This is a genomic window from Collinsella ihumii (assembly GCF_900046475.1).
GTDB lineage: Bacteria > Actinomycetota > Coriobacteriia > Coriobacteriales > Coriobacteriaceae > Collinsella > Collinsella ihumii.
The window spans coordinates 1-230,686 of record NZ_FCOU01000003.1 but is presented as its reverse complement, the minus strand read 5'-3'; the positions used below and the strand labels follow the sequence as shown (position 1 = coordinate 230,686).

General features: G+C 64.6%; 205 protein-coding genes, 1 tRNA gene and 2 pseudogenes (1 of these 208 cut by a window edge). 145 read left to right on the top strand and 63 right to left on the bottom strand.

Annotated elements, in window-relative coordinates; genetic code table 11:
* On the bottom strand, positions 1–135 hold the beginning of the coding sequence (locus BN3789_RS02320; protein WP_066829457.1) for a TerB N-terminal domain-containing protein. It extends 1,533 nt beyond the left edge of the window; the window shows 135 of its 1,668 coding nt (coding positions 1–135); it begins with the start codon at positions 133–135; the stop codon falls past the left edge of the window.
* A 317-nt stretch (positions 136–452) separates the two neighbouring features.
* Between BN3789_RS02320 and BN3789_RS02315 the strand changes: the two genes are divergently transcribed.
* The gene (locus BN3789_RS02315; RefSeq protein ID WP_066829455.1) at positions 453–716 is read left to right on the top strand and encodes a transposase; all 264 of its coding nucleotides are present in this window, start codon (positions 453–455) and stop codon (positions 714–716) included.
* A 177-nt stretch (positions 717–893) separates the two neighbouring features.
* Positions 894–1,280 carry a hypothetical protein gene (locus tag BN3789_RS02310; RefSeq protein WP_066829454.1) on the top strand — a complete coding sequence of 129 codons (387 nt, stop codon included), beginning with the start codon at positions 894–896 and terminating at the stop codon, positions 1,278–1,280.
* A 907-nt stretch (positions 1,281–2,187) separates the two neighbouring features.
* On the opposite strand, the gene BN3789_RS02305 is transcribed toward BN3789_RS02310, so the two are convergent.
* The 6 genes from BN3789_RS02305 to BN3789_RS02275 form a co-directional block, all read right to left on the bottom strand.
* The gene (locus BN3789_RS02305) at positions 2,188–2,484 is read right to left on the bottom strand and encodes a hypothetical protein (protein WP_147569499.1); all 297 of its coding nucleotides are present in this window, start codon (positions 2,482–2,484) and stop codon (positions 2,188–2,190) included.
* 203 nt (positions 2,485–2,687) lie between these two features.
* The gene (locus tag BN3789_RS02300; RefSeq protein WP_147569497.1) at positions 2,688–2,966 is read right to left on the bottom strand and encodes a transposase; all 279 of its coding nucleotides are present in this window, start codon (positions 2,964–2,966) and stop codon (positions 2,688–2,690) included.
* A gap of 263 nt (positions 2,967–3,229) precedes the next feature.
* Positions 3,230–3,529, bottom strand: a complete 300-nt coding sequence (locus BN3789_RS02295) for a transposase (protein ID WP_324608422.1) — start codon at positions 3,527–3,529, stop codon at positions 3,230–3,232.
* A 114-nt stretch (positions 3,530–3,643) separates the two neighbouring features.
* Complete coding sequence (locus BN3789_RS13145) at positions 3,644–4,309, bottom strand: ATP-binding protein (RefSeq protein WP_324608421.1); 666 nt, start codon at positions 4,307–4,309, stop codon at positions 3,644–3,646.
* Positions 4,310–4,402: 93 nt separating this feature from the next.
* A complete protein-coding gene (gene istA / locus BN3789_RS02285; protein ID WP_066829446.1) occupies positions 4,403–5,965 on the bottom strand; it encodes an IS21 family transposase in 1,563 nt (520 codons plus the stop codon).
* Between the two features lie 767 nt (positions 5,966–6,732).
* Positions 6,733–7,395, bottom strand: coding sequence for a hypothetical protein (locus BN3789_RS02275; protein WP_066829442.1), 663 nt, complete (start codon positions 7,393–7,395; stop codon positions 6,733–6,735).
* 568 nt (positions 7,396–7,963) lie between these two features.
* Between BN3789_RS02275 and BN3789_RS12255 the strand changes: the two genes are divergently transcribed.
* From BN3789_RS12255 to BN3789_RS12885, 3 genes are read left to right on the top strand one after another with little or no spacing between them, the layout of a single operon-like run.
* Entirely contained in the window at positions 7,964–8,596 is a 633-nt protein-coding gene (locus BN3789_RS12255; RefSeq protein WP_079989030.1) for a transposase, read from the top strand.
* Positions 8,482–9,018 carry an IS3 family transposase gene (locus BN3789_RS02265; protein ID WP_411431519.1) on the top strand — a complete coding sequence of 179 codons (537 nt, stop codon included), beginning with the start codon at positions 8,482–8,484 and terminating at the stop codon, positions 9,016–9,018. The genes BN3789_RS12255 and BN3789_RS02265 overlap by 115 nt, the downstream gene beginning before the upstream one ends.
* A gap of 26 nt (positions 9,019–9,044) precedes the next feature.
* Positions 9,045–9,368 carry a transposase gene (locus BN3789_RS12885; RefSeq protein WP_161938965.1) on the top strand — a complete coding sequence of 108 codons (324 nt, stop codon included), beginning with the start codon at positions 9,045–9,047 and terminating at the stop codon, positions 9,366–9,368.
* A 107-nt stretch (positions 9,369–9,475) separates the two neighbouring features.
* On the opposite strand, the gene BN3789_RS02255 is transcribed toward BN3789_RS12885, so the two are convergent.
* On the bottom strand, positions 9,476–10,234 hold the full coding sequence (locus BN3789_RS02255) for a hypothetical protein (protein ID WP_066829435.1): 759 nt from the start codon (positions 10,232–10,234) through the stop codon (positions 9,476–9,478).
* 272 nt (positions 10,235–10,506) lie between these two features.
* On the opposite strand from BN3789_RS02255, the gene BN3789_RS02250 reads away from it, so the two are divergent.
* The 3 genes from BN3789_RS02250 to rplL all read left to right on the top strand — a co-directional run bounded on the left by BN3789_RS02250 (position 10,507) and on the right by rplL (position 13,001).
* On the top strand, positions 10,507–11,652 hold the full coding sequence (locus BN3789_RS02250; RefSeq protein WP_066829434.1) for a pyridoxal phosphate-dependent aminotransferase: 1,146 nt from the start codon (positions 10,507–10,509) through the stop codon (positions 11,650–11,652).
* Positions 11,653–11,990: 338 nt separating this feature from the next.
* Positions 11,991–12,512: a 50S ribosomal protein L10 gene (rplJ, locus tag BN3789_RS02245; protein WP_066829431.1), complete on the top strand. Its 522-nt coding sequence runs from the start codon at positions 11,991–11,993 to the stop codon at positions 12,510–12,512.
* Positions 12,513–12,620: 108 nt separating this feature from the next.
* Positions 12,621–13,001 (top strand): 50S ribosomal protein L7/L12, encoded by a 381-nt coding sequence (rplL, locus tag BN3789_RS02240; RefSeq protein ID WP_066829429.1) that lies wholly within the window; start codon positions 12,621–12,623, stop codon positions 12,999–13,001.
* A 159-nt stretch (positions 13,002–13,160) separates the two neighbouring features.
* Here rplL and BN3789_RS02235 read toward each other — a convergent pair whose 3' ends face one another.
* Positions 13,161–13,913: an IclR family transcriptional regulator gene (locus BN3789_RS02235; protein ID WP_066829427.1), complete on the bottom strand. Its 753-nt coding sequence runs from the start codon at positions 13,911–13,913 to the stop codon at positions 13,161–13,163.
* Between the two features lie 177 nt (positions 13,914–14,090).
* Between BN3789_RS02235 and BN3789_RS02230 the strand changes: the two genes are divergently transcribed.
* The 5 genes from BN3789_RS02230 (at position 14,091) to BN3789_RS02210 (ending at position 19,482) form a co-directional block, all read left to right on the top strand.
* Positions 14,091–15,599, top strand: a complete 1,509-nt coding sequence (locus BN3789_RS02230) for a UxaA family hydrolase (RefSeq protein WP_161938964.1) — start codon at positions 14,091–14,093, stop codon at positions 15,597–15,599.
* A gap of 40 nt (positions 15,600–15,639) precedes the next feature.
* Complete coding sequence (locus tag BN3789_RS02225; RefSeq protein ID WP_066829425.1) at positions 15,640–16,431, top strand: L-fucose dehydrogenase; 792 nt, start codon at positions 15,640–15,642, stop codon at positions 16,429–16,431.
* 12 nt (positions 16,432–16,443) lie between these two features.
* Positions 16,444–17,241, top strand: coding sequence for an amidohydrolase family protein (locus tag BN3789_RS02220; protein WP_066829422.1), 798 nt, complete (start codon positions 16,444–16,446; stop codon positions 17,239–17,241).
* 84 nt (positions 17,242–17,325) lie between these two features.
* Positions 17,326–18,213, top strand: a complete 888-nt coding sequence (locus BN3789_RS02215; RefSeq protein WP_066829420.1) for a dihydrodipicolinate synthase family protein — start codon at positions 17,326–17,328, stop codon at positions 18,211–18,213.
* 408 nt (positions 18,214–18,621) lie between these two features.
* The gene (locus BN3789_RS02210) at positions 18,622–19,482 is read left to right on the top strand and encodes an alpha/beta hydrolase (protein ID WP_066829418.1); all 861 of its coding nucleotides are present in this window, start codon (positions 18,622–18,624) and stop codon (positions 19,480–19,482) included.
* An 84-nt stretch (positions 19,483–19,566) separates the two neighbouring features.
* Here the strand turns inward: BN3789_RS02210 and BN3789_RS02205 are convergent, their stop codons facing one another.
* Positions 19,567–20,289: a GntR family transcriptional regulator gene (locus tag BN3789_RS02205; protein WP_066829416.1), complete on the bottom strand. Its 723-nt coding sequence runs from the start codon at positions 20,287–20,289 to the stop codon at positions 19,567–19,569.
* Positions 20,290–20,569: 280 nt separating this feature from the next.
* On the opposite strand from BN3789_RS02205, the gene BN3789_RS02200 reads away from it, so the two are divergent.
* The 11 genes from BN3789_RS02200 (at position 20,570) to BN3789_RS02150 (ending at position 29,914) form a co-directional block, all read left to right on the top strand.
* Positions 20,570–21,694, top strand: coding sequence for an amidohydrolase/deacetylase family metallohydrolase (locus BN3789_RS02200; protein ID WP_066829414.1), 1,125 nt, complete (start codon positions 20,570–20,572; stop codon positions 21,692–21,694).
* Positions 21,672–22,043 (top strand): PRD domain-containing protein, encoded by a 372-nt coding sequence (locus tag BN3789_RS02195; RefSeq protein WP_066829412.1) that lies wholly within the window; start codon positions 21,672–21,674, stop codon positions 22,041–22,043. Before BN3789_RS02200 ends, BN3789_RS02195 begins: the two co-directional genes overlap by 23 nt.
* A complete protein-coding gene (locus tag BN3789_RS02190) occupies positions 22,040–22,408 on the top strand; it encodes an SFCGS family glycine-rich protein (RefSeq protein ID WP_066829410.1) in 369 nt (122 codons plus the stop codon). Before BN3789_RS02195 ends, BN3789_RS02190 begins: the two co-directional genes overlap by 4 nt.
* A complete protein-coding gene (locus BN3789_RS02185) occupies positions 22,401–22,739 on the top strand; it encodes a DUF4312 family protein (RefSeq protein ID WP_079989027.1) in 339 nt (112 codons plus the stop codon). The genes BN3789_RS02190 and BN3789_RS02185 overlap by 8 nt, the downstream gene beginning before the upstream one ends.
* Positions 22,736–23,461, top strand: coding sequence for a DUF4311 domain-containing protein (locus tag BN3789_RS02180; RefSeq protein WP_066829404.1), 726 nt, complete (start codon positions 22,736–22,738; stop codon positions 23,459–23,461). The genes BN3789_RS02185 and BN3789_RS02180 overlap by 4 nt, the downstream gene beginning before the upstream one ends.
* A 12-nt stretch (positions 23,462–23,473) precedes the next feature.
* Positions 23,474–24,130 carry a DUF4310 family protein gene (locus BN3789_RS02175; protein ID WP_066829401.1) on the top strand — a complete coding sequence of 219 codons (657 nt, stop codon included), beginning with the start codon at positions 23,474–23,476 and terminating at the stop codon, positions 24,128–24,130.
* An 82-nt stretch (positions 24,131–24,212) separates the two neighbouring features.
* Complete coding sequence (locus BN3789_RS02170; RefSeq protein ID WP_066829398.1) at positions 24,213–25,328, top strand: DgaE family pyridoxal phosphate-dependent ammonia lyase; 1,116 nt, start codon at positions 24,213–24,215, stop codon at positions 25,326–25,328.
* Positions 25,329–25,334: 6 nt separating this feature from the next.
* Entirely contained in the window at positions 25,335–26,078 is a 744-nt protein-coding gene (gene dagF, locus BN3789_RS02165) for a 2-dehydro-3-deoxy-phosphogluconate aldolase (RefSeq protein ID WP_066829395.1), read from the top strand.
* Between the two features lie 652 nt (positions 26,079–26,730).
* The gene (locus BN3789_RS02160) at positions 26,731–27,873 is read left to right on the top strand and encodes an S-layer homology domain-containing protein (protein WP_229254166.1); all 1,143 of its coding nucleotides are present in this window, start codon (positions 26,731–26,733) and stop codon (positions 27,871–27,873) included.
* A gap of 213 nt (positions 27,874–28,086) precedes the next feature.
* On the top strand, positions 28,087–28,992 hold the full coding sequence (locus BN3789_RS02155; protein WP_066829390.1) for a UTP--glucose-1-phosphate uridylyltransferase: 906 nt from the start codon (positions 28,087–28,089) through the stop codon (positions 28,990–28,992).
* Between the two features lie 202 nt (positions 28,993–29,194).
* A complete protein-coding gene (locus BN3789_RS02150) occupies positions 29,195–29,914 on the top strand; it encodes an MIP family channel protein (protein ID WP_079989025.1) in 720 nt (239 codons plus the stop codon).
* A 163-nt stretch (positions 29,915–30,077) separates the two neighbouring features.
* On the opposite strand, the gene BN3789_RS02145 is transcribed toward BN3789_RS02150, so the two are convergent.
* Positions 30,078–31,319: an AlbA family DNA-binding domain-containing protein gene (locus tag BN3789_RS02145; protein WP_066829387.1), complete on the bottom strand. Its 1,242-nt coding sequence runs from the start codon at positions 31,317–31,319 to the stop codon at positions 30,078–30,080.
* A 338-nt stretch (positions 31,320–31,657) separates the two neighbouring features.
* Between BN3789_RS02145 and rpoB the strand changes: the two genes are divergently transcribed.
* From rpoB to BN3789_RS02130, 3 genes are all read left to right on the top strand, one after another.
* On the top strand, positions 31,658–35,152 hold the full coding sequence (rpoB, locus tag BN3789_RS02140) for a DNA-directed RNA polymerase subunit beta (RefSeq protein ID WP_066829384.1): 3,495 nt from the start codon (positions 31,658–31,660) through the stop codon (positions 35,150–35,152).
* A 6-nt stretch (positions 35,153–35,158) separates the two neighbouring features.
* A complete protein-coding gene (locus BN3789_RS02135; RefSeq protein WP_187119101.1) occupies positions 35,159–39,634 on the top strand; it encodes a DNA-directed RNA polymerase subunit beta' in 4,476 nt (1,491 codons plus the stop codon).
* A gap of 246 nt (positions 39,635–39,880) precedes the next feature.
* Positions 39,881–40,111 (top strand): hypothetical protein, encoded by a 231-nt coding sequence (locus BN3789_RS02130; protein ID WP_066829378.1) that lies wholly within the window; start codon positions 39,881–39,883, stop codon positions 40,109–40,111.
* Between the two features lie 263 nt (positions 40,112–40,374).
* On the opposite strand, the gene BN3789_RS02125 is transcribed toward BN3789_RS02130, so the two are convergent.
* The gene (locus BN3789_RS02125; protein WP_066829374.1) at positions 40,375–40,737 is read right to left on the bottom strand and encodes a NifB/NifX family molybdenum-iron cluster-binding protein; all 363 of its coding nucleotides are present in this window, start codon (positions 40,735–40,737) and stop codon (positions 40,375–40,377) included.
* 233 nt (positions 40,738–40,970) lie between these two features.
* Here BN3789_RS02125 and rpsL point away from each other — a divergent pair, with 233 nt between their 5' ends.
* From rpsL to rplX, 17 genes are all read left to right on the top strand, one after another.
* Positions 40,971–41,348, top strand: a complete 378-nt coding sequence (gene rpsL / locus BN3789_RS02120) for a 30S ribosomal protein S12 (protein ID WP_066829371.1) — start codon at positions 40,971–40,973, stop codon at positions 41,346–41,348.
* An 87-nt stretch (positions 41,349–41,435) separates the two neighbouring features.
* Positions 41,436–41,909 (top strand): 30S ribosomal protein S7, encoded by a 474-nt coding sequence (gene rpsG, locus BN3789_RS02115; RefSeq protein WP_066829368.1) that lies wholly within the window; start codon positions 41,436–41,438, stop codon positions 41,907–41,909.
* A 21-nt stretch (positions 41,910–41,930) separates the two neighbouring features.
* The gene (fusA, locus tag BN3789_RS02110; RefSeq protein ID WP_066829359.1) at positions 41,931–44,054 is read left to right on the top strand and encodes an elongation factor G; all 2,124 of its coding nucleotides are present in this window, start codon (positions 41,931–41,933) and stop codon (positions 44,052–44,054) included.
* A gap of 63 nt (positions 44,055–44,117) precedes the next feature.
* Positions 44,118–44,426, top strand: coding sequence for a 30S ribosomal protein S10 (gene rpsJ / locus BN3789_RS02105; protein ID WP_066829356.1), 309 nt, complete (start codon positions 44,118–44,120; stop codon positions 44,424–44,426).
* 144 nt (positions 44,427–44,570) lie between these two features.
* Positions 44,571–45,182 (top strand): histidine phosphatase family protein, encoded by a 612-nt coding sequence (locus tag BN3789_RS02100; RefSeq protein ID WP_066829353.1) that lies wholly within the window; start codon positions 44,571–44,573, stop codon positions 45,180–45,182.
* Positions 45,183–45,532: 350 nt separating this feature from the next.
* A complete protein-coding gene (gene rplC, locus BN3789_RS02095; RefSeq protein WP_066829350.1) occupies positions 45,533–46,153 on the top strand; it encodes a 50S ribosomal protein L3 in 621 nt (206 codons plus the stop codon).
* A 48-nt stretch (positions 46,154–46,201) separates the two neighbouring features.
* A complete protein-coding gene (rplD, locus tag BN3789_RS02090) occupies positions 46,202–46,828 on the top strand; it encodes a 50S ribosomal protein L4 (RefSeq protein ID WP_066829347.1) in 627 nt (208 codons plus the stop codon).
* A complete protein-coding gene (gene rplW / locus BN3789_RS02085; RefSeq protein WP_066829344.1) occupies positions 46,829–47,116 on the top strand; it encodes a 50S ribosomal protein L23 in 288 nt (95 codons plus the stop codon).
* 161 nt (positions 47,117–47,277) lie between these two features.
* Positions 47,278–48,108 (top strand): 50S ribosomal protein L2, encoded by an 831-nt coding sequence (rplB, locus tag BN3789_RS02080; RefSeq protein ID WP_066829341.1) that lies wholly within the window; start codon positions 47,278–47,280, stop codon positions 48,106–48,108.
* Between the two features lie 29 nt (positions 48,109–48,137).
* The gene (gene rpsS / locus BN3789_RS02075; protein ID WP_022349932.1) at positions 48,138–48,398 is read left to right on the top strand and encodes a 30S ribosomal protein S19; all 261 of its coding nucleotides are present in this window, start codon (positions 48,138–48,140) and stop codon (positions 48,396–48,398) included.
* Positions 48,399–48,413: 15 nt separating this feature from the next.
* Complete coding sequence (gene rplV, locus BN3789_RS02070; protein ID WP_066829338.1) at positions 48,414–48,785, top strand: 50S ribosomal protein L22; 372 nt, start codon at positions 48,414–48,416, stop codon at positions 48,783–48,785.
* 4 nt (positions 48,786–48,789) lie between these two features.
* The gene (gene rpsC, locus BN3789_RS02065; protein ID WP_066829334.1) at positions 48,790–49,500 is read left to right on the top strand and encodes a 30S ribosomal protein S3; all 711 of its coding nucleotides are present in this window, start codon (positions 48,790–48,792) and stop codon (positions 49,498–49,500) included.
* A complete protein-coding gene (rplP, locus tag BN3789_RS02060) occupies positions 49,500–49,934 on the top strand; it encodes a 50S ribosomal protein L16 (protein ID WP_066829330.1) in 435 nt (144 codons plus the stop codon). Before rpsC ends, rplP begins: the two co-directional genes overlap by 1 nt.
* Positions 49,934–50,149, top strand: a complete 216-nt coding sequence (gene rpmC / locus BN3789_RS02055) for a 50S ribosomal protein L29 (protein WP_066829327.1) — start codon at positions 49,934–49,936, stop codon at positions 50,147–50,149. Before rplP ends, rpmC begins: the two co-directional genes overlap by 1 nt.
* A gap of 16 nt (positions 50,150–50,165) precedes the next feature.
* Positions 50,166–50,432, top strand: a complete 267-nt coding sequence (gene rpsQ / locus BN3789_RS02050) for a 30S ribosomal protein S17 (RefSeq protein ID WP_066829324.1) — start codon at positions 50,166–50,168, stop codon at positions 50,430–50,432.
* A 100-nt stretch (positions 50,433–50,532) separates the two neighbouring features.
* The gene (gene rplN / locus BN3789_RS02045; RefSeq protein WP_066829323.1) at positions 50,533–50,901 is read left to right on the top strand and encodes a 50S ribosomal protein L14; all 369 of its coding nucleotides are present in this window, start codon (positions 50,533–50,535) and stop codon (positions 50,899–50,901) included.
* Positions 50,902–50,917: 16 nt separating this feature from the next.
* Positions 50,918–51,229: a 50S ribosomal protein L24 gene (gene rplX, locus BN3789_RS02040; protein WP_066829319.1), complete on the top strand. Its 312-nt coding sequence runs from the start codon at positions 50,918–50,920 to the stop codon at positions 51,227–51,229.
* Positions 51,230–51,349: 120 nt separating this feature from the next.
* Here rplX and BN3789_RS02035 read toward each other — a convergent pair whose 3' ends face one another.
* The 3 genes from BN3789_RS02035 to BN3789_RS02025 all read right to left on the bottom strand — a co-directional run bounded on the left by BN3789_RS02035 (position 51,350) and on the right by BN3789_RS02025 (position 56,481).
* Positions 51,350–52,705, bottom strand: a complete 1,356-nt coding sequence (locus BN3789_RS02035; RefSeq protein WP_066829316.1) for a glycoside hydrolase family 30 protein — start codon at positions 52,703–52,705, stop codon at positions 51,350–51,352.
* A gap of 597 nt (positions 52,706–53,302) precedes the next feature.
* Positions 53,303–53,968, bottom strand: a complete 666-nt coding sequence (locus BN3789_RS02030; RefSeq protein ID WP_066829313.1) for an RluA family pseudouridine synthase — start codon at positions 53,966–53,968, stop codon at positions 53,303–53,305.
* On the bottom strand, positions 53,968–56,481 hold the full coding sequence (locus tag BN3789_RS02025; RefSeq protein WP_066829310.1) for a U32 family peptidase: 2,514 nt from the start codon (positions 56,479–56,481) through the stop codon (positions 53,968–53,970). The genes BN3789_RS02030 and BN3789_RS02025 overlap by 1 nt, the downstream gene beginning before the upstream one ends.
* Before the next feature lie 381 nt (positions 56,482–56,862).
* Here BN3789_RS02025 and BN3789_RS02020 point away from each other — a divergent pair, with 381 nt between their 5' ends.
* Positions 56,863–57,240: a RidA family protein gene (locus BN3789_RS02020; protein WP_066829307.1), complete on the top strand. Its 378-nt coding sequence runs from the start codon at positions 56,863–56,865 to the stop codon at positions 57,238–57,240.
* Positions 57,241–57,407: 167 nt separating this feature from the next.
* Positions 57,408–58,115: a helix-turn-helix transcriptional regulator gene (locus BN3789_RS02015; RefSeq protein WP_066829304.1), complete on the top strand. Its 708-nt coding sequence runs from the start codon at positions 57,408–57,410 to the stop codon at positions 58,113–58,115.
* Between the two features lie 123 nt (positions 58,116–58,238).
* Here the strand turns inward: BN3789_RS02015 and BN3789_RS02010 are convergent, their stop codons facing one another.
* Positions 58,239–58,904: a helix-turn-helix transcriptional regulator gene (locus BN3789_RS02010; protein WP_066829301.1), complete on the bottom strand. Its 666-nt coding sequence runs from the start codon at positions 58,902–58,904 to the stop codon at positions 58,239–58,241.
* A gap of 912 nt (positions 58,905–59,816) precedes the next feature.
* Here BN3789_RS02010 and xdhA point away from each other — a divergent pair.
* From xdhA to BN3789_RS01950, 12 genes and pseudogenes are all read left to right on the top strand, one after another.
* Entirely contained in the window at positions 59,817–62,162 is a 2,346-nt protein-coding gene (xdhA, locus tag BN3789_RS02005; protein WP_079989021.1) for a xanthine dehydrogenase subunit XdhA, read from the top strand.
* Position 62,163: 1 nt separating this feature from the next.
* On the top strand, positions 62,164–63,042 hold the full coding sequence (gene xdhB, locus BN3789_RS02000) for a xanthine dehydrogenase subunit XdhB (RefSeq protein ID WP_066829298.1): 879 nt from the start codon (positions 62,164–62,166) through the stop codon (positions 63,040–63,042).
* Positions 63,039–63,557, top strand: a complete 519-nt coding sequence (gene xdhC, locus BN3789_RS01995) for a xanthine dehydrogenase subunit XdhC (protein WP_066829295.1) — start codon at positions 63,039–63,041, stop codon at positions 63,555–63,557. The genes xdhB and xdhC overlap by 4 nt, the downstream gene beginning before the upstream one ends.
* A gap of 318 nt (positions 63,558–63,875) precedes the next feature.
* Positions 63,876–64,862, top strand: coding sequence for a BMP family ABC transporter substrate-binding protein (locus BN3789_RS01990; RefSeq protein ID WP_066829292.1), 987 nt, complete (start codon positions 63,876–63,878; stop codon positions 64,860–64,862).
* Positions 64,863–65,205: 343 nt separating this feature from the next.
* Positions 65,206–66,612 carry a uracil-xanthine permease family protein gene (locus BN3789_RS01985; protein WP_066829290.1) on the top strand — a complete coding sequence of 469 codons (1,407 nt, stop codon included), beginning with the start codon at positions 65,206–65,208 and terminating at the stop codon, positions 66,610–66,612.
* 183 nt (positions 66,613–66,795) lie between these two features.
* Positions 66,796–68,148: a putative aminohydrolase SsnA gene (gene ssnA, locus BN3789_RS01980; RefSeq protein ID WP_066829287.1), complete on the top strand. Its 1,353-nt coding sequence runs from the start codon at positions 66,796–66,798 to the stop codon at positions 68,146–68,148.
* A 203-nt stretch (positions 68,149–68,351) separates the two neighbouring features.
* Positions 68,352–70,886 (top strand): putative selenate reductase subunit YgfK, encoded by a 2,535-nt coding sequence (gene ygfK / locus BN3789_RS01975; RefSeq protein WP_229254133.1) that lies wholly within the window; start codon positions 68,352–68,354, stop codon positions 70,884–70,886.
* A gap of 101 nt (positions 70,887–70,987) precedes the next feature.
* A pseudogene (locus tag BN3789_RS13400) lies at positions 70,988–71,623 on the top strand (hypothetical protein); the annotation flags it as partial.
* A gap of 139 nt (positions 71,624–71,762) precedes the next feature.
* Entirely contained in the window at positions 71,763–71,975 is a 213-nt protein-coding gene (locus tag BN3789_RS01965; protein ID WP_066829281.1) for a 4Fe-4S binding protein, read from the top strand.
* Positions 71,976–71,990: 15 nt separating this feature from the next.
* Entirely contained in the window at positions 71,991–74,750 is a 2,760-nt protein-coding gene (gene xdh, locus BN3789_RS01960; RefSeq protein ID WP_066829278.1) for a selenium-dependent xanthine dehydrogenase, read from the top strand.
* Positions 74,751–74,931: 181 nt separating this feature from the next.
* Positions 74,932–75,291 (top strand): YccF domain-containing protein, encoded by a 360-nt coding sequence (locus BN3789_RS01955; RefSeq protein ID WP_066829275.1) that lies wholly within the window; start codon positions 74,932–74,934, stop codon positions 75,289–75,291.
* 155 nt (positions 75,292–75,446) lie between these two features.
* Positions 75,447–75,797 (top strand): acylphosphatase, encoded by a 351-nt coding sequence (locus BN3789_RS01950; RefSeq protein ID WP_066829272.1) that lies wholly within the window; start codon positions 75,447–75,449, stop codon positions 75,795–75,797.
* A 104-nt stretch (positions 75,798–75,901) separates the two neighbouring features.
* Here the strand turns inward: BN3789_RS01950 and BN3789_RS01945 are convergent, their stop codons facing one another.
* The gene (locus BN3789_RS01945; protein ID WP_066829269.1) at positions 75,902–77,332 is read right to left on the bottom strand and encodes a 6-phospho-beta-glucosidase; all 1,431 of its coding nucleotides are present in this window, start codon (positions 77,330–77,332) and stop codon (positions 75,902–75,904) included.
* A 133-nt stretch (positions 77,333–77,465) separates the two neighbouring features.
* A complete protein-coding gene (locus tag BN3789_RS01940) occupies positions 77,466–77,888 on the bottom strand; it encodes a PTS transporter subunit EIIC (protein ID WP_066829265.1) in 423 nt (140 codons plus the stop codon).
* 69 nt (positions 77,889–77,957) lie between these two features.
* Here BN3789_RS01940 and BN3789_RS12245 point away from each other — a divergent pair, with 69 nt between their 5' ends.
* From BN3789_RS12245 to BN3789_RS01930, 3 genes are read left to right on the top strand one after another with little or no spacing between them, the layout of a single operon-like run.
* Complete coding sequence (locus BN3789_RS12245) at positions 77,958–78,224, top strand: tyrosine-type recombinase/integrase (RefSeq protein WP_202615065.1); 267 nt, start codon at positions 77,958–77,960, stop codon at positions 78,222–78,224.
* A gap of 22 nt (positions 78,225–78,246) precedes the next feature.
* Positions 78,247–78,843, top strand: a complete 597-nt coding sequence (locus BN3789_RS12585; RefSeq protein ID WP_147569495.1) for a restriction endonuclease subunit S domain-containing protein — start codon at positions 78,247–78,249, stop codon at positions 78,841–78,843.
* Positions 78,840–82,205: a DEAD/DEAH box helicase family protein gene (locus tag BN3789_RS01930; RefSeq protein WP_066829260.1), complete on the top strand. Its 3,366-nt coding sequence runs from the start codon at positions 78,840–78,842 to the stop codon at positions 82,203–82,205. Before BN3789_RS12585 ends, BN3789_RS01930 begins: the two co-directional genes overlap by 4 nt.
* 136 nt (positions 82,206–82,341) lie before the next feature.
* Here the strand turns inward: BN3789_RS01930 and BN3789_RS01925 are convergent, their stop codons facing one another.
* A complete protein-coding gene (locus BN3789_RS01925; RefSeq protein WP_066829257.1) occupies positions 82,342–83,133 on the bottom strand; it encodes a type III pantothenate kinase in 792 nt (263 codons plus the stop codon).
* 144 nt (positions 83,134–83,277) lie between these two features.
* Here BN3789_RS01925 and BN3789_RS01920 point away from each other — a divergent pair, with 144 nt between their 5' ends.
* The 3 genes from BN3789_RS01920 to lgt all read left to right on the top strand — a co-directional run bounded on the left by BN3789_RS01920 (position 83,278) and on the right by lgt (position 86,296).
* A complete protein-coding gene (locus BN3789_RS01920) occupies positions 83,278–84,945 on the top strand; it encodes an OPT/YSL family transporter (RefSeq protein WP_066829254.1) in 1,668 nt (555 codons plus the stop codon).
* A 143-nt stretch (positions 84,946–85,088) separates the two neighbouring features.
* Positions 85,089–85,367, top strand: coding sequence for a NifU family protein (locus BN3789_RS01915; RefSeq protein WP_066829251.1), 279 nt, complete (start codon positions 85,089–85,091; stop codon positions 85,365–85,367).
* 116 nt (positions 85,368–85,483) lie between these two features.
* Positions 85,484–86,296 carry a prolipoprotein diacylglyceryl transferase gene (gene lgt, locus BN3789_RS01910; RefSeq protein WP_066829249.1) on the top strand — a complete coding sequence of 271 codons (813 nt, stop codon included), beginning with the start codon at positions 85,484–85,486 and terminating at the stop codon, positions 86,294–86,296.
* A 132-nt stretch (positions 86,297–86,428) separates the two neighbouring features.
* On the opposite strand, the gene BN3789_RS01905 is transcribed toward lgt, so the two are convergent.
* The 3 genes from BN3789_RS01905 to BN3789_RS01895 all read right to left on the bottom strand — a co-directional run bounded on the left by BN3789_RS01905 (position 86,429) and on the right by BN3789_RS01895 (position 90,750).
* Positions 86,429–87,088, bottom strand: coding sequence for a potassium channel family protein (locus BN3789_RS01905; protein WP_066829248.1), 660 nt, complete (start codon positions 87,086–87,088; stop codon positions 86,429–86,431).
* Positions 87,089–87,096: 8 nt separating this feature from the next.
* Complete coding sequence (locus BN3789_RS01900; protein ID WP_066829243.1) at positions 87,097–87,750, bottom strand: potassium channel family protein; 654 nt, start codon at positions 87,748–87,750, stop codon at positions 87,097–87,099.
* A 78-nt stretch (positions 87,751–87,828) separates the two neighbouring features.
* Positions 87,829–90,750 (bottom strand): cation-translocating P-type ATPase, encoded by a 2,922-nt coding sequence (locus tag BN3789_RS01895; RefSeq protein WP_079989020.1) that lies wholly within the window; start codon positions 90,748–90,750, stop codon positions 87,829–87,831.
* A gap of 724 nt (positions 90,751–91,474) precedes the next feature.
* On the opposite strand from BN3789_RS01895, the gene BN3789_RS01890 reads away from it, so the two are divergent.
* The 10 genes from BN3789_RS01890 to BN3789_RS01845 all read left to right on the top strand — a co-directional run bounded on the left by BN3789_RS01890 (position 91,475) and on the right by BN3789_RS01845 (position 99,417).
* A complete protein-coding gene (locus BN3789_RS01890; RefSeq protein ID WP_066829240.1) occupies positions 91,475–92,281 on the top strand; it encodes a YebC/PmpR family DNA-binding transcriptional regulator in 807 nt (268 codons plus the stop codon).
* A 214-nt stretch (positions 92,282–92,495) separates the two neighbouring features.
* The gene (locus BN3789_RS01885; RefSeq protein ID WP_066829238.1) at positions 92,496–93,032 is read left to right on the top strand and encodes a hypothetical protein; all 537 of its coding nucleotides are present in this window, start codon (positions 92,496–92,498) and stop codon (positions 93,030–93,032) included.
* Position 93,033: 1 nt separating this feature from the next.
* Positions 93,034–93,420: a DUF2273 domain-containing protein gene (locus tag BN3789_RS01880; protein ID WP_229254129.1), complete on the top strand. Its 387-nt coding sequence runs from the start codon at positions 93,034–93,036 to the stop codon at positions 93,418–93,420.
* Between the two features lie 68 nt (positions 93,421–93,488).
* Entirely contained in the window at positions 93,489–94,025 is a 537-nt protein-coding gene (locus BN3789_RS01875) for an Asp23/Gls24 family envelope stress response protein (protein WP_066829235.1), read from the top strand.
* Between the two features lie 326 nt (positions 94,026–94,351).
* Positions 94,352–95,101 carry a methionine ABC transporter ATP-binding protein gene (locus BN3789_RS01870; RefSeq protein ID WP_066829226.1) on the top strand — a complete coding sequence of 250 codons (750 nt, stop codon included), beginning with the start codon at positions 94,352–94,354 and terminating at the stop codon, positions 95,099–95,101.
* On the top strand, positions 95,094–95,774 hold the full coding sequence (locus tag BN3789_RS01865; RefSeq protein ID WP_066829224.1) for a methionine ABC transporter permease: 681 nt from the start codon (positions 95,094–95,096) through the stop codon (positions 95,772–95,774). The genes BN3789_RS01870 and BN3789_RS01865 overlap by 8 nt, the downstream gene beginning before the upstream one ends.
* A 45-nt stretch (positions 95,775–95,819) precedes the next feature.
* A complete protein-coding gene (locus tag BN3789_RS01860; protein ID WP_066829220.1) occupies positions 95,820–96,689 on the top strand; it encodes a MetQ/NlpA family ABC transporter substrate-binding protein in 870 nt (289 codons plus the stop codon).
* Positions 96,690–96,993: 304 nt separating this feature from the next.
* Positions 96,994–98,190 (top strand): DUF4013 domain-containing protein, encoded by a 1,197-nt coding sequence (locus BN3789_RS01855; RefSeq protein WP_066829217.1) that lies wholly within the window; start codon positions 96,994–96,996, stop codon positions 98,188–98,190.
* Between the two features lie 22 nt (positions 98,191–98,212).
* Positions 98,213–98,899 carry a DUF4234 domain-containing protein gene (locus tag BN3789_RS01850; protein ID WP_066829214.1) on the top strand — a complete coding sequence of 229 codons (687 nt, stop codon included), beginning with the start codon at positions 98,213–98,215 and terminating at the stop codon, positions 98,897–98,899.
* Between the two features lie 26 nt (positions 98,900–98,925).
* Positions 98,926–99,417, top strand: coding sequence for a DUF2752 domain-containing protein (locus tag BN3789_RS01845; protein WP_066829212.1), 492 nt, complete (start codon positions 98,926–98,928; stop codon positions 99,415–99,417).
* 82 nt (positions 99,418–99,499) lie between these two features.
* On the opposite strand, the gene BN3789_RS01840 is transcribed toward BN3789_RS01845, so the two are convergent.
* Positions 99,500–100,732 (bottom strand): amidohydrolase, encoded by a 1,233-nt coding sequence (locus BN3789_RS01840; protein WP_066829210.1) that lies wholly within the window; start codon positions 100,730–100,732, stop codon positions 99,500–99,502.
* Between the two features lie 234 nt (positions 100,733–100,966).
* On the opposite strand from BN3789_RS01840, the gene groES reads away from it, so the two are divergent.
* The 7 genes from groES to BN3789_RS13395 all read left to right on the top strand — a co-directional run bounded on the left by groES (position 100,967) and on the right by BN3789_RS13395 (position 109,848).
* Positions 100,967–101,254, top strand: coding sequence for a co-chaperone GroES (groES, locus tag BN3789_RS01835; RefSeq protein ID WP_066829208.1), 288 nt, complete (start codon positions 100,967–100,969; stop codon positions 101,252–101,254).
* Between the two features lie 51 nt (positions 101,255–101,305).
* Positions 101,306–102,943 (top strand): chaperonin GroEL, encoded by a 1,638-nt coding sequence (groL, locus tag BN3789_RS01830; protein ID WP_066829205.1) that lies wholly within the window; start codon positions 101,306–101,308, stop codon positions 102,941–102,943.
* A 322-nt stretch (positions 102,944–103,265) separates the two neighbouring features.
* Positions 103,266–104,297, top strand: a complete 1,032-nt coding sequence (locus tag BN3789_RS01825; RefSeq protein ID WP_079989019.1) for a YitT family protein — start codon at positions 103,266–103,268, stop codon at positions 104,295–104,297.
* 209 nt (positions 104,298–104,506) lie between these two features.
* Positions 104,507–105,772 (top strand): 4Fe-4S binding protein, encoded by a 1,266-nt coding sequence (locus BN3789_RS01820; RefSeq protein ID WP_066829202.1) that lies wholly within the window; start codon positions 104,507–104,509, stop codon positions 105,770–105,772.
* A gap of 382 nt (positions 105,773–106,154) precedes the next feature.
* Positions 106,155–107,456, top strand: a complete 1,302-nt coding sequence (locus BN3789_RS01815; RefSeq protein WP_066829199.1) for an IS30 family transposase — start codon at positions 106,155–106,157, stop codon at positions 107,454–107,456.
* 337 nt (positions 107,457–107,793) lie between these two features.
* A complete protein-coding gene (gene istA / locus BN3789_RS01810; protein ID WP_202615063.1) occupies positions 107,794–109,098 on the top strand; it encodes an IS21 family transposase in 1,305 nt (434 codons plus the stop codon).
* 264 nt (positions 109,099–109,362) lie between these two features.
* Entirely contained in the window at positions 109,363–109,848 is a 486-nt protein-coding gene (locus tag BN3789_RS13395) for an ATP-binding protein (RefSeq protein WP_324608420.1), read from the top strand.
* On the opposite strand, the gene BN3789_RS01800 is transcribed toward BN3789_RS13395, so the two are convergent.
* From BN3789_RS01800 to BN3789_RS01780, 5 genes are all read right to left on the bottom strand, one after another.
* A complete protein-coding gene (locus BN3789_RS01800; RefSeq protein ID WP_066829196.1) occupies positions 109,823–112,072 on the bottom strand; it encodes a hypothetical protein in 2,250 nt (749 codons plus the stop codon). The genes BN3789_RS13395 and BN3789_RS01800 overlap by 26 nt on opposite strands.
* A 568-nt stretch (positions 112,073–112,640) precedes the next feature.
* Complete coding sequence (locus BN3789_RS01795; protein ID WP_066829192.1) at positions 112,641–113,027, bottom strand: hypothetical protein; 387 nt, start codon at positions 113,025–113,027, stop codon at positions 112,641–112,643.
* A 126-nt stretch (positions 113,028–113,153) separates the two neighbouring features.
* Positions 113,154–113,633 (bottom strand): hypothetical protein, encoded by a 480-nt coding sequence (locus BN3789_RS01790; protein WP_066829189.1) that lies wholly within the window; start codon positions 113,631–113,633, stop codon positions 113,154–113,156.
* An 80-nt stretch (positions 113,634–113,713) separates the two neighbouring features.
* Positions 113,714–116,575, bottom strand: coding sequence for a primase-like DNA-binding domain-containing protein (locus BN3789_RS01785; protein ID WP_079989018.1), 2,862 nt, complete (start codon positions 116,573–116,575; stop codon positions 113,714–113,716).
* A 183-nt stretch (positions 116,576–116,758) separates the two neighbouring features.
* A complete protein-coding gene (locus tag BN3789_RS01780; protein ID WP_066829186.1) occupies positions 116,759–117,004 on the bottom strand; it encodes a helix-turn-helix transcriptional regulator in 246 nt (81 codons plus the stop codon).
* Between the two features lie 308 nt (positions 117,005–117,312).
* Between BN3789_RS01780 and BN3789_RS01775 the strand changes: the two genes are divergently transcribed.
* Positions 117,313–118,593 carry a tyrosine-type recombinase/integrase gene (locus BN3789_RS01775; protein ID WP_229254126.1) on the top strand — a complete coding sequence of 427 codons (1,281 nt, stop codon included), beginning with the start codon at positions 117,313–117,315 and terminating at the stop codon, positions 118,591–118,593.
* Between the two features lie 450 nt (positions 118,594–119,043).
* Here the strand turns inward: BN3789_RS01775 and BN3789_RS01770 are convergent, their stop codons facing one another.
* Together BN3789_RS01770 and BN3789_RS01765 are read right to left on the bottom strand one after the other, a co-directional pair.
* Positions 119,044–120,255: an ATP-binding protein gene (locus tag BN3789_RS01770; protein WP_066829180.1), complete on the bottom strand. Its 1,212-nt coding sequence runs from the start codon at positions 120,253–120,255 to the stop codon at positions 119,044–119,046.
* A gap of 446 nt (positions 120,256–120,701) precedes the next feature.
* Positions 120,702–121,163 carry an aminoacyl-tRNA hydrolase gene (locus tag BN3789_RS01765; RefSeq protein ID WP_066830251.1) on the bottom strand — a complete coding sequence of 154 codons (462 nt, stop codon included), beginning with the start codon at positions 121,161–121,163 and terminating at the stop codon, positions 120,702–120,704.
* A gap of 144 nt (positions 121,164–121,307) precedes the next feature.
* On the opposite strand from BN3789_RS01765, the gene BN3789_RS01760 reads away from it, so the two are divergent.
* Both BN3789_RS01760 and BN3789_RS01755 read left to right on the top strand, forming a co-directional pair.
* Complete coding sequence (locus tag BN3789_RS01760) at positions 121,308–124,745, top strand: DEAD/DEAH box helicase (protein WP_066829177.1); 3,438 nt, start codon at positions 121,308–121,310, stop codon at positions 124,743–124,745.
* A gap of 57 nt (positions 124,746–124,802) precedes the next feature.
* Positions 124,803–125,849 carry a DUF3089 domain-containing protein gene (locus BN3789_RS01755; protein WP_066829174.1) on the top strand — a complete coding sequence of 349 codons (1,047 nt, stop codon included), beginning with the start codon at positions 124,803–124,805 and terminating at the stop codon, positions 125,847–125,849.
* Positions 125,850–125,958: 109 nt separating this feature from the next.
* Here BN3789_RS01755 and BN3789_RS12580 read toward each other — a convergent pair whose 3' ends face one another.
* Entirely contained in the window at positions 125,959–126,468 is a 510-nt protein-coding gene (locus BN3789_RS12580; RefSeq protein WP_066829171.1) for a gamma carbonic anhydrase family protein, read from the bottom strand.
* Positions 126,469–126,516: 48 nt separating this feature from the next.
* Between BN3789_RS12580 and BN3789_RS12240 the strand changes: the two genes are divergently transcribed.
* Entirely contained in the window at positions 126,517–127,593 is a 1,077-nt protein-coding gene (locus BN3789_RS12240) for a carbohydrate-binding domain-containing protein (protein ID WP_066829169.1), read from the top strand.
* A gap of 24 nt (positions 127,594–127,617) precedes the next feature.
* On the opposite strand, the gene BN3789_RS01740 is transcribed toward BN3789_RS12240, so the two are convergent.
* From BN3789_RS01740 to BN3789_RS01725, 4 genes are all read right to left on the bottom strand, one after another.
* Entirely contained in the window at positions 127,618–128,691 is a 1,074-nt protein-coding gene (locus tag BN3789_RS01740) for an S-layer homology domain-containing protein (RefSeq protein ID WP_066829160.1), read from the bottom strand.
* 129 nt (positions 128,692–128,820) lie between these two features.
* Entirely contained in the window at positions 128,821–129,792 is a 972-nt protein-coding gene (locus BN3789_RS01735) for a magnesium transporter CorA family protein (protein ID WP_066829159.1), read from the bottom strand.
* Positions 129,793–130,218: 426 nt separating this feature from the next.
* Positions 130,219–132,768, bottom strand: coding sequence for an S-layer homology domain-containing protein (locus tag BN3789_RS01730; protein ID WP_066829158.1), 2,550 nt, complete (start codon positions 132,766–132,768; stop codon positions 130,219–130,221).
* A gap of 372 nt (positions 132,769–133,140) precedes the next feature.
* Positions 133,141–134,058: a LytTR family DNA-binding domain-containing protein gene (locus tag BN3789_RS01725; protein ID WP_066829156.1), complete on the bottom strand. Its 918-nt coding sequence runs from the start codon at positions 134,056–134,058 to the stop codon at positions 133,141–133,143.
* A 255-nt stretch (positions 134,059–134,313) separates the two neighbouring features.
* On the opposite strand from BN3789_RS01725, the gene BN3789_RS12235 reads away from it, so the two are divergent.
* Entirely contained in the window at positions 134,314–134,997 is a 684-nt protein-coding gene (locus tag BN3789_RS12235; protein ID WP_161938963.1) for an ATP-binding protein, read from the top strand.
* A gap of 88 nt (positions 134,998–135,085) precedes the next feature.
* Here BN3789_RS12235 and larE read toward each other — a convergent pair whose 3' ends face one another.
* Both larE and BN3789_RS01710 read right to left on the bottom strand, forming a co-directional pair.
* Entirely contained in the window at positions 135,086–135,886 is an 801-nt protein-coding gene (larE, locus tag BN3789_RS01715) for an ATP-dependent sacrificial sulfur transferase LarE (protein ID WP_066829153.1), read from the bottom strand.
* 65 nt (positions 135,887–135,951) lie between these two features.
* Positions 135,952–137,031, bottom strand: coding sequence for a LacI family DNA-binding transcriptional regulator (locus BN3789_RS01710; RefSeq protein ID WP_066829151.1), 1,080 nt, complete (start codon positions 137,029–137,031; stop codon positions 135,952–135,954).
* A gap of 213 nt (positions 137,032–137,244) precedes the next feature.
* On the opposite strand from BN3789_RS01710, the gene glmS reads away from it, so the two are divergent.
* A complete protein-coding gene (gene glmS / locus BN3789_RS01705; RefSeq protein ID WP_066829148.1) occupies positions 137,245–139,092 on the top strand; it encodes a glutamine--fructose-6-phosphate transaminase (isomerizing) in 1,848 nt (615 codons plus the stop codon).
* 98 nt (positions 139,093–139,190) lie between these two features.
* On the opposite strand, the gene BN3789_RS01700 is transcribed toward glmS, so the two are convergent.
* The gene (locus BN3789_RS01700) at positions 139,191–140,207 is read right to left on the bottom strand and encodes a LacI family DNA-binding transcriptional regulator (RefSeq protein ID WP_066829145.1); all 1,017 of its coding nucleotides are present in this window, start codon (positions 140,205–140,207) and stop codon (positions 139,191–139,193) included.
* 438 nt (positions 140,208–140,645) lie between these two features.
* On the opposite strand from BN3789_RS01700, the gene BN3789_RS01695 reads away from it, so the two are divergent.
* The 7 genes from BN3789_RS01695 to BN3789_RS01665 all read left to right on the top strand — a co-directional run bounded on the left by BN3789_RS01695 (position 140,646) and on the right by BN3789_RS01665 (position 149,553).
* Positions 140,646–141,857, top strand: a complete 1,212-nt coding sequence (locus tag BN3789_RS01695; RefSeq protein WP_066829142.1) for a sugar ABC transporter substrate-binding protein — start codon at positions 140,646–140,648, stop codon at positions 141,855–141,857.
* 100 nt (positions 141,858–141,957) lie between these two features.
* Entirely contained in the window at positions 141,958–142,905 is a 948-nt protein-coding gene (locus BN3789_RS01690) for an ABC transporter permease (protein ID WP_187119100.1), read from the top strand.
* Between the two features lie 16 nt (positions 142,906–142,921).
* On the top strand, positions 142,922–144,424 hold the full coding sequence (locus BN3789_RS01685) for a sugar ABC transporter ATP-binding protein (protein ID WP_066829139.1): 1,503 nt from the start codon (positions 142,922–142,924) through the stop codon (positions 144,422–144,424).
* A 13-nt stretch (positions 144,425–144,437) separates the two neighbouring features.
* The gene (locus tag BN3789_RS01680) at positions 144,438–145,409 is read left to right on the top strand and encodes an ABC transporter permease (protein ID WP_066829136.1); all 972 of its coding nucleotides are present in this window, start codon (positions 144,438–144,440) and stop codon (positions 145,407–145,409) included.
* A gap of 103 nt (positions 145,410–145,512) precedes the next feature.
* The gene (gene araA, locus BN3789_RS01675; protein ID WP_066829129.1) at positions 145,513–147,009 is read left to right on the top strand and encodes an L-arabinose isomerase; all 1,497 of its coding nucleotides are present in this window, start codon (positions 145,513–145,515) and stop codon (positions 147,007–147,009) included.
* A 111-nt stretch (positions 147,010–147,120) separates the two neighbouring features.
* Positions 147,121–148,728, top strand: coding sequence for a xylulokinase (locus BN3789_RS01670; protein ID WP_066829126.1), 1,608 nt, complete (start codon positions 147,121–147,123; stop codon positions 148,726–148,728).
* A 114-nt stretch (positions 148,729–148,842) separates the two neighbouring features.
* Positions 148,843–149,553: an L-ribulose-5-phosphate 4-epimerase gene (locus tag BN3789_RS01665; protein WP_066829120.1), complete on the top strand. Its 711-nt coding sequence runs from the start codon at positions 148,843–148,845 to the stop codon at positions 149,551–149,553.
* A gap of 285 nt (positions 149,554–149,838) precedes the next feature.
* Here BN3789_RS01665 and BN3789_RS01660 read toward each other — a convergent pair whose 3' ends face one another.
* The 3 genes from BN3789_RS01660 to BN3789_RS01650 all read right to left on the bottom strand — a co-directional run bounded on the left by BN3789_RS01660 (position 149,839) and on the right by BN3789_RS01650 (position 152,844).
* Positions 149,839–151,317, bottom strand: coding sequence for an ATP-binding protein (locus tag BN3789_RS01660; protein ID WP_066829116.1), 1,479 nt, complete (start codon positions 151,315–151,317; stop codon positions 149,839–149,841).
* A 126-nt stretch (positions 151,318–151,443) separates the two neighbouring features.
* Positions 151,444–151,896, bottom strand: a complete 453-nt coding sequence (locus BN3789_RS01655; protein ID WP_066829114.1) for a C-GCAxxG-C-C family protein — start codon at positions 151,894–151,896, stop codon at positions 151,444–151,446.
* Positions 151,897–151,959: 63 nt separating this feature from the next.
* The gene (locus BN3789_RS01650) at positions 151,960–152,844 is read right to left on the bottom strand and encodes a LysR family transcriptional regulator (RefSeq protein ID WP_066829112.1); all 885 of its coding nucleotides are present in this window, start codon (positions 152,842–152,844) and stop codon (positions 151,960–151,962) included.
* Between the two features lie 139 nt (positions 152,845–152,983).
* Here BN3789_RS01650 and BN3789_RS01645 point away from each other — a divergent pair, with 139 nt between their 5' ends.
* Entirely contained in the window at positions 152,984–154,036 is a 1,053-nt protein-coding gene (locus tag BN3789_RS01645) for a YeiH family protein (RefSeq protein WP_066829110.1), read from the top strand.
* Positions 154,037–154,335: 299 nt separating this feature from the next.
* Here the strand turns inward: BN3789_RS01645 and BN3789_RS01640 are convergent, their stop codons facing one another.
* Positions 154,336–154,770: a HepT-like ribonuclease domain-containing protein gene (locus tag BN3789_RS01640; protein ID WP_066829107.1), complete on the bottom strand. Its 435-nt coding sequence runs from the start codon at positions 154,768–154,770 to the stop codon at positions 154,336–154,338.
* Complete coding sequence (locus BN3789_RS12975; RefSeq protein ID WP_066829105.1) at positions 154,757–155,257, bottom strand: type II toxin-antitoxin system RelB/DinJ family antitoxin; 501 nt, start codon at positions 155,255–155,257, stop codon at positions 154,757–154,759. The genes BN3789_RS01640 and BN3789_RS12975 overlap by 14 nt, the downstream gene beginning before the upstream one ends.
* 470 nt (positions 155,258–155,727) lie before the next feature.
* Here BN3789_RS12975 and BN3789_RS01630 point away from each other — a divergent pair, with 470 nt between their 5' ends.
* Complete coding sequence (locus BN3789_RS01630) at positions 155,728–156,756, top strand: helix-turn-helix transcriptional regulator (RefSeq protein ID WP_066829103.1); 1,029 nt, start codon at positions 155,728–155,730, stop codon at positions 156,754–156,756.
* A 43-nt stretch (positions 156,757–156,799) separates the two neighbouring features.
* Here BN3789_RS01630 and BN3789_RS01625 read toward each other — a convergent pair whose 3' ends face one another.
* Genes BN3789_RS01625 through BN3789_RS01610 form a run of 4 tightly spaced genes read right to left on the bottom strand, consistent with a single transcriptional unit; the run spans position 156,800 to position 161,017 of the window.
* Positions 156,800–157,153: a nitrous oxide-stimulated promoter family protein gene (locus BN3789_RS01625; RefSeq protein ID WP_066829101.1), complete on the bottom strand. Its 354-nt coding sequence runs from the start codon at positions 157,151–157,153 to the stop codon at positions 156,800–156,802.
* Between the two features lie 24 nt (positions 157,154–157,177).
* On the bottom strand, positions 157,178–157,591 hold the full coding sequence (locus BN3789_RS01620; protein ID WP_066829099.1) for a YbaN family protein: 414 nt from the start codon (positions 157,589–157,591) through the stop codon (positions 157,178–157,180).
* 55 nt (positions 157,592–157,646) lie between these two features.
* The gene (locus BN3789_RS01615) at positions 157,647–159,296 is read right to left on the bottom strand and encodes an amino acid ABC transporter ATP-binding/permease protein (protein ID WP_229254119.1); all 1,650 of its coding nucleotides are present in this window, start codon (positions 159,294–159,296) and stop codon (positions 157,647–157,649) included.
* Positions 159,293–161,017: an ABC transporter ATP-binding protein/permease gene (locus BN3789_RS01610; RefSeq protein ID WP_066829098.1), complete on the bottom strand. Its 1,725-nt coding sequence runs from the start codon at positions 161,015–161,017 to the stop codon at positions 159,293–159,295. Before BN3789_RS01610 ends, BN3789_RS01615 begins: the two co-directional genes overlap by 4 nt.
* A gap of 408 nt (positions 161,018–161,425) precedes the next feature.
* Here BN3789_RS01610 and BN3789_RS01605 point away from each other — a divergent pair, with 408 nt between their 5' ends.
* From BN3789_RS01605 to BN3789_RS01590, 4 genes are all read left to right on the top strand, one after another.
* Positions 161,426–161,731, top strand: coding sequence for a CDP-alcohol phosphatidyltransferase (locus tag BN3789_RS01605; protein WP_066829096.1), 306 nt, complete (start codon positions 161,426–161,428; stop codon positions 161,729–161,731).
* A 177-nt stretch (positions 161,732–161,908) separates the two neighbouring features.
* Positions 161,909–162,409: a MarR family winged helix-turn-helix transcriptional regulator gene (locus BN3789_RS01600; RefSeq protein ID WP_143753760.1), complete on the top strand. Its 501-nt coding sequence runs from the start codon at positions 161,909–161,911 to the stop codon at positions 162,407–162,409.
* Positions 162,406–164,163, top strand: coding sequence for an ABC transporter ATP-binding protein (locus BN3789_RS01595; RefSeq protein WP_066829092.1), 1,758 nt, complete (start codon positions 162,406–162,408; stop codon positions 164,161–164,163). Before BN3789_RS01600 ends, BN3789_RS01595 begins: the two co-directional genes overlap by 4 nt.
* A complete protein-coding gene (locus tag BN3789_RS01590; protein WP_066829090.1) occupies positions 164,150–166,027 on the top strand; it encodes an ABC transporter ATP-binding protein in 1,878 nt (625 codons plus the stop codon). Before BN3789_RS01595 ends, BN3789_RS01590 begins: the two co-directional genes overlap by 14 nt.
* A gap of 82 nt (positions 166,028–166,109) precedes the next feature.
* Here the strand turns inward: BN3789_RS01590 and BN3789_RS01585 are convergent, their stop codons facing one another.
* The 4 genes from BN3789_RS01585 to BN3789_RS01570 all read right to left on the bottom strand — a co-directional run bounded on the left by BN3789_RS01585 (position 166,110) and on the right by BN3789_RS01570 (position 169,867).
* Positions 166,110–166,688, bottom strand: a complete 579-nt coding sequence (locus BN3789_RS01585) for an NAD(P)H-dependent oxidoreductase (protein ID WP_066829087.1) — start codon at positions 166,686–166,688, stop codon at positions 166,110–166,112.
* A gap of 15 nt (positions 166,689–166,703) precedes the next feature.
* Positions 166,704–167,591: an alpha/beta hydrolase gene (locus tag BN3789_RS01580; protein WP_066829085.1), complete on the bottom strand. Its 888-nt coding sequence runs from the start codon at positions 167,589–167,591 to the stop codon at positions 166,704–166,706.
* A 91-nt stretch (positions 167,592–167,682) separates the two neighbouring features.
* Positions 167,683–168,522 carry an alpha/beta hydrolase gene (locus BN3789_RS01575; protein ID WP_066829083.1) on the bottom strand — a complete coding sequence of 280 codons (840 nt, stop codon included), beginning with the start codon at positions 168,520–168,522 and terminating at the stop codon, positions 167,683–167,685.
* Positions 168,523–168,919: 397 nt separating this feature from the next.
* Positions 168,920–169,867, bottom strand: a complete 948-nt coding sequence (locus tag BN3789_RS01570; RefSeq protein ID WP_066829081.1) for a PHP domain-containing protein — start codon at positions 169,865–169,867, stop codon at positions 168,920–168,922.
* A 441-nt stretch (positions 169,868–170,308) separates the two neighbouring features.
* On the opposite strand from BN3789_RS01570, the gene speB reads away from it, so the two are divergent.
* Positions 170,309–171,277, top strand: a complete 969-nt coding sequence (gene speB / locus BN3789_RS01565) for an agmatinase (RefSeq protein ID WP_202615052.1) — start codon at positions 170,309–170,311, stop codon at positions 171,275–171,277.
* A 134-nt stretch (positions 171,278–171,411) separates the two neighbouring features.
* Here speB and BN3789_RS01560 read toward each other — a convergent pair whose 3' ends face one another.
* Positions 171,412–172,272: a MerR family transcriptional regulator gene (locus tag BN3789_RS01560; protein ID WP_066829079.1), complete on the bottom strand. Its 861-nt coding sequence runs from the start codon at positions 172,270–172,272 to the stop codon at positions 171,412–171,414.
* 374 nt (positions 172,273–172,646) lie between these two features.
* Here BN3789_RS01560 and BN3789_RS01555 point away from each other — a divergent pair, with 374 nt between their 5' ends.
* The 15 genes and pseudogenes from BN3789_RS01555 to BN3789_RS01480 all read left to right on the top strand — a co-directional run bounded on the left by BN3789_RS01555 (position 172,647) and on the right by BN3789_RS01480 (position 186,769).
* Entirely contained in the window at positions 172,647–173,624 is a 978-nt protein-coding gene (locus BN3789_RS01555; RefSeq protein WP_066829077.1) for a choline/ethanolamine kinase family protein, read from the top strand.
* Positions 173,625–173,657: 33 nt separating this feature from the next.
* Positions 173,658–174,878 carry an ethanolamine utilization protein EutH gene (locus BN3789_RS01550; RefSeq protein ID WP_066829074.1) on the top strand — a complete coding sequence of 407 codons (1,221 nt, stop codon included), beginning with the start codon at positions 173,658–173,660 and terminating at the stop codon, positions 174,876–174,878.
* A gap of 93 nt (positions 174,879–174,971) precedes the next feature.
* Positions 174,972–176,398, top strand: a pseudogene (locus BN3789_RS13455) (ethanolamine ammonia-lyase reactivating factor EutA).
* A 15-nt stretch (positions 176,399–176,413) separates the two neighbouring features.
* The gene (locus tag BN3789_RS01535) at positions 176,414–177,790 is read left to right on the top strand and encodes an ethanolamine ammonia-lyase subunit EutB (protein ID WP_066829068.1); all 1,377 of its coding nucleotides are present in this window, start codon (positions 176,414–176,416) and stop codon (positions 177,788–177,790) included.
* The gene (eutC, locus tag BN3789_RS01530; RefSeq protein ID WP_066829066.1) at positions 177,790–178,680 is read left to right on the top strand and encodes an ethanolamine ammonia-lyase subunit EutC; all 891 of its coding nucleotides are present in this window, start codon (positions 177,790–177,792) and stop codon (positions 178,678–178,680) included. The genes BN3789_RS01535 and eutC overlap by 1 nt, the downstream gene beginning before the upstream one ends.
* Before the next feature lie 10 nt (positions 178,681–178,690).
* Complete coding sequence (eutL, locus tag BN3789_RS01525) at positions 178,691–179,344, top strand: ethanolamine utilization microcompartment protein EutL (protein WP_066829064.1); 654 nt, start codon at positions 178,691–178,693, stop codon at positions 179,342–179,344.
* A gap of 52 nt (positions 179,345–179,396) precedes the next feature.
* Positions 179,397–180,890 (top strand): acetaldehyde dehydrogenase (acetylating), encoded by a 1,494-nt coding sequence (locus tag BN3789_RS01520; protein WP_066829062.1) that lies wholly within the window; start codon positions 179,397–179,399, stop codon positions 180,888–180,890.
* A 119-nt stretch (positions 180,891–181,009) separates the two neighbouring features.
* Entirely contained in the window at positions 181,010–181,291 is a 282-nt protein-coding gene (locus BN3789_RS01515) for a BMC domain-containing protein (RefSeq protein WP_066829061.1), read from the top strand.
* A 64-nt stretch (positions 181,292–181,355) separates the two neighbouring features.
* Positions 181,356–182,123: a hypothetical protein gene (locus tag BN3789_RS01510; RefSeq protein ID WP_066829060.1), complete on the top strand. Its 768-nt coding sequence runs from the start codon at positions 181,356–181,358 to the stop codon at positions 182,121–182,123.
* Positions 182,124–182,126: 3 nt separating this feature from the next.
* On the top strand, positions 182,127–183,143 hold the full coding sequence (pduL, locus tag BN3789_RS01505; RefSeq protein WP_066829058.1) for a phosphate propanoyltransferase: 1,017 nt from the start codon (positions 182,127–182,129) through the stop codon (positions 183,141–183,143).
* A 47-nt stretch (positions 183,144–183,190) separates the two neighbouring features.
* On the top strand, positions 183,191–183,535 hold the full coding sequence (locus BN3789_RS01500) for a BMC domain-containing protein (protein ID WP_147569489.1): 345 nt from the start codon (positions 183,191–183,193) through the stop codon (positions 183,533–183,535).
* An 18-nt stretch (positions 183,536–183,553) separates the two neighbouring features.
* Positions 183,554–183,994, top strand: coding sequence for a EutP/PduV family microcompartment system protein (locus BN3789_RS01495; protein ID WP_066829054.1), 441 nt, complete (start codon positions 183,554–183,556; stop codon positions 183,992–183,994).
* Positions 183,995–183,997: 3 nt separating this feature from the next.
* Entirely contained in the window at positions 183,998–185,107 is a 1,110-nt protein-coding gene (locus BN3789_RS01490) for a 1-propanol dehydrogenase PduQ (protein ID WP_066829052.1), read from the top strand.
* Positions 185,108–185,353: 246 nt separating this feature from the next.
* On the top strand, positions 185,354–185,791 hold the full coding sequence (locus BN3789_RS01485; protein ID WP_066829047.1) for a cupin domain-containing protein: 438 nt from the start codon (positions 185,354–185,356) through the stop codon (positions 185,789–185,791).
* A gap of 342 nt (positions 185,792–186,133) precedes the next feature.
* Positions 186,134–186,769, top strand: coding sequence for a DedA family protein (locus tag BN3789_RS01480; protein WP_066829046.1), 636 nt, complete (start codon positions 186,134–186,136; stop codon positions 186,767–186,769).
* Between the two features lie 187 nt (positions 186,770–186,956).
* Here the strand turns inward: BN3789_RS01480 and cysE are convergent, their stop codons facing one another.
* Positions 186,957–187,655: a serine O-acetyltransferase gene (gene cysE, locus BN3789_RS01475; protein ID WP_066829045.1), complete on the bottom strand. Its 699-nt coding sequence runs from the start codon at positions 187,653–187,655 to the stop codon at positions 186,957–186,959.
* Positions 187,656–188,199: 544 nt separating this feature from the next.
* Here cysE and BN3789_RS01470 point away from each other — a divergent pair.
* From BN3789_RS01470 to BN3789_RS01430, 9 genes are all read left to right on the top strand, one after another.
* On the top strand, positions 188,200–189,243 hold the full coding sequence (locus BN3789_RS01470; RefSeq protein ID WP_079989009.1) for a branched-chain amino acid aminotransferase: 1,044 nt from the start codon (positions 188,200–188,202) through the stop codon (positions 189,241–189,243).
* Between the two features lie 225 nt (positions 189,244–189,468).
* A complete protein-coding gene (locus BN3789_RS01465) occupies positions 189,469–190,389 on the top strand; it encodes an ATP-binding cassette domain-containing protein (protein ID WP_066829043.1) in 921 nt (306 codons plus the stop codon).
* Between the two features lie 58 nt (positions 190,390–190,447).
* Positions 190,448–191,257, top strand: coding sequence for an ABC transporter permease (locus tag BN3789_RS01460; RefSeq protein WP_066829041.1), 810 nt, complete (start codon positions 190,448–190,450; stop codon positions 191,255–191,257).
* 244 nt (positions 191,258–191,501) lie between these two features.
* Positions 191,502–192,413 carry a sensor histidine kinase gene (locus tag BN3789_RS01455; protein ID WP_079989008.1) on the top strand — a complete coding sequence of 304 codons (912 nt, stop codon included), beginning with the start codon at positions 191,502–191,504 and terminating at the stop codon, positions 192,411–192,413.
* 59 nt (positions 192,414–192,472) lie between these two features.
* Complete coding sequence (locus BN3789_RS01450; RefSeq protein WP_187119099.1) at positions 192,473–193,231, top strand: response regulator transcription factor; 759 nt, start codon at positions 192,473–192,475, stop codon at positions 193,229–193,231.
* 149 nt (positions 193,232–193,380) lie between these two features.
* The gene (locus BN3789_RS01445; RefSeq protein ID WP_066829038.1) at positions 193,381–194,925 is read left to right on the top strand and encodes an S-layer homology domain-containing protein; all 1,545 of its coding nucleotides are present in this window, start codon (positions 193,381–193,383) and stop codon (positions 194,923–194,925) included.
* Between the two features lie 137 nt (positions 194,926–195,062).
* Positions 195,063–195,920, top strand: coding sequence for a transporter substrate-binding domain-containing protein (locus tag BN3789_RS01440; protein ID WP_066829036.1), 858 nt, complete (start codon positions 195,063–195,065; stop codon positions 195,918–195,920).
* A 100-nt stretch (positions 195,921–196,020) separates the two neighbouring features.
* Positions 196,021–196,674 carry an amino acid ABC transporter permease gene (locus BN3789_RS01435; RefSeq protein ID WP_066829035.1) on the top strand — a complete coding sequence of 218 codons (654 nt, stop codon included), beginning with the start codon at positions 196,021–196,023 and terminating at the stop codon, positions 196,672–196,674.
* Between the two features lie 105 nt (positions 196,675–196,779).
* Positions 196,780–197,526 (top strand): amino acid ABC transporter ATP-binding protein, encoded by a 747-nt coding sequence (locus BN3789_RS01430; protein ID WP_066830240.1) that lies wholly within the window; start codon positions 196,780–196,782, stop codon positions 197,524–197,526.
* Between the two features lie 118 nt (positions 197,527–197,644).
* On the opposite strand, the gene BN3789_RS01425 is transcribed toward BN3789_RS01430, so the two are convergent.
* A complete protein-coding gene (locus BN3789_RS01425; protein WP_066829033.1) occupies positions 197,645–198,496 on the bottom strand; it encodes a MurR/RpiR family transcriptional regulator in 852 nt (283 codons plus the stop codon).
* 548 nt (positions 198,497–199,044) lie between these two features.
* Between BN3789_RS01425 and BN3789_RS01420 the strand changes: the two genes are divergently transcribed.
* The 12 genes from BN3789_RS01420 (at position 199,045) to BN3789_RS01365 (ending at position 208,032) form a co-directional block, all read left to right on the top strand.
* Positions 199,045–199,806: a PTS mannose/fructose/sorbose/N-acetylgalactosamine transporter subunit IIC gene (locus tag BN3789_RS01420; RefSeq protein ID WP_066829031.1), complete on the top strand. Its 762-nt coding sequence runs from the start codon at positions 199,045–199,047 to the stop codon at positions 199,804–199,806.
* A 42-nt stretch (positions 199,807–199,848) separates the two neighbouring features.
* Entirely contained in the window at positions 199,849–200,775 is a 927-nt protein-coding gene (locus tag BN3789_RS01415; RefSeq protein WP_079989007.1) for a PTS system mannose/fructose/sorbose family transporter subunit IID, read from the top strand.
* Positions 200,776–200,808: 33 nt separating this feature from the next.
* Positions 200,809–201,216: a PTS sugar transporter subunit IIA gene (locus BN3789_RS01410; RefSeq protein WP_066829029.1), complete on the top strand. Its 408-nt coding sequence runs from the start codon at positions 200,809–200,811 to the stop codon at positions 201,214–201,216.
* A 79-nt stretch (positions 201,217–201,295) separates the two neighbouring features.
* Positions 201,296–201,790 (top strand): PTS sugar transporter subunit IIB, encoded by a 495-nt coding sequence (locus BN3789_RS01405; RefSeq protein WP_066829027.1) that lies wholly within the window; start codon positions 201,296–201,298, stop codon positions 201,788–201,790.
* Between the two features lie 44 nt (positions 201,791–201,834).
* Positions 201,835–202,827: a D-isomer specific 2-hydroxyacid dehydrogenase family protein gene (locus tag BN3789_RS01400; RefSeq protein ID WP_066829026.1), complete on the top strand. Its 993-nt coding sequence runs from the start codon at positions 201,835–201,837 to the stop codon at positions 202,825–202,827.
* A gap of 98 nt (positions 202,828–202,925) precedes the next feature.
* Positions 202,926–203,645: an HAD family hydrolase gene (locus BN3789_RS01395; RefSeq protein WP_066829024.1), complete on the top strand. Its 720-nt coding sequence runs from the start codon at positions 202,926–202,928 to the stop codon at positions 203,643–203,645.
* 27 nt (positions 203,646–203,672) lie between these two features.
* The gene (locus tag BN3789_RS01390; protein ID WP_066829022.1) at positions 203,673–204,248 is read left to right on the top strand and encodes a hypothetical protein; all 576 of its coding nucleotides are present in this window, start codon (positions 203,673–203,675) and stop codon (positions 204,246–204,248) included.
* A 30-nt stretch (positions 204,249–204,278) separates the two neighbouring features.
* Positions 204,279–204,572: a UxaA family hydrolase gene (locus BN3789_RS01385; RefSeq protein WP_066829020.1), complete on the top strand. Its 294-nt coding sequence runs from the start codon at positions 204,279–204,281 to the stop codon at positions 204,570–204,572.
* Positions 204,569–205,738 carry a UxaA family hydrolase gene (locus tag BN3789_RS01380; protein WP_066829018.1) on the top strand — a complete coding sequence of 390 codons (1,170 nt, stop codon included), beginning with the start codon at positions 204,569–204,571 and terminating at the stop codon, positions 205,736–205,738. Before BN3789_RS01385 ends, BN3789_RS01380 begins: the two co-directional genes overlap by 4 nt.
* A 72-nt stretch (positions 205,739–205,810) precedes the next feature.
* Positions 205,811–206,470, top strand: a complete 660-nt coding sequence (locus BN3789_RS01375) for a bifunctional 4-hydroxy-2-oxoglutarate aldolase/2-dehydro-3-deoxy-phosphogluconate aldolase (RefSeq protein WP_187119098.1) — start codon at positions 205,811–205,813, stop codon at positions 206,468–206,470.
* Between the two features lie 91 nt (positions 206,471–206,561).
* Positions 206,562–207,650 (top strand): iron-containing alcohol dehydrogenase family protein, encoded by a 1,089-nt coding sequence (locus BN3789_RS01370; protein ID WP_066829016.1) that lies wholly within the window; start codon positions 206,562–206,564, stop codon positions 207,648–207,650.
* A 109-nt stretch (positions 207,651–207,759) separates the two neighbouring features.
* Positions 207,760–208,032, top strand: coding sequence for an HPr family phosphocarrier protein (locus BN3789_RS01365; RefSeq protein WP_066829014.1), 273 nt, complete (start codon positions 207,760–207,762; stop codon positions 208,030–208,032).
* Positions 208,033–208,243: 211 nt separating this feature from the next.
* On the opposite strand, the gene ilvD is transcribed toward BN3789_RS01365, so the two are convergent.
* Complete coding sequence (ilvD, locus tag BN3789_RS01360) at positions 208,244–209,887, bottom strand: dihydroxy-acid dehydratase (RefSeq protein WP_066829012.1); 1,644 nt, start codon at positions 209,885–209,887, stop codon at positions 208,244–208,246.
* Positions 209,888–210,633: 746 nt separating this feature from the next.
* On the opposite strand from ilvD, the gene pyrE reads away from it, so the two are divergent.
* The 4 genes from pyrE to BN3789_RS01340 all read left to right on the top strand — a co-directional run bounded on the left by pyrE (position 210,634) and on the right by BN3789_RS01340 (position 216,429).
* Positions 210,634–211,317, top strand: coding sequence for an orotate phosphoribosyltransferase (pyrE, locus tag BN3789_RS01355; protein WP_066829011.1), 684 nt, complete (start codon positions 210,634–210,636; stop codon positions 211,315–211,317).
* Between the two features lie 37 nt (positions 211,318–211,354).
* A complete protein-coding gene (locus BN3789_RS01350; RefSeq protein ID WP_147569485.1) occupies positions 211,355–211,930 on the top strand; it encodes a hypothetical protein in 576 nt (191 codons plus the stop codon).
* Between the two features lie 590 nt (positions 211,931–212,520).
* Positions 212,521–214,365: a carbon starvation CstA family protein gene (locus tag BN3789_RS01345; protein ID WP_066829008.1), complete on the top strand. Its 1,845-nt coding sequence runs from the start codon at positions 212,521–212,523 to the stop codon at positions 214,363–214,365.
* Between the two features lie 540 nt (positions 214,366–214,905).
* Positions 214,906–216,429 carry a hypothetical protein gene (locus BN3789_RS01340; RefSeq protein WP_147569483.1) on the top strand — a complete coding sequence of 508 codons (1,524 nt, stop codon included), beginning with the start codon at positions 214,906–214,908 and terminating at the stop codon, positions 216,427–216,429.
* Between the two features lie 399 nt (positions 216,430–216,828).
* Here the strand turns inward: BN3789_RS01340 and BN3789_RS01335 are convergent.
* Both BN3789_RS01335 and BN3789_RS01330 read right to left on the bottom strand, forming a co-directional pair.
* Positions 216,829–216,902 (bottom strand) — tRNA-Gln (locus tag BN3789_RS01335).
* 51 nt (positions 216,903–216,953) lie between these two features.
* Positions 216,954–217,859: a peptidoglycan-binding domain-containing protein gene (locus BN3789_RS01330; RefSeq protein WP_187119097.1), complete on the bottom strand. Its 906-nt coding sequence runs from the start codon at positions 217,857–217,859 to the stop codon at positions 216,954–216,956.
* Positions 217,860–218,282: 423 nt separating this feature from the next.
* Here BN3789_RS01330 and BN3789_RS01325 point away from each other — a divergent pair, with 423 nt between their 5' ends.
* The 3 genes from BN3789_RS01325 (at position 218,283) to BN3789_RS12565 (ending at position 220,857) form a co-directional block, all read left to right on the top strand.
* Entirely contained in the window at positions 218,283–219,011 is a 729-nt protein-coding gene (locus BN3789_RS01325; RefSeq protein ID WP_066829004.1) for a response regulator transcription factor, read from the top strand.
* Positions 219,008–220,612: a sensor histidine kinase gene (locus BN3789_RS01320; protein WP_079989006.1), complete on the top strand. Its 1,605-nt coding sequence runs from the start codon at positions 219,008–219,010 to the stop codon at positions 220,610–220,612. Before BN3789_RS01325 ends, BN3789_RS01320 begins: the two co-directional genes overlap by 4 nt.
* A gap of 92 nt (positions 220,613–220,704) precedes the next feature.
* Positions 220,705–220,857, top strand: a complete 153-nt coding sequence (locus BN3789_RS12565; RefSeq protein ID WP_154018715.1) for a hypothetical protein — start codon at positions 220,705–220,707, stop codon at positions 220,855–220,857.
* A gap of 143 nt (positions 220,858–221,000) precedes the next feature.
* On the opposite strand, the gene BN3789_RS01315 is transcribed toward BN3789_RS12565, so the two are convergent.
* From BN3789_RS01315 to BN3789_RS01300, 4 genes are all read right to left on the bottom strand, one after another.
* Entirely contained in the window at positions 221,001–222,023 is a 1,023-nt protein-coding gene (locus BN3789_RS01315) for a polyprenyl synthetase family protein (RefSeq protein ID WP_229254118.1), read from the bottom strand.
* 78 nt (positions 222,024–222,101) lie between these two features.
* Positions 222,102–223,160 carry a UDP-glucose 4-epimerase GalE gene (gene galE / locus BN3789_RS01310; protein ID WP_066828998.1) on the bottom strand — a complete coding sequence of 353 codons (1,059 nt, stop codon included), beginning with the start codon at positions 223,158–223,160 and terminating at the stop codon, positions 222,102–222,104.
* A 299-nt stretch (positions 223,161–223,459) separates the two neighbouring features.
* Positions 223,460–224,746: a PcsB-like coiled-coil domain-containing protein gene (locus BN3789_RS01305; protein ID WP_066828996.1), complete on the bottom strand. Its 1,287-nt coding sequence runs from the start codon at positions 224,744–224,746 to the stop codon at positions 223,460–223,462.
* A 246-nt stretch (positions 224,747–224,992) separates the two neighbouring features.
* Complete coding sequence (locus tag BN3789_RS01300) at positions 224,993–225,796, bottom strand: energy-coupling factor transporter transmembrane component T family protein (protein WP_066830229.1); 804 nt, start codon at positions 225,794–225,796, stop codon at positions 224,993–224,995.
* A 165-nt stretch (positions 225,797–225,961) separates the two neighbouring features.
* Between BN3789_RS01300 and murB the strand changes: the two genes are divergently transcribed.
* On the top strand, positions 225,962–226,921 hold the full coding sequence (murB, locus tag BN3789_RS01295) for a UDP-N-acetylmuramate dehydrogenase (RefSeq protein WP_066828992.1): 960 nt from the start codon (positions 225,962–225,964) through the stop codon (positions 226,919–226,921).
* A 101-nt stretch (positions 226,922–227,022) separates the two neighbouring features.
* On the opposite strand, the gene pknB is transcribed toward murB, so the two are convergent.
* Both pknB and BN3789_RS01285 read right to left on the bottom strand, forming a co-directional pair.
* On the bottom strand, positions 227,023–229,032 hold the full coding sequence (pknB, locus tag BN3789_RS01290) for a Stk1 family PASTA domain-containing Ser/Thr kinase (RefSeq protein WP_066828990.1): 2,010 nt from the start codon (positions 229,030–229,032) through the stop codon (positions 227,023–227,025).
* 66 nt (positions 229,033–229,098) lie between these two features.
* Positions 229,099–230,686: peptidoglycan D,D-transpeptidase FtsI family protein (locus BN3789_RS01285; protein ID WP_147569481.1), on the bottom strand; the 1,588-nt coding region annotated here is incomplete at its 5' end.

Here is a 230,686-nt window from a genome sequence, read left to right as displayed (position 1 = left end):
GGGAAGATAGGTGGCCATCTGGCGTGCGGTGGTGAGGATCGGCTCGGAGGTGTAGATGCGGTCGGAGAAGTGCGAGCTGCGACGCAGCTTCTCGTCGTTCATGATCTGGTCGATGATTCGCTGGACGTCTGCCATCTCGCCCTCCTCTCGTCTGCCTGCTGTCGATTGCGGTAGTACTCCATTCTACCATATAAGCAAACAAACGTTCGGGGGGGGCGTGCATATCGGTGGCAACCGCGGTGCAAGGGGCTGCAACATAAGGTCCCTAAGCAATTGAGGGGCCCGCGTCCCGCGCGGGCCCCTCCCGTATGCCCCGCAAGGCCGCCGAGGGCATGGCCATGAAGGGTAGAAATGGCCATCTACCTGCGGTTATTGTATAATTGAGGCGTCGACCGGAGAATGGAGGACGCCATGCCCGAGCCCAGGTTCCGCCCCTCCGCCAGAACCAGCCGATGCTGCTGCCGCCCGACGTCTCCGACCTGATCCCGGAGAACGCGATGGCGCGCCTCGTCGACGCGATCGTGGAGCGCATGGACCGCCGCCTGCTCGAGTCCCTCTACCCCGGAGGCGGCGCCCCGGCCCACGACCCGTCGATGATGCTGAAGGTCGTCCTGTTCTGCTACGTGCAGCTAAAAGCAGCACAATGCAGCGCAAAGAACCGCAAATCGACGGATGCGGTCTTTTCGGTTTCGGCATCCCGCCACACATCGACATGACAGCCATCTGGAACCAGGCGTCGCCACGCAAAGCAGACTGCAAAATGACCGCAAAGCACTGCATTATTTAGCGGCCTCTTGGCGCAAATCAACCGCAAAGACAGTAATATCGCAGGTAAACGCAATAAGCGCGGTTCTGACAATTAGCATTATGTCAACAAGGACGGGGAGGTGCCGATGTCGACCATCAAGCAGATCGCCAACGGCCTCGGCGTCACGAAGCCGATCGTGACGGCCAGGCTGAAGGACCTCAAGCTCTGGGAGACGCGTGTGTCCAAAAGCGGACAGGCGTACATCGTCGACGACTTCGCGGCATCGGCCGTCGCGGACGCAATCGGGAAAACGTCGCAGGACACCACAGAGCCGCCGACAATGGGATTTGGGGACGGAGGCGCAGATGCGTACCGGGTCGCGATAAAGGCCCTTAAAACGGCTCTCAGCGCCTCGCACGTGCAGCTGGCCGCCATCGCGCGCCAGCTCGAGGCGAAAGACGAGCAGATACGGTCACTTACCGCAGAGGTGTCGGCCATGCAGGCCACGATCGACCGGCTGTCATCGAGGTAGTGGCTCGACCGTCTTCTCGGAAGAGGCCTGCCGCCGGCTGACGGCAGGTAGCAGAGAGCTCTAACGGCACCATGACGATACCTGCACCACGGGCGCACTTTACAACGAAAAGATGGTTGAGGGACGCGCCGCTCCACTCGATAGGTGCCGGACAATGTTATGGGTGTTTTAACAAATGCTGAAATAATCCCATTCGCCTTCAATTTTGCAACGCCCGCCGAGCGCTATCCATCTTTTCATGGAAGAGGTGGATAGCCCCTGTGAAAATGCTAACATGGATCAACATGAACGGGAGATTACAATGTCAAACTTGTTCACAAGAAGATCATTGGTCAAAACCGTCGGTTTGGCGGCAGCTGGATTGATTCTTAACCCTCTAAGGGCCAATGCCTATCAAGGTTCAACTGTTCCGTTCAGCGAAGAGAATGCGATAAAGATAGCGAAGAATTATCAAGTAGGTTTATTCAATCGATAACGACTGGGGATGCATATTGACAGTAGACGCCTTGGCTACCGACGGAGTCGCTCACGCAGCGGCGGTAGAGGGCTACTTAAGAACTATTGAACCTGCCGGCAACCAGGGCTGGTATATGTGCGTTTACGATGGTTGGTACGCCAGCGGTCGATATCTGAGCTTGTCTCCACATGACGGATCAGACTTCAATCTTGGCGCTCATATCTTTAAGTAGATGAGATCATAGACTATGAAAAATAAATTACTAATCTTTATTTTAATATTATTAGTATTTACTTTTCTTATCTTGTCAAACGCATTCATTCCGGAATACCGCTTTGAGTGTAATCCGGAACAAGTTACAAGCCCCTCTGCCATGCCGAGGGGCTTGTACGATGATTTATAAGAAATATTATAGTATATATTAATGTTATAACGTCCCTATTCTGCTTCTTAGAACAGATCGGCGGTCGCGACCGACGAGGCCAAGGCGTCCGCGACCGACAGGGTCGCCGCAGCCGAGGCCAAGGCCGAGGCCGAGACCGCGCGCAGGCGCGGGTCGACACGCTGGCGGCCGGGCTCGACAAGGCGCACGCGGCCCTGAGCGCGGCCGAGCGCGGCGCGGACGCTGCCACGGCGAGGGCCGAGGCGCTGGACGCCCAGGTCGCCCAGCTTGTCGAGCAGGTGCGCGGCCTGATGCGCCTCGCCTCCGGCGAGGCCAAGGGCGAGTAGGCGGCCACCATGGGACACTGGCGCATTTGCACCGAAACGGAAACCGCCGGACTGCATCGGGGGGGTGTTCCTATAGTCTTGTCAAGCATTTTTCTGCATAGTCTGACGGGCACCCGGGCCATGCGGCGTCAGCGCCCGCGCTGCAGGGCGCCCCACCGTCCGCTGTCACCCCACGGGCTATGCGGGGACGTACGGCCTCCTGTCCCGCATGATCGCGTAGATCACCTGTGGTGGTTCTGCTGGGAGGAGCAGGCCAGGCGCTCCGACGCGACGAGGGAGGGGATGCTCCGCGCCCACGTCTCGACCTTCAGCATCATCGACGGGTCGTGCGCGGGCGCGCCGCCGCCCGGGTAGAGAGACTCCAGCAGGCGCCGGTCCATGCGCCCGACGATCGCGTCGACGAGCCGCGCCATCGAGTTCGCGGGGATGAGCTCAGAGATGTCGGGCGGCAGCAGCATCGGCTGGTTCTGGCGGCAGGAGCGGAACCTGGGCTCGGGCATGGCGTCCTCCATTCTCCGGTCGCCGCCTCCATTTTACCATAATCGCAGGTAGATAGCTATTTCCACCCTTCATGGCAATGCCATCGGCGGCCTTGCGGGGCATACGGGAGGGCCCGCGCGGGACGCGGGCCCCTCAATTGCTTAGGGACCTTATGATACAGCCCCCTTTAGTATCGCCCCATAGGGGCTTTTTACCACGGCGGCGGGGCCGCGGCGGGCCGGTGGCCGTTACGTCACGCCGCCGATCGGCGGCTCCCCGTCACCTACTCGATCCGGCTGCCGTCCTCCTGGTTCCGGATGTACCTCCTGATCACCGACCCGTTCAGGCCGACGGTGCTCACGCAGCAGCCCCTGGCCCGCAGAGTCCTGTCCCTGCCCGCGGCCCGTCGCCATTCCGGGCGCCTCTCGTGCAGGATTATCGAGCTCTTGCCCTTCAGCTTCCCGACGACGTCGCCGGCGCTCAGCTTGGGGGCGATCCTCAGGCATATGTGGATGTGGCCGGGGCAGGCGGACCCCTCCGCCATCTCGACGCCGTCCATGCGCTCCGCAAGCGCCCTCGGTATCTCTCTGAGTATTCGTCCGCAGAGAAGCCACTAAATATTGCCAACTGGAGCCGGGGGTATTGCGCGTGAGAGCCGGGCGCGGTGCCGCAGGGAGCCGCGCCCGGCATCAGCTCGTCAGCCGGATCCGCTGCCGAGCTTCCTCCTCATGTTGAGCTCGCCCATCTCGACCCACGCGGTGCCGTGCACGATGCGGTCCATGATCGCGTCGGCGTGCACGCCGCCCCCGAGCCGCGCGTGCCAGTCCTTCTGCCTGAACTGGGTGCAGAGAACCGTCGAGCACGAGCCGTAGCGCGCCTCCATGAGCTCGAGCAGGAAGCCCCGGAACAGCTCGCCGGGGCGGTCGAGCAGCCACTCGTCCAGCACGAGCACCTGGAAGGCGGCGTACTTGCGGGTGAGCTTGCGCTCGCCGCCCGTTCGCTCGCGCGCCTCGCGCCACGCCTCCTCGAGGTCGGGGCAGCGTATGTAGCAGGCGCGCATCCGTCGCTGGCAGGCGGCCTTCGCGAGCGCGCAGGCCAGGTAGGTCTTCCCCGTGCCCGTCGGCCCCTGGAGCACGACGTTCTGGCCGCGCTCGGCGAACCCGCGGGTCGAAGAGGTCGTGCGTGAGACCGAGCAGGCCGGGAGACCCCGCGCTCCTCCGAGAAGTCTATGGAGCGCACGTCCGCCTCGGGATAGCGCAGGCCCGCGCGCTTGGTGAGGTTGCGCACCTTGGACGTCAAGAAGGACGAGTGGGCCTCGTCCACGGCCATCTGCACGCGCTCGGCGCAGGTCATGCCCATGCACATGCCCTCGTCCTGCGCCGCGAAGGCGTCGAGCAGGTCGGATGCGCCCATGTCGCGCAGCTTGCGCCTGGTCTCCACGGAGAGGTCCATCTCCCTACACCTCCCCGTAGAAGTCCGCGCCCCGGACGTATCCGGCCTCGTCCTCGCCCGGCCCGCCGTCGTCGCCCGCCCGGGCGTCGGCGAGCCTGTCCTGGTTGCTCCTGAGTATCGGCTCCACATCCCGGTAGCGCGGTGAGCGCCTCCCCGTCGCCAGCGCCATCTCGCACGCCCTCTCGAGCCGCGGGGCGGAGTACTTGTGCGAGAGCCTCAGCACCGCGAGCGCGGCGTTGAACCCCTGCTCCTCGAACTCCACGGACTGGAATATCCGCTCGACGACGCCGGCGCACGACGGGCCGACCCTCTCCGCCCAGCGCCGGATTCGCCCGGCGTCCCAGTCCGAGTACGACCCCCCGTCCGGCAGGTCGGCCTCGTGCGTCGAGTACCTGTTGCGCGCGTATGCCGGGAACAGCGGGTGGGTCGCGAGCCGCTCTCCGCCCAGGAAGACCTCGACGGTGGACTCAGTGACGCGCAGGTCGACCGTCCTGCCGACGGCGAGATGGGTCACCGAGTAGAAGTTGCGCTTGTACGACACGTGGCAGTTGCGCTGGACCTTGCGCCCGTACACCCACTCGCAGACCTCGTAGGGGACGGCCGGCAGCGGCCTCAGGAGCGGGCGTTCCTGCTCCTCGAAGACCTGCCTCCGCGTGCCCTCCCGTTTGGAGAAGGGGCGGGAGTTGTGCTCGTCGACCTTCTTCCTGACGGCCTCCTTGAGCGCGCCGAAGTCCGTGAAGACCGTTTCGCGCAGCGCCGCTATCACCTCGGTGGCCGCCTGCCACACCTCGTTCTCCACGCTGGGCTTGTCGCGCGGCCTCCTCACGCGCGCGGGCATCACCGCCGCCCCGTAATGGGCTGCCATCTCCCGGTATGCGTCGTTGATGACGACCTCGCCCTCGCGGGGATGGCGCTTGACGCCCGTCTTGAGGTTGTCCGGCACGATGCAGGGAGCCGCGCCGCCGAAGTAGCCGAATGCGTGCACGTGGCAGCGAAGCCATGTATCCTGCTTCATGTCGAGCGTCGGCTCGACCCACGACATGCGGCTGAAGGGCAGGCAGGCCACGAACAGGTAGACCTTGGAGACCTCGCCCGTCGCCGGGTCGACGACCGCCATCGTCGGCCCGGCCCAGTCGACCTCCATGATCCTTCCCGCCTTGTGCCCGACGCGGCTCACGACGCTTTTCCTCACGGTGAACTCGCGGTAGCGCTTGCAGAAGCGGTCGTAACCCATCGACGCCTCGCCCCTCGCGGAGCACGCGTCCCGGTACTCGGCGTGCAGGCGCTTGAGCGTCACCCCGTCGCGGGCGAGCTCCCTGTGGATGCGCCCCCAGTCGGGATCGGGGTAGACGGTGGCCTCGTGCGCCCTCTCGGGGAAAAGGCGGTCGTAGACCTCGCGGTCCGAGAGCGGGCGGGCGTCCTCCCACCCGAAGCCCTCCCGCTTGGCCGCGGCGAGCACCGCGGTCACGCTGTTGCGCGACACGCCGAGGGACGCTGCGATGGTGCGCCCCGACAGCCCGGACCCGTCGAGCCTCAAGATGTCCTTGGCCCTGATTCTATTCGCCATGCTGAAAACCTCCTTCGTCTTGACTCCGACATGGCAAGACGAAGGTAGCAGCAGGCGGCTCCCTTGCGAAATATCGATGGCTCTCTATGCCAATATCTGACGTTGGCCACCAGCGGCTCCCATTCGCAATATCGCATGCTCTGAAGCGGGCGATTACTCAATCTCTCCGACCTCCCTTCGCGTCTCCCCGTACAGGACCTTCCTCCTGTACTTCGGTATCCACACGATGCGGCAGGCGCGCCCCCGGCTCGTGTGTGATAAGTTATGCTTGTCCATATGATCCCGTCCTTCCGGACGGCGCAGCCGGCCCGCCAAAATCGTCGGAATATCGATGGTGCGGGTGGGCATGGTTACGAAATCGGTGTGCGCACCATCAATCCACCGACACTGACCAAAGAGAGATTCAAAGGGTCTTGGACTCTATGCCCATGCGAAAAAAGACAAGTCGGCTGTTGAGGCTTATAGGGCAAAAAGTGTGTCCTCTTTAGAGGTGCCGATCTGCGTCGACATCTCTAAAGCGGACACACTTTTTGCCCTATAAGCCGCCGTTGAAGACGGTGCAAAGTAATCCGTCTTCAACGGCAGACTTGTTTGCGATACTGCTTTCTCCAAAAGAACGCTATCGAGAAATCGGTCTCATCTACTTGGCTCTGATGTATTTATACATGCAGACAATGCCAAAAATCATGAACACAATTTTCAGAACGTCAATGCATAGTGACATCAAAAAGGTTCCATATACGGCTAGGAGCTCCATAATCTTACCTTCATTCGGTCGCCCAGAGCGTAATGTGATCAACCGGAACTGTTGCACTTACCGTAAGGCCGGTGCTTGGGTGCGTATACCTAAAATTCGCAAACCCAACTATATGGGCTTTGACGAATTCGTTTCCATATAGATACGTCCTGCTGGTATCAAGCTTTGTCTGCTGCCACGATTCGAGGTTCACGGCATACGAAACATAGCTATAAGCATTATTGATTGAAATGAGGGTTCCAGTTTGCGCGTTGACAGTTGCCTGAACAACGTAGGTGATGTCAGCATAAGCAAGAGCGGGGACTGACGTGGCACGTATGGATTTTGTATACTCTTTACTATATGGCATAGCGCGAAATACTTGTTGATTCTGATTTTGATCCAAATCAACAATATCGACTGTTGCTAGCGCTGCCTGACGAGAAGCCTCTCTAATCTGCTCAATCTCTCGATTGAGGTCGCCAACTGTCAGCTTTGCCTCAGATTCCTGATCGCCGACAACCTCGAATTCGATACCAAAACGCTTATATTCGTTGGTTACGGCATCGATATAATCGCTTGTAGAGAAATATGTTTGTTCGTCTCTATTTTCGGCGAATGCGGCGTGTGGATTAAATAGCAAAGATGAGACTATTAGTGTGAATAATGCTGTAATCCGTATGCGCTTCATCATGTCCCTCCTTTGCCAGAGGTTTGGCTGCTATGCATATTCTCCTTTCGTTAGAAGTTGACCAATATTTAAAAATATGATAGCAATCCTTTTCTCAGTCGGTATTTTATGAATTCCTATTCATCGGTTAATGGGCATTCGAATCGGTAAAAGGTTCGTCACTTATTTCTAGATTCCTGCTAGGACATCGACAATACGTGCGCCATGAAAAATCACTGTCTCCCTATAACGGAAATCGTCGAACATACAGGGGCGCGTGTGGTATGTGGTACCTGGACCTTGCTCTACAAAAACCGGCGTTCATCGGTCTCGGCTTCGGAATCCTGATTGGCCTGTCCTATTTGCGTACGGCCTTATAGTTTTGATAGTGCCTCTGTTAGATCACCGTGGATATGCGGTTACGCCGCCTTGGCCTCCCAGTATCCCCAGAAGGGCTGGGGCTCCGTCTCGAGCGCGTGCCGGCGCGTCTCGTACCTGCCGTTTGAGCTGTACTCTTTTATCGGACAGGGAGTCCCGGGGGCCCGACCCCGGCCATCCCGATCTATAAACTTCCGAAAGAAGGTGCAGGACCATGGGACAGAACCCGGCAAACAAGTACACGCCCGAGTTCCGCAGGGAGACCGCGGACTTCGTCATAGCGTCGGGCAGGCCGATCACCGAGTACTGCCGCGAGCTCGGGCTCAACTCTAAAACCGTGAACGACTGGGTGCTCAAGAGGCGCCGCGAGCTGGGCGAGACGGCTCCCGGGCCGTCCGGCGACCAGGCCGCCGAGCTGCGGTCCGCCAGGAAGCGCATCCGCGAGCTGGAGATGGAGAACGAGTTCCTGAAAAAAAGCCGCGGCCTTCTTCGCCAGGACCCAGGGGTAGCCGAGCGCTACCTTCTGATGGAGGCGGAGAGGGCGAACTTCCCGATAGGCATGATGGCGAGGATGCTGGGCGCTGTCTCTTATACACATCTAGATGTGTATAAGAGCAAGATCAATGCCCATGCGCCGGTCGCCACGCAGTCCGTGGGCGTCAGTGCTGTCTCCTCTACACACGTGGGCCCGCCCGGGTGCGCCGCCGCTTCCGCCCGCCCGTGCCGACGACCGTGCTCGCCGGCGACATCACCTACCTCCGGACCGGCCAGGGGTGGCTCCACCTGGCCGTCGCCATCGACCTCTCCGCCCGCATGGTGGTGGGCTGGTCGATGTCCGAGCGGATGACGGCCGGGCTCGCCGTCTCGGCGCTCGAGATGGCGTGGTCGCGCGGCTACGTGGCCGGGGGCGCCATATTCCACTCCGACCGCGGCTCGCAGTACACGAGCCGGGCACTCGCGGAATGGGCGGCCGCGCACGACGTGAGGCTCTCGGTGGGCCGCACGGGCAGCTGCCACGACAACGCCGTGGCGGAGTCCTTCTTCGCCACCCTCAAGAACGAGATGTGCTCGCTCCGGGGCTGGGCGACCAGGGCGGAGGCCCGGCACGCGGTCGTGGAGTTCATCGAGGCCTACTACAACCGCCAGCGCCCCCACTCCACGATCGGGTACCAGATACCGGCCGAGCGCATGGAGGCCTTCATGTCCCGCATGGAGACGGCCCTCGCGGGGGACGAGGGTCCCCGAGGGGAGGTGCCGTTGGCAGCCTAGAACCGACCGGCTGCCTGTCCGATATATTGAAACAGATCAGGGCGAGGTGCTCGAGGTCGGAGGACGCCGACCGGCCCAGGCGGATACGGGTGAACCCGACCCTGAACGCGTTCAGGGGGCGCGCCAGCGAGATGCTGCGAAGCGAGGCCGGGTCCGCCCTGAGGAAGAGGCGCTCCGTCGACGTGGAGACCGCGTTCGGCAACATCAAGCGCAACCTCGGCTTCACGAGGTTCACGCTGAGGGGGCTCGAGAAGGTGGAGCTCGAGTGGAGGCTGGTCGCCACGGGCCACAACATACGCAAGCCCTTCCTCGCGGAATCGAGGAAGGCGGGGGCGGGGGCGCCGGCGTAGGGCCGGCCCCCGCCCTTTTTCATTTCCGCGGCGGGCGCGGCCGCCGCGGGATTCCGGGCATGGAAGAGGGGCTGCACCAAAATCGCTTTCGATACAGCCCCTTGCGGTCATGCCTTCGCTATGTGGCGGTAGAGGAAGCGGGGGAGGGGGCAGGACACGGTGAGGATGTCGGGGGTGGATGGGTCGCCCGAGCCGCCGGCGAGCTCAAGCGCCTGGTCGACGTTGGTGCCAAGGCGGACTGCGGCGATAAGCCTGTCGATCGCCTGCGAGCGCGTGCGGCGCAGCGTTCCCATGCGAGGACTCGTACGCGTGCGGACGATCAGGTTCCCCGCGCCGAGCGCGATGCCTCCGCACCAGATCGCGTACCCCCTGTCGCAATATGTCTCAAGGTCGAGCAGCGCGTCGCGCGCCGCGTCGGGCGCGTAGGCGTCGGTCATGGCGATAGCGTACACGCGCGCATGCTGTTCCAAGGTGCACGCACGCCACGCGCGCTCAAGCATGTCGACGTGATGGGCGGACGACGCATCGGCTGGTAGGGATACGGCGATGACTGCCGCATCGAAACCTTTCGGTTCATCGGAATCGTCGCGAGCAACCTCGACCTGTTTGTTGCAGGCGAAACGGACCATGTCGGGCACCGAGCTGCTCGAGGACCGTGCGTAGGCGGTCAGCGCGTCGGAAAAATCGTCGAACACAGCTTGAGCTGCCGGATCGGCGGTATTCGGATTCGTGTCGATGAGCGCGATACGGCCAGGGGCATGCAGCTCGACGGGCCGTGCCCGCCGCAGAACTTGCTGCGCATGCGGGTTCGCAAAGCTCGCTGCATCGTGCTCGCCGCGACAAGAATCGCGTTTTGCCCCTCGCATCGCACCCCTCCTTTCACGGCATGCTGCACCTATGGTAGCGCATCGGCCGCAGCAGGCCTCTATGGGTTGGTTGGGGACGGGTTCGTTTCAACCCATCGGAACCGGAAGCGTCCCGCCGCTCCACGCCATCTCATGAACGCGGAGGGGCCCGTATCCACGAGGTCTAGCGGGGGCTAAGGATAAAGATTGCAGCCATGTTTAGAACACGCGTGCGGGAGGCTGTGGGCCATCGGGTGCTATGCTGAACAGCACGTATAACGGAAGGTCTCACCATGATGAAGTCAACAAGCTCGGCGTTCGCCCGGATCAAACCGTCCGGCATCCGCCGCATCAACACCCTTGCCGCCCAGCAGCCCGATTGCATCCCCCTGGCGCTCGGCGAGCCGGATTTCGATACGCCGCCCGCGATCTCGGCGGAGGTCGCGGCGGCCCTCGCGCGCGGGGAGACGCACTATCCGCCGAACTGCGGCACGCCGGAGCTGCGCCGCGCCATCGCCGCGTACATGGCGCGCCAGGGAATCCCCGCGGACCCCGAGGCCGTCACCGTGACGGCCGGCGCCACCGAGGCCATCTCGGCCACGCTCGCCGCCCTGCTCGACCCCGGCGACGAGGTCATCATTCCGGTGCCGGCCTTCACGCTCTACGAGGCGGCGGTGCACATCAACCGCGGCACGCCGGTGCTCATGAGCACGGTCGAGGCCGGGTTCCAGATCGACGAGGGCGAGCTGCGCGCGCTCGTCACGCCGGCGACCAAGGCGATCATCATCTGCACGCCCAACAACCCGACCGGCTGCCTGCTCGATGCCGCCTCGCTCGACGCGGTCGCCGCCGTGGCGGAGGAGGCCGGCATCTTCGTGATCTGCGACGACGTGTACAACCGCCTGGTGTACGAGGGGCCCTACGAGCGCTTCGCCGTGCGCCACCCCGAGCTCGCGGACCGCACCGTCGTGGTGGACAGCTTCTCCAAGCCGTGGGCGATGACCGGCTGGCGCCTGGGTTGGGTGAGCGCGGCCGCTCCGATTGCCGCCGAGATCGCCAAGGCGCACCAATATATGGTGTCCTCGGTGCCCGCCTTCGTCATGCCGGCGGCGGCGCGTGCGCTCGAGGTCGACCCGACCCCCATGCTCGATATCTACCGCGCGCGCCGCACCCGCGTGCTGGAGGCGCTCGACAAGATGGGCATGCCGCCGGCCGTCAAGCCCGCCGGCGCCTTCTACGCGTTCATCCCCGTGACGCAGACCGGGCTCGGCTCCGAGGAGTTCTGCGAGCGCGCTATCGTCGAGGCGGGCGTGGGGCTCGTGCCGGGCGAGTGCTTCGGGTGCGCGGGCTTCGTGCGCCTTTCCTACTGCGTGGCGGACGACGCGCTCGACGAGGGCCTGCGCAGGCTCGAGCGCTTTGTCGCCTCGCTGCGGGGATAGGGAGCCCGTCGACCGGGCCACGCACCGGTCGTACACGGGCTGCGCACGGCTCATGTGTCGTGGACGTGAATTTAGACCGCGCGCTTGACGCGGTCTGCGCGCCACGGCATACTACAACAGGTTCACGCACGAATCCGCTGCCAGAGACAGCCGGTGCTAAGGAGTCCCAGCGACTCCAAAGCTCAATGGGGTAACCCGCCAGCCGAGGTGGTCGAGCAGATATGTCTTCTCGCCCCCGTCGCTCTCTACAGCGCGGGGGTTTTCTTTTCTTAAAGACATGCCCCCGTCACGTCCTGCACGGGTCCGTGCCTTAAGAAAAGCGAGAAGGAGGTGTAACAATGCCACAGCAGTACAAAGTCGACATGGTTGCAGAGATCGAGTCTCGTCTGCAGGAGAACAACGGCATGTTCGTTGTCAACTACAAGGGTATGACCGTTAAGCAGGCTCAGGAGCTGCGTCACCAGCTTCGCGAGACCGGTGCCGAGATGAAGGTGTACAAGAACAACCTCGTGCGCATCGCTCTCCAGAACCAGGAGCAGCCCGCAATCGACGATATCCTCGTCGGTCCGGTCGCTTACGTGTTCTATGAGAACGAGCCCGTCGAGGCCGCCAAGTGCCTCAAGACGTTCGCCACGAAGTCCAAGGGCGTCCTTGAGATCAAGGGCGGTATCTCCGAGGGCAAGGCGGTCAACGCCGAGGAGGTCAACGCTATCGCCGAGCTGCCCACCAAGGATCAGCTCCTGGGTCAGATCGCCGGCCTCATCTCTGGTTTCGCGCGCGACATCGCTGTTTGCGTCAACGGCGTTTCCAGCGGTCTTGCTCGCTCGATCCAGCAGGTCTCCGAGCAGAAGGCAGCCTAGTTTCCAGGTTCGTCTTCAGGCGGCCGCATAGCCGCACCCGTTCCCGGCGCTTAGCGCCATCGCACACATCTCCCTGCGAAACGCAGGGAAACCGAAAGGATTTTTAAAATGGCTAAGCTTACCACCGATGAGATCATCGAGGCCCTTAAGGAAATGACCCTGCTCGAGGCTTCCGAGCTCGTGAAGGCTATCGAGGACACCTTCGGCGTTTCCGCCGCTGCTCCTGCCGCCGTCGTCGCCGCCCCCGCTGCTGGCGGTGCCGCCGAGGAGGAGGAGAAGACCGAGTTTGACGTCGTGCTCGAGGGCTTCGGCGACAACAAGATCCAGGTCATCAAGGTCGTCCGCGAGCTCACTTCCCTCGGCCTCAAGGAGGCCAAGGAGGTCGTCGAGGGCGCTCCCAAGGCCGTTCTCGAGGGTGTCAAGAAGGAGGACGCCGACGCTGCCAAGGAGAAGCTCGAGGCTGCCGGCGCTGCCGTCTCCATCAAGTAACTTCTTGCAGACGACTCGTCTGCTTTCGCGCGCCGCATAAGCGGAACGCATGCGGGGTCCGGGCAACCGGGCCCCGTTTTTTTATGGCTCAAGACGCCCGCATCGGTGCGACAGCGTGGCGCGCGGGCGATCGGTCAGAGCTTCTCCAGGTCTGGATCCCTACGACAGCGCCCGCTCGAGCTCGGCGCGCGCAGAGGACAGCGCCTGCTTGATGAGCAGTTCCTTCTCGGGCGTGAACCGGTACGCGGGGACGGAGACCCCCAGGCCGTAGCCCACGGAGCCGCGCGCGTGCACGGGGGTGGCCACGCAGGTGATCGCATCGTCGGTCTCGCGACGATCGTAGGCGAACCCGGTGCAACGGATCGCCTCGAGCTCCGGTTCAAGCTCGTCGATAGAGCGAAGCGTTGCATCCGTGAAGCGCTCGAATCGCTGCGGGAGCAGCGCCTCCAGGTCCGGACGGGCCTTCTCGCTCAGCAGGGCCTTCCCGATCGCGGTGCAGTACGCCGGCAGGGTCCCCACCTCGGATTTGAGGCGGACGGGCTGTGAGGAATCGATGCGCAGGATGTAGAGCACCGACGCGCCATCGAGGATGCCGACCTGCGCCGTTTCGTCGCAGGCGTCGACAACGCCTCTGACCACCTCTCTGAGCAGGCGCATGTCCGAATCGGTGCGGTCGTAGGCCCTGCCCGCCACATAGGTCTTGATGCCCACGCGGTAGCGCGCCCCGTGCTCGTCGAGCGCGATGAACCCGCTGCCCGCCATGGTGTGCAAGATGGGGGAGAGGCTGCTTTTGGGCGCATCGAGCGCGTGGCAGAGCTCGGTGAACGTGAGGCCCTCGGGGTGCGCCGTCAGCTGCTCCAGCACGGCGAGGACGCGTTGGGTCGCGCGATGCTGCTTGACGTCCTGCTCCATGGTCTGCTCCTCGGAATCGTGGTCCAACTCACTTGAAAACGCGTTTCGTGAGGCTATACTGAAGTTGTAATACAGAACAGAGTTCCTATATAGGAACAATTAGAAACACCACAACCCGCCTGTCTTCATGAAACACGAGCGAGCGGTCTTGCTCGGCGATCAACTGGGAGGAACGGTATGAGGAACTCCGTAGCTATCGATGCCAGGGACAATGTCGTGGTCGCCATCTACCCGCTGAGCTCGGGCGAGACCGCGGTCTTCTCGCTGCCCGACGGCAGCGAGGGGGCGGTGACGGCGGTGCAGGACATCCCGCTGTTCCACAAGATCGCGCGCTGCGATATCGCCAAGGGGCAGACCGTGGTGAAGTACGGCGAGTACATCGGCGTCGCGACATCGGACATCAAGGCGGGCGAGCACGTGCACGTGCACAATTGTGCGAGCTCCGACGAGCTCAAAGACGCCGATGCCGCCAGGCAGGACACCTCGCGCGTCGCCGAGCGGCATGTCGAGGCGGGGCCGACGCGCACCTTTTGGGGCTATCGCCGCAGCGACGGCCGCGTGGGCATCCGCAACCACGTGCTCATCCTCCCCACGAGCATCTGCGCCTCCGACACCACCGAGCGCATCGCGCGCGCGGTCGACGGCTGCGTCACGTTCCACAACCAAAACGGCTGCTCGCAGGTCGCGCGCGATCAGCAGATGACGATCGACACCATGGCGGGGCTCGCCTCCAACCCCAATATCGCCTCGGTGCTCGCGGTGTCGCTGGGGTGCGAGGGCTGCCAGAACGACCTGGTCGTGGACGCCATCCGCGAGCGCACGGACAAACCGGTCAGGACGCTTGTCATCCAACAGGTCGGCGGCTCCATCAAGGCCGTCGAGGAGGGCACGCGCATCGCGCGCGAGCTCGCCGACGAGGCGTCGCTGGAGCGGCGCGTCGAATGCCCCGTCTCCGAGCTGATCTTCGGCACCAACTGCGGAGGCTCCGACACGTCGAGCGGCCTGGGTGCCAACCCGCTGATCGGAGAGGTCTCGGACTGGATGGTCGCCCAGGGGGCGACCTCCGTGCTGTGCGAGACGCCCGAGCTCTTCGGCGGCGAGCACATCCTGGCGCGCCGCGGCAAGACGCCCGAGGTCGCCGAGCAGACGCTCAAGATCGTGTCCGACTACGAGAAGTACGTGCAGATGTTCGGCGCCGAGATGCGCGAGGGCAACCCCAGCCCCGGCAATATCGCCGGCGGCCTCACGACGCTCGAGGAGAAGTCGCTCGGCTGCATCCACAAGGGCGGTCACAGCGACATCTCCGCGGTCTACCCGTACGCGGCCCCGCTCAAGGCGGGGGAGGGCCTGGTCATCATGGACACGCCGGGCAACGACGCGTCCTCGGTGGGGGGTATCATCGCCGGCGGGTGCCAGCTCGTGGTCTTCTCCACGGGTCTCGGCACGCCGACGGGCAACGCGGTGGCGCCCGTGCTGCGCCTGACCGCAAACCGCAACACCGCGCAGACCATGGCGGACAACATCGATTTCGACGCCTCGGCGACCATCTACGGCCCCGAGTCCATGATCGAGCTGCGCGACCGGCTGATCGACCAGATCATCGACGTCTGCAACGGCAGGCCGACCCGTGCGGAGGCGCTCGGCTACACCGAGACGGCGCTGCCGCACCTGTGCAACTACATGTAAGCGGGCGCGCCGGGCGCGCACGGAGATAAGGAGCAAACCCATGGATCTGCATCTCAAGGGAAAGGTCGTCATCGTCACCGGCGGCTTCAAGGGCATCGGCAAGGGAATCGTCTTCCAGCTCGCGCGCGAGGGCGCCATCCCGGTCGTGCTGAACCGCAAAGACGGTGTCGAGGACGAGTTCATCAAGGAGATCTCCGAGATCACCGACGAGTACGACATCCACTACATCGACCTGAACGACACCGATGAGCTCAAGCCCATCGTCGAGGACGTCTACAGGAAGTACGGCCACATCGACGGCATCGTGAACAACGCCGGACGCAACGACAACCTCGATCTGGAGTCCACGAGCTGGCAGGAATTCGAGGCGTCGCTGCACAACAACCTGACGCACTACTTCGAGCTCGTCCACCAGGCGGTGCCGTATCTGAAGGAGTCCAAGGGCTCCGTCGTGAACATCTCGTCCAAGGTCGCGCTGACCGGCCAGGGCAAGACGTCCGCCTATGCCGCCGCCAAGGGCGCGATCCTTGGCCTCACGCGCGAATGGGCCGCCGCCCTCGTCGCCGACGAGGTCCGCGTGAACGCCATCGTGGTCGCCGAGGCATGGACCCCGCTGTATGCCAAGTGGATCAAGTCCTTTGGCGACGAGGAGGCCCAGCAGGCCCGCCTGAGCCTCATCACCGACAAGATCCCGCTGGGCCATCGCATGACGACGGTCGAGGAGATCGCCGACACGACGTGCTTCCTGCTGTCCGACCGCTCCTCGCACACCACGGGCCAATGGCTGAACGTCGACGGCGGCTACGTCAACCTTGACCGCTCGCTGGCGTAAGGGGGAGGGCCCATGGCCGATCTGAAGGTCATCGATTCCCACTTCCATGTGTGGGACCTCGAGACGCAAAGCCTTCCTTGGCTCGAGGGCACCGATGGCAGCATCACGCGTACCTACACGTTCGATGACCTGGAGGCGCTCTACGGCGAGCTCCCGGGCGTCGAGTTCGCGGGCGGCGTGTACGTCGAGGTGGATTGCGCCGACCCCGTCGCGGAGGACCGGATCGTCTACGATCTCATGGTTCGGCATGAGAAGATCCGCGCGGCCATGCTGCGTAGCACGGTGAGCCCCAGCATGCGCGTGCCGCTGCATGCGACGGGCATCCGCGAGCCACTGCATATCGATAGCGAGCTCCGTGGCCGCTGCCTGGAGCAGTCGTTTATCGACGGCCTGCGCGCGCTCGCCGCGGCCGGCATACCCTTCGAGTCGTGCAACCGCGTGTCCGAGCTCGAGGACGCCTACGAGGCGTTCGCCCAAGTGCCCGAGGAGACGGTGATCCTCAACCATCTGGGCAATGTCGAGGCGCTCGACGAGCCGTGGTGCGCGGTCATGAGGAAGTTCGCCGACCTGCCCAACCTGTACGTCAAGGTTTCGGGCTACCCCACTTCCGATCGCGGCTTCGTGTCCGAACTGCTTGCGTTCGTGCGCGAGACGTTTGGCGCCGACAGGCTGCTCTATGCGTCCAACTGGCCGGTCGTGGAGATGTACTCCTCCTTCGAGGAGCACTTCGGCCTCCTGCGCGATGCGTTCGGCGACGACGAGGGCTTCTTTATGAACAACGCCGTGCGCGCCTACGGTCTTACGCTGTAGGGCGCACGGAATGCGTGGGGCCGTCTGAGCCTCGCACTGGTATCCCTTGATAGGCGGGGCTGTGCCCCGAGAGGAGCGTCAACCATGTTTGAAGGTATCTACTGCCCGTCGATCACCATCACCGACGATGAGGGCAAGATCGATTACGAGCTGTGGGGCAAGCATCTCGACCATCTGGCCGATGCCGGGATCGACGGCGTGCTGCTGTTCGGCAGCATCGGCGAGTTCTTCAGCTTCTCGCTGGAGGACAAGAAGGCGGCGCTGGCGTTTGCGGTCGAGCGCGTCGCGGGCCGCATGAAGGTGCTGGCAGGTGTGGGCGACACCATGCTCGCCAACGTGATCGAGTTCACGAAGTTCGCCGAGCAGGTCGCGGCCGATGGCGTCGTGGCGGTCTCCCCGTACTACTTCGGGCCGTCCGCGCCGACCGCGAAGGCCTATTTCGGCGCCATCGCCGAGGCGACCGAGCTGCCCGTCATCCTGTACAACTTCCCCGCCCGCACGGGTTCGGATCTCACCCCTGATCTTGTGGCCAACCTGGCGCGCGAGCACAAGAACATCTGCGGCATCAAGGACACGGTCGACACCATCAGCCATACCCGCAAGGTGATCGCCGAGGTGCGCAAGGTGAACCCGGAGTTCTCCGTGCTGTCCGGTTTCGATGAGTACTACCTCGTCAACCGCGTGTCCGGCGGCAACGGCGTCCTGTGCGGTCTCACCAACGTCGAGCCCGAGCTGTTCGCCAAGATGCATGCCGCCTATCAGGGCGGCGACTTCGCGACCGCGGTTTCGTGCGCCGAGCGCATCTCGCAGCTCATGGCGGTGTACGACACGTGCGACCTGTTCATCTCGGCGATCAAGGCCGCGGTGAACATCAAGGGCCTTCCGATCTCCACCAAGATCAACGAGCCGGCCGTCCAGGCGACGCCCGAGCAGATGGAGTCGATCCGCTCGCTGCTGGCGTCGGTGCAGTAGGGCAGCGATTTCTCACCGGTCTTGGCCGTGCGGGGCGTCCGGAACGCGTGGGGAGGCCGCTGTATCCGCCCGCGTGCAGAACCGCAGAGGTAAAAGATTTTATCAAGGTGCGGAGACGCCCTGTTTTGAATTTGGTATCAACTCGCGTGCAAGAAGGGCTGCTTTGAGGCGGGTCGAAGGCCCCTTCCGGGGTCTCCGGAATCGGTCTGGCAAAGAAACCGCAGTCCACAGGCTTGTCGGATATGGCCGTTTTCCATCTGTACTTCCCGATTTGATACCAAATTCATGTTCAAGAAATAGCAACCCCCTCGTTCCTGCTGTTTTGCGGTGAGGTTTCCCCACCGTGCGGGGCCGAGGGGTTTTGCGCGACCATCTGAGATGGGTCGCGCCTCATCCAAAGGGGTACCCATGGCGCTGATCACCGTAAACTGCTTCTCGTCCATGCTCATGAGAACGGTGCCGATAAACGTGATTCTTCCTGTGGACAAGCAGGTCGAGGCGGTTCGCGCCGAGGAGGACGGCGCCCGCTACATGCCCAACGAGCCCACGGGCGGGTTCAAGACGCTCTATCTGCTGCACGGCATCTTCGGCAACTATACGGACTGGGTAAGCGGCACCTGCATTCAGCGCTGGGCCGAGGAGCGCGACCTGGCCGTCGTCATGCCCTCGGGCGACAACATGTTCTACCTCGACCAGCCCGCGGCCCACGACTACTACGGCCGCTTTATCGGCGAGGAGCTCGTCGCCCTCACGCGCGCGATGTTCCCCCTGTCCCGTCGCCGCGAGGACACCTTTATCGGCGGGCTCTCCATGGGAGGCTACGGTGCGCTCCGCAACGGGCTCAAATACGCGGATACGTTCGGCGCCATCGCCTCGATGTCGGGCGCGCTGCTCGTCGACGGGGTATCCGAGCGGACCGACGACACCTCGACGTTCTTCCAGTCCCGCAGGTTCGCGAAGGCGGTCTACGGCGATCCGGATGCCGTCGCGGGCAGCGATCGCGACCCGCTGTGGCTTGCGGGTCGGCTGGTCGCATCGGGCGGGCCGCTTCCGCGGATCTACGTGTCGTGCGGGACGGAGGACTCGCTGCTCGCCGCGAACCGGGATGTGGCCCGCGAGCTGGACGCACAAGGGTTCTCGGTGACCTACGAGGAGGCCGCCGGCGGCCATACCTGGGAATACTGGAACCGCGCCATCGAGCGGGTGGTGGACTGGCTGCCGCTCGACGAGCCGGTCATGGGCATCGGCAGCGGAAACGTGCACGTGTAGGCGCGTGCGCCGCGGGCGGCTGCGCGGCATCGTGAGGCTCTGGACGCCCTGGCGCCTCTCCGCCCGATTCTCCCGCGGGCCCTCTTACAGGTTGTCGACCGTTCGGAATTCGTATCGGTCGCCACGGTAGTGCGACAGGATGTATTCGAATGGCCTGCCGTCGGCAAGAAAGCCCACCTGCTCGATCTCGAGCAGCGGCGTGCCATACGCGATTTGCAGGCGGGCCCGTTCCTCGGTGGTGGGCATGACCGCGCGGATGGCGCGGTGGATGCTTCCGATTTTCAGCCCGAGATTGTCTTCGATGAAGGTGTGGATGGCCCCGTTGGCGTGGTCGTATTTGAAGCCCGCGGCGAGCTCCAGCGGGACATAGATGTACTCGATGAGAAACGTTCCCGTCTCGGTCTTGCGACCGCGCGTAACGAAATACGTGAAGCTCTTGCGATCGAGGTCGAGCGCCTGGCACACGGCTGCTTCCGGCTGCACGACGGTGAAGTCATAGACCTCGATGGTGATGGGTTGGTCCGCTTCGCTGCGCGCGGTCTCCTCGGTGTAGTTGATGATCTGGTTGTACTTGCTCCAGTAGTCATCGGCCTCGTTGGCGAAGCTCTTCACGAACATGCCCGATCCGCGGCGCCGTGCAATGAGTCCGCGCGCAGAGAGTTCATTAATTACCTGGGTAATGGTGCTTTTGCTGACGTTATAGGTCTCGCAGAGCTCTTTGACAGTCGGGAGCTGATCATAGGCTTTGAGGGCGCCCTCGCGTATCGCGTTCTCGATGTCCTCGGCGATCTCCTCATATTTGTACACCCTTATCCTCCAGGCCCAGTCTTTTATAGCAAACGGTATGGACCAATTTTAGCGAAAAGCACCCTAGGCAAGGTAATAAACCGTTCAGCGTCCCGAAACTACCGATTAACAGAATCGATATAGCCAAGAAATTGTATCGGGATAATATAAGGACCGTCCTGATATAGACAGAACGACTGTGCCGATATATATGCGCGCCTGGTTGCGAGTCGGACTGTCTGTCGGGCGCATCGATGCGTACGGAAGGAACATGCTGCGAGTGAGATAAGGAGCGTGGTACATGAAGCTCTTGACCATCAGAAACGGTCGATTGCTGTCGCCGTGCACCGGTCTGCACGGCGAGTTCGGCGACATTCTCGTCAAAGACGGGCGCATCGCTGAAGTGGGCACCGAGATCGAGCCGCAAGGCGAGATCATCGATGCGGAAGGCCGCTTCGTCACCCCTGGATTCATCGATATCCACACGCACTGCTACCCCAAGGCGTTTTTGGGTCTTGCCCCCGATGTGCTGGGGCTCGATCGTGGCGCGACCACGATCGTCGATGCCGGAAGCAGCGGCGCTGACACATACGACGACTTTCGCGCCAACTACATCGACACCGCGCAGACCAAGGTGTTCACGCTGCTGAACATCTCCCGCGAGGGCCTGCTGCGCGGCCATGAGCTGGACGATCCGGCAAAGGTCGACGTGGAATCCGCGAAGGCGTGCGTGCTGGCCCATCCCGACAACATCGTGGGCCTGAAGGCCCGTGCGAGCGCAAGCGTCGTGGGCGATCAGGGCCTGGAGCCCATCGCCATCGCCGCGCGCACCGCGCATGAGCTCGGCCGTCCCCTCATGGTGCACGTGGGCAACTATCCGCCGGCGCTCGGCGAGGTCATCGACCTGCTGGATACCGGCGACATCATCACCCACGCCTACCACGGCAAGCCGGGCGGCATCCTCAACGAGGACGGCTCCATCATCGAGCAGGCCGTCAAGGGTCGCCAGCGCGGGGTGCGTTTCGATGTGGGCCACGGCGTGGCGAGTTTCGCCTTCAAGACATTCCAGCGTGCCATGGACGCGGGCTTTGACTGCGATTCCATCTCGAGCGACCTGCACGTGGAGAACTGGGGCGGCCCGGTATTCGACATGGCGACGACGCTGTCCAAGCTCATCGCGTGCGGCGAGTCCTTCGAGGACGCGGTCAGCAAGTGCACCAGCGTTCCTGCGCGTTACTTCGGCTTGACGGGCCTGGGCGAGATCGCGGCCGGCATGGTCGCAGACTTCAACATCGTCAGCCTCGACGACTGCGATGAGTCGGTCCAGGACGCGATGGGCGAGAGCGTGACCCTGAGCAAGCGCCTCACGGTCCACACGACGATCTACAGCAGGGGTGATAGCAGTGCTGTCCTTAACCGAGCTTAAGAATCGCTGCCCCAACCTCGCCGACGTGGATGACGCGCTGTGCGCCGCGTACGAGGACATTTCCCGTCGCTACGACGGATTGGGCGTGCACATGGACGACAACGCCGACCTCATGTTCTCGAACCACGTGATGTGCCTGCTCAAGCGAATCGAAACAGGTGAATACGTGCCCGCGATGGACGAGGAGCTCTTCGCCGAGCTTTCCGACCGAGCGCGCGAGATGGCCTCGGATCTCATGGCGGACGCGTTTTCGAAAGCGGGCCAAGAGCCCGACAAGACTGAGGTGCTTATGCTCGCGACGCACCTCGATGTGGCAATGGCCAAGGAAAAGGAAGGACTGGAGCAATGAGTAAAGAGATCTTGGTGGTAATCGGGCATCGCCTGGGCAAGGGCGACGCTATCGCGCGCGGCGTCGAGAAGGCCGGCGGCAAGGCCTATGTCATTCCCGGCATGGCTGCCGACATGAAGCTCGGTGACGTCATGAAGGAGATGGACGCCGATCTCGGCGTGAGCCAGTGCGGAAGCGGCGGCGCGGGGGCGCTCACTGCTCAGACCAAGTATGGGTACCCGGCGCGCTATGAGCTTCGCAGCGTGGACGCCGCGTACACGGCCGTCAAGGAGGGCTGCAAGGTCGTCGGCCTCGGCTTCCTCGATACCGAGGAGCTGGGCGAGCGCCTGGTGCAGGCCTACCGCGAAGCGCACGGCGATGAGTAGCGAGACCGCCCCTATCGCCGCCGACGGTTCGGACGTGCAGCTCCTGGAGCAAAAGGAACACACGATGACCGTCACGGCCCGCGGCGAGTCGCTGCAGGATTTGACCGGGAAGCTGTTCCAGCGCATGCGCAAGCAGATCTTCCAGGAGATCACGCAGCCGATCATCCACATGGAGGCCAAGGAGGTCTACTTCGACCAGGTCGATGTGGAGGAGACCACCGAGCACTTCATGCTGTTCTTCTGGCCCCGCCAGAAGCGCACCTATGAGGTGACGGCGCGAATCGTCGTGGACGTCAAGTACCTGAACATCAACGAAAGGGAAAACAGATGATCGAGGTTCTTATCTATTCGCTCATCATTGGTGCCATCGGAGGCGGCTGCCTCGCGGCGGGTGCCGCGCGCATGTTCCGCGCTCCCGAAGTGCAGGCCATGGGTTCGTTCAGGACCCTGGGCGAGCTCAACGCCTGCGGCGGAGACCCCATCTCGCACTTCTCGTTCGGCCTGGGCTTCCTGTTCTCCTCCGCGGCCTCCGCGGTGGCAGCCGGTTCGCTCACCCAGGACGTGTTCCACCGCATCATCCCCAACTGGGCTGCGGGCATCCTGCTGATGGGTAACAAGAAGGTCGAGGAGACCCTGCAGAACCCGGCGAAGATGCTCTTTGCGGGCGCCGGCGTGGGCGCCGTGGTGGTGGCCTTCCTCAACACGCTCTCCGCGATCATCCCGGAGAAGCTCTCCACCATCGCTTCCGAGGTCCTGGTCCCCGCCACCACCTACCTCATCAACCCGGTCATGCCCGCCATCTTCTGGCTGGCGGCCATCGACGGCGGCAAGATGTGCGGCATGTGGGCCACGGTCCTGGGCGGCATTTCCGCTTTGGTGACCGGTAACGCTCTGCCCGGCCTGGTGCTCGGCATCCTGGTCGGCAAGTCCGCTGAGGAGCACGGCTACAAGTCCAACGTGGTGCGCCTCCTCATCGCCATCGTCATCATCATGTTCGTGGCCATCGCGTACTTCCGCGGGTTCTTCGACCAGTTCTTCGTCGCGGCAGCGTAAGGGGTGTGCTTTATGGAAAACGAAAAGATGTCCTTTATGGATAAGCTCAACGAGCTCCTGATGAAGGACTGGACCTTCATCCTGCTCGTGATGGGTGCCGCCGCGTCCATCTTCGCCGGCACGTATCTCTACATCAGCCACGGTACGGGAGCGTTCAACGAGGTGTCCATCGTGGCCATGCTCCAGGGCGGCCTGGAGACGGGCGACTTCAGCGCGGCAGCAGGCTTCGCCGCCGGCTTCCTGATCGCACGCATCCTCGAGGGTCCGCTTGTGGGCCTGCTCGATATCGGTGGTTCCCTCATGACCGGCGTGGGCATTGGCATCCCGGGCCTGCTGCTTTCCATGGGCTGGGATTTCCCGCTGTCCAACTTCTTCGTGGCCCTCATCTTCGGTGCCATCGTGGGTCTGGTAATCGGCGCGGTGATCATCATCATCCGCAAGCTGGTTCCCTCCGGCGTCGCCGTGGGCGGCACGGGCATCATGATGGGCGCCGGCAACGCTTCCGGTCGCTATCTTGCCCCCATGATCGTCATCTGCGCCACCACCTACAACGTCTACGCAGGTATCGGCGCCATCATCGGCTCCGCCATCTTCTACAAGTGGGGCAAGGAGATGACCGGCGGCGCAATCCTGGGCGCCATGATCCTGGGCGCGATCTTCATTCAGTAGGCGAGCGCGCCTGCCCGGTGACTTTCACCACTATGTCGATAACGCGCGCCCGGTTCATCCGGGCGCGCACGAAGGAGAGCCAATGAGCGTTTACACGGAGATAGGCCTGCCGCGCGTGATTAACGCAAGCGGCCGTATGACCAAGCTCGGCGTTTCGACCATCAGCGACCGCGTGGCGGCCGCAGCGGTGGCGGGCGGGCAGTCCTACGTGGTCATCGACGACCTCATGAAGCGCGCCGGTGAGCTGATTGCCCAGCATACCGGTGCCGAGGACGCTTGCCCCACGTCGTGCGCGTCCGCGGCCATCGCCCTGTCGGTTGCCGCGCTCGTGACGCATGGTAGGTGGAGCGATGTCGTGCGCCTGCCCGACGCGCACGGTCTGCCCAACGAGATCATCATCCAAAAGGGCCATTCGGTGGAGTATGGCGCCCCCATGCCGACCATGATCCGTCTTGGCGGAGGCGTGCCGGTCGAGGTCGGTTGTGCCAACGAGGTGGTTCCCGCCGATATCGAGGAGGCCATCACCGATAAGACGGTGGCCCTGTTCTACGTGAAGAGCCATCACTGCGTGCAGAAGGGCATGGTAGACATCGAGACCATGCGCGACATCGCGCATCGGCACGGGCTCCCGTTCATGATGGACTGTGCGGCAGAAGAGGACTTCCGCAAATACATCGCCCTCGGTGCCGACCTGGTGTGCTACAGCGGCGCGAAGGCGCTGGAGGCCACGACGTCCGGCTTCGTGTGCGGCCGCGCCGACATCATCGACGCCGTGCGCAAGCAGTACCACGGCATCGGTCGCGCAATGAAGGTGGGCAAGGAGCAGATCATGGGCCTGTTGGCGGCGCTCGACCAGTACGACGAGCGCGACCATGAGGCGCAGGCGCGCCACAACCTCGAGTGCGCCACCTGGCTCGCCGAGCACGTGGGCGCCATCGACGGCCTCAACGCGGAGGTCATCCAAGATGAGGCGGGCCGTGCCATCTGGCGCTGCCGCGTGACGCTGGACGCATCGGCTCACGCCGCCCAGGGCAAGACCATGACTGCCGTCAACGACGCGCTTCTTGACGGCGATCCGACCGTTTGGGCGCGCACCGAGTTCTTGAACCTCGGGAAGATCGATTTCGATCCTCGCCCGCTCGTCGAGGGCGACAAGGAGCTTATCGTCGAGAAGCTAAAGAAGATTATGGAGGCATAGAGCAACATGGCAACTGGAATCAACTACTACAACGACCGTGTGTGCTTGAACGTCCTGGCCGGTAGCCTGGACAACGCGCGCGAGATCTACGAGGCGGCCGAGAAGCACGTCGAGGTCGGCGTCCTGACCGCCGATTATCCGGATGTCCCGAGCGCGGTCGAGGACATGGAGCGCTACATGGACGTGCTGGAGGGCAACCTGTCCGTGGGCCTGGGCGGCGGCAACCCCAACCAGTGGCGCGCCGTGGCGGAGGTCGCCAAGACGGTCAAGGCGCACCATTTCAACCAGGCGTTCTGCGCCGTGGGCTGGACGCGCGCCAACGTGGGCAACGATGACTGCCACATCAACGCGATGGTCGCTCCGTCCGGCACGCCGGGCCTGGTGCGCGTGTCCACCGGCCCGCTGTCGCGCGAGTGCGCCGAGCCCGCCGACATCCCCGTGAAGACCGCCATCGCCATCATCAAGGAGATGGGCGGCAACTCCATCAAGTTCTTCCCGATGGGTGGTCTCAAGTGCGCCGATGAGCTCAAGGCCGTGTCCGAGGCATGCGCCGAGGCGGATTTCTGCCTGGAGCCGACTGGCGGCATCACGCCCGAGAACTTCCGCGAGATCATGCAGATCATCCTCGACGCGGGCGTGCCCAAGATCATCCCGCACGTCTACAGCTCGATCATCGACAAGCAGACCGGTTGCACCAAGATCGACGAGGTGGAGAACCTGCTTGCCGTCGTCAAGGAGCTCGTCGGCTAACAGGTTGTATGGCACGGCGCCCGTCCGTCTTCGCTTTCCTTTCCGCGGGCGGGCGCCCTTTTGCGTCATCTGCCTTCATCTGATAGCGCGGCGATGTGCATATCGTCGAAAAGGCCCGGATCGTCCGGGCCTTTTGTTGTGCGGATGAGCGGGGCCTGAGCCGAGCGATTCGCCGGCCTGAGCACCCTTATAGTGCAAATTGTATATTCTCATCAAGAAACTGCATAAAAATCTGCTCAAAATAAAACCTATAAGGGTCATAGGTTGAGTTCGTCATTGTTTTTGAGCGCCCTTTCTGCACACGCGCTGCACCCCTCAGCATTTCCCCAGTTGAATCCTGCGGAAATGCAAACGGGTGCGGCGCATGTGGCGAGATGGCACCAAAAAACAATGACAAACTCGTATACATCCCTTTTCGGGGGTGGTGAGGGGCGGCTGCGCGCCTGCGGGGGAGTGCCTGCGGGCGCGCAGCTGTCCATCGTCGCCTTTCCGGGTCTGTCCTCGCGCCCCGGCAGCGCCCCGGCGGCTTCTTGACGGTTGCCGGACCATGGCCCTCGCTCGCCTAAGGGCCGCATCGGGCGTCCCGCGGCTGTGCGATAGTCGAGGCGATTCGAGTCTGAAGTTCTATTGCCAAGGGGACAGGGTGATCGGGATGCAACGACTGTCGGAAATCTCCGGACGCGCGCGGCGCTTCGCGTTGGCGCTCATGGCGGCGCTGGCGCTGGTGATGGGCATGCCCGCAGCGCTCGCGATCGGGGCCCAGCCGGCATATGCGGCGCAGGGCGCCTCCGTCAGCGAGCAGGAGGCCTATGAGCGCATCGTCGCGCTGCGCGCCCAGTACCCGGAGGGCATGCGATGGACGAATGACGACTACTATCTCAGCCCGGCACTCTACCAGGCGGGCTATGGCTGCCACGCGTTCGCGCTCATCCTGAGCGACGCGGCCTTCGGGTCCAATCCCGGCACGACGTACGAGGACCTCTCCCAGGTTCGGGTCGGAGACATCCTGCGCGTCAATTACGACACGCACACGGTCGTGGTGCTCGAGGTGCGCGACGGGGGCGTCGTTGTCGCCGAGGGCAACTACAACGCATCTATCCACTGGGGGCGCGTCATCTCGTTCGGCGAGCTTTCCCGCGGGTTCATGTACGGCATCACGCGCTACGTCGAGCCCGAGCCTGAGCCGGACCCCGAGCCGGATCAGGGCTACTACGGGTTCTCAGACATCCGCGAGGGCGAGTGGTACACCCAGGGTGGCCTGTTCGAATACGCCGTCGACCATGGGCTGATGTCCGGATACACCGATTCCGACCTGTTCGGCACCTACGACCCCATCACGCGCGGGCAGGTCGCGGTGATCTTGCACCGCATGGCGGGTGAACCGACGGTTGCAGCCGACCCGTTCGACGACGTGGACGAAGACGCGTACTACGCCCCCGCCATCGCGTGGGCGCGTGCCACGGGCGTCATCAACGGCTATAGGGACGAGAGCGGCGCGTACACGACGTTTGGTCCGAATGAGCCGGTGACGCGCGAGCAGCTCGCCGTCATGCTGTGCAACTACGCGTCCCGGGTCGCCGGGCTGGACGTCTCGAGCGACCTCGATGAGGCGGCATCCATCCCCGGCTGGGAGAACGTGTCGGAATGGGCGCGTCCCGCCATGGGCTGGATCGTCGATCGCGGCATCATGAGCGGCAAGACCATGGAGGACGGCTCGAGGAATCTCGACCCGCAGGGGAGCGCCTGGCGCGTCTCCATGGCGACGATGGCCGCCTCGTTCCATCAGATGCTGTAAGGGGGGCTTTACATTCGTTTACACTGGTATGGAAATGGACGTAACGGACGCTTTATATCTGCGCATTTCCGGCGCAATTTTCACCCTTCTGCCCCATAAGCGGCCGCTTTGGGGTACGCTGGCTCAATAGGTATCCCGAGCGCAGAGATATGCGCTTGTTATTTAGATGCGCTTGCTTTGCATGCGCGTTTGCGAAAGGAATAGATTTCTGAGATGAAGGCCATCATACCTGCCGCTGGTCTAGGCACCCGCTTCCTGCCCTCGACCAAGTGCACCCCCAAAGAGATGCTGCCGGTGCTCGACAAACCGGTCATACAGTACGTGGTCGAGGAGGCGCTTGCTCCCGAGGAGGTCGATGACGTCATCATCGTCACGTCGCCGGGCAAGCCCGAGCTGCTGAGCTACTTCCAGCCCGATCGCTCGCTCGAGGGCCTGCTGCGCGAGCGCGGCAAGGCGGCCTACGCCGACGCCGTCGCCGCTGCCGGCAGCATGCCGGTCGACTTCCGCTATCAGTACGAGCCCCGCGGCCTCGGCCACGCCATCCGCTCCGCCGCCGACGCCGTCGCCGGCGAGAGCTTCCTGGTGCTGCTGGGCGACTACGTCGTGCCCTCGCGCGATATCTGCACCAAGATGATGGCCGTCTCGCAGGCCCACGCCGGCGCCTCCGTGATCGCCGTCGCCCCCTGCTCGCCCGAGGAGGTCAGCCGCTACGGCGTGATCGCCGGCGAGCGCGTGGGCACGGTCCCGGGCAGCGGCGAGCCGGCCGACGACGAGCCCGGTGCCGTGTGGCGCGTCTCCGGCCTGGTGGAGAAGCCCGCTCCCGAGGACGCCCCCTCCAACCTCTACATCGTAGGCCGCTACCTGCTGAGTCCTCTGGTCATGGACCTTTTGGGCGACCAGGAGCCGGGCAAGGGCGGAGAGATCCAGCTCACCGACGCCATGGCGCGCAGCCTCGAGCGCGAGGCCATGTACGCCGTGGTCATCGACCCGCTGTCCGGCTACGACACCGGCACGCCGAGCGGCTGGATGGCCACGAACGCCCTGATGGCCGCCGAGGACCCGCGGTTCCGCGACGCCTTCTGGGAGGCCATCGACGAGCGCGGCGGCCTCAAGCGCTAACGCGGCGGCAAGCATTCGATCGGTATGGACCCGGCGGCGATGGCCGTCGGGTCTTTTTCTGCGCGAAGCGGGCCCGTCTGCAGGTCCATGCCTTCAACATCTCCTTGAAGAGGGCCGAAAGGCCTTGTCTGAAACCTTCGCCGCTGGTTAACTACCGCACGTTTGCGCCGCAGGGGGCGGCGCATCTGAAGGAGGGTTTCCAGTGGATAGCAATTCGATCAAGAAGTATGGCGCCGAGGCGCTCGGCACCTTCGTGCTCACGTTCTTCGGCTGCGGCAGCGCGGCGGTCGCCGGCTCGGTGCTCGGCAACCTCGGCATCGCGTTCGCGTTCGGCCTGTCGATCGTCGCCATGGCGTTCGCCATCGGCAACGTGTCCGGCTGCCATATCAACCCTGCGGTGACCTTCGGCCTGTTCGTTGACAAGCGCATCTCCCTGAAGGACCTGTTCGGCTATTGGATCGCCCAGTTCATCGGCGCGATCGTCGCCGCGCTCGTGCTCATGCTCGTGATCAACAACTGTGCCGACCTCGGCGGCGTCGCCGCGACCGGCCTTGGCTGCAACGGCTACGGCGAGGCCTCCTCGACCGGCATCTCGATGTTCGGCGCCGTCCTCGTCGAGGTCATCCTCACGATGGTGTTCGTGCTTACCATCCTCGGCGTGACCGCCGACGGCAAGACCGGGCATTTCGCCGGCCTGGTGATCGGCCTGACGCTCGCGTTCGTGCACATCATGGGCATTCCTCTGACCGGCACGTCCGTCAACCCGGCGCGCAGCTTCGGTCCTGCGCTCGTCATGGCCTTCGAGGGCAACGCCGTGGCGCTCGACCAGGTCTGGGTGTTCATCTTCGCGCCGCTCGTGGGCGCCGCTCTCGCCGCGGTCATCTTCGGCGCCTTAAAGAGCTTCTACAAGCAGGAGGCATAAACGGCCTTCCGCCAACCGATATTTCGGGCTGGTGCTTGAGGGGACGGGGTCCGGTGCTTCTCGGGAAGCGCCGGACCCCGTCTTTTTGGGAAACACCGACCAATTCATTCCGCGCCGGTCGGCACTGTGGCGTGCTCCGCGAAAGCAATCGATCGGCGTTTCCCTAACTGCGCAAGAGGGCGTCGACGAGCTGGTTGTCCCGCGCGTCGGGCGAGCCGAGGGGCAGGCCGCAGGCCTCGAAGAAATGGCTGCCGGCGAACTGTCGAGCCCTAAACGAGTTGTGCGCCCCGTCGTCGAGGTAGCGCACGCGCGACAGGCAGTCGGTGGTGGCGCAGTACAGCGGCCCGCGCTCGTCGACGTACTCGAGGTAGAGCGGCTCTTCGCTCCACAGCACCACGCCGGCGAGGTTCTCGAGCTCGTAGGCCACGGCGAACTGCTGCCAGGCGAGTCCGCGCGCGCGGACGTAGCGGTCGAGGATCGACGCCATGCGGGTCACGCGGGCGAGGGTGTCGCTCGCGCTCATGATGCGCAGGGGCGCCTGCCCTCCCGCCCGCTCGTGGCGCGTGAGGTTGAGCCGCGCGAGCGCGTGCTCGTACTCGTCGCCTCCGACCAGCACCGCCGGCACCGAGAGCTTGATGGACTCGTCGCCGAACAGCTCGATGGCCGAGTGCGGGGTGCGCGGATCGTCGCGCGTGGGGACGCTGAAGATGAGGGAGTCGTGCGCGTGGTGGACGCGGCAGGCGAGCCCCTGCCGCTTGAAGGCGGTCCGCATGCAGGCGGCGTGCTCGTTGAGCTCGTCGCGCGACGGGGCGTCTGCGGCCCGGCTTCCCATGCGGAACACGTACAGGTTGAACAGCGGCATGTCCTCTGCCGTGTAGAACACCGTGCGGCGGCAGAACTCCCGGACCTCTAGGCGCCTTCGCGTCGCCTTGCCGTACAGCTCGACGAGCGCCGAGCTCGCCGCGGGCCCCGAGGTCGAGCCCTCGCGCACGTCCACGACGCCATCGGCCACATACGGCGGGAAGTCGCCTTCGAGCACCTGCACGATGACGACGCCCTCGTCGGGCGCGGCGGGGTCGGTCACGAAGCGCACGTCGATGCGCGGCGCGGGCGTGATGTGACGGCGGCAGGATTCGCCGATGATCTGGCTGTAGTCCGCCGAGAGGCGCGGCAAGGGGCACGTGCTCTTGTCGTCGTCGGCGATGCCGATGACGAGCCAGCCGCCTGCGGAGTTGGCGAACGAGGCGATGATCTTGGGCAGCTTCTTCAGCACGGTGGGGGAGAGGCTCCGCTTGAACTCGAGCGCGTAGCCCTCCTCGAGCTCGCGCAGCTGGTCGAGATCCGCGTAGGTCACCTCGGCAAGCGTCTTCGGCCGTCCGTGGGCATCTTTGAATGGGCTGAACATCGGTGCCGCCTTCCTCGCGCCTCTTTGTGCGGCTTATACCCACCAACCTGTTCCTTCGGGCTGGAACTTTTCGGGACGGGGCCCTGTGCCCTCAGCATCCGAGAGATCGGGCGGCGGTTCACGGAAAACTCATGAACATATGTTCGTGATAACGAGGTTTACCAGCGGCTTTAAGAACGAAAAAAATAGCTAGTCCAAAAACTTCCGTAAGTCAAGACTTTTCTTGCCGAACGGAAGGCACCTGCTAAACTAATAGGTTGCGATAACTGGCAGAAGTCTTCGTGTATGCACGGACGGATGCCGACCACCCGTTTTTCCCGCGAAGGAGGAAACACCTGGTGCAGAAGTCTACACAGGCCGTAACGGCAACAGAGCGCACCCGCGTCAATTTTGGGAAAATTCCCGAGGCGATGGAGCTGCCTAACCTCATCTCCGTTCAGAAGCAGTCCTTCGAGCGCTTCATGGGCGAGGGCCTTCGAGAGGCGTTCAAGGAATCCAGCCCCATCCAGAGCCAGAATCACGTTCTGGAGGTGACGTTCGGCGAGCACCAGTTCGGCGACCCCGCGCACACCGTCGAGGAGTGCCGCGAAAAGGACATGACCTACCAGGCCCCGCTTCTGACCGACGTCCGTCTCACCAACAAGGAGACCGGCGAGATCAAGGAGCAGCTCGTGTTCATGGGCGACTTCCCCATGATGACCGACCAGGGCACCTTCATCATCAACGGCACGGAGCGCATCGTCGTCTCCCAGCTCGTGCGTTCACCCGGCGTGTACTACTCCTCCGAGATGGACGGCGGCAAGCAGGTCTACAAGGCGCAGATCATCCCCGCGCGCGGCGCGTGGCTTGAGTTCGAGGTCGACAAGCGCGACCAGCTCGTGGTCTCCATCGACCGCAAGCGCAAGCAGTCCGCGACCATGTTCCTGCGCGCCCTCGGCATCGCCCCCACCAACGACGAGATCATCGAGCTGCTCGGCGACTCCGACGTGGTGAAGCGCACCATCGAGCGCGACACCGCGCTGACCCGCGAGGACGCTCTCATCGAGATCTACCGCCGCCTGCGTCCGGGCGAGCCGCCCACGGTCGACGCCTCCCGCAGCCTGCTCGAGGGTCTGCTGTTCAACCCGCAGCGCTACGACCTGGCGCGCGTGGGCCGCTACAAGGTCAACAAGAAGCTCGGCCTCACCACCTCCGAAGAGGTCGCCATCCTCACCGACGAGGACATCGTCGCCACCCTTCGCTACCTGCTGGCGCTCGCCGCGGGCGAGAACGGCTTCAAGACCGACGACATCGACCACTTCGGCAACCGCCGCATCCGCACGGTGGGCGAGCTGGTGGCCAACCAGTTCCGCATCGGCATGAGCCGCATGGAGCGCGTCGTCCGCGAGCGCATGAGCTCCCAGGACATCGACGAGATCACCCCGCAGTCGCTCATCAACATCCGCCCGATCGTGGCGGCCATCAAGGAGTTCTTCGGCTCCTCGCAGCTGTCCCAGTTCATGGACCAGGCGAACCCGCTGACCGGTCTTACCCACAAGCGCCGCCTGTCCGCCCTCGGCCCCGGCGGCCTCGCCGGCCACAAGTCGGGCTCCAGCCGCCGCACGAACGTGCCCACCGCCGTGCGCGACGTCCACAACTCCCACTACTCCCGTATGTGCCCCATCGAGACGCCCGAAGGCCCCAACATCGGCCTGATCGGCTCGCTGGCGCTGTACGCCCGCGTGAACGAGTACGGCTTCATCGAGGCCCCGTACCGTCGCGTCGAGAACGGCCGCGTCACCGACCAGATCGACTGGATGACCGCCGACGAGGAAGAGAACCACATCATCGCGCCGGCCAACACCCCGATCGACCCGGTCACCCGCGAGTTCGTGTCGACCGACGCCGAGGGCAACGTGGTCCGTCCGCACTCCGTCGTCGCCCGTACGCGCGACTTCGACGGCTCCTTCGGCGCGCCGGCTGACGTGCCGGTGGACGACATCGACTACATGGACGTCTCCCCGCGCCAGATGCTGTCCGTCGCAGCTACCCTCATCCCGTTCCTCGAGCACGACGACGCCAAGCGTACCCTCATGGGCGCGAACATGCAGCGCCAGGCCGTGCCCCTGCTGCACCCGATCGCCCCGTACGTCGGCACCGGCATGGAGCGCCGCGCCGCGATCGACTCCGGCGAGGTCACGCTGGCCAAGCACGCCGGCGAGGTCGTGTTCGCCGACGCCTCCAAGATCACGGTGAAGTCCGCTGAGGGCCTGGAGGAGTACCACCTGCCCAAGTACCAGCGCTCCAACCAGTCCACCTGCATCAACCACCGCCCGCTCGTGCGCGTGGGCGACGAGGTCGTCGAGGGCCAGCCGCTGGCCGACGGCCCCTCGACCGATCACGGCGAGCTCGCGCTCGGCCAGAACCTGGTCGTGGCCTACATGCCGTGGGAGGGCTTCAACTACGAGGACGGCATCGTCGTCTCCGAGCGCCTGGTCTCCGAGGACCTGCTGACCTCCATCAACATCTCCCGCCACGAGATCGACGCCCGCGACACCAAGCTCGGCCCCGAGGAGATCACCCGCGAGATCCCGAACCTGTCCGAGGACATGCTCGCGAACCTCGACGAGGACGGCATCATCCGCATCGGCGCCGAGGTCGGCCCGGGCGACATCCTGGTCGGCAAGGTCACGCCCAAGGGCGAGAGCGCTCTGACCGCCGAGGAGCGCCTGCTGCGCGCCATCTTCGGCGCGAAGGCCCACGACGTTCGCGACACCTCCCTCAAGATGCCGCACGGCTCCTACGGCCGCGTCATCGACGTCGTCCGCTTCAGCCGCGAGGCCGGCGACGATTTGGCCCCCGGCGTCAACGAGCAGGTGCGCGTCTACGTCGCGCAGCGCCGCAAGATCCAGCAGGGCGACAAGATCGCCGGCCGCCACGGCAACAAGGGCGTCATCTGCGAGGTCCTGCCCGTCGAGGACATGCCCTACATGGCCGACGGCACCCCGGTCGACGTCATCTTGAACCCGCTGGGCGTCCCGTCCCGTATGAACGTCGGCCAGCTGCTCGAGTGCCACCTCGGCTGGGCCGCCGCCTGCGGCTGGGATCCCGATTCGGCCGATTCCGACGCCTACGTGCCGGGTCCGTTCTTCACGGCCACCCCGGTCTTCGACGGCGCGTCCGAGGACGAGATCGCCGAGGTCATCCGCCGCGCCAACAAGAACATGGTCAACCTCGCCCGCGAGCGCTACGGCGAGCACATGCGCCCCGAGTTCGTGACGCAGCTCGACGAGCGCGGCAAGACCGTGCTGTACGACGGCCGTTCCGGCGAGGAGTTCCGCGAGCCGATCACCGTGGGCATCTCCTACATCCTGAAGCTCGGCCACATGGTCGACGACAAGATCCACGCGCGCTCGACGGGCCCCTACAGCCTCGTGACCCAGCAGCCGCTGGGCGGCAAGGCGCAGTTCGGCGGCCAGCGCTTCGGCGAGATGGAGGTGTGGGCCCTGTACGCGTACGGCGCGTCCAACGTGCTGCAGGAGATCCTCACCGTCAAGTCCGACGACACCGTGGGCCGCGTCAAGACCTACGAGTCCATCGTCAAGGGCGAGAACGTCCCGTCTGCCGGCATCCCCGAGTCGTTCAAGGTCCTGGTCAAGGAGATCCGCTCGCTGGCGCTCGACATCGAGCCGATGCACACCAACGTGTACGAGGCCGAGCCCAAGGCGACCGAGGCCGCTGCCGACGCCGACGCTTTGACCGACCTTCCCTCCATCGACGAGGTCGACACGTCCGTTGACGCTGTCGACGCCCTGCTCGATGCCTTCGCCGCCTCCACGACCGATAAGGAGTAAGTGACTGTGGCAGATTTCGAATCCACTGATTTTGATGCGGTAAAGATCTCGCTCGCTTCCGCCGACCAGATCCGCTCGTGGTCGCACGGCGAGGTCAAGAAGCCCGAGACCATCAACTACCGTACCCTCAAGCCCGAGAAGGACGGCCTGTTCTGCGAGAAGATCTTCGGTCCCGCCAAGGACTGGGAGTGCTCCTGCGGCAAGTACAAGGGCATCCGCTTCAAGGGCATCGTCTGCGAGCGCTGCGGCGTCGAGGTGACGAGCGCCAAGGTTCGCCGCGAGCGCATGGGCCACATCGAGCTCGCCGCTCCCGTCTCCCACATCTGGTACTTCAAGAGCCCCACGAGCTTCCCCATGAGCCGTCTTCTGGACATCAAGTCCAAGGACCTGGAGAAGGTGCTCTACTTCGCCAGCTATATCATCACGCACGTCGACTATGAGGCCCGCGAGGCCGATGCCGAGGACCTGCGCGAGGAGCTCGCCGCCGACCTCGAGGAGATCGACGCCGAGTGCGCCCGCCAGATCGAGAGCCTGAAGGCCCAGGGCGACCCCGAGAACTTCGACGAGTTCTCCGACGAGGAGCCGCTGACGCCCGAGGAGATCGCCGCCGGCATCGTCGACATCGAGGAGGAGACCAAAGACGAGAAGCAGCTGCGCTCCGACGCCTTCCAGGCGTTCATGCAGTTGACCGAGCGCGACCTGATCTCCGATGAGCCGCTGTTCCGCGAGATGAAGCGCTACTACTCCATGTACTTCGAGGGCGGCATGGGCGCCGAGGCCATCCGCGACCTGCTGTCCGCCATCGATCTGCCGAAGGAGGCCGAGCGCCTCAAGGCCATCATCGCCGACGAGGACGGCCAGAAGCAGAAGCGCGAGAAGGCCGTCAAGCGCCTCGAGGTCGTCGACGCCTTCCTCAAGGGCGGCAACGACCCGGCGAACATGATCTTGGACGTCATCCCGGTCATCCCGCCCGATCTGCGCCCGATGGTCCAGCTCGACGGCGGCCGCTTCGCCGCGTCCGACCTGAACGACCTGTACCGTCGCGTCATCAACCGCAACAACCGCCTGAAGCGCCTGCTCGACCTCGACGCGCCCGCGATCATCGTGAACAACGAGAAGCGCATGCTGCAGGAGGCCGTGGACGCCCTGTTCGACAACGGTCGCCGTGGGCGCCCGGTGTCCGGTCGCGGCGGCCGTCCGCTGAAGTCGCTCGCCGAGGCCCTCAAGGGCAAGCAGGGCCGCTTCCGCCAGAACCTGCTCGGCAAGCGCGTCGACTATTCCGGCCGTTCCGTCATCGTCACCGACCCCAAGCTGAAGCTGCACCAGTGCGGTCTGCCCAAGACTATGGCGCTCGAGCTGTTCAAGCCGTTCGTCATGAAGCGCCTCGTGGAGCTCGGCAAGGTCGAGAACATCAAGGGCGCCAAGCGCGCGATCGACCGTTCCGCCAGCTTCGTGTGGGACATCCTCGAAGAGGTCATCGACGGCCGTCTGGTGCTGCTCAACCGCGCCCCGACGCTGCACCGCCTGTCCATCCAGGCCTTCGAGCCCGTGCTCGTCGAGGGTAAGGCCATCCACCTGCATCCGCTCGTCTGCTCCCCGTTCAACGCGGACTTCGACGGCGACCAGATGTCGGTGCACGTGCCGCTGTCCCAGCAGGCCCAGGCCGAGGCCCGCGTGCTGATGCTGTCCGCCAACAACCTGCGCTCCCCGGCGTCCGGCAAGCCCGTCAACGTCCCGTCCCAGGACATGATCATCGGTGTGTACTACCTCACCCAGGTCCGCGACGGCCTGTCCGGCGAGGGCCACGTGTTCGCGAGCTTCGACGACGCGCTCAACGCCTATGACGCCCGCACCGAGGTCGACCTGCAGGCCAAGATCATGGTGCGCGTGAGCTCCGAGCAGGCCAACGTCTTCACCGAGGACGGCCGCAAGCTCTTCCGCGTCATGAACGGCCGCGGCGACGCCGTGGACTACGACGTGACCGGCTCCAAGACCGCGCGCTTCGAGACCTCCATCGGCCGCATCATCTTCAACCAGCAGTGCCTGCCGGCCGACTACGAGTTCATCAACTACAAGATGGCCAAGGGCGACGTGTCCAAGCTCGTGGCCGACTGCTGCGACCGCTATCCGCAGGCCGAGGTCGGTCCGATCCTGGACGCCATCAAGTACGCCGGTTTCCACTTCGCGACCCGCGCCGGCCTGACCATCTCGCTGTGGGACGCCCTCATCCCCGAGGACAAGCCCCAGATCCTCGACGTCGCCCAGAAGCGCGTCGACCAGATCAACGAGTACTTCGAGGAAGGCTTCATCAACGAGCAGGAGCGCCACATCGAGGTCGTCAACGAGTGGACGGCTGCCACCGACACCGTCGCGGCCAAGATGCTCGACATGTTCGATGAGGAGAACCCCATCTACATGATGGCCGACTCCGGCGCCCGTGGCTCGAAGGCCCAGCTGCGTCAGCTCGGCGGCATGCGCGGCCTCATGGCCGACATGTCCGGCGAGACCATCGACCTTCCCATTAAGGCGAACTTCCGCGAGGGCCTGCTGCCGCTCGAGTACTTCATCTCCACCTACGGCGCCCGTAAGGGCCTGGTCGACACCGCGTCGCACACGTCCGACTCCGGTTACCTCACCCGTCGTCTCGTCGACGTGGCGCAGGACGTCATCGTCCGCGAGGAGGACTGCGGCACGACCGAAGGCGTCACCTACAACCTGATCATCCCGGGCACCGACGACATCAACGCCGACCTCGTGGGCCGCTGCTTCATCGAGGACGTCGTGGCGCCGGACGGCGAGACGCTGTTCCACACCGACGAGTACATCGAGAGCGTGGCCGACCTCCAGAAGATGATCGACCACGGCATGAAGAAGGTTAAGCTCCGCGCGCTTTTGACCTGCCGCTCCAAGTACGGCGTGTGCCAGAAGTGCTACGGCTGGGACCTCTCCACGCGTCGTCCGGTCGCCATCGGCACCGCGGTCGGCATCATCGCCGCCCAGTCCATCGGCGAGCCCGGTACGCAGCTGACGATGCGTACCATTCACTCCGGCGGCGTCGCGGGCGTCGAGGACATTACGCAGGGTCTGCCGACCGTCGGCCGCATGTTCGACGTCGTCGGCAACGTCAACGAGAAGATCCTGGGCCGCGAGGCCGATCTGGCCCCGTACTCCGGCGTGCTCTCGATCAAGCCCGAGAAGGCCGAGTACATCATCCAGATTCTCGACGCCGACGATCCGACCCGCATCCTCGACGAGCGCCGCGTGCCCGCGTCGGTGCGCTTCATGCCCGGTATCGAGGACGGCGCCGAGATCCGCGCCGGCGACCAGATCACCAAGGGCTTCGTGAACTTCCGCAACCTGCGCAAGCTCACCGACATCGAGTCCACCATGCACACGTTCGTCGAGAGCGTGAAGGACGTCTACACGAGCCAGGGCGTCGACCTGAACGACAAGCACATCGAGGTCATCGCGCGCCAGATGCTGCGCCGCGTCCAGATCACCAACCCCGGCGACTCCCGCTACCTGCTGGGTCAGTACGTCGACCGCTACGAGTTCGCCGACGAGGTCGATCGCGTGGCGCGTCGCGGCGGCACCCCGCCGGCGGCCGAGCCCGTCATCCTGGGTACGCTCAAGGTCGCGTCCTCCATCGACTCCTGGCTGTCCTCCGCGTCGTTCATCCGCACCGCGGGCGTTCTGACCGAGGCCGCCATCGAGGGCAAGGTCGACCACCTGCTCGACCTCAAGTCCAACGTCATCGTGGGCAAGAAGATCCCCGCCGGCACCGGCCTCAAGCCGTACGCCAACGCGACGCTGACCTACCGCACCGCCGACGGCTACGTCAACATTGACGGCCCGACGTCGCCTGCGTCCAAGAGCCTGCCCGACTGGGCTCCCTCCGAGCTCAAGGAGCTCGATGAGCAGCTGCCGCAGCAGCTCGACTGGACCGGCTACGACGAGTACGGCACCGGCGACGGCTCGTTCACCCGCAACGGCCGCACCATCTCCGCCGAGGACGCGCGTCTCTACCTGTTCGACGACCTGGGCGTGTCGCAGCGCTGGACCAACAAGTTCAGCGAGGTCGGCATCGAGACGGTTGGCGACCTGGTCGGCAAGTCCGAGGAGGACCTGCTGCGCATCGACGGCATCGGCGCCAAGGCGATCGAGGAGCTGCGCGACGGCCTGGAGGCCCACAACCTCCTGTACATCCTCGACAACACCGACGACGTGGCGGACGAGGAGGATCTGTCCCAGCTGCTGCAGATGGTGTTCAGCCCGGACGGCCCCGACGACATCCTGCTCGGCACGAGCGCCCCGCGCCATCACTTCGACTCCGATGAGGAGATGATCGGCGCTCCCGCTGAGGACAGCTCCAAGAAGGACGGTTCCTCCGGCATCATCAACGAGGACATGGCCTCGCTCGACGAGCTGCTGAACCAGCTTGTCGACAACGACGACCATCATCCTGAGGAGCAGGAGGACTAAGGTTTCCGCCTGAACCCGTTCGGCCCGCTTTCCCCACAGGGGAGAGCGGGCCTTTTGCGTAGGTAGGGGCATGCGCGAAGCCGTCTCCATGGGGGAGGGGGTGTCCCATCTGCCTGCCGGATGTCATTCATACCGGATACCGCCGATTCGTTCCTTTGTCGTCGGCGCCGACCCTTCGAGTGGATATGCTGGTTTCGCGGGACACGGGCTCTGCGAAGGTAATTCCGCCTGAAGGGAGCTTCAAACATGGCAGACGATAAGATGATGGACACCCAGCTGAATGACGACGAGCTCGCAGACGTCGCGGGCGGCGGCACCGGCATCGACCCCGATGCGTTCAAGCCGTTCGACCCCAATGATCCGATCAATATCCTGATTCAAAAAGAGCAGGAGGCCCCGAGCGTTTCCCCGATCCCGGGCCCCGATGGAACCTTCATCATCCCCGGTACCGCTGGAACCACCGTCAACCTCGACTAACCACCAAGCATTCACTCAAAAGGGGCGAGCACTCGGTGCCCGCCCCTATTCGAGTGAATGCAAATTCAAGGTACGTCCCCGATTTGCACTTTTGCAAATCGGGGACGTACCTTGAATTTGCATGTTTGCAAACTGGGGACACCCCTTGGCCGTCCGCGTTCCTACGGCACCGCGCTTACTCATGAAAACCCCCGCCACGCAACCGCATCCACGGTGGTATGGCGGAGGTTGCCAAAAACGGTGCCGCTTCGACGAGCGCTTCCTCAGTGCCTGCAGGCCGCGTTCGGGTCCATGGGTTCCACGTCGCCCGCGAGGAACTTCTTGAGCACGTCGCCCGCGATCGGCGTCTCGCGCTCGGCGTAGACGGCCACGCCGCCCGCGGTGAAGCGGCTGTAGGGCGGCATGCCCATGCCGGTGGCGATGATGGCGTCGATGTTCTGGTCGAGCGCGTGCTGGATCACGCCGCCGCAGCCGCACTCGTCGTGCTCGACGTTCTTGACGGATTCGACGCTCGTGACGGTGCCGTCCTCGACCGTCGCGATGGTGAAGTAGGCGGCATGGCCGAAGTGGCCGGAGCGGGGTGCGTCGAGTCCCTGATCGGTCTCGACGGGGATGGCGATCCTCATGGGGCTTCTCCTTATGACTGGAAGATACATGCGCCGACCATTATAGAGAACTCGATGTGGAGATTTGGCGGAAAGGGGGCCAAAATAGGATACGCCCGGCGGCGTGGTGTGTTGACAGCGCTGCAAGCGGGCGTACAATTGCGAACTGCGTGTTTCGAAGGTGGATGCTGACGCCTCGATTCAAGCCGTTGCACATTATAGAAAGCTGGAATCATTTCGAGAAGGAGTACGCTTTGCCTACTATTAACCAGCTGGTTCGTCAGGGCCGCCAGTCCAAGCCGGCCAAGTCCAAGAACGCCGCTCTGCAGCACAACTCGCAGAAGCGCGGCGTGTGCACCCGCGTGTTCACCACGTCCCCCAAGAAGCCGAACTCGGCTCTGCGCAAGGTTGCCCGTGTTCGCCTGGTCAACGGCATCGAGGTCACCGCTTACATCCCCGGTGAGGGCCACAACCTGCAGGAGCACTCCATCGTGCTCGTCCGCGGCGGCCGCGTGCGCGACCTCCCTGGTGTTCGCTACAAGATCATCCGTGGCGCCTACGACTGCGCTCCGGTGAACAACCGCATGAAGGCTCGCTCCCGCTACGGCGCCAAGCGTCCTAAGCAGAAGTAAGCAGATCTGTAACGAACCGTTTCCGCGACGTCACGAACATTCGCCGAACAGGCATCGCGTCGCTTCAATACCAGAGGAGAAATACCTATGCCTCGTCGCAAGACTAAGAATCTTCATCGCGAGATCCAGCCGGATTCCGTGTACAACAACCGCCTGGTGACCCAGCTCATCAACAAGATCCTGCTGGACGGCAAGAAGGCCACCGCTGAGCGCATCGTCTACAGCGCCTTCGACATGGTCGCCGCCAAGTCCGAGCAGGACGCCCTGGCCGTCTTCAAGAAGGCCATGGACAACGTCCGCCCGACCCTCGAGGTCAAGCCCAAGCGCGTCGGTGGCGCCACCTACCAGGTGCCCATGGAGGTCAACTCCCGTCGTGCCACCCAGCTCGCCATCCGCTGGATCGTCAACTTCGCCCGCGCCCGTAAGGAGAAGACCATGGCCGAGCGTCTGGCCAACGAGATTCTCGACGCCTCCAACGGCGTCGGCGCTTCCGTGAAGCGTCGCGAGGATGTCTTCAAGATGGCCGAGGCCAACCGCGCATTCTCTCACTACCGTTGGTAAACCGAGGAAGGATAGATACACATGGCTAAGCCTAAGTACAAACTGTCCGACACCCGTAACATCGGCATCATGGCCCACATCGATGCCGGTAAGACCACGACGACCGAGCGCATCCTGTACTACACCGGCAAGACCCACAAGATCGGTGAGGTCCATGACGGCGCTGCCACCATGGACTGGATGGTCCAGGAGCAGGAGCGCGGCGTAACCATCACCTCCGCTGCCACCACGTGCTTCTGGCACAAGGGCGGCGACGTGAACAACGGCCCCGCCTACCGTATTCAGATCATCGACACCCCGGGCCACGTGGACTTCACGTCCGAGGTCGAGCGCTCCCTGCGCGTCCTCGACGGCGCCGTCGCCGTCTTCGACGCCGTTGCCGGCGTTCAGCCCCAGTCCGAGACCGTGTGGCGCCAGGCCCGCACCTACAACGTCCCGCGCATCGCCTTCATCAACAAGTTCGACCGCATCGGCGCCGACTTCTGGCACGCGATCGACACCATGAAGGAGCGCCTGCACGCCAAGGCGGTCGCCATCCAGGTCCCGATGGGCTCCGAGGACAACTTCTGGGGCATCATCGACCTGGTGACCATGGTCGCCTGGGACTTCAAGGCCGACGACAAGGGCATGACCTACCCTGAGCCCATGGATGAGATCCCGGCCGAGTTCGCCGAGATCGCCGCTGAGAAGCGCGCCGAGCTGCTCGACGCCGCCGCCGAGTACGACGACGAGCTCATGATGATGGTCCTCGAGGACGAGGAGATCCCCGTCGAGATGCTCAAGGCCGCCATCCGCAAGGGCGTTCTCGCCAACGACCTCAACCCGGTCCTCGTGGGCTCCGCCTACAAGAACAAGGGCGTCCAGGAGCTGCTCGACGCCGTCGTCGACTACCTGCCGAGCCCGCTCGACATCCCGGCCGTCGAGGGTACCGACCCCGACACCGGCGAGGCCGACACCCGCGAGACGAGCTTCGACGCTCCGTTCTCTGCCCTGGCGTTCAAGATCATGACCGACCCCTACGTCGGTAAGCTCACCTTCTTCCGCGTGTACTCCGGTCACATCGACGCCGGCTCCTACGTGGTCAACGCCACCAACGGCCAGCGCGAGCGCTTCGGCCGCATCCTCGAGATGAACGCGAACGACCGCGTCGACGTCGACGGCGCCTTCGCCGGCGACATCCTCGCCGCCGTGGGCCTCAAGAACACCACCACCGGCGACACCCTGTGCGAGGAGGGTCACGAGATCGTCCTCGAGTCCATGGAGTTCCCCGATCCCGTTATCGACGTTGCCGTCGAGCCCAAGACCAAGGCCGAGCAGGACAAGATGAGCCTCGCGCTCGCCAAGCTCGCCGAGGAGGACCCGACCTTCACCGTCCGCACCGACCACGAGACCGGCCAGACCATCATCGCCGGCATGGGCGAGCTGCACCTCGAGATCATCGTCGACCGTCTGCTGCGCGAGTTCAAGGTCGAGGCCAACGTCGGTAAGCCCCAGGTCGCCTACCGCGAGGCTCCCGGCCACGACGTCGACCGCGCTGAGGGCAAGTTCGTCCGTCAGTCCGGTGGTCGCGGTCAGTACGGCCACGCCGTCATCAAGCTCGAGAAGATGGAAGAGGGCTTCGGCTACGAGTTCGTCAACGCCATCGTCGGCGGCGTCGTGCCCAAGGACTACATCCCCTCCATCGACAAGGGTATCCAGGAGGCCCTCGAGACCGGTGTCATCGCCGGCTACCCGGTGGTCGACGTCAAGGTGACCCTGTTCGACGGTTCCTACCACGAGGTCGACTCCTCCGAGGCCGCCTTCAAGATCGCCGGCTCCATGGCGATCAAGGACGCCCTCAAGAAGTCCGACCCGATCCTGCTCGAGCCGGTCATGGCCGTCGAGGTCGAGACCCCCGAGCAGTACATGGGCGACGTCATGGGCAACCTGTCCGGCCGTCGCGGCAAGATCGAGGGCATGGACGATCGTTCCGGTGCCAAGGTCATTCGCGCCAAGGTGCCTCTGGGCGAGATGTTCGGTTACGCGACCGACCTCCGCTCCCAGACCCAGGGCCGCGCGTCCTACACCATGCAGTTCGATTCCTACGAGCCCGCGCCGAAGTCCATCACGGACGAGGTCGTGGCCAAGGCCGGCGGCAACGCCTAAGGCCCCTCGCACGTACACTAGTTTGATTGCGAGGAAGCCCTCGCACGCCATTTGGAGGTAACGTTGTCTAGCCAGAAGATCAGGATTCGCCTCAAGGGCTACGACCACGAGGTCGTCGACCAGTCCGCGAAGCTCATCGTCGACACCGCCCAGAAGACGGGCGCCCGCGTGTCCGGTCCCATCCCCCTGCCCACCGAGCGCAACCTCTACACGGTCATCCGCTCGCCGCACAAGGACAAGGACTCCCGCGAGCAGTTCGAGATGCGCACCCACAAGCGCCTCATCGACATCCTCGATCCCACCAGCGGCACCGTCGACTCGCTGATGCGTCTCGACCTGCCCGCCGGCGTCGACATCGAGATCAAGCTCTAAGCCAAACTCGATAGCTTGCTGTATGGCCCTCGGCATCGCGCCGGGGGCCTTTATCGTTTTGCGCGGGTCCGGTCCGGCTCGCCTCGCATGCATCGGGCCCGCTGCGGTATCATGGCGTGCGGAACAGGAGCTGAAAGGAGCGGGATGTCCCAGCTGTATCTGCTCCGTCACGGGCAGACGGAGTTCAATCTCAAACACCTCGTCCAGGGACGGTGCGACGCGCCTCTTACCGAGCTGGGCATCGCACAAGCGCACGCCGCTGCCCGCTGGCTCATCGGGCAGCACGTGCGCTTCGACCGGCTCTGCACGTCGCCCTTGGGGCGGGCGAAGGCGACCCTCGGGCTCGTCCGCGCTGATCTTGCGGACGCAGGCGTTACGGACCTTCCGGAGATCGAGCCCGTCGACGGTCTGATGGAGCGCAGCTACGGTCCTTTTGAGGGCGGTCCTGCCGCCGATGTTCCCTGCGAGCTGTGGGATCCCGGCGAGGCCCTCGTCCCATATGGGGGAGAGGGGAGCGCGGCGCTGCGGGAGCGCATGGTCGCCACGCTGACGGACATCATGGAGCACGCCGACGACGATGCCGCCGTTCTGGCCACGAGCCATGGTTCTGCGACGCTGCAGTTCAAGAAGGCATGGGAGCATCTCGCCCGCTGCCCGCAAGACGTTCCCTTGGGGAACTGCTGCATCCTCGTCTACACGTACTATCGCGAGCGCCGGGCCTTCATCAACCAGGCCATCGTGAACCCCCAGCTGTAGCGTGGACGGGCCGGCTTCGACTGCACCGGCAGATGCATCCGCCTGAATTCGGTATCATCCACTCCGCCATTCTCCCCAGGACGATCGAATGTGCCCGCGCATGTGCCCTACGCTGCGAATTCAATGCGAAGAAAATATGGACACGCCCGTGGCCGTGTATACTAATCAAGCTGTGCCTCGTTAGGGGAGGATTCCACCTGCGGAGAGCACGCTCGCGAATGGGTTGCCGAGCGCGCCGACGCAAGTCGAATGCAAAGCTACGTGGCACGCACGTCCGATAGTGGTCCTCTAGGGGCGTCCGCAAGGGGCGGACGCAGTGTCCCAAGACCACCGAGAGTTAGGATCATTGAATGATCAGCATGATTCTCGGCCGCAAGATCGGTATGACCCAGGTGTGGGACGAGAACGACAACGTCGTCCCCGTCACGGTCATCCAGGCTGGCCCCTGCGCGGTCTCGCAGGTTAAAACCAAGGCCACCGACGGCTACGATGCCGTCCAGATCGGTTTCGGCGACATCAAGGCCAAGAACGTGAACAAGCCCATGGCTGGTCACTTCGCCAAGGCCGGCGTCGAGCCCGTCCGTTACCTCCGTGAGGTCCGCGTCGAGAACGGCGAGGATCACAAGGTCGGCGAGACCGTCACTGTCGCTGACTTTGCCGACGTCGCCAAGGTCGATGTCATCGGTACCTCCAAGGGTAAGGGCTTCCAGGGCCGCATCAAGCGCTGGGGTCAGCGCCGTGGTCCTATGACTCATGGTTCCCACTTCAAGCGTCATCCGGGCTCCATCGGCCAGTGCGCCTATCCCGCCCGCGTCCTCAAGGGCGTCAAGATGGCCGGTCACATGGGCGATGAGCGCGTGACCGTGAAGAACCTCACCGTTGTCCGCATCGATGCCGAGCAGAACCTCATGCTCATCAAGGGTGCCGTCCCTGGTGGCAAGAACGCTCTGGTCGCCATCCGTATGGCCTAAGGGCCTCAGGTCCAGTAGGTCCTAGAGTCATACCAAGGAGAACAGAACATGTCTAAGTTTGAAGTAAAGAACAGCGAGGGCAAGGCGGCCGCCGAGGTCGAGCTCGCGCCTGCGGTCTTCGACATCGAGCCGAACGTCCACGTTATGCACCACATCGTCACGTGCCAGAGGGCATGCTGGCGTCAGGGCACCCAGTCCACCAAGGGCCGTTCCGAGGTCTCCGGTGGCGGCAAGAAGCCTTGGCGTCAGAAGGGTACCGGTCACGCCCGCCAGGGTTCGACCCGTGCCGGCCAGTGGCGTCACGGCGGTGTCATCTTCGGGCCGAAGCCCCGTTCCTACGCCAAGCGTATGAACAACAAGGAGGTCAAGCTCGCCATGCGCTCCGCGCTGTCCGCCAAGCTGCGCGACAACGAGCTCTTCCTCGTCGACGACTACGGCTTCGAGAAGCCGTCCACCAAGGCTGCCGTCGCCCTGCTCAAGAACCTCGGTATCGAGGGCAAGCGCCTCACGATCATCGTGCGTGAGGACGACATCAACGCCTACCTGTCGTTCCGTAACATCCCCAAGACGTTCATCATCACGCCGTCCGAGGCCAACACCTATGACCTCCTCAACAACGGCGCCCTGCTGATGCCCGCTGACGTCGCGACCCACTTCGGGGAGGTGCTCGCATAAATGACCGCTCACGAGATCATCATCCGCCCCATCGTGTCCGAGCGCTCCTACGCTGAGATGGAGCAGAATCGCTACACGTTCGAGGTCCACAAGGATGCTAACAAGTATCAGATCAAGGACGCGATCGAGGAGATCTTCAATGTGAAGGTCACCCGCGTTAACACCCTGCGCGTCAAGCCGAAGACCAAGCGCGTGCGCTACGTCGCCGGCCAGACTCGCTCCTGGAAGAAGGCCATCGTCACCGTGGCCGAGGGCCAGTCCATCGAGATCTTCGGCAACCAGGCCTAAAGATCGAGCCCCGCATGCATTCCAGCCTCGCGAGCAGCGAGGGAGTTTTGGATGTACCGGGCTCAAAAGATGGAGCCGCCCGGTACCGTGGTAAATCCGGTGTCACCGCACCCGCGTCCCTGCTTGCGGTGGCGAGCGGATTGAAATGAAAGGGATAGGTAATGGCTGTAAAGCACCTTAAACCGACCAGCGCCGGTAGGCGTTGGCAGACGATCTCGGACTTCTCCGAGATCACGACCAACAAGCCCGAGAAGTCCCTTCTCGCGCCCCTGCCCAAGAAGGCCGGTCGTAATAACCAGGGTCGCATCACCGTCCGCCATCAGGGCGGCGGCGTGAAGCGTCGCTATCGTATCATCGACTTCAAGCGCAACAAGGACGGCGTGCCCGCCAAGGTTGCCACGATCGAGTACGATCCCAACCGTTCCGCGCGCATCGCCCTGCTCCACTATGTGGACGGCGAGAAGCGCTACATCCTCGCGCCCAAGGGCCTCAAGGTCGGCGACCGCGTCGTGTCCGGCTCCGATGCCGACATCAAGCCCGGCAACGCTCTTCCGCTTGCCGACATCCCCGTCGGTACGCTGATCCACGCGATCGAGTTCATGCCCGGCAAGGGCGCCGCGATCGCTCGTTCCGCCGGCACCGCTTGCCAGCTCATGGGCAAGGAGGGCAAGTACGCCATCGTGCGTATGCCGTCTTCCGAGATGCGCCGCATCCTGCTCACCTGCCGCGCCACCGTCGGTGAGGTCGGCAACGCCGAGCACTCCAACATCGTCATCGGCAAGGCCGGTCGCAAGCGCAAGCTGAACGTCCGTCCTACCGTCCGCGGTACGGTCATGAACCCGGTCGACCACCCGCACGGCGGCGGCGAGGGCAAGAACCACACCTCCGGTCGTCCTTCTGTTACTCCGTGGGGCAAGCCGACCAAGGGCTATCGCACCCGCAACAAGAAGAAGGTCTCCAACGCCCTCATCATCCGTCGTCGTCGCAAGTAGTCGATACCGAGTTTTAGGAGTTAGCACTTATGAGCAGAAGTCTCAAAAAGGGCCCGTTCGTAGAAGCTCGCCTTCTCTCGCGTATCGTCGCGATGAACGAGGCCGGCAAGAAGGACGTCGTGAAGACCTGGTCCCGCGCGTCCACCATCTTCCCCGAGATGGTCGGTCACACCATCGCCGTCCACGACGGCCGCAAGCATGTGCCCGTGTATGTCACCGAGTCCATGGTTGGTCACAAGCTCGGCGAGTTCGCGCCGACCCGTACGTTCCGCGGCCACAAGGCCAAATAGGGGGGTTCTTCGTAAATGGCAACTAAGTCAACCGACACCGCGACCCGCGAGGTCCGCGCGACGGCCAAGTACGTTCGCGTGTCCCCCGGCAAGGCTCGCCTGGTGGTCGACCTGATCCGCAACAAGTCCGTGGCTCAGGCTTTCGATATCCTGCATTTCTGCAACCGCGCCGTGGCTGTGGACGTTGAGAAGGTTCTCAAGTCCGCCGTGGCCAACGCCGAGAACAACAACGGTATGCGCGCTTCCGACCTCGTCGTGAAGTACGCCTACGTGGACGAGGGCCCGTCGCTGAAGCGCATCCGTCCTCGCGCTAAGGGTTCCGCTTCCCGCATCCTCAAGCGCACGAGCCACATCACCGTTATCGTTGCTCCCGGAAAGGAGGCGTAGAGCCATGGGTCAGAAAGTCTATCCCACCGGCTTCCGTCTCGGTATCACCGAGAACTGGCGTTCCCGTTGGTTCGCCGACAAGAACTACGCCGAGACCCTCGGCAACGATCTTGAGATCCGCAAGTACCTCAAGAAGCGCCTGTCTCGTGCCGCCGTCTCCCGCGTGGAGATCGAGCGCGCCGGCGACAAGGTGAAGATCATCATCTTCACCGCCCGTCCCGGCATCGTGATCGGCAAGAAGGGTGCCGAGATCGACACCCTGCGCACCGACCTCGAGAAGGTCGTCGGCGTCGACCGCGGCCACCTGTCCGTCGATGTCATCGAGATCAAGCGTCCCGAGCTTGACGCCAACCTCGTCGCCCAGTCCATCGCCGAGCAGCTCGAGGGCCGCGTTGCCTTCCGTCGCGCCATGCGCAAGGCTGTTCAGACCGCTCGCAAGTCCGGCGCCAAGGGTATCCGTATCCAGTGCTCCGGCCGTCTGGGCGGCGCCGAGATGGGCCGCCGCGAGTGGTACCGCGAGGGTCGCGTGCCTCTGCACACCCTGCGCGCCAAGATCGACTACGGCACGGCCGTCGCCCACACCACCATGGGCGCTTGCGGTGTCAAGGTTTGGATCTACCTGGGCGAGAAACTTCCGGGTCAGCCGGTTCCCAACCCGGCTCTCGAGGGTCCTTCGCGTCCTCGCCGTCGTAATTCCGAGAGGAGGGGTCAGTAGTGCTTGCCCCTAAGCGTATTCTTCACCGCAAGGTGCAGCGTGGCTCCATGAAGGGTCATGCCAAGGGCCATACCGAGCTCCATTTCGGTGACTACGGTCTCCAGGCTCTCGAGGCTCACTGGATCACCAACCGTCAGATCGAGGCCGCTCGTGTCGCCATGACTCGTTACATGAAGCGTGGCGGTCGCGTGTTCATCACGATCTTCCCCGACAAGCCCATCACCAAGAAGCCCGCTGAGACCCGCATGGGTTCCGGTAAGGGCAACCCGGAGGAGTGGGTGGCCGTCGTCAAGCCCGGCCGCGTCATGTTTGAGATTTCCGGCGTCTCTGAGGAGATTGCGCGCGAGGCTCTGCGTCTTGCCCAGCATAAGCTGCCGATCAAGACCAAGGTCCTCATCCGCAACGCCGACGCCGCTGCCGAGGAGGATAACTAATGAAGCCCGCAGAGATTCGTGAGCTCACGGACGCTCAGCTTGCCGACAAGCTGAAGGAGATGCGCGCCGAGCTCTTCAACCTTCGTTTCCAGATGGCCACCAGCCAGCTGGACAACACCGCTCGCGTCAAGACCGTGAAGAAGGACATCGCTCGTGTCCTCACGGAGCAGCGCGCCCGTCAGATTGCAGCGGAGAAGACCGCTGCGGCCGAGTAGATTCAGGAGTTAGAGCATGACTGAAACGACTGAGCGTAATTCGCGCAAGGTCCGCACGGGTGTCGTCGTCTCCATCTCGGGCAACAAGACCATCGTTGTCCAGACCACGGAGCGCAAGCGCCACCCCAAGTACGGCAAGATGATGACCAGCACCAAGAAGCTTCACGCTCACGACGAGGAGTGCACCGCTGGCGTGGGCGACACCGTCCGCGTCATGGAGACCCGTCCTCTGTCCAAGATGAAGCGTTGGCGTCTCGTCGAGATCATCGAGCGCGCTAAGTAATCACCAACCGTACGCTTCTGCGATGACGTGCGCCGCGCCGGCGCAACCCGCCACATAGGCCGGCGCACCTCTCATCGTTCTCTCATTCGGAGGAACTACCATGATTCAAATGCAAACCATGCTCACGGTTGCTGACAACTCCGGTGCGCGCAAGGTTCGCTGCATCAAGGTGCTCGGTGGCTCCAAGCGTCGTTATGCCGGCATCGGTGACGTGATCATCGCCGCCGTCCAGGAGGCCACCCCGGGCGCTAACGTCAAGAAGAAGGACGTCGTGCGTTGCGTCGTCGTCCGCACCGTGAAGGAGGTCCGTCGCAAGGACGGTTCCTACATCCGCTTTGATGACAACGCTGCCGTCGTCATCAACAAGGACGGCTCGCCCGTCGGCACCCGTATCTTCGGGCCCGTCGCTCGTGAGCTTCGTGACAAGAAGTACATGAAGATCGTCTCGCTTGCACCCGAGACCCTGTAGTTAGGGAGAGACCGTTATGTCTATGTCCATCAAGAAGGGCGATAACGTCAAGGTGCTCTCCGGCAAGGATCGCGGCAAGACGGGTACTGTCCTGCGCGCGCTTCCCGCTGAGGGCAAGGTTGTCGTCGAGGGCGTGGCCATCGTCAAGAAGGCCATGAAGCCCACCGCTCAGAACCAGCAGGGCGGCATCGTGTCCCAGGAGGCCGCCATCGACGCCTCCAACGTGATGCTCATCTGCCCCAAGTGCGGCCAGGCCACTCGCGTCGGCCACAAGAAGGACGGCAAGAACAAGCTGCGCATCTGCAAGAAGTGCGGCGCTGAGTTCTAAGCCATTCCGAGCATTGTGCGAACAAGCGCTCCCGATTCACGTCGGGAGCGCTTTTTGTTTCGGCGCGTTAGGGCCGGGACAGTTTGCCCATGCGGCCGCTCGTGCGGCCCTGCTTTTCCGCTACCAGACGATCGTCTGTATGCTGTGGGCGGGAGCCGAGATATGCGCGGTGTTGGAACCGGTTCGCAGCGTTGCGCGGTGCCGGCTTTCGCCTCGGTTGAGAACAACGAGTGCATGGGTTCCGTCCGGATTGCGCGCGCCGAGCGTCTCGAGCGCCGCGGTGTAGCTTGAGGTGGGGAATACTTGGGCCCCCGGCCTGATATAGCGCGTCATGTGGCCGATATAGTCGAAGGATCGGTTGACGACGAGACGGCGGGCGGAGCGGTCGTACATGAGCGGGGCGTCGCAGTAGTTGCCCACGTGGTTGGGCCCTCCCTGCTCGTCGAGCAGGATGTTCCAGTCGATGTAGCCGTTTGCGCCCGCATCGAGGTCGCCGATCATATCGTGGGCATAGTGCTCGGCATCGGCTGCCTGCGCTGCGCTGTCGCCTGCGGAAAACGCCGCGCACCCTTCCGTGTGAATGAGCTCCATCTCCGGGTAGAGGTCCCGAAGCACCCGGATCGCCTCGAAGTGGTCACCCGTGTACCAGTGGAAGGCGAAGCCGGAGAAGACGTCGTCGACGGCCTTGTTCAGCTCCTTCAACGTGCAGGCTATATCGGCCGCGCGTGCCACCAGGCGCTCCTTGTTGTGGTCCCAGGCGAGGAGCTTGACATCGCCGACGCCGTTGGCATCCAGGGCGGGCAGAAGGTGCTGCGCGGCGAAGCGGGCCTCCTCGGCGGCCGTATAGATGCACGAGTCCCAGGTCTGCGTTGCCATGGGCTCGTTTTGGACCGAAAGGTAGGCGAGCGGCATGCCCTCGGCTCGCCATGCGGAGACGGCGCGGGCGAGCACCTGCGCCCAGTCGCTGTATGACTCTGGCTTGAGCTTGCCGCCGCGGCACATGGAGCGATTCGTCTTCATGAACGCCGGAGGGCTCCAGGGTGCCGCGACGAGCGTCAGGTCGGGCTGAAGGGCCATGCAGCACCTGATGAAAGGGATAAGAAGACTTTGGTCGCGCTCGATGCTGAACGTATCCAGCATGGGGCGGCCGCGGCGGAGGCGAGAGACGTATGCATAGATCCCGCATGCGAAATCACAGCTCTGGAGATGGGTTCGGCAGAAGGTGTACGCGTTGCCGCCCCGAGCGGCGGGTCCAAAGCAGCGCAGCAGCGCTTCGTCTTGTAGCTCGGCGGGCATGCTCGCAAATACCCGTGCGGAAGCTTCCGTGAGGGCTCCGCCAAAGCCGATGATGCGCTGGCGCAGGTGCTGAGGGTAGCAGACGATTTGGCGCTCCTCGCTGGATTCGTCGGTAATCCAGGACAGCTCTGATACTTCGTGCGAGCGCGAGCCGTCGGCGGTCGTGATATAGCGGCGCATGTGCTGCCTCCTTGCGGCCGGTAGTATCCGGTGTGTCCGTGTCCGCTCCGCATCCGGTGCAGGACCGCTCGGCGGTGCGTGCGGCTCGAATCCCCTTTGCTTCGATGTCCCGTGGGGCCGATAGGGGTTTCCCGGGATTTCTCCCATATTCATGGTAGCCGAGTTCACGGGGAAGGAGAGGTTGCGTGCGCTCAGAGGTCGGCCGCTTTCCGTTCGTGGTCAAAAAGTACGCCCCCATTGCAAATGCGCGTACAGGATTCGAATCGTGGTCAAAAGGGTCGCTCCCATTGCAAACCTAGACGCCGAAGGGGATGCGAATCGGTAGCAATGGCCCAGCGAACGCGCCTTAGCATCGAACTAGAAGGATTCGTCTGAATCAATCTGCAATAAAATATTATTATATATTGCTATTCGACCTGCAGCGGTTCAGACAACTATCTCGAATTGCAATGGGAATGATGCTTTTGACCAAGATTCGATTCACGCGCCTGCATGTGCAATGGGAGTGCGCCTATTGACCATCGAAGAAATGCACAGCTGCTCGGGAGGAAGGCGAAACGGGGATCGAACCGCGCCCGATCCCTAACAGACGCAGCATCATGCCCAAGGGGCGGGGGATCGAATGTCGATATGCTCGCAGCTGATGGGGTCGTCAAAGATGAGGCGGCACGCGTGGAGCATGAGGCCTGCCGGGTCAAAGCGGCCGTATAGCTGATCGCCCACAATGGGGGAGCCGGCATGGGCGAGATGCACGCGGATCTGGTGCTTGCGGCCGGTTTCGATCGCGACGTTGAGCAGGGTTCGGACGCGTTTTCCCTGCTTGAGCTCGCGTGCGACGGTCGCGTGCGTCACGGCGGCTTTTCCCGTCCGGCTGACGCGCATGCGGCGCGCGTCGTGACGGTCGCGGCCGATAGGCCAGGTGAAGGTGCGCTCGCGCCAAGCAGGCGCACCTTCTACCAAGGCCTGGTAGCGTTTTTCGAACGCGTGCTCCGCGACCATGCGGTCATAGGTGCCCTGCGTTGCCTTGGATTTCGAGAACAGCACGATGCCGGTGGTTTCACGGTCGAGTCGCTGCAGGCACTGAAGATCGCGGGCTGCAATACGGTCTGCCTCGGTGCCACGGCGCTCGAGCAAAGAACGAACCTGATCGGTAAGCGTCTGCGCGCCGGTGCCGTCGCCGTGGACGATGATGCCGGCAGGCTTGTCCACGGCGATCAACGTCGGGGATTCAAAGAGGACGTCCAGTGCGTCGAGACGGGGCATCAGTCAACTCCCACGAACAGGCAGCCCGCCGTAGCGCCCATGAGGCGTTTGGCCGGTTTGCGGCCGGCGCGCGCCGCCTCGAGCGCGCGCACGGCGCGGGCGACCAGCTCGGCAAGCTCGCTGGGTTCAAGCAGCGTGCCATCGACGGCGAATCGCGTGACGCCGGCTTTGAGAAGGCGCGGCATCTGGGGCGTCAGGTCGAGCGGATAGCCGTCGTACAGACGGCTGCGCCCGTGCAGGTCGGTGCGCACAGGCAGCACCTTGCCGTCGATATTGCGCAGCGAAAGGGATCTGGTCCGCAGGCGGCAGCGGGCGCAATCGTGGATGCAGGCGTCGGCAACCTGGAGGATGCAGTGCTCGCTCGTCATGACGCGCGGGGCGCCGGACACCATGATCCCGACCGGCGTCGCGGCGTGCGGGGCGATGCGCTCGATCTCGTCGAGCGTCAGCTCGGGGGAGAGCCAGAAGCCCGCGGCCCCGCGTTGCTCGAGCGCGCGGATGCACGCGACGTTGTGGACCGGCAGGCAGCTGCGGATCTCGGGAGCGGCTCCCCGCTCGGCGGAAAGGGCGAGCTCGGAGATGTTGCCCACCGCGACGGGCGCCCCGGAGCGGATCCACGGATCGATGCGCGCGTGGTCGGCCTCGCGGCAGATCTCGTCCGCCACCGGAACGAGCGGCAGGTCGAATGACTGGTCCGGATGCAACCCGGCGGCGTGGAGGTCGTCGCAGGTCATGTAGATGCGCGCGGCGCCCGCCTCGTATGCGGCGCGAGCCGCCTCAAGCGTCGTCGCGACGGCGCAGATCTCGGGTACCCCAGCGGTCTTCGCTTGCGCCCGCTCCGTTTCAAGGCCGTCTGCCGAGATCGCGACGGAGATGAAGGCGGGAAGTCCGGCGAGACGGCCGGCGCGGGCGGCATATCCGGCGAGCATGGCGTGCTCGAGCGCCTCGCACGCCTGCGCGCGAACCTTGTGGACGGCGGAGAACCCCATGCCGCAGCCCTCGTCCAGGTCGATGTCGAAGCGGGCGGCCTCGAAGGGGGAGGAGCCCATGCGCCCCACGTGCTCGATGAGGTCCTCGGCGCCAACCGGGCGCGTGCGCGCCGCCTCGACCGTAAATCCCGTCGCCGTCGCCGTGAAGCTCGGGTCATCGCTGCAGGTGAGCGTGACCGAGAACGGCTCTCCCAAGCGGGCGCGGACGGATACGTCGACCGCGCGCTTGCGCGGGACATCGCGGTGCAGGGCGGCAGCGGCCTCGTCCAGGGCGGCCTGGCTGCGTATGAGGCGAACGATCGCCCCTTGGGGCATGGCGCGGGCAGCGCGGGCCTCGATGATGTCGCCCGCCCGCGCGTCGTTGGGCGCGATAACGGTCAGGAACTGGTCGAACTCGTCGTCATGGCGCAGCTCGAGAAGATCGCCCTTGCCGACGGGCTCATCGAGACGGATGCGCACGAGCGCGGCGCGCACGCGCCGGTCATCGGGATGAAGGTCGCGGGTGTTTCCCGCGTGGCGGCTGCCGATCACCTCGCCCACGACCTGGCCGCGGTTGTTCGACCTCTCGTAGCTCATCATCTCGTCGCCCGACGTGCCGTGCTGGTAGGCGGAGGTGAAGTCGCGGTTGAAGCACCGCTTGAGACGGCGGGCGCGGTCGCGGGCGTCGTCTGCGGAAGGCGTCGTTTCCGCGATGGCGTCGTCGAGCGCCTCGCGGTACGCGCGGGTGACGGAGTGGACGTAATCGGGGGCCTTCATGCGGCCCTCGAGTTTGAGGGCGCCCGCACCGGCGTCGATGAGCTCGGGAAGCATCTCGGAGGTGCAGTTGTCGCGCGGGCACAGGGCGCGCTCGCGTCCGGGGGTGGGGATGACGCGGCCGGACTCGTCGAGCAGCTCGTAGGGCAGGCGGCAGGGCTGGGCGCACATGCCGCGGTTGGCGGAGCGGCCCGCGCATGCAAAGCTCGACAGCAGGCAGATGCCGGAATAGGAGAAGCAGATGGAGCCGTGGGCGAAGATCTCGAGGTCGACGCCGACCTGCGAGATGCGCTTGATCTCAGCGACGGAGAGCTCGCGGGAAAGCGTGACGCGGTCGGCCCCCGCCTCGCGGCACCAGATGGCGCCGCGCAGGTCATGGATGTTGGCTTGGGTCGAGACGTGGAGTTCCAGGTCGGGCATGAGCCGGTGCACCTCGAAGAACAGGCCCCAGTCCTGGATGATGAACGCGTCGGCACCGAGCTGCGCGCATCGGCGGATGAGCTCGAGCGCATCGGCCATCTCGGTATCCTTGATGACGATGTTCACGGTCACGTAGACGCGGGTTCCCGCGAGGTGCGCCGTGCGGCAGGCGGCCTCGAAGGTCTCGTCGGTGAAGTTGGTGGCCTTGCGGCGGGCGTTGAACGCCCCCATGCCGCAGTAGATGGCGTCGGCGCCGGCGGCAAGCGCGGCCGCGAACGGCTCGGGACCTCCGGCGGGCGCGAGCAGCTCGGGGCGGCGTGGGGCGCAAAGGTGTTCGGCGATGGTGGTCATATGCTTCTTTCTGCAGGTCATTGCGGTAAACGTCCAGAGTATACCGTGAGCGCCCGCCGCGCGAGCGCGCCTCCCCAAAAGCGCACACGCAGCTGCGCTCGGCGCCCTGCCCGCGCGTCGGGTCGGGGGTCTTTTCCCGATGCCGCGTCGATACCGGCCCGTCAGGGGGTCGAATCTGCCGCTTGTGGATAAAAAGTTATCAGACCTAATAATTATCTTGCAGAAGCATGGGGTGTGGGATAGCATCGAGGTAGCGCACGCGCGGGGCCGTTCGTGCTTTATTGGGCCCCTTCGCAACGGCGGTTCGCACGGTTCGTGGTTCGTGCCGGGCTGCCGTTGCAGCGCAGCCGTCTTGTTCCCCTCAAGTGAAGGAGTAGGCACATGGAGAAGACCGTTATCTCGTCCCCCGACGCTCCCGCCGCCCTCGGCCCGTATTCCGCCGGCATCAAGACCGGCAACCTCGTGTTCATGTCCGGCCAGCTGGGCATCAACCCCGCTACGGGCAAGATGCCCGAGGGTGCCGTCGAGCAGGCCAAGCAGTCCCTCGCCAACATCGAGGCGCTGCTGACCGCTGCGGGCGCCACGTTCGACAACGTCGTCAAGACCACCGTCTACCTGGCCGACATCGCCGACTTCGCCGCCGTGAACGAGGTCTATGCCACCAAGTTCACCGAGCCCTATCCGGCGCGCAGCGCGTTCCAGGTTGCCGCCCTTCCGGCCGGCGGCCTCGTCGAGATCGAGGTCGTCGTCGCCCTCTAAGGCGGAGCGCGACGAAAGCGTGAGACGCGAAGGCGGCGCATCGAGAGGTGCGCCGCCTTTTTGCGTAACGCTGGCGGGCGGGGCGGCTGTTCCCGTTCGTTCGCGCCGCGGTGGTATGCTGTGGACTGAACGGTCCGATGCGACATCGATAGAGGATGAGAATCTGCATGAATCAGCTTCTGGCTCGCTATATCCCCCTGTGTGAGTTTTTGGGCGCCATGTTCGGTGCCCAGACGGAGATCGCCCTGCACGATGTCGAGGACCCCGCCCACTCGCTCGTGAAGCTCGTCCACCCGTACGTCTCGGGGCGCCGCGAGGGCGCGCCGCTGCCCGACCACCTGGCCGAGCTCGTCGAGCATCCCGACCAGCTCGGGGACTATCGCTCGGGATATCCCACCAAGTCGCTTGACGGGCGCACGCTGTATTCAGGCTCCTATCCCATCCGCGAAGGGGAGCGCATCATCGGCTTTCTGTGCGTCAACCGAGATATCTCCGCATTCCGCACGCTGGAGGACGCGCTGCACGGGCTCATCGAGTCCTACATCCCGGGCGGTGCGGACGACCAGCGCCAGCGGCGCCTGGATATGGTGCGCAGCCAGCTGGACACTGTCGCCGCCGAGCGCCACATGGCGCCTGCGGCCGATTCCATCGAGTTGGCGGTGCGCGACGCCTGCCGTCTGCTGGGGTTCGAGGACCTGGACATTCCGGTCGATGAACGCTTGCGCCTGCTGAGCGTGCTCGACGCGCAGGGGGTCTTCCGCATCAAGGGCGCGGTCGGCGAGGTCGCGCGCCTGCTCGATATCTCGGAACCCACGATCTATCGCGGCCTGCGCAGCGTCCGCCGCACCCGTCAAGGCGAGGGTGCGGCCGAGTAGCCCCTTCTTTTCCAAGTGGCGGCGAGAGTGCAAATCGGGGGACGAGTGCAAATCGGGGGACGTACCTTCCGCGTGCAAACATGCACGCGGAAGGTACGTCCCCCGATTTGCATGGGGTCGAGTCTAGCGGCGGCGAACCTTTTGCAGGTAGCGGTAGACGCTCGGCTCGGAGATGTCCAGGAACTGGGCCACGACGGTCACGGCGCCTTTGAGCAGGAACACGCCGTCGCCATCGAGCACGCGCACCAGGTCCTGGCGCTCCTGCGCGGACAGATCCGCAACGGCCTTGCCGTGGCTCGCGGCGAACTCGGCGACCGTCTTGCCGACAAGGTCGTCGACGGATGTCGTGAGGTGCTCGCCGACGACGCTGGACGGTTGGACCGTATCGACGCTCTGCTCGACGCCGGGCGGGAGCGTCTCGACGATGGTGTCCACAAGCGTCTTGAGCTGCACGATGATCGAGGGATCCGTGTTCACGCACAGCATGCCGACGAGGCGCCCCTCCTCACGGATGAACATGGTCGAAGAGCGCAGGGGCTTGCCGTTCGCGTTGTGCGACATGTAGATGTCAGTATGGCTCTGATCGTCGGGGATGTCGCTGTTGATCATCTTGAGAGCGAAGTCCGTCGCGGGCGCCCCCACGTGGCGGCCCGAGATATATCCGTTGTGGATGGCCACGACGGAGCGCGAGGGATCGGTGAAGTCGTGCAGGACGACCTCGGTGTTGCCGCCCACGATGGTCCCGAGGAAATTGAAGAAGGGCAGATAGCTCTCGACGGTCTTGTTCATGCGACTCTCCTGAATGTGTGATACGTTCCTCTCATTTTCCCGTGCTACCAGCACAAATGCAATGAAGGAATGGGCTGTAAACGGTCGATTTTCGACTGTAAGCGGTTTGCGCTACAACTTTTTATTATCACGCATCAGAAAAACCGCTGATGCTCCATTATCCTTGTAACAAGATAACAAATGTTTGTCATTTTACCCCGATGGGGATAACACCCGTCACTAGACCCACCGTGCGCATACAGGGCACATGAGCCTGCCGGCTGCGCCGCCGCCCTTAGGGATACGCCAAACGAATCATGTTGTACCGCCCGGCGTGATAGCGATCGGGCTGTGTCTCCCTGGGGGATGGGTTGAAACGAACCCGTCCCCAACCAACCCATCCTGTCCAAGGCAAGCGGTCGAAAATCGACGGTGAACGGCGGCGTTGTTTCATATGTCCCTGAACGCACCAGCATCCGTGCAGCTCAAAATTATTCTCACACCATGGATAATACGGGTGATAAAAAATCTTCGTCATGCACCGCTTCTGGCGTTATCCAGTGCGTATAATACCTGCTAGAGCTCCTAGGCTACGCAGGGCCCGTTGGTTTTGAAGGTGCAAGAGTCCGTTGAACCTCCGGTCTGCGTATGAATGCTGCGGAAGAGGGCCGCAGCTGATAAGGGGGTTACCTATGGGGTCCGCATACTGCGCGTTCACCATTCGCACGCAACGCAAATAACAGCTAAATAGACGCATCCGCGCGCTTTTCCGCGAAGGCGAGGGCCGCGATCGAATGCCTGTGCATGATCGGGCGGCAGCGCGTTCGCTGGTCATGGCGCATAAAACCACCTGGTATGGGACGGGCCGCGCGCTCGAGCCCCTTGGCATACGCATACCGTTTCCGGAGATGCCCGGATGGAGAGGAGAAGGGTATGGAGCAGCAGTTCTGGAAAAAGGTCGCTCCGATGCACGAGGTCGGTGCGGCCGTGCAGCGCGTCGACGCGATCGATAAGGTGAAGGGCACGGCCAAGTACACCGATGACCTGTGCCCCAAGCCGTGCCTGGTCGCCAGGGTCGTCCATGCGCAGATCGCCAACGGCTGGGTGCGCGCGATCGATACGACCGAGGCCGAGTCGCTTCCCGGCGTGGTCGCCGTCTTCACGTTCAAGGACGTGCCCGAGCACCGGTTCCCGACGCCCGGCCATCCGTGGAGCGTTGAGCCTGCGCACCAGGATGTCGCCGACCGTCGCCTGCTCGACGACCGTGTGCGCATCTACGGCGACGACATCGCCGTCGTCGTGGCCGAGGACAACGTGGCGGCGGACCGCGGCGTCCGCAGCGTGCTTTCGCATGTTGACTACGAGGAGCTGCCGCCCATGACCACGGTGGCCCAGGCGCTCGCGCCGGACGCCCCCGTGCTGCACCCCGAGGTCCGCGAGACCAACGTGCTCGCGCGCTCCGACATGGTGACCCCGCTCGAGGGCACCGGCTACGACTCGGTGGAGGAGGCCCTCGCCGATCCGAGGTACCACCATTACGAGGCGCATACCGAGACCCAGCAGGTCGACCAGACCCACATCGAGACGAACGTCTGCTACGCCTACATGGAGTCCGGCCGCATCACCGTGGTGTCCTCCACGCAGATCCCGCATATCGTGCGCCGTGTGTGCGGCCAGGCGCTCGGCGTGCCCTGGGGCACCATCCGCGTCATCAAGCCCTATATCGGCGGCGGCTTCGGCAACAAGCAGGAGGTGCTGTACGAGCCGCTGTGCGCATGGCTGACCTCCCAGCTCGGCGGCCGCGTGGTCGAGATCGAGCTCCCGCGCGAGGAGGTCTTCCAGAACACCCGCTCGCGCCATCCCATGAGCTTCGACGTGCAGTGCGCCTACGACGACGATATGAACATCATCGCCCGCTCCTGCTCCTGCCTGTCCAACCAAGGCGGCTACGCGAGCCACGGCCACGCGCTCGCGGCCAACGCCATCAACGCGTTCCGCTGGGCGTATAAGGACAAGGTCGGCTGCCACACGCAGGCGAGCACCGTCTACACCAACATTCCCGCGCCGGGCGCCATGCGCGCCTACGGCATGCCGCAGGGCCAGTTCACCGTCGAGTGCATGATGGACGACATCGCCCGCAAGGAGGGGTGGGATCCCATCGACTTCCGCCTGAAGAACCTCATGCCGGAAGGGTACTCCGATCCGTTCAATGGCATCACGAACCACGCCAACGGCTTCCCGCAGACGCTGATCGCCGGGCGCGAGGCGAGCGGATGGGACGATTTCAAGGCCCGATACAAAGACGAGACCGGCCCGATCCGCCACGGCATCGGCATGAGCGCCTTCGTGTACAAGACGGGCGTGTACCCCATCTCGCTGGAGACCTCGACCGCGCGCCTCGTACTCAACCAGGACGGCACCTGCCAGCTGTCGGTCGGCGCCACCGAGATCGGCCAGGGCGCGGACACGGTGTTCTCGCAGATGGCCGCGGAGACCATCGGCGTGCCGACGAGCTGGGTGCACATCGTGAGCTTCCAGGACACCGACGTCACCCCCTTCGACACGGGCGCCTACGCGTCGCGCCAGACCTACGTGACCGGGCACGCCGTGCGCAAGACGGCCGAGAAGTTCCGCCAGAACATCCTCGATTACGCCTACGAGCTCAAGCCCGAGGCGCGCGGCCTCACCATCGCGGGCGGCGAGATCGTGGACGAGGCGGGCGAGGTCTTGCTCGGCATGGAGGAGCTCGCCCAGGAGGCGTTCTACTCCTTCCGCCATTCCGTGCACATCCATGCCGAGGAGACCGCGCAGGTGCGCGACAACACCTTCGCGTTCGGCACGTGCTTCGTGAAGGTCGAGGTCGACATGCCGCTCGGGCGCGTCAAGATCCTCGACATCCTGAACGTCCACGATTCCGGCCGCATCATCAATCCGGCGACCGCCGAGGGCCAGGTGCACGGCGGCATGGCGCAGGGCATCGGCGCCGCGCTCTACGAGGAGCAGCTCATCGACCCTGCGACCGGGCGCCTTCTGAACCCCAACCTGCTCGACTACAAGATCCCGACGTCTATGGACGTGCCCGACCTGAAGTGCCTGTTCGTGGAGACCGACGACCCGAGCGGCCCGTACGGCAACAAGGCGCTGGGCGAGCCGCCGCTGATGCCGCCGACTCCCGCCATCCGCAACGCCATTCTCGACGCCACGGGCTGCGCGTTCTTCCAGATCCCGATGACGCAGCAGCGTCTCGTCGCCAAGTTCAAGGAAGAGGGGCTCATCTAATATGTACGACTTCGAATCCATCCACCTCTCCACCTCGGTGGACGACGCCGTGGCTGCCCTTGCGGCGGACCCCGAGGCCATCATCATCTCGGCGGGCACCGACGTGCTCGTGCAGATCCGCGAGGGGCGCCACGCCGGCTGCCGCCTGGTGTCCATCCACAACCTGCCCGAGCTTCGCGGCATCCGCATGTGCGACGACGGCACCATCGAGATCGGCGCGGCGTGCACGTTCCGCGAGATCCATGAGGATCCGATCGTGGCCGAGCACCTGCAGGCCCTGTGCATGGCGGCCGACACCCCGGGCGGCCCGCAGCTGCGCGCGGTGGGCACCATCGGCGGCAACGTGTGCAACGGCATCACGTCGGCCGATACCGCCTCGAGCGTCGTGGCCTACGATGCCGTCATGCGCGTGCGGGGGCCGAAAGGCGACCGCGACATCCCGGTATCCGAGTGGTACACGGGGCCCGGCCGCACGAGCCGCGCGCACGACGAGGTGCTCGTGTGCATCCGCTTTCCCCGTGCGGGCTACGAGGGGTTTGCCGGCACGTACTACAAGTACGGCAAGCGCGAGGCGCTCGAGATCGCCACGATGGGCGTGAGCTGCCTGGTCAAGATGGATGCCGATCGCGCTCGCATCGCCGACATCCGCCTGGCGTTCGGCGTGGCGGGACCCTATCCCAAGCGCGCCGTCGCCACCGAGGACGCGCTTCGCGGGCTTGCCGTCGACGAGGCCGTGGCCGCCGTGGGCGATCTTGCCTGCGAGGAGATGAACCCGCGTACGAGCTGGCGTGCTTCCAAGGAGTTCCGCCTTCAGCTGATCGCCGAGCTGTCCCGCCGCCTGATTCGCGAGACGGCCATCAAGGGAGGTGCTGACGCATGATGCGTTTTGTGAAGATGACGGTCAACGGCAAAACGATGGAGGTCGGCGTCGACGAGCGCGAGATGCTGCTCGACACGCTGCGCGACCGCCTGGGCCTCACGAGCGTCAAGCGCGGGTGCGAGGTGGGCGAGTGCGGCGCCTGCACCGTCCTGCTCGACGGCACGGCCATCGACTCGTGCCTGTACCTCACCATCTGGTGCGAGGGCGCCGAGATCATCACGACCGAGGGCCTGCTCGCGCGCGACGGCACGCTGACGCCGGTCCAGCAAGCGCTCGTGGACGAGGCCGCGGTCCAGTGCGGATTCTGCACGCCGGGCATCATCATGAGCGCGACCGAGATCGTGGGCACCGGCAAGCGCTATACCCGCGACGAGATCCGCAAGCTCATCTCCGGCCACCTGTGCCGCTGCACGGGCTACCAGAACATCGTGAACGCGGTGGAGCGCGCGGTGAACGAGTGCGCCGACATCGCCGAGCGCGTGAGCGCGGAGCACGCGGGAGACGACGCGGTATGACCGATGGGGGCGAGGGTCCGGCGGGGATAGATCCGCCAGGCCCTCGCCCCGTCTGCAATCCGGGTCGAAGCATCATGCGGGGCCGAGCGGCACGCGCCGTCCCCTCAAGATCCCTCCGCGCGCGCCGTTCGGTCCCGCATGAATCAGCGACCCCCTCATGGTGAATTATTAGGGACTGTCCCCGGAATTTCAGGAATGTCGAGTTAGCGCACCGTATACCGATTATTCCCACCGCTGGTTGCCCTGTTGGGGGCAAGGTCCGGCAGGTTCAACAAACTGATTGGTGAAAGACTTTTTCATGGTTGAAAGGTGATTGACATGGACGCACATTCGATCAGCCGCAGAAACGTGATCCGTTGCACGGTGGCCGCCGCCTGCGCCGCCGCGCTGCCCCTGTCGCTTTCCGCCTGCGCCGAGGAGCGCTCCTACAAGGCGGGCATGTTCATCGACGGCGCCATCGATGACGGCGGCTGGGGCGAGAGCTGCTACAACGCCTTGGTCAGCGCTTCTGAGGCACACCAGTGGGAGCACACCTACACGCAGCATGTCGATAAGGACGACTGGGAGGACGCCATCGGGGATCTCATCGACGACGGCTGCACCATCATCTTCGCCCCGGGCGCGCAGTACGCCGAGGCCGTCGACCAGGCTGCCGCCGAGCACGAGGACATCAAGTTCATCGTGCTGAACGGCGACTTCGAGCGCGACAACGTCGAGAACCTCGTCCCGAACAACGCGCAGATCGGCCAGCTCGCCGGCGCGCTCGCGGGCCTCATCTCCAAGACCGGCGTCATCGGGTTCATCGGCGGCACGGGCCTTGAGGGCACCAAGGAGAAGGTGGCGAACTACGAGGCGGCCGCGCGCGCCATCAACGCGAACATCCAGGTGGTCGAGGATTACGCCGACTCGTTTGCCGACGAGGAGCGCGGCTACGAGATCGCGACCGAGATGGTCGAGCAAAAGAACGTGGACGTCCTGTTCGGCGACGCGTCGATCGTGGACGCCGGTGCCCGCCGCGCCCTGTACGACCTCGGCCGCGGCATGGCCATCGCCCAGCCCAACGACGCGGGAAGCTCCTACGACCAGGTCATCGCGGGATCGGTGCTCACCGACAACGACATGATGATGCGCAACGCCTTCCGCGACATCGAGAGCGGGTCGTTCGGCAACAAGACGGTGACCGGGGACGCCTCGACCGGCGGCGTGGGCATCGGGACCCTGTCCGACGTGCTGGTCGAACCGTTCATCCAAGAGCGCTATGCCGGCATCGCCGACCAGATCGCACAGGGCACGTTTATCGGGTAGAAGCAAGACAAGGCGACGAGCTTATCCTCACCGGGGAGATGCCAAACAAAAAGTTTGGTTACCGTTCACCGGTCGGTGAGCGGTAGGAACAGACCGCTCACCGACGCCTTGCAGGTAATTTCTTGAATGCGGGTGAACGGAGGGTTATACAAGAACTGCAAACAATCAGTTAGCCTAACTGATTGTTTGTAAGCATTGAGAAGCAACGAGGGATCGCTCATCAATGTTGGGGCCAATCCGGCCCCCGTCATGTATATGGAACGCCGCCTCATGAGGGGGCGGCGGCGCGCTTGTTGAAGCTACGGGTGCTGCAGGCGCGCAACTCATGAGAGGGGACACGCCTATGACGCAACAGACCGCTTCGGCAACGAAGTCTGCGAGTGCGCACGACTTCCTATTCACGCGCGAGGGCTTGCCCCCCATCAAGGACATGCTGCCGTGCGCCCTGCAGCACGTTCTCGCCTCGTTTGCCGGCATCATCACGCCCGCCATCATCATCGCGTCGGTCTACGGCTGGACCGCCCAGCAGCGCACCGACATCATCCAGGTCGCACTGATCCTGTCCGCCATCGACACCGCGCTGCAGGCGTTCGCCCCGTTCCGCCGCATCGGCGGCGGCCTGCCCATCGTCATGGGCGTCTCGTTCGCCTTCCTGCCGGCTCTGCAGGCCATGGGCGCCGACTTCTCCTTCGGGTCGCTGCTCGGCGGCGAGATCGTCGGCGGCATCGCGGCGATCCTGTTCGGCTTGTTCTACAGCAAGCTCAAGAACCTGTTCCCGCCGGTCGTGACCGGCACGGTCATCTTCACCATCGGCGTCTCGCTGTATCCGACGGCCGTCAAGTACATGGCCGGCGGCGAGGGCACGCCCATCTGGGGCACCCCGCAGAGCTGGATCGTGGCGCTCATCACGTTCGCCGTGGTGTTCTTCCTGTCCAACTTCACCAAGGGCACCCTGAAGCTCGGCAGCGTGTTCTTCGGCATGATCGTGGGCATCCTCGTGTCCGCGCCCTTCGGCATGCTCGACTTCTCGAGCGTGGGCTCCGCGGGCATCTTCGCGCTGCCCAAGATCATGCCCTATCCGCTCGAGTTCCATCCCGAGGTCTGCATCACGCTCGCCGTGGTGTACCCCATGGTCGCCATCCAGGTCATCGGCGACGTGTCGGCCGCCTGCCTGGGCTCCATCGACCGCATGCCCGAGGAGCGCGAGCTCTCCGGCGCCATCGTCTCCCAGGGCGTCACGAGCATCATCTCCGCCTTCCTGGGCGGCCTGCCCACGAGCGCTCTCGGCCAGAACGTCGGCATCATCGCCTCGAACAAGGTCATCAACAAGTGGGTGTTCGTCATCGTTGCCGCCGTCTTCGCGCTGGCGGGCCTGTTCCCGCAGCTCTCCGCGGTGCTGACCGCCATCCCGCAGCCGGTCATCGGCGGCGCGACGGTCGGCGTGTTCGGCACCATCACCATGAACGGCATCCGCATGTTCACCAAGGAGGGCCTGACCCAGCGCGTGGCCACCATCGTGGGCACCTCGGTCGTGTTCGGCCTCGGCATCTGGATGGCCTCCGGCTGCCTGGCCGGCGAGGGCATGCCCACCTGGATCTCCACGGTCGTGGGCTCCAACGCCATCACGCCGTGCGCCATCATGGCGATCATCCTGAACCTGGTGCTTCCTCCGACTCCTCCTGTGGACCAGCACGTCGATGCCGCCAAGGAGGCCGCCGTCGGCGCCGTTCTGCCCGACCACAAGAAATAAGACGCGATCGCGTGCGGGGGCGTTATCCCGTGCAGCGGACCCGGCGCATGCCGTCCGGGTCCGCTTCCGTTTCGGCATTTAGGCGCGAAGGCGGGGGAGGTGCCCGTCGGCCGGTTCTCGGCGCGCCGCACAACACATAGTCCGAGGTGTTAAACCCCGCCTTAGACGACGAAAGGAGAACCCATGCTCATCGTAGGTAACGGGTCAGTCGTCACGCGTGACGAGGAGAAGCCCTATCTGGAGCGCGGGGCGGTGCTCATCGACGGCGACGCGATCGTCGAGGTGGGCGCAGAAGACGAGCTGGCTGCGGCGCACCCCGATGCGGAGTACGTGGACGCCCACGGCGGCATCATCATGCCCGGTCTCGTGAATTGCCACACCCACATCTACTCCGGCCTTGCCCGCGGCCTTGCCATCAAGGGCTGCAACCCCACAAACTTCCTCGAGAACCTCGAGCAGCAGTGGTGGAAGATCGATGACAACCTCACGCTCGACGGCACGCGTGCGAGCGCCTACGCCACGGTACTCGACAGCCTGCGCGACGGCGTGACCACGATCTTCGACCACCATGCGAGCTTCTGCGAGATCCCCGGTTCGCTGTTCGCCATCAAGGACGTCTGCGAGGAGACGGGCATCCGCGCGTGCCTGTGCTACGAGACCTCCGACCGCCGCGGCGACGAGAAGCGCGACCAGTCCATCGCCGAGAACGCCGAGTTCGCCCAGTGGGCGGCGAAGGCCCAGGCCGAGGGCAACTCCATGATCGCCGCCATGTTCGGCGGGCACGCCACCTTCACGCTGTCCGACGAGACCATGGACAAGATGGCCGAGGCCAACAACGGCCTCACGGGCTTCCACATCCACGTGTGCGAGGGCATGAACGACGTGTGGGACTCCCGCTTGAACCGCGGCGGCATCTCCCCGATCGAGCGCCTGCTGCAGCACGACCTGCTGGGCCCGCGCACCATGCTCGGCCACTGCATCCACGTGACGCCCGCCGAGATGGACATCATCAAGGAGACCGGCACCAACATCGTCAACAACCCCGAGTCCAACATGGGCAACGCCGTGGGTTGCGCGCCGGTGCTCGAGTTCTTCCGTCGCGGCATCCCGGTGCACATGGGCACCGATGCCTACACGCACGACATGCTCGAGAGCCTGAAGGTCTTCCTCATCATCCAGCGCCACAACGCCGCTATGCCCAACGTGGGCTGGGGTGAGGCCATGACGATGCTGTTCCAGAACAACCCCGCCATGGCGAGCGCGTACTTCGGCCGCAAGATCGGCGTGCTGGCGCCCGGCGCCGCCGCCGACGTCATCGTGATGGACTACCCGAAGTTCACGCCGTTCTCCGAGGAGAACGTCGACGGCCACATGCTGTTCGGCATGATGGGCAAGAACTGCCGCACCACCATCGTCAACGGCCGCGTGCTCTACAAGGACCGCGAGTTCGTCGCGTTCGACGAGGAGCGCATCAACGCCTGGACGATGGAGCAGTCCAAGAAGCTCTGGGGCACGCTCAACGACCGCGTCTACTAGGCGCGGGTGCCCTGTGCGGCCCCGGCGACGCCCGGGTTCGCACGATATGGCATCACGCGGGGCCGCGCAACCGCGGTCGGGGCGCTGCATCGCCGGCAGCGACCCGACCGGCGGCCCCGCTTGCAATCGGTACTCGCCCGTGGGCGCATCGCGGGCGCAACGCATGCGGGGGAAGTGCCCCGCATGGCACAGAGGAGATCAGTATGAGCGACATCATGAGGCCCATCCCGTTTTCGAACCTGATGGACTGGGTGCTGACCGAGCATGAGACCCAGGGCTCCATCTTCGGCGTGCGCAAGATGGTGACCGCCAACAAGGAGGGCGCGCTTCCCATCTTCGACGAGAAGATCGAGACGCCCTTCGGCCCGGCCGCCGGCCCCAACACGCAGCTCGCGCAGAACATCATCGCCGCCTACGTGGCCGGCTCGCGTTTCTTCGAGCTGAAGACCGTGCAGATCATGGACGGCGAGGAGCTGTCCGCATGCGTGAACAAGCCCTGCATCACCGCGGCCGACGAGTGCTACAACTGCGAGTGGTCCACCGAGCTCGAGGTGCCGCAGGCCTATGCCGAGTACGTCAAGGCGTGGTTCGCCTGCCACCTGATCGCGCGTGAGTACGGCCTGGGCGAGCCGGACGGCTTCGTGTTCAACATGAGCGTCGGGTACGACCTCGAGGGCATCAAGTCGCCCAAGGTCGACGCCTACATCGAGGGCATGAAGGACGCCTCGGGCTCCGAGGTCTGGGCCGAGTGCCGCGCGTGGGCGCTTGCGAACCTCGACCGCTTCGAGCACGTGGACGCTGACTTCGTCGACGCCATCCCCGCGCGCGTGTCCAACTCCATCACCGAGTCCACGCTGCACGGCTGTCCGCCCGATGAGATCGAGCGCATCGCGACCTATCTCATCACCGAGAAGAACCTGAACACCTACATCAAGTGCAACCCGACGCTGCTGGGCTACGACTTCGCCCGCGCGCGCCTCGACGAGCTCGGATTCGACTACATCGCCTTCGATGACAAGCACTTCCTCGAGGACCTGCAGTGGGCCGACGCCGTCCCGATGTTCGAGCGCCTGATCAAGCTCACCTCCGAGCGCGGCCTGGACTTCGGCGTCAAGCTCACGAACACCTTCCCGGTCGACGTCACCCGCGGCGAGCTGCCGAGCGACGAGATGTACATGAGCGGCCGCACGCTGTTCTCGCTCACCATCGAGCTCGCGCGCCGCATCACCGAGCAGTTCGACGGCCGCCTGCGCATCTCCTATTCCGGCGGCGCCACCATCTACAACATCCGCTCGCTGTACGACGCGGGCATCTGGCCGATCACCCTGGCGACCGATGTGCTCAAGCCCGGCGGCTACGAGCGCATGAGCCAGATCGCCGGCGAGTTCGACAACCTGGACGGCCGCGCCTTCGAGGGCGTCTCCCTCGAGGCCGTGACCAAGATCCAGGCGGACTCGCTCGTGAACCCGCTGTATCGCAACCCGCTGCGCAAGCTGCCCTCCGCCAAGGTCCCCGGCGGCGTGCCGCTGACGGACTGCTTCACCGCGCCCTGCCGCACCGGCTGCCCGATCTCCCAGGACATCCCTGCCTACCTGGCCGCCGTGGAGGAGGGCCGCTTCGAGGACGCGTTCTCCATCATCATCGAGCGCAACGCGCTGCCGCACATCACCGGCACCATCTGCCCGCATCCGTGCGGCAAGAGCTGCGAGCGCGCCTTCTATGAGCCCGAGGGTGCCCAGATCCGCGCGAGCAAGCTGCGCGCCGCGCGCGAGGCGTTCGCGACCGTGCTGCCCAAGCTGCAGGCCCAGGCGGGCAAGGTGGCTTCCGACAAGAACGTCGCCGTCGTGGGCGGCGGCCCCGCCGGTCTGGCCGTGGCGTTCTTCCTCTCGCGCGCCGGCGTGCCCGTCACCATCTTCGAGGCCAAGGACTCCCTGGGCGGCATCGTGCGCCATGTGATCCCCGAGTTCCGCATCGCGAGCGCCGACATCGACGCCGACGTCGAGCTCTGCCGCGCCTTCGGCGTCGAGGTCAAGCTGAACGCCCGCGTCGAGTCCGTCGACGCGCTCAAGGCCGAGGGCTACACCGACGTCGTCGTGGCGACCGGCGCCTGGCTGCCCGGTTCCGCCGGTCTGGCAGAGGGCGCCGAGATGGACGTCCTCGAGTTCCTCGAGGCCGCCAAGAAGGCTCCCGAGACCCTGAATCTCGGCACGGACGTCGTGGTCATCGGCGCCGGCAACACCGCCATGGACGCCGCACGCGTGGCCAAGCGCGCCGACGGCGTCGAGAACGTGCGCCTGGTGTACCGCCGCACGAAGGCCCAGATGCCCGCCGACGAGGAGGAGCTGGACTTCGCGCTCGCCGACGGCGTCGAGTTCATGGAGCTGCTCGCCCCGGTGTCGCTCGCCGACGGCCAGCTCACCTGCAACGTCATGAAGCTCGGCGAGCCGGACGCCTCCGGCCGCCGCGCGCCCGAGCCGACGGGCGAGACCCTGTCCCTTATACACATCTCGATGTGTATCAGCGACAGTCACCAACTAGACCGGCACCGACGTCGTCAACAACCCCGAGTCCAACATGGGCAACGCCGTGGGTTGCGCGCCGGTGCTCGAGTTCTTCCGTCGCGGCATCCCGGTGCACATGGGCACCGATGCCTACACGCACGACATGCTCGAGAGCCTGAAGGTCTTCCTCATCATCCAGCGCCACAACGCCGCTATGCCCAACGTGGGCTGGGGTGAGGCCATGACGATGCTGTTCCAGAACAACCCCGCCATGGCGAGCGCGTACTTCGGCCGCAAGATCGGCGTGCTGGCGCCCGGCGCCGCCNCTCGACGAGGCGGTCGACCTCGTGCGGTTCGCCTTCGAGCACGCGAACCCCGGCGACCTGTTCATCCAGAAGGCGCCCGCCGCCACCGTCGGCGACCTCGCCGAGGCGGTGCAGGAGCTCTTCGGGCGCACGGGCGCGCGCGCCATCGCGAACGTCGACTTCAACCACTATGCGGATGCCAACGAGCAGCTCGACGTCGAGTCCTACATCAGCAAGAAGGGCAGCCTCTGCCGCGACAAGGCCAACTGCACGCGCACCCGCTGCCTGGGCTGCGCTGCGGTCTGCGAGGTCTGCTGTGACGTGTGCCCCAACCGCGCCAACGTGGCCATCGAGGTGCCCGGTGTCGAGAAGCACCAGGTCATCCATGTCGACGGCATGTGCAACGAGTGCGGCAACTGCGCCGTGTTCTGCCCGTATGAGACCGGCCGTCCCTACAAGGACAAGCTCACGCTGTTCTGGAGCGGCGACGACATGCTCGCCTCCGAGAACGACGGCTTCATGAGGCTCGCCGACGGCAAGTTCTCCGTGCGCCTCGCGGGCGAGATCCGCGTGGTCGACGTGGACGACGCATCCTGCGGCCTGCCCGAGACCGTGCGCCGCACCATCGCCGCGGTGCGCGACTCCTACGGGTACCTGTTCGTCGAGTAGAAGTTTGAGGCGCGGGCGCGGCCATCGTGGTCGTGCCCGCGCCTGCGCGTAGCCGTGAGGGACGGGTGCAGGCGGCAGATGCCCGTGCGTCCCCGTCCCCTGTGGCATACGAGAGGCAGTTCGGAGAGAGGAGGGCTCCATGAGTCCCGAGACCCATCAGATCTGGGTTGCGGCCGAGGGCTGCATCGGGTGCGGCATGTGCGAGCGGGTGTGCCCGTGCGGCGCCATGCACGTGACCGACAAGCAGGCGGCCATCGATTACGACCGCTGCATCAGCTGCGGCATGTGCGCCACCAAATGCCCCAAGCATGTGATCCATGACAGGCTCGGCATTTTCGCCGCCGCCGAATAGAGAGGAGGTATCGTCATGGCCAAGCAACCGGTCAGCTATACCTTTACGGTCAACGGCGTCGAGCGGACCGTGACCGAGAAGAAGCCGCTTCTGCGCTACCTGCGCGACGACCTGCATATCCATTCCGCTAAGGACGGCTGCTCAGAGGGCGCCTGCGGCACCTGCACCGTCCTGGTGGACGACCATGCCGTCAAGGCGTGCGTGCTCACGACCGAGCTCGCCGCCGGTCGCGACATCGTGACGGTCGAGGGCCTGCCCGCACGCGAGCAGGAGGCGTTCGTCTACGCGTTCGGAGCCGTGGGCGCCGTCCAGTGCGGCTTCTGCATCCCCGGCATGGTGATGGCGGGCGCCGGCCTCATCCATCACGTGCCCGATCCCACCGAGGATCAGATCAAAGAGGCCATCCGCGGCAACGTGTGCCGCTGCACGGGATACAAGAAGATCATCGAGGGCATCTCGCTCGCCGCCGCCATCCTGCGCGGCGACGCCGAGATCGACCCCGAGCTCGAGCGCGGCGACCGCTACGGCGTGGGCGAGCGCGCCTTCCGCGTGGACGTGCGCCGCAAGGTGCTCGGCTACGGCAAGTACCCCGACGATATCGACGAGACCGATTTCCCCGACCTCGCCTATGCGAGCGCGGTGCGCTCCAAGTACCCGCGCGCACGCGTGGTCAAGATCGATGCGGACAAGGCCCGCGCCCTGCCCGGCGTGCTCGCGGTCCTCACGGCGGCCGACGTTCCCGTGAACGCGGTCGGCCACCTCATCTACGACTGGGACGTTATGATCGCCGAGGGCGACATCACGCGCTGCGTGGGCGACGCCATCGCGCTCGTGGTCGCCGAGGACATGGCCACCTGCGAGCGCGCCAAGAAGCTCGTCAAGATCACCTACGAGGAGCTCGAGCCGGTGCGCAGCATCGACGAGGCCCGCGCCGAGGGCGCCCCGAAGCTGCACGACAGGTTCCTCGCGTTCGGTAACTGGGTCGAGCTCGAGAACAACATCTGCCAGCAGCGCCATGTGGTGCGCGGTGACGCGGCGACCGCCCTTGCGGGTGCCGCCCACAAGGTGACGCGCACGTTCAGCACGCCGTTCACCGAGCACGCGTTCCTGGAACCCGAGTGCGCCGTGGCCTTCCCCTACAAGGGCGGCGTCAAGGTGTGCTCGACCGACCAGGGCGCCTACGACTCCCGCAAGGAGATCGCCCACATGTTCGGCTGGGACGCCACGCCCGAGCGCGTGGTCGTGGAGACCATGCTCGTCGGCGGCGGCTTCGGAGGCAAGGAGGACGTGTCCGTCCAGCATCTGGCGGCGCTCGCCGCGATGGCCGTGAACCGCCCGGTCAAGTGCCGCATGACGCGCCAGGAGTCCATCAACTTCCATCCCAAGCGCCACGCCATGGAGGGCACGTTCACGCTCGGTTGCGACGAGAACGGCATCTTCGTCGGCCTCGACTGCGAGATCAACTTCGACACCGGCGCGTACGCGTCGCTGTGCGGCCCGGTGCTCGAGCGCGCCTGCACGCACTCGGTCGGCCCGTACTGCTACCAGAACACCGACATCCGCGGATACGGCTGGTACACGAACAACCCGCCGGCCGGCGCGTTCCGCGGCTTCGGCGTGTGCCAGAGCGAGTTCGCCCTCGAGATGCTCATCAACCTGCTGGCCGAGGAGGTCGGCATCAGCCCGTGGGAGATCCGCTATCGCAACGCCATCGAGCCGGGCAAGGTGCTGCCCAACGGCCAGATCGCGGATTGCTCCACGGCGCTCAAGGAGACCCTGCTCGCCGTGAAGGACGTTTTCGACGCCCATCCGGGTCATGCCGGCATCGCCTGCGCCATGAAGAACGCCGGCGTGGGCGTCGGCCTGCCCGATGCGGGCCGCTGCAAGATCCGCGTGGAGGAGGGGCGCGCCGTGGTGTACTCGGCGACCTCCGACATCGGTCAGGGCTGCAACACCGTCTTTCTGCAGGACGTCGCCGAGGCAACGGGGCTGCCGCTGGCCTACATCGCCAACGGCGAGTGCTCGACCGAGAATGCGCCGGACTCCGGCACGACCTCCGGTTCGCGCCAGACGCTGATCACCGGCGAGGCCGTGCGCGGCGCCGCCTTCCTGCTGCGCGACGCCATGCTCGCCGCCGAGGCGGGCGACGAGGTGCCGACGGAGCCCGTGGTCGCCCACGGCGACGGCTTCATCGTGGAGTACGCGGACGGCACGCCCTACCAGGGCCCCGGCTCCGCGGTGCATCCTGCGGACCCGACCACCTCGCTGGCCAAGCTCGAGGGACGCGAGTTCTCCTACGAGTACCTCGAGAAGACCGACAAGCTGGGCGCCGACGTGCCCAACCCCAAGAGCCATGTGGCATACGGCTACGCCACGCACGTCGTCATCCTCGACGACGAGGGCCGCGTGACCGAGGTCCACGCCGCGCATGACTCGGGCAAGGTCGTGAACCCCATCGCCATCCAGGGACAGATCGAGGGCGGCGTGCTCATGGGTATGGGCTACGCCCTGACCGAGGACTTCCCGCTGAAGGATGGCGTGCCGCAGGCCAAGTTCGGCACGCTGGGACTCTTCCGCTCGACGGACATCCCCTACATCAACGCCATCTACGTGGAGAAAGACGAGCTTCTGCCCGTGGGCTACGGCGCCAAGGGCATCGGCGAGATCGCCACGATCCCCACGGCGCAGGCCGTGGCGGGCGCCTACTATGCGCTCGATGGCGAGTACCGCACGAAGCTTCCGCTCGAGAACACGTACTACTCGCGTCGCAAGTAGCCCCGCGATTCGCGCCCCGCGAAGACGAATCCATCGCGCCCCGTCCGGCCCTCGCGCCAGGCGGGGCGCCCCCGTTGGAGGGGCTGCTCGGGAAGCTAAGTAAATCGCAAGCAAGCCTTCACGGGCGCCACAGGCGGTTCGCGTACGATAGGGGTGTTGAGGTTCGAAGATAGGAGACGCCATGCGCCTGCTCGGCAACATCATCTGGATCGTGTTCGGGGGCATCTGGACGGCGCTCGGCTGGCCCATCGCCGCCCTGCTGTTCACGATCACCATCGTCGGCATCCCCTTGGGGCGCCAGTGCCTCAAGATGGCATCGCTCACGCTCGCCCCGTTCTGCAAGACGATCGTGTACGGCGGCGGGGCCCCGTCGCTGGTGGCCAATGTCTTCTGGATGATCCTGGCGGGCGTCCCGATGTGCTGCATGTACCTGCTTGCCGGCGTGCTGAACTGCATCACCGTGATCGGGATCCCCTTCGGCCTGCAGAGCTTCAAGATGGCCAAGCTGTCGCTTCTGCCCTTCGGCGCCGAGGTGCGCTAGCGGGGCTTGGCGTGGCGGGAGGCGAGAGGGCGCTCGTGCCGCGCCCCGTCCTCGCCGGCGCCCCTTTGTCCCGGCGGCGCGCTACCGTGGCGAGCCGGGAGGCGAGAAGGACGGGCGAGGGTACGGGCTTTCCGTCTTCACCAAGGGAGGAAGATATGGCTCAGTCGGTTTCAGCGTGCGTCGATGAGCTCCTTGGCGCGGGGTCCGCATCGGATGCCGTCCGCGTGCATGTGCTGTTCCGCGGGCACGTGCAAGGTGTCGGGTTCCGGTGGAACCTGCAGTCGTTTGCCGAGGAGGCAGGTGTTGCCGGATGGGTGGGGAACCTGCCTGACGGCTCGACGGTCGAAGCCGAGCTCGAGGGTACGCGCATGGTCGTCGCCCAGCTCATCCTGCGCATGCACGCGCATTACGAGCAGTTCCGCGCATGGTTCCCATCGGGTTTCGAGGTCGCTGCGTTCGAGACGGTGCCGCGGCAACGAGAAACCGGGTTCACCGTCCGTGTATAGCGCGGGGCGGTGAACCCGGTGGGGGGTAGAGTCCTTCGGCGGTTCAGTGCGCCGATGTTGATCTCAGCGCAGTGGCCGGCCGAGATGTCGCGCGGTCATGTGCGCTACGCGAGGTCCTCGCCGTTGGTGGCGATGACCTTCCGGTACCACGCGAAGGAGTCCTTGCGGGAGCGCTCGAGCGTGCCCTCCCCCTTGTTGTCCTTGTCGACGTAGACGAACCCGTAGCGCTTCTCCATCTCACCGGTGCCGGCGGATACGAGGTCGATGCATCCCCAAGGGGTGTATCCCATGAGGTCGACGCCGTCCTCATCCACGGCGAGCTTCATCTGCTCGATGTGGGCGCGCAGGTAGTCGATGCGGTACGGGTCGTGGATGGAGCCATCCGCCTCGACCTTGTCGTAGGCGCCGAAGCCGTTCTCGACGATGAAGAGCGGCAGGCCGTAGCGGTCGGTGAACCAGTTGAGGGCGTAGCGGAGGCCGACCGGGTCGATCTGCCATCCCCAGTCGCTCGCCTTGACGTGCGGGTTGCGCACGAAGTCCGCGCCCTCGTGGTAGTCGAAGTGCGGGTTGTCCTCTTTCCACTCGATGGTGTGGCTCATGTAGTAGGAAAAGCCGATGTAGTCGACCGTCCCCGCCGCGAGCAGCTCGATGTCCTCCGGCGTGATGTCGATGTCGTAGCCGCGGCGCTTCCACAGCGCCAAGACGTTCGGCGGGTAGGCGCCCAGCGCATGGACGTCGGCGTAGTAGTAGCGCAGCTGCATCGCCTTCGTCGCCATGAGGATGTCCTCGGGCTTGCAGGAGAAGGGGTAGACCGGGCACATGGCGATCATGCAGCCGATCTCGAAATCGGGGTTGATCGCATGGCCGATCATGACGGTCTTCGCCGACGCCACGAGTTCGTAGTGGGCGGCCTGGAACATGGCGAGCTCGCGGTTCTCGCCCTTCTCGGCGACGATGCCGGAGTCGACGAGCAGGGCGAAATCATCCATGTAATCGGCCTGGTTGTTGATCTCGTTGAAGGTCATCCAGTACTTGACCTTGTCCTTGTAGCGCATGAAGCACGTGGTGGCGAAGCGCACGAAGAAGTCGATGAGCTTGCGGTTGCGCCAGCCGCCGTACTTCTTGACCAGACCGAGTGGGATCTCGAAATGGCTGAGCGTGATGACCGGCTCGATCCCGTACTTCAGGCACTCGTCGAACAGGTCGTCATAGAACTTCAGGCCCTCCTCGTTCGGCACCTCCTCGTCGCCCACGGGGAAGATGCGCGCCCAGCTGATGGAGGTGCGGAAGCACTTGAACCCCATCTCGGCGAGCAGCGCGATATCGCCCTTGTAGCGATGGTAGAAATCGATCGCCTCGTGGTTGGGGTAGTTCTCGCCCTCAAGCACCTCGCCGGTATAGCGACGGCGCGCGCTCACGTTGCCGGCGGTCGTCACGTCCATGATGTTAACGCCCTTGCCGCCCTGGTCCCAACCGCCTTCGAGTTGGTGCGCCGCAACGGCGCCTCCCCAGAGGAAGTCAGTACGAAACGCCATGTCATGTCTCCTTTCAGCGAAGGTTCTCGGTACGTCGTGAGAGCAATAGGCGACGAGGCCGCCCGGCGCGCGTTGTCCGGGCGGCCTCGGGCCGCGATGGTCGATACGGTGCGAAAAGGGGATGGAGTCGGGTTTACTCCGCCGCCTTGGCAGCGGCCTCCTCCTCGCAGAGCTGCTTATCGTAGTGCTTGAAGAACGGGAAGTAGATGAGCGTCGCCACGACGGCGTCGAGGACGGCCACGGCGGCCGCGACCAGGCTGCCGCCCGTGGAGATCATGGCGCCGATACCGACAGGGGTCGGCCAGGGCACCTGCACGAGGACCGAGGGGATGATGCCCAGCGTGATGGCGAAGTAGGAGATGGTCGCCGCGGCCATGGGCGCGAGGACGAACGGCACGGCGAGTGCGGGGTTGTACACGATGGGCAGGCCGAAGAGGAGCGGCTCGTTGATGTTGAAGAACGCGGGCACGATCTCGGCCTTGCCGATGGCCTTGAGCTGCTCGGACTTCGCGGATCCGGCTGACGAGCTGATGCCGGGCGCGGCTCCCTGCGGCACCGCGCCCGGCTCTCACGCGCAATACCCCCGGCTCCAGTTGGCAATATTTAGTGGCTTCTCTGCGGACGAATACTCATCTCCCTATGCAAACCGTTCCGGCGTCTCCAGATTAGCGGTGTTGAGATCAGGCTACGCGAATTGGGGAGACGGCTCGACATCAACAAAGTGCATCCGCATAAGTTTAGGAGAACGCTCGCAACGCGTGCGATAGATAAGGGGATGCCTATTGAACAGGTGCAGGTTCTTTTGGGGCATCAGAAAATAGACACCACCCTGCAGTACGCCATGGTCGACCAGCGGAACGTGCGGAATTCGCATCGTCGGTACATAGCGTAGTTGCCAATCCCGGTTTATCGATATGTTCGGGGATAAAGGTTATCCTCCGCACCCCCTTTCCGAATTATCCACCACGATGCAGAACGGCCTTTCCCCATCAAAGAATGGCGACCATCATGAGAAGGTTCTAACCCTGTCCGCAATTACGCAGGGGAATTTTGACGTGAGTGCTTGGAAAGAGGGCCTTTTCAAAGATGATCCCCCTGCCGGTAAGCGTGTTGCCGATGGGTGCTTCTATGTCTGCCGTGGTAATGGAAATAAAAGCCTTGTTGGTGTAGGGGAATACGCGCCAGCAGCCATGGATGACCTGGTTTATCCCGACACAATGATTGCGGTAAGGATCGACCAGGAAAAGGTCCTTCTTCCCTATTTACGTATCGCGTGGAAGCAGGCAAGAGTTCGCGAACAGATTGAGTCTTCAGCGAAAACCACGAACGGCACCTACAAAATAAACCAAGCATCACTTGGAATGGTTGAGGTTGTTGTGCCCCCTCTTTCCCTCCAACGCGAGTTCGCCGCCTTCGCCGAGTCGGTCGACAAATCGCAAGAAGCCGCTCGGCGGGTTAGCCGCGAGCTGTTGAACGTCTTGGCGAAAAGCCTGTATACAATAGGGGCATGAGCAACTTTGAGTTTCTGACATACGACGAGCGATTTGACGATATCGCACGGGCTGCCAAGACCGCGGAGGATGCGTTCTCGGTTGCACCTGAGCTGTGTGTACTGGCATGTCGCCGTGCACTCGAAGTTGCTGTCAAATGGATCTATTCAGTAGACAAAAGCCTTGAGCGACCGTGGAAAGACAACCTTGCCACGCTTGTCAGTACGCCCGGATTTAAGCGCATGCTCCCGCAAGGCATGGACGTAAGGATTGCCTTTATCCGTAAGGCGGGAAACATCGCAGCTCATGACAACAAAAAGAAGATTGCTGCTAAAGGCGCGGTGCTCTGTCTCGAGAACCTGTTCTACGTCTTGGATTTCGTTGCATATTGCTATATGAATCCAACGTCATATCATAAGCAGGATTTCGATGCCGGTTTCATTCAAAGGCCCAAAAGCGTCGCTTCTGTTGCGGCATCCACGATCGAGGTGTCTGCGACAAGCGAGACCAAACCTCTTGAGGAGCTTGAGCGGGAGAACTGCCAGCTTGCCGATGAGCTTACCCAGCGACGCAAGGAGCGCGAAACCACCTACACCCCCAAACCCACAGATCCATCTGAGTTTGAGACGCGAAAACTCTACATCGATGTGAACTTGGCTTCCGCGGGATGGGCGGAAGGGGAAGATTGGCGCAACGAAGTTGAGCTCAAGGGGATGCCAAACGCTGCCGGGATTGGGTTTGCGGACTACGTCCTGTACGGTGACGACGGTAGGCCTCTGGCTGTTGTAGAGGCTAAGAAGACATGTGTTGATCCTGCTGTGGGCCGCCAACAGGCAAAGCTTTATGCCGATATCCTCGAGGGGCAGTACGGTCGACGTCCGGTCATCTTTCTCACCAATGGATTCGATACGCGCATTATCGATGGGGACTATCCGGAACGCTCCGTTTCCGGAATCTATTCCAAGCGCGATCTAGAAAAGCTCTTCAATCTTCGGGCTTCGCGCGCCTCACTGGCAAGCATAACGATCGATGACAATATTAGCGGACGCTATTATCAAAAAGAGGCTATCAAGGCGGTCTGCGAATCGTTCGATCGGGATAGGCAGCGAAAAGCGTTGCTGGTGATGGCGACCGGTAGCGGGAAGACGCGAACGGTCATTTCGCTCGTGGACGTGCTGTCACGCCACGGCTGGATCAAAAACATGCTCTTCCTAGCCGATCGTACCAGCCTGGTTGTCCAAGCATATCGTGCTTTCGTCGTGAATCTTCCGAGTCTCTCTGTTACAAACATGTGCTCCAAGGATCGCGACCCCTATGCGCGCGGGGTGTTTAGCACCTATCAGACGATCATCAACTGCGTCGATGAGACGCACTTGGATGATGGTGCTCGCATGTTTACCCCGGGACATTTCGACCTGATCGTAGTCGACGAGGCACACCGTTCAATTTATAACAAGTTTCGCGATATTTTCGATTATTTCGATGCGTATGTAGTTGGACTCACTGCGACGCCGAAAGACGAGATAAGTCATAACACCTATGCGGAGTTTGGCCTCGCCGAGGGCGATCCGACATATGGCTACGAGCTCAAACAGGCTGTGGAAGATGGCTATCTCGTCGATTACGAAGTCGAAGATGCTACAACGAAGATCATGGATCGCGGTATCACCTATGCGGAGCTGTCCGATTCCGAGAAAGAGGCATACGAAGAGCAGTTCGCCGATTTTGAAGGGGAGATGCCCGAATCGATCAGCGCGAGCGCGGTGAATCGATGGCTTTTCAACTCGGAGACGATCGGTAAAGTCCTTGACGCCCTGATGGACAAGGGCCTAAAAGTCGATTATGGACAGAATATAGGCAAAACGATCATCTTTGCGCGGAGTCATGCCCATGCCGAGGCGATACGCGAGGTGTGGGGAAGACGGTATCCATACTATCCTGACGGCTATTGCGCGGTTGTCGACAACCACGTCAAGTATGCACAGGCGTTGATCGATGAGTTTTCGGAAGCCGATGGATTGCCCCGTATCGCGGTATCCGTTGATATGCTCGACACCGGCATCGACGTTCCCTCGCTGCTTAACCTCGTATTCTTTAAACCGGTGAAGAGCAAGGCGAAGTTCAACCAGATGATCGGACGCGGAACTCGTCTGTGTAAAGGTCTGATGGACGGAGAAGATAAGCGTCAGTTCCTCATTTTCGATTGGGGAGGCAATTTCAAGTTCTTCGGTGGGGGCAAGAAGGGCTCCGATGACGCCGCCGCGAAGTCGGTTCAGCAGCGCATCTTTGAGCTCAAGGTAAACATCACGAAGCAATTGCAGGATGTGGCGTTTCAGACCGATGGCCTAAAGGAGTTTCGCCGAACCCTCGTTGACGATGTGCTTGGCAGCGTTGGTGCCCTTCGCCCTGCTTCGGGCAATGAACCCTCAATGGCGGTGCGCCTGCACTACAAGTACATTGAGAGATTCTCGGTGCGAGGTGCATTCACCGTTCTTGGCGATAACGATGTGGAGGATCTTGCCAGGGAGGTCGCTCCTATCGTCCCGCCTCTTGCGGGCGACGGGCGTTCCCTGCGATTCGATGCTCTCGTGTACGGTCTCGAAGCTGCTGTCCTTTCCCAAGATAGGAGGCGCACGTCGTATTATGCCGGCAAGGTTAAGGCGATAGCGGCGACGCTTTCTCAAGACTGCGGGACCGTTCCATCCGTCGAGCGCGCGGGAGCCTTGCTGCAGGAGCTGATGAGTGGTGAGGCGCTTGAACACTATGGCGTGCTTGACTGGGAGCATGCAAGAAAGATCGTTCGAGAGCTTGTTCCGCTCATTTCCCCGTCGGCCCAAAAGGTCGTGTTCACTTCGTTTGAAGACGAAGTTATCGAGGCTTCTCGCTATGCATCGGACACCACGAGTGCGGGGGTCGATTTGGGCAATTATCGCGAGCGCGTTGCCTACTATGTCAGGCAACATATGGATGACGAGGTCATCAACAAGATTCACGAGAATCTCCCTCTTTCGAACTACGACCTCAGAAAACTCGAGCGCCTGCTTTGGTCTGAGTTGGGAACGAAAGACGAGTATGCGGATACGTATGGTGAGGAGCCGCTTGGCGAGCTGGTGCGGTCGATTGTCGGCCTCGACCAGAAGGCGGCGAATGATGCGTTCTCTGACTTTATCAACGATTCGAGCTTGAGCGTCGACCAGATGTTTTTCATCGAGGAGATCGTTCGCTATGTCGTCAAGCACGGCATGATGAAGGATCTGAGTGTTCTACAGGGAGCGCCCTTCGATGCACGTGGCAGTATTGTGGACCTTTTCGACCTTGAGACTATTGCGCGCTTGAGACGGGCGATCGAAGATGTCAACGCGAATGCGACCTGCGCCGCATGACGGTTTCTGTGCTCTCCGGGAGACGCAGCTTGATTCATTCCACGCTTGATGTCGCCGTGCCGAGTGCATGGATGGTGCTGGGCGCGGCGACCGTTCCATCTCGCATCTCCCGAAGGCGGCCCCGCGTGCCCCTGTCCTACCTGCGGTTCGCGACCCACAGCAGCGCGAGGCCGCGCAGGGTGAGCGTGTCGTCCACGACCGTCCGATGGCGCAGCAGCGCCGCGATTGTCTCGGCGCCGTCGCCGGTGATGACGAGGGCCGCCTCGTCTGACAGCCCGAGCTCGGCGATCATAGCGTCGAGCAGGCCGTCGATGCGCGCGACCTCGCCGAGCACGACGCCCGATTGCATGGCCGAGCGCGTGTTGCGGCCGACGACCCGCTTGGGCGCGCGCAGCTCGATCATGGGCAGGCGCGCGGCGGCCTGCGTGAGCGAGCGGGCGCCGAGGGCCACGCCCGGCGCGATGATGCCACCGACGAACGCGCCGCCCTCGTCGATCGCCTCGAAGTTCGTCGTCGTTCCCAGATCGATGACGATGGCGGGCGCGCCGTAGGAGGCGCGCGCGGCGACCACGTCGGCCACGCGATCGGGTCCGATCTCGGAGGGGTCGTCGTAGTTCATACGCACGCCAGATTTCAGGCCGGGGCCGACCACGAGCGGCCGCGCGCGTCCGTCGGCCCCCAGCGCGCGGCGCCAGGTGTCCTGCAGCGCGGGGACCACGCAGGAAAGAATCGAGCCGGTCGGGGCGCGATCCGGCAGCAGCGACAGCGCATGGGCGATCTGGATGCGCGCCTCGTCGAAGGTGAGGGGCTGCTGGGTGGTGAGCTCGCAGGAGCCGAGCAACTCGGGCGCCTTGTCGCCCCCCTCGACGGCGAACAGCCCGAACCGCGTGGTCGTATTGCCCACATCGACGGTCAGCACGGTATCCATGGCGCTCCTTTGCTCATGTATGGCGGCCCGCCGAAGTGCACGGGCGGGACTTCCGTTTCTGTTGCACCATTGTATAATTCATGCGTCCGAGCCGTAACCCGACTTCCCGGTACGAGGGGGAGCGGATATACGAAGGAGAACAACATGAGCTCTACGAGCGACCGCGCTGCTCTGCGCGGGCAATTGTCGCTGGCCGGCATCCTGATCGGCTGCATCGGCTGCGTCATCATCACGGCCTCATCGGTCTACACGGCACTCAAGATGGGGTCGCTTCCGTGGCCGACGATCTTCACGTCCATCACCGCGCTGGTGCTGTTGCGCGCGGTGGGGCGCACCAGTCTGAACGAAGCGAATATCACGCAGGTCATCATGTCGGCGGGCTCCATGGTCGCCGGCGGCCTGGCGTTCACCATCCCCGGCGCTTGGATGCTGGGGCTCGTCGACGAGGTGAGCTGGATCGAGATGCTCGCCGTGGCGCTTGCCGGCACCCTGCTCGGCCTGGTGTGCACGGCTCTTATCCAGCGTCATTTCGTCGAGGAGTCCGACCTGGAGTACCCCATCGGCGTGGCTGCGGCCGAGACGCTGCTTGCGAGCCGCGCCGGCGGCTCGACGGGCAAGAAGCTGTTCGGGTCCATGGCGATCGCGGGGGCATGGTGCGTCGTGCGCGACGTGCTCGGCCTCATGCCGTCGCTGGTGGCGCAGCTGCCGGTTCCGGGCGTGGCGTTCGGCATCCAGATGTCGCCCATGCGCTGGGCCGTCGGGTTTTTGGCCGGTCGACGCTCGATCATCTACTGGGCCGTCGGCGCGGTCGTGGGCTGGTTCGGCATCGTGACGGGCGGTAGCATGCTGGGCGTGTGGGACGTCCCGACCGCCCAGGGCATCGTGAGCAGTCTAGGCATGGGCCTCATGATGGGATCGGGCGCGGGCGTGGTCGTGCGCGACATCGCGCTGCCGCTCGTTCGCGGCGCCCGCGCGTCCGGCAGCGGCCGCAGCGCGCGCGGGGACGGCTTCATCTCCCGCCTCATCTCGCGCTACGACGCGGGCGTCCTCGCCCTCATGGCCGCCTCCGCCGCGCTCGTCGCCTGCTTCGTGCTGGGGCTGAGCCCGCTGGTCGCCATGGTCGTCGTGCTGCTCTCCTTCGTGTGCGCCATCATGAGCGCGCAGTCGGTCGGCCAGTCCGGCATCGATCCCATGGAGATCTTCGGCCTCATCGTCTTGCTGTTCGTGGCGGCCTTCTCCGAGGCGACCGAGGTGCAGCTCTTTTTCGTCGCCGGCGTCATCGCGGTCGCGTGCGGCCTTGCGGGCGATGTCATGAGCGATTTCAAGACCGGCCAGATCATTGGCACGAGCCCGCGCTCCATGTGGTTCGGCCAGGCGATTGGCGCCGTGCTGGGCACGTTCGTGGCGGTCGCGGTCATGGTCGCGCTCGTCACCGCCTACGGCCCCGAGGCGTTCGGAACCGACGCGCTGTTCGTGTCCGCGCAGGCCAACGTGGTCGCGACGATGGTCTCGGGCATCCCGAGCGTGCCGGCGTTCGTCATCGGGCTTGCGGTGGGCGCCGTCCTCTACGTCGCGGGCATTCCGTCGATGATGATCGGCCTGGGCGTCTACCTGCCGTTCTACATGTCCATCTCCACGGTGCTCGGCGCGGTGGTGCGCTGGGTCTACGACCGGGTCTGCGCGGCGCGCGGGGCCGACGACGAGGCCGCCGAGGAGACGGGCGTCGTGGTGGCCTCGGGCATCTTGGGAGGCGAGTCCATCGTGGGCGTCATCGTCGCCCTCGCCACAGTCGCCACGGGCCTTATGGGCTAACGCGAGGTTCCGTTCCGAAGGGCGCTGGCCGCGCATCGAGTAAGTGCATAGTCATCGTTGGTAAGAGTATGTACATACTCAACGTTGGGTAAGAGCTTGTAGTACCATAACCTCGCATGTACTTGGTATGAAAGGAGCCCCCTGTGGCTGTTAATGAGAAGCTGCTGCTTGCCGTGCTCGAGGAAATCCGCCCCAACCTTCAGGCCGACGGCGGCGATATGGAATATCACGGCGTCGACGAGGACGGCGTGGTCTCGCTCGAGCTCACCGGCCATTGCGCCGGCTGCCCGATGAGCCAGCTCACGCTCTCCATGGGCATCGAGCGCATCCTGAAGGAGCATGTGCCGGGCGTGACGCGCGTGGTCGCCGTCAACGAGATGCCGGGCATGTCCGACGTCTACGACGAGTACGCGCCGTTCTAATCGAGCGCATCGCAGCAATCCCGGGGCCGCCGCGCGCGGCCCTCTTGCTGTTTGGGGCGCGCATCCGCCCTTAGCGTCAGTCCTATCCACCGTTTGCGACCTTCAGGAGGGGCATCGTGCTCAACGAGCTGTACCACAGCCTCAACCCCATCGCGTTTTCCGCCGGTCCGATCACCATCTACTGGTACGGCCTCGCCTATGTGTTCGGAGCGATTCTGACGGGCGTCGTCATGTACCGCACGCAGAAGCGCTGGGGGTTCGATATCTCCGTCGACGACCTGATGACCGTCGTCATCGGCGTGGTGTTCGGTCTTCTGATCGGCGCCCGCCTGTTCTACATCGTGTTTTACGGCGAAGGGTATTATTTCGAGCACCCGCTCGAGATCCTGGCGACCAACCATGGCGGCATGAGCTTCCACGGAGGCCTTGTCGGCGGCATCATCGGCGGCATCATCGGCTGCCGTCTGTGCAAGCTCTCCGCATGGACCATCGCCGACCTCGCCGTCATCGGCGCGCCGATCGCCCTGTGCCTGGGCCGCTGCGCCAACTTCGTCAACGGCGAGCTGTGGGGCAAGCCGACCGATCTGCCCTGGGGCGTGGTCTTCGAGAGCGGGGGAGACGTCGCGCGCCATCCGTCGCAGCTCTACGAGGCGCTGCTCGAGGGCGTGCTGCTGTTCATCTTCATGCAGGTGCTCTCGCGGAAGAAGCCACTGCTGCCGCAGGGCACCTTCATGGGCGTGTTCATCACGTGGTACGGCGTCGCGCGCATCCTCGTCGAGTTCGTGCGCGTGCCCGATGCGCAGCTGGGCTACCTGTTCGGCGGCGTCATCACCATGGGGCAGCTGCTGAGCGTGCCGCTGGTGGTCGCGGGCGTCGTGCTGCTGGTCTACGCGCTGCGCGCCAAGCGCCCGCAGCGCTCCTACCTCTAGAACGCCGAAGGGGCCATGTGGGGACGGGTTCGTTCCAACCCATCCCCACATGGCCCGTAAGCAGGAGATGCGGCGGCGCGTTTTGGGTCCGTCCCAAAACGCGCCGCCGCCTTTTTGCGGCCAGCGGCTACGCTACGCGAACATGCGGCGGATCTCGTCGCGCCCCTCCCGGCTGCAGAACAGGACGGTCTCGTCGCCCGCGCGCAGGACGGTGCGCCCGTTCGGCACGATCAGGTCGCCGTTATGGTCGACGGCGACCACGATCGTCTGATCGGGGAAGGTGATCTGGGAAAGCGGCATGCCCTCCACCTTCGAGCCTGGCTTGACCGTGGTCTGCACGATGCTGTGCTCGTCGCGGCCGAGCTTCATCAGGGTGAGCATGTCGCGCAGGCTCATGCCCTCGCGAATGAAGCGGGTGATGATCTCTGCTTGGTTCACGCCGACATCCACGCCGTTGACCGGCGTGAACATCCAGGCGTTTGCCGGGTCGTTGACGCGCGCGACGACGCGTGGCACCGAGAACTCCATCTTGGCCAGCATGGAGATCACGAGGTTGACCTCGTCTTGGCCGGTGACCGCGGCGACGACGTCGGCCATGTGCACACCGGCGCGCTCGAGCACGCGCGGGTTCGAGGCGCTCTGCTCGATGATGGTGCAATCGGGGCAGGAGCGGCGCAGGCGCTCCACCGCCTCGGCGCGCTGCTCGATGATCGTGACGGTCTCGCCGTCGGCGCACAGCTGCGATGCCAGATGGGCGCCGATCTTTCCGCCGCCCGCAATGATGATCTGCATAGTATCGCCTACTCTCCGATGCCGAGCATCTGCTTGAACTTGCGGCTCGCCGAGGACGTGACGGCGGCGTAGATGATGTCGCCGTTGGCGAGCACGGTGCCTTGGGTCGGTATGAATGTCTCGTTGTTGCGCGAGATGCCGATGATCTGGACCTCGCCTATGGCGGTGAGCTCGCGGACGGTGGAGCCGTCGAGCAGCGCCGGGATGTCCGCGCGCACCAGGCGCACGTCGCCCGAGCCGATGTCGTAGACGCCGTCAAGCTGCTGGTAGGTCAGCAGCTCGCAGATGCGCGAGATGCCCCAGTCGTTAGGGGAGATGGTCTGGATATCGAGCCTGCGGTAGGTCTCGGCCTTGGACAGGTCGTGCAGGCGCGCGATGACGCGGGGCACGCGGAACATGCTGCGCGCCACATGGGCGACCACGATATTGGCCTCGTCGGAGCCCATGCACGAGACCAGCGCGCTGGTGCGCATGATGCCGGCCTCCTCGAGCACGCTGCGGTCGAAGCCCACGCCGCAGACCTTCTTGCCGGTAAACGAGGGGCTGAGCGCGTCGAGTGCCGCCCGGTCGCGGTCGACGACGGTCACCTCGAAGCCTTGGCGAGACAGGCGCTCGGCCAGGCCGGAGCCCAGAAACCCGACTCCTACAACGATCACGTTCATCTTCATCACCTTTCAAAAGACGGGGAGCGCGGCTCCCCGCGTTGCATAAGGGAAATCCCGAAAACCCGGTGTGCGCCTCTACGCCTGCCGCGCGGCGCGCCGGGCGTCGCGGCGGCGAAGCCAGGCCTTGCGCGCCTCCTCGATGGCGATGACCACCGGCGGGATGCAGCAGAGGAAGACATAGTCCTGCCAGGCGAGCGGAGCGGTGTGGAACACGCTCTGGAACGGCGGGAACACCGTCAAAAACACGATGAGGGCGACTTCGAACACGATGCCGATGACGATCTGGCGGTTGGCGAGCAGCCCGATCTTGAATACCGAGGTCTTCTCGGTGCGGCAGTTCATGACCTGGCCGATCTGGGCGAACACGATGCCCGCGAGCGTCATGGTCGTGGCCTGGATGTAGACCGGGTCGGCGTCGTTGCCGATGCCGGCGAGCGGCACGGCGGGCCAGCCGTTCAGGATGTTGACCAGGAAGTAGCCGATCATCGCCGCGATCGACCCCATGAGGCCGTACCACAGGAAGGCCTTCACGAGCACGCGCGGGTTGAGCAGGCGCTCGTTGGGGTCGCGCGGGGGCTGGTCCATGACGGTGCCCTCGGGCGGCTCGGTGCCAAGACCCAGAGCGGGCAGCATATCGGTGCCCAGGTCGATGGTCAGGATCTGCATGGTGGTCAGCGGCAGGGGCACGGCGCCGCCGGACAGCAGGTACACGGCGTTCGGCACGGCCTCGGGCGCGTTGGAGTTCAGGATGTAGAGGAGGAACTTGCGGATGTTGCTGTACACCGCGCGGCCCTCCTCGATGGCCGCCACGATCGAGGCGAAGTTGTCGTCGGTCAGGATCATGTCCGCGGCCTCCTTGGCCACGTCCGTGCCGGCCACGCCCATGGCGACGCCGATGTCGGCCTTCTTGAGCGCCGGCGCATCGTTCACGCCGTCGCCGGTGACCGCCACGATCTCGCCCATCTCCTGCAGGGCGGTGACGACGCGAAGCTTCTGCTCGGGCGCCATGCGGGCGAAGACCACCTGCCCGGCGAGCTTTTCCTTCAGCTCGTCGTCGCTCATCTTCGAGAGCTCGAAGCCCGAGATGACCGACAGGTCGCCCCCGTCGACGATGCCGATGCGTCGGGCGATGCTCGCGGCGGTCAGGCCGTAGTCGCCGGTGATCATGACGATGCGGATGCCGGCGCGACGGCACTCGGCGACGGCCGCGGCGACCTCGGGGCGCGGCGGGTCCATCATGACCTCGAGGCCCACGAAGGTGAGGTGGCATTCGATGGTCTCGGGCGTGTAGGCGCTCATGGACGCGGGCACGCCCTGGCGCTCCGCTTCGGCGCCGAGGGGACGATAGGCCACGGCGAGCACGCGCAGGCCGTCGGCGGCGTAGGAGTCGTTGGCGTCCATGATGCGGGCGCGCAGCTCGTCGGTCATGGGCACGACGCGTCCGTCCACGCGGATCTTGTCCGCCAGGCGCACGACCTCGTTGGGGGCGCCCTTCGTGAAGGCGATGCGCGTCGCCCCGTCGATGGGGTCCTCCAGGCTGTGGACGGTCGTCATGCGCTTGCGGCGGCTCTCGAAGGGCAGCTCCTTCACGCGCGGCATGCGGCTCTCCAGCTCGGCGGGGTCGATGCCGCCCTTCTGGGCGGACACGATCAGGCAGGCCTCGGTCGGGTCCCCGTAGACCTCGTAGCGCTTGCCCTCCTCTTCGGGGGCGTGCAGGCGCGCGTTGCCGCACAGGAGCCCGCCTTCCAGCAAAAGCTCCAGATCGGGGTCGTCGACGGCGCGATACGTCGTCCCGCCCGCCTCGATGGCGCCTTCGGGCGCATAGCCCACGCCGGTGATCTCGTACTCGCGCGACGCGGTCCACAGGTGGTTGACCGTCATCTCGTTTTGGGTGAGCGTGCCGGTCTTGTCCGTGCAGATGACGCTCGTGGAGCCCAGCGCCTCGACGGAGTTGAGCTTCTTGACGAGGGCGTTGCGGCGGCTCATGCGCTGCACCGCCATGGCGAGCGACAGCGTCACGGTGGGCAGCAGGCCCTCGGGGATGAAGGCGACGACCATGCCGAGCGCGAAGATGAACGACTGCGCGAAGGGTTCATGTACGACGAACATGGAGAGGGAGAAGAAGATGACGCCCATGCACATGGCGAAGACGGTGACCTGCTTGGTGAGGCGGTCGAGGTCGCGCTGCAGCGGGCTCTCGACGTCCTCCATGTTCTGGGTCAGGCTCGCGATCTTGCCGAACTCGGTGTCCATGCCGATGCGGATCACCACGGCGCGGCCGTTGCCCTCCGACACGCTCGTGCCGGCGAAGACGAGGTTGGGGATCTCGGCTGCGGAGAGCCCTTCCTCGAGGACGGCGTCCGAGGTTTTGCGCGAAGGGTTGGACTCGCCGTTCAACGTGGATTGGTTCACCTGCAGATCCGAGCTCGCGATCACGCGGGCGTCGGCCGAGATCTTGTCGCCTTCCGCCAGAAGCATGATGTCGCCGGGGACGAGGTCCTCCGCGAGCACCTTCTGCTCCTGTCCGTCGCGGATGACGTTGGTGTAGGCGGGCAGCATCTTCTTGAGCGCCTCGGTCGCCTGGCTTGCGCGATATTCCTGCCAGAAGCTGAAGACGCCGTTGATGATGTTGACGAGCCATACGGCAACGCCCAGCTCGGGCAGGCCCGCGATGAACGCGATGATGCCCGCCACCCATAGCAGTATGGCCATGAGGTGGGTGAAGTTGGACAGAAACGCGATGATGGGCGAGCGTTTCTTGCCGGATTCGATCAGATTCTTGCCATAGCGCTGCTGACGTGCCGTCGCCTCCGTGGACGGGAGGCCGCCGGCGCCGACGCCGAGCATGGCGAGCGTCTGGTCGATCGTCGATGTTCTGATTGTCTCGATAAGATTGCCGGATTCGTCTCCGGCCTGGTTCGCACGTCCGGGTTGTAGGTGCACACCCGAATCCGTGCTTGCCGCTTCCTGCGGCGACGCGGGGTTCTGCGTTCCCATAATCCCCATCCTTCCCACGGTCAAAAGCTGGTGCTTTTGGCGAGAAAAACAAAAACTAGGGCCACGGGGGCTCGCGCATGCCCCTGTGGATGGCACTGCATCATATCCATGTGCCCAGCGAGATGCAAGGGTCTTTTTTCAAATTTTTGCAAGCAACGTTTTGCCCTGTAGCAGACCAAAAATGCGACCGAAAAGCTCACGTTCAAAATGCAAATCGGGGACGTACCTTCGGCGTGCACTTCTGCAAACTCGGGGACGTACCTTCGGCGTGCACTTTTGCACGAGGGGGACAGGCCTTCGCCGTATCTGCTTGTATGTCGCGGCGGATTCCGGGGGAGGGCCCTCTCAAAACGGCGCGCGATCCCCTAAAACGGGTGAGGGGCCATCGGAAGAGGTCATGTAGCCAGTTTTACGACCGCGAAAAAAGCCGGCAGGAGCCAGTATCCTCTTCGAAGCGGTTTTACGGAGCCGTCTCCCTCTGCGCAAGCGTGCACGCTGAAGGTACGTCCCCGATTTGCAATAGTGCAAGCGGGAGGTACGTCCCCGAGTTTGCATGCGGGAGGTACGTCCCCGATGTGCATGTGCTTGCGTGCTCATTGCGTGGCCATGGGCAAGGGGGCTTTTTCGCGTCCGCCATTCGGTATATCATACCGTCCGTGTGTTTCTAAAGGTCGGCCCTGCGCACCGCGCGTCGCCGGCTCGCGTAAGTACGAAGGAGTCTCGCATGTCCGGACATTCTAAGTGGGCCACCACCAAGCACCGCAAGGGCGCGCAGGACGCTAAGCGCTCCGCGCTCTTCTCCAAGCTTTCCCGTAACATCACCGTCGCCGCCCGCCTGGGCAACGACCCCAATCCCGATAACAACGCCTCCCTTGCCGCCGCTGTCGCCAAGGCCAAGGCTCAGTCCATGCCCAAGGACAAGATCAAGAGCGCTATCGACAAGGCGTTCGGCACCGGTGCCGACGCCGCCGTGTACGAGAACATCGTCTACGAGGGCTACGGTCCCGCGGGTGTCGCCGTCTACGTCGAGTGCCTGACCGACAACCGCAACCGCACCGCCGCCGACGTCCGCTCCGCGTTCAGCCACGCGGGCGGCAACCTCGGTACCAGCGGCTCGGTCGCCTTCCAGTTCGAGCGCAAGGGCCAGGTCATCGTCGCCAAGGAGATCGTCGACCCCAACGATAAGAAAGAGAACATGATGGCCAACGGCGCCGCGGGCGACGAGGAGGAGTTCATGATGGCCGTCGCCGAGGCCGGTGGCGACGACTACGAGGACGCCGGCGAGGAGTGGGTCGTGTGGACCGCCCCGGGCGACCTCATGGCCGTCTCCAAGGGTCTCGAGGAGCAGGGCATCGAGGTCAAGGGTTCCGAGCTCACCATGGTTCCGACCACCCCGACCGATGTCACGCCCACCGATGCCAAGAAGGTCCAGCGCCTCGTCGACCGCCTCGAGGAGCTCGACGACGTCCAGGACGTCTACCACACCATGAACATGACCGACGAGGTCGTCGCCGCCCTCGAGGAGGAGTAGCGCACGCTCGTCCACGTCGTGGATGATGAAAGCCGGGCCCGCACATCGCGGCCCGGCTTTTGCGTATTCTGCGATCGGGCGCGGCGGACGCGCGCCTTCGGGTATACGAAAGCGAGCGGGGCGGCTTCGCGCCTCGGCGCAACTCGGATCGCACGAGGCGTTTGTCGTCTGCTAAGCTGTTCTCACGTTCGATCTCTCGGAAGGGGGCTGGCGCATGCGCGCGTTCAGGAAGGTCCTTGCGGTCCTGTTCCTCATGGCCGGCATCGTGGTGTGCGGCGTGTTCGCCGCCGAGCGCACCGGTGTGCCGTTGGGCCACATCGACCGCGTGCTCGACACGCCCGCGGGACATGTCGCGTCGCTCGCGTGCGCGGCGATCGCGGGCCTCGGGATCCTGGTCGTCGCGATCATGACGCTCGCTGAGCGGCCCGAGATCACTTGCGTGCATCCGGCGGGCAATCCCGATATCGAGGTGAGCCTCACCGCCCTGGCCTCGGCCGCGCGCCGCGCCGCGCCGGGCGAGGATGACGTGCTCATCGAGTCGGTCGAGGGGCGCGTTGCCGGAAAGGGCCGCGACGAGGTCCGTTTGACCGTCGAGGCCATCGCCTTTACCGACCAGGGGCTCGACGCGTTGGCGCAGCGCATGCAGCACCGTGTCGAGACCGCATGCGAGGCGCTGCTCGGCACGCCCGGCGTCGTCGCCCGCATCCGCTTTTTGCCGAGCAAGACCACGATCGTGACCAAGGAGGTCTAGCGTGAGCGATACCGTACACTCCGGCGCCAAGAAGGCGGCGCCCAAGCTGACGATCGAGCAGGAGCCGATGGCTGACGATCAGGCGGCGTCGGCGTCCGATGCATCATCCGAGCAGGCCGCACACGCGCGAAGCGCCCTCGGTGACCAGGCCGTCGGGTTCATCAAGGGGCTGGGCGCATCGCTGTGGGCATACGCCGATACGCACCATTACACGGTGCTGTACGGCTTCATCGGGTTCGTGCTCGCCGTCCTCATCCTGACGATCGGGCTGTGGTCGACCATCGTCATCGCCGTCTTCGCCGGCGTGGGCGCCACGCTGGGCCAGATCCGCGACGGCGACAACGGCATCGTCAACTTCTTCAGCAGGCTATTCGGCGGAAAGCGCTAGGCCTGCCTTTTGCGTACGGAACGTAGCAGGATCGCGGCGCGGCCGCGCAAGCAGAAAGGGGAGCACCCATGACCGACGAGCTCAAGGTTGCTGTGGAGACGGGTGAGCCGGGGGCGGCCGAGACCGATGCTGCCGAGACGACGGGCGTCGTCGCCGCCGACGCACAGGGGCCAGCGGACGACGATGTGGCCGACGACGGGGAATTCGACGACGATGAGCTCGATTCCGAGGATTCGCTGACCTACTCCAACGGCGTGATCGAGAAGATCGTCGCCATCGCCACGCGCGAGGCCGCCCACGTGCTCGGCATGAAGGGCAACCTCATGCACTTCGTGCAGGAGACGCTGGGCGCCGAGAACCTGACGAAGGGCGTGTCCGTCGAGGTCACCGACGACAACCGCGTGATCGTGAACATCTCGGTCATCATCGAGTACGGCGCGTACGCGCCCGCGATCTTCGAGGACGTTAAGGAGCGCGTCACCGAGCGCCTGGCCGCCATGACGGGACTCGAGGTGGCGGGCATCAACCTGCGCATCGAGGACGTCATGACCCGCGAGGAGTACGCGGCGAGCCACAAGCGCGCCCAGGAGGCCGCGGCGGAGTAGCGCATCGCACGGAACAGCGAGATAGAGCGACCGGCACCCCGGGGCGGATCGTCGCACCGGGGTGCCGGTCGCTCTATCTCGCTGTCACGTTCTCTTGTTTCACAGCCGTTTCGCGCTTGCATCGGACATGTAGCCCTGTTACTGTAGTTTGCATGTTTACGAATGCCGCACATATGATGATGGTTATGATGATGCCCTCGCCCGGGCACTTTGCTATGCCGCGCGCAACCCGCCGGCATGGGGAGACCGGGCGCCTTCATTAGGTCGTCTTTGGCAGAAGACGGCCCGCCTTAGTTCGCGAACCATCATCGGGCGGAGTTTTTCTCGTGATTCAAATCAAACACCTGTGCAAAGAGTTCGATGGCGCCTCGGGCGTCGCGCATGCTCTCGATGACATCAACATCGATATCGCCGACGGCGACATCATGGGCATCATCGGCATGAGCGGTGCCGGCAAGTCCACGCTCGTGCGCTGCATCAATCTGCTGGAGCGCCCCTCGTCGGGCCAGATCGTCGTCGACGGGCAGGACGTGACGAGCCTGTCCGGCGCGGAGCTTCGCAGCTATCGCCGCCGCGTGGCCATGATCTTCCAGAACTTCGGCCTGCTGTCCCAAAAGACCGTGCTCGACAACGTGTGCTTCCCGTTCCTCGCCGCGACGGGCAAGGTGACGGCCGAGAACCGCGCGCATGCCCTCGACCTGCTCGACATGGTCGGCCTGCGCGAGAAGGCTCCGTCCTACCCCTCGCAGCTGTCCGGCGGCCAGCAGCAGCGCGTCGCCATCGCCCGCGCGCTCGCGTGCGACCCCGAGTACATCCTGTGCGACGAGGCCACCAGCGCGCTGGACCCGGCGAGCACCAACACGATTTTGAAGCTGCTGCGCGAGATCAACCGTAAAACGGGCGTCACGGTCATCGTCATCACGCATGCGATGAGCGTCGTCGAGAAGATCTGCCGCAATGTCGTCGTGTTGGAGCACGGCCGCGTGGTCGAGAAGGGGAGCGTGGCCGACGTGTTCGCCAACCCCATCTCTCAGGCCGCGAAGGTGCTGCTCGAAAGGGTTGATTGGGATGCTTGATGCCGCGAACGCCTTTATCGCCGAGTACGGCGAGCTCCTTGTCGAGGGCACGGGAAGCACGATCGTCATGGTGCTCGTGCCCACGCTGATCTCATATATCATCGGCATCGCGCTCGGCGTGGTGCTCTATCTCACCGCTCCGGGCTCCTTGCGCCCCGCGCCCGCGCTCAACGCAGGTCTGGGCTGGGTCGTCAACATCCTGCGCTCGTTCCCCTTCATCGTGCTCATGGTGTTCATCATCCCGTTCACGCGCCTCATCATGGGCACGGGGTCGGGCATCCTGGGCACCATCCCGCCGCTCGTGCTGTCCGCGTCGCCCTTTATCGCGCGCATGATCGAGCAGTCGCTCGCCGAGGTGCCGCGCGAGTCCGTCGAGGCCGTCGAGGCGTGCGGGGCGAGCACGGCGCGCATCGTGTTCTCGGCTCTTTTGCCCGAGGCCCTGCCCTCCATCGTGCGCGGCGTCGCCGTCGTGCTCATCTCCGTGCTCGGTTACACCGCCATGGCCGGCGCCATCGGCGCGGGCGGCCTGGGCGACATCGCCGTGCGCTACGGATACTACCGTCGCGTCGACGAGGTCATGATCGTCGCCGTCATCATCCTCGTGGTGATCGTGCAGGTCATCCAGAGCGTGTGCGACATCGCCGCGCGCAAGGTCGACCACCGCGGCGTCTAGCGACGACCGCTCCTCCAACAACCTCAGTCAAGAAAGGTATTTATCATGTTGAACAATATCGCTCTCTCCCGTCGTTCCCTGATCGCCGCCGCGGCAGCTGTCGTCGGCGTCGGATCTCTGGCCGCGTGCGGCACCTCCGGCGACACGTCGGCCGCCGGCGGCTCTTCTTCCGAGGGCGGCTCGCAGACGCTGACCGTCGCCGCCAGCCCGAGCCCGCACGCCGAGATCCTGAACGACTTCGCTGCCGATAAGCTCGCCGAGCAGGGCATCACGCTCGAGGTGAAGGAGTACACCGACTACATCCTTCCCAACCAGGACGTGTCCGCCGGCGAGATCGACTGCAACTACTTCCAGCACATCAACTACCTCAACAACTACAACGAGGAGAATGGCACCGACCTCGTGAACGTGGGCAAGATCCACTTCGAGCCGATGGGCGTGTTCGCCGGCAAGTCGGACGACCTCGCCAACATCGCCGACGGCGCGACCATCTCGGTTCCCAACGACGCCACCAACGAGGGCCGCGCGCTGCTGCTTCTGCAGGAGCACGGCGTCATCACGCTCTCCGAGTCCGCCGGCATCACCGCGACGCCCAACGACATCGTGGACAATCCGCACAACGTCGAGATTCTCGAGCAGGAGGCCGCCATGCTGCCCTCCACGCTCGCTGACGTGGACTTCGCGGTCATCAACGGCAACTACGCCATCGACGCCGGCCTGACGCTGGCGGACGCCGTGGCCCAGGAGAGCGCCGACTCCGACGTCATCAAGAACGAGTACGCCAACGTCATCGTGACGAGGCCCGAGCTTGAGGACGACGAGCGCATCAAGGCGCTGGTCGACGTGCTGACGACCGATGAGTTCAAGGAGTATCTGGCCGACACGTTCGGCGACTCCGTCCAGGCGGCGTTCTAAGCCATCTGCCTATTCGTGAATCCGACAAGCCCCGGCGGCAGGACCTGAACTGCCGCCGGGGTTTTGCTTGTGCGCCGGGGACGCAGTGCAAATCGGGGGACGTACCTCCCGCATGCATTTTTGCATGCGGGAGGTACGTCCCCCGATTTGCACCCGCGCGGGCGCGCTTGGGTGTCGGATGTTTGTCGGATATCGTTAAGAAATGCGATATTAGCTGCAAAATAGTAATAGTACACAAAAATAAATAATCAGAACATATACTGAGCACCTACATGCGGGACCGACGAGACGAAAGGGGACCGGTATGAGGTGCAACGCATGCGGATCGTACGTGGCGGACGGCAACAGGTTTTGCCCCGTGTGCGGATCGGGCAACGTCGCGGCTGATGCGGACGGGGGATTGAACGAGCACACGGTGCCGCCCTCGGGCCCTGCGGGGCGGAATCGAGGCGCATCCCCGCAAGGCCCGTCTGCCGCATTCGCCGGCGGATACGGGGCGCAGGCGACGTCGATGCCCGGGTGGAACTGCTCGGCGGCGGCGCCCGCCTCTCGCGCGAAAGGCTGTCTTGCCCAGGCGATCGACGACGCGGTGGGCGGCGCCTGCCGCCTGCGCCGCATCGTTCGGAGCGCGCTGTTTCCCACCGCGGTCGCCGCCGCCTCGGTTCTCGCTTCCTCGCTGCCGGTGGCCGGGACCGTCATCGGCCCGGTGGGACTCGCATGCTCTGTCGTCATGCTTTTGTGCTGCGGTGGCTACGGGGTGGCCTGGGGGCGCGAGCTCTCCGCGCCGCACGGCTTCGACGCCGATGCTCCCGTCGCGCGCACCTCATTGCTGTCGCTCGGCTTTTTCGGCGGGGCGCTGCACCTTGTCGCGGTGGTGGTGAGCGCCATCCCCGGTCTGATCGCCTGGGCGCTGAGCTTTCTGGGCATCGGCTTGGGGGCGACGTTGCTTTGGGACTCCTACGGCGTGGGGTTCTCGGTACTCGGGACGGTTGTTTCGCTGATAGCAGGGGTCATCTCGATCGCACTCCATGTCCTCGCCATCGGCTTGGCGGTGGTGCTCACCATGTTCACCGACGCGATGACGATGCATCTGGTAGTGACCGGAAGGCTCGAATCCGCGTTCTCGCTCGCGGGGGTGCTCGCCGTCTTCCGCAAGGAGCCGGGAAAGCTGTTCTGCGCGTCCGTGGTTCCCGGTCTGGCCGCCATCGCGGCGGTCATGGTGGGCAACCTGGCGTTGTCGCTCGTATCGGATGCCCTCGACGTGCTTCCGTTCGGCATGGTGGGGACGGGCCTGTTCGACCCCATCGGCGGCTTTGGCGCCAACGTCGTCTTGGCGACGCTCGTCGGCCTCGCGGCGTTTTGCGTCTCGTGCGGCTCGATCGTCCGGTACCGGGCCGTCGGGTACTGGGCGCAGCGCTTCGCCCCGTCTTGGAAGGACGAGGCCGAGCATGACTGCGTGCTGCCCTTCGCGCATCGGTTCGCCACGACGCTGAGAATCTGAACCACGTGGAAAGGAAACGCTCATGATCTGTCCGAATTGCGGCTCTCCCGTACCTGAAGATTCCGCGTACTGCCCGGTGTGCGGCATGCCGGCGACCACCCCGCAGGCCCAGGCGGGCGCGACGGACATCGCGCCGTACCAGGGTGAGGCGGGACAAGCGTACAGCCAGCCCTACCAGCAGCCGCCCTACCAGCAGGGGTATCAGCAGCAAGGCTATGGTGGAACGCCGTTTTCCGGGGGTGCGGAAGGATATGCGGCCTCGGGAGGGTTCGCGCCTCCCGCGCCCATGGGTAGTGCGCGGGCCCTGAACGATAGGCGCAGCACCCTGATGGTCCTGCTGCTCAATATCGTGACGTGCGGCGTCTACTGGTACATCGCGCTCCACGAGATCGCTGAGGACACCAATATCACGTGCGGAGGCGATCGCGAGGAGACGCCGGGTATGGCCGTGTTCATCGTCCTGTCGCTTCTGACCGGCGGCCTGTATACGGCCTGGTGGTACTACAAGATCGGCAACCGCCTGCAGAGAAACGCCCCGCGCTACGGCCTTTCGTTCAAGGAGAACGGGACGACCCTGCTGGTGTGGAACTACGCCGGATGCCTGTTGTGCTGCGCGGGGCCCATCGTCGCGATGAGCATCATCGTGAAGAACGCGAACGCGCTCGCCGCCGCGTATAACGCGCGGGCGGGCGTCGTCTATCAATCATGATGGGCGTTGTCAGACGGTTGGCCGACATGCGCGGGCCCGGCGGCGCGGATGCGTGCCGCCGGGCCCTTTCCGCGTGCGGGGCGGCCGTGCTGGCCGTGGGCGCGTTGACGGTCTCCGGCATCGGCTGCGTCTTTCGCTTCGCGACGGGCGTCCCCTGCCCGGGCTGCGGCATGACGAGGGCGTATCTCGCATTTCTGAGCGGCGACGTCGCTTGCGCGCTCGCATTCCATCCGCTGTTCTGGATGGTTCCGATCGCGGGCCTTCTGGCGGCGGCGCAAGGCGCGCTGTCCTCGATGCTCGTCGCGACCGGGGGCGCCCGGTGCGCTCGGCATGCGTTGCTGCGGGCAGCATGGCGCGCCTGCGTGGCGCTTCTCGCCTTGATCGCGTGCACGTTTTTGGCGGTCTGGCTCGTGCGCCTGGCCGACCCCTGCGACGCCGGCCTGCTCTTTTCCGGTGTGCCGCCGTCCGGGGCGGAGGCGGACGTCGTCTTCCTGTCTTCCCCGCGCTGGCTGGGGTGAGGGGGATGGATGCCGGTCCGCCGGGCGCTCGGGCGCGGTTCTTTGCGCCCTGGGCAGGGCGCCGCCTCGGGCGCCCCGCTGGCTACTCCGCGAGGAAATCGAGGGCGTATTGCGCGGCGAGCATGCTGCCTTGCACCAGGACCGATTCATCGACCTTGTAGTAGCAGGAATGCTGCGCCCACGTGGCGCCGATCTGGGGGTTGCGGGTTCCCACGAACGCGAGCACGCCGGGCACGCGGCGCAGGTACTCGGAGAAGTCCTCGCCCGAGAGCGTTCCGCGATACGATCCGATGCCCGCCCGGCCGAGCACCTTGGTCACGGCCTCGCGGCACCGCACGCTCGCCTCGTCGTCGTTTTCGACCTTGTAGTTGGCGATGGTGTAGTCGGTGAGCCTCGCCTCGGCGCCAAGCGCCATCGCCGTGTGCGTGCAGATGCGCTCGATCAAGCCGGGCATGAGGTCATGGGCGGCGTCGCTGTAGGTGCGCACCGTGCCCGTCAGGTATGCGGACCCGGCGATGACGTTGCGCGCCGTGCCGCCGTGGATCTCCCCGATGGTGACCACCGCCGGCTCGTAGGGGTTGAGGTCGCGGCTGACGATCGTCTGGAGCGCGTTCACGATTTCCGCCGCGGCGATGATGGCGTCGGCTCCGCGCTGGGGCATGGCGCCGTGGCACGACGTGCCCTCGATGTCGATGCGGAACCAGTCGGTGTTCGCCATGCGCGGGCCCGGCTCGCAGCTGATGGTGCCCGCGTCGACCTCGCTCCAGATATGCATGGCGAAGGCGCCGTCCACCCCGTCGCAGGCGCCCGCCCCGATCATCAGCTTGGCGCCGGAGCCGTTTTCCTCCGACGGCTGGAAGACGATGCGGATCTCGCCGTGGATGTCGTCGGTCATGGCGCTCAGGATGCGCAGAGCGCCGAGCATCATCGCGATGTGGCAGTCGTGGCCGCAGGCATGCATGACGCCGTCGTTCACGCTCGCGAACTCCTCTCCGGTGCGCTCGGTGACGGGCAGGGCGTCGATGTCGGCGCGCAGCAGGATGCGCCGGCGCGGGGTGCCGTCTGCCGCGTAGGCGTCGGGCGCCGTGCCCGCAAGGGTCGCCACGAGCCCCGTATCGAGCGGACGGGTGTAGGGGATGCCCATGGCGTCGAGCTCGCGGACGATGGCCTCGGTGGTCTGGAACTCCTGCAGGCTGAGCTCGGGGTGGGCGTGGAAATACCGCCTCTGCCCGATGACATAGGGCTCGATCTGGGCGGCAAGGCTTTGGATGGTGCTCGTGATCTGCTCGGGCGTATGCGCGGCGTGCGTTTCCATGCTTCGATCCTTCCGTGGGTGCGGGTTGGCACCAGTATATGTCGAACGCGGCGAAAAGCCGTGATTATGCAACCGCATGTTTGAGCACTGAAGAAATCTAAGTGCCGATACTTAAGATTTTTTGACTTTGCGTTGTATAAGTCGGGTCAGGTGGGTATTATTCATGGCGTACGTAAGGCAAGGCTGGTACGAGCTGGGCAAAAGAGCTCGCCAGCGCACTAAGGAGGAATCAGCATGAGCCTGAAGCCGCTTGGAGACCGCGTTCTTATCAAGCCGGATGCAGCTGAGCAGAAGACCGCCTCTGGTCTGTACATCGCAAGCAACGCGCAGGAGAAGCCGCAGCGCGGCGAGATCATCGCCGTGGGCGCCGGCAAGCTCAACGACAAGGGCGAGCGCGTGCCGATGGACGTCAAGGTCGGCGACAAGGTCATCTACGGCAAGTTCGGCGGCAACGAGATCAAGGTCGACGGCGAGGACTACCTCCTCATGCGTGCCGACGACATCTACGCTGTGGTCGAGTAGCACGAGTCGCATTCGCTTTCTCATTTGAATCTTCACTTGGAGGAATAGAACATGGCTAAGAATATTACGTTCGACACCACCGCGCGCGCCAAGCTCGCCAAGGGTGTCAACACGCTGGCTGACGCCGTCACCGTCACCATGGGCCCCAAGGGCCGCTACGTCGCCCTGCAGCGCTCCTACGGCGCTCCGACCATCACCAACGACGGCGTTTCCGTCGCCAAGGAGATCGAGCTCGAGGACAACATCGAGAACATGGGCGCCCAGCTGGTGAAGGAGGTCGCCACCAAGACCAACGACACCGTGGGTGACGGCACCACCACCGCGACCCTGCTCGCCCAGGCCATCGTGAACGACGGCCTGCGCAACGTCGCCGCCGGCGCAAACCCGCTGGCCATCCGTCGCGGCATCGACAAGGCCGTCAACGCCGTCGTCGCCGAGATGAAGAAGCAGGCCCAGCCGGTCGAGACCAAGGAGCAGATCGCGTCTGTCGGCACCATCTCCGCCGGCGACCCCGAGGTCGGCGCCAAGATCTCCGACGCCATGGACGTCGTGGGCAAGGACGGCGTCATCACCGTCGAGGACGGCCAGACCTTCGACATCACCATCGACACCGTCGAGGGCATGCAGTTCGACAAGGGCTACGTCTCCGCGTACTTCGTGACCGACAACGATCGCATGGAGGCCAGCCTCAAGGATCCCTACATCCTCATCACCGATCAGAAGATCTCCAACGTCCAGGACATCATGCCTGTGCTCGAGGCCGTCTCCCGCGCCGGCAAGAGCCTGCTGATCATCGCCGAGGACATCGACGGCGAGGCCCTGCCGACCCTCGTGCTCAACAAGATCCGCGGCGCCCTCAACGTCTGCGCCGTCAAGGCCCCTGGCTACGGCGACCGTCGTAAGCGCATGCTCGAGGACATCGCCTGCCTGACCGGCGGCCAGGCCGCGCTCGACGAGCTCGGCATCAAGATCGCCGACATCACCGCCGACATGCTCGGTACCGCCAAGTCCGTCACCGTCTCCAAGGACAACACCACCATCGTCGGTGGCGCCGGCACCAAGGAGGCCATCGCCAACCGCGTCGCCCAGATCAAGGGCGAGCTGGAGCACACCGACTCCGAGTTCGACCGCGAGAAGCTCCAGGAGCGTCTGGCCAAGCTCTCCGGCGGCGTCGCCGTCATCAAGGTCGGTGCTGCCACCGAGACCGAGCTCAAGGAGATCAAGCACCGCGTCGAGGACGCCCTGCAGGCGACCCGCGCTGCTGTCGAGGAGGGCATCGTCGCCGGCGGCGGCGTGGCCTTCATGGACGCCATCCCGGCGCTCGAGGGCATCGAGATCTCCGACCCCGAGGAGCAGATCGGCATCGACATCATCAAGAAGGCGCTGACCGCTCCTGTCGCCACCATCGCCAAGAACGCCGGCTACGAGGGCGCTGTCGTCGTCGACAAGGTCGCCTCTCTGCCTGCGGGCGAGGGCCTGAACTCCGCGAGCGGCGAGTGGGGCAACATGATCGAGATGGGCGTGCTCGACCCCGTCAAGGTCACCCGCACCACCCTGCAGAACGCCGCCTCTGTCGCCAGCCTGATCCTCATCACCGAGGCCACCGTCACCGACGTGCCGAAGAACACGCAGCTTGAGGATGCTATCGCTGCCGCTACCGCCAACGCGCAGGGCGGCGGTATGTACTAAGCCTAATCTGGCTTGAGCATATCGATCGAAAAGGCTCCGGGAATCCTCCCGGAGCCTTTTTGCGTTCGGGCCCGTGACGGCGCTCTTGGAGGCTGGGATGGGTCATTTGGGGACGGGTTCGTTCCAACCCATCGGCGGCCGCGCAGGCCGCCGATGGGTTGGAACGAACCCGTCCCCAAATGACCCATTCAGGCGGCTCGGCCATGCGCCGCTTGGCGGAAATAGGGGTCGGTCGGCGGTCTTCCGGTGCCCGGCGGGGGCTTTCGGCTATCATGGTGCGGCGGAAGTGACCAGCTTTGTCTTGTCTTGCCGGAGGGTAGAGATGGCTGAGGATTGGGATAGGTCCGACGGCGGCACCTACGTGCGCGATGCGGACGCCCGCGCGCGCATCAAGGACCGCGCCCACGAGCGCGAGATGCGCCAGGGCAAAAAGCGCATCGGGAACGCCCCCGTTGTCGTCGACGCCAAAAAGGAGCTCGAGCGCCTGAAGAGCCTGAGGCGCCGCGCGATCGTCCGCCGTGTCATCACGCTGTGCTTCGTGATCGTCTCCGCGTTTCTGCAGGCCTATGCCATCCAGGTGTTCGTGCAGCCGGCCGGCCTGCTTTCAAGCGGCTTCACGGGCCTGGCGATCCTGGTCGACCGCATCACCTCGATGTTCGGGTTCAGCTTCCCCACGTCGCTCGGCATGATCGTCTTCAACATCCCCGTCGCCATCCTGTGCTGGAAAAGCATCAGCAAGCGCTTCGTCGTCTTCTCGATGATCCAGGTATTCCTGTCCTCGACGCTTCTGCGCTTCATGGACTTCGACCCCATGCTGCGCGAGCCGGTCCTGCTCGTGGTGTTCGGCGGCTTTATTTACGGCCTCGCCATCGCGATTGCCCTGCGCGGCGGCGCGTCCACGGCGGGCACCGACTTCATCTCGCTCATGGTGTCCAACAAGACGGGCAAGTCCATCTGGGGATTCATCTTTGCGGGCAACTGCGTCATGCTGCTCATCTTCGGATACCTGTTCGGCTGGACCTCGGCGGCGTTCTCGATCATCTTCCAGTTCATCTCGACCAAGACCATCGAGACGTTCTACCACCGCTACGACCGCATGACCCTGCGCATCACCACCAAGAAGCCCGACGAGGTTCTCGAGGCGTACACGGAGAAGTTCCGCCACGGTTCCTCGTGCTTCGAGGTGATCGGAGGCTACAGCCGCAAGACGTATTGGATCATCGAGACGGTCGTGTCGTCCTACGAGGTGGGCGAGATCGTCGCGCTCGTGCGCGCGCACGACGACCACGCGGTGATCAACGTGTTCCGCTCGGAGGACTTCTTCGGCAGGTTCTACCGCGGCCCGGTGGATTAGGTGCCGCGATAGCGATGGCATTTCGTTCAGGGGCGCCCCGTTCGAGACGAGCGAGCGGGGCGCCCCTCGCGCATGCCGCGTCTGCCTCGCGGGGCATCTTCGACATGGAGTTGTCCCCTTATCGGTCGCAAGGCCGTCGGGCACGGTACAATGAGACAATTGTGTACTGTGGCCCGAGGGCCCATCTGCAGAGCACAGGGGAGATTCGCATGGCAGAGCAGCACGATCTGTTCGATGACATTATCGATATCAGCAAGGGCATCAGCGCCCTGAAAAATCCGCTCGGCGGCGTCACCGACGCCATCATGGGGACGGGGGAGCAGGAGGCGCCCCAGTGGAACCCTGCCGATTACAAGGAGAAGCCGCGCGGCAACTCGATCCCGTGCCTGCTGTGCAATTACGAGAAGAGCAGCTGCCGCGCGTGCATCGACGCGTGCCCGGTGAAGGCGATCGATATCGAGGAGTTCAGCATCGACATCAAGGACATGTGCCGCAAGTGCGGCCTGTGCACGTCGGTGTGCCCCACAGAGGCCATCTCCGCGAAGCGCCTGCAGCCCAAGCGCCTGTACGACGCCATCGCCGGCGCCGCGGCCGCCTACAAGACGGCGTACGTGACGTGCACGCGCGCCCTGCGCCGCGTCCCGCGTGAGAATGAGGTGGTCGTCGCCTGCATCGGGGACGTCAAGCCCGAGGTGTGGTTCTCGATCATGGCTGACTATCCCAACGTGAGCGTGTACCTGCCGCTCGACATCTGCACGAACTGCAAGAACACGACGGGTGAGGAGATCTTGGGCGACGCCATCGCCACCGCCGAGGAGTGGGCGGGCACAGGCCTCGGGCTGGAGGTCGATCCCAAGCGCCTCAAGTGCGAGAAGCGTCGCGAATATGAGCGCAAGGAGTTCATGGACAACATCATGAAGACCACTGGCCTCGCGGTGAGCAAGCTGAACCCCGCCACGGCCGCCGTGACGTCGGTGGCGCAGCGCCTGCGCGACCATACGAAAAAGATCTCCGCGCTCGAAAAGGCGCTCAAGGAGGCCTGCGGCACCACGACCGCCAAGCGCCGCCGCGTGCTGACGCAGGGGCGCCAGCTCGTGCTGTCCACCCTGCAGGAGCATCCCGAGCTCGCCCAGAACATCCAGGTGAGCACGCCCGAGTGCGATTTCTCCAAGTGCACGCTGTGCGGCGAGTGCGTGCGCATCTGCCCCACGCACGCGACCGACCTGGTCGGCGCCGGCCGCTTCACCGTCGAGCCGACGTTTTGCGTCGGCTGCGGGCTGTGCGCGGAGGTGTGCGAGGAGCACGCGCTTACGATGGTGCAGCACGATGCGAGCGATCTGGTCGTTCCCGATCCCGAGTCCGAGCGCCGTGCGGCGGAGGCGGCCAAGACCCATGCCGAGGTCGAGAAGACCAAGGCTCAGGCAAAGAAGACCCTGACCAAGGTCCTTGACGGCGTGGAGAAGCTGGCGGAGTAGGGGCGTCTCGTCCGGGCACCGGGTCGGGTTCCGGCGGGTGCCGCATCCGATCGGCCTGCAGGGGCTGCCGCGTCCACCGGGGCAGCCCAGCTGCGTATCCTGCGCCGTACGGCGGCGGTCCATTCCAAGGTCGTTCGATCCCGTTCACGCCAGTCGACTGAAACGGGAACCATAAATAAATCAGTATATCATCAGAAAGATGTACTGAGGCCTCCATATGCGGTTTTCCGCAATGTGAAAATCGATAGAAGCGCTTTCGTAGAGTTTCAACCTCAGTGCAACACGCCCCAAGGATTCCAGAACCCAGCGCAACGCGTTGCGCTGGGTTCTGGAATCCTTGGGGCGTGGGGCCGGTCGGCGGCCCCGGCAAGGAGGCCGGAATATGAAGGGCTCGAAGAGGGCGAAGGCCGCCCCGCTCGCCGCGCGGCGCGCCTACCCGAGGCTCACGCTCGACGACAGGCGGGGCATCGAGCGCGGCCTGGACGGGGGCGAGAGCATGCGCGAGATCGCGCGCATGATCGAGCAGTCGCTCGCCGAGGTGCCGCGCGAGGTCAAGAGGAACAGGGTGTACCTGAGGCCCAGGGGCATGGAGGGCGAGCGGTTCCCCGCGGAGGGGCCGGACGGGCTGTGCGGCCTGCTCGCGAGGTCGCCGGGCGTGTGCAACGGGTGCAGGAAGAGGGCGTGCGGCTGCTCGAGGACCCCGAAGGCCGTCTACCGCGCGGCGAGGGCGCACGCGCTCGCCGACGAGGAGCTCCGGGGGGCGCGCAGGGGCGTGGACGAGACCGAGGAGGGCATGGCCATGAAGCTCGAGGTCATCCGCTCCGACCTCGCCCGCGGCCTGTCGCCGGAGCAGATCGCGGCCACGAGGCCGTCGCTCGGCGTCTCGAAGTCGACGATATACCGCTGGGCCGACGAGGGCTACGGGGGCATGAGCAACATGGAGCTGCGGCGCAAGGTCGGCTACAAGCCGAGGAGGAGGAAGGTCCCGCGCAGGCCGACGCCCCACTCCGACCGCAGGTCGCACGCCGCGTTCCTCGCGCTGCCGCGGGACGCGCGGGACGGACGCTGGGAGATGGACACGGTCGAGGGGCGCTCCGGCGACTCCGCCGTCGTGCTGACGCTGCTGAACAGGGCGACGAGGTTCCAGCTGGCGCTGCCGATGGCCGCCCAGACCTCGGCCGAGACCGTTCGCGCGCTGGGCGCCCTGCGCGCCCTGCTCGGGGAGGACGGCGTGCGCCGGGTCTTCGCCGTCGTGCTCACCGACAACGGCTCCGAGTTCGCCGACGAGGCCGGCATCGCCGCCGCGCTCTGCGAGCGGCCGGGCGAGACGAGGCTGTTCTACTGCGACCCGATGCGCTCGGACCAGAAGGGCTCCTGCGAGCGCAACCACGTCGAGATCAGGAAGCTGCTGCCGAAGGGCCGCGGGATATCCTTCGACCGGCTGGCGCCGGCCGACTGCGCCCTGCTGATGAGCCACGTGAACTCCGAGCCGAGGGGCTCGCTCGCCTTCATGATGGCCGTCGCCGAGGCCGGTGGCGACGACTACGAGGACGCCGCCCGGGCGCTCCTCGACGGGCTCGGCGTCGAGGTGCTGGACCCCTCGGAGCTCGACCTGACGCCGGGGTGCATCGAGCGCGCCCGCGCCGAGAGGGGTGACGGGCCGCTTGTGTTTGATAACGTCTGACTTGCGGATTTGATCACCCGGAGCTTTCGGGAATGGTCACGAAAAACTTTCGGGTTTGGGCATGGGCACGCCGACCATCCCCAACGGGGCCTAACGTTGTCGCTGCTACGGTTGCGACGATGGGAGGCCGGGAAGGAAATGATCGGCGTGGACAAGATCGACGATATCAGAAGGCTCGGGAGGGGCGGGGCGAGCGTCGCCTCGATCGCCCGGGAAACCGGGGTCTCCGAGCCCACGGTGAGGAAGTACCTGAGGGAGACCGACCTCTCCGAGAGGCCGCCGGCGGTCGGCAGGGCGCCCGAGTCGCCCCTGCTCGAGCCCTTCGCGGCGCTGGTCGATTCGTGGCTGCTCGAGGACAGGCGCTGCTGGTACAAGCAGCGCCACACCGCGAAGAGGGTCTTCGACCGGCTCGTCGCGGAGAAGGGCTTCGAGGGCTCGTACTCGACCGTCAGGAGGTACGTGCGGAGGCGATCGCGAGGAGCTCGCCGCCGAGCTCGACGCCCGCGAGGCGCAGGGGTTCCTGCTGCTCGACTGGCTCCCGGGCGAGTGCCAGGTCGACTTCGGGCAGGCCGACTTCCGCGTGCGAGGCGTCGTCACCCGCGGCCACTTCCTCGTGGTCACGTTCCCGCACTCAAACGTCGGGCTCGCGCAGGTCTTCTGGGGCGAGACCGCGGAGTGCGTCTGCCAGGGGCTCCGCGACGTCTTCGAGTTCCTCGGGGGCGTGCCGCTGCGGGCCGTGTTCGACAACGCCACCGAGGTCGGCCGCAGGGTCGGCGCCGAGATGAGGACCTCGGCGCTCTTCCGCCGGTTCGCCGCGCACTACGGGCTCGACTACAGCTTCACCAACCCCTACTCGGGGAACGAGAAGGGCTCCGTGGAGAACAAGGTCGGGACGCTCAGGCGCAACCTCTTCGTCCCGGTCCCGCAGGTCTGGGACGTGAAGGCCTACAACGAGCGGCTGCTCGGGACGTGCCTGGCGCTCTCGGACGGCAAGCCGCACTACCGCAAGGGCGCGAGCGAGTCCGAGCTCTTCGGGGACGACCGCGCCGCGCTCTCGCCGCTGCCCGCGGCTCCGTTCGCGTGCGTGACGTGGCTCACCAGGAGGTGCGACAAGCAGGGCTCGTTCAGGGCGGGCGGCGAGCACCGCTACTCGGCGGGGCCCGTCAACGCCTCCCGCGAGGTCGCCGTCGCGATGGGCGCCTTCGACGTCACGGTCGTCGGCGCCGGAGGCGAGGTCGTCGCCGAGTACCCGCGCGAGTGGGGCGACGCGCCGACGGACTCCGCCGACCCAATGCTGCAGCTGAGGCTGCTCTGCGTGCGCCCCGGCGGCTGGCGCGACAGCGTCGTGCGGGGGTCCCTGCCCGAGCAGCTCGTGGCGTTCCTCGACTCGGAGTCGCCCGCCGACCTCGGAGCCGACCTCAGGGCGCTGCGCGACGTGAGCGCCAGGCGGGGCTGGGCGGCGACCGTGGAGGGCGCGCTGAGGTCGCTCGGGGCCACGGGCGGCGTCGACGCCGCCACCCTGGAGCTCGCCGCCGCTAGGGCGGCCGCCGGCGACGCGCTCGTCGAGTACGACGAGCCGGTCGACCTCGCGGGGTACGACCGGGCCTTCGAGCTGCTGGAGGGGGGCGCCGCCAGTGCCTAGGATCCCGGACGCCGAGCGCGAGGAGTTCTCCTCGCGCGCCAGGTCGCTGTTCATATCGAAGGCGACGATAGCGTGGTTCCTCGAGACGGCGACCCCGGGCCAGCTCGCCGCGTGCTCGGGGATGCTCGCGCGCGAGCTCGAGTCCCGCGAGCGGTCGAAGCGCGCCCGGCTGCTGCGCCAGGCCCGCTTCCCCGTGCCCAAGGCCGTGGAGGGGTTCGACTGGTCCAACGTGCGCTTTCCCGAGGGCTGGGGTCGAGCCGTGAGATGCTCTCGCTCGACTTCGTGGAGCGCGCCGAGGACCTCGTCTTCCACGGCCCGACCGGCCGCGGCAAGACGCACGTGGCGACGGCCCTCGGCATCGAGGCGACCCGGCGCGGGGTGCCCGTGCGCTTCTTCCAGACGGCGGCGCTGGTGCTGCAGCTCGGCAAGGCGAAGCGCGAGGGGACGCTCGACAGGCTGCTGGCGGACGTCGGCAGGGCCGAGCTCGTGATCCTCGACGAGTTCGGCTACGTCCCCTTCGACGTCGACGGCGCGCGCCTGCTCTACCAGGTCATATCCGACTCTTACGAAAGGAGGAGCATAGTGTTCACCACGAACGTCGAGTTCAGCCGGTGGGGCACGGTCTTCGCGGACGACAAGCTCGCCGCCGCGATCGTGGACCGCGTCGTCCACCACGGCAGGCTCGTCGAGTTCGGCGGCCCAAGCCACCGTCTCGAGGAGTCACTCATGCTGGGCAAGTCGGGAAGCTAGCGGCGCGCCCGTGACCGAACCCGAAAAAGTTGCGTGCCCAAACCCGAAAGTTTTCCGTGATCATTTCAGAAAGACGGACTTGACCAAAAAAAGCGGGGCTCGCGGGAGCGGCCTCGGCCGGCCCGTCCTCGCGGGCGGCATCGTCGAGCCGGCTCCCCAGCTCGTCTCGGAAGAACCTCGAGACGCCGCGCTGGATGCGGTTGGTATAGCTGTTGCGCGGGTCTCCACCCCATCGGGCGTCGCGCACGTCCTGCTCCGAGAGCTCCTGGAGGGTGCCGATGCAGACCTCGGCGGCGCGGTCGAACCCCTCGCCGAGGTCCAGCTCTCGGCGCATGTACCTCAGCACCATCGAGGCGATCATCGAGGCCGCGCCGACGATGCGCCGGAGGTACCGGTCGACGTGCCCGCCGGCCTCCTCCTTCGCCTCGGCGTAGGCCTTTGCCCGTGCGCCGGCTCGGATGCCCTCCGCATCGCGTTTCGCGGCCGCGAGGATATCCGCGGCGTCGCTCTCGGCACCCGACCTGATGCCCTCCGCCTCGCGCTTCGCGCCGTCGATCCTCGCGTTCGCCGATTCGAGCTCGCGGCCGATGCGCTCGGAGCGCTCGTCGAGCTCGCGCTCCCTCACCTCGACGGCCTTCTCGCGCTCATGCAGCGGCATCTGCGGCCGCAGCGGGTCGATGCCGGCGTTCTCGGCGAACTGAACCAGCTTTGAAACGACCTCGTTTGTGTACTCCGCGCACTCGTTCCTGTACGTCCCATCATCCATCTCGTCGGGCGTCTCACCGTCCTCCGAGACGTAGTCCTCGGGCAGGTCGACGAGGTAGATGCCGCGGTCGGTGCTGTAGCCCACGCCCGCGCCGTGCTCGCGAGCGTAGTCCTCCTCGAGCGGCGCGAGGCGGTCGCCGACCGCGTCGGTGTCCAGCTCGCCCTCGTAAAGGAACTCCTCGAGCAGCTCCTCCTCGTCGTAGTCGCCGTCCATGTAGCCGCGCAGGCGGCGGATCTCTGGCGGCAGTGCCTCGAGGGGGATGAACGTCACGCCCGCAGGCGGCCGGTAGCCGTTCGTGACGAGGTCGACATAGGCCTCGGCGCGCTCCGCGCGGCACTCGCTGCCCCACCTCATCTGGTTCGCCTCGCGGAGCTTGAGCTCGGCGAACTCCTGCTGGATCTGCACCGTCTCGAGGTCGGAGCGTGCCTGCTCGAGGTCATCGAGCGCATCCGAGAGCTCGCGCTGGACCTCGTTGTACGCCTTGCGTGCCTCGCGTTCGTCGTTCTTGAGGTGCTCGCGGCGAGCCTTCGAGTTAGCCTCCTCGGTGAGCGCAGCATCGCGCGCGTCCTCGGCTTCCTCCTGCGCAGCTTTCTGCTTGCGCACCCACTTCGCCTGACGTGCGTACTTGTTCGCGGAACGGCCGGCCTCGGGGAACACCTCGCCCTGCTTCTCGCGCTCGCGCTTTTCAGCGCCGGTGATGTGCGGCTTCATCGACCAGCCGGTCGCTTCGAAGTCTTTCTCGTCGACCGGCTCGCGCCAACCGCGCTCTGCCATCTCGATCGCGAACATCTGATGGAGCAGATGCAGCTTGCCCTTGTTGAGGATGGTGCCGGTGCGGTACATGCACCCGTCGTTCTTCCCGCGATAGCGGTCGCTGTGGTTCTTCGCGCCCTTCGCGCCGAGGTACCTCACGAGTGCGTCGTCGTCCGGCAGCTTGTCGACCAGACGCCCCGCGCCGTGGATGTGCAGGCCCTCGTCGCCGAGCGGGTCTGAGCGCGTGAGCCCGCGCTCCTCGATCGCGCCCTCGTCGACGTGCTTCGCCCATCCGTCGAGCGGCCGACCATACCACAGCTCCAGGACCTCGACGGCATCGCGCACGAACTTGCTCCGCAGCCGCTCGTCCCATTGCGCGACCGCCTCCTCGTCGGGCGTGACGACCGTCGTCACGCCGAGCGCGGTCGAGACGGGCGGGCGGCGGCCGTGCTCCTCCTTGTAACCCTTGGCGTAATCCTCGAATTGCTCGAGGAACCAGTTCCCGAGCGCGGCACCGGAGTTGCCGCAGCCATCGGGGAAGTGGTACTCGTTGCCGGCCGAGCGCGAGCGGTCGAGGTTCGCCGTGAGTGAGGCGCGCTCCTCGCCGAACTCGGCGCAGGCCTTGGTCGCGGCGATGGTGTTCATCGACGACGCGCCCGTCTGGTTCATCGTCATGACGGACACGCCGCAGCCGAACGATGGCATTCGAATCACTCCTCTCGTCAATGGACGTGGAACAGATACATGCGGGCATCGGCCCGTGATGGTGTGAGCTTCGCGTGCATGGGCACGCGTGGGATGCGACGCACGGCTCGCGGAGCTCCCCGTGCTCTCGCGGGCATCAGCCCGCAGAAGGAAAAGCGCCCACGAGCATCGGCTCGCGTGCGTGCGCCAAAAGGCGCTAGGACTCTGGTCGGAAACATCCGACCCAAAGTCCTAAGGTCAGCGCCCGTAGGACTTCCTCTGCTCGCCTGATGGCTCGCTCCAGAAGTCCGACGGGCCTGCTCTCGGGAAGCTGCGCTCCCCGCCGCAGGGGCACCCCCTCGGCCGGCGATAACACGCCGTCCCAAAAGCCGCTCGCACCGATGTGCTCGCGGCTCCGTGTCGCCGCGCCCGTCTCGTCACTCGCACCGATGTGCTCGCAACGTCGACGGCGCGGCGACACATGCGCGGTCTCGCTCGCACTCACGCCCCACTCACGGGGGACTGCCGTGCTCGCTCGCCGCGCTGCGCGTGCGCGCCGCGTGCGGGACAGATGCCCGCATGCCGGCGCTTACGCGCCCGAGCCCGCGCGACGGATGCGCTCGAGCTCGGAGCGCAGGCGCTCGTTCTCCGCACGCACGCGCGCGGCTTCGAGCGCCTGCCCGAGAGCGTCGCGGTTGCCGCGCAGGTTCCTCATGCGACGGCGATGATCCGCCGTCTCCTTCGCAATCCGCGCCTCGGCATCCTTGAAGCTCTGCTCGAGCTTCGCGACGCTCTCCTCGGCCGCTTCGAGCCGCGTCTTCTCGACGCCGCCCTCACCGTCCGCAGCGGACTTGTCCGTGACCTCGTCGGCACTCACGGCCGCCTCGTTCGCGGTCACGTCCGCCGCGCCCTCGCGCACATCGGCAGCAGGCATCGCGGCCCGCTGCTCGGTGCTCTCGGTCATCTGATCGCTCATCGTTCACTCACTCCTTACTGTCGTTACGGTTGCTCTTCGCTCGTATCCGCGTCGTTTGACGCGGTGGCTCCGCGCGCGGAGCCGGGCACGACGAGAAACATCCCGGTTGGGGCCGGGGGGTTGGCGCTAGGCGACGGTCTCCTCGGTCGGTTGCCAGCGGATCTGCGGCGGCTTGAGGCCGGTCTCGCGGCCGTAGAGGTCGACGTACGCGCGCAGCACATGGCCCATCGCCTCGACGGCACCGTCGGCACCGAGCCCGGCCATGATGTCGCGCACCTGCTCGCGCAGGGCGTCCTTGATACCGGCCACGGTGCTGCTGAGCCGGTCGAGCTCGGCCTGGTACCTCTGCATCACCTCCTCATAGACCGGGTCGTCGTCGAACGAGCCGCAAAGAGGCGCTTCGGCGGCGAACGCCGCCTCGTCGGCGTAGGACGCGCCGAGCACGTCGAGAACCTGCCCCTGCACGTCGTCGAGCTCGGCGAACCTGCGGCGGAGCCGCTGCAGGGCCTCGTCGGATGCGCCCGCGTGACGCAGCGCGTCGCAGAGCGCGCCACGGCCGAAGTCGCGCATAGACACGACGTTGGTGGTGGTGGTAGGAATGGTCATGGTGGATCTCCAATCGTTGAGGGTGGTTAGGAGCCCGCGCACCGCGCGGAGTGCGCGGGCTGGTTCGTGCAGGGTGAGCGCTAGGGCGCGCTCGGGGCGGGGTCTGGGCCTGGTGCCGGCTCGGCGGGCGGTGACGGCGGCCAAGGAGCCCACGTGAACCCGCCGGACTCGGTAGGACGCGGCCCACGCGCCGGCTTACGGGCCTGAGCACGCGCTGACGGCTTCTTCAGCGGTGCTGCCGGCTGCGTGTCGGGCGACGCGGCCGCCTCAGAGCCTGCTGGCGGCTCGTTCGCAGGGGCGGGCTCACCGGTGGACGCGGGGGCCCTCTCCTCGCCGTCAGCGGGCGCTGACAGCCGGTCAGGCGTCTGAGCTGGGGTTTCGTTGCTCGTGTCGTCCTCGCTGATGCGGAGAATATCGTCGGTCGTGACCCTCTGCATCCGGCTCAGCAGCTCGCTCCGGGCGCGATCGGGGTAGTCCGGCGTGAGGACGCACGGGCCGATGCCGGGCACGTGCAGCATCAGCTCACGGCCCGCGTGATTATTCGGCACGTTGCGGCCCGTGCCGACGGGGGTGTAGTCGCCGATCGGGAACAGGCCCTCGCTTTTCAGCAGCGCGCTCACGCGACCAGCCGCGACCCACTCGTCCGCGGTCGCAGGCGCGCAATAGGGCTCGATGGGGTCGAGCTCGCCGCCCACGTCGGCGACGATGGACGCCCCGGAGGCCTCGACGGCATCCAACAGCGGCTTCGCCTCCTCGAACGTGCACGTAGACGTGTCGTCGGGCGTGGTCTCGGGCGTATCATCGAAGCCGTTGTCACCGCCGTCGGGACCGTCGTCCACGCGGAAGAGCCACCCGCGCTTGCGGCTGTCAGGGAGCGTCGAGCGACGGCACCATGCATGGAGCTTCGCGGGCGTCCACTCGCCGCTCTCACGTCGCGTGCAGTACAGCGTCGCGTCCTCGAGGTACTGCGCCGACTCGTCCGGGTTACAGTTCTTGCGGATGTCGTAGGCCGCACGTTTACCTGCGGAATCGCGGGGCACGTAGAACTTGTCGCCCTTCTCGACGATCTCCTCGAGACTGTCGCAGAACTTGGCCTTGCCGACAGGCTTGCCCGTCGGGTTGTTGTGCTGAGCCCAGCACTTGTACATGTCGTATACCTGCTCGAGCGGCGTCCTCTTGCCGAGCTTCGGCAGCTCCTCCTCGACGAACTGGCGCAGCGGGTCGGTCGCGAACTGGTACCTCTGCTTCGCGGCGAGCGTGTAGGCGTTCTCCTTGAGCTCGCCGATGAAGTCCATCTCGACGATGGCGTGATAGTAAATCCAGTTCACGACCGCCGGATGCTGTACCCAGTCGCGCATGCGTCGATCCTCGCGACCCGCCCAGCTCTCGTTAAATGCGAGCATGAGGGTGCGCGTGAACATCGCCTCGGTCTTGTCGTTGAAACCGACTTCACTATTGAGACACCAGATGCCAAAGGCATGATTGCGCCACATGATGGCGCTTTTATACAGGTCACGCGACACGATAATATCGTTGGTAATCCACGCCTTGAGGTAGCCGGAATCACTGACGTAGCCCGAGGGGTTCGATTCGTCGCTCAGCAGCACCGACGCGCCGCGCGTCATGGTGACGTACTCCGGCTTGCCCATCTGGTCGAGGGAAACGCCTGCGATGACGCCGCGACGAGCGTTGTCGCCGCCGTACGCCTCACGGACGACTAGCAGCGTGGAACCCTTGCCGGCGCGGGGTTTTCCGATTAGGAACACCGCCTTCCCGCGGTCAACCCCGGGGGTCGCCGACGCCTGAATGATGCCCCACCATGTCCCACGCCCGAGCGGGTCGGGCATGATTTTCTCGAGCCACGAAAGCGGGTCGAACGCCACGCCGCCGTGCTCCTCGGCCAAGGTCGGGTCGTCGTAGACGACGGTGCCGTCCTCGCAGATGTAAGGGTAGGGCACGCGCTCGATGGTGCCGTCCTCGTTGCAGCCGAACGTGAGGCCGGCGAGGCAGCCGTTGATGACGTCGTCATCGGTCATGCGGCGGCCGCGCTTGGTAATAGGATCAATCATCCAGCCGCTGCCCAGCGCCACGAGGCGCGGGTCTTCGCGCTTGACGGGCACGCGCGGGACGAGCTGCACGAGCTGCTGGTAGACCGCGATCGCCGTCTCGTGCGTGCACCCCGGCAAAAACGGCTGCACCATCTGCATGATCTCGGGGCTCGCCTCTTTCGGGCCCAGCGGGCCCTCGATGATGCGGTAGGGGCCCTTGCTCGAGGAGTCACGCTGCATGAGCATGCCCTCGCCGCGCTCGCCGTCCACACCGTAGATATAGCGCGAGCCGAACGACTGCCCCTTCCACTCGAGGAGCTGGGCGACGATATAAGGCATGGGGAAGTGGCCCGGATTGACGCGTTTATCGTAGTCGCGCTGGTACAAGGGAATCATGCCCGAAGGCACCTTGACCCACGGGTTCTTCTTCTGCTTCGGGTCGTAGACTCTCGTCTCGCGCTTGAGCACCGCTTCGATAACAGCCATGGACTCTCTCACGCCCGGGAAGCGGCCGTCGGCCCAATTCTCGCAGTAGCGGCGGAGCTCGGGGACAAGCTGCTCGCACGCGAACGCCGGCGGCATGATCTGCCGCTGATACGCCGCGTACTCGTCGTTCCAGCGCTCCATCTCGTCCTCGTCCTTGAGGTCCTCTGGCAGCGGTGGAAGATTGACCTGCATGTTCGTGGTTTTAGCGACGATGTCGTCAATCACGAACTGTGAAACGCTGATCTGGAATAGCGACTTCGACATAATCTTGGGCTGGCGCGCGCGGATATAGCGGTTCACGCGGTAATAGCCGTCAGCGTCCGGCCCGTCGTCCTCCGACGCGGACTGAGCCTTGAGGTCTACCGCCTCGTCGTCCGCTGCCACGGACTCGGGGGCGTCGTCGACCACATCGGTCGCGTCGGCAGACGCGTGCGCTGCGTGTTCGTCACTATTAGTTTTACTTATATGTATGTCCAAATCATTAGTTGTAGTAATATCACAACTAGGTTTGGTGTTGGAGTCCGTCCCGGATACGCTGGCAGGCGTGGGGCGGACTTCTTCCGTTTTATTCATAGGAAGCACCGCCCTCGATTAACCCTGCACAATGCAGCTGTTCAACCACTCTTTGAGCCACTCAACGGGATACACGACACGGCCGCCGAGACGCGCCCACTTCGGGCCGTTCTTCGAGCGACGGCAGCGCCAATTGCGCAGCGTGCCGACCGAGAGCGACAGCATCTCGGCGGCGCGGTGCTCGTCGACGGCGAGGGCGTCGAGATCGTCAATGCTGACGATGAACGCCTTACCTTCCTTTGTTACAAGCGATGGAGTCGACATGCGAAACCACACCCCCTTCTAGGGTCGGTTTCGGCAGCTCGACATTTACCAAAAAGCGGGGCTCGGTCGCCAGTCCTTCCGCGCTGTCGCGGTTCACCGCTGCACATTCTGTGCCGAGCGGTCGGCGAGTGCTCCGGCCGGACGACGAACCCCGGTGCTTATGGAGCGATGCTCTTCGAGACTTAGCGGGTGGTCATCCCGCCGCCCCTGCTGTATACGGTTCACGCTTAATGTATCACTACGCTCATCACGCGTCAATCGCATTTTGCGCTAGAATTGTATGTACATCAGACCTCTAAGGAGCATCTATGTCACGTCGACGTTTGGAAATCGGCGAAGACAACATCGCCGAATCGAAGCCGAGAAAATACACCAAGGAGAAAACCAAGACCGTCAATGGTCACAAGGTCACGCACAAGAAGACCTTTTGTGAAATGCAATGGTACATCAACCTCGACGGCACCGTATCGAAGCACTGCACCCGCACGGTCGGGAACGACACCCGCGCGTGCACGCAGCAGGCGCGGGCGCACGCGCGGAAGCTGCGCGACCTACACCTTCTGCCGGGCAGCGGCAACTGGAACATGTACAACGACATGGGCGAGTTCGTCGATAAGGTCTGCATCGCGAGCGTCAAGGCCAACGAGTACGCCTCGCCGCTCAGGCCGAGGACGCAGGCGCGCTACCTGCGCTGCCTCACTCTCTTCCATGAGCGCACGCAAGGCATGCTCATCAAGGATGCCATCGTGCCGGCGACGCTCAGCAACGTATTTAAGGATATCGCCGTGAATCACGGCAACCCGTCAGCCAAGCAAGCCGCCAAGATCGTGAGCCGCTACGTCATGGAGGTCGCGCGCAACCGGCAGGTCATCGCGTCGAACCCGCTTCGCCCGCTCACGCTCGAGGTCACGGTGCCCGACGAGATGGTCAAGCCGCACCGCGGCGAGGACAAGCCCGAGGGCGGGCAGGCCTTGAGCGCGGAAGAGCGCCGCCGCGTGGTCAACCACCTGCTCAAAATGAATCCGACAGCACCCGCGCGAAAGCGCTGGTCCGCCGAGCAGATGACCGCGAAACGGCTCAACCTGATTGACATGACGCTCACGCAGGCCACCTGCGGCCTTCGCGTCGGCGAGTGCCGCCTGCTCAAGCGCGAGAACGTCTACACGCGCGACGGCATGTTCATTCTCGAGGTGCTGCCCGAGGCGTCGAAGACCAAGCGTGGCCGCGAGGTGCCCGTCTTCGACGAGCGCGTGGTCAAGCGCCTGCGCCGCCGCCTGCGGAGGCTCCCGAAGGAGCCCGACACCCCGCTGTTCCCCACGCCCGTGACCGGCAAGGTGTGGGAACGCGGGAACTGCCAGAAGGCCGTCCGCGCGTTCTACGACGAGCTCGCAGACGAGCTCGACATCCCGCTTCTGCGCGAGGTGGGCACGCACGTGTGGCGCACAACGCTCAACTCCGAGTGGGCTGACAAGCACGTGCCGGTCGAGCGCCGCGCTGCCTACTTCGGCCACTCGCCCGAGATGAACCGGTCCCGCTACACCGACTTCACCGACCTGACGGCGCTCCGCGAGCAAGTGGAACAGGGTTAAATACCGTGAAAGTCTCGCAAAGTTGTATGTACGATTGTATGTACATCAGGCGGTGAAACAGGGTGAAATGGGGTTAAATACCGTGAAAAGCGAAACTGCGATTTATCAGGTGAAATACTGTGACAGGGTGCTTTATCAGGTGATATTTTTTAAGCTCATCATAACCCGGAGGTCGTAGGTTCAAATCCTGCCCCCGCGACCAAGAACTTGCAGCTCGGAGGTCATATGGCCTCCGAGCTTTTTTCGTTCCAATAGGCCTAGATATACATCAGGATGTACGTATACAGCTTCGACGGCCGCCGGGCACGCTTCCCGACGGCCGCCGATCAGATCAGCCGCTTAGTCCGACTGTGCGCGCAACTTCGCTCGCGTCTCAAGTTTTACGAGTCTGCAGCGGTACACGTTTCATACGAGCGCCGCAGCCTTGCTGCCGAGGAGCGCGCTCCCAACCTATTCCAGCAGCCAATCAACGAGGTTGCGTTGCTCGATGCCGTTATGGTCCGTTGCGCCGATGCGGTCCAGGGTGAGCAGCGTCTTGGGGTAGGCGTCCCCCAGCAGCTCGAGTGGACGCAGTTCGCGACGCAGCGTCGCCTCGTCCAGTACGGACAGCGCGACCTGATAGTAATGCGGCTTGCCCTCGCGCTCGGCAACGAAGTCGATCTCCAAATCTCCCACGCGCCCCACGCGCGCCGTGTGGTAGCGCCGCAGCAGCTCTAGGTACACGACGTTTTCCACACGGTGTCCGAGGTCGCTGCCGTCGCGTCCGAGCAGCAGGTGCCTGAAGCCAAGGTCGCCGAGGTAGTATTTGCCCCCCTGCTGCAGCAGGCGCCGACCCTTGGCATCATAGGGGTCGGCCTTGAAGACGAGGTAGCACTCCATGAGCGCGTCGAGGTACTCGCCGACGGTGGTTGGGGAGACTTTTGAGCCGTTGGCCGTCAGCGTGTCCGCAATCGTTTTGAACGAGAAGCGATTTCCCACGTTATCGGCGAGAAAGGCGAGAAGAGCGCGCAGGACTGGCATGCTGATGCGGGGGTGCCGCGTCGCCACGTCTTTGACGAGGATGGTGTTGAGCGCGCCGTCAAGGTACTCGGACACGTTCTCGGTGGGCAGGAGGGAGGCGTACGGCATGCCCCCCAGCGAGAGATAGCGGTTGAGCAGCTCGGTATCGTCCGCGCCCTCCGCAAGGGCTGCACGGGCGTCACGATACTCCGCGAACGAGAGCGGCAGGAGCCGGAACTCAACATAACGGCCGGTAAGCAGCGTGGCAAGCTCGCTCGAGAGCAGATCGGAGTTCGAGCCGGTGACGTAAACGTCGCAGTCTTCGCGTGCGTACAGCGCGTCGACTGCTCGCTCGAAGCCCTTGATGCGCTGGGGCTCGTCGATAAACACGTAGCAGTTCGGGGAGCTGATGCGGGCGACAGCGTAATCGTAGAGCTCCTGTGGCGTGGTGGGGGCGGAAAAGCCCATGCGCTCAAGATCAATCGAGACAATCGACCCCTCGTCCACGCCGGATTCGCCAAGGGCTTGCTGGGCCAGCTTGAGCGCGGTTGACTTACCGCAGCGCCTCAGGCCGGTCACAACCTTGATGACGTCACGGTCCTTCCAGCGGAGGAGCCATTCGGTTGCCTGGGGGCGCGGGACGATGACCGGCTGGTTTGTCATGGGTGAGTCCAATCTGTCCAACCAAATAGATAAACCAAGGAGACATCTCAATTGTATCCATTTTACTAGACAGATATCGGTAAAGTGGTAAATCTATCCAACGAACTGGATGTATTGAGGCGTGGAATCGGCCCTGCGGTGCATCGCACATCGCCTACGTGTATTGCTCTGACATACTTCCAGAGGAGCAGCGCGGAGCTCGCTGAGCTGGCCGAGGTGCCGATAAGAACCATCCAGCAGTGCGAGCGGCGGCAGAGGGACACCTCAAAAGCGTCGGCGGACACCGTGATCCACTTGGCGCAGGCGCTCTCGTGCCTGCCGGCTCCGCCGGCGGCCCGCCCCGTGCGGGCCGGACCAATCGTAATCCGGATGCGGTCGGCCGGCCCGGGCTGGTTGGCTAATACGGTAATGGGCCCGATTTTGCCCATCCCGCGCGCGGGTCCCGCTCAGTACAGCGGCAGCTCCCCGGTGAGCGGATCGACCTGCTCCGGATAGAGCGGTTCGAGCGCGAGGCACGTATAGGTCGGTTCCCCGTGGAACTCCGTGTAGCCGGCATCACGCACGAGCGCCGAGATGAAGCCGGCTTCTTGCGCGCGGCGGTGCAGGTCGAGTAGCTCTTCCTCCGAATCGACGTACACGCAGACCTTGGCGACTCCCTCGGAGAACCATGCCTCAAGGGGAGATAGGGCAGCATCGGCGCTGATCTCGCCGGTTTCGACATCGAACGTGGCGTCTTCCAGGGCGATGGGTGTCGGCGTGAGCGTGATCCAGTCATCCCCCGACACGCGGATATCGTCAAGGCGCTCATCGCGCACGAGGGCCAGCAGCACGGCCTCTACGCAGGCGTGGCCCGCCTGCGCCGCTATCTTGCCCTTGCGCATCTTCAGGTCGCGGCGCATCACGATCATCTGCTTTGCCTTGTACACGGCGCCTCCGTTCGTTGCGATTGTTCGATCGCCCTATTGTACCCGCGTTGCGGTACGGCCTTGCCCAGGTGCATGTCCGCGCGGTCGGGTATAGTTTGTGGGGATCGAACCGGAAGGGGGCGTGCCATGGATGCCGATCGCATTATCGAGGGTCTGCGTGCGGAGGCTGCGTTGTCGTCGACGTACGGCAGGGGGCTGCAGCTGGCAAAAGGCGGTGCGGTTGGCAAGTTCGAGCTGGTGGCTGGATCGCTTGGGTCGACGGTTTCGCTGACCGGCCGTGTCGAGGGCTCCCATGGGGAGCGCTACCGCACCGATGTCCAGCTCGATGCGGACTCGGGGGATATGCTCGACTACTCCTGCACCTGTCCGGCGGCTGAGAACTATGACGGCATGTGCAAGCATGAGATCGCCCTCGTGCTCGATTATCTTGCTCGCAACGGGGTCGGTCCCGCCTACGCGGCACGCCTTGGGCGCAAGGCTTCCGCTCCCGCATCCCGTCGTGCGCGACAGATGCCGACGAGTCCGCAGATCGTCCGTCTGCTGAACGAGCAGTCGACTCGCCTCATGTCCGGGACACGGCGTGCTCGATCGGAATTCGGACGTGCGCCGCGCGGCGCAACCGCTCCCGTCGAGCTGCTGCCCACCATCCTGCCTGCCCGCGACAGCATCTATTCGTCGAGTGAGCAGACCTGGTGCATCAAGCTGCGCGTGCGCAGCGGAAGCGCCACGTATGTCGTCATGAACATCTCCGCGCTCGTGGATGCGTGGCGCAGCGGCTCCACGGTGACCTATGGCAAGAACCTGTCGTTCGCGCATACGCCCGAGGCGTTCACGGAACGCGCCCGGGAGCTGCTGAAACTCGTATCGCGTGTCGTCGCGAGCCAGCGGGCGCTGTTCCTCTCGCGCTGGAAGTACCAAGAGGCGGGGAGCGGCACCGAGATCAAGGAGCTGCCGATGGCCGCAGCCGACTTGATCGAGATGCTCGACCTGCTCGACGGCGCAACGGTCACGTTTGAGCCGAACGATGGCCCGTACGGGTCGCGCGGAGCATCGCGCACGCTTCGTGTGCAGCCGGGCGATCCGATGATCCACACGCGTTTGGAGCTTGCGCCCGATGGCGGATGCAGCTTGAAGGCGCCCAAATCGGTCTTTCCGTTCGCGGTTGGTAACAGGATGTACCTGCTGGACGAGGAGCATGCGTGGCGCTGTTCACCAGAGTACGCGGAGCGTGCGGGAGCGTTTCTTGCGCAGATCCTGCCGTGTCAGATCGAGCTCCATGTCGCCCAGCACGATCTGCCGGCATTCTGTCGCGACATCCTGCCCGCCCTGCGCGCTGCGACGGATCTGGAGGCGCCGGCCGAGCTGGATGCGCTCGTTCCCCCGGAGCCCATCTTCACGTTCAAGGTGGGCCTGGATGACGGCCGCGTCGCCTGCGATGCAACCGTCGCCTATGGTGCCTGGGAGGCGTCGCTGTATGGCGAGGCCCAGCGTCAGGCCGCGCATATCCGCTGGGTGCCGCCGGCATCGACCGTGCGCGCGGTCGAGCCCGTTCGCGACCGCGCCGCCGAATACCGCGTCATGGATGCGGTCGAGGCGATCTTCCCGGGCGGCATCATCGAGGCCGGCGACCTGCCCGGGTTCGATGAGGACGATGACGAGCTGCTCTATAACCTGCTGACGGAAGGGCTGCATGAGCTCGACGAGTTGGGCGAGGTGCTTCTTTCGGAACGCCTGCGGTCCATCCACGTGCAGGACAGCCCGAATCTGACGGTGCGCGCCACGGTGACAAGCGGGCTGCTCGACGTCGCCGTCAACACGAGCGGGCTGTCGGCTCCCGATCTTGTGGCCTATCTCGCCTCGTACAAGCGAAAGCAGAAGTTCGTGCGCCTCAAAAACGGCGACATCATGCGCCTGGGCGAAGGCGTGGCGGCCGTGGGCGAGCTTGCCGACGGGTTGGGTGTGGACGCAACCGACCTCGCGGCGGGCGTGAGCGACCTGCCCGTCAACCGCGCGCTGTTTGTCGACGGCCTGCTCAGGCACGCGCCGGGCCTGCGCCTGTCGCGCAACGACGAGTTCCGCGCCCTGATTCGCGACTTCGACACGTTCGCCGACGCCGATTTCGAGGTGCCGGCGAGCCTTGCCGGCGTGCTGCGCCCCTATCAGCAGGACGGTTTCCGCTGGCTCGAGATGCTCGAGCGCTTCGGCTTCGGCGGGATTCTCGCCGACGACATGGGACTCGGCAAGACGCTGCAGGTCATCGCCCATATCCTTGCGCGCAAGGAGGCGGGGGAGAAGGCGGATGTTCCGGCGGATAAGGCCGATAGCGCCACGACGCTCGTGGTGTGCCCCGCATCGCTGGTGTACAACTGGACCAGCGAGCTCGAGCGGTTCGCGCCGGCGCTCGACGTCGTCGCGGTGCTGGGTTCCAAGGCTGCGCGCCGCAAGCTTATCGCTGCGGCGCGCGACCACGATGTGCTGGTGACCTCCTACGACCTGATGCGACGCGATGTCGACCTGTACGAGCAGGAAGCGTTCGCGCGCGTCATCCTCGACGAGGCCCAATACATCAAGAATCCGGTGACGCAGGTCGCCCGTGCCGCCAAGCGCCTGCCGTCCCGTGTGCGCTTTGCGCTGACGGGCACGCCGATCGAGAACCGAACGGCCGAGCTCTGGAGCATCTTCGATTTCCTCATGCCCGGTGTGCTCGGCTCGCGCGATGCGTTTTCCAAGGCGTACGAGGGGCCGGTCGAAGGCGGAGACGAGCGCGCGACGGAGCGCCTGCGCTGCCTGGTCGCTCCGTTCATCCTGCGTCGCCTCAAGACCGACGTGCTGCGCGATCTTCCGAAAAAGACCGAAAACATCCTGGTCGCGCGCATGGCCGGTGAACAGCTCAAGCTCTATCAGGCGAATCAAGACCGTCTGGCGCGGCAGATCTCCCATGAGCTGCCGGCGGAGTTCGGGAGAAAGAAGCTGCAGGTGCTCTCCGAGCTCACGCGCCTGCGCCAGATCTGCTGCGACCCGTCGCTTGCCTACGAGGACTACGCGGGTGGCAGCGCCAAGCTGGACATGTGCCTCGAGCTGGTGTCGAGCGCCATCGACGGCGGGCATCGGGTGCTGCTGTTCTCCCAGTTCACCTCGATGCTCGACATCATCGCCACCCGGTTGGCGCAGGCGAAGGTCTCCTGTTTTGTTCTGACGGGGTCGACCAGCAAGGAAGAGCGCCGCCGTCTGGTCGCGCGGTTCCAAGCGGGCGAGGCGCCGGTCTTTCTCATCTCGCTGCGCGCGGGCGGCGTCGGCTTGAACCTCACGGCTGCGGACGTCGTGATCCACTACGACCCGTGGTGGAACCTGGCTGCGCAAAACCAGGCGACCGACCGCGCGTATCGCATCGGCCAGGAGCGCAACGTGTCGGTCTACAAGCTTATCTGTGCGGACACGATCGAGGAGCGCATCGTCGCCATGCAGGAGTCCAAGCGCGAGCTTGCCGAAGGCCTGCTTTCGGGCGAGGGCGTGCGCTCGACATCGCTCAGCCGCGACGATATCCTGGCGCTGCTGAACGGATAACATGAAACGGTTCGGGACGGGGTCATCTTTGTTCATTCCGGCATGAGGGGGCGGTCCATGAAGGGGATTAGCAGGCGATCATCGAGCCTTCGCTTGAAGCTTCCTGCGGTGTCCATGGCGCTGGTGGGCGCGTGCCTGTTCGCGGCCGGCTGCGGCACGTCCGCGCCCGTCGTGACCGACTACGCGGAGAGCGGCAACTGGGCGTATTTGGAGACCGATGTTGCGGGAAGGGATGCGGACGTCTTCTTCGTCTGCCCGTCGGTCTATGCGGGCGAAGACGACGCGAACAACATGCCGCTTGACGACGAGGAGACCAAGGAGAGCTTCGTCGGCGCCATCAACATGGAAAAGGGCATCTACGACCAGGATGGCACCGAGGAAGACAACCGCTTCTTTGCGCCGTACTATCAGCAAATCGGCCTCAACGTCTACGAATTGCCCGAGGAAGAGCGCGAGCCTTATCTGGAGATCGCCTACCGGGACGTCGAGGCGGCGTTCGAATATTATCTCGAGCACTACAACGACGGCAGGCCCATCATCTTGGCGGGCTTCTCGCAGGGTGCCGATATGTGCATCCGCCTCATGAAGGACCGCTTTGACGAGGAGGGGCTGCAAGACCAGCTTGTTGCCTGCTACGCCATCGGCTGGCGCGTAACGGCCGATGAGGTGGATGAGTATCCGCAGCTCGAGATGGCGCAGGGCGAGGACGATACCGGCGTGATCGTATCGTTCAACAGCGAATCCCCGGAGACGGACGGTTCGCTGCTGATTCCCGAGGGGACCAAGACGTTTGCCATCAACCCGTTGAACTGGAAAACGGACGGCACGCCCGCCGACAGGAGCTTGAACGAGGGCGCGTGCTTCACGGACTACAGCGGGGAGATCACGAGCGAGATCGATCAACTGACCGGCGCCTATATCGACGAGGAGCGCGGCGCGCTCAAGGTGCCCGATGTGTCCGAGGACGAGTATCCTGCCGGCCTCTCGATCTTCGAGGACGGTGTCTACCACCTGTACGACTATCAGTTCTTCTACCGCAACCTGCAGGAAAACGTCGAGGACCGCCTCGACGCCTATCTGGAGGAGCAGGCCGAGGCCGATTAGGGGACCGGTGCATATCGGGGGACGTACCTTCCGCATGCAAGGGGCGCGCCGAAAGCGCGCCCCTTGCATGCGGAAGGTACGTCCCCCGATATGCGCTGCGGCGGGCGGATCAGCGCCCTTCGTCATCCCGCAGGAGGCGCGCCTCCTCGGCATAGCGGCGGGCGCCGCGGATATTGGCTTCCTGCTCCTGTTCGGTGAGCTTGCGGACGACGCGCGCCGGGCTTCCGAACGCCAGGAAGCCGTCGGGGATGACGGTGTCCTGCGTGACGAGCGCGCCCGCTCCGATGGTGCATCCCGCCCCGACCTGCGCGCCGTTGAGCACGATGGCACCCATGCCGACGAGCGTGCCGTCACCGATGGTGCAGCCGTGGATGATCGCCCCGTGTCCGACGGTCACGTCGCGCCCGATGACCACGGGCTTGCCGCGATCTTCGTGGACGACGCATCCGTCCTGGATGTTGCTGCCAGCACCGACGACGATGCGGTCGCAGTCGGCGCGCAGCACGGCGTTGTGCCAGATGCTCACGTCGCGCTCCAGCGTCACGTCGCCGCTGATAACGGCTCCCTCGGCGACGAATGCGCTAGGATGGATAACAGGGGGTTCGGCAAGATCGGTCATGGTTCCTCCTTGACGGATATGGTACCTCATGGCAGGAGGGGAGCGCGCATGAAGGGGACGCGTGCGATTGCGACCACGTTGGCGTCGCTTGCGCTGCTGGCCGGCTGCTCCGGCAATGATGTCGCCGGGTCTGCAGCAACCGATGCGCCCGCCATCGAGCAGCAGAGCTCTGCTGCCGAGAAGGAGGTGCTCGAGGCCCTTCGCTCAGAGGTTCGCGACGCCACCGACGACAAGATGTTCTCAGAACGCGACCGGGATGCATCCTTTGCGGCAGACGAGGTCGTCGATATCGTGCTGGACGGCGCGGGGGCGACGTGCCCGGACGAGGCGGTCGACGTGTCCGGACCGGTCGTCACGATTCGGGAGGCGGGGATCTATCGCGTTTCCGGGATGCTGCAGGACGGCTCGATCGTCGTCGACGCGCCCGAGGACGCCAAGGTGCACCTTGTGCTCGACGGCGCACGGGTGACAAGTTCGAACTCGGCCGCCCTGCTCGTGCTTGAGGCCGACAAGGTTTACGTCACGCTCGGGCAGGGCAGCGAGAACATGCTTGTCAGCAAGGGCGCCTTCCAGCCCGTCGACGACGTGAACGTGGACGGTGCGGTCTTCTCGCGCCGCGACCTCACGTTCAACGGGTCGGGTGCGCTCACGGTGAGCTCGCCCGCGGGGCACGGCATCGTATGCAACCGCGACCTCGCCTTCTGCGGCGGCAGCTTCGCGGTGACCGCATCCCGGCATGGCGTGAAGGCGCGCAAGAGCGTGCGCGTGGGCGAGGGGACCGAGCTGGCGGTATCTTCCGGCAAGGACGGCATCCATGTGAAGGACGAGGACGATCCCGAGACCGGGTTCGCCTACCTCTCCGGCGGGTCGGTGGCGCTCTCTGCGGGTGACGATGGCATCAGCACCGAATCGAATCTGCTGGTGACGGGCGGTGCGCTCGCCGTCGATGCCGAGCGCGACGCGCTGCACACCAATGCGTCGATCGCCGTGACCGGAGGGGAGCTGGAGCTCTCCTCGGAAGGCTTGGCCTTCCATGCCGATATCGTCCTGCTGCTCGAGGGCGGGGATATCGATACCGATGGGTGCGCAGGCGAGACGGATGCCCCGCTCGTGGCGCGCGGCTGAGCGAAGGCGGCGCGGGCGGCCGCTTTACAGCTGCCCGCCGCCCAGGAACTCACCGAAGGCGTACATGGGGCACTCGCTTGCCGGCGTGCCGGGCTTGCGGGCGCCGAAGCAGATGCCGTCGCCCACGTAGAACGCCACGTGACCGGGGAAGAAGACGACGTCGCCGTAGTGCAGGTCGTCCTCGTCGGTCACAAAGCGGGTCGCATGCTCCCTGAAGTAGTCGAGCTGGCTGTTCGAGCCGTGCGGCAGAGTGTAGCCCAGACGGCTATAGACGTAATAGACCAGGCCGGAGCAGTCGAAACCCTCCTCGGGCGAGTCGCCGCCGTATGCGTACGGGAAGCCCTCGTACTGCAGCGCGAGCTCGACTGCGGCGGTGCCGACCGCGCTGGTATCGTCTCCAACGGAGCCGTCGATGATGTCGTCATCCGCGGGCGCGTTCTCGAAATCGTCCAGAATCCCGTTGAACACGACGAGCATCTTAGCGGCTTCGGCGCGGCTCGCGCTCGCCGTCGGCATCAGCTGCGCGCTGCCGCCCAGGATGCCGGAGTCGACGGCCCATACCATGCTCTGGAGCGCCCAGCTGTTGATCGAGCCGCGGTCGGAATACGCATTCAGGCAGGACGTGTCTCCGCTCAGGGAGGTCCCGGTGACGCTGGTCATGAAGTTGCCGAGCATGCACGCGAGCTCCTCGCGGGAGACGGCGGCCTCGGGGCGCACGTAGCCTCGGGTTCCGCTGATGATGCCGGCCTCGTAGGCCCAGTTGATGGAGGCGGTGTACCACTGCCCGTCGGCAAGGTCGACGAACGGGGTCTCGTTGGTATCGGGGAACTCGCCTGCGGACACGCCGGCGATGCGCATGAGCATCGTGGCGACCTCGGCGCGCGTGACCTGGTCGTCAGGGCGCAGGTACCCGTTGTCTCCCTTGACGATGCCCTGCTCGACGGCATCGTCGATCACACCGGAGATTTCGGCCCAATGGCCTGCGGGAACGTCGATAAACGAGCTGGCCCACGCGGGCTGGGCGAAGGCGCCGCCGAGAGCGAGGGCAAAAGCCGCAGATGCCGCGACGGCACCGGCGCGCTGGCACAGAGATGTCACAAGTGCTCCTTTCATTTGGAAGCAACTCTACCACGGATGTGCAAACGCCGCAGCATCTCCGAGCCGATTCCATGGATGGGTGAGGCCCGGCCGCGCCGCCCGCGCCGGCCGCCGCGACGGCAGCTATCTCTAGCGCCAAAGTCCCTTGCGCTTGAAGATGTAGGCTGCGACCAGGCAGGCCGCAACGGCCAGCAGCGTCGGGAATAGCCACGAGTCCACAAAGGGAAGGCCTTCGAACGGCAGGCCCACGTTCATGCCGTAGAAGCCGAAGACGATGTTGGGGATGGCCATCACGATGGTGATGACCGTCAGCACCTTCATGACGATGTTCAGGTTGTTGGAGATCACGCTCGCGTAGGCGTCCATGGTGCCCGACAGGATGTTGCTGTAGATGTTGCACATCTCCTGGGCCTGATGGACCTCGATCATGACGTCCTCCATGAGGTCCTGATCCTCCTCATAGAGGGTGATCATGTGCCCGTGCATGATCTTGTTGAGCGTGACCTCGGCGGATTTGAGCGATGTGGAGAAGTAGACGAGCGACTTCTCGAGCGACAGCATCTGCAGCAGCTCCTCGTTGCGCATGGAGCCGTAGAGGTGCTGTTCGGTTTTGGTCGACAGGCGGTCGATGCGGCGCAGGCACACCAGGTAGCTCTGCGAGATGCGCAGCAGCATCTGCAGCAAAAAGCGCGTGCGCATGCGGGTGTTGACCTGACGGACGCGACCGGAGGCCATATCCTGCACGATCGGGCTTTCCTGCAGACTGACCGTCACGATGATGTTCTGGTTGCGCAGAAAGATGATCGAGATGGGCAGCGTGGTGTACTGCAGCATCGAGGGATCCTGCATGTCCTCGACGTCTTCTGCGCTCGGGTAGTCGACGATGACGAGGGTCTGGTTGACATCCTCGTCGTAGTCGATGTGCGAGGTCTCCTCCTCGTCGAGGGCGGAGCGCACGAATTCCGGCACGATGCCGACGGTGCTCTCGAGCCACGACGTCTCATCGGGTGAGGGATTGACGACGTTGACCCAGCATCCGGGTTCCGGATTATCGATTTTCGTTGTGATGCCATCAAGTCCGGTCATGAAGCACTCGACCATGGATGCCCCCTTCCGTTGCGGTAACTTGAGGAAATGTTGAGCAATCTCTTTCGTGTCAGCTGCTCCTGTGCGAGCGCTTGCACGTTCAGGCTGCTCGGGCGCAGCCTTGCCATATCTTTGTCCGTATCCGTCTCATTACGGCGCCGCCGGGCGCGAAAGAAATTGGTCAGCGTTTCCCGGCCACGTTTTGGCCGCGCTCACGATACCGCAAGGGCTCTGCCAAATCGCAGTGGAAGTCAAAGTATCAGGAAGGCCTTACGTTTTCTTCACGCCGAGAAGACAACTGCCGACGCGCTCGCCACCGGTGCAAATTGGGGACGTACCTTCCGCATGCACTCTTGCACGCTTGGCGTGCAAGAGTGCATGCGGAAGGTACGTCCCCAATTTGCACCGGGGCGGCCCTGTGGGGCCGCCCGTTCATACACGCTACGCGACGCCGCTTTCCAGGAAGTTCATGACGAACGCGGCGATTTGTGCGCGGCTCACGCTCGCCTGCGGCTGCAGGTCGCGCTGGCCGTCCTCGGTCTCGACGCCGTTCATGACGCCGTGCTCGACCGCCCAGGCGACGCCGCTTTCCGCCCAGTCGGAAACCCGGTCGGCCCCGAGCATGCCCTCGATCGCCCCCACATCCCCGGGCTCGGCGGAGAGCGCGTTGGCCAGAATGCAGGCGAACTGCTCGCGGGTGAGCGAGTCGCCCACGCCGAAGGTGCCGTCGCCGTAGCCGTTCATGATCTTGTTCTTGACGGCCCAGTTGACGGCGTCGCTGTAGTACGTGCCCTGCGCGACGTCGTTCAGGTCGGCGGCTTCGACCTTGGCGCCGTTGCCGAGCCAGTTGTACATGACGCACGCCGCCTGCTCGCGTGTGACGGTGGCTTCGGGGTCGAACAGGCCCGTATCGTCGTAGCCGTGCATGTAGCCGTGCTCCTTGGCGTACTCGACCGCCTCGAAGTACCACGCGTCGGCGGGGATGTCGGCAAACGGCGGCTCGACCGCGGTGCCATAGGCCTTGTACGGCAGATTGTCGAAGGCCCACAGCGCGAGCTCCTCCTCGGTGAGGAAATCGGCGATCGCATCGTTCCAGTCGAGCACCTCCTCGCTGTCGAAAACGAAGCTCTCTCCCCGGTTGATGACGCTTTGCCCATAGACGGGCGCCATCGCCTCGATCTGCACGGTGACGTAGTCGTCGATCTCGTCCTGGATGGCCTGTGCGTTTTCCTGCGACCAGGCCTGATAATCCTCATCCGTCGCGCCCTCATGCTCGTCGAAATAGCGCTCGGAGATGCTCTCGGCGGCCTTGCTCGCGAGCGCATGCGTCTCGTTTTCCTGGGCGTAGAGGTCGGCGACCTGTGCATCGCGCTGCTGCTTGCTGGCTTGAGCCTGCAGGGGGACGTAGTAGGTCGCGTCGTCGTTGCAGTATTCGGTCACGACGACCGAGAAGCGCTCGCCGGTCGCCATGCGCGTCTTGTCGTGGTCCGACTCGGGAATCTCGATGAGGTGGTAGCCACCGTACTCGTAGGTATCGCTCAACGTGACCAGCAGCTCGCCGTCGGTGGGGCCGGTCGCCCCCTCGTTCAGGCGGTACAGCTGGTAGGTGACCGTGGTGTTGGGCTTGACGGTCTCGCAGGACAGCCGGTCGATGACCTGAGGGCCTTCAGCGGTAAAGATGTTCGCGCCGCTGAGCCTTTCGGTGGCGCTGTATGCGCCCTGCTTGCATGTCGGGAGGTAGTCGTACTGGTTGGTGTAGAACGGTTCGAGCTCGTCGGTGCCCAGGTGCTCGGCGTCGAGAACGAACGCCTCGGGCATGGTGAGCGTCTGATCGTAATAGGAGAGGTAGAAGTAGCCGTCGTCGCCCCAGCTGGCTTGGTTCGGAAACTCGCTGCTCTCGGCGCCCCAGCTGTTCTTGACGATCCATGCGCCGTCGGCAGGCGGGCGATGCGACGGGTCGACCTCGCCGGTCTCGGGGTCGGGGGTGCCGAAGTTCTCGGCCGCATAGGTGTCATCCCAGCCCACGATGGTGACCGCGTGGTTCGCCGGCGCATATTCGTAGCCGTAGTTGGCCCAGGTCGTGGCGTTCATGAAGCCGTCGGCGGCAAGCTCGTCGCTGGCGTGCGACTGGTCGGCGTAGAGGGCGATTGAGACCGCGCGGCCTTCCGTAAGCTGCTCTTTGATGGCGCGGGTGGCGCGCTCGTCGTACGAATAGGTTCCGTCTTCGTTAAAGGTGGCGGGGCACGGGAGCATGAGGGACTCCTCGAGCTGCGCGCCGGTCTGCAGGCGAAGGCTCTCGTCGAGTGCCCAGGTGCCGGACGCGGCGTACATCTTCCCCGATGGATGCAGGATGCCCTCGTCGTTTTGATAGGGAGCGAGCGACTCGGAGATGGGGCCGATGCCTGACGAATAGAGCGAGGTGGCATATGCGCTGAGGCCGCCATAGAGGAGGGGAGCGCTTTGCGGCTGGTAGCCGAGGATGTCCTCCATGGTTTCGTCATCGGGAAGATCGCCATTTTCGAGCAGCACGTTGTGCATGCCCTCGCCGCCCTGGTCGTTGTAGAGGCGGTCGCCTTCCTCGCCGTCGGGCAGGGCCGTGGTCGAGAAATATGCGAGCTGCCGTTCCGACAGGTCGAGGCCGGTTCGCTCGTACGTGGTGTTGAGATCGGAGAGCAGGCTGGTCTCGGCGGCCGCGACGGCGGCGAATCCCCAGCACGTGCTCCAGACGCCCTGGTTCTTGACGGGCGTCACGACGCCGCGATCGCGCAGGTCGAACGAGGCGGGCAGCTCGTCTGCGGAGAGCAGGTCGACGCCGGTGGTATCGGACGCGAAGTTGAGCGCGCTGTTGTGGCTGTCCAGCGGGCTCGCCTCGAGGGCGCTTGCGACGGGCGCCGCGGCGAGCGAGAAGCCGACGGCGAGCGAGAGCGCGACGGCGCTGCGGCGAATGAGCGAGGTGCAGCATTGCTTCCAGAATCCTTCGGGACGCTTCATGGAACATCCTTCCTCGGTTGGGTGGTGCGGTGCGATTGGCTATTCAGAAGCAAGTATGAAGGATGCCAGGGCGTGCCGCCGTGCGTGTGGAAACAGACGGGCGGATTTTGGGAATGAAAGGGGTACCGCCTCTCCAGATTGCCATCGGACATGGTCGGATGGGCGTGATGCCGTAGCCGGCAGGGCGGCGGGGGGCCTCACCTCGCCGGGTGCGTCCCGTTCATTCATGAATGAAGAGGGGCGTCAAACAATCGAATCCTGCGGAAATGCCGAAACGGCCCTCGTTCATTCATGAATGAACGAGGCGTGGATCTAGTGCGCGTCGACCGATCAGGCTTCGGCGCGCTTGTCGGGCGGGGCCGCGCCGTGCCGTCAGCTCTTCTGGGGGTCGAGGCCGCCCGTGACGCGAAGCGCCATCTCGCGGCGCACGATGCTGTAACGGCGCTCGGGGATGGGGATCTGCGTGCCGTCCGAGAGCTCGAGCGTGAACTTGCGGATGCCGCTTACCTGGGCGGAGTTGACGACGAAACTGCGGTGGACGCGGAAGAACGTGCCCGGGAGTTGGGGTTGGATGTCGTTGAGCAGGACGTTCAGCGTGATCGTGTCGCCGTCGGCAAGGTGCAGCGTGCTGCGTTTGCCGTCGGCTTCGATATAGAGGACCTGCGTCGGGTCCACATAGCGGGTCGCCTTGCTCGTTCCGAGCGCGACGCGGGTGGGCAGGTTGCCTGCGCGCTGGCCCGCCTGCAGGATGCCGCGCACGTACGCGTAGGTTTCCATGCTGATCTGCAGCGGGAACACGTCTTCGCCCACCAGCTCGTTCCATTCGTTGGAGGAGTGGACGTGGTATGCCTTCCAGATGCCGTCGACCAGCGAGCAGCAGACGGTGATGCGCTGTTTGGCTGCGAGCAGAACGGGCTCGCGCGCCCCGGTGAACAGGCGGTACGTGCCGTACACCGTGGCGTCCGTCGCGTCGGCGCTGGGACGGCCGACGAAGCCGAAGCGCGCGTTGCGCAGGAAGATCGAGGGCGCGGTCTCGATCTCGGGCAGCTGGCGGAGCATGTCGTCCCGGCCGTTGAAGACCATGTTGCCCGCGCCGATGAAGATGCAGTCGCTCGTCGCGCGGTCGAGCAGGGGCTGGTAGTCCTTGGCGTAATAGGACGCGATGACGCGCTCGACGATTGCAGGGAGCTGCTCGAGGGGTTCACGTTGGAGCGCGCCGGCGCTGCTTGCGGGCGCAGCGTCGCCAGGCGTGCGATGCGACGCGTCATATGACGACGTATGTGCTGCCATGAGATACCCCCGACGGTCGTCTGGCTCCATGCGGCATCAGGGTATACCCGAGCCGATTGCCATATTATACGCGCGCCGTGTTCCCGCATGGTTAAGCGGAGTGAAAGCTCGCGATGGGAGAGTGAATGCGCCTCACGGCGAGAGAAAGGCCGCCTAGGGTCCCTTTCGGACGGGATATTTATTCCCAAAATCGCGCCTTCTGCTCTTTTTGTCGGATGTGCCGGAGCTTTTTTACGTATCCTTGTGAAGGAGAACATGGGATACATATCGGGCGCCCGCGCGCCCTATGCAGGAGGGACCGCCATGGATGCAAGCTCGTTGTCGCACGACGCAACGCATGCCGCCGCGGACGCTCCTGCCGACACGTCCCTTGCGCACGATCGCTGCCGCCTGAAAGCGGTGATGGCCAACGAGGAGACCGCGCAGGATGTGCTGGTCGCCGTGCTCGATCGCGTGGACGGTGTCCCGCTCAAGGTCAAAAACGACATCCGCATCGCCGTGGAGGAGCTGTTCGTCAACGTCGCCTCCTATGCGTACGCGTCGGTCGGCGATATCGAGCTGTCCGTGACCGTCGACGGCGATGCGCACACGGTTACGGTGACGCTCACCGACTGGGGCGTCCCGTTCGACCCGTTCAGTTATGCGGCGGCGCGGCCCTTGAAGGCGGACAGCGTCGAGGAGGCACCGATCGGAGGCCTTGGCATCGTGATGGTGAAGGGCCTTATGGACGAGTGCTTCTACCGGCGCGTCGATGGCGCGAACGAGGTTCGCATCGTGAAGCGCTGGGCGGCGCCCGAGCCCGAGAGGGTGCCTGCGGCGCCCGCATGGAACGGTTCGGGGATCGACGATTTGGACAAGATCCAGGGTGAACTCGACGATGACGATCTGACGGCCATCGCGGGCGGCATGGTCGTGATGGAGCCTCACAGCTGGCTGTAGCGGGGCGGATCGAAGCGGCCTTGCGGCTTGCTTCGCGCGGCTTATTCACGCTCGCGCGAGCGGGCAAATGACCCGTCTCATAAAAGTATCAGGCGTTCATGCTGCCGCGGGCGTAGTGATGCCAGACGGGGTCGATGCTGGCGGCGCCCGCGTCGCGCAGCGAATCGAGGATGCCTTGGGGCAGCGAGGCGCCTTCTGCCGCGCATGCTTCGGCGAGATCCTCGTCAGACGCCTCGATGCGTACCGTGCCGGCCACGAGGCGGACGCGGACCTGCTTCAAGCCGCGGACGTGCAGCGCGTCCTCGCATGCGCGGACAAGCTCGAGTTTGCCCGTATCGAGCGGCTCCCCGCAGGGGATGCGCGTCGCCAGGCAGGCGCCCGCCGGCATGTTCCACACCTCGAATCCCCAGCGTTTGAGCATCTCGCGCTCCTCGGCTTTGTGCCAGCCGGTCTCCATGAGTGGCGAGCGCACGTCGAGTTCGGTCAGTGCGCGCATGCCGGGACGGAAGTCGCCCGCATCGTCGGCATTGCTGCCGTCGACGACGACATCAAAGCCGCGCTCGCGCGCCGTGGCGACGATTCTCCGGAAGCCGGCGCGCTTGCAGTGATAGCAGCGGTCCTTGGGGTTGGCGGCGACCTCGGGGACGGACAGCGGGTCGATGGCGGTCTCAAAGACGGGCAGGCCGAATCGCCGGGCGTCGCGCTCGTAGGCCGCGCGCTCGGGTGTGCCCATGAAGGGGTTCACCAGATGGATGAGCGCGGCGCGATCGGGCAGGTGCCGAGCGCAGACGGCGGCGAGAAACGCGCTGTCGACGCCGCCCGAGTAGCCCACGGAAACGCGGCCGTAGGAGTCGAGCAGGGCGACAAGCTGGTCAAGTTGAGATTCCACGGGTCCTCCTCGTCGTTGTCCGCGGCATGTCATACCCGTCTTCATGCCGGCCCATGCGCACCGTGCTACAGGAAGGTGCCGAGGTTCAGGCCGATGGCGTCTGACACCTGGAATGGCGTCGCCCCGACGGTGCTCGCGCGCGTCAGCATGAAGGGCTTCACCAGGGCCTGATGGTTTTCGGCCATCAGCTCGGCGTAGGCCTCGCCCGATTTCGCCGCCTGGATCTGCTCGATCAGGAAATGCACGCCGCGACGTCCCAGCTCGTATCCGGTGGGCGCGCAGGTGGTGAGCGGGACGCTGCCGCTCCATGCCAGAGGGTTGCCGTCGCAGCCGGCCACCGCGATGTCTTCGGGCACCGCGAGCCCCGCCGCCTCGATGCCCTCGATGGCGCCGCAGGCGAGCACGTCGGACAGGCCGATGATGAAATCGGGGCGCTCGGCGGCCGGCAGCGCGGCGAGTTCCTGCCCCAGCTCGTAGCCATCGAGCGCAAGGTCGACGTTGCCGCTGTCGAGCACGGTGAGGGCGACATCGGGATAGCGCTCCATGATGGAGCAGATGCCGTTGAGGCGGCGCCGGTCCTGCGGCGACTCCGCGCGGCCGAGCACGGCGACGCGCTGCGCGCCCAGGCCGATGGCGTGATCGGCGAGCAGGGCTCCCTGTTCGCGATGGTCGGCGGCGACGAAGAAGCCGGGCTCATCGCTGATGGCGTCGAGGAAGACCACGGGGATTCGCCCCGGTTGGACGGCGGGAAGGGCCGCATCTGAGGAGGGCGCCTGCACGAGCACGCCGGACATCTGCGTGCCCATGAAGTAGCGCGTGTAGCGCGACTCGAGCGCCTCGTCGTTGTCTGCGTTGGCGATAAGCAGGCCGTAGCCCTGCCGGTTCGCCTCGACGCTCGCGCCGCTCGCGATCTGTAGGCTCAGGCCGTGGCTGAGGCGCGGCAGCACCAGCCCGAACGTGGGGTTTCTGCCGCCTGCGAGCAGGCGTGCGCTCTGGTTGGGGGCGTAGCCCAGGCGCCTGATGGCGTCGTTGACCGCCTTGAGCGTTTCGGGCCGCACCTTTTCGGGATGGTTGAGGGCGTTGGATACCGTGCCGAGCGCGACGCCCGCCTCGCGGGCCACATCGCCGATCGTCACCTTTGCCATCTGAGCCTCTTTTCGTTTCATAGTGCCGAGAGCAGTGTATCACGACCGGTATTGAAGCGCTTTAATGGGTTGTTTGGGGACGGGTTCGTTCCAACCCATTACGTTACTGGTATGTTACATAAGGTACCAGTTAGCGAGAGACGGGTGCGCGTCCCATACAATGAGCTGTCAGGCGTGATAAACCCCCTCGGGATGAATCGAAAGGATTCGGCTATGTGCGGAATTGTCGGCTACACCGGTCTCGATACGGCGAAAGACGTCCTCATCACCGGCCTGAAGCGATTGGAGTACCGCGGCTACGATTCGGCGGGCGTGGCGCTCGAGCGCGCGGAGGGCGACGGCTGCGTGGTGGACATCGTGCGGCGCGTGGGCAAGGTCGCGGGCCTCGAGTCGGAGCTCGCGCAGAGGGATGACGCATCTACCTGCGGTATCGGCCACACGCGGTGGGCCACGCACGGCGTCCCATCGGTCGCCAACGCGCATCCCCACGCGAGCTGCGACGGGCGCATCGCGGTGGTGCACAACGGCATCATCGAGAATTTCGCCGAGCTGCGAGCCGACCTCGAGGCGCGCGGGCACGTGTTCTCGAGCCAGACCGACACGGAGGTGTTCGCGCACCTGATCGAGGAAGCCTACGCAACAACGCACGACCTCGCCGCGGCGGTGCGGGCGGCGTGCGCGCACGTGGTGGGCGCCTACGGCCTGGCGGCGGTGTGCGCCGATGAGCCCGGCGTCATCATGGTGGCGCGAAAGGACAGCCCCATCGTGGTCGGGCGCGGGGAGCGGGGCAGCTACGTGGCGTCCGATGTCATCGCGCTCATCGACGCGACGCGCGACGTGGTGGTGCTCGAGGACGGCCAGTTCGCGCGGCTTGCGCCCGAGGGCATCGAGTACGCCGACGCCGAGGGGCGGCGGATCGAGCCTGCGGTCACCCATATCGACTGGGATATCGATATGGCCGAAAAGGGCGGGTATCCCGACTTCATGCTCAAGGAGATCTACGAGCAGCCGCGCGTGGTGCGCGACACCTTGGTGGGCCGCCTCGCACCCAACGGCGAGCTGGATATCGACGAGCTGGGCCTGTCGTTCGAGGAGCTCAATGTGATCGACCGCATCTACGTGATCGCGTGCGGTACGAGCTACCACGCGGGGCTCATCGCCAAGAACCTGATCGAGAGCTGGGCGCGCATCCCGTGCGAGGTCGAGGCGGCGAGCGAGTTCCGCTACCGGGACCCCATCATCACGCCGTCGACGCTCGTGGTCGCGGTCTCGCAGTCGGGCGAGACGGCCGACACGCTCGCCGCCATCCGCGATGCGCGCATCAAGGGCGCCAAAGTGTTCGGCATCACGAACGTGATCGGCAGCCCGGTGGCGCGCGAATCCGACGGCGTCATCTACACCAAGGCCAACAAGGAGATCGCGGTCGCCTCGACCAAGAGCTTCATCGGCCAGATCGTGAGCCTGACGCTGCTGGCGCTGCTGCTCGGGCAGGCGAAGGGCCGCCTGACGACCGGGCAGGTCCGCATGCTGTTCCACGAGCTGGGCGACACCTCGGCGCAGATCCAGCGCATCTTCGACACGCAGCTCGACGCCATCCACGAGGCGGCGTGCGCATGCCAGGGCGCGCAGTCCGCGCTGTTCGTCGGACGCGGCATGGGCGCGGCCATCAGCTACGAGGGCGCGCTCAAGCTCAAAGAGGTGAGCTACCTGCACGCCGAGGCCTATGCGGCGGGCGAGATGAAGCACGGGCCGATCGCCCTGATCGAGCCGGGCTTCCCGGTGATCGCGGTGACGACCAAGAGCCCGACGTACGACAAGGTCGTCTCCAACCTGAAGGAGTGCGAGGCCCGCGGCGCACGCATCATCGCGCTGGCGACTGAGGGCGACGAGGACATCAAGCGGATCGCCGACCATGTGATCTACATCCCGCCCGTCCGCGACGCGTTCTCGGCGATCACGGCGAGCGTGCCGCTGCAGCTGCTCGCCCGCGAGGTCGCCCTCATGCGCGGCTGCAACGTCGATCAACCGCGCAACCTCGCCAAGAGCGTCACCGTGGAGTAACGCGGCCAGCAGGCAGTGCAAATCGGGGGACGTACCTTCCGCGTGCATGTATGCACGCGGAAGGTACGTCCCCCGATTTGCACAGGGGCCCCGTGGCCTTATAGCAGAGAGCGGACGCTCTCGCGCTCGATGAAGGTCGTGCTCATGTGGGTGACGCAGGTGTAGGCCTTGGGGTGCTCGACCTGCTCGATGAGCTTGCGCACCGCGATGCGGCCGAGGTCGGTGCGGGGGATGTGCACCGAGGTCAGCCCCGGGTGCACGATGCTGGCGAACTCGACGTCGTCGAAGCCGACCATGGAGATGTCGCCGGGGATGTCGTAGCCGCATTCGGCAAGCGCCTTCATGGCGCCGACGGCCAGCGCGTCGTTCTCGGCGAAAAACGCCGTGGGCAGCTCGGGATCCGTCTTGAGCCAGGCGAGCATGTCGCGGTAGGCGCTTTCCATCTTGTCGGTGCCGAGCGACACGCGGAACTTGTCCTGCGGCACCGCGCCGACCTCGGCGAGCGCGCGCTCGTAGCCACGCTCGCGCAGCGGGAAGTTGCGGATGCGCAGCTTGCCGGCGAGATAGCCGATCTGGCGGTGCCCCATGCGCACGAGGTAGCGCACGGCGCGGTAGGCCGACCCCTCGTTGGAGAACAGGATCGACTCGATGAAATGGTTGTCGCTCTGGCCGTCGACGAGCACAAGCGGCACGGGGCAGTGGGCGAACAGGTCGTAGTCGTTTTGCGTCATCTCGGTGCCGAGCAGGATGATGCCGGAGGTCGGGTCGCCCATGATCTTGGCGAGCTCGTGCTCGCGCGCCGCGCAGTCGGCGAGCTCGACGGTGGTGTAGGAGACGGTCAGGCCGTGGTTGCGCGCCTCCTCCTCGACGCCGTTGACCACGGCGACGCGAAACGAGCCCTCGTCGAGCATGCGTCCGGAGTTGCGGCCCATGACGAACTGGACCTGGCGGAGCTTCGTGGTGCGGCGGTACCCGAGGTCGGCCGCCACGCGCCTGATCTCCGAGGCGGTCTGGTCGCTCACGCCGCGCTTGTTGTTCAGGGCGTTGGAGACGGTGGCGGGGGAGTAACCCGTCCGGCGGCTGATCTCGCGAACGCTTATCTTCGAGGACGGCATGGGGCCTCCCGAGAACAAAACATTTACTAAACACTTGGCAGTGTACTCCCAAATCAAGCCAAACAGTTCGAAAGCCGTTTAGCTTCCTGTGAACGGTAGGTAAACAGTTTTGCCGGTAATCGGATGGCGCGAGCGGTGCAATCCATCGCTGATGCTTTCGGAGGTGTTCAACAAATGACCTCCTTAAAGTGGCAAATTTCAAATGCCGTTCGCCAACGGATTGCTACCGTTCACAGGTTGGACCACCACAATAAACGGTCATCGTCATATAAATGTTTTGTCGATGTTTGGTGAACTGTTTGGTAAAGTTTATTAAGCGTTCGTTCAGCAAACATCCTCACCGATCGGGCGGAGACGCCCATTAGGCATACAGGCTGCAAGGCCTATAGTTTTCCGGCGTGCGGGAGAGCGCGCTGGGGTGTATGGAAGGGGTATTCCATGAAAGAGGTTTCGAGGCGCGACTTCGTCAAGTTGAGCGCAGCTACGGCCGGTCTCGGTCTGACCGCTGGCGCGCTTGCGGGCTGCGATGACGGCGGTGCCGGCGGTTCCGGTTCCGGCGGCGGCTCCGGCGAGAAGATTAAGATCGGCGTCTCCATCTGGAGCTCCACGGACGCTCTGGGCTCCCTGTCCAAGAACATTCTGGACAAGGCCGCCGGCATCCTCGGCATCGAGCTGTCCTACGTCGACCAGGGTCACGTCTCCGAGCAGGTTACCGCTTCCATCGAGACCCTCTGCGCCGCTGGCTGCCAGGGCATCGTTGTCTGCAACTCCGCTGACTCCGAGATGCAGGCCGCTATCTCCACCTGCGACCAGAACATGGTCTATCTGGCTCAGTTCTATCGCATCATCAGCGAGGAGAACAGCCCCGAGGTCTACGCCACCGCTCAGAACTCCCAGTACTACGTCGGCGCCGTCCACGAGGACGAGGTCGGCAACGGCGAGAAGCTCATCGAGCTCCTCACCATGGACAACCCCGATGCCTTCGAGGGCATCCAGAAGGGCGCTCGCAACATCTGCCTCGAGGCTTGGACCGTCGGCGACGCCACCTTCCAGCAGCGCTGGATCGGCTACCAGAACGGCGTCGACAAGTGGAACAAGGAGCACGCTGACGATCCGGTGACCATGACCGAGCCGGTTTACGCCAACACCTCCTCCTCCGAGGGCGCTAAGGTCACGCAGCAGTTCGTGAACAACAACCCCGACATGGACGCCCTGATCGTCGCCGGCGGCGGCGGCGACCCGCTGGTCGGCTCCATCGGCCAGCTCGCCAACATGGGCCTCACCGGCACCATCCGCGTTGCCTCCACCGACTTCCTTGAGGACCTCAAGGAGCAGCTCGAGACCGGTGGTATGTACTGCGAGTCCGGCGGTCACTTCTGCGACCCGCTGTACGCGCTGCTGCTCGTCTACAACGCCATCCGCGGCAAGGAGGACTACGTCCCTGTCCAGGGCGAGTTCGGCAAGGACATCCAGTTCCCGTACGTCTTCGTGTCCTCCGTGGCCGAGTACGAGAACTACGAGAAGTACTTCGTCGACGACGATCCGTACAACGACGATGAGATCAAGGAGCTCGCTGACATGAGCTACGACGACCTCAACGCCGCCGCCACTTCGCTGTCCATCGAGGACGTTATGGAGCGTCACGGCTAATAGCACACCGTGCCATCTTCCTGAAGCGGGGGGTAAGTTCCCTTACCGGAGCTTGCCCCCCCGCTTTCACGCTAGCCATCACCATTGGAAGGAGAGGTGTATGGACGCAATCAAAAAGCTTCAGCAAAGCCAGTGGTTTGGCGTGGGCTTCCTCGTCATCCTCACGGTCATTTGCTGGGCGATCTTCAAGGTGCTGCGCCCCGAGACGTTTGGCTCGCCTACCCAGATCATGACGTATCTTCAGAGCGCGCTCATCTACGCCGTCGGCGGCTGCGGCATGTACTTCATCGTCACGCAGGGCCTGTGGGACTTCTCCATCGGCTCCGTGCTCGTGCTTTCCTGCCTGCTTTCGATCGGCTTCAGCCAGATGTTCGGCATCGTGGGCCTCGTCGCCGCTCCGATCATCTGCGGTATTCTGCTGGGCTTCTTCAACGGCCTCGCCTACACGGTCCTGCGCATTCCGTCGCTGATCGTCACCACGGGCCTGTCGCTCATCTATGAGAGCTTCAGCGTGTTCGCCTCCAACTGGGCCGGCACCCGTCTGGACGCCGACTACAACATGTTCGGCTCCTATCCGTACAACGTGATCCTCGCGCTCATCGCGTTCCTGTTGTGCGGCTTCATCCTGAAGTACACCAAGGTCGGTACCTACATCAACGCTATCGGCACCAACGAGCTCACCGCTAAGAACATGGGCGTGGACGTCGACAAGTACAAGTTCATCGCGTTCGTCCTGTGCTCGGGCTTCGTGGGCGTCATGGCCGTTCTCTACATCGGCTACGGCACCGCTCAGACCCCGATGACCAACATGCTTTCCCAGTCCCTGAACTTCACCCCGCTCATGGGCGCGTTCTTCGGCCTGGCCTTCAAGAAGTACGGTCATCCCGTCGTCGCCATCGTCATCGGCGAGCTCATCATCTCCATGATGTTCGCCGGCTTCGTGGCGCTCGGCATGCCCACGACCATCAACAACGTCGTCACCGGCGCCACGCTGCTGATCGTCGTTACCCTGACCGTCAAGCGCGTCAAGGGCGCTGTCGTAAAGTAAAGGAGGGATACGCACCATGTCAGACAAACTGTTGCTTCACGCTGAGAAGATCGACAAGAAGTTCGGCCCCACGCACGCTGTCAAAGAGGTGTCCCTCGACTTCTACGCTGGTGAGATTCACGCCCTGATCGGCGAGAACGGCTCCGGCAAGTCCACGTTCACCAACATGCTCACGGGCATCCTGCCCATCGGCAGCGGTACCTTCACCCTCGACGGCGAGCAGATCGCCCCGAAGAACCAGGTCGACGGCAACCACCACGGCGTGGCCGTCATCGTCCAGGAGCTCGGCACCCTGAACGGCCTAACCGTGGCCGAGAACCTCTTCCTCGGCGACGAGGGCCGCTTCATGAAGCACGGCATCAAGAACACCGCCGCCATGAACAAGAAGGCCCAGGAGCTGCTCGACGGCTTCGGCCTGTCCAAGGTCCGCGCCACCGCGCCCATCGAGAACTACAACTTCGAGGAGCGCAAGATCATCGAGATCCTGAAGTCCACGTGGTTCGACCCGAAGATCCTGGTCGTTGACGAGACCACCACGGCCCTGTCACAGGACGGCCGCGAGAAGCTGTTCGAGGTCATGCGCGACGTGCGCGCCAAGGGCCACTGCGTCATCTTCATCTCGCACGACATGGCCGAGGTCCTGGAGATGTCCGACCGCATCTCCATCCTGCGCGACGGTGACTTCATCACCACCATCAACGCCAGCGATGTCGACGAGGACAAGCTGAAGACCCTCATGGTCGGCCGTGAGATGGGCGATAACTACTATCGTACCGACTACCCCAACTACGCGACCGAGCCGCAGGGCGAGATCGCCATCATGATGCAGAACGTCTCCGTCCCCGGTTCGCTGAACGACGTGTCGCTCGAGCTCCACAAGGGCGAGATCCTGGGCATCGGCGGCCTGTCCGAGTGCGGTATGCACGAGGTCGGCAAGGCCATGTTCGGCGCGTCCTACGACCGCACCGGCACGGTTCAGCTGGGCGACGGCACGCCGATCGACAGCATCAACGCCGCCATCAGCAACTCCATCGCCTACGCCTCCAAGGACCGCGACAACGAGTCGCTGCTCATCAACGACACCATCCAGGACAACATCACGCTGCCCTCGATGCGCGACATGGGCTTCATCCTGAAGCAGAAGGACCTCAAGGCGTTCGCCAAGAAGTACGCGGACATCATGTCCACCAAGATGGTCGGCGTCGACCAGTACGTCTCGGCGCTGTCCGGCGGTAACAAGCAGAAGGTCGTTCTGGCCCGCTGGCTGGGCAAGCAGTCCGACATCCTGCTGCTCGACTCCCCGACCCGTGGTATCGACATCGGCGTCAAGGCCGACATCTACCAGCTGCTGGCCGAGATGCGCAACCAGGACAAGGCGATCCTCATCATCTCCGAGGAGATCATGGAGCTCATCGGTATGTGCGACCGCATTCTGGTCATGAAGGACGGCAAGATCAACGGGCAGCTCTTCCGCAGTCCCGAGCTTACCGAGCAAGACATCATCGCGAAGATGATTTAAGGAGGCGAAACAGATGGCTTCTACCAATACCAAGGCTGTTGCCGAGACCCAGGAGAAGAAGTTCGACTGGCATCAGATCAAGAGCCTCCTGCCTATCATCAGTTTCGTTGCGATTGTGGCGATCTTCGCCATTCTGACCCGTGGCGCGCTGATCACCCCGCGCAACATCACGCTGATCATCTCCGGCGGCTTCACCCTCATGATCGCCACCGTGGGCGTGTACATGATCATGTCCATGGGCTGCCTGGACTTCTCCCAGGGTTCCATGATGGGTCTGTCCTGCGCCGTGGTCTGCTTCCTGTCGCAGTACAATCCGATTCTCGCCATCGTCGGCGGCATGGCCACCGGCGCCCTGATCGGCCTCATCAACGCGATCTTCCACGTTAAGGGCCAGGTCCAGTCGTTCGTGGTCACGATGTGCATGATGTTCCTGCTTCGCGGCGTCATCGCCTACATCACCACCGCGAGCCCGGTGTACGCTGCCAGCTACCTGACGGCGCTCACCACCAACACGCCGCTGCTCATCGGCATCGTCGTCGCGGTGCTCGTCATCGCCTACCTGGTGCTGCATTTCACCGCCCTGGGCTCCAACCTCAAGGCCATCGGTGCTTCCGAGACCGGTGCCCGCTTCGCCGGCATCAACGTCCAGCGCACCAAGATCATCATCTACGTCGTCGCTGGCGCCATCACTGGCTTTGCCGCGCTCATCAACGCCATCCGCATCGGTTCGGTCACCTCGCAGGCCGGCAACATGCTCGAGACCCAGATCCTCATCGCTCTGGTTCTGGGCGGCATGCCCATCAACGGCGGCGCCCGCTCCCGCTTCTCCAGCGTGGTCACCGGCGTCCTGTCCTACCTCGTGCTCCAGCGCGGCCTCGTGATGCTTGGCTTCACCACCGAGATCCAGCAGCTGATCCTCGGTATCGTGTTCGTCATCATGGTCGCCGTCTTCTCCGAGCGTGCGGCTAACCAAGTCATCAAATAGCGACTCGCGGGGGCCGGGCGTACCGGTCCCCGCTTACCGCGTTGGATGCACCTGGCATCATCCCGTTTTGTCTATAAGGTTCTAGAGCAAGGAGAAAAACGCTATGCTCGAGATCAAGAAGTACAAGTTCTATTTCTGCCCGTGCACCCAGGACCTGTACGGCGACGAGGTGCTCCAGCATGTCGCCGAGCACTCCGCTGAGGTCGTGGCTGCGCTCAACGCTTCCGACAAGGTTCCCTTCGAGGTCGTGCTCAAGCCCAATCTGCTGACCGCCGACGTCATCCAGGCCACCTTCAACGAGGCCAACATGGATCCCGAGTGCGCCGGCATCATCACCTGGGCCCACACCTTCTCGCCCTCCAAGAACTACATCGCCGGTCTGCGCGATCTCCGCAAGCCGCTGTGCCAGTTCGCGACGCAGTACAACGAGGAGATCCCGTACGACACCATCGATATGGACTTCATGAACGAGAACCAGGCCGCCCATGGCGAGCGTGAGTTCGGCCATATCTTTGCCCGTATGCGCTGGAACCACAAGGTCATCTTCGGGTACTGGCAGGACGAGGCCGCCCTGGCCGAGCTGGGCCAGTGGCAGCGCGTCGCGGTCGGCATCAACGAGAGCCGCAACATCCGCGTGTGCCGCTTCGCCGACACCATGCGCAACGTCGCGGTGACCGACGGCGACAAGATCGAGGCCCAGCAGGTCTTCGGCTGGACTGTCGACGCGTGGCCCATCAACGACCTCACCCCGTACGTCGACGCCGTCACGCCCGAGGAAATCAAGGCTCTGACCGACGAGTACTACGACACCTACGAGCTCGTGCTCGACGGCCGTGACCCGGAGGAGTTCCGTCGTCACGTCGAGGTCCAGGCCCAGCAGGAGATCGGTATCGAGCGCTTCCTGGTCGACCACAACTACAACGCCTTCTCCGATCACTTCGGTGACCTGGGCGGCCTGAAGCAGCTCCCGTCGCTCGCCATCCAGCGCCTCATGCAGAAGGGCTACGGCTTCGGCCCCGAGGGCGACTGGAAGACCCCGGCTATGGTTCGCCTCATGAAGGTCATGACCGCCGGCGACCCCAACGCCAAGGGCTCCGCCCTCATGGAGGACTACACCTACAACCTGGTCCCGGGCAAGGAGGGCATCCTCGAGTCCCACATGTCCGAGGTCGACCCGTCCGTGGCCGAGGGCAAGATCGCGATCCGCGCCACGCCGCTGTCCATGGGCGACCGTGAGGATCCGGCTCGCCTGATCTTCACCGCCAAGACCGGCCCCGCCATCGCCACCTCCCTCATCGACCTGGGCAACCGCTTCCGCCTGATCATCCAGGACGTCGACTGCAAGAAGGTCGAGAAGCCCATGCCGATGCTGCCCACCGGCACCGTGTTCTGGACTCCGCGCCCCAACCTCAAGGTTGGCACCGAGGCCTGGATCTACGCCGGCGGCGCGCATCACACCGCGTTCTCCTATGACCTCACCGCCGACCAGATGGTCGACTGGGCCGACGCCATGGGCATCGAGGCCGTCGTCATCGACGCCAACACCAACATCCGCGACTTCAAGCGCGACCTCAAGCTCGGCGAGGTGTACTACCGCTAATCGCAAGCGCGTACCGCCCGACAACTTGGGGCCAGGTACAAACTTGTCAGGTATCACCGGCCGCGTCCCGCCCCGTCGGGGCGCGGCCTTCTTCTTTAAAAGGAGAGGCTCATGGCCATGACGAAAGAACAGATTGTTGCCGATATCGAGTCCGGTGCGACTGCGTTGGGCATCGAGTACGGCTCGACCCGCATCAAGGCGGTGCTTGTGGCGTCCGACAACGAGCCGATCGCCATCGGCGCCTTCGACTGGGAGAATTCCCTGGTCGACGGCTATTGGACCTATAGCGAGGACGAGATCTTCGCGGGTCTGGCCGCCGCCTACGCCGCGTGCAAGGCCGATGTTGCCGAGAAGTACGGCGTGACGCTCAAGAAGGTCGGCGCGCTGGGCATCTCCGCCATGATGCACGGCTACCTGCCGTTCGACGCCGAGGGCAACCTGCTCGTGCCGTTCCGCACCTGGCGCAACACCACCACGACCGAGGCCGCCCACGAGCTGTCCGAGCTCTTTGCGTTCCACACCCCTGAGCGCTGGAGCGTCTCCCACATCTACCAGGCCGTGCTCGGCGGCGAGGAGCATGTGGACAAGATCGACTTCTTCACCACGCTTGCCGGTTTCGCCCACTGGCGCCTCACCGGCGAGAAGGTGCTCTCCATCGGCGACGCCTCCGGCATGTTCCCCATCGACTCCGAGACGCACAACTACGACGCCGCCATGCTCGCCAAGTTCGACGAGCTCGTGGCTTCCAAGGGCGTTGCCTGGAAGGTCGAGGACCTGCTGCCCAAGATCATGGTCGCGGGCGAGTGCGCCGGCCATCTGACCGTCGAGGGCGCGCGTCTGCTCGATCCGGACGGCGACCTGGAGCCCGGCTGCCCCGTCTGCCCGCCCGAGGGCGATGCCGGCACCGGCATGATCGCCACCAACTCCATCGCCCCGCGCACCGGCAACGTGTCGGCCGGCACCTCCGTGTTCTCCATGATCGTGCTCGAGCATGCGCTGAAGGACGCCACGGCGCCCGAGATCGATCTCGTGACCACGCCGGTCGGCGACCCCGTCGCCATGGTGCACTGCAACAACTGCACCTCCGACATCAACGGCTGGGTCAACCTGCTGTGCGACTTCGCTTCGCTCATGGGTGCCGACGTGGACAAGGGCGACGCCTTCGTGAAGCTCTTCAACGCCGCGCTCGACGGCGATAAGGACGCCGGCGGCCTCGTGTCCATCCCGTTCATCTCCGGCGAGACCGTCATGGGCGTTCAGACCGGCTATCCCATGGTCCTGCGCGGTCAGAACTCCAAGTTCAGCATCGCCAACTTCATGCGCATGAACATCATGGCAGCCTTTGGTGCCCTGGCCGCCGGCAACGAGGCGCTGCGCGCCGAGGACGTCAAGATCGACAAGCTCTACGGTCACGGCGGCATCTTCAAGACCCCGAAGGTCGCCCAGAGCCTGCTCGCCGCAGCCCTCGAGGCGCCGGTGACCGTCATGGCCACCGCCGGCGAGGGCGGCGCCTGGGGCCAGGCCGTCGCCGCCGCCTACATGGCGTGGCATGAGGAGGGCGAGTCGCTCGCCGACTACCTCAACAACAAGGTCTTCGCCGACATGGAGGGCACGACCATCGAGCCCGATCCTGCCGACGTCGAGGGCTATCGCAGCTTCCTGGCGACGTTCAAGCGCGCCAACGAGGCCGAGAAGGCCGCCGAGCGCGCCTTCGCGTAACCGTTTTTCGCCACCCCTTCTAGCGGTCGCCGGGCGGGACGCACCGAGCGCCCGGCGACCGTCCTTCCGGGATGCGGAACGATCCGCATCCTTTGCGAGAAAGGATATTCGCTCATGATGCTCAAGGAGCTTCGCGAGAAGGTCTATGAGGCCAACATGGACCTTCCCAAGCATGGTCTGGTCGTCTTCACCTGGGGCAACGCCTCCGAGTTCGACCGCGAGAGCGGCCTGTTCGTGATCAAGCCCTCCGGCGTTGACTACGACAAGCTTTCGCCCGAGTCCATGGTCGTGTGCGATCTGGACGGCAAGGTCGTCGAGGGCGACCTCAACCCGTCTTCCGACACGCCCACCCACGCGTACCTGTACCGCGAGTGGGGCGACAAGATCGGCGGCGTGGTGCACACGCATTCCGCGTGGGCGGTGTCGTGGGCGCAGGCCGGCCGTGACATCCCGGCGTACGGCACGACCCACGCCGACTACTTCTACGGTCCCATCCCCTGCATGCGCGGTCTGACCGAGGAGGAGATCGAGGAGGCCTACGAGCTCAACACCGGCAAGGTGATCGTCGAGGGCTTCGCCGAGCGCGATATCGACCCGGTCGCCGTGCCCGCGGTGCTCGTGCGCAACCACGGCCCCTTCACCTGGGGCAAGGACGCCGATGCAGCCGTGTACCACGCGGTCGTGCTCGACGAGGTCGCCAAGATGGCCGCCCGCACCGAGATGCTGCAGGACGGCGTGGCTCCCGCCCCGCAGTATCTGCAGGACAAGCACTACCTGCGCAAGCACGGCCCCAACGCCTACTACGGCCAGGGCGGCGCTCACTAACACATACGCTAGATATGAGGGCCCCGCACGGGGCCCTCGGCATGTCGGTGGGGTGGGGCTCGCGCGCGGCGCTCTCCACGACACCCGCGCGCCGATGACACAGAACGGACCGTTTGGCACGCTAAAGGGGGTTCATAAAACCGGTTAGCGTGCCAAACGGTCCACTCTGTGTCATCGGGGCCTACTTATGCACTTCGCCGGGTCGCACGCATCTCCATCGCCTCCGGTCTGGGCAGACCGGCAAGATACCGCAGCTTGCGGGCGTGCCGGGTTTCCTGCTGCACTTCACGCCAAGAGGTAGACCGTTTGGTTGCTTGCCCCCTCGGTGCGGATCAAGCCCTCGGCGACCATCGCGCTCAGCAGACGCTTCGCCTTCGTGCTGCCGACCTCGAGGGCTTCCTGGATCTCAACGCGCTTGGACGGCCCGTGCGTCTCGATATAGCGAAGCACCCGCTGGCGTTCTCCCGACGGGGTCTTAAGGACGGTGGGGTTGCTCGCCGGGGCCGCGTCGGCAAAGGCGGATGCGGTCCCAAGCGGTACAACCAGCTTCGTGCAGTCGGGATCGTACGAGACGTGCATGATTGGCTGTCCCGCCTGTGCTTGGCGGCATGCGGTCTGTATGGCGTCGAGGCCGCTGCCCGCGCGCTCGCATGCTGCCAGAAGGCTGAACATCTTCATGAGCGTCGGGTTGCGCGCGTCGGAGATGCCTCCCTGCAGGGCGACGTCGACGGGCACGCGCATGTCGCCCGGGTTCGAGAATTCCACCCGATCACGGTATTTCTGAACGACAACCGGCCTTCGTCCCAGGTAGTCAGCGTGAATGAGTGCGTTGACAAGCCCTTCGCGCACCGCATCATGCATCGGTGTGCTGTCGACGCGAAGCTGGTTGTTATCGAGCTCGAACGGCTTCCGGAGGTCTGCCGTCAGGCGGTTCGAAACCCTGAACCAGAACTCGAAGACGTTTCCGCTCCAATCGCCGCTGTTGCTCGTGATGCGATCAGTCCACCGAGCTGTGCCCTCCTCGTATATTTCTCTATAGTCAAGAAAGAACGATGGAAACTCGCGCACGATCTCGTGCTCGTAGCCGAACATTAGCAGGCCGGCGCGCGTGAGCCGGAGCCCGGCGGATCCTGCGCTCGGGCCGGCGGCGCCAAGCTTGATGAGGAAGTCCTCATCGGGCAGCTCGTTCCAAGGGTGATTGGGGCGCAGAGACGACAGCATGTTGCGATACGAAGCAAGCGTGTCGGGGCTGATGGCGTCGGTTGTGACCTCGTCGAGCAGGAGGGTGTCGAGTGGGGACGCGCTCGCATCGCGGACCATGGCCTGGTAGCTTTCGGGACTGCAGCGGTAATCGCCTTCGCCATTTCGGCGATAGGTCCCGGTTAGGGGGTTGCCTCCGACGAACACGGGACGCAGCTCGCGCGGAGCCCTGGGGACTGTGATGACGAGAATGTCGACGGGTTCTTCGGGGCCCTCGACCGTGTCGATTCGGACATCGTGCGAGGTGAGAATGTTGACGCTCGCGCGGTTGGGGTTGTTGACAGTGTTCCAGAAATCTCGTTCGAGGCGTTCGGGATGGGAGATTCCGACGGGTTTGAGAGACCCATCGGGTTCTTCATCGACGCCGAGCAGTATGATGCCGCCCTCGGTGTTCGCAAAAGCGGAATAGGTTTCCCAGATGCTTTTCGGTAATCCGCCTTGCGCGCGTTTGGCTTCGAGACGGGCATGCTCGCGAAGATGCGCGAAGTCGGATAGCTTGGCCATGAGATGCTCCGTTCGGCGAGATGGGAGTCACCTGGCAGTATAGCATGCAAGGAGTCCGGACGCGTCCGGACGCGTCCGGACGCGTCCGGACTCTTGACGGAAAAGGCAGCCGAGCCCGTGCTTCCGCTACGCCTCGAGCTGGACGTTAAGCTCGCGGCAGAGGATGCGGGCCGCCTCGGCTGCTGCGAGGGCGCAGTTGCTCTGGCAGTGGGCAATACGCTCGGGGCTCGTCCACTCCATACCGCGGGTGAGGACCCTGCAGCATGGCGTGCGCTTGCCGACGCCGGCACAAAACGCGTCGTGCAGCTCGGCGGCAGCGGGCTTGGCGCGCTCCTTGGTCTCCAGCATGAGTCCGAGGAAGGCTACGCCGCCGGCGAGCGCGCCGCAGATGCAGCCGGAGCCGCCCACGCCCGCGCCCATACCGGCGCCCGCGGCCACGACGGCGCGCGGAAAGTCGGGCTCGAAGGCATCCCACAGCGCGGCGATAACCGACTCTCCGCAGTTCATATGGTCCGGACCGGGCCGGTTGTTGCTTCTTGCCGCGGCCTCCACCGCGCTGATGCTCACGCACTCTCGCATGGTCGTCTCCTTTTGCTCATCTGGGGACGGAGTAAAAATGATCAAACTGACCAGTCAACTGTATCACGTGAGGGCGTTCTGCCAGGCGCGCAGCAGGGCGCGGTAGCGCTCGGCAAACAGGCTCCCGCGCTGCCAGATGAGGGCGAAGGCATGCTCGATGTGCATGTCGGCCGGGGTGATGTCGAACAGCTCGCCGTGCGCAAGCTCGGCCTCGACGGCCGCCCGGTACAGAAACGTGATGCCCGCGCCCGAGCGCACGCACGCCTTGATGGCGGGAATGCTCGCGAGCTCGATGATGCCGGCGAAATCGCTGACGGTGAGGTTGCGTGCGGCGAGGTGCTGCTCGAGGATCTCGCGCGTGCCCGAGCCCGCCTCGCGCAGGATGAGGCGGCAGGCGAGCAGGTCCTCGAGGCGTGCCGCCGCAATCGGCCGATCGGCGACGGCGATGTAGCGCTCATGCGAGAGGACCTCGTGGTCGAAGACGGTGCGGTCAAACGACCCCTCCACGAGCGCGAAGTCGATGGCGCCCGCGTCGATGCGCGCCACAAGCTCGGCGGTGTTCTCCACCTGCATGAGGATGCGCTCATCCGGATGGCGCTCCAGATGTCCGGCGAGCAGGCGGGGCGCCACGTAGTCGGCGATGGTGCGCGTGCAGCCGAACCGCAACGGCGCCCGCCGCGCCTTCGCGTCCGATAGGGAGTCGATATCCGCCTGAAGGCGATCTTCGTCGTGCTCCATGGTGCTGAGTGCCCGGTAGAGCACATCGGCCGCCTCGGTGGGATCGACGCCACGCCCAGATTTGATGAACAGGCGGCAGCCGTAGTGCTGCTCAAGTTGGCGGATGTGCTGCGATACGGCGGGTTGTGAAATGTGCAGCGCGTCCGCCGCGCGCGTGTAGCTGCGCTGCCGGTAGACCTCCAGAAACGTATGTGCCCGATAGTCCAGCACCGCGCCTCCCGTGAAATTAGGACAGAGGTTTTTTCACATCACGAATACTAATTGAATGATAAGCAAAGCATCTGAAATCATTATAACCGCAGGGAGTAGCATGTCATGCGGAACGATATCGCAGACGAGAGGACACGACATGGAGCTGGTGAAAGACTTCAAGGGTATGTGGAAAGGCGTGCTGTTCTGCCTTGCCATCGCGATTCCCGCATGGCTGCTCGGCAAGCAGCTCGAGGTGATCGGCGGGCCGGTGTTCGCCATCCTGATCGGTATGGTGCTGGCGCTCGTGGTGCCTGCGCGTGCCGGAGAGCCGCTGCAGAAGGGCATCAAGTTCACGTCGAAAAAGGTGCTACAGTATGCCGTCATCCTGCTCGGCTTCGGCTTGAACCTCGCGCAGATCGCGCAGGTGGGCGCTACGTCGCTGCCGATCATCGTCTCCACGATCGCCACGTCGCTCATCGTGTCCTTCGTGCTCTGCCGTGCGCTGAACATTCCCGGCAAGATCTCCACGCTGGTCGGCGTGGGCTCGTCTATCTGCGGAGGGTCGGCCATCGCCGCCACCGCGCCGGTCATCGATGCCGATGACGAGGAGATCGCCCAGGCCATCAGCGTCATTTTCCTGTTCAATGTCATCGCAGCGCTGGTGTTTCCCACGCTCGGTGGGATGCTCGGCCTCTCCAACGAGGGCTTCGGCCTGTTCGCGGGAACGGCGGTCAACGACACCTCGTCGGTGACGGCGGCTGCGGCCGCATGGGACGGCATGCACCCCGGCGCCAACACGCTCGACGCGGCGACGATCGTCAAGTTGACCCGTACGCTGGCCATCATCCCCATCACGCTGGCGCTTGCGTTCTGGCAGGTGCGTCTTGCCAAGCGCGCTGCAGCTGCGGGCGAGGGCGACGGCCAGGCCGCAGGCACGTTCGACCTCAAGAAGATCTTCCCGTTCTTCATCGTCTTCTTCGTGCTGGCGAGCGTTATCACCACGGTGTTCGCATTGCCTGCGACGGTGACCGCGCCCATCAAGGAGCTCTCGAAGTTCTTCATCATCATGGCGATGGCGGCGATCGGCTTCAACACGAACATCGTCAAGCTCGTGCGCACGGGCGGGAAGCCGATTCTGATGGGCCTTGTCTGCTGGATCGCCATCGCGTGCGTGTCGCTCGGCATGCAGCACGTTCTGGGCATCTGGTAGCGGAAGAGCTCGCAGGGGCGCATGTCCCGTACGACAACAAAGCCTATTTTGCGCGGGGGCGGTCTTAGGACCGCCCCCGTTTCCTTGTGTGGACCGAGTTCAGCCAACCGGTGCTCCGAGTCTCCGGTCAACCCCGCACTTTTTCATGAATAAGTGAAGGTTCGGTTTGGCGTTTCCCCAGGAAAGGGCTGTTCGACCACGAGGTTTTTCATGAATTAAGGCCTTCCTCTTCGATGAGGGGCGGCGGGGCGGGAGCGGGTGCGGACGGCTCGACGGCACCGGGCGACGATACCGCCTCCTCACAAGACGTCGGGAGAGGTATCGAGAGGGCGCGGCACGGATCGGTCAGTGTCTCCAGAAAGCTCTATGCCGTGGAGTGCGGCATAATCTAGGCAAAAGCTTTTGAGCACAGGGAAGTCGGCAACCACCGTGTTCCAGATGGCTGCGCGATCGAGCTTGCCATAGTCGTGGGCGAAGATATTACGCATGCCGTGAATGGCACGCCATGGAATAGTCGGGTGCTCGCGCCTCGTTTCGTCAGACATGTTGCCAGCCTCCTCAGTGGCGCGGAATACGCACATGAAGATCGCGTCGACATTGATGCGCCCTTGTAGCGATTCATCTGATACGAAGCGCTCTTTGGTGAGTTTGAGTGCAGCGACACGTTCCTCCGTTTCGTTTAGGACGCGCCAAAGCTCAGCAACACGGCCGTCATCCGTGTTACGTGCGCTCATAGATTGTCACCCCGTCTCGTTCGATTGCGCGGGCAAAGTCATCGTTTCCCAGGTCGTGTCGAGAAACGATGTCAACAGATTTCCCTGTGGCCTCTTGTACGTCTTGGAGGAATTCGGAAAGGTCGAATAGCGTCAGCGCTCCTTCGTCGTAAGCAATGCGCAGGTCGATGTCGCTGTCGGGTCGCGCTTCCCCGCGCGCATACGAGCCAAAAAGCACAACGCCGGAAATGCCTGGCACGCGCATGGCGGCTTGGGCGACAGCGACGGCTATCTCGTCGCGCGAGAGAACGCGCTGTGCGGGTTGCGCCGCCACGCGGGTGCGCAGGGGATCGGTGCTGATTTCGAACGGGATGCGCCGCTCACGAAGGGTTTGCCTAGCGAACAGATTGATGGCGGTGGAGACGCTCATGCCAACCTCTTCGCAAAATGCTGCAAAGGCGGCTTTGGTATCGCTGTCCATGCGTACACTGAGAACTGATTGCGACATATGATCACCTCTGTATGACATTGTATAGCAAATCGAATACATATACGATGATCAATCCGAAACGATGCATTGGGTGGGGTCAGCGCAAAGGGTGCGGTTGCACATGAGGAGGGCGGGTCCGCGTTGGGCTCCGCCATCAGGCTCTGCACGTCGAATGCCGCATGCGAACGGGAAATAGCCACCGTGAGGGGGATGCTCGAGGAGGCTCTCAGGTAGCGCCCGCGGCCCCGGATCCCTTCGGGCGGATGGCGGGTTGGCCGCGTTGCTGCCGCGCGGGCGCAATCGTGCTCCATGGTGGCCGAAGATTCCTGAACATGCCCTCTGAGCTGGGCATGGCAACCGCAGGGCGCCTTATGGTTGCCATGCTGGAGGCCAAAATGCAGCCCTCCGGTTGGTAGAATGGGGCCGATGGCGCCCGCATACTGGAGGTGCCGGCAAGACATAACGGCATCTACCAGAAAGGCCCCGCCATGAGCTTTCGCGACAACCTTCAGCACCTGCGCGCCTCGCGCAACATGACCCAAGAGCAGCTCGCCATGCTGCTCGGGGTGTCCCGCCAGTCGGTCACCAAGTGGGAAGCCGAGAAAAGCTATCCCGAGATGGACAAGCTTCTCAAGATGTGCCAGATCTTCGGCTGCACGCTCGACGACCTTGTCCAAGGCGACCTCACTTCGCGCGCTCCCGAGCCCGAGGTGACCGTGCCCGCCGGTCCGCCGACCGACGTGTGCGGCTACGACGAGCATCAGCGCATGATGGCCTGGAAGGTCCCTACGGGTATCGCGGCGATCCTTCTGGGCATCGCGATCGGGCTGTTCTTCGAAGGCGCGGTCGAGCTGGCTTCGGTCGGGGCACGCGACGGGCTGTTCGTCATCATCGTGCTCGCCGGCGTCCTGGCAGGCCTCGCGTTCCTTATTCCCGCCGGTATGGAGCACGCCGCATTCCAGCGCGCGCACCCGTACGTGGAGGACTTCTATACCGAAGACGACCGTTTGGCTGCTCGGAAGGCGTTCTCGGGCGGTCTGATTGCGGGTATCGCCTTCATCTTTGCGGGCATCGGCTGCCTCATCATGCTCGAGAAGACGGCGGAGAACATCGCGCTGTTCTTCCTCATGTTCTTTATCGCCCTGGGCGTCTGGAACATCACGCACTACGGCATGCTGCTCGGCCGCATCGACGTGGCGGAGTACAACCGGTCCGTGGGCGAAGAGCTTGAGGTCGAGGAGATCGTCGCCGTTGAGCTCGACGATGCGCGCCGCGAGGCGTTGCTTGCCACCAAGCGCGCCGACCGCAAGATCGGTGCGATCTGCGGTGCCATCATGATCGTGGCCACCATCGTCGGCCTGGGCCTGCTGTTCGCACCGGTGCTCACGTCGGCGAATCCGGACGAATTCGAGCCGCTGGGCACCTCGGCTGCGTGGTTTTGGGTCACCTGGCCCGTCGGCGGCATGATCTGCGGCATCGTCACCCTGCTCATGCGCGCGTTCGGGAAGGACGAGTAGGGTTCGGGTAGGCGGGTGATCGGGGTCGCTCGCGCCGTCGCCCCTACGTTCCCAAAAGGTGGCGAACCGCGGCGATGGGATGGTGCAGCAGCATGCGTGGGCCTGCGAAGCGCATCACCGCGCGGATCTGCTCGCGCATGGCGGGCGGGTAGCAGTGCGTGGCGCACCGGTTGCACGAAGTCTTGGTTGCCATGTGGGGGCACAGCTCGGTACGGCGCGCGGCGAAGGCGTCGAGCTTTGCGCAGGCGGGGCAGACCGGCTCGCCGCAGTATGCGGTCTCGGTGCGCGCGGCGTCTTGGTGGTGTGCACGGCAGGAAAGGGCGATCATCTGCGAAACGACGCGCTTCTCTCGCTCGCGGCGGCGCGCGACGGCGGGGCTATCAGGTGCTTTGGGCATGCGGGCTCCTCATGCGGTCGGGTGCTATGCTTGCGCGGTCTCGTCCCACTGGGCGCGCAGCAGCGCGTCCTCCTCGGGCGAGATGGTGCGGATCTTGGTGAGAAGCGCGATGCCCATGCCGCACACCACGCAGATGAGAACGAGGCGGGCGGGCAGGGCGTCCACCAGCGCGAAGCTGATCAGGCAGGTCGCGGACGTGACGGCAAACATCGACACCTTCTTGCGTGCCGTCATCCCGCCGGACTCGCGAAACGGGACCACGTAGCTGCGGTAGAGGCGCGTGGTGCGCAGCCACGCCTCGAAGCGCGGACTGCTTTTGGCGAACAGCGCCGAGGCGAGCAGCACGAGCGGCGTGGTGGGCAGCAGAGGAATCGCGACGCCGATGGCGCCGAGGCCGAGGACCAGCCAGGCGAGGCAGAACAGAATCTTGTTGATCATGGGAGTCCAATCTTTACGGTTGGGGTCAGACGGGGTGTCGGGATGTGCCCGTGTATCAGCTCACACGGCCGCGCTCGAGCGACACGACGCTATCGGTGATCGCCATGGTGCTTTCTCGATGGCTGACGACAACGACGGTGCGCTCGCCGTGCTGCTCGCGAAGGACGCGCAGGATGGCGGCCTCATTCAGGCTGTCAAGATTGGAGGTCGGCTCATCGAGCAGCAGGATCGGTGCGCGCCGTAGCAGCGCGCGGGCAAGACCGATGCGCTGCCTCTCGCCTGCGGACAGTCGGTCGCCCAGCTCGCCGGCGCGTGTGGCGTAGCCCTCGGGCAGCTGGGCGATGGTGTCGTGGATGCATGCGGCACGCGCGGCCGCCATGACCTCCTCGTCGGTCGCGTCGAGCCGTCCGATGCGGATGTTGTCGGCCAGGCTCTCGTTGAACAGATGGGTCTGCTGCTCCACAAGGGCCTCGGTTTCGCGCAGCGCATGCGTCGAGGCGTCGCGCACGTCGACGCCGCCGATTTTGACGGCGCCCGTATCGACGTCGTAAAAACGCATCATGAGGGAGAGCAGGGTCGATTTGCCCGAGCCGCTTTTTCCGGAAATGCCCACGATGGAGCCGGGTTCGACGGCAAGGGAGACGTCGGCGAGCACCGGGTCGCCAGCGTAGGCGAACGACACCCGGTCGATCTCGGCGCTTGCGTCGGAGGGCGCCGCGCCGTGTGCGATTGCCTCGACGACCGGCTGCTCGTCCAGAAGCTCCAGCACGCGTTCGCCGGCGGCGAAGGTCTGCTGGAGCCCGGTGCCCAGGCTCGCGAGCGCCAGCACCGGGCCGAATGAGCTCATGAGGAGCACGACGCCGATCATCAGTTGGTCGAGAGTAATCTGGCCCATCTGGTGCAGGTATACGCCCGCGCCGACTAGGGCGAGGTCGAAAGCCCACACGATGATGGCCATGACCGCCTGGTTGGCGCCGGCGCGATCCTTGAGGCGGGACTCGTGGTCGGCAAGCGAGCTGCTGCGGCGGAAGAACTCCTCGCCTCGCGCCCGGGCGACGCGGTACTGCATGGCTTCGCCCAGGCCGCGCAGGGTGTCGAGCAGATAGGCGTCAAGGTCGCCCAGCTCGTGGCGAAACGCGCGCCCGGCTTGCCCGGATGCTCGGTTGGCCGCCAGGGGCACCGCGATGCCCACGAAGGCGAAGGCGACGGCCGCGAGCAGGCCGAACAGGGGATGGATGGCGGCCTCGACCGCCACGACGGCGCAGCTCACGCCCAGCGCGATGGCGATCGGCGAGATGGTGTGCGCGTAGAAGACCTCGAGCAGCTCGATGTCGCCCGTGATAAGGGAGATGAGGTCGCCCCGGTTGCGGCCCGAGAGCTTCGCGGGCGCCAGACGGCGCAGTGCGGCGAACACGCGGTGGCGGATGCGTGCGAGCAGCTTGAAGGCGATGTAATGGTTCGCCATCTGCTCCAGGTAATGCAGGATGCCGCGTGCGACGGCGCAGACGACAAGGACCCCGAGCAGCTGCGCTGCGTTCGGAAGGCCGTCCAAACCCGCCGCGGACAGGGCGGCGGTCGTGCCGAGGGTGGGAACGGCGATAGCGGCGAGGTGCCCGGCAACGCCCGCTCCGACTGCAAGCGCCATGATGCCCCAAAGGGGGCCGACCAGGCCGATCAGGCGTCTCATAACGGTCAGACGGCTCATGCGACGTTCCTTTCCAGCTCATGCTGGGCGCGCCAGAACGCGGCGTAGGCGCCATGCGCGGCCACGAGCTCCGAGTGTGTGCCCTGTTCGGCCACGCTCCCGCCGTCGAGCAGATAGATCATGTCGGCGTGAACGAGGTTCGCCAGACGATGGCTGACCACCACGACGGTGCGCTCCCCTGCGATCTCGCGTATGACCTCGGCGATGGCCGCTTCGGAGTCCGCGTCGATATTGGAGCTCGCCTCGTCGAAGATGAGGGTCTCGGCGCTCGTCAGCAGCGCGCGGGCAATGCACAGCCGCTGGCGCTGTCCGCCGGAGAGGTTGCGCGCGCCCTCGGTGATCGGCATGTCGAGTCCGCCGTTTTCGCGCACGAACGCGTCGATGCGCGCCTGGGCGAGTGCGCGCTCGAGCTGCTCGTCGGTGGCATGCGGGTTGCCCATAAGGAGGTTTTCGCGCAGGGTGCCGCTAAACAGGTAGCCGGAGGTGGGGACCACGACCACGTGGCGTGCCAGGCTCTCACGCTCGATATCGCGCACGTCGACCCCGCCGATCCTCGCGGTGCCCGTATAGCCGGTGAGCCTGCCGGAAATGATGGAGGCGAGCGTTGACTTACCCGATCCCGAGGTGCCGGCGACGCCCACCAGCGAGCCGGGTTCGATGGCGAGCGCGACGTCGTGGAGGACCTCGCGCTCTGGCGTGTAGGCGAAGCTGAGCCCTTGGATCTCGATGCGGTTGCGCCGTTCGGGGAGCTCGCGCGCGCCCGGGGACGGTTCGGGCGCGTCGAGGATCGCGAAGATGCGGTCCGCTGCCGCCGAGCCGTTCATGGCGGTGTGGAAGTAGCTGCCGAGCGTGCGCATGGGGATGAAGAACTCGCTCGACAGGATGATGATGGCAAGGCAGGCGGGCAGGCCGATGCGTCCGTCGGCGAGTGCCGAGACGGCGAGCGCGATGCCGAGGGCTGCACCGCCGTATGCGACGAGGTCCATGACGATGATCGAGTTGAGCTGCATGGTGAGCACGCGCATGGTCACGCGGCGAAACGTCTCGGCCTCCGCATCCATCTGCTCGGCCTTGTGCGCGTCGGCCTCGTAGACCTTGAGGGTGGTGAGGCCCTGGAGATTTTCCAAAAAGCTGTCGCCCAGCTCGGCATACTGGTCCCAGTACGAGGCGAGCAGGCGCTTGGCGATGGTCTGGACCGCCGCGATGGCGAGCGGGATGAGCGGGACGCAGGCGATGAGGCCCACGGCGACCGGAAGCGAGATGGGTGCGATAACGGCGAACAGCGTAAGCGGTGCAAGCAGCGCATACAGCAACTGCGGCAGGTAGAGGCCGAAGTAGGTTTCAATCTGCTCGACGCCCTCGCCCGCCACCTGCACGACCTCGGAGGTGGACGTCTGCTGCGCGTATACGGGACCGAGCGCGAGCATCTTGTCGAACAGCGCGCGGCGCAACGTGTCCTTCACGCTGCGTGCGGACAGGTGGCTCATATGGGCCGCGGCGCGCGTGGCAGCGAATCGGATGGTGAGGCATACGAGCGCGGCGCATGCGCCGATGGCCATATGGTGAGCGGCGAGGCTCTTCGCGATGACGAGGTGAAAGAGGTAGGCGATGCCGCCGATGAGCGCGATGTTCGCCACGAGGGCGATCCATTGGAATGCAACCTGCGCGAGCATATAGCGCATCGCGCGGTTGCCGAGCCGAACGAGGCGGCCGTTGACCATGGCAGTCCCTTCCGGTGTTCGTGAGTCAAGTTAGCTAAGCATAACATAGCCTCAGTTATCTTTTGTGAGTTCATTTGTGACTCTGGCGGTCCGCGCGCCAGGGTTTGGGGCTGGACTCCAGGGGAAACGAGTGGTCGGCGTGGACGGGGTGTCCGGATGCGATCTGCCGGCTGAGTCCGGGCCGGCAGGTGACCGGGGTCGCCTGCGTGAGCGTGCCGCCGCCATCGCGGCAGGGGGTCGTCCCGTTTCGCCTTGCGCGGGGTGCCGGCGAAGCGCCCAAAACGGCCGCTGCTCCAAAGTTATGCACCGCCTACCAATTTCATCGCATAGATATGGACAACTACGGGTTTACTAGGTACCAGTAAGGCAAATCGCGCCGTGTGGCGCCCGACAGCTAGGAGGCCAATTATGGGACTGAAAGCTGACGAGACGATATCCCTGAGCTTCGAGGAGCTCCTCGGCTACCTGCGTTCGAAGACTCGCGTGTTTATGGACGTTGACGACGGACAGTACTACATCACGCACACCGACGGCTATTGGCGCGTGCAGGACTGCTCGCAGCTGAACGACAAGGGCCGCTTCACCGATTGTTCTGAGCTGGTCACAACGCTTTCCGAGCTCGCCGAGCTTCCGTGGCACGATGGCAAGAGCCTGCACGACCTGTGCGATTCCGCGGCGTTCCACGAGTCGATTCAAGAGGGCTGGGAACAGTAGGGCCCCTCGAAGCCTTTCCCCGAACACCCGCCTGCGCCTGCGCGCAAGCGGGTGTTTTTTATGGCTGTCCGGCGGCTGGTCCAGATGGGTCTGCAAGAAATGTCCAGAGCTTCTCCTGTTGACGTTTATCCGAAATCGGACTAGTATGGCTTGCCGATTTGAGGACGGAGGGATGACGTGGAACAGGATCGTCCATGCGCGGAGGAGCCGAACGACCCGCGCGAACTCGATTGCATGTACAAGGAGGCGGACCGCGTCTACTATCTGTTCGCCCGGGACTGCGGCCTGTCGACATGCGCGTACTGGATGCTGTACGACGTGGAGCGCGCGGGCGGCACGGTCGAGATGCGCGTGCTGTCCGACTCCTGGGCCTACAGCAAGCAGACCATCAACTCCGCGATTAAGGCCATGGAGGCGAAGGGCCTGATCGAGCTGGGCTTCGTCGAGGGAAGCCGGCGCAACAAGACCGTCTCGCTGACCGAGGCGGGCGAGGCGTTCGCGGACCGGTATATCCGGCCCGCCCAGCAGGCGGAGCGCCGTGCGTTCTGCTCGCTCACGCCGCAGGAGCGCCGGGCGCTGCTCGATCATGCGCGCGCCTACACGAACGCATTGGTAGCAGAGATGAACCGTATCAGGGCCACGGCCGCTGAGCGCAACGGGAAGGGAGAGGATGCATGAGGCTGCTGCTCAGGTTCTTACGACCGCACAAGAAGCTCGTGGCGATCACGCTGCTGGTCGTGCTGCTCGACAACACGGGCACGCTGCTCGTTCCCACCATGCTGGCGAATATGGTGAACACGGGCATCGCGACTGGCGATTTCAACCACATCGTGCAGGGCGGTGCGCTCATGCTCGGCGCGTCGATGCTGGCGAGCGGTGGCGCGATCACCGGCACGTATCTTGCGGCGCGCCTGGCGTCAAACGTCGCCCGCGATATCAGGGACGCCATCTACGAGCGCTCGCTTGCGTTTTCGAACAGCGACTTCGAGCGCTTCGGCACCGGTTCCATGATCACGCGCTCGTTGAACGACATGAATGTGGTCCAGCAGTCGATCATCGCCACGATCCAGATGGTGCTCCCGTTGCCGTTTTTGTGCATCGTCGGCATCTTCATGGCGTGCCTGATCGACTGGCAGATGGGCATGCTGCTCGCCGCCGTGACGGCTGTCGTCATGGTCATCGCCGTGGTGACCATCGTGAACGCGGCGCCGATCTTCATGCGCCTGCAGAAGCTGATCGACCGGATGAACGTGGTGCTGCGCGAGAGCATCATCGGCGTGCGCGTCATCCGCGCCTTCACCAAGGAGCGCCACGAGGAGCGCCGTCTGGACGAGGTGTTCTCCGACTACGCCAGCTCGGCCATCAAGGTGAACATGATGTTCGCGGGCGTGGACGCGGCGAGCTTCTTTCTGATGAACATCGCCGAGGTCGCCGTGCTGTGGCTGGGCGGAAACCGAGTGGGCGCGCATGCGATGGAGATCGCGAGCATCTCGGCGGTGCTCGAGTACGCCATGCTCATCCTGTTCTACATCATGGCAGCGCAGATGGTGGCCCTCACGCTGCCGCGCGCCAAGGCGTGCCTGGACCGCGCCTCGGAGGTCGTCGACCTCGTGCCGGAGATCCGGGACGGCGCGGACGCCGCGGGCGCCGCCAAGGGTGCTGCCGCGGACGCGCGCGGAAACGAGGCGGTGGCGGCGTTCGACCACGCGACGTTCAAGTTCTCGGATGCCGACGAGGACACGCTGCACGACCTCACCTTCACGTGCCGCCGCGGGCAGACCACGGCGATCATCGGTTCGACCGGCTCGGGAAAGTCGACGGTGGCCAAGCTGCTGCTGCGCTTCCATGATGTGACGGACGGCTCGGTGAGCTTCTGCGGTGCCGACGTGCGCACCATGACGCAGGAATCCCTGCGCGACCGCATCGCGTACGTGCCGCAAAAGGCGTGGCTGTTCTCGGGAACCGTGGCGAGCAACCTGCGGTTCGGCAACGAGGGCGCCACCGAGGACGAGATGCACCATGTGCTCGAGGTCGCCCAGGCGGGCTTCGTGGACGAGCTGCCCGACGGGCTCGAGGCGCGCGTGGCGCAGGGCGGCACGAACTTCTCGGGAGGCCAGCGCCAGCGCCTTTCGATTGCGCGTGCGCTCATGAAGCACGCCGACCTGTACATTTTCGACGACAGCTTCTCGGCGCTCGACTTCAAGACCGACGCGGCGCTGCGCCGGGCGCTCGTCGACGAGACGCGCGACGCGGCGGTGCTCATCATCGCGCAGCGCATCTCGACCATCCTGCACGCCGACCAGATCGTCGTGCTCAAAGACGGCGTCGTCGTGGGTCTTGGGACCCATGAGGAGCTCATGCGTGATTGCGCGGTGTACCGGGCGATTGCGGATTCTCAGATGAAGGGAGGTGCGGGCGATGACCAGCGCTAAGCATAGGGATGACGAACGCGAGCGTACGGAGCGCGACGTCGAGCTCGAGGAGCGTGCCCTCGACGGCGCCGACGACGAGCCGCAGGCGCCGCGCGACACCTGGGGCACCATCCGCCGCCTGTGGAGCGAATCGCGCGGGCAGCAGTGGCGCTTTGCGATCGTGATCGTGTGCGTCGTGCTCTACACGGTGTTCAGCGTCGCCGCGCCCGCGTTTTCGGCCGATGTCATCGACACGCTGTGGACCGAGATCCAGGCGTCGTTCGCCCAGGGTCGCGACTTCGTGGTGACCTGGGACCGCGGCGGCCGGCAGATCGCCGTCTACCTGGGCGTATGGACCATCGCGTTCGTGGTCTACTCGATCCAGACGTTCACCATGGCCGGCTTTGCCGAGCGCCTGAACCTGATGCTGCGCAACCGTATCGCGCGCAAGCTGAACCGCCTGCCGCTTTCGTTCTACGACAGCCGCAAGCCCGGCGAGGTCGTGAGCCGCGCCACCAACGACCTGGACAAGATGTCCGAGGTCCTGCAGACCGGTCTGTTGCGCCTGCTGATGGCGATCGGCAGCGTGATCGGCGCCGTGACCATGATGTTCGTCTACAGCCCGATGCTCGCCTGCGTGTTCCTGGTGTTCTCGGCGCTGTCCATCGTGCTGACCCGCCTCGCGGCGCGTCGCACGCTGCTTCTTGCCGCCGAGCGCCAGAAGTGGGTGGGGCATCTCACCGCGGCGGTCGAGGAGGCCTACAGCGGCCGCGTCATCATCCGCGCGTTCAACCGCGAGGGCGCAAGCTCTGCCGACATGCGCGCGCTGACGCGGAAGCTCGCCGACGCGAGCCGCCGGGCCGACTTCCTCACCAATGCGGCGGCGCCCGCCATCCGCTTCGTGGGACGCGTGTCGCAGGTGGTCATCGCGGTGCTCGGCTGCGGCATGCTCGTGGCAGGAAGGCTCACGCTCGGCACGTTCCAGGCGTTTTTCCAGTACATCATGCAGGCGTCCGAGCCGCTCACGCAGATGTCCATGACCGTCAACACGCTGCAGAGCGCGCTGGCGAGCGTGGAGCGCGTGTTCGACATTCTGGATGAGCAGGAGGTCGAGCCCGACCCGACGCCGGAGCTCGCGGCCCACGTCGAGCAGCCCGTGTGCGGCCGCGTGGCCTTCGAGCACGTGCGCTTCGGCTACGATCCCGAGCGCCCGCTCATGCGCGATGTGTCGTTTTCGGTCGAGCCGGGCCAGAAGATCGCCATCGTGGGCGCCACGGGCGCGGGCAAGACGACCCTCATCAACCTGCTCATGCGGTTCTACGAGGTCGATGGCGGGCGCATCACGCTCGACGGCGTCGACACGCACGCCATGACGCGCGAGGAGCTGCGCCAGAACTTCGGCATGGTGCTGCAGGACGCGTGGCTGTTCGATGGGACCATCGAGGAGAACATCGCCTACGGCAAGCCCGGTGCCACCCATGAGGAGGTCGTGGCGGCGGCGCGCATGGCGCACGTGGACTTCTTCGTGCGCACGATGCCGCGCGGCTACGAGACGCGCGTCGCCAACGACGCCGAGAACATCAGCCAGGGGCAGCGGCAGCTGCTCACCATCGCCCGCGCGATCCTGGCGGATCCGAAGATCCTCATCCTGGACGAGGCGACATCGAGCGTGGACACGCGCACCGAGCACGCGATCGTGCACGCCATGGAGGCGCTCATGCACGGGCGCACGAGCTTTGTGATCGCGCACCGCCTGTCCACCATCGTGGACGCGGACCTCATCTTGGTCATGGAGCACGGAACCATCATCGAGCAGGGGACGCACGCCGAGCTGCTGGCGGCGGACGGCGCCTACGCGGCGCTGTACAACTCCCAGTTCATGTAGGGCGGAAGAACCGAAGCAAAAGAGCACCACCCTTTTGGGTGGTGCTCTTTTTGGATGGGATCATGTGGGGGCGCGGGCCTGCCTACCCGCGCGGGAGCCCGCGCAACCACGACACGTAGGCCGCGGCACTCCTCTCAAGCTCCTCGTCGGTCAGGCCGTTCTCGGTGCCGAACAGGGCAAACGGCTCGGGCTCGCACGTGGCGCCCACATAGTTCGCGGTGGCGCGGAAGGGGACGATGACCTCTGAGGGCGTGAAGCCGACGGTGCCCTCGGCGCAGTAGTTGGCCTCGATGTCGCCTGCGGACATGGCGACGGCGAAATGCTTGCCGGCCAAGGCGCGTCCCGGCTCGCCCGGCGCCGCGGTCTCGCCGCCATATGCCCAGCCGAAGCCGTAGACCTCATCGGTCCAGGTGCGCAAAAGGGCCGGCGCGCTGTACCAGTAGACGGGGAACTGGAACACGACGGTGCCGTGCGCCTCCAGGGCGGCCCGCTCGGCGGCGATACCCGCATCGTCCATAGCGCCGTTCGGATAGAGCGCGTATAGGTCGCGCACCTCGAATTCGTCCGCGTGCCGTGCGAGCTCTTCGACCCAGCGCTTGTGCACGCGGCTTGCCCCGCCGAGATCGGGGTGCGCGACGATGACGAGTATGGGCGCGGCCATGGCGGCTCCTTTGAGCTAGTCGTTGTCCTTGAGCACGAACTTGCCCTCATCGGGCGGGCGCAGGTTGGTGATGCCGGAGTAGTCGACGTTGGCCGACGACGGTTTCATCTCGCCGGGGGCGAACCAGTCGAGCGCGCAGTCGATCCATGCGTTCCAGAACGGCCACTCGTGGCTGCCGATCTCGGGCTCCCAGTACGTGACGTCGAAGTCGGCGTCCTGCAGAAGCTCCACGACCTCGCGGTTGTTCTCGCACAGGTTGTCGTGCTCGCCGCATGCGCCGTAGAACTTGGGCTTGGGCAGGTCGGGGTCGTTCTTGAAGCGGTCGATCATGGCGACGTAGTCCTTCTCGCTGCCGATGACCGTGTCGAGGTCGCCGAACCAGCGCTCGTAGTACCTGCGCTTGCGCGGCGAGTGGGATTCGACCGCCTCGATGATGCGGTCGCGCATGAAGGCGCCGGACAGGGCGATGATGCTGCCGAAGCGATCGGGTCGCTGCAGGCCGTTGATCAGGGCGGTGTAGGCGCCGATGGAGATGCCGGCGAGTGCGGTGTCCTCGCGTTTGCGCGACAGCGGGAACAAGCGGCGGGTCACATCGACGAGCTCCTCGCTGATGAACTTGCCGTGCCATTCGTTGATCTCGGGTTTGTTCAGGTACAGACCGTCTTCGCCCGACGGCATGATGACGACTACGTCGCGGGCCTCGGCGGTCTCGACGACATGCGTCTTGTCGATCCAGTCGTAATCGCGACCGAACAGGCCGTGCAGCAGATAGACCGTGCGGTACGGGCCCTGGCGGCGTTTGGCGAGCTTGGGGCCGTCCATCTTGTCGACGGGTATGACGGCGGTCAGGATGACGTTGCGCTGAAGGTAGTTGGAATAAAAATCGACTTTGAGCAATGCCATTGCAGATCTCTCCTTCACGTGCAGCTCGTGGAGCCGAACTTATTCTGTTATACCCGACGCGCCTTTTGCAGGGCGCGTCGATTCGGTAAAACTAGTCCCTCGGCAGCCAATCGAGCGCCTGGGGAAGTGCCTGGTTCCAGAAGTCCCAGTCGTGGCCGCCGGCGAACTCGCGCTGTTCGACCTCGATGCCCGTGCCGCGCAGGCGGGCCGCCAGCACGCGGTTGGGCTGCGCGAGGGGATCGGAGGATCCCCAGGCCATGAAGACGCGCGGGCGCGGGCGATCGCAGTAGACCACGTCGGCGGCGAGGCGCGCGGGATCCTTGTCGGAGTCGATGACGCGGTTGAGGTCGCCGAACGTCGACTCGAGGAAGGGGCGGGACAGGAAGAACGGCTCGTCGCGGATGAGCGCGTCGAAGTTGTCGATGATCATGGCGCTGGACAGGGCGATGATGGCGCCGAAGTTCTCGGCGTACTTGAAGCCGTTGCGCAGCGCGCCGTACGCGCCCATGGAGATGCCGCCGATGAACATGTCCTCGCGGCGCTCGGACAGCGGGAACATGCGGCGGACGACGTGCGGCAGCTCGAGGCCCACGAAGCGCCCGAAGTAGTTGTGCGTCTCGGGGTTGTCGACGTAGAACGCGTTGTAGCCCGAGGGCATGACGACGGCGAGCTGGTGGTCGGCCGCCCACTTGGTGATGCGGGTCTCCGAGATGATGTCGGTATGGTTTCCATTGATGCCGTGCAGCAGGATGAGCGTGCGGAACGGCGCCTTGTGCGGCGGGTAGGGGGCGGCGTCCCAGTTGTGCGGGTCGCGGCGCAGGCTGGCGTCGACCGCCCACGCGTCGTTTGGGTTATCAAACGGCAAGATCACGTTCAGCGTGGTCGTGCGCATGAGCGAAGAGGAATAGTAATCGACACTGATGCTCGCCATGGGGCCTCCTTTGCGCGTCGGGCGGGCCGACGGAGATTGCATGATACCTCTGCGAAGTATACGCCAACGCGCCGGTCGCCCGTGGCGAGCGGCCCCTCGGCACGGGCGCTGATGGGTTGAAATGAACCCGTCCCCAATCAACCCATCCCCGAGCGCTCAAAAAACGTGTATATCGAGTTTGGTGCGATTTTTCGGTGCCTTCTGCCCACATGCGCCGCACCCCTCGGCATTTGCCCAGTTGTTTCCTGCGGAAATGCTGAGGGGTGTAGCGATGGTGAGGAATTGGGCCTCAAAAATCGCACCAAACTCAGCCTACTGTTACTGTAGGTTTTGCTCGAAACGGATTTTTATGCAGTTTCGGCACGGGAATATACACGTTGCTCCCGTCCTGTCGATTTCAGCGCGCGGAGACCGGGGATGCCAGCTGCCAGTTCTGTCCCAGCGGGACCTTGTGCCAGCTGCCGTCGGCGCGCGGGACGTCGAACGTGCGGTAGCCGCACTCGTGCGCAAACGCCTGGGCCTCGAGGATGCCCCAGCACACATGGCTCTGGCGGTGTGCATCGGATCCGAAGGTGATGGGCACCTCGGCGCGGCAGAACTTCTCGAGCAGCCTGCGGGTGGGGTAGTAGTCGAGCACGCGCTTGCGCTTGCCGCCTGTGGAGACCTCGATGCGCCGGCCGGTGTCGTGGGCGCACTCGACCATGCGGTCCCACAGCGGGGTCAGGTCCATCGTGGGCGCGTAGCCCTCGTTGGCGAAGCGCATGGCAAGGTCGGGATGGGCCATGACGTCGAACTCGAGCGGGCTTTCGCACGCGTGGCACCAGTCGTCCACGTAGCGGCGCCACACCTCGTCGGGTCCGAGCTCATCCCACAGGTGGAGATCGTCTTTGTTGTCGATCCAGCCGCAGCCGGTGCCGGGGGTTCCCGCCGGCTCGACGCTGCCCTCGGGCACCATGCCGGTCGATCCTGCGCCGATGTCGCCGGGGTCTCCGATCCAGTGCACGCTGCCCAGGCGGATCACCGCCCCTTCGCTCCAGCGCCGCACGTTGTCCTCGCAGCCGCGGTACCAATCGCATTCGAAGCCGTAGACCAGCTCCATGTTCGGGGCGATCTGCGCGGCGAGCTCGCGCGTCTCCTCAAAGGCGCGGCGGCGTGCGGGCAGGTCGGCCTCGCTCACCATGGCGTCGCCCTCCGGGTCCATGGATGCGGGTAGGGTGAGGTGGTCGGTGAAGGCGAGCACGCGGCAGTCGTTCGCCGCGGCGGCGGTCATCACCTCCGTGAACGTCGACTCCCCGTCGGAGAAGTGGGTGTGCGTGTGGCAATCGACGATCGGGATACGCGACATGGCGCCTTCGGCTCCTTTCCGCAGCGGACGCGCCCGGACGGACAGGGAGCGGGCAGCATCCGCATTGTATGGCTTTCGATGGGGGCGTGGGGCTCTAGTCACAGACGGGTAACCGAAACCTGACAGATTTCTTACAACCCGTGGGCGATGTGCCCGTACCCTATGCCACATCGCTCTGTTCGTCAACAGTGCACAGCTGTGACCTGCTGGTTTTCCGTTTGCGGGCGATTTCCGCCCGTTCGCGGAGGGTGGATTTGACCTTTGTGCTGCACAAGCATCGAAGCTTTGGTTAGCGCGGAAGGGGCTCCGCGCTGCAGAAGCGATCGGCCGCGCGCAGACACAGCGGCGTCTCGGGGTCCGCGCCCCGCGACACCGGTGCACGCAGCGGATCGAGACCGACGAGCGCGCACGCGCTCACGAGTACTGAAAAGAGTGATTGTCGTGTCCAAGCATTACAAGCCTAAGAACTCTCTCATGTCTCCGCGCTTCTCCGGCGTCAAGACCTTCATGCGCATGGAGCTCGTCGAGGACGAGTCCGTGCTCGACGATGTCGACTTCGCCGTCCTCGGTATCCCCTTCGACACCTGCGCGACCTTCCGTGTCGGATGCCGCCAGGGACCGGCTTCCATCCGTGAGATGTCCGCTCTTGCCGCCAAGCCGTACAGCGGCCCGCTGGGCGTCGACATCTTCGAGGAGTGCTCCGGCGTCGATTACGGCGATCTGGGTTCCGTCCCCGGTTACGTCGAGGACTCCTTCGACGTCATCAAGCAGGGCATGCTGCCCATCTTCCAGAAGGGCGTCATCCCCGTCGCCATGGGTGGCGACCACTCCGTGACCCTGCCCGAGCTGCGCGCTTGCGCCGAGGTCAACGGCCCTGTCGCCCTCATCCACTTCGATGCTCACTATGACACCATCGACAAGTACTTCGGCAAGGACTACACCCACGGCACCCCGTTCTATCACGCCGCCAAGGAGGGCCTGGTCGACACCTCCAAGTCCATCCAGGTCGGCATCCGCGAGGGCCTGTACGGCCCCGAGGACCTCACCCGCTCCTCCGATCTGGGCTATGCCGCCATCAAGGCCGACGAGCACCACAAGATCGGTAACGAGGCCGTCATCGAGCGCATCATCGAGCGCGTGGGCGACGCCAAGGCCTTCCTGACCTTCGACATCGACTACCTCGATCCCGCTTGCGCCCCTGGCACCGGCACCCCGGTCCCCGGCGGCTTCACCACCGCGGACGCCCTCGAGATCATCCGTGGCCTCAAGGACCTGAACATCATCGGCTACGACATCGTCGAGGTTGCCCCGATGTTCGATCCCTCCGGCATCACCTCCATCGCCGCGGCCGGCATCATGCAGGAGTTCCTCTCCCACATCGCCTACCGCAAGAAGAAGGCCCGCGCCTAAATCACGAGCAGCATACGATCCCTCGTATCCAATCTGCCCTCTCCTTTCTAAAGAGAACCCCTCAGCGCAACCGAGGGGTTCTTTTCTTATATATACAGGGGGTCGCTCGCGCCTGCCGCCGGGGGCGGGTGCATCTACGAGGAAGATGCGTCTTCGTCGGGCTTCTTGGCGAGCTTGATGGGCACCTGGATCTCCAGCAGAGTCTCCTCCGGATCGTCGGTCACGGTCTTGTCGATCTTGTAGATCTGGAAGATGTTGCCCGCGATGTCAAGGTTGTACAGGTCGAGGTAGCGCTTGAGCAGCTCAAACGACTCGTTGTACTCCTCCAGCCCGGTCCCGCGGTAGAACATGCACAGGTACTCGTTGGCGGGCACCGTGACCATGTGGTCCTTCTCGATGCTGTCGGGCTGCACGAACAGCATGGGCACGCAGGGGATGTAGCTTTCGCTGGGATACAGGATGCGCTGGTCGCAGTACACGCCGATGCAGTCGCTCGCCAGCACGGGTGCGACGTCGGTGAGGTACTGCTCGAGCTTGGTGAAGGCGAAGGCGTGCTCGCGCGGGCCGCCCGCGGGCTCGCCGAACGTGATGAGGTAGCGCTTGGGGATGTGGCACTTGAAGGGCACCCCGATGGCCGGCAGGTGGCGCACGTCGTCGAGGAAGTGCAGCTTGCGCGCGAGCACTTGCGACAGCAGCATCTTCTCCTCGATCTCGCGGATGAGCAAGCGCTGGCGCTCCTTGAGGATGCGCAGAGATTTCTCGAGGTTGCGGCCGTCGAAGTACTCCTTGATCTCCTCGACGGAAAGGCCCAGGGAGCGGAGCTCCTTGATGGTGCCCAGGCGCTCGTACTGGCGGATGGAGTAGTAGCGGTAGCGGGTCTGCGGGTCGACGTAATCGGGCTTGATCAGGCCGACGCGGTCGTAGTGGCGCAGCGTCTCGCTCGTCACCTTGCGCAGGCGGGCGAGCTCGGTGATGGAGAGCAGGTCGTTTTTCATGGGTGACCTCTTTCGCGGCAGCAGGGTGCGTCGCTTACGCGACGCGAGGAATGAGCCGCGCCCGAGGGCGTGGCGCCAGGTGCCGTCCGTGCCTGCGGCTCTGAAATGTTCCTCAGTATACCCAAAAACGAGCAAAAAAGTTGACAAATGTCGTTGACCTTGGTGCAGCACAAAGGGACAGAATAAGGTCACGCACACGGGCCTTAGCGGTCCGGTGCAGGCGATTCACTCGTCTTTACGTGTTCAAGGCCCCTCTTGAGCAGGTATGAGATCCGGCGACGCGGAAAACGCCGGGTCCTTTGAAACCACCGTGTCAACATGGCGCGGGCCTGGCCGATCACGGGCCTGCGCCGCCATTCCAAGAGGGGGACCTGATGTCCGAAATCACCGCTCGCAACAAGTCCGTGTTCGGCGACGTCATCGCCAACGACGAAATCAACGACTTCCTGCGTCTTGTGAACATCACCCGCGACATCTTCAAGCAGGGGCTGGCCGTGCTCGAGATCATGCCCGGCGGCCTGACCAACAAGAATTTCCGCGCCGTGCTCGAGGACGGTACCCAGATCGCCATCCGTCTCGCCGGCAAGGGTACCGCCAACTACATCAACCGCCCGGGCGAGAAGCAGAACGCCGGCCAGATGGCCTTCCAGGGCATCGCTCCCGAGATCTTCTACTATGACGAGAAGACCGGCTCCCAGATCGTCGAGTACATCGATGCTCCCACCATGCACCCCGCCGACTTCCAGACCCGCACCGAGGTCATGGAGAAGGCCGGCCGCGTCATGAACCGCTATCACAACTCCGGCTCCACCTTCGCTTCCACCTTCGACCCGATCGCCAAGGTCAAGGAGTACGTCTCCATCCTCGAGGAGCACAACTACGACAAGCGCTATGAGGGCTGGGACCGCATGTCCGACGCCCTGCGCCGCATCGCCGAGGCCTACGCCAAGCATCCCGCGCCGCAGGCTCCCTGCCACTGCGACACCCTCGCCGAGAACTTCATGCTCCAGGAGGACGGCACCATGCGCGTCATCGACTGGGAGTACTCCGGCATGACCGACCCCTACTATGACTGCGCCTGCGTCTGCGTCGAGAATCCGCTGAACGAGGAGTGCGAGAAGATCTACTTCGGCGCCTACTGCGGCGGCGAGCCCACTGAGGAGCAGAAGGCCCGTCTGCTGATCAACAAGTTCCTGGTCACCACCCACTGGTCCACCTGGTCGCTCGTCCAGATCTGCTACGGCAAGGACGCCGACTTCTACTGGGAGTACGGTCGCGTCCGCGCCGTCCAGGCCTGCAGCTTCCTCGACGACCCCAAGTTCGAGGACTACCTCAAGCTCATCTCCGAGTAACCGCTCGCAGGGAAGAGAAAGAGGTTACTTCGCATGGAAATCATCGGAACCATCGTCACGTGGATCATGATGATCTGCTGCGTGATCGGCGGCATCTCCTACGCCATCGACGACCAGTCCGAGCTCGGCCAGGCCTTCCTCGGCGGCCTCAACATCATGGCCAGCATGTTCATCCCTATCTGCGGCCTCATGGCGGCGGTGCCCTTCGTCTCTCAGTTCGTCTTGAACGTGATCGGGCCCGTGTTCGGCCTCATCGGCGCCGACCCGGTCGTGGCCTCCGCCTTCGTGTTCCCGCCCGACTGCGGCTCCTTCGCCCTCGCGACGGAGATCGGCCAGACCCCGGATCTGTACCCGCTGGTCATCGCCACCGGCTTCATGTGCGCCTCCACCGTGGCGTTCAACATCCCCATCGGCCTGCAGTCCCTTGAGAAGCGCGATCACAAGTTCCTCGCGCTCGGCACCCTGTCTGGCTTCCTGTCCGTTCCGTTCGGCATCCTGATCTCCTGCCTGATCGTGTGCTTCACGCATCCGTCCATCGCCACGGTGTTCGCCTCCGGCGCCGCGACGGACTACGTGGTCAACCTCACGCTCGGCATGATCGCCGTGAACATGATCCCGCTGGTCATCATCTGCGTGCTCATGGCCATCGGCCTGAAGCTCGCCCCCGAGGGCATGATGAAGGGCTTCGCCATCTTCGGCAAGGTGCTCACCGGCGCCCTGACCGCCGTGGTGGTCTGCGTGATCGTGGAGCACTACACCGGCATCTTCTCGAGCACGATCGGCTGGGGCTTCGACCCGATCCTCGCCGACGAGGAGAACGCGAGCCGCGCCGTTGAGATCCTGGGCACCATCGCGATGATGCTCACCGGCGCCCTGCCCATGGTCACCCTCATCCAGAAGTACCTGGGCAAGCCGCTCGCCAAGCTCGGCCGTCTGGCCGGTCTGGACGCCAACGGCTCCGTGGGCCTCGTGGCCTGCCTGCCCAACGGCCTCGCCCTGTTCCCCTTCATCGCCAAGATGCGCGATGAGGACAAGGTCGTGGTGTTCGCGTTCCTCGCCTGCGCCGGCTACTGCCTGGGCGACTTTTTGGCCTTCAACGTGAACTTCCAGCCCAACCTGCTGATCCCGATCTTGGTTGGACAGGTCTGCGGCGGCATCATCGGCATCATCTTCGCCCGGCTGCTCGCGGTCCCCGAGGTCAAGCGCATGCGCGAGCGCGGCGAGCTCGACGAGCCCGCGGTCGCCGAGGCCTAAACCATCTGCGGAAATGGGCGACAGGCACCGCGCCGGCCGCCCTTCCCGCATCACCCATCTGTTACCGGAATCGATAAGAGGAAGGAGGCTGCCATGGACGCGAGCACGATCACGAGCGTGGGCATCGACATCGGTACGTCCACCACGAGCATGGTCGTGAGCCGTCTCGCCGTGGCCAACACGGCGTCGGGCTTCACGGCTCCGCACGTCGCCATCACGGGCGCCGAGATCGTCTACCGCTCCGAGATCTACCCCACGCCGCAGGCGTCGGGCAACCGGATCGACGTGGCGGCCGTCGCCTCGCTGATCGAGCGGGAATACGAGCGCGCCGGCATCACGCCGGCCGACGTGCAGACCGGTGCGGTCATCATCACGGGCGAGTCCTCCCGCAAGGAGAACGCCGAGCTCGTGACCGAGAGCATGTCCGAGCTCGCCGGCGAGTTCGTGGTGGCCTCCGCCGGTCCCGACCTGGAGTCCATCATCGCCGCCAAGGGCGCCGGCGCCCAGGACTACTCGCGTGAGTTCGCCTGCACCGTCGCCAACGTCGATGTGGGGGGCGGCACCTCCAACATCGCGGTGTTCCACTGCGGAGACCTGGTCTCCAAGGCATGCTGGGACATCGGCGGGCGCCTGGTGCGCGTGGACGCCGACGGTCGCATGACCTACGTGAGCCCGCGCATCGCCGCGGTCGCGCGGAGCCTGGGCATCGAGCTCGTCGTCGGCGAGCCGACGCGGGCACCATCCGCCGCGTGACCGACCGCATGGCCGGCCTGCTGGCCGAAGCGCTCGGCCTCTGCCCGCGCACGCCCCTGTGCGACGAGATCCGCACGCCCGAGGGAAGCGACCTCGCCGTGGGCGTGCCCATCGACTGCGTGTCGTTTTCCGGCGGCGTGTCCGAGGCGATCTACCGGCCGCACACGGACTGGTTCCGCTACGGCGACATCGGTCCCATCCTGGCGGCGAGCCTGCGCGAGGGACTGATCCCGCGCGCGGCGAAGCTCATCGAGCCGCGCGAGACGATCCGCGCGACCGTGGTGGGCGCCGGCTCCTACACCACGACGGTGAGCGGCTCGACCATCGAGTTCACCGACGAGGGCCTGTTCCCCATGAAGAATCTCCCGGCGTTTTTCGCCACGGAGGATGCCGAGCGCGCCGCGCTCGAGGGGGATGGCGATAAGCTCGCGCGCCAGGCGGCCTGGTATCTCGGCGAGTCCGCGGCGAGCAACCTCGTGTTCTGCATCAACCGCGTGAAGCGTCCCGGATACGCGACTGTCTGCCGCCTGGCCGACGCCCTCGTGCGCGCAAGCTCCGCGATCCCCGAGGGCGAGCCGCTGCTCGTGCTCGTGGAGGACGACTTCGCCAAGGTGCTCGGACAGGCGCTCCGCAGGCGCCTGCCGGACCGCCGCCTGATCTGCATCGACAGCATCCAGGCGATTCCCGGCGACTATCTGGACCTGGGGCGCCCGCTTATGGGCGGCCTGGCGATCCCGGTCGTCGTCAAGACGTTGATTTTCGGATAAGGAAGGAGAAAGTCAGTGATCCTCAAGACTACCCTGGCGGGGCGCACCTACGCGTTCAAGGACGTGAAGGACGTCATGGCCAAGGCAAACGAGCAGAAGAGCGGCGACGTGCTTGCCGGCTTGGCGGCCGAGACCGACTCCGAGCGCATCGCGGCCAAAGAAGTGCTCGCCAACATGCTCATGAGCGATCTGCGCGAGCACCCCGCCGTCGACTACGACATCGACGACGTGACGCGCATGGATCAGGACGGTGTGGACACCGCCCAGTACAATCGCATCAAGAACATGACGGTGGGCGAGTTCCGCGAGTGGCTGCTCAGCTACGACACCACCGAGGCGGACATCAAGGGCGCCACGCGTGGCATGACCGCCGAGATGGTGGCCGGCGTCGCCAAGATCATGAGCAACCTCGATCTGGTGTACGCCGCCCACAAGATCCACGTCGAGAGCGAGTGCAACACGGTCGCCGGCCGTCGCGGCACGTTCTCGACCCGTCTGCAGCCCAACCACCCCACCGACGACGTGGAGGGCATCACGGCCTCGCTGTACGAGGGCCTGTCCTACGGCTGCGGCGACATGCTGATCGGCCTGAACCCGGTCAACGACACCTCCGCCTCCTGCAAGGCGATCCTCGAGCGCTTCGATGACGTCAAGCGCCGCTGGCAGATCCCGACGCAGATCTGCGTGCTCGCCCACATCACCACCCAGATGGAGGCCGTGCGCCAGGGTGCGCCGACCGACCTCATCTTCCAGTCCATCGCCGGCTCCCAGAAGGGCAACGAGTCCTTCGGCTTCACCACCGAGACCATCCGCGAGGCCCAGGCGCTGCTGCGCGAGAAGGGCACGGCCAAGGGCCCGAACGTGATGTACTTCGAGACCGGCCAGGGCTCCGAGCTCTCGTCGGACTCCCACTTTGGCGCCGACCAGGTGACCATGGAGGCCCGCTGCTACGCCTACGCCAAGCAGTTCCAGCCGTTCATGGTCAACACCGTCGTCGGCTTTATCGGACCGGAGTACCTCTACGACTCCAAGCAGGTCATGCGCGCGGGCCTGGAGGACCACTTCATGGCCAAGCTGTCCGGCATCCCCATGGGCTGCGACTGCTGCTACACCAACCACATGATGGCCGACCAGAACGACCTCGAGACGCTGACCCTGTCGCTGGCCGCCGCCGGCTGCAACTACGTCATCGGCGTTCCGGCGAGCGACGACGTCATGCTCAACTACCAGTCCAACGCCTACCACGACGCCGCCGCGGTCCGCGAGGTGCTCGGCCTGCATCCCATCGCCGAGTTCGAGCGCTGGTGCGAGCGGGTCGGGATCATGGAGAACGGCCGCCTGACCGACCGCGCCGGCGACCCGTCGATCTTCACGGAGAGGAGTGGTCTGTAATGGTGGACGAGAAGCTGGTCGCCTCGATTACGCGCGCCGTCCTGGAGCAGATCGGCTCCGCCGGCGTCACGGGCGCCTGCTGCGCCCCGGTCGCTCACCGCGGCGACGCCGGCTCGCTCGTGCAGAACGGCGAGCTCATCGACCTGCGCACGCAGGAGAACAAGACCGCCATCACGCTCGAGCGCGCCCAGAACATGGACATGGTCGAGCAGATGCGCAAGACGACGCCCGCCCGCATCGGCGTGGGCAGCGCCGGCCCGCGCCTGCGCACCCGCACCTACCTCACGCTGCGCGCCGATCATGCCGGCGCCCGTGACGCGGTCTTCCGTGACGTCGACGAGGACCTGCTCGCCCGCATGGGCCTGTTCACGGTCCAGACGCTGTGCTCCGACCGCAACGAACACCTGACCCGTCCCGACCTGGGCCGTCAGCTGTCCGAGGAGACCAAGCGCGAGCTGCGCTCCAAGTGCCAGATGTCCCCGCAGGTCCAGGTGTACGTGGCCGACGGCCTGTCCAGCCAGGCCATCGACGCCAACATCGAGGACTTTCTGCCCGCCCTCATGGACGGCCTGCAGGATCTGGGCATCCAGACCGGAACCCCGTTCTTCATGCGCTACGGTCGCGTGCCGGCTATGGACGTGGTGTCCGAGACGCTCGACGCCGAGGTCACCATGGTGCTCGTGGGCGAGCGTCCCGGCCTGGTCACGGCCAACTCCATGAGCGCCTACATCGCCTACCGCGCCAAGGTGGGCATGCCCGAGGGCCGTCGCACCGTGGTGTCCAACATCCACTCCGGCGGCGTCCCGGCTCCCGAGGCCGGCGCCCACGTGGCCCAGCTCATCAAGACCATTCTCGAGGCCCGCACGAGCGGCGTCGATCTGCAGCGGTAGGGGAGGCATCATGCGCGGAGACAAGATTCCCGTTTCCATCCTGAGCGTTCAGTACATCCCCAACGCCGACCCGGCCCTGCTCAAGAAGCTGCGCGTCGCCCGCGCCTACTCGAGTCTGGGCATCATCACGACCGACTGCGACGACGTGTCCTACTGCGCGCTTGACGAGGCCACCAAGAAGGCCGACGTGCGCGTGGCGTACGCCCGCAGCATGTACGCCGGCGCCGGCAACGCGTCCACCAAGCTGGCGGGCGAGTTCATCGGCATCCTGGCGGGCGTCAACCCCGAGGAGGTCCGTTCGGGCATGGAGGCGGCCATCGCCTACATCGAGGACGGCGTGGCGTTCAACAGCGCCAACGACGACGACTCCATCGTCTACTTCGCCCAGACCATCTCGTCTGTGGGCAGCTACCTGGCCAAGCAGGCGACTGTCGACCAGGGCACGGCGCTGGCCTACCTGATCGCCCCGCCGTGCGAGGGCGTGCGCGCCCTCGACGACGCGCTCAAGGCCGCCGACGTGACCCTCAAGAGCTTCTACGGGCCCCCGACCGAGACCAATTTCGCCGGCGGCCTGCTCGCGGGCGACCAGGCGGCATGCAAGGCCGCCTGCGACGCCTTCGCCGATGCGGTCTGCCGTATCGCCGACAACCCGCGCGAGGCGTAAGAGCACCGCGCACGGGCACCCACCCATTTGTTGAAAGGAGCTGACACACGACATGGCACTCGATCGCGATCTGCAGTCCATCCAGGAGGTCCGCGACCTGATCCGCGCCGCGAAGAAGGCGCAGGAGGAGTTCGCTACCTGGAGCCAGGAGCGTGTTGACGCGCTGCTGAAGGTCATCTGCGACGCCTGTGTCGACGCGGCCGAGCCTCTGGCCAAGATGGCCGTCGAGGAGACCGGCTTCGGCATCTGGCAGGACAAGGTGGTCAAGAACCTCCTCGGTTCCAAGATCACCTACGAGTACATCAAGGACATGAAGACGATCGGCGTCATCAACGAGGACCGCGAGAACAAGATCCTCGAGATCGCCGTTCCCATGGGCATCGTCGCCGCGATCATCCCGTCGACGAACCCCACCTCCACGGTGATGTACAAGTCGCTCATCTCGCTCAAGGCGGGCAACGCCATCATCGTGAGCCCCCATCCGGGCGCCAAGAAGTGCACGACCGCCGCGGTGCGCATCGTGCAGGAGGCCGCCGCGAAGGCCGGCGCGCCCGCAGGCCTCATCGGGGTCATCGAGACCACGACCATGCAGGCCACCAACGAGCTCATGTCCAACAAGGACACGGGCATCATCCTGGCCACCGGCGGCTCGGCCATGGTGCACGCCGCGTACAGCTCGGGCAACCCCGCGCTGGGCGTGGGCCCGGGCAACGGTCCCTCGTTCATCGAGCGCTCCGCCGACATCCCGCTGGCCGTCAAGCGCATCATGGACTCCAAGACCTTCGATAACGGCACGATCTGCGCGTCCGAGCAGTCCATCGTGACCGAGGAGTGCATCGCCGACAAGGTCCGCGCCGAGGTGAAGCGCCAGGGCGGTTACTTCATGGACGAGGAGCAGTCCAAGCGCGTCGAGAAGTTCATCATGCGCGCCAACAACACCATGAACCCGGCGATCGTGGGCAAGAGCGCCCAGGTCATCGCGCGCATGGCGGGCATCACCATCCCCGAGGGCACCCGCGTGCTCGTCTCCGAGCAGACCGAGGTGGGCAAGACCCATCCGTACTCCCGCGAGAAGCTCTGCCCGATCCTCGCGTTCTTCGTCGAGAAGGACTGGGAGGGCGCGTGCAAGAAGAGCATCGAGATCCTCCAGAACGAGGGCGCCGGCCACACCATGACGATCCACTCCCAGAACGAGGACGTCATCCGCGAGTTCGCGCTCAAGAAGCCGGTCAGCCGCCTGCTCGTCAACACCCCCGGTTCGCTGGGCGGCGTCGGCGCGAGCACCGGCCTGGCTCCGGCCCTCACCCTCGGCTGCGGCGCGGTGGGCGGCTCCGCCACCTCCGACAACATCTCGCCGAGGAATCTCTACAACATCCGCCGCGTGGCCTGGGGCTTGAAGGAGCTCGAGCAGCTGCGCGCCGAGGTCGGGCAGCCCTGCGCTCCCGCGGCCGGCGCCTCCTGCGCAGCCACCTGCTCCACGGTGTCCACCGCGGACGTCGAGCGGATCACCCGCGAGGTTCTGGCCGCCGTTCTGAAGGCCAACTAGCGCATCGCGCATCCGGGCGCCTGACGGGCGCCCGGGCAAGCGCCCGAAACCGGGGCGCACGCACATTCGGTTCTCATCCCGCCGGGTAGGCCGACGGGTTAGAAACAGGAGGTAGAACAATGGCTAACATGCAGGCACTGGGCATGGTCGAGACGAAGGGCCTCGTGGGCTCCATCGAGGCCGCGGACGCGATGGTCAAGGCGGCCAACGTCACGCTGGTCGGCAAGGAGCACGTGGGCGGCGGTCTGGTGACCGTCATGGTCCGCGGCGACGTGGGGGCCGTCAAGGCCGCCACCGACGCGGGCGCCGCTGCCGCCACCAAGGTCGGCGAGCTCGTCTCCGTGCACGTCATCCCGCGCCCCCACACCGAGGTCGAGGGCATCCTTCCGCACGTCGGCTAGGCGAGCGGTCGCTATCAGGTAAGCGAGGCGGGAAATGGTCAGGGAAGTCATACAGGAGGATACGGTGCGCCAACTGTTCCTCAGGCGCGGCGAAACCGAGATTCACGTCTCCCGTGACGCATACGTGACCGATCAGGCGCGCAGCTACATCCGCGAGAACGGCATCCGCCTCATCGTCGACGGAGTTCCGCCGGCATCGACGGGCACCACCCGTCCGGTCGGCGGCGCGCTGCCGGAAAACGACGCCATCCGTCCTGCCAAGGAGATGGCCCAGGGTCGCTTCGTGACCCTGGACGGCCGCAGGCTTTCCGAGAAGCCCGAGCACATGACGCATCTTCACGCCAACGTGCTCGTGCCCAAGACCCACCCCCGCATCGCGCTTCGCGGCAGGTTGGACGACCTTGAGGCCGACATCCTGAACCTGCAGCTGCACGCGCTGGAGGAGGGCAACGGGAAGCTCGTGGACGCCCTGCAGCAGACCTTGGACTTCGCCCGGAAGATCCTCGGTGCCGAGGTGGCCGAAAAGCCGCTCGAGGACACGGAGCTTCTGGGCATGGACGAGGCCGCGCAGCGGCGCGTGTCGCACAACCCCAAGAAGTACTTGGGTGTCGGTCACCTCATGCCCGACGTGCACATGGGGGCTCTCGCCCTGGGCCTCAACAAGCTGCGCACCGAGACGCGCGAGGTCGAGCTCGCGTGCGTGGCCGCGTTCGAGCGACCCGACGGTTCTTCGGAGCGCACGGACCTCGTGCGCGCCCTCAACCGTCTGAGCAGCACGTTCTACATCATGATGCTCGGCGTCATCGCCGAGCGGACCGCGAAGGAAAGCTGAGTCATGAACGAGCAAGAACTCTACCGCATCGTCGCCGGCGTGGTGAACGGCATGCTTGCCGCCTCGCCCACGCCTGCGGCCGCGGCCGGCGACCGCATCCCGGTCGAGATCTCGGCCAAGCACGTGCACCTGTCGCAGGAGCACGTCGAGGCCCTGTTCGGCCCGGGCTACACGCTGACGCCCAAGCGCGACCTGTCGCAGCCGGGGCAGTTCCTCTGCGAAGAGCGCGTGACCGTCATCGGCCCCAAGGGCACGTTCAAGAACGTGGCCGTGCTGGGCCCGGTGCGTTCCCGCACCCAGGTTGAGCTCTCCGCGACCGACGCCCGCACGCTCGGCGTCAAGGCGCCCCTGCGCCTGTCGGGCGACCTGGCGGGCTGTCCGGGCGTGTTCATCCAGGCCGGCGACGCCATGGTGCGCGCCGACGAGTCGGTGATGGTCGCCCAGAATCACATCCACATGACGCCCGCTGACGCGCAGCGCCTGGGCGTCCACGACGGCGAGGTCGTCTCGGTCCGCATGGACACCGAGCGCCCGCTGACGTTCGACCACGTGCTCGTGCGCGCGACCGACACCTCGGCGCTCGCCATGCACCCTGTCTCTTATACCCATCTAGATGTGTATAAGAGACAGGCGACGTACTGGCCGGCTTGGCGGCCGAGACCGACTCCGACGGCGTGCGCGGGCACCTGCGTGCTCGCGCGCCTTGACGAGCGCGTCGCGCGCGCCATTCGCGGCACGCGCTTTACGACCGAGGTCAACGCGGCGGGCATCGTCGAGTGCAGCGCCGTCGAGACGTGCGTGCACGCTGCGGACACGGCGGTCAAGGCCGCCGACGTCGAGCTCGTTCGCCTGCGTCTGGGCGGCGGCATCGGCGGCAAGGGCTACCTCGTGCTCACCGGCGACGTGGCGGCGGTGTCCGCCTCCGTCGAGGCGGCGTCGGCCGTCGCCGCAGACGCCTCGCGCCTTATCGACGCCGTGGTGATCCCGCGGCCCGACGAGGCGCTGTTCCAAAGCTTGTAACCAAGATGCGCGGGCGCGCCCGCGAGCAGGATAGATCGGATATGCACATGGAAGACAAGCAGCGCATCATTCAAGAGTTCGTCCCGGGCAAGCAGGTCACGCTTGCGCACGTGATCGCCAACCCCGTGGCCGACCTCGCCAAGAAGCTCGGCATCGTCGGAGGCATCCAGGGCGCCATCGGCATTCTGACCATCACCCCGTCCGAGGCCGCCATCATCGCCGGCGACGTCGCCAGCAAGGCGTCCGGCGTCGAGCTTGCCTTCGTGGACCGCTTCAGCGGCTCGGTCGTCATCACCGGCGACGTCGAGAGCGTACAGGCGGCGCTCGAGGCCGTCATCCACATGCTGTGCGACACGCTGCGGTTCTCTTCGGCTCCGATCACGCGTTCGTAAAGATAGGGAGGGTCGATCGTGAAGACCATCATGCTCGTCGGCAAGACCGGCGCAGGCAAGACGAGTTTCACCCAGGCGATGCAGGGCGAGGACCTCGTTTACAAAAAGACTCAGGCCGTGAACATCGTCAACAACGCGATCGACACGCCGGGCGAGTTCGTCGAGAACCGCGCCTTGTACCGCGCCCTCATCACGAGCGGCGCCGACGCCGAGGTCATCGTGCTCGTGCAGGACTGCACGGACGACACGTGCATGTTCGCCCCGGGCTTCGCCACGATGTTCGGCAAGCCGACCGTGGGCCTGGTGAGCAAGGTCGATATCGCGGAGAGCGACGAGGCCATCGAGCAGGCGCGCGAGAAGCTCGAGCTGGCCGGATGCGACCGGATCTTCTATATCAGCAACAAAGATCGCCGCGGCGTCGACGACGTCAAGGCGTATATCGGTCTTTCGGAGGAGTAGACGATGGACACGTTCGTTTTGGGGGCGCAGATCGCAAGCGGTGCGGGCGCGCTGGACAAGCTGCTCGAGCTGTCGTGCGACCGCGCAGCGGTCGTGTGCGACCCGTTCATGGCCAAGTCCGGCGCATCGCATCAGGTGACCGACCGCCTGGATAAGATCGGTTGTGCCTGGGAGCTGTTCGACCGCGTGGTGCCCGATCCCACGGTCGACGTGGTGAGCGCCTGCGTGTCGCTGTTCATGGAGGTGCGCCCCACCTGCGTAGTCGCGCTCGGCGGCGGTTCGGCCATCGATACCGCCAAGGCGGCGAGCTACATCTACACGCGCACGGCGAAGGTCGACCGCCCGCTGTTCGTGGCCGTGCCCACCACCAGCGGCACCGGCTCCGAGGTAACGAGCTTCTCGGTCATCTCCGATCCCGAGGCGGGCGTCAAGTACCCGATCGTCTCCGACGAGCTGCTTCCCGATCATGCGATCCTGGATCCCGAGCTCACGCGCACCGTGCCGCCCGTGGTGACGGCGGATACCGGACTTGACGTGCTGACCCATGCGCTCGAGGCCTACGTCGCGACCGACGCGACCGATATGTCCGACGCGCTCGCCGAGAAGGCCGCCGCGGTGGTGTTCGAGTGCCTGGAGCACGTCGTGGAGCACGGGGGCGATATCGTGGCGCGCGAGCGCATGCACAACGCCTCGTGCATGGCGGGCGTGGCCTTCAACAACGCCGGCCTCGGCCTGTGCCATGCCATGGCGCACGCGCTGGGCGCCCAGGTCCACCTGCCGCACGGCCGCTGCAACGCGCTGCTGCTGCCGCATATCATCCGCTTCAACGCGAAGGATCCCGCGGTGTGCGCCCGCTATGCCCGCATCGCCGCGCGCGTGGGATGCTGCTGCCATACCGACGTCGTGGCGGTCGAGGGGCTCGTTCGCAAGATCGAGCAGCTCATGCGCGCCGTGCATGTCGCGCCGGTCATCGAGGACGAGGAGCGCCGCGCGCTCGCTCGCGAGAAGATCGACGTCATGGTCGCCAACGCGCAGAAGGACCGCTGCATGCCCACCAACCCGGTGACGGCCACCCCCGAGCAGATCGCGGAGCTGTACCGCTCCATCTGCTAGCCCGTCGCGGTCGGGCGCCGCATCTGCTGTGGGAGACGGGTACGCTTGGCGTGCCACCGGTATGAGGTGTCTCTGTGCGACGTGCTTTGGCATGCCAAACGCACCCGTTCCCCACAGCAGATGCGGCGTTATTCGGCGCGAAGGCGCTCGATCGGCCTCCCTTAGATCAGCCGGCTCGCGGATGCCGCCAGCATGGCGCGAAGTCCCCGCGGCGGCGCGGGCCAACAGGATAGAAAGGTGATTTCCATGGACATGAGCCAGGACGTTTTGCAGTCGCTCGTCGAGAACGTCGTCCGCGCGACGCTCGAGGCGTGCGCATCGAATACGGGCTACAAGCGCGTCGATCCGAGCGGCATCATCGGCATCAAGACCTCGCAGGTCGCTCTCGAGCCGTTCGAGGGCCGCTCCGACGTGCTGCTCGCCGACGTGACCACGCTGGAAGAGGCGCCCCGTATGGGCTGCGGCATCATGGAGCTCAAGGACGGCGCCTCGTTCGAGTGGACGCTCACCTACGATGAGTACGACATCGTGCTCGAGGGCACGCTGGAGATCGAGATCGACGGCCGCATCGTGTCCGCCGCCCCCGGCGAGATCATCTACATCCCCAAGGGCAGCCACATCCACTTCCAGACGCCCGATCACGCCAAGTACGTGTACACCGTCTTCCCTGCCGACTGGCAGTAGGGCGCTGCCGCCGCGGGCATGCTGCGCGCTCGCGGCGGACGCCGTCCAAAGGCTTTGCTCGAGGCCCCCTGCCGGGGTCGAGTCGCTTGCGTGCCCAAGCGGCTCGGCTCCGGCAGGGGGCCTTGCCATGCGCCTGCGGTTTTCCCGCCGGCTTGCAGCGTCACGTATCCGCGCCGCGGCAACGTCGTGGTTTCCTGTAGTTTCTGTCGGCGGTATTCGCTTTTCGGTGGATGGACCTGCGCGCGGACGGCGCTTTGAGTACCATCAGCCGGGTTCTATGTATTTCCAGCCGAATCCGGCTCGCCCGGGTTTCCACGGCGCAGCATGACGAAAGAGGCCCCTATGCAAGAGGCGTTTTTTTCCTTTATCAGCAGCTTCGGATACCTCGCGGTGTTCGGGCTCATCTTCCTGGAGAACATCTTTCCTCCCATTCCGAGCGAGCTCATCTTGCCCCTGTCGGGCTTTCTGGTCATCCAGACGAGCATGGAGCTTCCGCTGGTGATCGTCGCCGCGACGGTCGGTTCGGTGACGGGCGCGTTCGTGCTCTATGGAATCGGACGGCTGCTGTCCCAGGACCGCCTCGAATCGTTCTTCGACACCCGGCTCATGCGCCTGCTCGGCTTCAAGTCCGATGACGTGTCCAAGGCGATCGGCTGGTTCGACCGGCGCGGGCAGATCACGGTGTTGCTGTGCCGCTGCATCCCCGTGGTGCGCAGCCTGATCTCGATTCCGGCGGGCACCGCCAAGATGAACATGGTGCGCTTCTCGCTGTACACGCTGCTGGGCTCCGCCGTGTGGAACACCGTTCTGTGCAGCTTGGGCTACGCTGCCGGTGGCGCATGGGAGACCGTGACCGCCCAGGTCGAGGGCTTCTCCGACATCGTCAAGGTCGTGTTGATCGTCATCATCGTTGTCGTGGTGGCGTTCTGGATCGTCAAGCGCGTCATTCCGAACCTGCGCGAGAACAAGAACCAGTAGGGCGGATGCTCCGCTTCGTGCGCTCGGCGTCCCTTTGACCCCCGCTTATTCATGAATGAGCGGGGGTCTTTTCAGCATTTGCCCAGGATTCGCTGTTTGACGTCCCTACTTTTTCATGAATGAGCGGGGTGGGGACCCCTTTGAACCGCGCCCCTCTCTCCGGGCAGACGGGTTGATCGGTGCTTTCCTAGGCGGTGAGCTTGCGGACCAGATCGGTGAGTTCGGCTACCTGCTGCTCGAGCTCGCAGATGCGGCGCGCGTTTTCCGCGATGCCCTCGCGGTTCATGATCGACGCCTCCTGAACCGGGTCGGGCAGGCTTTCGCGATGCTTCTTGGCATCGAAGTTCTCCGCCATGACGCGGCAGCCGTTGCGCCGCACCACGCGGCCGGGCACGCCGACCACCGTCGAGTCGGGGGGTACGTCCTTGACGACGACGGAGTTTCCCCCGATGCGCACGTTGTCTCCGATGGTGATGTTGCCGAGCACCTTCGCGCCACTGCCCACGGTGACGTTGTTGCCGAGGGTGGGATGGCGCTTGCCGTTCTCGTTGCCGGTGCCGCCGAGCGTGACCCCCTGGTAGAGCGTGCAGTCATCGCCCACGATGGTCGTCTCGCCGATCACGACGCCCATGGCGTGGTCGATGAACAGGCGCCGTCCCAGCTGCGCTGCGGGATGAATCTCCACGCCCGTGAAGAAGCGCGTGATCTGCGACAGGATGCGCGCGATGCTGCGCAGGCCGTGGGTCCACAGCCAGTGCTCAGGCGTGTGCATCCACTTGGCGTGCAGGCCGGGATATGACAGGAAGATGACCAGCCCGTTTTGCGCGGCGGGATCGTTGTTCTTGACGCTCGCGATATCCTCTTTGATGGTCGTGATGAAGCCCACGTCGGCTCCCCTCTGTTGGCGAATGGGTTAAGTATAGCGAATCGCTAGGAATAAACTGCCAAACTGAACGGATTTCATGGCGCGCGGGCCGCGAGCTGTCGCGGAATCGGCGTTTGGGCGCGGCCGTCAAAACGGAAAAGGGACCTTTGGGTACAAAAGTCCCGGGTCGTTGAGTAGAGCCTCTAGATAGCAAAATAAAAGATATAGAATTACAACTAAAGTAATGTATTTCTGCGAGGCTACTTGGACAGTCGGGTTTCATGTACCCAAAAGTCCCTTTTTTGGTTTTTGAAACATATAAAAAATATAGTAATACTAAAACCGTATAAAATACGGCCTATAATGCCGAGATTTCCGGCATAACACCCGCGCACATGCGGTTTTCCGCAGCCTGAGCCTGCCAAAGGCCGCTTTGCGCGCGAATCTTCGGCGGCGACGTTTACAGCTTGGAAACTTTACGCCACACTCCACCGCAGGGGAGTAGAATCGTGCAAATACATTTCGCGCGCTGCGTGCAAATAGAAAACCAGTAAAGGAGACCGCCATGGCAGTGGAGAAGAAGGATATCGATTGGGGCAACCTCGGTTTCGCCTATCGTCCCACGGATTACAGCTATGTCTGCAACTACAAGGACGGCGCCTGGGAGGAGGGCGGTCTCACGACCGACCACAGCCTGACGCTCTCCGAGTGCGCGGGCATTTTCCATTACTGCCAGGAGGTCTTTGAGGGCCTGAAGGCCTACACCACCAAGGACGGGAAGATCGTCTGCTTCCGTCCCGACCTCAACGCCTCGCGCATGGCGGACTCCGCGCGCCGCATCGTGATGCCGCCGTTCCCCGAGGACAAGTTCCTCGAGGCCGTCAAGATGGTCGTCAAGGCCAACGAGGCCTGGGTGCCGCCGTTCGGCTCGGGCGCGACCCTCTACATCCGTCCGTTCATGGTGGCGACCGGCGAGGTCATCGGCGTGAAGCCGGCCGACGAGTACCAGTTCCGCATCCTCGTGACCCCGGTCGGCCCGTACTATTCGGGCGGCGTGAAGCCCGTGGCGGTCAAGGTCCCCGAGTACGATCGCGCCGCACCGCACGGCACCGGTGCCATCAAGGCGGGCCTGAACTACGCCATGTCCCTGTACCCGAGCGTCGAGGCGCACGCCGAGGGATTCGCCGACAACATGTTCCTCGATCCTCAGACCCACACCTACGTCGAGGAGTCCGGTGGCGCCAACTTCCTGTTCGTGGACAAGGACGGCACGCTGGTGGTGCCCCAGTCCGCGACGAACTCCATCCTGCCGTCGATCACCCGCCGCTCGCTGGTCTACGTGGCCGAGAACATGCTGGGCATGAAGGTCGTCGAGCGTCCGGTCGAGTTCGCCGAGGTCCAGGCCGGCGCGTTTGTCGAGTGCGGCATGTGCGGCACCGCGGCCGTCATCAGCCCGGTGGGCAAGGTCGTCAACGGTGACGAGGAGATCGTGTTCGCGAGCGGCATGGAGGAGGTCGGTCCCGTGATGAAGAAGCTGCGCGAGACGCTGACCAGCATTCAGGACGGCGAAATCGAGGGCCCCGAGGGCTGGGTCGTGGAGATCTGCTAGGGAAACACCGATTGATGCATTCCGTGTCGCCTGCGAGGGGCGACCGGTGTGTCTAGTCGACTGAGGACCCGCCTGCGCAAACGCGCGGGCGGGTCTTTTTCTCCAGCGGCGCGCCCCGGCGGCAGGGTGGAAAACCTTGCAACTTTCTTGTCGCTTGCCCGGGGGAATCTTGGAGGCTGCTACGTATCGTGTATGTCAAGATGGGAGCACGATGAAGGGAGCGCCATGTTTGCCATCGAGACAGCCGGCCTTGGTATGAGCTTTCGGCACAAGCGGGTGCTCGACGGCCTCAACGTGCACGTGGGCCAAGGGGAGATCTACGGGTTCATCGGCAAAAACGGCACGGGCAAGTCGACGACCATGAAGCTGATCGCCGGGCTCATGCCGGCAGATGCCGGCGAGATCCGCGTGCTGGGAGACCTGCTTGTCCCCTGCGAGCCCCATCCCCGCGTCGGCGCGCTCATCGAGCAGCCCGGCATGTACGCCAACCTTTCGGCGCTCGACAACCTTATGGCCAAGGCGCTCGTGCTCGGCCTGGTCGACGCGCGCCGCACATGCGAGGAGCTTCTCGAGGTCGTGGGGCTTGCCGATGCGGGCAACGAGAAGACCAAGCGGTTTTCGCTCGGCATGAGGCAGCGCCTGGGCATCGCGCTCGCCTTGCTGGGAGGTCCCGACGTGCTGCTGCTCGACGAGCCACTCAACGGCCTCGATCCCGAGATCGCACGCGACATCCGCAACCTCATCGTCCGCATGAACCGCGAGCGCGGCGTCACGGTGTTCATCAGCTCGCACGCGCTCGATCAGCTCGAGCGGATCTGCACGGTCTACGGCGTGCTGCGTGACGGCGGCCTTGCGGCCGAATTGACGGCGGACGAGGTCGATCAGGCGTGCACACGCTGCCTGATCGTGCGCACGGGCGAGGCCCCTCGCGCCCTGGCGGCGCTCACCGAGCGCTTCCCCCGGGCCCATCTGGTCGCGTTGCCGGACGATGAGCTCCGCATCGACGGGGACATCGATGCGGAGGAGGTCGGTCGCGCGCTTGCGGAGGAGGGCGTCGCGATCCGCGAGCTGCGGCGCTCCGAGGGCGACCGCGAGGCGTTCTTTGTCGGTCTCATGGGCGGGCACGACGGCCCGGCGTCCGAATGACGACGCGGCGCGATGCTGCTCCATCCATGTGGTTTCACGTGAAAAAGGGGTGATCGGGATGCTCAACATGCTACGCGCGATCCTGTTTCGTCTTCGGAAAAGCGGGGCGCTGATAGCGGCGCCGCTTGCCGCGGTCGCGGTGTTCGCCATCTTTGGCGCCGCGGAGCTCGAGATGGGCTTTTGGAACGGCAGATGGGCGTCGGGCGAGACCTACGACCCCACGTTTTTGGGGCTCGCGGGTCGGGTCGCATTCGGAAGCGCGCCGCTGTTGCCCTGCATGGCCGGCATCTGGTGCGTGCAGCTTTTCACGGATGACATCGCAGGCCTGCCGTCGGGCGCCGCGATGAAAAACGTGATCGTCAGACCGCACGCGCGGCTCCATTACCTTGGCGCGCAGCTGCTCACCATGCTGGCAAGCTGCGTCGTGTCGACCGTGCTGCTGCTCGCCGTGTGCGCCTGGCTGCCCGGCGCATGGGGCGTCGAGACGCCTCCGGTGGACGCCGCGTCCGTGGCGGCATGGGCGGCGCTTGCCGCGCTGACGGGCTTCTGCTTCTGCTCGATCATGCTGTGCGCCTGCATGTTCGCGCGAAGCTCGCGCATCGCCTGGGTGCTCGCGTTCGCCATCTGCTACGGTATCGTCGGGAAATTGCTGATGCTTCCGCTCGCGCTCTTCACGATGGGCGGCGGCGCTTCTGCTGCGTTGGAGATGAGCTCGATGCTGCCCTCGACGCACGCGTACGTGCTGGGCGAGGGCCTCGGGTACTTCTCCCACCCGGGCGCCATGCTCAAGGTCGTGTTCTACCCGCTGCTCTGGTCGGTGATTGCCGCACTGGTCGCCTACGCGCACCTGCGGCGCCGTTCGTTCTAGGGAAGGCGGTGCCCGTCTGTTCACCCGCTTGCGGACGCGGTGCCGAGGAGGCCGGCGGTATCCCCGGGGTCCTTCATTCATGAACGAAGGAGACCGTTTACGGCGTTTGCGCAGGATTTTTATATCTAACCCACCTCTTCATTCATGAACGAAGCGACAGAACGAGATGGCAAGACGGGCGAGGTGGGAGCACGGGTGCGGGGAGCGGGGAACGAATCGATCGTCGTTGTAAGGAGGTGGGCTCATGACAGCCGATGTGGGATCGTTGGCGCTGATCGCCGGGCTCGTCGCGGCCCTGCTCATCGCCCTGATGGTGATGGTCCGCCGGGATCGCGAGCTTGTGCGCATCGCGAAGGAGCTTGACCTGCGGGCGCCGGACAGCAATGCGCGCATCGCGCTCGAGGTGCGCAGCGCGGGGCTCGAGGGGCTCGCGCGCGCGCTCAACAGGGAGCTCGATCGCGAACGGGACCGTCGCATCGCCGACCGCGCCGCGCAAGCGTCGTTTCAGCAGGACCTCGCCTCGCTGTCGCACGATATCCGCACGCCGCTGGCGGGGGCGCAAGGCTACCTGCAGCTGGCGCAGCGCACGGCGGAGCAGGCCGAGCGCGAGCGCTACACCGAAGCCGCGATCGAGCGCCTGTCTTCCATGCGCACGCTGGTAGACGGGCTGTTCGAGTACGCGAAGGCGGCAGATCCCGCGTTGGCGCTGAACGTGGAGCCCGTGGCGCTCCTGCCGGTCCTGTCCGATGTCCTCGTCTCGTTCTACCCGCAGTTCACCGCGCGCGGATGGGAGCCGTCTATCGTCTGCGAAGACGAGGACGTCCAGGTGCTCGCGGAGACGTCGTCGTTGACGCGCGTGCTGACGAACCTCGTCAACAACGCGCTGCGCTACGGAGCGGGCGCGCCCTCGATCGAGATCGTGTCGATGGGAGGAGGGGTGAGCCTGAGCATCTCCAACCCCGTGGAGCAACCGGATGCGATCGATGCCGGGCGTCTGTTCGACCGGTTCTACAAAAGCGATGCCGCGCGGACGGGCGAGGGGAGCGGGCTTGGACTTGCCATCGTCGCGCGCTTGCTGGATGCTATGGGCGGCGAGGCGCACGGCGAGGTCGCGGACGGAAGCCTGACCGTGCGCATCAGCCTGCCTCGTGCCTGATCGCCGAGGCATCCTGGGCGCACGCGTCCGCATGCGCCGGAGCAGTCGTGGAGGATGAGATGAAAGCCCTGGTCATCGAGGACGACGCCGCGCTCAACGAGATCGTCTGCACGTGTCTTGCCGGCGCGGGCCACACCTGCGTGCCCGCGTTCTCGGGCAGCGAGGCGCGCATGCTGCTCGAAGGGCCGTCGTGTCAGACGTTCGACCTGGTCATCACCGACCTCATGCTTCCGGGGTGCCCGGGCGAGGATCTGGTGCCGCTCGTTCGACAGCGCTTGGGCAACGTGCCGGTGATCGTCATCTCGGCAAAAAGCGCTGTGGACGACCGCATCGCGCTTCTGCGGTGCGGGGCCGATGACTATCTCGTCAAGCCATTCGATCTCGACGAGCTGCTCGCCCGCATCGATGCGCAGTTCCGCGTGCGGGGGATCGCTGTCGCCGGATCGCCGGGTGCGCCCGCCGCACGCGAGGTCGGGGAGACGGTGCTCACGTTCGGGGCCTGGCGCCTCGATCCCGCGACGCGCCGCTTTTATGCGGCGGATGCGCCCGTGCGCCTCACGCGGACCGAGTTCGACCTGCTCGCCCTGCTGATGGCACATCCCGACCGCGTGTTCACCAAGCGCGACCTGTATCTCGCCACCTGCCACGACGAGCGGCTGCTCGACGACATCGCCGCGGGCTCCGCGCGCGTGAGCTCCTCCGATGAGAAGACCGTCGCCACCCACATGGGCAACCTGCGCGCCAAGCTCAAATCGAGCGGAACCGACGGGTACCTCGAAACGGTATGGGGTATCGGTTTCAAGCTGCGCCGGCCATGATGAAATGATGAGCCTGGCTGCATTATTTCATTGACCCCGTTGATGTGGGGATTGTTCCCGGGAATAATAAAGGTGCCTCTGTTGCGCTCTGACGCAAACGTACCCTAATCACGCTCTCCCCGCCGGGAGCGCACAAGCAAGGAGGAACCATGGAGTCACGGCATCGCGCCGTTGCTGCCGGCCTGACGCTCACGCTTGCGCTGGGCGCCTGGACCATGCCTGCCAGCGCATTTGCGGGCACGACGATCCCGCAGGGCGCTTCCGAGACCGCCTCGTCTTCCGGTGGCGACACGGGAAAGTCCGGTCCGCTGCCCGAGCCGGGCGATTACGACCGCGCGCTCGATTACGAAGAGGATCCCCAGGAAAGCGGTTCGATCTCGCTGCTGTCGACCGAGGAGGGCCTTGCGCGCCTGACCCCGCTGACGCTTTCCAGCGAGATGAAGTATTTTGCCGAAAACGAGAGCGGCAGCAACTACGATCAGGGATTCAGCTATGGCGACGGCTATAACGCCATGGGGTTCTACCAATTCGACCGCCGCTACTCGCTGCTTCCCTTCATCAAGGCGTGCTACGAGTACAACCCGACGAAATATGTGATGTTCGCGCCGGTGATCGAGCGGGGCGACGAGCTGACGGGCGGGGCTATCTACGACCGTGAGACCAAGCAGCTCACCGAGATCGGCCAGCTTGCCGAGAACGCCTGGCACGCTGCGTACCGTGCGGATTCGACCGAGTTCTCCGCGCTGCAGGACGCCTATGCCTACCAGGAGTACTACCTGCCGGTACAGCGGATTCTGAAGAACAATTTCGGCGTCGACATCTCGGGGCGCGCGGATTGCGTCAAAGGCCTGGCCTGGGGCCTGTGCAACCTGTTCGGCTCGGGCGGCTGCCAGCGCTTCTTCAGGCTCGCCAACCTTTCGGACGACATGACCGACCGGGAGTTCGTGAACGCCCTGTGCGACGCCGTGGTCAACAACGTGGACGACTACGCGTACGGCGCGAGCTACAAGGCGCGCTACGAGCGCGAGCGGGCGACCTGCCTGGAATACATCGCCGAGGACGAGGCCCTGTCGGGCGATACGGGCTCCGACGAATCCGACGAGCTGCCGTTTTTCGACGTCGACCGCGCATGGTACTACGACGACATCGTCTATGTGTATAAGAACGGGTACATGAGCGGCCTTGCGGACCCCGTGCTGCGCTTCGCTCCCAACGAGGCCATCGTGCGCCAAGACGTGGCATGCGTGCTCTACAACATCTTCGGGAACGGGGAAAAGGCCCCTGCCTGCAATTTTGCCGATGTCGATCAGAGCAAGTACTATGCCGACGCCATCAACTGGGCGGTGTACCACGGCTACATGAACGGCATCGGGGATCCCGCGACCGGCACGTACGTGCGCTTCGGCGTGAACGAGCCCCTGCCGCGCGAGCAGCTTGCAAGCGTTGCCGCGAACATCGCGCGCAAGACGGGCGATTCGCTGGATGCGAGCAAGTACCACAGCATGCTCGATTGGGCGACGACGAGCCCGTGGGCGACGGAAAACGTGATCTGGGCGCTCAACAAGGGCGTCATCGACGGCGTGTCGCTTGTCGAGGGCCGTTACGTGGCGCCGCACAACAATACGACGCGCGCCGAGATGGCCGCCATCGTGAGGCGCTGCATCGAGAAGGGCATCATTCCGACGGCATCGTAGCGCGCGGCAGGTGTCGAAGCCTGTCGCCGCCGAGTCGGCGGAAATAAATCTGACACACGGGAAAATAATCCTTGCCGAGAATACTCCACCATAGTAAAGTGAACAGCGTTGCGAGATATTTAAGGGAAGGTTGCACCATGAAGAGATCCCGTCTGTTCACCATGCTTGCCGCGACCGTGGCGCTCGTGTGCGCGTTCGCGCTCGCCGCGTGCGGCGGCAGCCCTGCTTCCGACGAGCCGGCCGACTCCGGTTCGGCTGCGGCATCGGGCGCCGACAACTCTGCCGACATCACCGAGCTCATCGTCGGCTTCGACCAGGCCTATCCGCCCTACGGCTTCGTGGGCGATGACGGCGAGTTCACCGGCTTCGACCTCGACCTTGCTGCCGAGGTCGCCCAGCGCTGCGGCTGGGAGGTCACCTACGAGCCCATCGACTGGGACGCCAAGGACACGCTGCTTGATTCCGGCGCCATCTCCTGCATCTGGAACGGCTTCACCATGGAGGGCCGCGAGGACGACTACACCTTCTCCGAGCCCTACATGCTCAACGGCCAAGTTGTGGTCGTGAAGGCCGACAGCGGCATCGAGAGCTTCGATGACCTTGCGGGCAAGACGGTCATCACCCAGGTCGACTCCGCCGCGCTCGACGTGCTCGAGGGCGACCAGGCCGACCTTGCCGCGACGTTCGCCTCGCTCGAGCAGATCGGCGAGTACAACACGGCCTTCATGCAGCTCGAGTCTGGCGCCGTCGACGCGGTGGCGTGCGACCTGTCCATCGCCGAGTACCAGATGGCCGCCAACCCCGACGCCTACGCGCAGCTGCCCGACATGCTGTCCGAGGAGCACTACGCTGTCGGCTTCAAGAAGGGTAACCAGCAGCTCGCCGACAAGGTGACCGAGACCCTGCGCGAGATGGACGAGGACGGCACCATCGAGGAGCTGTGCAACAAGTACGCCGAGTACGGCATCAGCTACGATAACTGGGTGCTCGAGTAGCGCAGGACCGTGAAATTTTAGGGACAGTCCCTAAAATTTCGAATGCGGTGGGAAAACGGGGCTTCCTCGTTTTCCCACCATTTTGCTTGAAGGGATGCAGATGGATATTGCAACCATGGTCGGGATGCTGCTGGAGGGTTTCGGCACGACCATCCAGATCTTCGTGCTCACCTTGGTGGGGTCTATTCCGCTGGCGGTCCCCATCGCTCTGGCGCGCATGAGCCGCTTCGTCCCGCTGCGGGCGCTGGCGCGCGTCTACATCTCCGTGCTGCGCGGCACGCCGCTCATGCTGCAGATGTTCGCCATCTACTTCGCCCCGTACTACGTGTTCGGCATCGAGCTGACCACCGATTCCAAATGGCAGGCGTGCATCGTGGCGTTCATCGTCAACTACGCGGCCTATTTCGCCGAGATCTACCGCAGCGGCATCCAATCCATCCCGCGCGGCCAGTACGAGGCGGCCGAGGTGCTGGGGTATTCGCGGATGCAGACGTTCGTGCGCATTGTGCTGCCGCAGGTCGTCAAGCGCATCCTTCCCGCCATGGGCAACGAGATCATCACGCTCGTGAAGGACACGTCGCTCGCGTTCGCGATCGGCGTGGCGGAGATGTTCTCCACGGCCAAGGCGCTGGTGGCCTCGCAGGTGAGCATGGTTCCCTTCGCTATCTCTGCTGCGTTCTACTGGGTGTTCAACTTCCTCGTCGAGATCGTGATCGGGTTCGTCGAGAAGAAGCTGAACTACTACCACGACTAGGAAATCCGTTCCGCTCCGCTTGGCCATGGAGGACGGGCGTGCATGGCAGGGCGGCGCGAGCCGATAGCAGGAAAGGAGCGTACCGTGGCTGATGCGGTGTTCTCGATGGAGCATGTGAGCAAGGCATTCGGCGACAACGTCGTGTTGCGCGACATCTCGCTGGCGGTCGAGCCGGGCGAGGTGGTGGCGATCATCGGCCCGTCGGGCGGCGGCAAGTCGACGATGCTGCGCTGCGCGACGACGCTTGAGCAGATCGACGCGGGCACGCTGTCCTATGGCGACCTCGTCGTGGCGTCGACCGACGCGGACGGGCAGGTGAGCTACGTGCGAGGCGACACCATGCGTCGCGCCAAGAGCCGCTTCGGGCTGGTCTTCCAGAGCTATAACCTGTTTCCGCACATGACGGTGCTGCGCAATATCATGGACGCGCCGATCGTGGTGCAAAAGCGCGACCGCTCCGAGGTGGAGCAGCAGGCGCGCTCCCTGATCGCCAAGATGGGCCTCACCGGCTGCGAGGACAAGGTTCCCTGCCAGCTCTCGGGAGGCCAGCAGCAGCGCGCAAGCATCGCGCGCGCCCTGGCGCTTAACCCCGACATCCTGTTTTTCGACGAGCCGACCAGCGCGCTCGATCCCGAGCTCACCGGAGAGGTGCTCAAGGTCATCAGGCAGCTCGCGGCGGAGGACATCACCATGATCATCGTGACGCACGAGATGGCGTTCGCGCGCGATGTGGCCGACCGCGTCGTCTTCATGGATGGCGGCATGATCGTCGAGGAGGGAGCCCCCGCAGAGGTGTTCGGCAACCCCCGGCAGGAGCGCACGCGCGCATTCTTGGCCCGCTACAGCGGCTAGCAAGCACGCCTAGGGGTCGTTTGGGGACGGGTTCGTTCCAACCCATCTATGATCACGGCGTGCAAACGAAAATGGGTTGGAACGAACCCGTCCCCAACCAACCCATCGGCGCGCTTCGCTAATCGTCCACTTTGGTCAGATTGATGGCCTCGCGTATCTTGCGCAGCGATTCGGCCGTCCCCTGCACGCGGAACATGAGCGCCGTGTAGAGCGTATCGATGATGGCGAGCTGCGCGAAACGGCACGAAAGCGACTCGGGGCGGTATCCCGTTTCGTCCGAGGTCGAGACGAAGGTGACGTCGGCGTATTCGGAGATGTGCTGCGAGGGGTAGCTCGTGATGAGGATGACGCGCGCGCGGGCCTCGTGGGCGATGCGGGCGATCTCGATCATCTCGCGCGTGGCGCCCGTGTGCGAGATGACGATAGCGCAGTCGTCGGGCGTCAACTGCGCGGCCTGCATGAGCTGCATGTGCGTGTCGGTGATGAAGTGGCAGGGGATGGGCGAGCGCAGGAACTTCTGGTAGGCGTCGAGCGCGATGACGCCCGATTCGCCGCAGCCGTACAGGGAGATGTGCGAGGCGCCCAGCATAAAATCAATCGCCTGATCCAAGTCGTGCTCGTTGAGCAGCGACAGGGTGTCGTGAAGGGATTTCGCGCTGGAATGGAAGATCTTCTGCGCCACGACGACCGGGGTGTCCTCGGGCGTCACGTTCTCGTGGATGGAGATCTGCGGATCGAACTCCTCGGCGAGCAGATCGGTGCGGAAATCGCGAAAGCCCCGATACCCGAGCTTCTTGGTGAACTTGAACACCGTGGAGTCGGCCACGCCGAGCTGTGCCGCCATCTCGTTGATGGTCATGCGGGAGGCGAATCGGGGATCCTCGAGCACGAAGTTCGCGATGCTCTGCTCCTTGGTCGAGAGCGAGGGCATGAGGGACTTGATCTTGAGGAGAACAGTGTTGCGTGCCATTGATGGTCCAGACTGGTCAGCGGTTCATATTGCTATATCAATATGAGCTTATGCCACAAGTGTACTCAAATATTCTTGCGCACAGAGGGCTCTCGAAGAAAAAAATTATTTTTCAGCCTACATAACAAAAGGTCAACCGGCTGAACGGTGGTAAACGGTCTGTATACGGCAATAATCACTTTGTCCGTTTTGAAAACGTCACAGGAGCATCACATCAACAGGCAAATGACATATCGGGCCTAGCAATTAAAAAATAGCCTATTATCTGCAAAAATTATGTCACAAGTAAGAAAAGACCCCGCGCAATGAGCGGGTAGCACAAAACACTTCGTAAAAACGTCTAAATTCGGCAGGCGATAAGGCAAAGACCGTTCGCCAGAAAGAAAAATAATTTCTTCAAGTACAACAGAAAAACACATAGACTTTTGGTCAAAGGGGCGAAAAGCCCAAGGTTTGTCTTAACGAGGGGCCTCGTTGGGGCAACGGGGAGGGATGGAGAAGACGCACTCCACCATCTTCCGGAAAAGAGGAGAGAAAGGAAAGGCATTATGACAATTGTGCAAGCATTGCTGATTGCCCTCTTCGTGGCGGCAATCGAATCTCGCGCGCTTGGTTATGCTACCCTCACCATGCGTTTCTCGCCGTTGATGGCGGGCTTCTGGGTCGGCCTCATCCTGGGCGATATGCACCAGGCCATGGTCGTCACCGCTACCATCCAGCTCATCTACATGGGTGTCGTCGCCCCCGGCGGCGCTATGCCCTCCGAGCCTGCGGTGGCATCGGCCATCGCCGTGTCCGTCGCGATTCTGGGCGACCTTGACCCCGAGGCCGCAGTCGCGATCGCGGTGCCCGTCGGCCTGATGGGTAGCTACCTGTACCAGCTCCGCTTCTTCCTGAACACCATCGCCGTGAACAAGATGGATCAGTGCGCCGTCAAGGCCGACTCCCGTGGTCTGGTCTTCTGGATCGCCGTCATGCCGACCATCTTCGCCTTCGCGCTGTTCGTCCCGACGATCACCATCGCCCTGTACCTGGGCGCCCCGGTCATCTCCGACGTTATGAACGCCATCAGCAACGGCCCCGTGCTGCATGCCCTCGACGTCGTCTCCGGTGGTCTTGCCGCTCTCGGTATCGCCATCACCATGCACGTTATCGGCAGCCGCAAGCTCCTCGTGTTCTTCTTCCTGGCTTACTTCCTGGTCGTTCTCACCACCAGGGCCGGCCTGAGCATCACCATGATCACCTGGGCAATCTTCGGCGTCATCATCGCCTTCTGCTACAACATGTTCACCACGAAGGCCGAAGCCTAATCGCCAGGCCCCATATCTCATAGAAAGGAAGGGAACATACTCATGAGCGAAGTCGAGAAGCTTTCCCAGGACTATCACGATTACCTCGATGAAGACGGCATGATCCATGCCGATCCCCGTTTGATGCTCGGCGAGGCCAACAAGCCCGACGAGATCACCAAGGGCGACATCATGAAGGTCTGGTTCCGCTGGTGGTGGTGCAACGAGGTGCCGCACACCTTCGACCGTATGATCGCGCCCTCGCTGTGCTTCGGCCTTATGCCCGTGCTGAAGAAGCTCTACAAGAACCCCGTGTTCCTGGGCGAGGCCTACCAGCGTCACCTGCAGTTCTTCAACACCCAGGCCGTCTGGGGCGGCGGTATCATCTCCGGTATCACCGTCTCCCTCGAGGAGGAGCGCGCCAAGGCCCTGAACGCCGGCGAGCCCGCCCTCGACGCCTCCATGATCCAGAACACCAAGATCGGCCTGATGGGCCCGCTGGCCGGCGTCGGCGACTCCATCGACTCCGGTACCGTTCAGTACATCTGCATCTCCCTGTTCCTGGGCCTGTGCCAGGAGGGCAACCCGCTGGGCGCCGTCATGCCGTTCGTGTGCTTCGCCACCGCGACCTTCATCTACGGCTACCTGTTCACCCGCATGGGCTACACCATGGGCCGTCGCGCCGCGCTCGAGGTCATGAAGGGCGGCCGCATCAAGTCCATCATCGACGCGCTCGGCGTGCTCGGCCTGTTCATGATGGGCTGCATGGCTGCAAGCTACGTCAAGCTGTCCACCCCGATCGAGGCCGACCTGTCCGGTAGGCCCTTCGTCCTCCAGGAGACCTTGGACGGCATCCTGCCCGGCCTGCTGCCGCTGATCGCCGTTATGGCCCTGTTCTTCTTCTTCCAGAAGAAGGGCATGAAGGTGACCCAGGCCATGCTCGGCTTCACGGTCATCCTGATCGTCCTCGCGGTCGTCGGCATCCTCTAAGAGAGATTCTGAGCGAATAAGGAGCGCACACGTATGAACAAGGTCCTCATCATCACCCACGGCCTGTTCGGCATCGAGCTCAAGAAGAGCGCCGAGATGATCATGGGCGAGCAGGAGAACGTTGACGCCCTGGGTCTCGTGCCCGGTCAGTCCGTCGACGATCTGCGCGCCAAGGCGTTCGAGATCGTCGAGAAGAACGAGGAGGCCGGTGCGCACACCATCATCATGTGCGACCTCATGGGCGGCAGCCCCTCCAACGTCGCGCTTGCCTGCGTCGGCAAGGTCGACTGCGACGTCATCCTCGGCGTGAACATGCCGATGCTCATCGAGACGATCCAGCAGCTCGACATGGCCGAGGACGGCCACGAGCTCGCCGCGACCGCCGTCGAGGCCGGCAAGATGGGCGCTCGCCTCATCAACCGCGCCAACCTCAAGGGCTAATTGTCCGATTTGGGGTACATATCTCTATAGGGGGTGTGTACCCCTTTTTAGTAACCCACTAGGGATTGGAGAAACTATCATGGCAGAGATCACCCTCGCGCGTATCGACGACCGTCTGGTTCACGGCCAGGTCATGCAGGTGTGGACCAAGGGCAAGGGCACCAACGCCGCCTACGTTGTCGACGACGCCACCGCCAACGATGAGTTCATGAAGGAGATCTACGAGTCCACCCAGTCCACCGGTGGTCTGAAGATCAAGGTCTACTCCGCTCAGGGCCTCGTCGACCAGTGGAACGCCAACCAGTTCGGCGACGACAAGGTCGCGCTGATCTTCAAGTCCCTGGCCTACGCCAAGGTCGCGGTCGACGGCGGCGTGCCCATCAAGGAGCTGAACGTTGGCGGCATCGCCATCAAGCCCGGCTCCACCAAGGTCATCGAGTCCGTCGGCCTGACCGACGACGACGCCGACATCGCCAAGGCTATCGGCGATGCGGGCGTGACCGTCTACTTCCAGAAGATTCCGTCCTCCGAGAACGTCTCTCTGGCTGGCGCTCTGGCCAAGTGCGGCAAGTAGTCCGTTTGAACTGAACCTGCGATCAGATAGGATGCGCGACTTAGATGGAATATCGCATCGCAATCGTTAACTCCTCGTCGTTCGGGCGCCGCTTCCCCGATCAGATGGAGCGCCTTGAGAAGATCGGCACGGTCGAGCGTGTCCGCGTGGCGGGCGACGCCCACGGCGCCGAGCTGGCCGAGACCCTCAAGGACTACAACGTCATCATCTCCTCGGTGACCCCGTTTTTCGACGCTGAGTTCTTCGAGCACAAGACCGACCTGCTGCTGCTTTCGCGCCACGGCATCGGCTACAACAACGTCGATGTCAAGGCCTGCAACGCGACGGGCTGCATCCTGACCACCGTGCCGCCGCTCGTCGAGCGCGACGCCGTGGCCGAGGGCGCCGTGGCGCTGCTGCTCGACTGCATGCGTCAGGTGAGCGACTCCCACGTGGCCGCCAACGAGGGACGTTGGGCCGACCGTGCCTCCTTTGTGGGCAACGGCGTGTCCGGCAAGACCCTCGGCATCATCGGCTGCGGCAACATCGGCACCCGCGTCGTCGAGATCCTGGCCCGCGGCTACGACCTCAAGGTCCTGGCCTGCGACCCGGTCCAGCGCGACGAGTGGGCCGAGGGGCTGCGCGCCCAGGGCGTCGACTTCCAGTACACCGACCTCGACACCGTGGTCTCCAACTGCGACATCCTGACGCTCAACGCCGACCTCAACCCCACGTCGTTCCACATCCTGAACGCCGATGCCCTCTCCAAGATGAAGAAGGGTGTCTACGTGGTGGACAACGCCCGCGCCGACCTCATCGACCAGCCTGCTATGCTGGCCGCCCTGGAGGACGGTACGGTCAAGGGCCTCGCGATGGACGTCATGCACGACGAGCCGCCGCGCGCCGACGATCCGTACTTCAACCATCCCAAGGTTCTCGTGTGCCCGCACATCTCCGCCTACACGGAGGAGTGCCTGCGCGGCATGGGCGAGAAGTGCGTTGGCGATGTTGAGCGCTTCGTCGCCGGCGAGGAGCCGGTGAACGAGATCAGGGCCTAAGCGCCTTCGATCTTTCAGGCCTGCACCTCTCCGCGCACCCGCAGGAGGGCGCAGGCCTTATCTTTTGTAACGGGTATTCGAACGAAAAGGAGCTCGACGTGGGTCCGTTTCAGGCAGTCCTCTTCGATATGGACGGTCTTATCTTCGACAGTGAGCGCCTGTGCTACCGGGCGTATCTGCGCGCAGCCCGCGCCTTCGGGTTCCAGATGAACCCTGCCCTGTACATGCACCTGTGCGGCAGGATCGAGCACGAGGTCGTCGCCGAGCTGCGCCACGCGTTCGGTGAGGACAAGGACGTCACCACGTGGCGCGAGTACATCAAGAAGCAGAAGACGGCCGTGCGCATGGAGCAAAACGGCCGCGTGGGCAAGAAGAAGGGCCTGCTGGAGCTTTTGAACTACCTTCAGGAGCGCAAGATCCCCTATGCGCTCGCGAGCTCCACGGTCCGGCCGCTCATCGATGAGTACATGGAGGCCGAGTACCTCTCGCACGCCTTCCCCTACATCATGGACGGTTCCCAGGTCAAAAACGGCAAGCCCGACCCGGAGATCTTCCTCAAGGCGGCGGCCCTCATCGACGCCGACCCCGCGCACACCCTGGTGCTGGAAGACAGCCATGCGGGCATCCGTGCCGCCAATGCCGGCGGCTTCACGTCGGGCTTCGTGTTCGACGATCTGACGAATATGGATTCGGTCACCGAGGGCTACCCGATTCTGGATCAGCCCGAAGGCAACCGCGAGAACATCCGCCGCGACGCGGTGCTCTCGTTCGACAGCCTGGCCGACGTCGTGGGATTCCTCGAGGTCCTACGCTCGTAAGTTTGGAAATAAAGCGAGGTTACTCCTGTGGACAAACTCGTTGTGTATAACGACATGCGCAGGCTGTTCGCCATCAGCCTGTCGTATGTGGTCATCGCGGTGTGCATCGTCGCTCTGGGCTTCACCCAGGGCGGGGGCAACATCGTGTGGCCGATCATCTCGGTGGCGGTTGCCGTCTGCTTCATCGCGGGCGTCGTGTTCAACGTGCGCAAGATGAGCGACCGCGGCCCGCTGTTCGAGTACACCGAAGACGGCGTGACGGACTTCACGAAGCCGGATGACATCATCGTCCTGCCGTGGGAGCAGGTTTTGAGCGTGAACCTCAAGGCGGCGAGCAACAACGACCTCATGCTCGAGGTCATGGGCTACAAGACCGCCGACCAGTTCGACGAGGTCACGCCTGAGATGCAGGCGCAGATGGACGCCAACCAGTCCGACCGCGTCTACTTCGTGCTGCAGCTGTCGGGCCTGTGGGTCCGCCGCTCGCGCATGAAGGAAGCATACGATTGGATCTGCGAGCACATCGCGCCGGCACATCCGGGCATCGCGTTCTCGAAGTTCGAGGACCCGCTGTCGCACCTGGGCAAGAAATCCGACCAGTAGGCCAGTAGGAAAACGGGAGCTCTGTGATCTATGGATAAGCGCGCGCTGCGCATGGCGGCATCGGACGACGTCGCCACGGTTATCGACGCGGTGAGCGCGGGCGAGAAGGTCTGCGTGCGCACCAAGAGCGGCGAGGTCGCCTGCATGCTGACCGCGCGCGAGGACATCCCGCGCTTCCACAAGATCTGCCTTATCGAGCGCGACGCGGGCGACACGGTCACCAAGTACGGCCAGATCATCGGGCGCGTGACGTCGCCGGTCGGTCGCGGCTCGTACGTGCATATCCATAACATCGAAAGCATCAAGACGGGGGTGGGCGCATGAGGGGGTACCGAAGACCCGACGGCAGCATCGGCATCCGCAACCATGTGATGGTGCTCTCGACATGCGGCTGCGCCAACATGGTCGCGCGGCGCATCGCCGATGCGGTGCCCGGGGCCGTGGCGGTCGAGAACTCCAAGGGCTGCGGTCAGGTGGGCAGCGGCATCGAGATCATGCGCCGCTGCCTTGCGAATCTCGCGCTCAACCCGAACGTGTTCGGCACGCTCATCGTCGGGTTGGGGTGCGAGTCCACCAAGCCCTACGAGCTTGCCGAGGCCGTGCGCTCGCGCTCGGATAAGCCGCTCGAGGTCATGACGTTCCAGGACTGCGGCGGCTCCGCTGCCGCGATCGAGCACGGCGTCGAGTTGGCGCGCGGCCTTACGGAGCGCGCGGCGGGTGCCGAGCGCTGCGAGATGGGCCTGGCCGACCTGGTGCTCGGCACCAACTGCGGAGGCTCCGATGCCACGAGCGGCCTTGCGGCGAATCCCGTGGCGGGCGTGGTGAGCGACGCGGTCGTCGCTGCCGGGGGCACCGTGATGCTCGGCGAGACGACCGAGCTCATCGGCACCGAGGACCTGCTCGCCGCGCGCGCCGCGACCCCGGACGTGGCGGATGATATCTACCGGATCGTCTGCGGGCTGGAGCGCAGCTTTGCCGAGGCGGGCGTCGACGTGCGCGGCGCGAACCCCTCTCCCGGAAACATGGCCGGCGGGCTCTCGACGCTCGAGGAGAAGGCGCTGGGCGGCATCTCCAAGGGCGGAACCTCCCCGATCATGGAGGTCGTCCCTTACGGTGCGCGACCCGGCAGGCGCGGCCTGGTGATCATGGACACGCCGGGCTACGACATCGAGTCGGTGTCGGGCATGACGGCGGGCGGCGCCCAGGTGCTGATCTTCACCACCGGGCGCGGCACGCCGATCGGCAACCCGCTCATACCGGTCATCAAGGTGACGGGCAACGTCGAGTGCGCGGCGCGCATGGCGGACAACATCGACTTCGACGCGTCGGGCGCCGTGGAGGGCGCATCGACGATCGACGAGCTGGGCTCTTCGCTGCTCGAGCTGCTCGAGCGCGTCTGCGACGGCGAGCAGCCCGCAGCGGAGCGCTTCGGGTTCAACGATTTCTCGATCTTCCATAACCAGGAGGTCTGGTGCACCTGCCTGCCGTGAGGCGCGCGGTGCCGCATCCGGCCCCTGTTTGCATAGATGAATCAGGCAGATCGACAAGAGAAGGGAAGCAAGATGTCGACTGAGTACATGAAGCAGAACGGATTCTACGAGCAGGTCGAGAAGACGGGTGTCGTGCCCGTCGTGGTGCTTGAGAAGGTCGAGGACGCCGTTCCCATGGCCAACGCGCTGGTCGCCGGCGGCCTTCCCGCCGCTGAGGTCACCTTCCGCACCGCCGCTGCCGCCGATTGCATCCGCGAGATGGCCGAGAAGTGCCCCGACATCCTGGTCGGTGCCGGCACCGTGGTGAACCTCGACCAGTGCAAGCGCGCGGTCGACGCCGGCGCCAAGTTCATCGTGTCCCCCGGCTACGACATGGCCACCGTCGATTGGTGCATCGAGCACGAGGTGAACATCATCCCGGCCGCCGTCACCCCGACCGAGATCATGGCCATGATCAACCGCGGTCTCGACGTGACGAAGTTCTTCCCGGCGAATCTGTACGGCGGTCTGGCCGGTATCAAGGCCCTGGCCAGCGTGTTCGTCGGTCATCGATTCATGCCCACGGGCGGTGTGAACACCGACAACGTGCGCGACTTCTTGAGCTGCGACGCCATCATCGCCGCCGGCGGCACCTGGATGGTCAAGCCCAACCTGTTCGCTGACGGCGACTTCTCCCGCGTCGAGGCCATCGCCGCCGAGGCCGCCGCTGCCGTGCGCGAGCTGCGCGGCTAATGTGAGTCGGCACCTACGGTGCGGGCGAAGTGCAGGGGTTTCGCCCGCACCGTGTGCATAGAAATTGCCAACTTCGGGGAAAGGAAGCATCATGGCAGTTGAATTGGATACCGCAATCAAGTTCGGCGCCGGTCGCGTTCGCTGCGAGCAGGGTCTGCTCGAGCAGCTCGGCGAGGAGTTCAAGCGCTTTGGCAACAAGATGCTGATCGTCGCCGGCCCGCGCTCCTGGGACGCCGTCAAGGACCGCCTGGTCCCCAGCATGGAGGCCGCCGGTGTCTCCTGGCAGCTCGAGATCTGGACGGGCTGGTGCTGCTACGAGGGCGCCGAGGAGCTCGCCGCCAAGGCCCATGAGGCCGGCTGCGACGAGATTGTGGGCGTCGGCGGCGGCAAGATCACCGACCTGGCAAAGGCGGTGGGCGAGGTGGCCCACCTGGGCGCTATCAACGTCCCGACCTCTGCCTCCACCTGCGCGCCGTTCACCTGCATGAGCGTCATGTACACCGCTGAGGGCGGCAAGCTGCGCTCTTGGCGCTTCGACCACGAGATCGATGCCGTCTACATGGACCTCGACGTCATCGCCGCCTGCCCGCACCGCTACAACGCCGCGGGCGTCATGGACGCGATGGCCAAGAAGATCGAGATGCTGAACGGCAAGCCCGAGATGCACCTCGAGGATACGCCGATCGACGTCTTCACCGCCTTCAACATGGCTGCCTACGTGTACGACGTGCTCGACAAGATCGCGCTCGACGCCATCGAGGACAACCGTGCCGGCAAGGTCACCAAGAACCTCTCCGACATGGCGTTTTTGAACGTCATCACCACGGGCGTCATTGCCAACACCACCAAGAGCTTCCGTCAGTCCGAGCTCGCGCACGTCATCTACGACGGCGTCCGCACGCACTTCACCCATGAGGCGGCCGACGCCATCCACGGCGAGATCGTCGCCGTGGGCCTGTTCTGCCAGCTCTACTTCAACGGCCTGAAGGACAAGGAGGAGGAGCTGCGCGAGTTCATGCGCAAGATGGACCTGCCGCTGACGCTGGGCGAGCTTGGTATCGAGCCGACCGAGGAGAACCTCAACACCATCGAGGAGTACATCGTGAACTCCCGTCACTACAACAGCGACGATCCGGCTGACCGTCAGCGCCTGCATGAGGCCGTTCGTGAGATGGTGTAACGCGTGACGTTGCTGTTACGTGGTAAAGTAAAGGGTAGGTTATAGTCCGGGCCGCAGGGGTGTCCGGCGCAGATGAGCTTGCGCTCAATATAGAAAAGGAGAGATTCCCATGTACTCTGAGGAGACCACCATCGTCAACGCGACCGGCCTGCACGCTCGTCCGGCTTCCATGTTCACCAAGACCGCTTCCGGCTTCAAGTCCAACGTCACGGTCAAGAAGGCCGGCGCCGAGGGCGACGGCGTGAACGCCAAGAGCATGCTGGCCCTCATGACCCAGGGCCTCGCCTGCGGCACCACCATCGTCATCACCGCCGACGGCGAGGACGAGCAGGAGGCCGTGAAGGCGCTCGTCGAGCTCATCGAGAGCGGCTGCGGCGAGTAGGCTTTCGCGCTATCGCATGGTTGCGCCCCGATCGGCATCCTCGCCGGTCGGGGTTTTTGATGCGCCGCGGGGCGGGCGGCGCCATGCAAATCGGGGACGTACCTGTTGCGTGCATGCATGCACGCAACAGGTACGTCCCCGATTTGCACAACTAAAAAAGCCCTGGTTGGCTGGGCCAACCAGGGCTTGAGTCGCCGATTATTGGCAGACGTTACGCGCCGAGCAGGGCGCCGTCCTTGGCGGGGCCGACCTCCTTGAGGTAGCGGGCGAGCACCTTGCCCTTGAAGTCGTGGACGACGGGCGTCCAGTTCTTGCGGCGCTCCTCGAGCTCCTCGTCGGAGACGTCGAAGGAGATCGCGTTGTCGGCAAGGTTGATGTGGACCATGTCGCCATCCTGGACCAGGGCGATCGGACCGCCCTCAGCTGCCTCGGGGCACAGGTAGCCGACGGACAGGCCGCCGGACGCGCCGGAGAAGCGGCCGTCGGTGATGACCGCGGAGCCCGGGATGCCCTTCATGATCTCGGTGACGCGGTGCAGCTCCTTCATGCCCGGGCCGCCCTTGGGGCCCTCGTAGCGGATGATGACCGCGGTGCCCGCGGGGATCTTGTGCGCGTTGTAGGCGGCGAAGCACTCCTCCTCGCTGTTGAAGCACATGGCCGGGCCGTCGAAGGTGTGCTGGTCGTCGGGGACCGCGGAGGTCTTGACGAGCGTGCCCTCGGGGGCCAGGTTGCCGTAGAGCACCTGGATGCCGTTGGCGACGGACTCGGGGTCGTCCTGCGTGCGGATGATGGAGCGGTCGATCTCGATGTCGCCCTCGAGGTTCTCGCCCATGGTCTTGCCGTTGATGGTCATGACCGACAGGTCGAGATCTTTTTCGATTGTCTTGAGGACGGCGGGGATGCCGCCGGCCTTGTACAGGTTGATGCAGGAGCGATCGCCGTTGGGCGTGATGTTGGTGACCAGCGGCACGCGGCTCGTGGTCTCGGCGACCTGCGCCCAGGTGACCTCGAGGCCGAGCTCAGCGGCGATGGCGGGTAGGTGCAGCAGGGCGTTCAGGGAGCCGCCGATGGAGGCGAGCAGGGTCACGGCGTTCTGGAACGCGGCCTCGGTCATGATGTCGCTCGGCTTGATGCCCTTGCGGACCAGGTCGACGACGGCGGCGCCGGTGCGGCGGGCGAGGAAGCGGCGCATGGCGGTGGGGGCGGGCTGCAGCGCGCCACCCGGGACCATCATGCCCAGGCCCTCGGCCAGGCAGCACATGGTATTGGCGGTACCCAGGAACGGGCAGATGCCGGGGCCGGTGTAGTACTTGAGCGTGCCCTCGATGACGTCGAGCTCGGTGGCCTCGCCGCGCAGGAAGGACGCGCGCAGGGCCTTGGAGTCGCTCGGCTTGATCTCATCCCAGCAGGGGCCTGCGGAGACGAGGGCTGCGGGCAGGTTGATGCGGCCGGCGGCCATGAGCATGGCGGGGACGATCTTGTCGCAGCTGGCCATGTACACGACGCCGTCGAAGACGTTCAGGCCGAGGATCTGGGCCTCGCAGGAGTCAGCGATGATCTCGCGGTGCGGAAGGCTGTAATGCATACCGGCGTGGCCCTGGGCGATACCGTCGCAGATGGCGATGGTGTTGAACTCGATGGGCTCGCCGCCCGCCTCGAGGATGCCCTTCTTGACCTCGGATGCGAGCTGGCGCAGGGGCTCGTGGCCGGGGCACATCTCGTTCCAGCTGTTGGCGATCGCGATCAGCGGCTTGTCGGGGTTCTCCAGAGAATCGATGGCGACACCGGTGGAGGCGAGGTGCGCCTTGGTGATCGCCCTCTGGAAGGGCTCGAGCTTGTCGATTGCGCGTGTCACGGTATCTCTCCTTTCCTTGTGGCTCCCCTCTTCGGAGCCGTACCGCCATTGCTGACGATGTGTTAAAAGGATGCGCACCACGGGGTGCGTACTACCACTATAGTGGCGTAACAACACGGCGATTTGCAAGCATTTTTCGCTAGCCGTAGAAAATTTTTTTCCAGAAGGAAAACCGCTGTTAAAGGCAGGTGAGATTGGACTTTACACGACGCTTACGGGAACGTGTTGGCACCCTGCGGTGCGAAATAATTTTTTCCTGCTCGGGCGCGCGGGCAACTTTGTTCGACACGTCCGCCGCCGCCGGTTGGGCACAAGTCCACGGGCACGCCTGGAAGTGCATAGAGTGTATATTCCCATCACAAAAGTGCATAAAATTCCGTTTTAGTTAAAACCTATAAAGAAAGTAGGCTGAGTTTGGTGCGATTTTTGAGGCACACCTCTCCACCACCGCTACACCCCTCAGCATTTCCGCAGGAAACAACTGGGCAAATGCCGAGGGGTGCGGCGCATGTGGGCAAAGGGCACCGAAAAATCGCACCAAACTCGATATACACGTTTTTTGGGTGCTCGGGGACGGGTTGATTGGGGACGGGTTCGTTTCAACCCATCGCGGCAGCGCGAGAGCGGCGGGCCGGTACCCGAGGCGAGGAGCCCATACATCGCGCACGGTTGCGGCGGCGCTGGTATGATGGGGCATGAAGTTCATGTCCGCCGTCGCGCGGCGTCAGATGTCCGGGAGGATTGCCATGGAGGCCTACAAGCAAGAGTTCATCGAGTTTATGGTGGAGTCCGACGTGCTCAAGTTCGGTGAGTTCACGTTGAAGAGCGGCCGCCAGTCTCCGTTTTTCATGAACGCGGGCGCCTATGTGACCGGTGAGCAGCTCAAGCGCCTCGGCCAGTACTACGCGCGCGCCATCCACGACAACTTCGGCCTCGATTTCGACGTCGTCTTCGGGCCAGCCTACAAGGGCATCCCGCTGTCGGTGGTCACCTCGATCGCGCTGCACGAGCTGTACGGCAAGGAGGTCAAGTACTGCTCCGACCGCAAGGAGGTCAAGGACCACGGCGCGGACAAGGGCGGCATGCTCGGCTACGAGCTCAAGGATGGCGACCGCGTCATCATGGTCGAGGACGTCACCACGTCCGGCAAGTCCATCGACGAAACCTATCCCAAGCTCAAGGCCGCGGCCGATGTCGAGGTCAAGGGCTTGATCGTGAGCCTGAACCGCATGGAGGTCGGCAAGGGCGGCGTGCACACCGCGCAGCGCGAGATCCAGGAGAAGTACGGGTTCCCCGTGGCGAGTATCGTGTCCATGGCCGAGGTCGTCGAGCACCTCTACAACCGCGAGGTCGCGGGCCGCGTGGTGATCGACGATACCCTCAAGCAGGCCATCGACGCCTATTACGAGCAGTATGGCGCCAAGGAGTAGCGCAGACGGTGTGACACGGGGTCGTCGGAGGATGTACATGAGGATGAACAGGCCCGTCGCGCACGCGGCGGGGATAGGTGCGCTTGCCTGCGCGCTTGCGCTGGGAGGATGCGGGCTGTTCGGTCCGTCGCCCGAGCAGATCGTGCGCGACGGACTCGCGTCCGATTTCGATATGCTGCTCGATGAGGAATCCCAGGCGCGCCAGACCATGGTCTCCAACCTGGAGTCGACGGGTGCGCTTTCCGGCCTGGGCGTCGATACGCAGGGGTTCCTGAACGCTCTGTTCGAGGGGATGGAGTACGAGGTTGCGTCCGTCGAGGTCGACGACGAGGCCAAGACCGCGACGGCCACGATCGAGCTGACCTGCAAGTCGCTGACCGATGTCGCGACGCGCGCGCAGGAGCTTTTGAACCAGCGCGCCGCCGATGCCGGGGAGACCGCGATATCGCCCGAGGAGACGCTTGCCTGGATGGGGGAGTGCCTGATGCAGGCGGCGCAGGAGGATGCACCCGAGAGCGTGGAGCTCGAGCTGGATTGCTCCTCCGACGACGAGGGTACCTGGTCGGCAGACGACAGCGTCGCCGCAGCGGTGGCCGGCGCCCTGCTCGGGTAGCGCGCGCTCTCGGTCTTTTGCAGGCCATGTTCGCGAATGTGGCTAGATTTTTCTGTTTTGCTGTCGGTCGGATCGGGTGAAGGTGCCCGATCCGGCCGCTCTGTCTTTTATGGCCGTTTGCATTGCTCAGATTAACGATCAGGGCAACACGATTCGACCCCTGCAAGGGAGATTTTGATGCCAGCGGAGGGCGTCGGCCCCGTTTCTCGGGTGCTCGATACAGCAAAACAGAACTTTTTAGCCACTTAGGGCGACTTCGAGCGCCGCGCGCCCTTCTGAAGGCGACCGATCGCGAGGAGAAACAAAGCCGAAACATCAAACAAGGTGATTTGACTTTCGTTTGCTAAAGCGTAGACTAGGCCTTGCTTCGTTAGGGAATGCAGGCGGCAACCGTCTGCAACACGATGTAAGAAGGCTATCGAACATATGCGCACCATCACCACGCTATCGATTATTTCCGAGATTATCTGATACGGGTTGGTACGTTGCAGGCCGGCCCGGTGATTCGGGCGGTCTTGGGGCAAGGGGGCCGTCGACTGGTTCGACGGTCCCCTTTTGGTTTCGATGGGCTTCGGGGAAAGGACTTTGGTATGAACGGAATCGTCGTAGTGGTGGTGGCAGCAGTCGTGCTGGCTGCGGGCTACCTGGGATACGGCAGGTGGCTTGCGGCGAAATGGGGTGTCGATCGCGACGCGATCACGCCCGCTCGCCGTATGGAGGACGGCAAGAACTTCTCGCCGGCCTCGTGCTTCACCGCGTTCTCGCATCAGTTCAGCTCGATCTGCGGTGCGGGCCCGGTGACCGGCACGATCGCGGCCATGATGTTCGGCTGGCTCCCCGTGCTGCTGTGGGTTCTGGTCGGCGGCATCTTCTTCGGCGCCGTGCATGATTTCGGCGCCCTTTACGCGAGCGTCAAGAACAACGGCAAGTCGCTCGCCCAGCTTATCGAGAAGTACATCGGCCGGACCGGTCGTCGCCTGTTCCTGTTGTTCAGCTGGCTGTTCACCATCATCGTGATCGCCGCGTTCGTCGATATGGTCGCTGGAACCTTCCAGGCAACCTTCGACGCCTCCGGCGCCGTCGACACCGCTGCGTCGTATGCTGGCGGCACGGCGGGCACGATTTCCATCCTGTTCACCTTCGTCGCCATCGCGTTCGGTTGGCTCAACCGCCGCTTCCAGCTCTCCGGCGTGCGCGAGCTCGCCCTGGCCGTCGTGCTGTTCGTCGCCATGTTCGCGATCGGCATGCAGTTCCCGGTCTATCTGTCCAAGTTCGGTTGGTTCGCCGTTATCGCCGTCTACCTGCTGTTCGCGGCCGCCATGCCCATCCAGACGCTCAAGCAGCCGCGCGACTACCTCACGAGCATCATGATGATCGTCATGATCGTGTGTGCCGTGGTGGGCATCTTCGTGCTCGGAGCGAACGGCCAGGCCACGATGACCGCGCCGATGGTCGCTGACATCTCGGCGCTCGCTGACAACGGCAGCTTCATCTTCCCGCTGCTGTTCGTGTCGGTCGCCTGCGGCGCCCTGTCCGGCTTCCACAGCCTGGTCTCCACGAACACCTCTTCCAAGCAGATCGAGAAAGAACAGGACATGCTGCCGGTCGGCTATGGCGCCATGGTCGTCGAGTCCTTCGTGGGCGTGCTCGCCATCGTCGTTGCCGCCATCATGTTCTCCGATCTGAACACCGCGGGCACCGGCGCCCTCAACAACGGCGTCGCGGCTACCCCGTTCTCCATCTTCTCGCAGGGCATCGCCCGCGGCATGACCGCGTTCGGTGTCGACCAGACGCTGGCGACCGTGTTCATGACCATGTGCGTCTCCGCCCTGGCGCTGACCTCGGTTGATGCCGTCGCGCGCATCGGCCGCCTGTCCTTCCAGGAGTTCTTTGCCAAGAGCAACGATGCGCTCGAGGACGAGCAGGCCGAGCTCACCGGTGCGGCCAAGGTCGTCACCAACACCTGGGTCGCCACGGTGCTCACGCTCGTGCTCGGCTTTGCGCTGGCCTTCGGCGGCTACACCAACATCTGGCCGCTGTTCGGTGCCTCCAACCAGCTGCTGGGCGGCATGACGATGATCACGCTCGCCGTCTTCTGCAAGTGCACGGGTCGTCGCGGCTGGATGCTGTATGTGCCCGTCGCCTTCCTGCTGGTCTGCACGTTCACCTCGCTGGTGCAGAGCACGCTCGGCTGCATCAACGCGCTGGCCGCCTCCGGCACCGCGGTGATCGCGACGTCCGGCCTGCAGCTGGTGTTCGCCATCCTGCTCATGGTGCTCGGCGTCATCGTGGCGTACAACTGCCTGAAGGAGCTGTTCGGCAAGCAGGCCGGCTCGCTGCCCGATGAGGAACCCGAGTGGACTGAGATGGGCCGCGCCAACGTTGCCGCCGAGGCGGCGGAGACGCCCGCCGACGGAGCGCGCGCCCAGGCGTAGGTTCTCGCGTCGCGCCCATGTGGATAGAGGTGCACCGAAGCGCGCCCGCCGCGATCATGCGGCGGGCGCGCTTTTTTTGAGTTGGTTGGGGATGGGTTCATTTCAACCCATATCGGACAAAGCGACGGTTTCTGCGGGAAGTTCGGACGAAATATGCGCATCGATTCGAGCGTAATACAGAACCATCAGTTAAACGGCTATATCGTTTTGGCCGTTATGCAAAACGTCATCGTTGTTCCCGCAGAAACCGTCACTTCGTTTTCTGCGGGAAGGCGCCGCAGCAGCCCGGGCGCGTCCGTGGCAGTGCACGCCGGGGACGTACCTTCCGCATGCATGTTTGCATACAGGGGACACCCCTTCGGCGCGCGCTTGCACCAGCCGTCGTATCCACGGTGGCCTAGCAGGGGCTTTTGAGATGCCCAGCAGAATCTGGGCTGCTTGCGATTGTTGGGTGCAGGGGCGGCGGGGGCGCGATGGCTGTGCTAGCCTACAAGACTGTTGCCATATGAGGAAGGGAATCGGTCTATGGAGCCCGTGCTGATGTCTGACAATGCGGAGGTCGTCGACGCGCTCGCGTCGTGGCTTGAGGGCGCCGTGCCGCTCGAGGCGCGTCCGTGCGCGGTGCTCGCGCATGCCCTGCTGTGCCGCAAGGAGCTCAAGATCAAGCGCGGGGCCATCAACCAGCTGCTGAAGTCGCTCAACCTGGGTGACCAGTTCGGGCGGGTGCGCGAGAGCCTGGTGACCTGCGGCCTGCTGCGCAAGATTTCGGGGCAAAACGGCTCCACGGTCTATGCGATCGACCTGGATGTCGCGGGCATAACGCTGCCGGAACCGGTGCAGATGGAGGTGCCCGCGGTATCGGATAGCGAGCCGGAAGGGCCTTCCGATGCGGCAGGGGAGACGACGGATGTCGAGGTCATCTCCGTCGAGCCGGTGGCCGAGTCCGAGAACGAGACCCCCGATGCTGCGACGCCTGCGAAGGAGCGCACGGTGAGCGCGAAGCCGGCCAAGAGCGCCCGCACCGCGCAGGAGGGCTCGACGGCATCCGATTCCAAGAAGAAGGAAGCTGCCGCCCCTGCGGGCAAGAAAAAGCAGAAGAAGGCGCGCAGGAAAGAGGAGCCGAAGGCGCCGCGCGCGGTCGAGGTGCGCGAGAAGCCTGTTGCCGAGAAGCGAGGCGTGCTCGGTCTGCTGAGCGCCGGGCGCACCATCGGGGCTTCGCTGCTGCGTCGCGATCAAGGCGCTCCTGCGACGCCGAGATCGGTCGAGAAACAGGGTAAGAACGGCGACCGTCGACCGTCTCAGCAGGACGACTTCGAGCGGCTGCGCGCGTGGATCGCCGAGCACGACGGGGAGCAGCTGCCGTATGTGACGCGCCGCCAGCGCGCCTATCAGATCTTCGATGACGAGAAGGCGCTCGAGGGCAAGCGCGGCGACCGGTTGATGCGTCGCATGGCGGCCAAGGGCATCAACCCCGGCGCGCTGAGGATCTCTTCGAACCAGACGCCTCCGCTGCAGGGATTCTACGCGATCGGCGCCAACCAGCCGTTCATCGTGGTCGAGAACATTGATGCGTATGAGGAGATCGTGGCTCTGCTCAAGACCAAGCGCAACGCGAAGCTGTTCGGGGAGAAGGTTGGCGGCGTCATCTTCGGTGCCGGTCACAACATCTGCCAGGCCCATGCGCTCGACGACTACCTGCACGACATCGGCTACGGTTTTGACTACGTGTACTACGCGGGAGACGTCGACCGCGAGGGCGCGCGCCTGGTTGAGAAGGCCCGCGAGGTGAACGTGATCGAGATCAGGCTGCACGCCGGCGTGTACCGCGCGATGTTCGAGGCGCACAAGGCGCACGTGCAGGGCGGTAGCTCGTCTGAGAGCGCGGCGAAAAACCAGGACATCCCGCGCAACCTGGTGGAGATCTTGAAGGGCCTTCCTTGGTCGCTTCGCGTTCCGTTCAAGCGGGCGCTTCGCGACAACATCCGCATCCCGCAAGAAGTGCTCACCAGCGAGGATTTCCGTCGCGGCAGCCTCGGCGGCGTCGACAAGCTGCTGGATCGCTAAGGGGCGCTGTCTAAGGGGCTTTGAGCTGTGCATATCGGGGACGTACCTTCTCCGTGCATTTATGCACGGAGAAGGTACGTCCCCGATATGCACCCACGGGAGCTTTCCCGGATGATTATGCGGCGGTTTTGCGGCACATCTTTGCGGCACTTGCGCAAAAAGAAAGCAGGCCAGACTGTATACCGTGTCTGACCTGCTGTTTTCTCTGGCTGGGGCAGAGGGATTCCGCGTGCGGCTGCCGCCGCCCGCTTCCGCTGCGGAGGCCTGGCGGCCTCCTTGCGCGCTTCGCTGGCAAAGCGCTCGCGCGCTTTGGCTCAGCTTCGCGCCCTTGCGGGTTCGAATCCCTGATACGGGCACGAAAAAGCCCGGCCACCATGAGATGGTCGGGCTAACATACAATGGCTGGGGCAGAGGGATTCGAACCCCCGTAACCGGCACCAAAAACCGGGGTCCTGCCGCTGGACGATGCCCCAATGCGAATCCGCGCGGTGCGTTCCGCATCGGCTTCAGAGCACTTAGTGTACCTAATCGTTCAGCGCGGCGCAAACGCCGTCGAGGAGGCGGACGGCAAGCGTCTGGGCGTCGCTCGAGGTGAACATGCCGTCATATCCGGTGATCCCCGTCAGCTCGATGCGGATGAGCGCGGGTTTGCTCTTTGCGGCGGCGAACGCCGTGCTCAGGCGCTGGGTGAGGTTCGAGCATTCCGCGAGCACGATCGTCGGGCGCGGCGCTGCATCTTCGGGAAGATCGCTGCTCGAAAGCTCGAGAACCAGATCCATGCCCTCGGGAATGGACCTGTCGCACAGGACCATGCCGCTCGTCTCGGTGGTCGCCGAAGCGATGTTCCACATGCGCGAAGCGACGGCGCGGGCGATGGGGTCCTCGCCGATAACGGCGATGTGGTAGCGCTCGAGCACCTCGGAGGCGCGGGCAAATCCGATGCGCTCCTCCGCCTCGACGACCGACGGCTTGCCCTCCCATACGTGGCGCAGACGCGCGATATAGGCGAACGTGTCCTGGAACGCCATGCCGTCGGCGAACAGCCCCACGTTTTCCTGGAACTGCTGCAGGGCCGCTTCGGTGTGCGGGCCGAAATAGCCGTCATCGACGCCGCAGGCGAAGCCGAGGACGTTCAAAGCCTGCTGGAGTGCGCGCACGTCGGCGCCATGGAAATTGGGAAGACGCAGGTAGAGCGTGCGGTCACCAAGGCGATACGACGCGTCGACCAGTGCCGACCAGCATGCCATATCGACCTCGTCGCCCAAGGTGAGCTCGTTGTCGTTCCTGAACGTGCTGACGGCCTGAGCCGTGCTGTCACCGAAAAGCTTCTGCTCGCGCTCTGCGGCGTCAATCTCAAAACCGAGGATGGCGAGCCTGGACTGGACATCCTCAACTGCGGGTCCCTGCATGCCTTTGACAATCGGCTCCATGAGAACCCCTTTCCACCTATAGGGAGTCCCGCCCGCGTAGACGCGGCGGGAGTTAACAATCGACTGTAGCGTATAACAGTTTAACAAGTAATGCGGGCATATACAGCAGAGGGCGTTGTGGCCGCGACACCCTCAACAAAGTTGGTACTTTTGGGACGGGGTCATTTTTCCAACACGTGAGCCTCCACTGGGCGCCGACTCGGGGCGAACGGGGCTCACCATGGTGCCCCTTGCCCGCACCCGCACATGGTCTTCTCCACCAGCGTGCTCCCGGAGTGCGTCGCGAGCGTCTGCCTGCGTTCCTTTTATGCTGCCCAGACGGGCTCGATATTCACATTTCGATGTAGGAACATTTTTGACAGGGGCCTGCCATTATAGAGATGGGAACGATGAAGAGAACAGGCGCGATGAGTGGAGGTTGCCATGACCGAGGGAGCGCACCTGCTGATAGTCGATGATGAACGCGCGATCGCCGCGATGCTCGACCAGTATTTTTCCATGGAGGGCTACAAAACGACCGTCGCCTCGGATGGGCGCGATGCGCTGTCTGCCGTTGACGCCGCCGCTCGCGGCGCCCTATCTCCCATAGATCTCGTCCTGCTGGACGTCAACATGCCGGACATGGACGGGTTTGCGACATGCAAGCTCATCCGCGAGCGCCTCGCATGCCCCATCATCTTCTTGACGGCGCGCGTGGAGGACGCCGACCAGCTCGACGGGTTCGCTGCGGGCGGCGATGACTACGTGCTCAAGCCGTTCTCGCTGCAGGTGCTCGGCAGTCGCGTGCGCGCCCATCTGGCGCGCGAATCGCGGCGCGAGGACCCATCGGCGCGCGTGTGGTTCGGTGGAAACCTGTCGATCGATTACGCTCAGCGCAGCGTGCAGATTTCGCGCGGAGACGGAGCAGGGGCGCAGCGCCTCGACCTCACGCGCACCGAGTTCGACATCGTGGCGCTGCTCAGCAAGAAACCCGGTCGCGTGTATGACCGCACCTTCATCTACGAGCAGGTCTGGGGTTGGAACGCGGACGGCGACGCGTCGATCGTGCGCGAGCATGTCCGTCGCATCCGCAAGAAAATCGCCGAGGCCGGGTTTGAAGACGACCCCATCGAGACGGTGTGGGGCGTCGGGTACCGTTGGGGGCTGCAATGAGAAAGCGGCACGCAGGGCTCGGTGACCGGGTGCGCGCATGGTGGGACACCATGCCGCTCATGCGTTCGTTCTTTTTGTATGCGGCGGCGTGCGTGCTGGTATCCATCGTGGCATCGCTATTGCTGATGGCGACGTTCATGTCGGCATATGATGTGCTCCAGCGCAAAGCGTGGGAGGGCCATGTCGATGTGGAAGGCGGCCCGTATATATATGACGCGCAGGAAGACGAGCTCGTGCCCGCATTCACCATCGACCTGTCGACGACCGATCGCATCGTGTTCTTGGGGCTGCGAAGTGAGACGCCCTACGAGCAGAAGCCGGTCGACTATTACGGTGGGAGCCTGTACAACGCCGAAACCGGGGCGCCCATTGGGTATGCGACGCTCGAGATGGTGCGCAACGACCCGTCGCTGACGATCTTCGACTGGGGCGGGAACTACACCGAGCAGGATTACCTGGAGACGAATGGCCATCCATACGTCTCGACCACGATCGACGCCGCCGATCTCGCCGATTACGATGCGCGCGAGCGGGCGGAGCGCGTGGCGGTGGACGGAGAGTTCCTGTCGTTGGAGCAGGCGAACTCCGATTTCATCGTCTCCAATGTCGGATACTACGTGAGCCAGTACGACTCCATGCTCGAGACGCCGTTGATGTTCGCGTTACGCGTGGCCACGGGGCTGACGCCGTTCGTGATGCTCGTCGTGCTCTCCATCATGTTCTTCCGTCGGTTCTACCGCAGGAGGATCGGCGTGCCTCTGGCGATCTTCTGCGACGCGGCCGGTCGAGTCGCCCATCAGGATCTGGACTTTGTGACGCCAAAGGTGCCGGGACGCGAGTTCTCGCAGCTGGGCACGGCGTTCGAGAAGATGCGCGCCTCGCTCGAGGAGTCGCAGCGCGAGCTGTGGCGCACCGCCGAGGAGCGACGGCGGCTCAACGCCGCGTTTGCGCACGATCTGCGCACGCCGGTGACCGTCCTCAAGGGGACGATCGAAATGGCGCAGATGAGGGCTGCGCGCGGGGAGGCCGTCGAGGAGGAGACGCTGCGGACGCTGGGCGGACAGGTCGAGCGACTGGAGTCGTATGCGCAGGCCATGAGCGGCATCGCGAAGCTCGAGGACCGGACCGTGGAGCGCACGCCGGTCGCGGCGGGCGCATGGGGCGCCGAATTGCGCCGGCAGGCCCAAGATTACGTTTCCGCCGCCCGCCCCGAGCTGGGATTCGGGGTCGATATGCAGGGCATGCCCCCGCAGGCCGAGCTCAGCGTCGACCGTTCGCTGGTCGAGGAGGTGCTGGGCAACCTGCTGAGCAACGCCTGCGCCCATGCGCGCGGCCGGGTCGCGCTCACCATGCGGCTCGATGACGGGCGGGGCCTGCTCATGCTGCGCGTGTCGGACGACGGCGACGGGTTCAGCCCCGAGGCCCTGCGTCGCGGGTGCGAGCCGTTTTTCGGAGAGGCGAAGGATGCCGAGCATTTCGGGCTGGGGCTGAACATCGTGCAGACCTTGACGCGGCTTCATGGCGGCACGGTCGAGCTCGCGAACGCCGATGCGGGCGGCGGCGTGGTGACCGTGACGTTTGACGTGGGGAAGGCCGCATGATCCGAAGCGGTTTCAAGAAACACTTATCCGAGCGTTTACACGGCGTTTTCAATTGGCTCGTATGATGAAGAAGGAAAGAGGAGGGAGTGCACATGATGAAACATCTCGGCGAGGTTCTTGTGTTGGAGGACGGTAGCGAAGCGCCGATCGTTCCGCTCAAAGACGATCGCGGGGCACTCGGCTCCCTCGTTCTGTCGACTGCCGTCGCATGCGCGCTTATCGCCTATACGGTGCTGTTCGGCTAACGTGACTTCCATACCTTGCTGCAAGCGGGCCCGATGCACGGTTTGTGCATCGGGCCCGCTCGTTTGCCTGCATGTTCGATGTTCTTGCGTGCCCTGGGCGCCGCCTCGACACGGGGCGGAAATGCCCGGCGCGCATGCGCTTCCTAGTTCAGGCGCTCGACGAAGAAGTCGGCCATGGCGAGGAGCAGCTCTGCGGCACGCACATCGAGCTCGACGCCCTCAAGCGTGCGCTTGGCGCGCGCGGTGAGCTCAAGCGCGTAGTTGCGCGCATAGTCGATGGATCCCGTGTCCTCAAACAGCTCGACGGCGCGCGCGAGGCGGGCGGGATCCTCGGTTTCGGATGTCAGGATGTCGACCAGCTCATCATGATGGTCGGAGCTGCGCAGCGCGTGCACGGCGACGAGCGTGCGCTTGCCCTCGGTGATGTCGCTGCGGAAATCCTTGTTGCGGGACTCCTTCTCGCCGATCAGGTTGAGCAGGTCGTCTTGGATCTGAAACGCCAGACCCGTGTCCATGCCGAACGAGCGCAGCGCCTCGATCTGCTCGGTCGTGCCGCCGCCGATGATTGCGCCGCAGGCCAGCGGAATCGCGCCGCTGTAGTAGGCGGTCTTGTGCGTCGCCATGGCGAGGTAGTCTGCAACCGTGATGTCAAAGCGTCCGTCGCGCACCCAGCCGAGGTCGAGCGCCTGTCCCTCCACCGTGCGCTGCATCATGTCGACCAGCTCGCGCAGGACGGCGAGCTTGCATGCGTCATCGAGTCCCTCGTCGCGCAGGATGGCATCGGTGACGAGGGTGAGGGCGTAGTCGCCGCAGTTGATGGCGATGCCGACGCCCTCGGTGATATGCAGGCACGGCTTGCCGCGGCGCAGATGCCCGTTGTCGGCGATGTCGTCGTGGATGAGCGCGGCGGACTGGAAGTGCTCGATGGCCGATGCCGCCGACAGCGCCCGGTGGAAATCTCCCCCGACGGCGGCGCAGGCGAGCATGCAGATGAGCGGCCGATGCCGCTTGCCGGCGTTATCCGAAAACGCGCTCAGGGGCGCATAGAGATACGCCTCGATGTCGGCGCTGTCGGTCTTGTCGGCAAAAAACGCCCGCAGGTACTCGTTGACCTCATCGACGTGACGGTTGAGAAAATCGGTAAAGAGGCTCGGCAACGCACTCACTCCCTGTACTCAAGAAAAACGGTGCCCCGCCTTTTCGCGAGGCACCGTCCATTGTACGCGTGCTGGCAGCTCGGTCGGCTACTCAGCGTTAAAGCCGTTGGGATTGTGGGACTGCCAGTTCCAGGAATCGCGGCACATGTCGTCGATATCGTACTCGGCGACCCAGCCCATCTCCTCCTTGGCCTTCGTGGCGTCGCACCAGTTGGCGGCGATATCGCCATCGCGGCGTGGGCAGATCTTGTAGGGCAGCTCGTGGCCGCATGCCTTCTCGAACGCATGGATGACGTCGAGGACGCTCGAGCCCGTGCCGGTGCCGAGGTTGAAGATGCCGACCTCGGAGCGGCCGTTCATCCACTCAAGCGCGGACACGTGCCCGCGGGCGAGGTCGACCACGTGGATGTAGTCGCGCACGCCGGTGCCGTCGGGGGTGGGGTAGTCGTCGCCGAAGACGTTGATGCACTCGCGCTTGCCCACGGCCACCTGCGCCACGTACGGCACGAGGTTGTTGGGGATGCCCTTGGGATCCTCGCCGATCAGCCCGCTGGGATGCGCGCCGATGGGGTTGAAGTAGCGCAGCAGCACGACGTTCCATGCAGGGTCGGCCGTGTGCAGGTCCATCAGCATCTGCTCGATCATCCACTTGGTCCAGCCGTACGGGTTCGTGGCGGGCTTCTTGGGGTCCTTCTCGGTCACGGGCGGATTGTCGGGGTCGCCGTAGACGGTCGAGGAGCTGGAGAAGATGATGGACGTGCAGCCGTGCTCGCGCATGACGTCGCACAGCGTCAGCGTGCTGCCGATGTTGTTGTGATAGTACTCGAGCGGCTTGTGCACCGACTCGCCGACAGCCTTGAAGCCGGCGAAGTGGATGACGCGGTCGATGCGATGCGCGTCGAAGATGCGGTTGAGGGCGTCGCGGTCGAGCACATTGGCCTCGTAGAACGTGAGGTTGGCGGCCGCGTCGTCGCCCACGATCTGCTTGATGCGGTCGATGGCGACCGGGCTCGAGTTGGAAAGGTCGTCGACCACGACGACCTGGTAGCCGCGCTCAAGCAGCTCGACGACGGTGTGCGAGCCGATGAAGCCGGCACCGCCGGTCACGAGCACGCAGGTATCTTGGGGGGTGAGCGTTTGCGACATTGCATGTCTCCTTTCGGCGCGCCGCGCTGGGGCGCGCGTGTCTGCCCTGAGTATAGCGCAGGCGACCTGGGCGCCGTATTTCCGTACGCGAACTAAAGCTGTCTTGCTGGTGGGAACGTGCGCACATGCGCGATCCTGCCCGAGGGGATTACCCGGCAACGGTACCCAGAAGTGCGGGTGGGATCGGTCTCAGTGGGGCCTCACCCTCAGTTCCGGGTACGATACCTGGGCCCTGTTGGTGGGTGCCCTGGTAGAGGGCTTGCGGGCCGGCGGGCAACAAGCTGCGACGGGGATCTTTCTTACCCCTCGAGGTTGATGCCGTTCGCCCAGCCCCAGCGCGGCGTGGAGGTCGGTCCGTAATAGGAGATCCACTGGTCGACATCGATGCTGCGGATGTAGCCCACGTTGTCGCGCACGGTGTTGTCTCCCACGTAGACGCCCACGTGGCCGTAGATGCGGCCCGCGGAGGTGTGGGGGTGCGAGGGCACGGCGATGATCATGCCCACCTTGAGGTTCGACTTGCTGGAGCTCGTGCACCAGTTGGCGTACTGGTCGTCGGCGTTGCCGGGAACCGAGCCGAAACCGGCGTTGGCGAACACCATGGACACCCAGCCGGCGCACAGGCCCGCGCCGGGACTCGGCGTGCTGTAGGCGGAATCGACCACGCGCTGCTGGGCGGTGCCGGCGGCGATAGCGCTCTGCCCGTCGCCGGGGATGGAGGTGGCGCCTTGCCTCGCCGCCTCCTCGGCAGCCCTGCGGGCCTCCTCTTCGGCCTGGGCGGCGGCGAGGATCTCGGCGTCGCGCTGGGCGATCAGGTCCTTGACGTCTTGGCTCAGGCTGTCGAGCAGCTGCTGGACCTCGTCTTTTTTGGCCTTCATGTCATCGAGCTGCTGGGTCTGCTGCGACTTCAGCTGCTCAAGCTCGGACATCTGCTGCTCGAGCTCGGCCATCTGTTGCTCGAGCTCTTCCTTTTGCTGCTCAAGCAGGGCCTTCTGCTGCTCGAGCGCATCCTGGATGGCGTGGATCTCCTCGATGGCCTCTTGATCGCTCGCGTTGATCTTGTCGACGTAGTGCAGCTTGGAGACGAGCTCGTCAAAGCTGTCGGAGGACAGTAGCAGCGACAGGATGCCCGTCTTGCCGGTCTTGTAGCTCGACGTGACGCGGGTGGCGAGGATCTCCTGCTTGCGATCGAGCTGCGCCTGCTTGAGGTCGATATCGTCCTGCGTGTCGGAGATGTCCTGCTCGATTTGGTCGATGTTCGCCTGCGTGGTGTCGATCTGTCCCTGGAGCGTCTCGATCTGCCCGAGGGTGTCGTCCAGCTGACGGGAGAGGTCCTCGAACTGGCTCGAGATCTCATCGAGCTGCTCTTGGGCGTCTTCGAGTTGGGCCTGCGCGTTGTTCAGCTTGTCGGTGGTTTCCTGGCTCGCCTGGGGCTCTGCGCCGGCAAGGCGGGGCAGGCCGAACAGGACCGCGGCGCCGGCGGCGGCAAAAGCGGCCTGGATGGCGGCGCGGCGCGAGACGGCGGTATCGCAAGACGGGCTATCGATAGCGTGACGCTGAGGGTTGCGCCTGATCTGTTGTGACATACATGCTCCGGTTAGTCTGTGTTTATATGTCGAGCAACGAATGTATGTCCAAGGATACCGCATGACCGCCCGGTATCTGTGTGCAAATTGGGGACGTCGCGAATATGGGTTGTTTGGGGACGGGTTCGTTTCAACCCATTCCGACGCCTTGTCTCTGTTGGATCGCCGTGGATACGGGGGCTTGTGCAAGCATGCACGCGGAAGGTACGTCCCCGATTTGCACGTCCCTGATTTGCACGGCGGGGGTTAGAGGATGAGGAGGGCGATCAGGAAGGCCGCGGCATAGAGCAGGCAGAGGGCGCAGGCGGCGCCGTCTTTTTGGGGGTCCAGGCGCATGACGTGCAGGTGCGTGCGGCCGGATCCGGTGTAGCAGCGCGCGTCCATGGCGCAGCCGAGCGACTCGGCGTGGCGAAGGGCCCCGGAGAACAGCGGCACGACTAGGGGGATGCAGGCTCGCGCGTAGCCCAACAGGCCCGCTTTCTCCAGCTGGGCCCCGCGCGCCTTTTGCGCCTTGACGATGGTCTCGGCGTCACGGGAGAGCGTGGGCACGAACTGCAGCGCCACCGAGAGCACGACCATCGCATGGTCGACAGGCACGCCGATCCGTGCCAGAGGGGAGAGCAGCCTCCCGAGCGCATCGGTGATGGAAAGCGGCGTCGTGGTCTGGAGCAGCAAGGACCCGCCGAGCAGCAACAGCAAGAAGCGCACGACATACAGCGCGGCAAGGCGGATGCCGTCATGATGGATCTGCAGAGGTCCCGCCTCGAGCACCACGGGCCCGGTCTGTGTCGCGATCAGGTTGATGAGCGAGGTGATGACGAGGAACATGGAGAGGTTGCGCGCCTGCCTGCCCAGACGGCGGAGGGGCGTGCGCGCAGCGGCGGCTGCAAGCCCGAGCGCCGATGTGGCCGTGAGGGCCGTGGGCAGATCGCACACGAACAGGCAGCTCACCATGTAACCAATGGTTGCAACGACTTTCAGGCGCGGATCGAGCGCGTGCACGACGGTGCGGTCGCGCGTGCTCTGCCCAAGGCTTATGTGGAGGGCCACGTGCTCGCCTCCCTTGTCGTGATCGCTTCCGCACTCCATTGTCACACGCGGCAGCACCCGTGGCAAAGGCTCGCGTCGCGCTTGTACTTTTGCCGTGCGCGGGCGGTGTCGGCGCATCGGTCGGGTATAGTCATCTCAGCAAAACCAAGAGCAAGGCGGTTCACTATGCATGAATACGATCGTATCACCGACGAGGTCCTGTGCGTTCTCGGCGAGGCCGTGGGCGAGGACAACGTGGTGCTGTTCGAGCCCATGAGCGCGCACACCACCTTCAAGATCGGCGGTCCTGCCGACGTGCTGCTGACGCCCGCGTCGCGCGAGGCCGTCGTGCGCGCGCTCGACACGTGCGCGCTGGCGGGCGTGCCGGTCACCGTGGTGGGCAACGGGTCCGACCTGCTCGTGGGCGACCGGGGCATCCGCGGTGCCGTCGTGCTGCTGCGCGAGAACTACGCGTCCATCTCGGTCGAGGGCACCCGTGTCCGCGCCGAGGCGGGCGCCCTCTTGCGCGATGTGGCGCTTGCTGCCGCGGACGCCGAGCTGTCAGGCTTGGAGCCACTCTGGGGCATCCCGGCGACCGTGGGCGGCGCCTGCCATATGAACGCGGGCGCCTACGACGCCTGCACCGCCGACGTCCTGGAGTCGGTCGAGGTGTACGAGCCCGGACCGCAGCTGGCCGACGGCACCCATGGCCGCGGCATGGTACGCACCTATCCGGTGGCCGATCTCGCCATGGGGTATCGCAAGAGCCGCATCCACGACGAGGGGCTCGTGGTGCTGTCCGCGACGTTCGCGCTCGCCCCGGGCAACGAGCGCATGATTCGCGCCGACATGGACGGCTACCAGAAGCGTCGCGAGGAGAAGCAGCCGCTGGAGATGCCGAGCGCCGGCTCGACGTTCAAGCGTCCCGTGGGGCATTTTGCCGGCAAGCTCATCATGGATGCCGGTCTGGCGGGGGCGCGCGTGGGCGGTGCCGAGGTGTCGTCGAAGCACTGCGGCTTTGTGGTCAACGCCGACCACGCCACCGCGTCCGACGTGTGCGGCCTGATCGAATATATCCAAGAAGAGGTCAAACGCCAATTCAACGTGGAGCTCGAGCCCGAGGTCAAGCGCGTCGGCGAGTTCTAGTTTGCCTGCCTCGAGGGGTCGGTGAAATTCCAGGGACTGTCCCTAAAATTTCATTCCATCATGTGAAGCACAAGAAAGGGCCCCGCAGGGCCCTTTCGCTACTATTGTGAGTCACTCCAAGCGACGACCATCCTGACAATACCGCTATCGTCTACGCTCCAGCTGATGACGTGGTCTGGATCGACACCTATCTGCGTGCCGTCAGCATACGTAATGCTGTAGTTGTATCCAGCGGCAATTAGAGCCTTTTCGGCATCGGATTGCTTCATGCCGGTGATTTCCGGGATGTCATCCGTGCTCGGGGACTCCGGCGAGTTAGGCGAGCTGGGGGAACTAGGAGAGTTGGGCGAGCTCGGAGATTCGGACTCGGACTCCTCGGGGCCCAGCGAGATGACGACGGTGATCTCGGTGCCGGACTCTTGGCTGCCGCTGGGGTTCCAGCTGACCACATAGCCTTCGTCAACGGTGTCGCTGTACGCCTCGTCGCGGCTCATGCCGAAGCCGGCGTCGGTCAGCGCATTGCGAGCCTGGCTTTCGGTCATGCCCGTCAGGTCGGGAACCGGCGTGGTGTCGGGGCCGAGCGAGATCACGAAGTCGACCTTGGAGCCCTCCTCCACCTCTTCGTTGGCATCGGGGCTCTGGCTGATGATCTTGCCCTCTTCCACGGTGTCGCTGCCCTCTTGGGTGACGCTGCCGGCCTCAAGGCCTGCGGCGATGAGCATGTTGCGCGCATCTTCCTCGTTCTCGGCCTGAGACAGGTCGGGCACCTTGGTGGTCGCCGCCTCTTCGGGGCCGCTCGAGACCACGATGTCGATCTCGGAGCCCTTGGCGGCCGTCTGCACGCCGTCTGCGGTGGGGTGCTGCTCGATGACGGTGCCCTCGGGGTACTCGTCGCTCGCACCGGGCGTCACGTCGCCCACCTCGAAGCCGTTCTGGCGGATCGTCGCCTCGGCGACCTCCTGCTCCATGCCCACGACCGCGGGGATGATGACCTGCTCCGCCGGGGCGAACAGGCCCGAGACGGCGAAGATGGCGATGGCGACCACGGCGACGACGGCCACGACCGCGGCGACGATCTTGCCCTTGCCCGAGCCCTCGGGCTTGGTGTTGTAGGAGCTCGTATCGAACTGGCGCGCCTGCGTGTTGACCGCGGCGGCGCCGCCCACCGGGCGCGACGTGGTGTTGACCGGGCGCGCCATGGCCTGCGTCGAATCGGACATCACGCGGGTCGTGGTGGCACCGGCGCCGGCGGCGCCGATGACGCGGGTCGGCTCGGGCACGTCGACCGTGCGGCCGGCGAGGTAGCTGTTGAGCACGCGGCGCAGCTCGTCGGCGGTCTGGAAGCGGTTGGCGGGATCCTTCTCCATGCAGCGCAGGATGATGCGCTCAAGATCGCCGTCGACGTTGGGGTTGACCTGCGAAGGCGGAACGGGCAGCTCGTTGACCTGCTTCAGGGCGACGGAGATGGCGTCGTCGCCGTCGAAGGGGACCTTGCCCGTGGCGCATTCGTACATGACCACGCCGAGCGAATAGATGTCGGAGGTCGGGCCGAGCTCCTGGCCGCGCGTCTGCTCGGGGGAGACGTAGTGCGCGGTGCCCAGCACGTTGTTGTCCTGCGTGAGGTGGCTGTTCTTGGCGCGCGCGATGCCGAAGTCCATCACCTTGATGTTGCCGTCGGGCAGCACCATGATGTTTTGCGGCTTGATGTCGCGGTGGATGATCTCGTGCTTGTGGGCGACGGAAAGCGCGCCGCAGATCTGGCTGCCGATCTGTGCGACCTTCTTGGGGTCGAGCGCGCCGTGGCTGCGGATGCCGCTTTTGAGGTCGGTGCCACGCAGATACTCCATCACGATGTAATAGGTGTCGCCGTCTTTGCCCCAGTCGTAGACGCCTACGATATAGGGGCTCGAAAGGCCCGCTGCCGCCTGCGCCTCCTGCTTGAAGCGCGCCGCGAACGTGGCGTCGCTGGCGTACTGCGGCAGCATGATCTTGACGGCCACCGTGCGGTCGAGCACCTGGTCCACCGCACGGTAGACCGATGCCATGCCGCCGGCACCCACCTTGTCCTTGAGGAGGTATCTGCCTCCGAGCAGGTTCTGTTGCTGCGCCATCTCTTTACTCCTCACACACGTCAAGCATCAAAGTTTGCTGCATTCCACATCTGACATGGCGCATCGCTATGCGCCCTGGGCGGCGAGCGCGACCGCAAGCACCTGGCCTGCGATGGCGGCTGCGGACTCGCTCGTGTCGCCGTCGTAGTTCTCGATCATGACCGAAATCGCAACCGTCGGCGTGTCGTAGGGCGCGAAGCCCACGAACGCGGTGTTGACCAGATCTGACGTCGCCTCGGCCGTGCCGGTCTTGCCCGCGACCTGGACGCCGGCGATTGCGGCGGCAGAACCGCTGCCCTCGTCGACGACCTCGAGCATGGCCTCCTTCACCTGCGCGGCGGTCTCGGCGCTGATGGCCTGGCCCAGCGAACGGGGCTGCGTGGTCTTGACCACGGTGCCCGTGGGCGACAGGGTCTGCGCGACCACGTAGGGGTTCATGGCCAGGCCGTTGTTGGCGATGGCGGCGACCATGACGGCGTTCTCCATGACCGTGGACTGCGGGCCGGGGGTGTGGCCCTGGCCGACCGGCTGGCCGGCGCCCGCCCATGCGAGCTCCCACTCGGTCATCTGAGAGGGGTCGGGCATGATGGATTCGGCCGTGGAGAAGTCCTGGCCGAGCGACTGGCCGTAGCCGAAGGCCCGCGCGTACTGCACGAGGCGGTCGGCGCCGACCTCGTTGGCGACCTGGCCGAAGACCACGTTGGACGAGTAGGCGAACGCGCGCTCCAGGCTGATGGTGCCCAGGTCGTAGTTGCCGTTGTTGACCACGTCGGCGTTGCCGATCTGCATGGTCGCCGGCGCGTTGTAGTAGTCGTCTAGGGTCGCGGTGCCCGAGTCGAGGGCGGCGGCCAGCGTGATGACCTTGAAGGTGGAGCCGGGCGTGTAGAGCGCCTGGGTGGTGCGGTCGAACATGGACGAGTCGTCGCCGGTCTCTCCCGAGAGGATGGAGGCGACGTTGGCGTTGTCGTAGGTGGGGGCGCTCGCCTTGGCGAGCACGGCGCCGGTGCGCGGGTCGAGCACCACGATGGCGCCCGTCTTGCCGTCCAGCGCGAGCTCGGCGGCTGCCTGGATGCGCGAGTTGATGGTCAGCTGCACCGAGTTGCCGGGCTGGGAGATGCCGGCGAGGGAGTTGATGGCGTTTTGCCAGGTCGAGTAGTCCTGCGAGCCGGTGAGCGTCTCGTTCTGGGAGGCCTCGATGCCCGTCAGGCCGTACTGGTCGGAGTAGTAGCCCACGGTGTGCGCGGCCATGTTGCCGTTGGGGTGGGAGCGCGCGTAGGTGCCGTCCTCCTGCTGCAGGGACTCGGCGAGCGTAACGCCGTCGGACGTGATGATCGAGCCGCGCTTGATGTAGGCGCCCTTGGCGATGGTGTGGTTGTTGCCGGGCATGTCCTGGTATTCCTTGGCCTTGAAGACCTGGATGTAGGTGAGATTGCCGATCAGGATGGCGAATAGGCCCGTGAACAGCACGACCTCGCGGGTCAGACGCTTGGCGAGAGCGACGCGGCCGAGCACGCCGGACTCGGGCGTGTCGAGCACGCGGCGGCGCACGCGGGAGCCGGGGTGCGCATGGGCGGGCGCAGCGGTGTTCGCGGTGCTGCCGAAGATGCGGGTGCCGATACGGCTCGCGCCGACGGCGCCGGCGGCCGGGGTGGCG

Excerpts from the sequence above, each read along its gene's own strand:
- BN3789_RS01905 (WP_066829248.1), bottom strand. The coding sequence starts at position 87,088 with ATGCAGATCATCATTGCGGGCGGCGGAAAGATCGGCGCCCATCTGGCA.
- BN3789_RS01850 (WP_066829214.1), top strand. The coding sequence starts at position 98,213 with ATGATCTGTCCGAATTGCGGCTCTCCCGTACCTGAAGATTCCGCGTAC.
- BN3789_RS12240 (WP_066829169.1), top strand. The coding sequence starts at position 126,517 with ATGAAGGGGACGCGTGCGATTGCGACCACGTTGGCGTCGCTTGCGCTG.
- BN3789_RS01620 (WP_066829099.1), bottom strand. The coding sequence starts at position 157,591 with ATGATCAACAAGATTCTGTTCTGCCTCGCCTGGCTGGTCCTCGGCCTC.
- BN3789_RS01855 (WP_066829217.1), top strand. The coding sequence starts at position 96,994 with ATGAGGTGCAACGCATGCGGATCGTACGTGGCGGACGGCAACAGGTTT.
- BN3789_RS01550 (WP_066829074.1), top strand. The coding sequence starts at position 173,658 with ATGGAAATCATCGGAACCATCGTCACGTGGATCATGATGATCTGCTGC.
- BN3789_RS01825 (WP_079989019.1), top strand. The coding sequence starts at position 103,266 with ATGGCTGAGGATTGGGATAGGTCCGACGGCGGCACCTACGTGCGCGAT.
- rplV (WP_066829338.1), top strand. The coding sequence starts at position 48,414 with ATGGCAACTAAGTCAACCGACACCGCGACCCGCGAGGTCCGCGCGACG.
- xdhA (WP_079989021.1), top strand. The coding sequence starts at position 59,817 with ATGGAGCAGCAGTTCTGGAAAAAGGTCGCTCCGATGCACGAGGTCGGT.
- BN3789_RS02200 (WP_066829414.1), top strand. The coding sequence starts at position 20,570 with ATGAAGCTCTTGACCATCAGAAACGGTCGATTGCTGTCGCCGTGCACC.
- BN3789_RS01875 (WP_066829235.1), top strand. The coding sequence starts at position 93,489 with ATGACCGACGAGCTCAAGGTTGCTGTGGAGACGGGTGAGCCGGGGGCG.
- BN3789_RS01365 (WP_066829014.1), top strand. The coding sequence starts at position 207,760 with ATGTACTCTGAGGAGACCACCATCGTCAACGCGACCGGCCTGCACGCT.
- xdhC (WP_066829295.1), top strand. The coding sequence starts at position 63,039 with ATGATGCGTTTTGTGAAGATGACGGTCAACGGCAAAACGATGGAGGTC.
- BN3789_RS01520 (WP_066829062.1), top strand. The coding sequence starts at position 179,397 with ATGGCACTCGATCGCGATCTGCAGTCCATCCAGGAGGTCCGCGACCTG.
- BN3789_RS01945 (WP_066829269.1), bottom strand. The coding sequence starts at position 77,332 with ATGGCGTTTCGTACTGACTTCCTCTGGGGAGGCGCCGTTGCGGCGCAC.
- BN3789_RS01305 (WP_066828996.1), bottom strand. The coding sequence starts at position 224,746 with ATGTCACAACAGATCAGGCGCAACCCTCAGCGTCACGCTATCGATAGC.
- ssnA (WP_066829287.1), top strand. The coding sequence starts at position 66,796 with ATGCTCATCGTAGGTAACGGGTCAGTCGTCACGCGTGACGAGGAGAAG.
- BN3789_RS01330 (WP_187119097.1), bottom strand. The coding sequence starts at position 217,859 with ATGGAGCCGATTGTCAAAGGCATGCAGGGACCCGCAGTTGAGGATGTC.
- BN3789_RS12565 (WP_154018715.1), top strand. The coding sequence starts at position 220,705 with ATGATGAAACATCTCGGCGAGGTTCTTGTGTTGGAGGACGGTAGCGAA.
- BN3789_RS01320 (WP_079989006.1), top strand. The coding sequence starts at position 219,008 with ATGAGAAAGCGGCACGCAGGGCTCGGTGACCGGGTGCGCGCATGGTGG.
- BN3789_RS02310 (WP_066829454.1), top strand. The coding sequence starts at position 894 with ATGTCGACCATCAAGCAGATCGCCAACGGCCTCGGCGTCACGAAGCCG.
- BN3789_RS02315 (WP_066829455.1), top strand. The coding sequence starts at position 453 with ATGCTGCTGCCGCCCGACGTCTCCGACCTGATCCCGGAGAACGCGATG.
- BN3789_RS01440 (WP_066829036.1), top strand. The coding sequence starts at position 195,063 with ATGAAGAGATCCCGTCTGTTCACCATGCTTGCCGCGACCGTGGCGCTC.
- BN3789_RS01685 (WP_066829139.1), top strand. The coding sequence starts at position 142,922 with ATGTCAGACAAACTGTTGCTTCACGCTGAGAAGATCGACAAGAAGTTC.
- BN3789_RS01725 (WP_066829156.1), bottom strand. The coding sequence starts at position 134,058 with ATGGCAGCACATACGTCGTCATATGACGCGTCGCATCGCACGCCTGGC.
- BN3789_RS01445 (WP_066829038.1), top strand. The coding sequence starts at position 193,381 with ATGGAGTCACGGCATCGCGCCGTTGCTGCCGGCCTGACGCTCACGCTT.
- rpsC (WP_066829334.1), top strand. The coding sequence starts at position 48,790 with ATGGGTCAGAAAGTCTATCCCACCGGCTTCCGTCTCGGTATCACCGAG.
- BN3789_RS01515 (WP_066829061.1), top strand. The coding sequence starts at position 181,010 with ATGGCTAACATGCAGGCACTGGGCATGGTCGAGACGAAGGGCCTCGTG.
- BN3789_RS01755 (WP_066829174.1), top strand. The coding sequence starts at position 124,803 with ATGAAGGGGATTAGCAGGCGATCATCGAGCCTTCGCTTGAAGCTTCCT.
- BN3789_RS01580 (WP_066829085.1), bottom strand. The coding sequence starts at position 167,591 with ATGGCATTGCTCAAAGTCGATTTTTATTCCAACTACCTTCAGCGCAAC.
- BN3789_RS01780 (WP_066829186.1), bottom strand. The coding sequence starts at position 117,004 with ATGTCGACTCCATCGCTTGTAACAAAGGAAGGTAAGGCGTTCATCGTC.
- BN3789_RS02235 (WP_066829427.1), bottom strand. The coding sequence starts at position 13,913 with ATGGAGCAGGACGTCAAGCAGCATCGCGCGACCCAACGCGTCCTCGCC.
- BN3789_RS01605 (WP_066829096.1), top strand. The coding sequence starts at position 161,426 with ATGGGACTGAAAGCTGACGAGACGATATCCCTGAGCTTCGAGGAGCTC.
- BN3789_RS01965 (WP_066829281.1), top strand. The coding sequence starts at position 71,763 with ATGAGTCCCGAGACCCATCAGATCTGGGTTGCGGCCGAGGGCTGCATC.
- BN3789_RS01800 (WP_066829196.1), bottom strand. The coding sequence starts at position 112,072 with ATGCCATCGTTCGGCTGCGGCGTGTCCGTCATGACGATGAACCAGACG.
- xdhB (WP_066829298.1), top strand. The coding sequence starts at position 62,164 with ATGTACGACTTCGAATCCATCCACCTCTCCACCTCGGTGGACGACGCC.
- groL (WP_066829205.1), top strand. The coding sequence starts at position 101,306 with ATGGCTAAGAATATTACGTTCGACACCACCGCGCGCGCCAAGCTCGCC.
- BN3789_RS01455 (WP_079989008.1), top strand. The coding sequence starts at position 191,502 with ATGACAGCCGATGTGGGATCGTTGGCGCTGATCGCCGGGCTCGTCGCG.
- pyrE (WP_066829011.1), top strand. The coding sequence starts at position 210,634 with ATGGAGGCCTACAAGCAAGAGTTCATCGAGTTTATGGTGGAGTCCGAC.
- BN3789_RS01680 (WP_066829136.1), top strand. The coding sequence starts at position 144,438 with ATGGCTTCTACCAATACCAAGGCTGTTGCCGAGACCCAGGAGAAGAAG.
- istA (WP_066829446.1), bottom strand. The coding sequence starts at position 5,965 with ATGGCGAATAGAATCAGGGCCAAGGACATCTTGAGGCTCGACGGGTCC.
- BN3789_RS01885 (WP_066829238.1), top strand. The coding sequence starts at position 92,496 with ATGCGCGCGTTCAGGAAGGTCCTTGCGGTCCTGTTCCTCATGGCCGGC.
- BN3789_RS12975 (WP_066829105.1), bottom strand. The coding sequence starts at position 155,257 with ATGTCGCAATCAGTTCTCAGTGTACGCATGGACAGCGATACCAAAGCC.
- BN3789_RS01820 (WP_066829202.1), top strand. The coding sequence starts at position 104,507 with ATGGCAGAGCAGCACGATCTGTTCGATGACATTATCGATATCAGCAAG.
- BN3789_RS01765 (WP_066830251.1), bottom strand. The coding sequence starts at position 121,163 with ATGATCGTGATGCGCCGCGACCTGAAGATGCGCAAGGGCAAGATAGCG.
- rplD (WP_066829347.1), top strand. The coding sequence starts at position 46,202 with ATGTCTAAGTTTGAAGTAAAGAACAGCGAGGGCAAGGCGGCCGCCGAG.
- BN3789_RS02170 (WP_066829398.1), top strand. The coding sequence starts at position 24,213 with ATGAGCGTTTACACGGAGATAGGCCTGCCGCGCGTGATTAACGCAAGC.
- BN3789_RS01575 (WP_066829083.1), bottom strand. The coding sequence starts at position 168,522 with ATGGCGAGCATCAGTGTCGATTACTATTCCTCTTCGCTCATGCGCACG.
- BN3789_RS01470 (WP_079989009.1), top strand. The coding sequence starts at position 188,200 with ATGGCAGTGGAGAAGAAGGATATCGATTGGGGCAACCTCGGTTTCGCC.
- BN3789_RS02220 (WP_066829422.1), top strand. The coding sequence starts at position 16,444 with ATGGCCGATCTGAAGGTCATCGATTCCCACTTCCATGTGTGGGACCTC.
- BN3789_RS01775 (WP_229254126.1), top strand. The coding sequence starts at position 117,313 with ATGTCACGTCGACGTTTGGAAATCGGCGAAGACAACATCGCCGAATCG.
- pduL (WP_066829058.1), top strand. The coding sequence starts at position 182,127 with ATGAACGAGCAAGAACTCTACCGCATCGTCGCCGGCGTGGTGAACGGC.
- BN3789_RS01815 (WP_066829199.1), top strand. The coding sequence starts at position 106,155 with ATGAAGGGCTCGAAGAGGGCGAAGGCCGCCCCGCTCGCCGCGCGGCGC.
- rplB (WP_066829341.1), top strand. The coding sequence starts at position 47,278 with ATGGCTGTAAAGCACCTTAAACCGACCAGCGCCGGTAGGCGTTGGCAG.
- BN3789_RS01480 (WP_066829046.1), top strand. The coding sequence starts at position 186,134 with ATGCAAGAGGCGTTTTTTTCCTTTATCAGCAGCTTCGGATACCTCGCG.
- BN3789_RS02180 (WP_066829404.1), top strand. The coding sequence starts at position 22,736 with ATGATCGAGGTTCTTATCTATTCGCTCATCATTGGTGCCATCGGAGGC.
- BN3789_RS01485 (WP_066829047.1), top strand. The coding sequence starts at position 185,354 with ATGGACATGAGCCAGGACGTTTTGCAGTCGCTCGTCGAGAACGTCGTC.
- BN3789_RS01900 (WP_066829243.1), bottom strand. The coding sequence starts at position 87,750 with ATGAACGTGATCGTTGTAGGAGTCGGGTTTCTGGGCTCCGGCCTGGCC.
- BN3789_RS12235 (WP_161938963.1), top strand. The coding sequence starts at position 134,314 with ATGGGATACATATCGGGCGCCCGCGCGCCCTATGCAGGAGGGACCGCC.
- BN3789_RS01700 (WP_066829145.1), bottom strand. The coding sequence starts at position 140,207 with ATGCCGTCCTCGAAGATAAGCGTTCGCGAGATCAGCCGCCGGACGGGT.
- BN3789_RS01665 (WP_066829120.1), top strand. The coding sequence starts at position 148,843 with ATGATGCTCAAGGAGCTTCGCGAGAAGGTCTATGAGGCCAACATGGAC.
- BN3789_RS01370 (WP_066829016.1), top strand. The coding sequence starts at position 206,562 with ATGGCAGTTGAATTGGATACCGCAATCAAGTTCGGCGCCGGTCGCGTT.
- BN3789_RS01410 (WP_066829029.1), top strand. The coding sequence starts at position 200,809 with ATGAACAAGGTCCTCATCATCACCCACGGCCTGTTCGGCATCGAGCTC.
- BN3789_RS13395 (WP_324608420.1), top strand. The coding sequence starts at position 109,363 with ATGCTCTCGCTCGACTTCGTGGAGCGCGCCGAGGACCTCGTCTTCCAC.
- murB (WP_066828992.1), top strand. The coding sequence starts at position 225,962 with ATGCATGAATACGATCGTATCACCGACGAGGTCCTGTGCGTTCTCGGC.
- rpsQ (WP_066829324.1), top strand. The coding sequence starts at position 50,166 with ATGACTGAAACGACTGAGCGTAATTCGCGCAAGGTCCGCACGGGTGTC.
- BN3789_RS02185 (WP_079989027.1), top strand. The coding sequence starts at position 22,401 with ATGAGTAGCGAGACCGCCCCTATCGCCGCCGACGGTTCGGACGTGCAG.
- dagF (WP_066829395.1), top strand. The coding sequence starts at position 25,335 with ATGGCAACTGGAATCAACTACTACAACGACCGTGTGTGCTTGAACGTC.
- BN3789_RS02190 (WP_066829410.1), top strand. The coding sequence starts at position 22,040 with ATGAGTAAAGAGATCTTGGTGGTAATCGGGCATCGCCTGGGCAAGGGC.
- xdh (WP_066829278.1), top strand. The coding sequence starts at position 71,991 with ATGGCCAAGCAACCGGTCAGCTATACCTTTACGGTCAACGGCGTCGAG.
- BN3789_RS01730 (WP_066829158.1), bottom strand. The coding sequence starts at position 132,768 with ATGAAGCGTCCCGAAGGATTCTGGAAGCAATGCTGCACCTCGCTCATT.
- BN3789_RS01325 (WP_066829004.1), top strand. The coding sequence starts at position 218,283 with ATGACCGAGGGAGCGCACCTGCTGATAGTCGATGATGAACGCGCGATC.
- BN3789_RS01990 (WP_066829292.1), top strand. The coding sequence starts at position 63,876 with ATGGACGCACATTCGATCAGCCGCAGAAACGTGATCCGTTGCACGGTG.
- rplC (WP_066829350.1), top strand. The coding sequence starts at position 45,533 with ATGATCAGCATGATTCTCGGCCGCAAGATCGGTATGACCCAGGTGTGG.
- BN3789_RS01460 (WP_066829041.1), top strand. The coding sequence starts at position 190,448 with ATGCTCAACATGCTACGCGCGATCCTGTTTCGTCTTCGGAAAAGCGGG.
- rplJ (WP_066829431.1), top strand. The coding sequence starts at position 11,991 with ATGCCACAGCAGTACAAAGTCGACATGGTTGCAGAGATCGAGTCTCGT.
- BN3789_RS02130 (WP_066829378.1), top strand. The coding sequence starts at position 39,881 with ATGGCAGACGATAAGATGATGGACACCCAGCTGAATGACGACGAGCTC.
- BN3789_RS02225 (WP_066829425.1), top strand. The coding sequence starts at position 15,640 with ATGGATCTGCATCTCAAGGGAAAGGTCGTCATCGTCACCGGCGGCTTC.
- araA (WP_066829129.1), top strand. The coding sequence starts at position 145,513 with ATGCTCGAGATCAAGAAGTACAAGTTCTATTTCTGCCCGTGCACCCAG.
- pknB (WP_066828990.1), bottom strand. The coding sequence starts at position 229,032 with ATGGCGCAGCAACAGAACCTGCTCGGAGGCAGATACCTCCTCAAGGAC.
- BN3789_RS01690 (WP_187119100.1), top strand. The coding sequence starts at position 141,958 with ATGGACGCAATCAAAAAGCTTCAGCAAAGCCAGTGGTTTGGCGTGGGC.
- BN3789_RS02175 (WP_066829401.1), top strand. The coding sequence starts at position 23,474 with ATGGAAAACGAAAAGATGTCCTTTATGGATAAGCTCAACGAGCTCCTG.
- BN3789_RS01385 (WP_066829020.1), top strand. The coding sequence starts at position 204,279 with ATGGATAAGCGCGCGCTGCGCATGGCGGCATCGGACGACGTCGCCACG.
- BN3789_RS01420 (WP_066829031.1), top strand. The coding sequence starts at position 199,045 with ATGACAATTGTGCAAGCATTGCTGATTGCCCTCTTCGTGGCGGCAATC.
- BN3789_RS01865 (WP_066829224.1), top strand. The coding sequence starts at position 95,094 with ATGCTTGATGCCGCGAACGCCTTTATCGCCGAGTACGGCGAGCTCCTT.
- BN3789_RS01590 (WP_066829090.1), top strand. The coding sequence starts at position 164,150 with ATGACCAGCGCTAAGCATAGGGATGACGAACGCGAGCGTACGGAGCGC.
- rplN (WP_066829323.1), top strand. The coding sequence starts at position 50,533 with ATGATTCAAATGCAAACCATGCTCACGGTTGCTGACAACTCCGGTGCG.
- BN3789_RS02155 (WP_066829390.1), top strand. The coding sequence starts at position 28,087 with ATGAAGGCCATCATACCTGCCGCTGGTCTAGGCACCCGCTTCCTGCCC.
- rplX (WP_066829319.1), top strand. The coding sequence starts at position 50,918 with ATGTCTATGTCCATCAAGAAGGGCGATAACGTCAAGGTGCTCTCCGGC.
- BN3789_RS01490 (WP_066829052.1), top strand. The coding sequence starts at position 183,998 with ATGGACACGTTCGTTTTGGGGGCGCAGATCGCAAGCGGTGCGGGCGCG.
- BN3789_RS01840 (WP_066829210.1), bottom strand. The coding sequence starts at position 100,732 with ATGGAAACGCACGCCGCGCATACGCCCGAGCAGATCACGAGCACCATC.
- BN3789_RS01625 (WP_066829101.1), bottom strand. The coding sequence starts at position 157,153 with ATGCCCAAAGCACCTGATAGCCCCGCCGTCGCGCGCCGCCGCGAGCGA.
- BN3789_RS01345 (WP_066829008.1), top strand. The coding sequence starts at position 212,521 with ATGAACGGAATCGTCGTAGTGGTGGTGGCAGCAGTCGTGCTGGCTGCG.
- BN3789_RS01435 (WP_066829035.1), top strand. The coding sequence starts at position 196,021 with ATGGATATTGCAACCATGGTCGGGATGCTGCTGGAGGGTTTCGGCACG.
- BN3789_RS01400 (WP_066829026.1), top strand. The coding sequence starts at position 201,835 with ATGGAATATCGCATCGCAATCGTTAACTCCTCGTCGTTCGGGCGCCGC.
- BN3789_RS02250 (WP_066829434.1), top strand. The coding sequence starts at position 10,507 with ATGATGAAGTCAACAAGCTCGGCGTTCGCCCGGATCAAACCGTCCGGC.
- BN3789_RS02255 (WP_066829435.1), bottom strand. The coding sequence starts at position 10,234 with ATGCGAGGGGCAAAACGCGATTCTTGTCGCGGCGAGCACGATGCAGCG.
- eutC (WP_066829066.1), top strand. The coding sequence starts at position 177,790 with ATGGTGGACGAGAAGCTGGTCGCCTCGATTACGCGCGCCGTCCTGGAG.
- ygfK (WP_229254133.1), top strand. The coding sequence starts at position 68,352 with ATGAGCGACATCATGAGGCCCATCCCGTTTTCGAACCTGATGGACTGG.
- BN3789_RS02020 (WP_066829307.1), top strand. The coding sequence starts at position 56,863 with ATGGAGAAGACCGTTATCTCGTCCCCCGACGCTCCCGCCGCCCTCGGC.
- BN3789_RS01380 (WP_066829018.1), top strand. The coding sequence starts at position 204,569 with ATGAGGGGGTACCGAAGACCCGACGGCAGCATCGGCATCCGCAACCAT.
- BN3789_RS02010 (WP_066829301.1), bottom strand. The coding sequence starts at position 58,904 with ATGAACAAGACCGTCGAGAGCTATCTGCCCTTCTTCAATTTCCTCGGG.
- BN3789_RS01920 (WP_066829254.1), top strand. The coding sequence starts at position 83,278 with ATGAGCTCTACGAGCGACCGCGCTGCTCTGCGCGGGCAATTGTCGCTG.
- BN3789_RS12255 (WP_079989030.1), top strand. The coding sequence starts at position 7,964 with ATGGGACAGAACCCGGCAAACAAGTACACGCCCGAGTTCCGCAGGGAG.
- BN3789_RS01340 (WP_147569483.1), top strand. The coding sequence starts at position 214,906 with ATGTCTGACAATGCGGAGGTCGTCGACGCGCTCGCGTCGTGGCTTGAG.
- BN3789_RS01570 (WP_066829081.1), bottom strand. The coding sequence starts at position 169,867 with ATGTCGCGTATCCCGATCGTCGATTGCCACACGCACACCCACTTCTCC.
- BN3789_RS01790 (WP_066829189.1), bottom strand. The coding sequence starts at position 113,633 with ATGACCATTCCTACCACCACCACCAACGTCGTGTCTATGCGCGACTTC.
- BN3789_RS01795 (WP_066829192.1), bottom strand. The coding sequence starts at position 113,027 with ATGAGCGATCAGATGACCGAGAGCACCGAGCAGCGGGCCGCGATGCCT.
- BN3789_RS01465 (WP_066829043.1), top strand. The coding sequence starts at position 189,469 with ATGTTTGCCATCGAGACAGCCGGCCTTGGTATGAGCTTTCGGCACAAG.
- BN3789_RS01615 (WP_229254119.1), bottom strand. The coding sequence starts at position 159,296 with ATGAGCCGTCTGACCGTTATGAGACGCCTGATCGGCCTGGTCGGCCCC.
- groES (WP_066829208.1), top strand. The coding sequence starts at position 100,967 with ATGAGCCTGAAGCCGCTTGGAGACCGCGTTCTTATCAAGCCGGATGCA.
- BN3789_RS01415 (WP_079989007.1), top strand. The coding sequence starts at position 199,849 with ATGAGCGAAGTCGAGAAGCTTTCCCAGGACTATCACGATTACCTCGAT.
- BN3789_RS12580 (WP_066829171.1), bottom strand. The coding sequence starts at position 126,468 with ATGACCGATCTTGCCGAACCCCCTGTTATCCATCCTAGCGCATTCGTC.
- BN3789_RS01895 (WP_079989020.1), bottom strand. The coding sequence starts at position 90,750 with ATGGGAACGCAGAACCCCGCGTCGCCGCAGGAAGCGGCAAGCACGGAT.
- rplW (WP_066829344.1), top strand. The coding sequence starts at position 46,829 with ATGACCGCTCACGAGATCATCATCCGCCCCATCGTGTCCGAGCGCTCC.
- BN3789_RS01890 (WP_066829240.1), top strand. The coding sequence starts at position 91,475 with ATGTCCGGACATTCTAAGTGGGCCACCACCAAGCACCGCAAGGGCGCG.
- BN3789_RS01655 (WP_066829114.1), bottom strand. The coding sequence starts at position 151,896 with ATGCGAGAGTGCGTGAGCATCAGCGCGGTGGAGGCCGCGGCAAGAAGC.
- glmS (WP_066829148.1), top strand. The coding sequence starts at position 137,245 with ATGTGCGGAATTGTCGGCTACACCGGTCTCGATACGGCGAAAGACGTC.
- BN3789_RS02025 (WP_066829310.1), bottom strand. The coding sequence starts at position 56,481 with ATGACCACCATCGCCGAACACCTTTGCGCCCCACGCCGCCCCGAGCTG.
- rpmC (WP_066829327.1), top strand. The coding sequence starts at position 49,934 with ATGAAGCCCGCAGAGATTCGTGAGCTCACGGACGCTCAGCTTGCCGAC.
- BN3789_RS02030 (WP_066829313.1), bottom strand. The coding sequence starts at position 53,968 with ATGCCCCGTCTCGACGCACTGGACGTCCTCTTTGAATCCCCGACGTTG.
- BN3789_RS01640 (WP_066829107.1), bottom strand. The coding sequence starts at position 154,770 with ATGAGCGCACGTAACACGGATGACGGCCGTGTTGCTGAGCTTTGGCGC.
- BN3789_RS01610 (WP_066829098.1), bottom strand. The coding sequence starts at position 161,017 with ATGGTCAACGGCCGCCTCGTTCGGCTCGGCAACCGCGCGATGCGCTAT.
- BN3789_RS02125 (WP_066829374.1), bottom strand. The coding sequence starts at position 40,737 with ATGAGGATCGCCATCCCCGTCGAGACCGATCAGGGACTCGACGCACCC.
- BN3789_RS01710 (WP_066829151.1), bottom strand. The coding sequence starts at position 137,031 with ATGGCAAAGGTGACGATCGGCGATGTGGCCCGCGAGGCGGGCGTCGCG.
- BN3789_RS02210 (WP_066829418.1), top strand. The coding sequence starts at position 18,622 with ATGGCGCTGATCACCGTAAACTGCTTCTCGTCCATGCTCATGAGAACG.
- BN3789_RS02160 (WP_229254166.1), top strand. The coding sequence starts at position 26,731 with ATGCAACGACTGTCGGAAATCTCCGGACGCGCGCGGCGCTTCGCGTTG.
- BN3789_RS01925 (WP_066829257.1), bottom strand. The coding sequence starts at position 83,133 with ATGGATACCGTGCTGACCGTCGATGTGGGCAATACGACCACGCGGTTC.
- BN3789_RS02145 (WP_066829387.1), bottom strand. The coding sequence starts at position 31,319 with ATGTTCAGCCCATTCAAAGATGCCCACGGACGGCCGAAGACGCTTGCC.
- BN3789_RS01555 (WP_066829077.1), top strand. The coding sequence starts at position 172,647 with ATGTCCGAAATCACCGCTCGCAACAAGTCCGTGTTCGGCGACGTCATC.
- rplL (WP_066829429.1), top strand. The coding sequence starts at position 12,621 with ATGGCTAAGCTTACCACCGATGAGATCATCGAGGCCCTTAAGGAAATG.
- BN3789_RS01560 (WP_066829079.1), bottom strand. The coding sequence starts at position 172,272 with ATGAAAAACGACCTGCTCTCCATCACCGAGCTCGCCCGCCTGCGCAAG.
- BN3789_RS02230 (WP_161938964.1), top strand. The coding sequence starts at position 14,091 with ATGAGGAACTCCGTAGCTATCGATGCCAGGGACAATGTCGTGGTCGCC.
- BN3789_RS01670 (WP_066829126.1), top strand. The coding sequence starts at position 147,121 with ATGGCCATGACGAAAGAACAGATTGTTGCCGATATCGAGTCCGGTGCG.
- BN3789_RS01930 (WP_066829260.1), top strand. The coding sequence starts at position 78,840 with ATGAGCAACTTTGAGTTTCTGACATACGACGAGCGATTTGACGATATC.
- BN3789_RS01770 (WP_066829180.1), bottom strand. The coding sequence starts at position 120,255 with ATGACAAACCAGCCGGTCATCGTCCCGCGCCCCCAGGCAACCGAATGG.
- BN3789_RS01955 (WP_066829275.1), top strand. The coding sequence starts at position 74,932 with ATGCGCCTGCTCGGCAACATCATCTGGATCGTGTTCGGGGGCATCTGG.
- BN3789_RS01500 (WP_147569489.1), top strand. The coding sequence starts at position 183,191 with ATGGAAGACAAGCAGCGCATCATTCAAGAGTTCGTCCCGGGCAAGCAG.
- BN3789_RS01430 (WP_066830240.1), top strand. The coding sequence starts at position 196,780 with ATGGAGCATGTGAGCAAGGCATTCGGCGACAACGTCGTGTTGCGCGAC.
- BN3789_RS01595 (WP_066829092.1), top strand. The coding sequence starts at position 162,406 with ATGAGGCTGCTGCTCAGGTTCTTACGACCGCACAAGAAGCTCGTGGCG.
- BN3789_RS01585 (WP_066829087.1), bottom strand. The coding sequence starts at position 166,688 with ATGGCCGCGCCCATACTCGTCATCGTCGCGCACCCCGATCTCGGCGGG.
- BN3789_RS01405 (WP_066829027.1), top strand. The coding sequence starts at position 201,296 with ATGGCAGAGATCACCCTCGCGCGTATCGACGACCGTCTGGTTCACGGC.
- BN3789_RS02275 (WP_066829442.1), bottom strand. The coding sequence starts at position 7,395 with ATGATGAAGCGCATACGGATTACAGCATTATTCACACTAATAGTCTCA.
- eutL (WP_066829064.1), top strand. The coding sequence starts at position 178,691 with ATGCGCGGAGACAAGATTCCCGTTTCCATCCTGAGCGTTCAGTACATC.
- BN3789_RS01985 (WP_066829290.1), top strand. The coding sequence starts at position 65,206 with ATGACGCAACAGACCGCTTCGGCAACGAAGTCTGCGAGTGCGCACGAC.
- BN3789_RS01950 (WP_066829272.1), top strand. The coding sequence starts at position 75,447 with ATGGCTCAGTCGGTTTCAGCGTGCGTCGATGAGCTCCTTGGCGCGGGG.
- BN3789_RS02215 (WP_066829420.1), top strand. The coding sequence starts at position 17,326 with ATGTTTGAAGGTATCTACTGCCCGTCGATCACCATCACCGACGATGAG.
- BN3789_RS01630 (WP_066829103.1), top strand. The coding sequence starts at position 155,728 with ATGAGCTTTCGCGACAACCTTCAGCACCTGCGCGCCTCGCGCAACATG.
- BN3789_RS12585 (WP_147569495.1), top strand. The coding sequence starts at position 78,247 with ATGTTCGGGGATAAAGGTTATCCTCCGCACCCCCTTTCCGAATTATCC.
- BN3789_RS02300 (WP_147569497.1), bottom strand. The coding sequence starts at position 2,966 with ATGCCCGAGCCCAGGTTCCGCTCCTGCCGCCAGAACCAGCCGATGCTG.
- BN3789_RS01425 (WP_066829033.1), bottom strand. The coding sequence starts at position 198,496 with ATGGCACGCAACACTGTTCTCCTCAAGATCAAGTCCCTCATGCCCTCG.
- BN3789_RS01735 (WP_066829159.1), bottom strand. The coding sequence starts at position 129,792 with ATGGTCGAGTGCTTCATGACCGGACTTGATGGCATCACAACGAAAATC.
- fusA (WP_066829359.1), top strand. The coding sequence starts at position 41,931 with ATGGCTAAGCCTAAGTACAAACTGTCCGACACCCGTAACATCGGCATC.
- BN3789_RS01645 (WP_066829110.1), top strand. The coding sequence starts at position 152,984 with ATGGAGCTGGTGAAAGACTTCAAGGGTATGTGGAAAGGCGTGCTGTTC.
- BN3789_RS02100 (WP_066829353.1), top strand. The coding sequence starts at position 44,571 with ATGTCCCAGCTGTATCTGCTCCGTCACGGGCAGACGGAGTTCAATCTC.
- BN3789_RS01375 (WP_187119098.1), top strand. The coding sequence starts at position 205,811 with ATGTCGACTGAGTACATGAAGCAGAACGGATTCTACGAGCAGGTCGAG.
- rpsS (WP_022349932.1), top strand. The coding sequence starts at position 48,138 with ATGAGCAGAAGTCTCAAAAAGGGCCCGTTCGTAGAAGCTCGCCTTCTC.
- BN3789_RS02035 (WP_066829316.1), bottom strand. The coding sequence starts at position 52,705 with ATGCGCCGCTATATCACGACCGCCGACGGCTCGCGCTCGCACGAAGTA.
- BN3789_RS01860 (WP_066829220.1), top strand. The coding sequence starts at position 95,820 with ATGTTGAACAATATCGCTCTCTCCCGTCGTTCCCTGATCGCCGCCGCG.
- BN3789_RS01350 (WP_147569485.1), top strand. The coding sequence starts at position 211,355 with ATGAGGATGAACAGGCCCGTCGCGCACGCGGCGGGGATAGGTGCGCTT.
- BN3789_RS01760 (WP_066829177.1), top strand. The coding sequence starts at position 121,308 with ATGGATGCCGATCGCATTATCGAGGGTCTGCGTGCGGAGGCTGCGTTG.
- BN3789_RS01695 (WP_066829142.1), top strand. The coding sequence starts at position 140,646 with ATGAAAGAGGTTTCGAGGCGCGACTTCGTCAAGTTGAGCGCAGCTACG.
- galE (WP_066828998.1), bottom strand. The coding sequence starts at position 223,160 with ATGTCGCAAACGCTCACCCCCCAAGATACCTGCGTGCTCGTGACCGGC.
- rpsG (WP_066829368.1), top strand. The coding sequence starts at position 41,436 with ATGCCTCGTCGCAAGACTAAGAATCTTCATCGCGAGATCCAGCCGGAT.
- BN3789_RS01660 (WP_066829116.1), bottom strand. The coding sequence starts at position 151,317 with ATGGCCAAGCTATCCGACTTCGCGCATCTTCGCGAGCATGCCCGTCTC.
- BN3789_RS02015 (WP_066829304.1), top strand. The coding sequence starts at position 57,408 with ATGAATCAGCTTCTGGCTCGCTATATCCCCCTGTGTGAGTTTTTGGGC.
- BN3789_RS01450 (WP_187119099.1), top strand. The coding sequence starts at position 192,473 with ATGAAAGCCCTGGTCATCGAGGACGACGCCGCGCTCAACGAGATCGTC.
- BN3789_RS01845 (WP_066829212.1), top strand. The coding sequence starts at position 98,926 with ATGCGCGGGCCCGGCGGCGCGGATGCGTGCCGCCGGGCCCTTTCCGCG.